This is a genomic window from Paraburkholderia tropica (assembly GCF_014171495.1).
GTDB lineage: Bacteria > Pseudomonadota > Gammaproteobacteria > Burkholderiales > Burkholderiaceae > Paraburkholderia > Paraburkholderia tropica.
Genome location: NZ_CP049135.1, coordinates 512,539 through 737,892, shown reverse-complemented (window position 1 = coordinate 737,892; position 225,354 = coordinate 512,539). Strand labels below are relative to the sequence as shown.

221 protein-coding genes (1 of these 221 only partly in view) are annotated in these 225,354 nt (G+C 64.0%); 147 read left to right on the top strand and 74 right to left on the bottom strand.

The genetic code is table 11. The features are described from left to right. Positions 1-70 precede the first annotated feature (70 nt). Positions 71-460, top strand: a complete 390-nt coding sequence (locus tag G5S35_RS18160; protein ID WP_183039352.1) for a BON domain-containing protein — start codon at positions 71-73, stop codon at positions 458-460. 9 nt (positions 461-469) lie between these two features. Here G5S35_RS18160 and G5S35_RS18155 read toward each other — a convergent pair whose 3' ends face one another. The 3 genes from G5S35_RS18155 to G5S35_RS18145 are packed head-to-tail and all read right to left on the bottom strand — an operon-like array spanning position 470 to position 2,998. Continuing rightward, a complete protein-coding gene (locus tag G5S35_RS18155; RefSeq protein WP_237181441.1) occupies positions 470-1,294 on the bottom strand; it encodes a MipA/OmpV family protein in 825 nt (274 codons plus the stop codon). Beyond that, entirely contained in the window at positions 1,291-2,175 is an 885-nt protein-coding gene (locus G5S35_RS18150; protein WP_065064977.1) for an alpha/beta hydrolase, read from the bottom strand. The genes G5S35_RS18155 and G5S35_RS18150 overlap by 4 nt, the downstream gene beginning before the upstream one ends. 46 nt (positions 2,176-2,221) lie before the next feature. Continuing rightward, positions 2,222-2,998 (bottom strand): DUF4118 domain-containing protein, encoded by a 777-nt coding sequence (locus tag G5S35_RS18145; protein ID WP_124261218.1) that lies wholly within the window; start codon positions 2,996-2,998, stop codon positions 2,222-2,224. A gap of 502 nt (positions 2,999-3,500) precedes the next feature. Between G5S35_RS18145 and G5S35_RS18140 the strand changes: the two genes are divergently transcribed. Beyond that, positions 3,501-3,812, top strand: a complete 312-nt coding sequence (locus G5S35_RS18140; RefSeq protein WP_080180283.1) for a hypothetical protein — start codon at positions 3,501-3,503, stop codon at positions 3,810-3,812. Beyond that, positions 3,806-4,696, top strand: a complete 891-nt coding sequence (locus G5S35_RS18135) for a 4-hydroxy-tetrahydrodipicolinate synthase family protein (RefSeq protein WP_065064935.1) — start codon at positions 3,806-3,808, stop codon at positions 4,694-4,696. The genes G5S35_RS18140 and G5S35_RS18135 overlap by 7 nt, the downstream gene beginning before the upstream one ends. Before the next feature lie 28 nt (positions 4,697-4,724). Here G5S35_RS18135 and G5S35_RS18130 read toward each other — a convergent pair whose 3' ends face one another. The 3 genes from G5S35_RS18130 to G5S35_RS18120 form a co-directional block, all read right to left on the bottom strand. After that, on the bottom strand, positions 4,725-5,354 hold the full coding sequence (locus G5S35_RS18130) for an alanyl-tRNA editing protein (RefSeq protein WP_183039351.1): 630 nt from the start codon (positions 5,352-5,354) through the stop codon (positions 4,725-4,727). Between the two features lie 10 nt (positions 5,355-5,364). After that, positions 5,365-6,444, bottom strand: coding sequence for a threonine aldolase family protein (locus G5S35_RS18125; protein WP_183039350.1), 1,080 nt, complete (start codon positions 6,442-6,444; stop codon positions 5,365-5,367). A gap of 109 nt (positions 6,445-6,553) precedes the next feature. Next, positions 6,554-7,363: an AraC family transcriptional regulator gene (locus G5S35_RS18120; protein ID WP_074985850.1), complete on the bottom strand. Its 810-nt coding sequence runs from the start codon at positions 7,361-7,363 to the stop codon at positions 6,554-6,556. A 160-nt stretch (positions 7,364-7,523) separates the two neighbouring features. On the opposite strand from G5S35_RS18120, the gene G5S35_RS18115 reads away from it, so the two are divergent. Then, positions 7,524-7,955 carry a carboxymuconolactone decarboxylase family protein gene (locus G5S35_RS18115; protein WP_065064978.1) on the top strand — a complete coding sequence of 144 codons (432 nt, stop codon included), beginning with the start codon at positions 7,524-7,526 and terminating at the stop codon, positions 7,953-7,955. A 37-nt stretch (positions 7,956-7,992) separates the two neighbouring features. Here the strand turns inward: G5S35_RS18115 and alr are convergent, their stop codons facing one another. From alr to ampC, 5 genes are all read right to left on the bottom strand, one after another. Continuing rightward, positions 7,993-9,105, bottom strand: a complete 1,113-nt coding sequence (alr, locus tag G5S35_RS18110; RefSeq protein WP_110328569.1) for an alanine racemase — start codon at positions 9,103-9,105, stop codon at positions 7,993-7,995. A 106-nt stretch (positions 9,106-9,211) separates the two neighbouring features. Beyond that, on the bottom strand, positions 9,212-9,748 hold the full coding sequence (locus tag G5S35_RS18105) for a GNAT family N-acetyltransferase (RefSeq protein WP_074986019.1): 537 nt from the start codon (positions 9,746-9,748) through the stop codon (positions 9,212-9,214). A gap of 14 nt (positions 9,749-9,762) precedes the next feature. After that, positions 9,763-10,356, bottom strand: coding sequence for a helix-turn-helix domain-containing protein (locus tag G5S35_RS18100; RefSeq protein WP_065064940.1), 594 nt, complete (start codon positions 10,354-10,356; stop codon positions 9,763-9,765). A 178-nt stretch (positions 10,357-10,534) separates the two neighbouring features. Beyond that, positions 10,535-10,867, bottom strand: a complete 333-nt coding sequence (locus tag G5S35_RS18095) for a DUF2322 family protein (protein ID WP_065064941.1) — start codon at positions 10,865-10,867, stop codon at positions 10,535-10,537. Positions 10,868-11,007: 140 nt separating this feature from the next. After that, positions 11,008-12,141, bottom strand: a complete 1,134-nt coding sequence (ampC, locus tag G5S35_RS18090; RefSeq protein ID WP_183039349.1) for a class C beta-lactamase — start codon at positions 12,139-12,141, stop codon at positions 11,008-11,010. Positions 12,142-12,320: 179 nt separating this feature from the next. Between ampC and G5S35_RS18085 the strand changes: the two genes are divergently transcribed. After that, positions 12,321-13,190 (top strand): LysR family transcriptional regulator, encoded by an 870-nt coding sequence (locus G5S35_RS18085; protein WP_065064943.1) that lies wholly within the window; start codon positions 12,321-12,323, stop codon positions 13,188-13,190. Positions 13,191-13,209: 19 nt separating this feature from the next. On the opposite strand, the gene G5S35_RS18080 is transcribed toward G5S35_RS18085, so the two are convergent. The 3 genes from G5S35_RS18080 to G5S35_RS40015 all read right to left on the bottom strand — a co-directional run bounded on the left by G5S35_RS18080 (position 13,210) and on the right by G5S35_RS40015 (position 15,645). Then, entirely contained in the window at positions 13,210-13,980 is a 771-nt protein-coding gene (locus G5S35_RS18080; protein WP_065064944.1) for an IclR family transcriptional regulator domain-containing protein, read from the bottom strand. Between the two features lie 67 nt (positions 13,981-14,047). Further along, a complete protein-coding gene (gene shiA, locus G5S35_RS18075; RefSeq protein ID WP_183039348.1) occupies positions 14,048-15,367 on the bottom strand; it encodes a shikimate transporter in 1,320 nt (439 codons plus the stop codon). Positions 15,368-15,516: 149 nt separating this feature from the next. After that, entirely contained in the window at positions 15,517-15,645 is a 129-nt protein-coding gene (locus G5S35_RS40015; protein WP_260183678.1) for a hypothetical protein, read from the bottom strand. A 30-nt stretch (positions 15,646-15,675) separates the two neighbouring features. On the opposite strand from G5S35_RS40015, the gene G5S35_RS18070 reads away from it, so the two are divergent. Beyond that, positions 15,676-16,779, top strand: a complete 1,104-nt coding sequence (locus G5S35_RS18070) for a 4-hydroxyphenylpyruvate dioxygenase family protein (RefSeq protein ID WP_065064946.1) — start codon at positions 15,676-15,678, stop codon at positions 16,777-16,779. An 86-nt stretch (positions 16,780-16,865) separates the two neighbouring features. Here the strand turns inward: G5S35_RS18070 and G5S35_RS18065 are convergent, their stop codons facing one another. Then, the gene (locus tag G5S35_RS18065; protein WP_183039347.1) at positions 16,866-17,855 is read right to left on the bottom strand and encodes a zinc-dependent alcohol dehydrogenase family protein; all 990 of its coding nucleotides are present in this window, start codon (positions 17,853-17,855) and stop codon (positions 16,866-16,868) included. Positions 17,856-18,030: 175 nt separating this feature from the next. Beyond that, the gene (locus G5S35_RS18060) at positions 18,031-18,942 is read right to left on the bottom strand and encodes a LysR family transcriptional regulator (RefSeq protein ID WP_065064948.1); all 912 of its coding nucleotides are present in this window, start codon (positions 18,940-18,942) and stop codon (positions 18,031-18,033) included. A gap of 210 nt (positions 18,943-19,152) precedes the next feature. On the opposite strand from G5S35_RS18060, the gene G5S35_RS18055 reads away from it, so the two are divergent. Beyond that, positions 19,153-20,187, top strand: a complete 1,035-nt coding sequence (locus G5S35_RS18055) for a TraB/GumN family protein (protein WP_183039346.1) — start codon at positions 19,153-19,155, stop codon at positions 20,185-20,187. Positions 20,188-20,258: 71 nt separating this feature from the next. Next, positions 20,259-20,477 carry a hypothetical protein gene (locus tag G5S35_RS18050; RefSeq protein ID WP_065064950.1) on the top strand — a complete coding sequence of 73 codons (219 nt, stop codon included), beginning with the start codon at positions 20,259-20,261 and terminating at the stop codon, positions 20,475-20,477. 89 nt (positions 20,478-20,566) lie between these two features. On the opposite strand, the gene G5S35_RS18045 is transcribed toward G5S35_RS18050, so the two are convergent. The 4 genes from G5S35_RS18045 to G5S35_RS18030 form a co-directional block, all read right to left on the bottom strand. Beyond that, positions 20,567-21,760 (bottom strand): porin, encoded by a 1,194-nt coding sequence (locus G5S35_RS18045; RefSeq protein ID WP_183039446.1) that lies wholly within the window; start codon positions 21,758-21,760, stop codon positions 20,567-20,569. Positions 21,761-21,951: 191 nt separating this feature from the next. Then, the gene (locus tag G5S35_RS18040; RefSeq protein WP_183039345.1) at positions 21,952-23,334 is read right to left on the bottom strand and encodes a c-type cytochrome; all 1,383 of its coding nucleotides are present in this window, start codon (positions 23,332-23,334) and stop codon (positions 21,952-21,954) included. Positions 23,335-23,342: 8 nt separating this feature from the next. Further along, on the bottom strand, positions 23,343-25,118 hold the full coding sequence (locus G5S35_RS18035) for a GMC family oxidoreductase (RefSeq protein WP_065064951.1): 1,776 nt from the start codon (positions 25,116-25,118) through the stop codon (positions 23,343-23,345). Continuing rightward, a complete protein-coding gene (locus G5S35_RS18030) occupies positions 25,118-25,858 on the bottom strand; it encodes a gluconate 2-dehydrogenase subunit 3 family protein (RefSeq protein WP_065064952.1) in 741 nt (246 codons plus the stop codon). Before G5S35_RS18030 ends, G5S35_RS18035 begins: the two co-directional genes overlap by 1 nt. Positions 25,859-26,479: 621 nt before the next feature. On the opposite strand from G5S35_RS18030, the gene G5S35_RS18025 reads away from it, so the two are divergent. The 9 genes from G5S35_RS18025 to G5S35_RS17985 all read left to right on the top strand — a co-directional run bounded on the left by G5S35_RS18025 (position 26,480) and on the right by G5S35_RS17985 (position 37,689). Beyond that, complete coding sequence (locus G5S35_RS18025) at positions 26,480-27,427, top strand: dihydrodipicolinate synthase family protein (RefSeq protein WP_183039344.1); 948 nt, start codon at positions 26,480-26,482, stop codon at positions 27,425-27,427. Positions 27,428-27,500: 73 nt separating this feature from the next. Further along, positions 27,501-29,081, top strand: coding sequence for an aldehyde dehydrogenase (NADP(+)) (locus G5S35_RS18020; RefSeq protein ID WP_183039343.1), 1,581 nt, complete (start codon positions 27,501-27,503; stop codon positions 29,079-29,081). 388 nt (positions 29,082-29,469) lie between these two features. Further along, entirely contained in the window at positions 29,470-30,570 is a 1,101-nt protein-coding gene (locus tag G5S35_RS18015) for an extracellular solute-binding protein (RefSeq protein ID WP_234775070.1), read from the top strand. A 67-nt stretch (positions 30,571-30,637) separates the two neighbouring features. Continuing rightward, positions 30,638-31,717 carry an ABC transporter ATP-binding protein gene (locus tag G5S35_RS18010; protein WP_065064956.1) on the top strand — a complete coding sequence of 360 codons (1,080 nt, stop codon included), beginning with the start codon at positions 30,638-30,640 and terminating at the stop codon, positions 31,715-31,717. Then, positions 31,714-32,595 (top strand): ABC transporter permease, encoded by an 882-nt coding sequence (locus G5S35_RS18005; RefSeq protein ID WP_065064957.1) that lies wholly within the window; start codon positions 31,714-31,716, stop codon positions 32,593-32,595. Before G5S35_RS18010 ends, G5S35_RS18005 begins: the two co-directional genes overlap by 4 nt. Continuing rightward, positions 32,595-33,521 (top strand): ABC transporter permease, encoded by a 927-nt coding sequence (locus tag G5S35_RS18000; RefSeq protein WP_110328578.1) that lies wholly within the window; start codon positions 32,595-32,597, stop codon positions 33,519-33,521. The genes G5S35_RS18005 and G5S35_RS18000 overlap by 1 nt, the downstream gene beginning before the upstream one ends. Positions 33,522-33,585: 64 nt before the next feature. After that, positions 33,586-35,346, top strand: a complete 1,761-nt coding sequence (araD, locus tag G5S35_RS17995) for an L-arabinonate dehydratase (protein WP_183039342.1) — start codon at positions 33,586-33,588, stop codon at positions 35,344-35,346. 145 nt (positions 35,347-35,491) lie between these two features. Continuing rightward, positions 35,492-36,691 (top strand): porin, encoded by a 1,200-nt coding sequence (locus tag G5S35_RS17990; protein WP_074985872.1) that lies wholly within the window; start codon positions 35,492-35,494, stop codon positions 36,689-36,691. Between the two features lie 203 nt (positions 36,692-36,894). Further along, a complete protein-coding gene (locus G5S35_RS17985) occupies positions 36,895-37,689 on the top strand; it encodes a sulfite exporter TauE/SafE family protein (protein ID WP_183039341.1) in 795 nt (264 codons plus the stop codon). A gap of 90 nt (positions 37,690-37,779) precedes the next feature. Here G5S35_RS17985 and G5S35_RS17980 read toward each other — a convergent pair whose 3' ends face one another. Continuing rightward, positions 37,780-38,604 (bottom strand): NAD-dependent epimerase/dehydratase family protein, encoded by an 825-nt coding sequence (locus G5S35_RS17980; RefSeq protein ID WP_124261226.1) that lies wholly within the window; start codon positions 38,602-38,604, stop codon positions 37,780-37,782. Between the two features lie 68 nt (positions 38,605-38,672). After that, on the bottom strand, positions 38,673-39,980 hold the full coding sequence (locus tag G5S35_RS17975) for an MFS transporter (protein WP_373681683.1): 1,308 nt from the start codon (positions 39,978-39,980) through the stop codon (positions 38,673-38,675). Between the two features lie 504 nt (positions 39,981-40,484). Between G5S35_RS17975 and G5S35_RS17970 the strand changes: the two genes are divergently transcribed. From G5S35_RS17970 to G5S35_RS17960, 3 genes are all read left to right on the top strand, one after another. After that, the gene (locus G5S35_RS17970; protein ID WP_074985875.1) at positions 40,485-41,231 is read left to right on the top strand and encodes a ribonuclease activity regulator RraA; all 747 of its coding nucleotides are present in this window, start codon (positions 40,485-40,487) and stop codon (positions 41,229-41,231) included. A gap of 80 nt (positions 41,232-41,311) precedes the next feature. Next, entirely contained in the window at positions 41,312-42,241 is a 930-nt protein-coding gene (locus G5S35_RS17965; RefSeq protein WP_183039340.1) for an aldose epimerase family protein, read from the top strand. 120 nt (positions 42,242-42,361) lie between these two features. Beyond that, entirely contained in the window at positions 42,362-43,051 is a 690-nt protein-coding gene (locus G5S35_RS17960) for a FadR/GntR family transcriptional regulator (protein ID WP_065064965.1), read from the top strand. Positions 43,052-43,192: 141 nt separating this feature from the next. On the opposite strand, the gene phaP is transcribed toward G5S35_RS17960, so the two are convergent. After that, on the bottom strand, positions 43,193-43,753 hold the full coding sequence (gene phaP / locus G5S35_RS17955) for a TIGR01841 family phasin (RefSeq protein ID WP_065064966.1): 561 nt from the start codon (positions 43,751-43,753) through the stop codon (positions 43,193-43,195). Positions 43,754-44,262: 509 nt separating this feature from the next. Here phaP and G5S35_RS17950 point away from each other — a divergent pair. The 8 genes from G5S35_RS17950 to G5S35_RS17915 all read left to right on the top strand — a co-directional run bounded on the left by G5S35_RS17950 (position 44,263) and on the right by G5S35_RS17915 (position 54,846). After that, entirely contained in the window at positions 44,263-45,747 is a 1,485-nt protein-coding gene (locus G5S35_RS17950) for a catalase (RefSeq protein WP_065064967.1), read from the top strand. Between the two features lie 328 nt (positions 45,748-46,075). After that, positions 46,076-46,690: a cytochrome b gene (locus tag G5S35_RS17945; protein WP_065064968.1), complete on the top strand. Its 615-nt coding sequence runs from the start codon at positions 46,076-46,078 to the stop codon at positions 46,688-46,690. A 67-nt stretch (positions 46,691-46,757) separates the two neighbouring features. After that, positions 46,758-48,233, top strand: a complete 1,476-nt coding sequence (locus G5S35_RS17940; protein ID WP_183039339.1) for a glycosyltransferase family 2 protein — start codon at positions 46,758-46,760, stop codon at positions 48,231-48,233. Between the two features lie 354 nt (positions 48,234-48,587). Beyond that, entirely contained in the window at positions 48,588-49,994 is a 1,407-nt protein-coding gene (locus G5S35_RS17935; RefSeq protein WP_065064984.1) for a circularly permuted type 2 ATP-grasp protein, read from the top strand. Between the two features lie 91 nt (positions 49,995-50,085). Continuing rightward, the gene (locus G5S35_RS17930) at positions 50,086-51,039 is read left to right on the top strand and encodes an alpha-E domain-containing protein (protein ID WP_065064970.1); all 954 of its coding nucleotides are present in this window, start codon (positions 50,086-50,088) and stop codon (positions 51,037-51,039) included. Between the two features lie 74 nt (positions 51,040-51,113). Next, positions 51,114-51,923 (top strand): transglutaminase family protein, encoded by an 810-nt coding sequence (locus G5S35_RS17925; RefSeq protein ID WP_065064971.1) that lies wholly within the window; start codon positions 51,114-51,116, stop codon positions 51,921-51,923. 92 nt (positions 51,924-52,015) lie between these two features. Beyond that, positions 52,016-52,882: a proteasome-type protease gene (locus G5S35_RS17920; protein ID WP_065064972.1), complete on the top strand. Its 867-nt coding sequence runs from the start codon at positions 52,016-52,018 to the stop codon at positions 52,880-52,882. Positions 52,883-53,076: 194 nt separating this feature from the next. Beyond that, a complete protein-coding gene (locus G5S35_RS17915) occupies positions 53,077-54,846 on the top strand; it encodes an acid phosphatase (RefSeq protein WP_183039338.1) in 1,770 nt (589 codons plus the stop codon). A 516-nt stretch (positions 54,847-55,362) separates the two neighbouring features. On the opposite strand, the gene G5S35_RS17910 is transcribed toward G5S35_RS17915, so the two are convergent. Beyond that, complete coding sequence (locus tag G5S35_RS17910) at positions 55,363-55,653, bottom strand: hypothetical protein (RefSeq protein WP_074985883.1); 291 nt, start codon at positions 55,651-55,653, stop codon at positions 55,363-55,365. A 623-nt stretch (positions 55,654-56,276) separates the two neighbouring features. On the opposite strand from G5S35_RS17910, the gene tssF reads away from it, so the two are divergent. The 6 genes from tssF (at position 56,277) to G5S35_RS17880 (ending at position 66,007) form a co-directional block, all read left to right on the top strand. After that, positions 56,277-58,208 (top strand): type VI secretion system baseplate subunit TssF, encoded by a 1,932-nt coding sequence (gene tssF, locus G5S35_RS17905; RefSeq protein ID WP_124261227.1) that lies wholly within the window; start codon positions 56,277-56,279, stop codon positions 58,206-58,208. A gap of 13 nt (positions 58,209-58,221) precedes the next feature. Continuing rightward, the gene (locus G5S35_RS17900) at positions 58,222-61,878 is read left to right on the top strand and encodes a type VI secretion system Vgr family protein (RefSeq protein ID WP_124261228.1); all 3,657 of its coding nucleotides are present in this window, start codon (positions 58,222-58,224) and stop codon (positions 61,876-61,878) included. Then, positions 61,826-62,749 (top strand): hypothetical protein, encoded by a 924-nt coding sequence (locus G5S35_RS17895; RefSeq protein WP_183039480.1) that lies wholly within the window; start codon positions 61,826-61,828, stop codon positions 62,747-62,749. The genes G5S35_RS17900 and G5S35_RS17895 overlap by 53 nt, the downstream gene beginning before the upstream one ends. 10 nt (positions 62,750-62,759) lie before the next feature. Beyond that, positions 62,760-63,008: a PAAR domain-containing protein gene (locus G5S35_RS17890; RefSeq protein WP_124261230.1), complete on the top strand. Its 249-nt coding sequence runs from the start codon at positions 62,760-62,762 to the stop codon at positions 63,006-63,008. Positions 63,009-63,075: 67 nt separating this feature from the next. Further along, positions 63,076-64,155: a type VI secretion system baseplate subunit TssG gene (tssG, locus tag G5S35_RS17885; RefSeq protein WP_237181439.1), complete on the top strand. Its 1,080-nt coding sequence runs from the start codon at positions 63,076-63,078 to the stop codon at positions 64,153-64,155. A gap of 484 nt (positions 64,156-64,639) precedes the next feature. Further along, entirely contained in the window at positions 64,640-66,007 is a 1,368-nt protein-coding gene (locus G5S35_RS17880) for a sugar efflux transporter (RefSeq protein ID WP_074985889.1), read from the top strand. Between the two features lie 106 nt (positions 66,008-66,113). On the opposite strand, the gene G5S35_RS17875 is transcribed toward G5S35_RS17880, so the two are convergent. Together G5S35_RS17875 and G5S35_RS17870 are read right to left on the bottom strand one after the other, a co-directional pair. Next, a complete protein-coding gene (locus G5S35_RS17875; RefSeq protein WP_124261231.1) occupies positions 66,114-67,640 on the bottom strand; it encodes an MFS transporter in 1,527 nt (508 codons plus the stop codon). Between the two features lie 198 nt (positions 67,641-67,838). Beyond that, the gene (locus tag G5S35_RS17870) at positions 67,839-68,318 is read right to left on the bottom strand and encodes a hypothetical protein (RefSeq protein ID WP_065065961.1); all 480 of its coding nucleotides are present in this window, start codon (positions 68,316-68,318) and stop codon (positions 67,839-67,841) included. Positions 68,319-69,125: 807 nt separating this feature from the next. On the opposite strand from G5S35_RS17870, the gene G5S35_RS17865 reads away from it, so the two are divergent. The 5 genes from G5S35_RS17865 (at position 69,126) to cyoD (ending at position 74,923) form a co-directional block, all read left to right on the top strand. Continuing rightward, positions 69,126-70,697: an NADH-quinone oxidoreductase subunit M gene (locus G5S35_RS17865; protein WP_074985893.1), complete on the top strand. Its 1,572-nt coding sequence runs from the start codon at positions 69,126-69,128 to the stop codon at positions 70,695-70,697. Between the two features lie 356 nt (positions 70,698-71,053). After that, positions 71,054-71,941: a ubiquinol oxidase subunit II gene (gene cyoA, locus G5S35_RS17860; protein ID WP_065065976.1), complete on the top strand. Its 888-nt coding sequence runs from the start codon at positions 71,054-71,056 to the stop codon at positions 71,939-71,941. A 7-nt stretch (positions 71,942-71,948) separates the two neighbouring features. Continuing rightward, positions 71,949-73,982: a cytochrome o ubiquinol oxidase subunit I gene (cyoB, locus tag G5S35_RS17855; protein ID WP_065065959.1), complete on the top strand. Its 2,034-nt coding sequence runs from the start codon at positions 71,949-71,951 to the stop codon at positions 73,980-73,982. Continuing rightward, entirely contained in the window at positions 73,982-74,593 is a 612-nt protein-coding gene (gene cyoC, locus G5S35_RS17850) for a cytochrome o ubiquinol oxidase subunit III (protein ID WP_074985895.1), read from the top strand. Before cyoB ends, cyoC begins: the two co-directional genes overlap by 1 nt. Next, positions 74,594-74,923, top strand: coding sequence for a cytochrome o ubiquinol oxidase subunit IV (gene cyoD / locus G5S35_RS17845; RefSeq protein ID WP_065065957.1), 330 nt, complete (start codon positions 74,594-74,596; stop codon positions 74,921-74,923). A gap of 130 nt (positions 74,924-75,053) precedes the next feature. Here cyoD and G5S35_RS17840 read toward each other — a convergent pair whose 3' ends face one another. Then, positions 75,054-75,704 (bottom strand): SGNH/GDSL hydrolase family protein, encoded by a 651-nt coding sequence (locus tag G5S35_RS17840; RefSeq protein ID WP_074985896.1) that lies wholly within the window; start codon positions 75,702-75,704, stop codon positions 75,054-75,056. Positions 75,705-75,888: 184 nt separating this feature from the next. Here G5S35_RS17840 and G5S35_RS17835 point away from each other — a divergent pair, with 184 nt between their 5' ends. From G5S35_RS17835 to G5S35_RS17820, 4 genes are all read left to right on the top strand, one after another. Continuing rightward, complete coding sequence (locus tag G5S35_RS17835; protein WP_065065955.1) at positions 75,889-76,491, top strand: TetR/AcrR family transcriptional regulator; 603 nt, start codon at positions 75,889-75,891, stop codon at positions 76,489-76,491. Between the two features lie 240 nt (positions 76,492-76,731). After that, on the top strand, positions 76,732-77,415 hold the full coding sequence (locus G5S35_RS17830; RefSeq protein WP_074985898.1) for a type 1 glutamine amidotransferase domain-containing protein: 684 nt from the start codon (positions 76,732-76,734) through the stop codon (positions 77,413-77,415). A 280-nt stretch (positions 77,416-77,695) separates the two neighbouring features. After that, on the top strand, positions 77,696-78,790 hold the full coding sequence (locus G5S35_RS17825) for an NADH:flavin oxidoreductase/NADH oxidase (RefSeq protein WP_065065953.1): 1,095 nt from the start codon (positions 77,696-77,698) through the stop codon (positions 78,788-78,790). 62 nt (positions 78,791-78,852) lie between these two features. Beyond that, on the top strand, positions 78,853-79,152 hold the full coding sequence (locus tag G5S35_RS17820) for a putative quinol monooxygenase (protein WP_065065952.1): 300 nt from the start codon (positions 78,853-78,855) through the stop codon (positions 79,150-79,152). A gap of 124 nt (positions 79,153-79,276) precedes the next feature. On the opposite strand, the gene adhP is transcribed toward G5S35_RS17820, so the two are convergent. Next, on the bottom strand, positions 79,277-80,305 hold the full coding sequence (adhP, locus tag G5S35_RS17815; protein ID WP_074985900.1) for an alcohol dehydrogenase AdhP: 1,029 nt from the start codon (positions 80,303-80,305) through the stop codon (positions 79,277-79,279). A gap of 339 nt (positions 80,306-80,644) precedes the next feature. Between adhP and G5S35_RS17810 the strand changes: the two genes are divergently transcribed. Further along, positions 80,645-83,020, top strand: a complete 2,376-nt coding sequence (locus G5S35_RS17810) for a tetratricopeptide repeat protein (RefSeq protein ID WP_183039337.1) — start codon at positions 80,645-80,647, stop codon at positions 83,018-83,020. 356 nt (positions 83,021-83,376) lie between these two features. Here G5S35_RS17810 and G5S35_RS17805 read toward each other — a convergent pair whose 3' ends face one another. The 15 genes from G5S35_RS17805 to G5S35_RS17740 form a co-directional block, all read right to left on the bottom strand. Then, positions 83,377-84,501, bottom strand: coding sequence for a tyrosine-type recombinase/integrase (locus G5S35_RS17805; RefSeq protein WP_183039336.1), 1,125 nt, complete (start codon positions 84,499-84,501; stop codon positions 83,377-83,379). Next, positions 84,488-84,700 (bottom strand): excisionase, encoded by a 213-nt coding sequence (locus tag G5S35_RS17800; protein WP_183039335.1) that lies wholly within the window; start codon positions 84,698-84,700, stop codon positions 84,488-84,490. Before G5S35_RS17800 ends, G5S35_RS17805 begins: the two co-directional genes overlap by 14 nt. Then, the gene (locus G5S35_RS17795; protein WP_183039334.1) at positions 84,697-85,086 is read right to left on the bottom strand and encodes a DUF4031 domain-containing protein; all 390 of its coding nucleotides are present in this window, start codon (positions 85,084-85,086) and stop codon (positions 84,697-84,699) included. The genes G5S35_RS17800 and G5S35_RS17795 overlap by 4 nt, the downstream gene beginning before the upstream one ends. Next, positions 85,083-85,658, bottom strand: a complete 576-nt coding sequence (locus G5S35_RS17790) for a hypothetical protein (protein WP_183039333.1) — start codon at positions 85,656-85,658, stop codon at positions 85,083-85,085. Before G5S35_RS17790 ends, G5S35_RS17795 begins: the two co-directional genes overlap by 4 nt. Continuing rightward, positions 85,648-86,907, bottom strand: coding sequence for a Lar family restriction alleviation protein (locus G5S35_RS17785; protein WP_183039332.1), 1,260 nt, complete (start codon positions 86,905-86,907; stop codon positions 85,648-85,650). Before G5S35_RS17785 ends, G5S35_RS17790 begins: the two co-directional genes overlap by 11 nt. A gap of 20 nt (positions 86,908-86,927) precedes the next feature. Continuing rightward, a complete protein-coding gene (locus tag G5S35_RS17780) occupies positions 86,928-88,352 on the bottom strand; it encodes a DNA cytosine methyltransferase (protein ID WP_183039331.1) in 1,425 nt (474 codons plus the stop codon). 27 nt (positions 88,353-88,379) lie between these two features. Continuing rightward, positions 88,380-88,979: a hypothetical protein gene (locus tag G5S35_RS17775; RefSeq protein ID WP_183039330.1), complete on the bottom strand. Its 600-nt coding sequence runs from the start codon at positions 88,977-88,979 to the stop codon at positions 88,380-88,382. A 26-nt stretch (positions 88,980-89,005) separates the two neighbouring features. Further along, positions 89,006-89,533 carry a hypothetical protein gene (locus G5S35_RS17770; RefSeq protein ID WP_202035010.1) on the bottom strand — a complete coding sequence of 176 codons (528 nt, stop codon included), beginning with the start codon at positions 89,531-89,533 and terminating at the stop codon, positions 89,006-89,008. Continuing rightward, entirely contained in the window at positions 89,517-90,461 is a 945-nt protein-coding gene (locus G5S35_RS17765) for a hypothetical protein (protein WP_237181438.1), read from the bottom strand. The genes G5S35_RS17770 and G5S35_RS17765 overlap by 17 nt, the downstream gene beginning before the upstream one ends. A 76-nt stretch (positions 90,462-90,537) precedes the next feature. Further along, the gene (locus G5S35_RS17760; RefSeq protein WP_183039328.1) at positions 90,538-90,870 is read right to left on the bottom strand and encodes a hypothetical protein; all 333 of its coding nucleotides are present in this window, start codon (positions 90,868-90,870) and stop codon (positions 90,538-90,540) included. A gap of 10 nt (positions 90,871-90,880) precedes the next feature. Next, entirely contained in the window at positions 90,881-91,819 is a 939-nt protein-coding gene (locus tag G5S35_RS17755; protein ID WP_183039327.1) for a beta clamp domain-containing protein, read from the bottom strand. Beyond that, positions 91,800-93,332, bottom strand: a complete 1,533-nt coding sequence (locus tag G5S35_RS39485) for a DUF7666 domain-containing protein (RefSeq protein WP_237181437.1) — start codon at positions 93,330-93,332, stop codon at positions 91,800-91,802. Before G5S35_RS39485 ends, G5S35_RS17755 begins: the two co-directional genes overlap by 20 nt. An 84-nt stretch (positions 93,333-93,416) precedes the next feature. Further along, positions 93,417-93,578 carry a hypothetical protein gene (locus G5S35_RS17745; protein WP_183039326.1) on the bottom strand — a complete coding sequence of 54 codons (162 nt, stop codon included), beginning with the start codon at positions 93,576-93,578 and terminating at the stop codon, positions 93,417-93,419. Positions 93,579-93,599: 21 nt separating this feature from the next. Next, the gene (locus G5S35_RS40010) at positions 93,600-93,734 is read right to left on the bottom strand and encodes a hypothetical protein (protein WP_272904510.1); all 135 of its coding nucleotides are present in this window, start codon (positions 93,732-93,734) and stop codon (positions 93,600-93,602) included. 567 nt (positions 93,735-94,301) lie between these two features. Beyond that, positions 94,302-95,330, bottom strand: coding sequence for a S24 family peptidase (locus tag G5S35_RS17740; RefSeq protein WP_183039325.1), 1,029 nt, complete (start codon positions 95,328-95,330; stop codon positions 94,302-94,304). A gap of 47 nt (positions 95,331-95,377) precedes the next feature. Here G5S35_RS17740 and G5S35_RS17735 point away from each other — a divergent pair, with 47 nt between their 5' ends. The 43 genes from G5S35_RS17735 (at position 95,378) to G5S35_RS17525 (ending at position 126,259) form a co-directional block, all read left to right on the top strand. Beyond that, on the top strand, positions 95,378-95,740 hold the full coding sequence (locus G5S35_RS17735; RefSeq protein WP_183039324.1) for a transcriptional regulator: 363 nt from the start codon (positions 95,378-95,380) through the stop codon (positions 95,738-95,740). A gap of 123 nt (positions 95,741-95,863) precedes the next feature. Continuing rightward, the gene (locus tag G5S35_RS17730; RefSeq protein ID WP_237181436.1) at positions 95,864-96,247 is read left to right on the top strand and encodes an XRE family transcriptional regulator; all 384 of its coding nucleotides are present in this window, start codon (positions 95,864-95,866) and stop codon (positions 96,245-96,247) included. Between the two features lies 1 nt (position 96,248). Further along, the gene (locus G5S35_RS17725; RefSeq protein ID WP_183039323.1) at positions 96,249-96,437 is read left to right on the top strand and encodes a hypothetical protein; all 189 of its coding nucleotides are present in this window, start codon (positions 96,249-96,251) and stop codon (positions 96,435-96,437) included. Between the two features lie 117 nt (positions 96,438-96,554). Further along, positions 96,555-96,827, top strand: a complete 273-nt coding sequence (locus G5S35_RS17720) for a MarR family transcriptional regulator (RefSeq protein ID WP_183039322.1) — start codon at positions 96,555-96,557, stop codon at positions 96,825-96,827. A gap of 202 nt (positions 96,828-97,029) precedes the next feature. After that, the gene (locus G5S35_RS17715; protein ID WP_183039321.1) at positions 97,030-97,428 is read left to right on the top strand and encodes a replication protein; all 399 of its coding nucleotides are present in this window, start codon (positions 97,030-97,032) and stop codon (positions 97,426-97,428) included. Between the two features lie 43 nt (positions 97,429-97,471). Continuing rightward, on the top strand, positions 97,472-98,212 hold the full coding sequence (locus G5S35_RS17710) for a hypothetical protein (RefSeq protein WP_183039320.1): 741 nt from the start codon (positions 97,472-97,474) through the stop codon (positions 98,210-98,212). Then, positions 98,209-98,388, top strand: a complete 180-nt coding sequence (locus tag G5S35_RS17705; protein ID WP_183039319.1) for a hypothetical protein — start codon at positions 98,209-98,211, stop codon at positions 98,386-98,388. The genes G5S35_RS17710 and G5S35_RS17705 overlap by 4 nt, the downstream gene beginning before the upstream one ends. A gap of 5 nt (positions 98,389-98,393) precedes the next feature. Further along, on the top strand, positions 98,394-98,843 hold the full coding sequence (locus tag G5S35_RS17700; protein ID WP_183039318.1) for a DUF1064 domain-containing protein: 450 nt from the start codon (positions 98,394-98,396) through the stop codon (positions 98,841-98,843). A gap of 2 nt (positions 98,844-98,845) precedes the next feature. Beyond that, complete coding sequence (locus G5S35_RS17695) at positions 98,846-99,529, top strand: hypothetical protein (protein WP_183039317.1); 684 nt, start codon at positions 98,846-98,848, stop codon at positions 99,527-99,529. Further along, complete coding sequence (locus G5S35_RS17690) at positions 99,526-99,894, top strand: DUF4406 domain-containing protein (RefSeq protein WP_183039316.1); 369 nt, start codon at positions 99,526-99,528, stop codon at positions 99,892-99,894. Before G5S35_RS17695 ends, G5S35_RS17690 begins: the two co-directional genes overlap by 4 nt. Continuing rightward, positions 99,891-100,319: a hypothetical protein gene (locus tag G5S35_RS17685; RefSeq protein WP_183039315.1), complete on the top strand. Its 429-nt coding sequence runs from the start codon at positions 99,891-99,893 to the stop codon at positions 100,317-100,319. The genes G5S35_RS17690 and G5S35_RS17685 overlap by 4 nt, the downstream gene beginning before the upstream one ends. Beyond that, complete coding sequence (locus G5S35_RS17680; protein ID WP_202035009.1) at positions 100,316-101,053, top strand: metallophosphoesterase; 738 nt, start codon at positions 100,316-100,318, stop codon at positions 101,051-101,053. Before G5S35_RS17685 ends, G5S35_RS17680 begins: the two co-directional genes overlap by 4 nt. Positions 101,054-101,068: 15 nt before the next feature. Further along, positions 101,069-101,395, top strand: a complete 327-nt coding sequence (locus G5S35_RS17675) for a hypothetical protein (RefSeq protein ID WP_183039314.1) — start codon at positions 101,069-101,071, stop codon at positions 101,393-101,395. Beyond that, positions 101,392-101,640: a hypothetical protein gene (locus tag G5S35_RS17670; RefSeq protein WP_183039313.1), complete on the top strand. Its 249-nt coding sequence runs from the start codon at positions 101,392-101,394 to the stop codon at positions 101,638-101,640. Before G5S35_RS17675 ends, G5S35_RS17670 begins: the two co-directional genes overlap by 4 nt. Before the next feature lie 24 nt (positions 101,641-101,664). Next, positions 101,665-101,916 (top strand): phage portal protein, encoded by a 252-nt coding sequence (locus tag G5S35_RS17665; protein ID WP_183039312.1) that lies wholly within the window; start codon positions 101,665-101,667, stop codon positions 101,914-101,916. After that, positions 101,916-102,170 (top strand): hypothetical protein, encoded by a 255-nt coding sequence (locus G5S35_RS17660; RefSeq protein WP_183039311.1) that lies wholly within the window; start codon positions 101,916-101,918, stop codon positions 102,168-102,170. The genes G5S35_RS17665 and G5S35_RS17660 overlap by 1 nt, the downstream gene beginning before the upstream one ends. Then, positions 102,167-102,877, top strand: a complete 711-nt coding sequence (locus G5S35_RS17655; protein ID WP_183039310.1) for a hypothetical protein — start codon at positions 102,167-102,169, stop codon at positions 102,875-102,877. Before G5S35_RS17660 ends, G5S35_RS17655 begins: the two co-directional genes overlap by 4 nt. Next, positions 102,877-103,950, top strand: a complete 1,074-nt coding sequence (locus G5S35_RS17650; RefSeq protein WP_183039309.1) for a tyrosine-type recombinase/integrase — start codon at positions 102,877-102,879, stop codon at positions 103,948-103,950. Before G5S35_RS17655 ends, G5S35_RS17650 begins: the two co-directional genes overlap by 1 nt. Before the next feature lie 533 nt (positions 103,951-104,483). Continuing rightward, positions 104,484-105,173 (top strand): hypothetical protein, encoded by a 690-nt coding sequence (locus G5S35_RS17645; RefSeq protein WP_183039308.1) that lies wholly within the window; start codon positions 104,484-104,486, stop codon positions 105,171-105,173. A 154-nt stretch (positions 105,174-105,327) separates the two neighbouring features. Then, entirely contained in the window at positions 105,328-105,906 is a 579-nt protein-coding gene (locus G5S35_RS17640; RefSeq protein ID WP_183039307.1) for a hypothetical protein, read from the top strand. After that, complete coding sequence (locus G5S35_RS17635; protein WP_237181435.1) at positions 105,884-107,908, top strand: phage terminase large subunit family protein; 2,025 nt, start codon at positions 105,884-105,886, stop codon at positions 107,906-107,908. Before G5S35_RS17640 ends, G5S35_RS17635 begins: the two co-directional genes overlap by 23 nt. Before the next feature lie 55 nt (positions 107,909-107,963). Continuing rightward, positions 107,964-108,200: a gpW family head-tail joining protein gene (gene gpW / locus G5S35_RS17630; RefSeq protein WP_183039306.1), complete on the top strand. Its 237-nt coding sequence runs from the start codon at positions 107,964-107,966 to the stop codon at positions 108,198-108,200. Beyond that, complete coding sequence (locus G5S35_RS17625; RefSeq protein WP_183039305.1) at positions 108,197-109,864, top strand: phage portal protein; 1,668 nt, start codon at positions 108,197-108,199, stop codon at positions 109,862-109,864. Before gpW ends, G5S35_RS17625 begins: the two co-directional genes overlap by 4 nt. Positions 109,865-109,909: 45 nt before the next feature. Beyond that, positions 109,910-110,773 (top strand): S49 family peptidase, encoded by an 864-nt coding sequence (locus tag G5S35_RS17620; protein ID WP_237181434.1) that lies wholly within the window; start codon positions 109,910-109,912, stop codon positions 110,771-110,773. Between the two features lie 20 nt (positions 110,774-110,793). Then, on the top strand, positions 110,794-111,384 hold the full coding sequence (locus G5S35_RS17615) for a hypothetical protein (protein WP_183039303.1): 591 nt from the start codon (positions 110,794-110,796) through the stop codon (positions 111,382-111,384). Between the two features lie 27 nt (positions 111,385-111,411). Next, positions 111,412-111,825 carry a head decoration protein gene (locus G5S35_RS17610; RefSeq protein WP_183039302.1) on the top strand — a complete coding sequence of 138 codons (414 nt, stop codon included), beginning with the start codon at positions 111,412-111,414 and terminating at the stop codon, positions 111,823-111,825. A gap of 75 nt (positions 111,826-111,900) precedes the next feature. Beyond that, positions 111,901-112,947: a major capsid protein gene (locus G5S35_RS17605; protein WP_183039301.1), complete on the top strand. Its 1,047-nt coding sequence runs from the start codon at positions 111,901-111,903 to the stop codon at positions 112,945-112,947. A gap of 8 nt (positions 112,948-112,955) precedes the next feature. Next, positions 112,956-113,195, top strand: coding sequence for a hypothetical protein (locus tag G5S35_RS17600; protein WP_183039300.1), 240 nt, complete (start codon positions 112,956-112,958; stop codon positions 113,193-113,195). A 3-nt stretch (positions 113,196-113,198) separates the two neighbouring features. After that, entirely contained in the window at positions 113,199-113,543 is a 345-nt protein-coding gene (locus tag G5S35_RS17595) for a head-tail joining protein (RefSeq protein WP_183039299.1), read from the top strand. Beyond that, entirely contained in the window at positions 113,536-114,138 is a 603-nt protein-coding gene (locus G5S35_RS17590) for a hypothetical protein (protein ID WP_183039298.1), read from the top strand. Before G5S35_RS17595 ends, G5S35_RS17590 begins: the two co-directional genes overlap by 8 nt. Before the next feature lie 10 nt (positions 114,139-114,148). Continuing rightward, the gene (locus G5S35_RS17585; protein WP_183039297.1) at positions 114,149-114,334 is read left to right on the top strand and encodes a DUF2635 domain-containing protein; all 186 of its coding nucleotides are present in this window, start codon (positions 114,149-114,151) and stop codon (positions 114,332-114,334) included. Continuing rightward, positions 114,331-115,821, top strand: coding sequence for a phage tail sheath subtilisin-like domain-containing protein (locus G5S35_RS17580; RefSeq protein ID WP_183039296.1), 1,491 nt, complete (start codon positions 114,331-114,333; stop codon positions 115,819-115,821). Before G5S35_RS17585 ends, G5S35_RS17580 begins: the two co-directional genes overlap by 4 nt. Positions 115,822-115,886: 65 nt before the next feature. Next, positions 115,887-116,261, top strand: a complete 375-nt coding sequence (locus G5S35_RS17575) for a phage tail tube protein (RefSeq protein ID WP_183039295.1) — start codon at positions 115,887-115,889, stop codon at positions 116,259-116,261. A 3-nt stretch (positions 116,262-116,264) separates the two neighbouring features. Beyond that, complete coding sequence (locus G5S35_RS17570) at positions 116,265-116,825, top strand: phage tail assembly protein (RefSeq protein ID WP_183039294.1); 561 nt, start codon at positions 116,265-116,267, stop codon at positions 116,823-116,825. A 163-nt stretch (positions 116,826-116,988) separates the two neighbouring features. Beyond that, positions 116,989-118,413 (top strand): DNA circularization protein, encoded by a 1,425-nt coding sequence (locus G5S35_RS17565; RefSeq protein ID WP_183039293.1) that lies wholly within the window; start codon positions 116,989-116,991, stop codon positions 118,411-118,413. Between the two features lie 16 nt (positions 118,414-118,429). Further along, entirely contained in the window at positions 118,430-120,013 is a 1,584-nt protein-coding gene (locus G5S35_RS17560) for a phage tail tip lysozyme (RefSeq protein ID WP_183039292.1), read from the top strand. Then, complete coding sequence (locus tag G5S35_RS17555) at positions 120,013-121,164, top strand: phage baseplate assembly protein (protein WP_183039291.1); 1,152 nt, start codon at positions 120,013-120,015, stop codon at positions 121,162-121,164. Before G5S35_RS17560 ends, G5S35_RS17555 begins: the two co-directional genes overlap by 1 nt. Before the next feature lie 32 nt (positions 121,165-121,196). Further along, positions 121,197-121,724, top strand: a complete 528-nt coding sequence (locus G5S35_RS17550; protein ID WP_237181433.1) for a phage baseplate assembly protein domain-containing protein — start codon at positions 121,197-121,199, stop codon at positions 121,722-121,724. 3 nt (positions 121,725-121,727) lie between these two features. After that, positions 121,728-122,174 carry a phage GP46 family protein gene (locus G5S35_RS17545; protein WP_183039289.1) on the top strand — a complete coding sequence of 149 codons (447 nt, stop codon included), beginning with the start codon at positions 121,728-121,730 and terminating at the stop codon, positions 122,172-122,174. 1 nt (position 122,175) lies between these two features. After that, positions 122,176-123,339, top strand: coding sequence for a baseplate J/gp47 family protein (locus G5S35_RS17540; protein WP_183039288.1), 1,164 nt, complete (start codon positions 122,176-122,178; stop codon positions 123,337-123,339). Between the two features lie 6 nt (positions 123,340-123,345). Then, positions 123,346-123,942 (top strand): YmfQ family protein, encoded by a 597-nt coding sequence (locus G5S35_RS17535; protein ID WP_183039287.1) that lies wholly within the window; start codon positions 123,346-123,348, stop codon positions 123,940-123,942. A gap of 9 nt (positions 123,943-123,951) precedes the next feature. After that, positions 123,952-125,097, top strand: coding sequence for a pilus assembly protein (locus tag G5S35_RS17530; protein WP_183039286.1), 1,146 nt, complete (start codon positions 123,952-123,954; stop codon positions 125,095-125,097). A 133-nt stretch (positions 125,098-125,230) separates the two neighbouring features. Next, complete coding sequence (locus tag G5S35_RS17525) at positions 125,231-126,259, top strand: class I SAM-dependent methyltransferase (protein WP_237181432.1); 1,029 nt, start codon at positions 125,231-125,233, stop codon at positions 126,257-126,259. Here G5S35_RS17525 and G5S35_RS17520 read toward each other — a convergent pair. The 3 genes from G5S35_RS17520 to G5S35_RS40005 form a co-directional block, all read right to left on the bottom strand. Next, a complete protein-coding gene (locus tag G5S35_RS17520; protein ID WP_183039285.1) occupies positions 126,256-126,912 on the bottom strand; it encodes a hypothetical protein in 657 nt (218 codons plus the stop codon). The genes G5S35_RS17525 and G5S35_RS17520 overlap by 4 nt on opposite strands. 2 nt (positions 126,913-126,914) lie before the next feature. Then, positions 126,915-127,208 (bottom strand): XRE family transcriptional regulator, encoded by a 294-nt coding sequence (locus G5S35_RS17515; RefSeq protein ID WP_183039284.1) that lies wholly within the window; start codon positions 127,206-127,208, stop codon positions 126,915-126,917. Positions 127,209-127,347: 139 nt separating this feature from the next. Beyond that, positions 127,348-127,611: an Arc family DNA-binding protein gene (locus tag G5S35_RS40005; RefSeq protein WP_183039283.1), complete on the bottom strand. Its 264-nt coding sequence runs from the start codon at positions 127,609-127,611 to the stop codon at positions 127,348-127,350. A 119-nt stretch (positions 127,612-127,730) separates the two neighbouring features. On the opposite strand from G5S35_RS40005, the gene G5S35_RS17505 reads away from it, so the two are divergent. From G5S35_RS17505 to G5S35_RS17450, 12 genes are all read left to right on the top strand, one after another. Beyond that, entirely contained in the window at positions 127,731-127,919 is a 189-nt protein-coding gene (locus G5S35_RS17505) for an Arc family DNA-binding protein (protein ID WP_202035008.1), read from the top strand. Between the two features lie 27 nt (positions 127,920-127,946). Continuing rightward, positions 127,947-128,831, top strand: coding sequence for a phage antirepressor N-terminal domain-containing protein (locus tag G5S35_RS17500; RefSeq protein WP_183039282.1), 885 nt, complete (start codon positions 127,947-127,949; stop codon positions 128,829-128,831). 154 nt (positions 128,832-128,985) lie between these two features. Next, the gene (locus G5S35_RS17495; protein WP_183039281.1) at positions 128,986-129,234 is read left to right on the top strand and encodes a hypothetical protein; all 249 of its coding nucleotides are present in this window, start codon (positions 128,986-128,988) and stop codon (positions 129,232-129,234) included. Next, positions 129,195-129,692: a glycoside hydrolase family protein gene (locus G5S35_RS17490; RefSeq protein WP_237181431.1), complete on the top strand. Its 498-nt coding sequence runs from the start codon at positions 129,195-129,197 to the stop codon at positions 129,690-129,692. Before G5S35_RS17495 ends, G5S35_RS17490 begins: the two co-directional genes overlap by 40 nt. A 78-nt stretch (positions 129,693-129,770) precedes the next feature. Further along, positions 129,771-130,253 carry a hypothetical protein gene (locus G5S35_RS17485; RefSeq protein WP_183039280.1) on the top strand — a complete coding sequence of 161 codons (483 nt, stop codon included), beginning with the start codon at positions 129,771-129,773 and terminating at the stop codon, positions 130,251-130,253. An 8-nt stretch (positions 130,254-130,261) separates the two neighbouring features. After that, positions 130,262-130,471, top strand: coding sequence for a hypothetical protein (locus tag G5S35_RS17480; RefSeq protein ID WP_183039279.1), 210 nt, complete (start codon positions 130,262-130,264; stop codon positions 130,469-130,471). Continuing rightward, positions 130,468-130,677: a hypothetical protein gene (locus G5S35_RS17475; protein ID WP_183039278.1), complete on the top strand. Its 210-nt coding sequence runs from the start codon at positions 130,468-130,470 to the stop codon at positions 130,675-130,677. Before G5S35_RS17480 ends, G5S35_RS17475 begins: the two co-directional genes overlap by 4 nt. A gap of 46 nt (positions 130,678-130,723) precedes the next feature. Beyond that, on the top strand, positions 130,724-131,242 hold the full coding sequence (locus G5S35_RS17470; protein ID WP_183039277.1) for a hypothetical protein: 519 nt from the start codon (positions 130,724-130,726) through the stop codon (positions 131,240-131,242). Next, the gene (locus G5S35_RS17465; protein WP_183039276.1) at positions 131,239-131,955 is read left to right on the top strand and encodes an alpha/beta hydrolase family protein; all 717 of its coding nucleotides are present in this window, start codon (positions 131,239-131,241) and stop codon (positions 131,953-131,955) included. Before G5S35_RS17470 ends, G5S35_RS17465 begins: the two co-directional genes overlap by 4 nt. Positions 131,956-132,575: 620 nt before the next feature. Further along, entirely contained in the window at positions 132,576-138,563 is a 5,988-nt protein-coding gene (gene uvrA, locus G5S35_RS17460) for an excinuclease ABC subunit UvrA (RefSeq protein WP_183039275.1), read from the top strand. 300 nt (positions 138,564-138,863) lie between these two features. Further along, a complete protein-coding gene (locus tag G5S35_RS17455) occupies positions 138,864-139,094 on the top strand; it encodes an H-NS histone family protein (RefSeq protein ID WP_065065950.1) in 231 nt (76 codons plus the stop codon). A gap of 336 nt (positions 139,095-139,430) precedes the next feature. Further along, positions 139,431-140,009: an NnrU family protein gene (locus G5S35_RS17450; RefSeq protein WP_183039274.1), complete on the top strand. Its 579-nt coding sequence runs from the start codon at positions 139,431-139,433 to the stop codon at positions 140,007-140,009. A gap of 209 nt (positions 140,010-140,218) precedes the next feature. On the opposite strand, the gene pcaG is transcribed toward G5S35_RS17450, so the two are convergent. Continuing rightward, positions 140,219-140,809 carry a protocatechuate 3,4-dioxygenase subunit alpha gene (gene pcaG, locus G5S35_RS17445; protein ID WP_110328628.1) on the bottom strand — a complete coding sequence of 197 codons (591 nt, stop codon included), beginning with the start codon at positions 140,807-140,809 and terminating at the stop codon, positions 140,219-140,221. Beyond that, complete coding sequence (gene pcaH, locus G5S35_RS17440; RefSeq protein WP_065065947.1) at positions 140,809-141,513, bottom strand: protocatechuate 3,4-dioxygenase subunit beta; 705 nt, start codon at positions 141,511-141,513, stop codon at positions 140,809-140,811. Before pcaH ends, pcaG begins: the two co-directional genes overlap by 1 nt. A 141-nt stretch (positions 141,514-141,654) precedes the next feature. Here pcaH and pcaQ point away from each other — a divergent pair, with 141 nt between their 5' ends. Beyond that, positions 141,655-142,743, top strand: a complete 1,089-nt coding sequence (gene pcaQ / locus G5S35_RS17435) for a pca operon transcription factor PcaQ (protein ID WP_074985905.1) — start codon at positions 141,655-141,657, stop codon at positions 142,741-142,743. 16 nt (positions 142,744-142,759) lie between these two features. Here the strand turns inward: pcaQ and G5S35_RS17430 are convergent, their stop codons facing one another. After that, the gene (locus G5S35_RS17430) at positions 142,760-143,434 is read right to left on the bottom strand and encodes a helix-turn-helix domain-containing protein (RefSeq protein ID WP_065065946.1); all 675 of its coding nucleotides are present in this window, start codon (positions 143,432-143,434) and stop codon (positions 142,760-142,762) included. Positions 143,435-143,762: 328 nt separating this feature from the next. Here G5S35_RS17430 and G5S35_RS17425 point away from each other — a divergent pair, with 328 nt between their 5' ends. The 4 genes from G5S35_RS17425 to amaB all read left to right on the top strand — a co-directional run bounded on the left by G5S35_RS17425 (position 143,763) and on the right by amaB (position 146,727). Continuing rightward, on the top strand, positions 143,763-143,966 hold the full coding sequence (locus G5S35_RS17425) for a DUF6900 domain-containing protein (protein WP_065065945.1): 204 nt from the start codon (positions 143,763-143,765) through the stop codon (positions 143,964-143,966). 238 nt (positions 143,967-144,204) lie between these two features. Further along, the gene (locus G5S35_RS40000) at positions 144,205-144,336 is read left to right on the top strand and encodes a hypothetical protein (RefSeq protein WP_258365530.1); all 132 of its coding nucleotides are present in this window, start codon (positions 144,205-144,207) and stop codon (positions 144,334-144,336) included. 88 nt (positions 144,337-144,424) lie between these two features. Continuing rightward, on the top strand, positions 144,425-144,937 hold the full coding sequence (locus G5S35_RS40280) for a hypothetical protein (RefSeq protein ID WP_146230051.1): 513 nt from the start codon (positions 144,425-144,427) through the stop codon (positions 144,935-144,937). A gap of 290 nt (positions 144,938-145,227) precedes the next feature. Continuing rightward, positions 145,228-146,727, top strand: a complete 1,500-nt coding sequence (gene amaB / locus G5S35_RS17415; RefSeq protein ID WP_110328596.1) for an L-piperidine-6-carboxylate dehydrogenase — start codon at positions 145,228-145,230, stop codon at positions 146,725-146,727. A gap of 90 nt (positions 146,728-146,817) precedes the next feature. On the opposite strand, the gene G5S35_RS17410 is transcribed toward amaB, so the two are convergent. The 3 genes from G5S35_RS17410 to G5S35_RS17400 form a co-directional block, all read right to left on the bottom strand. Next, complete coding sequence (locus G5S35_RS17410; RefSeq protein WP_183039273.1) at positions 146,818-147,324, bottom strand: metal-dependent hydrolase; 507 nt, start codon at positions 147,322-147,324, stop codon at positions 146,818-146,820. Between the two features lie 112 nt (positions 147,325-147,436). Then, the gene (locus tag G5S35_RS17405) at positions 147,437-147,790 is read right to left on the bottom strand and encodes a sugar ABC transporter ATPase (protein WP_065065941.1); all 354 of its coding nucleotides are present in this window, start codon (positions 147,788-147,790) and stop codon (positions 147,437-147,439) included. A gap of 225 nt (positions 147,791-148,015) precedes the next feature. Further along, positions 148,016-149,182 carry a porin gene (locus G5S35_RS17400; protein ID WP_074985915.1) on the bottom strand — a complete coding sequence of 389 codons (1,167 nt, stop codon included), beginning with the start codon at positions 149,180-149,182 and terminating at the stop codon, positions 148,016-148,018. A gap of 716 nt (positions 149,183-149,898) precedes the next feature. Between G5S35_RS17400 and G5S35_RS17395 the strand changes: the two genes are divergently transcribed. Further along, positions 149,899-150,420, top strand: coding sequence for a hypothetical protein (locus tag G5S35_RS17395; protein ID WP_183039272.1), 522 nt, complete (start codon positions 149,899-149,901; stop codon positions 150,418-150,420). A 112-nt stretch (positions 150,421-150,532) separates the two neighbouring features. Here G5S35_RS17395 and G5S35_RS17390 read toward each other — a convergent pair whose 3' ends face one another. Further along, positions 150,533-150,913, bottom strand: a complete 381-nt coding sequence (locus G5S35_RS17390) for a hypothetical protein (RefSeq protein ID WP_231957818.1) — start codon at positions 150,911-150,913, stop codon at positions 150,533-150,535. A gap of 316 nt (positions 150,914-151,229) precedes the next feature. Between G5S35_RS17390 and G5S35_RS17385 the strand changes: the two genes are divergently transcribed. The 7 genes from G5S35_RS17385 to G5S35_RS17355 all read left to right on the top strand — a co-directional run bounded on the left by G5S35_RS17385 (position 151,230) and on the right by G5S35_RS17355 (position 159,026). Next, positions 151,230-151,928 carry a CDP-alcohol phosphatidyltransferase family protein gene (locus G5S35_RS17385; RefSeq protein ID WP_074985918.1) on the top strand — a complete coding sequence of 233 codons (699 nt, stop codon included), beginning with the start codon at positions 151,230-151,232 and terminating at the stop codon, positions 151,926-151,928. After that, the gene (locus G5S35_RS17380) at positions 151,925-152,767 is read left to right on the top strand and encodes a 2OG-Fe(II) oxygenase (RefSeq protein ID WP_065065974.1); all 843 of its coding nucleotides are present in this window, start codon (positions 151,925-151,927) and stop codon (positions 152,765-152,767) included. Before G5S35_RS17385 ends, G5S35_RS17380 begins: the two co-directional genes overlap by 4 nt. Then, positions 152,764-153,774 carry a flippase-like domain-containing protein gene (locus G5S35_RS17375; protein WP_065065937.1) on the top strand — a complete coding sequence of 337 codons (1,011 nt, stop codon included), beginning with the start codon at positions 152,764-152,766 and terminating at the stop codon, positions 153,772-153,774. The genes G5S35_RS17380 and G5S35_RS17375 overlap by 4 nt, the downstream gene beginning before the upstream one ends. A 21-nt stretch (positions 153,775-153,795) precedes the next feature. After that, the gene (locus tag G5S35_RS17370) at positions 153,796-154,575 is read left to right on the top strand and encodes a phosphocholine cytidylyltransferase family protein (protein WP_065065936.1); all 780 of its coding nucleotides are present in this window, start codon (positions 153,796-153,798) and stop codon (positions 154,573-154,575) included. A 207-nt stretch (positions 154,576-154,782) separates the two neighbouring features. Beyond that, entirely contained in the window at positions 154,783-156,186 is a 1,404-nt protein-coding gene (locus tag G5S35_RS17365) for an MFS transporter (RefSeq protein WP_065065935.1), read from the top strand. A 154-nt stretch (positions 156,187-156,340) separates the two neighbouring features. Continuing rightward, positions 156,341-158,071 (top strand): gamma-glutamyltransferase, encoded by a 1,731-nt coding sequence (ggt, locus tag G5S35_RS17360; RefSeq protein WP_183039271.1) that lies wholly within the window; start codon positions 156,341-156,343, stop codon positions 158,069-158,071. A 421-nt stretch (positions 158,072-158,492) separates the two neighbouring features. Further along, complete coding sequence (locus tag G5S35_RS17355) at positions 158,493-159,026, top strand: helix-turn-helix transcriptional regulator (RefSeq protein WP_074985925.1); 534 nt, start codon at positions 158,493-158,495, stop codon at positions 159,024-159,026. Positions 159,027-159,091: 65 nt separating this feature from the next. Here G5S35_RS17355 and G5S35_RS17350 read toward each other — a convergent pair whose 3' ends face one another. The 3 genes from G5S35_RS17350 to G5S35_RS17340 all read right to left on the bottom strand — a co-directional run bounded on the left by G5S35_RS17350 (position 159,092) and on the right by G5S35_RS17340 (position 162,124). Continuing rightward, on the bottom strand, positions 159,092-159,319 hold the full coding sequence (locus G5S35_RS17350; RefSeq protein ID WP_408583137.1) for a hypothetical protein: 228 nt from the start codon (positions 159,317-159,319) through the stop codon (positions 159,092-159,094). Positions 159,320-159,339: 20 nt separating this feature from the next. Further along, the gene (locus G5S35_RS17345) at positions 159,340-161,073 is read right to left on the bottom strand and encodes an FAD-dependent oxidoreductase (protein ID WP_183039270.1); all 1,734 of its coding nucleotides are present in this window, start codon (positions 161,071-161,073) and stop codon (positions 159,340-159,342) included. Between the two features lie 232 nt (positions 161,074-161,305). Continuing rightward, positions 161,306-162,124 (bottom strand): helix-turn-helix transcriptional regulator, encoded by an 819-nt coding sequence (locus tag G5S35_RS17340; protein ID WP_074985927.1) that lies wholly within the window; start codon positions 162,122-162,124, stop codon positions 161,306-161,308. A 332-nt stretch (positions 162,125-162,456) separates the two neighbouring features. Here G5S35_RS17340 and G5S35_RS17335 point away from each other — a divergent pair, with 332 nt between their 5' ends. Beyond that, the gene (locus G5S35_RS17335; protein ID WP_065065930.1) at positions 162,457-163,479 is read left to right on the top strand and encodes a VTT domain-containing protein; all 1,023 of its coding nucleotides are present in this window, start codon (positions 162,457-162,459) and stop codon (positions 163,477-163,479) included. An 88-nt stretch (positions 163,480-163,567) separates the two neighbouring features. On the opposite strand, the gene G5S35_RS17330 is transcribed toward G5S35_RS17335, so the two are convergent. Further along, a complete protein-coding gene (locus G5S35_RS17330; RefSeq protein ID WP_074985929.1) occupies positions 163,568-165,007 on the bottom strand; it encodes a DHA2 family efflux MFS transporter permease subunit in 1,440 nt (479 codons plus the stop codon). Between the two features lie 232 nt (positions 165,008-165,239). On the opposite strand from G5S35_RS17330, the gene G5S35_RS17325 reads away from it, so the two are divergent. Continuing rightward, entirely contained in the window at positions 165,240-166,271 is a 1,032-nt protein-coding gene (locus G5S35_RS17325; protein WP_183039269.1) for an aldo/keto reductase, read from the top strand. A gap of 70 nt (positions 166,272-166,341) precedes the next feature. Here the strand turns inward: G5S35_RS17325 and G5S35_RS17320 are convergent, their stop codons facing one another. The 3 genes from G5S35_RS17320 to G5S35_RS17310 all read right to left on the bottom strand — a co-directional run bounded on the left by G5S35_RS17320 (position 166,342) and on the right by G5S35_RS17310 (position 169,722). Continuing rightward, on the bottom strand, positions 166,342-166,518 hold the full coding sequence (locus G5S35_RS17320; protein ID WP_156773948.1) for a hypothetical protein: 177 nt from the start codon (positions 166,516-166,518) through the stop codon (positions 166,342-166,344). A gap of 616 nt (positions 166,519-167,134) precedes the next feature. Beyond that, positions 167,135-167,836: a carbonic anhydrase gene (locus G5S35_RS17315; RefSeq protein WP_065065926.1), complete on the bottom strand. Its 702-nt coding sequence runs from the start codon at positions 167,834-167,836 to the stop codon at positions 167,135-167,137. A 641-nt stretch (positions 167,837-168,477) separates the two neighbouring features. Continuing rightward, the gene (locus G5S35_RS17310; protein ID WP_183039268.1) at positions 168,478-169,722 is read right to left on the bottom strand and encodes an MFS transporter; all 1,245 of its coding nucleotides are present in this window, start codon (positions 169,720-169,722) and stop codon (positions 168,478-168,480) included. 124 nt (positions 169,723-169,846) lie between these two features. On the opposite strand from G5S35_RS17310, the gene G5S35_RS17305 reads away from it, so the two are divergent. After that, positions 169,847-170,728, top strand: coding sequence for a LysR substrate-binding domain-containing protein (locus G5S35_RS17305; RefSeq protein WP_065065924.1), 882 nt, complete (start codon positions 169,847-169,849; stop codon positions 170,726-170,728). 651 nt (positions 170,729-171,379) lie between these two features. Continuing rightward, the gene (locus G5S35_RS17300) at positions 171,380-171,763 is read left to right on the top strand and encodes a BON domain-containing protein (protein ID WP_065065923.1); all 384 of its coding nucleotides are present in this window, start codon (positions 171,380-171,382) and stop codon (positions 171,761-171,763) included. A gap of 133 nt (positions 171,764-171,896) precedes the next feature. Here the strand turns inward: G5S35_RS17300 and G5S35_RS17295 are convergent, their stop codons facing one another. After that, complete coding sequence (locus G5S35_RS17295; protein WP_065065922.1) at positions 171,897-172,850, bottom strand: LysR family transcriptional regulator; 954 nt, start codon at positions 172,848-172,850, stop codon at positions 171,897-171,899. Positions 172,851-172,955: 105 nt separating this feature from the next. On the opposite strand from G5S35_RS17295, the gene G5S35_RS17290 reads away from it, so the two are divergent. The 3 genes from G5S35_RS17290 (at position 172,956) to mmsB (ending at position 176,813) form a co-directional block, all read left to right on the top strand. Continuing rightward, complete coding sequence (locus tag G5S35_RS17290; RefSeq protein ID WP_176081187.1) at positions 172,956-174,278, top strand: MFS transporter; 1,323 nt, start codon at positions 172,956-172,958, stop codon at positions 174,276-174,278. An 81-nt stretch (positions 174,279-174,359) separates the two neighbouring features. Then, entirely contained in the window at positions 174,360-175,886 is a 1,527-nt protein-coding gene (locus tag G5S35_RS17285) for a CoA-acylating methylmalonate-semialdehyde dehydrogenase (RefSeq protein ID WP_183039267.1), read from the top strand. 27 nt (positions 175,887-175,913) lie between these two features. Then, on the top strand, positions 175,914-176,813 hold the full coding sequence (gene mmsB, locus G5S35_RS17280) for a 3-hydroxyisobutyrate dehydrogenase (protein ID WP_183039266.1): 900 nt from the start codon (positions 175,914-175,916) through the stop codon (positions 176,811-176,813). Positions 176,814-176,882: 69 nt separating this feature from the next. Here mmsB and G5S35_RS17275 read toward each other — a convergent pair whose 3' ends face one another. Next, a complete protein-coding gene (locus tag G5S35_RS17275) occupies positions 176,883-177,968 on the bottom strand; it encodes a phytoene/squalene synthase family protein (RefSeq protein WP_124261241.1) in 1,086 nt (361 codons plus the stop codon). Positions 177,969-178,513: 545 nt separating this feature from the next. Between G5S35_RS17275 and G5S35_RS17270 the strand changes: the two genes are divergently transcribed. Both G5S35_RS17270 and bamA read left to right on the top strand, forming a co-directional pair. Further along, positions 178,514-178,912 (top strand): hypothetical protein, encoded by a 399-nt coding sequence (locus G5S35_RS17270; protein WP_065065970.1) that lies wholly within the window; start codon positions 178,514-178,516, stop codon positions 178,910-178,912. Between the two features lie 179 nt (positions 178,913-179,091). After that, complete coding sequence (gene bamA, locus G5S35_RS17265) at positions 179,092-181,338, top strand: outer membrane protein assembly factor BamA (RefSeq protein ID WP_231957823.1); 2,247 nt, start codon at positions 179,092-179,094, stop codon at positions 181,336-181,338. A gap of 7 nt (positions 181,339-181,345) precedes the next feature. On the opposite strand, the gene G5S35_RS17260 is transcribed toward bamA, so the two are convergent. Next, entirely contained in the window at positions 181,346-182,296 is a 951-nt protein-coding gene (locus tag G5S35_RS17260; RefSeq protein WP_183039265.1) for a LysR substrate-binding domain-containing protein, read from the bottom strand. Positions 182,297-182,431: 135 nt separating this feature from the next. On the opposite strand from G5S35_RS17260, the gene G5S35_RS17255 reads away from it, so the two are divergent. The 6 genes from G5S35_RS17255 (at position 182,432) to G5S35_RS17230 (ending at position 192,013) form a co-directional block, all read left to right on the top strand. Continuing rightward, the gene (locus tag G5S35_RS17255) at positions 182,432-183,607 is read left to right on the top strand and encodes a M20 aminoacylase family protein (protein ID WP_065065918.1); all 1,176 of its coding nucleotides are present in this window, start codon (positions 182,432-182,434) and stop codon (positions 183,605-183,607) included. Positions 183,608-183,689: 82 nt separating this feature from the next. Further along, positions 183,690-185,015: an MFS transporter gene (locus G5S35_RS17250; RefSeq protein ID WP_183039264.1), complete on the top strand. Its 1,326-nt coding sequence runs from the start codon at positions 183,690-183,692 to the stop codon at positions 185,013-185,015. A gap of 143 nt (positions 185,016-185,158) precedes the next feature. Then, positions 185,159-185,500, top strand: a complete 342-nt coding sequence (locus G5S35_RS17245; RefSeq protein WP_183039263.1) for a hypothetical protein — start codon at positions 185,159-185,161, stop codon at positions 185,498-185,500. Between the two features lie 272 nt (positions 185,501-185,772). After that, positions 185,773-187,383 carry an efflux RND transporter periplasmic adaptor subunit gene (locus tag G5S35_RS17240; RefSeq protein ID WP_074985940.1) on the top strand — a complete coding sequence of 537 codons (1,611 nt, stop codon included), beginning with the start codon at positions 185,773-185,775 and terminating at the stop codon, positions 187,381-187,383. Positions 187,384-187,386: 3 nt separating this feature from the next. Continuing rightward, on the top strand, positions 187,387-190,548 hold the full coding sequence (locus tag G5S35_RS17235) for an efflux RND transporter permease subunit (RefSeq protein ID WP_065065914.1): 3,162 nt from the start codon (positions 187,387-187,389) through the stop codon (positions 190,546-190,548). Between the two features lie 4 nt (positions 190,549-190,552). Next, positions 190,553-192,013, top strand: a complete 1,461-nt coding sequence (locus G5S35_RS17230; RefSeq protein WP_237181430.1) for an efflux transporter outer membrane subunit — start codon at positions 190,553-190,555, stop codon at positions 192,011-192,013. A 46-nt stretch (positions 192,014-192,059) separates the two neighbouring features. Here the strand turns inward: G5S35_RS17230 and G5S35_RS17225 are convergent, their stop codons facing one another. The 5 genes from G5S35_RS17225 to G5S35_RS17205 form a co-directional block, all read right to left on the bottom strand. Next, positions 192,060-192,290 (bottom strand): hypothetical protein, encoded by a 231-nt coding sequence (locus G5S35_RS17225; protein ID WP_183039262.1) that lies wholly within the window; start codon positions 192,288-192,290, stop codon positions 192,060-192,062. Between the two features lie 140 nt (positions 192,291-192,430). Then, positions 192,431-192,796, bottom strand: coding sequence for a hypothetical protein (locus G5S35_RS17220; protein ID WP_065065911.1), 366 nt, complete (start codon positions 192,794-192,796; stop codon positions 192,431-192,433). Between the two features lie 344 nt (positions 192,797-193,140). Then, on the bottom strand, positions 193,141-193,671 hold the full coding sequence (locus G5S35_RS17215; RefSeq protein WP_065065910.1) for an ankyrin repeat domain-containing protein: 531 nt from the start codon (positions 193,669-193,671) through the stop codon (positions 193,141-193,143). A gap of 257 nt (positions 193,672-193,928) precedes the next feature. Further along, positions 193,929-195,320, bottom strand: coding sequence for a TIGR00366 family protein (locus G5S35_RS17210; protein WP_183039261.1), 1,392 nt, complete (start codon positions 195,318-195,320; stop codon positions 193,929-193,931). A 383-nt stretch (positions 195,321-195,703) separates the two neighbouring features. Continuing rightward, positions 195,704-196,315 (bottom strand): alpha/beta fold hydrolase, encoded by a 612-nt coding sequence (locus G5S35_RS17205; protein ID WP_065065908.1) that lies wholly within the window; start codon positions 196,313-196,315, stop codon positions 195,704-195,706. Positions 196,316-196,574: 259 nt separating this feature from the next. On the opposite strand from G5S35_RS17205, the gene hutC reads away from it, so the two are divergent. The 6 genes from hutC to hutG all read left to right on the top strand — a co-directional run bounded on the left by hutC (position 196,575) and on the right by hutG (position 203,450). Continuing rightward, positions 196,575-197,288, top strand: a complete 714-nt coding sequence (gene hutC / locus G5S35_RS17200; protein WP_237181429.1) for a histidine utilization repressor — start codon at positions 196,575-196,577, stop codon at positions 197,286-197,288. Positions 197,289-197,624: 336 nt separating this feature from the next. Continuing rightward, the gene (gene hutU / locus G5S35_RS17195; RefSeq protein ID WP_124261247.1) at positions 197,625-199,313 is read left to right on the top strand and encodes a urocanate hydratase; all 1,689 of its coding nucleotides are present in this window, start codon (positions 197,625-197,627) and stop codon (positions 199,311-199,313) included. After that, entirely contained in the window at positions 199,310-199,978 is a 669-nt protein-coding gene (locus tag G5S35_RS17190) for a HutD/Ves family protein (protein ID WP_124261248.1), read from the top strand. Before hutU ends, G5S35_RS17190 begins: the two co-directional genes overlap by 4 nt. Further along, positions 199,975-201,198, top strand: a complete 1,224-nt coding sequence (hutI, locus tag G5S35_RS17185; RefSeq protein ID WP_183039260.1) for an imidazolonepropionase — start codon at positions 199,975-199,977, stop codon at positions 201,196-201,198. Before G5S35_RS17190 ends, hutI begins: the two co-directional genes overlap by 4 nt. Then, positions 201,195-202,610, top strand: a complete 1,416-nt coding sequence (locus G5S35_RS17180) for a formimidoylglutamate deiminase (protein WP_183039259.1) — start codon at positions 201,195-201,197, stop codon at positions 202,608-202,610. The genes hutI and G5S35_RS17180 overlap by 4 nt, the downstream gene beginning before the upstream one ends. A 27-nt stretch (positions 202,611-202,637) precedes the next feature. Next, positions 202,638-203,450 carry an N-formylglutamate deformylase gene (gene hutG / locus G5S35_RS17175; protein ID WP_183039258.1) on the top strand — a complete coding sequence of 271 codons (813 nt, stop codon included), beginning with the start codon at positions 202,638-202,640 and terminating at the stop codon, positions 203,448-203,450. Between the two features lie 11 nt (positions 203,451-203,461). Here hutG and G5S35_RS17170 read toward each other — a convergent pair whose 3' ends face one another. From G5S35_RS17170 to G5S35_RS17160, 3 genes are all read right to left on the bottom strand, one after another. Further along, a complete protein-coding gene (locus G5S35_RS17170) occupies positions 203,462-205,075 on the bottom strand; it encodes a phospholipase D family protein (protein WP_183039257.1) in 1,614 nt (537 codons plus the stop codon). A 179-nt stretch (positions 205,076-205,254) separates the two neighbouring features. After that, positions 205,255-205,599, bottom strand: coding sequence for a hypothetical protein (locus G5S35_RS17165; protein WP_176081198.1), 345 nt, complete (start codon positions 205,597-205,599; stop codon positions 205,255-205,257). Between the two features lie 257 nt (positions 205,600-205,856). Further along, a complete protein-coding gene (locus G5S35_RS17160; RefSeq protein ID WP_110328610.1) occupies positions 205,857-206,717 on the bottom strand; it encodes a LysR substrate-binding domain-containing protein in 861 nt (286 codons plus the stop codon). A 142-nt stretch (positions 206,718-206,859) separates the two neighbouring features. Between G5S35_RS17160 and G5S35_RS17155 the strand changes: the two genes are divergently transcribed. The 3 genes from G5S35_RS17155 (at position 206,860) to G5S35_RS17145 (ending at position 210,374) form a co-directional block, all read left to right on the top strand. Next, positions 206,860-208,497: a gamma-glutamyltransferase family protein gene (locus tag G5S35_RS17155; protein WP_110328611.1), complete on the top strand. Its 1,638-nt coding sequence runs from the start codon at positions 206,860-206,862 to the stop codon at positions 208,495-208,497. Positions 208,498-208,682: 185 nt separating this feature from the next. Beyond that, a complete protein-coding gene (locus G5S35_RS17150) occupies positions 208,683-209,993 on the top strand; it encodes an MFS transporter (RefSeq protein ID WP_390971408.1) in 1,311 nt (436 codons plus the stop codon). Between the two features lie 135 nt (positions 209,994-210,128). Continuing rightward, a complete protein-coding gene (locus G5S35_RS17145; protein ID WP_074985964.1) occupies positions 210,129-210,374 on the top strand; it encodes a hypothetical protein in 246 nt (81 codons plus the stop codon). A 74-nt stretch (positions 210,375-210,448) separates the two neighbouring features. Here the strand turns inward: G5S35_RS17145 and G5S35_RS17140 are convergent, their stop codons facing one another. Further along, complete coding sequence (locus G5S35_RS17140) at positions 210,449-211,432, bottom strand: D-2-hydroxyacid dehydrogenase (RefSeq protein ID WP_065064995.1); 984 nt, start codon at positions 211,430-211,432, stop codon at positions 210,449-210,451. A gap of 303 nt (positions 211,433-211,735) precedes the next feature. Here G5S35_RS17140 and G5S35_RS17135 point away from each other — a divergent pair, with 303 nt between their 5' ends. The 4 genes from G5S35_RS17135 to G5S35_RS17120 all read left to right on the top strand — a co-directional run bounded on the left by G5S35_RS17135 (position 211,736) and on the right by G5S35_RS17120 (position 215,499). Further along, positions 211,736-212,926 carry a CaiB/BaiF CoA transferase family protein gene (locus G5S35_RS17135; protein ID WP_074985967.1) on the top strand — a complete coding sequence of 397 codons (1,191 nt, stop codon included), beginning with the start codon at positions 211,736-211,738 and terminating at the stop codon, positions 212,924-212,926. Positions 212,927-212,941: 15 nt separating this feature from the next. After that, the gene (locus G5S35_RS17130) at positions 212,942-213,871 is read left to right on the top strand and encodes a hydroxymethylglutaryl-CoA lyase (RefSeq protein ID WP_065064997.1); all 930 of its coding nucleotides are present in this window, start codon (positions 212,942-212,944) and stop codon (positions 213,869-213,871) included. 31 nt (positions 213,872-213,902) lie between these two features. Then, entirely contained in the window at positions 213,903-214,286 is a 384-nt protein-coding gene (locus G5S35_RS17125; RefSeq protein WP_074985971.1) for a VOC family protein, read from the top strand. Positions 214,287-214,590: 304 nt separating this feature from the next. After that, positions 214,591-215,499, top strand: a complete 909-nt coding sequence (locus G5S35_RS17120) for a LysR substrate-binding domain-containing protein (RefSeq protein ID WP_065064999.1) — start codon at positions 214,591-214,593, stop codon at positions 215,497-215,499. Between the two features lie 102 nt (positions 215,500-215,601). Here G5S35_RS17120 and G5S35_RS17115 read toward each other — a convergent pair whose 3' ends face one another. Beyond that, a complete protein-coding gene (locus G5S35_RS17115) occupies positions 215,602-217,053 on the bottom strand; it encodes an MFS transporter (protein ID WP_074985973.1) in 1,452 nt (483 codons plus the stop codon). A 399-nt stretch (positions 217,054-217,452) separates the two neighbouring features. On the opposite strand from G5S35_RS17115, the gene G5S35_RS17110 reads away from it, so the two are divergent. Then, on the top strand, positions 217,453-217,971 hold the full coding sequence (locus tag G5S35_RS17110) for a DJ-1/PfpI family protein (protein WP_183039256.1): 519 nt from the start codon (positions 217,453-217,455) through the stop codon (positions 217,969-217,971). Positions 217,972-217,987: 16 nt separating this feature from the next. On the opposite strand, the gene G5S35_RS17105 is transcribed toward G5S35_RS17110, so the two are convergent. Next, on the bottom strand, positions 217,988-220,006 hold the full coding sequence (locus G5S35_RS17105; protein WP_237181428.1) for a trypsin-like peptidase domain-containing protein: 2,019 nt from the start codon (positions 220,004-220,006) through the stop codon (positions 217,988-217,990). Between the two features lie 280 nt (positions 220,007-220,286). On the opposite strand from G5S35_RS17105, the gene G5S35_RS17100 reads away from it, so the two are divergent. The 6 genes from G5S35_RS17100 to G5S35_RS17075 all read left to right on the top strand — a co-directional run. After that, on the top strand, positions 220,287-220,478 hold the full coding sequence (locus G5S35_RS17100; RefSeq protein WP_074985976.1) for a hypothetical protein: 192 nt from the start codon (positions 220,287-220,289) through the stop codon (positions 220,476-220,478). Between the two features lie 397 nt (positions 220,479-220,875). Then, the gene (locus tag G5S35_RS17095) at positions 220,876-221,811 is read left to right on the top strand and encodes an AraC family transcriptional regulator (RefSeq protein WP_231957748.1); all 936 of its coding nucleotides are present in this window, start codon (positions 220,876-220,878) and stop codon (positions 221,809-221,811) included. Between the two features lie 129 nt (positions 221,812-221,940). Further along, complete coding sequence (locus G5S35_RS17090; protein ID WP_065065003.1) at positions 221,941-222,999, top strand: ABC transporter substrate-binding protein; 1,059 nt, start codon at positions 221,941-221,943, stop codon at positions 222,997-222,999. A gap of 91 nt (positions 223,000-223,090) precedes the next feature. Then, positions 223,091-223,912: an ATP-binding cassette domain-containing protein gene (locus tag G5S35_RS17085; RefSeq protein ID WP_065065004.1), complete on the top strand. Its 822-nt coding sequence runs from the start codon at positions 223,091-223,093 to the stop codon at positions 223,910-223,912. Between the two features lie 11 nt (positions 223,913-223,923). Then, positions 223,924-225,180 (top strand): sugar ABC transporter permease, encoded by a 1,257-nt coding sequence (locus G5S35_RS17080; protein ID WP_074986034.1) that lies wholly within the window; start codon positions 223,924-223,926, stop codon positions 225,178-225,180. 20 nt (positions 225,181-225,200) lie between these two features. Beyond that, positions 225,201-225,354 carry the beginning of an SDR family oxidoreductase gene (locus G5S35_RS17075; RefSeq protein ID WP_065065005.1) on the top strand. The gene runs 575 nt beyond the window's last position, so only the first 154 of its 729 coding nucleotides appear in the window; it begins with the start codon at positions 225,201-225,203; the stop codon falls past the right edge of the window.

Here is a 225,354-nt window from a genome sequence, read left to right as displayed (position 1 = left end):
AGTAGGCGTATAACCGTAGCATCCGCGCGCGTTGCGCGGCTTTTTCGGATTCTCACGGACGGAGGTTGTCATGACATTCACTCTGTTGCGAAGCGTGTGCGCCTGCCTGGCGCTGAGCGGCGCCGTCGCCGCGTATGCGCAGACGGATACGCCGGCGGCCGATGGCTCGTCGATGTCGGCACAAGCCGGCGCACAAGCGGGAACACAAGCCTCGCCCACGAACCAGAAGGCAACCAAGGCCGATCGCACCCTGTCGCGTGCGGTGCGCCGCGCGCTGTCGAAAGCGCAGGGCTTCGACGTATCAGGCGTATTCGTGCGCGCGCGCAGCGGCGCCGTCACCTTGAGCGGCACCGTGCGCAATGGCGATCAGATTCGTCAGGCGGAAGAGTTCACGCGCTCCGTGCAGGGCGTGACGTCCGTCACGAACCGGCTCACGCTCTTTCACGGCGGCAACGGCTGAGCCGCGTGATCAGAAGCGGTAGTTCAGTGCGGCGAAAGTGGTGAGTTCGCGGCGGCGCTCGGTGATCGGGCTGCCGGCGGCGTAGCGCTCCAGGCGGCCGAGCGTCGCGTTGACGGAGCCGACCCAGTGCTTCGTGAAGTCGTGCGTCGCGTAGAACGTCATGTGCAGATCGCGCACGCCCGAGCCCGTTGCGTACTGCGGCAAGCCGGACGTCGCGCTCTGCGCGCCGGACACGCCGAACAGCGTGCGCGTGTAGACCGCATTGGCCCACGTGAGACCCGGTCCGACCGAGAACAGCCAGCCCGTGAGCGGCAGCGACGCGTACAGATCGAGCGTCGCCGTCGTGCCCTGACCGTGCCCGCTGATGTCCTGATACACGGCGGCCGCGCCCGTGAAAGCCCAGAGCGTGTAGTCGGCGAACAGGCGCAGCTTGGGGCCGTCGTCGACGTTGCCGAGGCCGCGCAGATGCGGATCGTCGGAGGCCGTGCGCGACTGGAAATCGAAGCTCAGCGACGCGCCCACGTGATAGTTCTCGCTCTGGAACACGTTCACGCCCAGCACGTCGGGGCCTTGCGAGAAAATGCGGTCGCGGTACGAGATATCGAGCGACGGAAACGGATACACCTTCATGTGGCGCGCGCCCGGATACTGCGGCGCGAGATACATGCCAGGCCCGATCGAGATCTTCCACGGCGAATCGGCTGGCGTCGACGATGACGATGGCGTTGAGGTGAGCGTTGTCGCGTCGTCGTCGGCGCGTGCGGGCTGGGCGAAGGCAAGCGCGATCACGCACGCGAGGCCCAACGCGGCGGCAGTCTTGTCGAGCAGCTTCAAGCGTTTTTCCTTCCGACTGCCGCCAGTTGGCGCAGGCGGCGCGCCAGCGCTTTCGACACCACGGGCTGGCTTTGAGCATCGCGTGCGCCGTGCGCAATTTCGCTTTCGCGCAGAAAGAGCGCAGTCTCGCGCGCCACGATCTCGCGTTCGTTATCGGACGTGATCATGTGATACGAATCGTCGAGCCAGACGGTGCGCAGAAAACTCGCGCCGATATGATCGATCACGTAGCGTGGATTGCGCGGGCTCGACGTTTCGTCGTCGATCGAATGAATCACGAGCGTGTCGTTTTCGATCGCGGCGACGTCCTTGCGCGCGCTGCGCGAGAGCCGCAGTGCCTGATGCAGCGCGGGCAGGGCGATGGTCGAGGGGCCCACTTCGCTGAACGCATTGCGCTGCATCGCCCGCGCGATCTTCGCGCGCAGCGCTTCGTTTCGCAATCCAAATGGTTCGGCTTCGCGATACTGATACGTGTGGCGCATGGGCGTGTAGTACGCGCAATCGAGCAGGAAGCGATACCACGGAATCGCCCAGCCATCGTAGGCGAGCGTGAGCGAAAGCAGCACGAGCGACTGCGCGGCGGGCCGCGCGTGAACGAGGCGCAGCGCGAGCGCGCCGCCAATCGAAAGACCGCACACGGAGACGCGCGCGTAGCGCGCGGCCAGCGCGTCGAATTCGCGCACGGCGCCTTCGAGCCAGCGCTCCATCGTCTGCATCGGCGAACCCGCGCTATAGCCCTCGATGACCGGCGCGCACACCGTAAAGCCTTCGTTCTGCAGATAGCGCGCGAGATAGCGCAATTCGAGCGGCGAACTGGAGAGGCCGTGCAGCAGCAGCACGGCGTGCGAATCGCCTTCGTGGAAAAAGCGCGCGGCCTGCATGGCGGGCCTTTGCACGGCTGAGGGTGCCGGTTCGATCGTCGCCATGTCAGCTCTCCGTGCGCAGCACGAGGAAATCGCCCGCGTGCGTGGTGAAGCGCTCGCAGAGGCAATTCGTGAGCCGATGCTCGCGGTCGTGCGGCGCGCGCAACAGACGCACGCGATGATGGCCGGGCCACAGCGCATTGTTCAGGCGCTGCACGTCTTCGGGATGCACGGCGTCGAACAGCGGACCGGGCGCGATTTCGCTGGCTTGCGGCAGCGCGGAGCCCGCGCTCTGGCCCACGCTCGCGCGCTGCGCGGCATTCGTTTCGAGCGCCTTGATGAGAATGAAGCCGTCGTGATGCTGCGCGAGATGGCGCAGCAGGCGATGGGTTTCGTCCACGGCGCGGCGCGCGAGCGCGCGTTCGTTGTCGTGGCGCAGCAGCATTTCGTAGCGCGATTGCGCAACCGATGCGATCAATTGCGCGCGGCATTGCTCGCGTCGCAGACGCTCGATCAAGGTAATCACGATGAGCGTGACGAGCGGATAGGACACGATCAGAATGAGATCGTGGCGATCGAAATACGTAATATTGCCGTAAGGCGGCACGAACAGATAATCGGCGATACCGAGACCGAGCACCATCACGGTCAACGCAGGCGCGAGGCCCAAATAGTATTCGACCAGCGCGGCCGTGATGCAAAACGCGGTTGCGGGCATGATCGGGCCGAGCACCGGATGCAGGGCAATGCGCAGGGCGGCCGCGATGGCGAGCGCGCCGGCTGCGAGGCACCAACGGCGTGGACCTCGGGGTGCCCAAAGACGGGCATTACGGACTTTCATGGCATGCAGTGGCGCCAACCTCGTAGCGTCCCCGCGATCGGACTGCGGCGGGCGCTGGCGCGCTGGTTTTATCGAATAAGGAAGCGGGTTGGCCGCGTATGCGAAGACAGTGCTGGCCAACCGGTACGGAGGATCGTTATATAAGCGATTTTCCTCGTCGGGGGCGTATGTTACCACTGATTACAAACGTTTTTTCCGGGGAATTCTTTCGAATTCCTTTCCTTAATCGGTAGGGATATTGAATTGTAGGGTGAGGTAAAGGCAAGCGAATAAACGAGATGCAAAACCGCAAGGATTCTTCATCAATAAAACGTTAAAAGTGCGCGCGCGGCATGTCGAAAAAAAGCGATTGCGCCCGAAGTTTTAACACCGGTTTTACGCGATCCGCTCTACGCTAGGTTTGTCTTCACCACCGGCGCGTTTTTCGCCCGATCGTATGGCTCTCGCACAATCCCGTCTTGCCCGTCATGCCGTTGTGGATGCTTCCACCACGATTCCCGCTTTGAGTTCCGCTTCCAGTTCCGTCACATCGCGCCCGCGCGCCAAGGTCGTGCCGCTGCGCGCGCCGCGCGCCTGGCTCGATATCGCGCTCGAGGCCCGCACGCACGATGCGGCGCGCGCGCAACTCGCCACGCTCTATCATTCGCCGCTCGGCATTTACGTCGTGCAGTCCGCCGTGAAGCGCGAGACGCTGTGCGTGCGTTTCGACATTGCGCCGGAAGATTTCGATTTCACGTTGCACACGCTCATGCGCATCGTGCCCGAAGCGACGATCGGCTCGCTGCGTCCGCGTCAAGGTGGCCAGGCATGCTGAATCGATTCGAAGGCATCTGGTTGCCGATCGTCACGCCGATGCGTCGAGGCGAAGTGGATATCGACGCCTTGCAGGCGCTCACGGATCATTACGTGAACGCGGGCATCGACGGTCTCGTGGCGTTGAGCACGACCGGCGAGGCCGCCTTGCTCGATGACGTCGAGCGTGCCGCCGTGCTGCAGGCGATCACCGATGTGGCCGCGCAGCGCGTGCCGGTGCTCGCGGGCGTGGGCGGCAGCGACACGCGCGCCTTCGTGCGCGAAATTCATCGCCTCGAACATTGGGACGTGACGGGTTTTCTCGTTTCCGCGCCCGCTTATGTGTGCCCGGACCAGCGCGGCGTGGCCTGGCACTTCGAGCAGATCGCGCGCGCGACGGCGCGGCCCATCGTGCTCTACGACGTGCCGCATCGCACGGGCGTGGCCATCGAAGCGCAGACCGCGAGCGATCTCGCCGACATCGACAATATCGTGGCGATCAAGGCCTGCGTGCGCGAGCGTTTCGACGCGCTCGGCGGCTCGCGTCTTGCGATGCTATGCGGCAGCGACGACGCGTTTCTCGATTGCCTGAACGCGGGCGGCACGGGCGGCATCCTCGCCGGCGCGCACGTTTGTGGCGACCTGCTGCGCGATGTGCTCGCGCTCATGAAGCAGTCGCAACACGAAGCGGCGACAGAGCTGTTCAAGCGCTTCGTGCCCGTGCTGCGGCTGTTGTTTTCCGCGCCCAATCCGAGCGCGATCAAGGCGATGCTCGCGCTCGAAGGACGCCTCTCGCACGAGACGCGCATGCCGATCGCAAGTGCATCGCCGGTCCTGCTTACGCGGCTCGAAATCGCCCGCGCCGCGCTCGACGATCTGCGCGCCGAGCTGGCGCTGAACGCGTGACGCATTCAGCGCGACGGGTGAATCCGGTTCACTCCACCGAGTAATGCACCGAGAGCTGTCCCTTCTTCTCCTTCACCTTCGACACGACGATCCTGCCCACCCGCGCCGACGACACCACATGCGTGCCGCCGCACGGATAAGCCGGTTGCGGGCCATAGCCGATCTTGCGAACCGCGCCTTCGACATGGCTATGACGCGGCAGATCGGCCGCCGCCTGCGCGTTGGCGTGCTGCTCGATGAGATCGGCGTGGAAGGGCGGCGCGTCGCCGCTGCTTTCGAATACGACGCGTGCTTCGCCCGGCCAGTGATGCGCCTTCACGGGCTTCCAGCCAAGCTGTTCGCCGCAATAGCCGAGCATATGGCCCGCAGAATGCAGACGCGCGTGCAGGTCGCGCGCATTCGCATCGACGCGCAAATGCGTGCTGCCGAGCGGCACTTCGGCGTCGCAAACGTGGATCACCTCGTCGCCATCGAGCAGCGCGCGCAGCACGTTCGCCGTGCCGATCGTGCCGATGTCGGACGGCTGGCCGCCGCCTTGCGGATGAAACAGCGTCGCCGAGAGCACGACGTGATAGTGGCCGTCGTCCGTGCGCGTGCAGCGTAGCGCGACGCTGGCCGTTTCCAGTTCGTCGCTCTGCAAATAGAGGCGTTGCGTCATGAGCGGCTCCTCACGCGCGCGGCGAGGCGGCCGCGTCGCGCGCGTGCGCGATCAGGCTGTCGACCGCATCCGGCGCGGTGCAGAACGCGGTCACGAAACGCACCACGTCCGGACCCCAGCGGTCGCGATAGAACTGGAATCCGGCCTGCACCAGCGCGGCGCTGACCGGTTTCGGCAGACGGCAGAAGATGATGTTGGCCTGCGTTTCGCCCATCACCTCGACGCCTGGCACCGTCGCGAGACCTTGCGTGAGACGGCGCGCCATGTCGTTCGCGTGACGCGCGTTGCGCAGCCACAGATCGTCGTTCAGATACGCGTCCATCTGCGCGGAAAGAAAGCGCATCTTCGAGAACAGATGGCCCGCGCGCTTGCGGCGATAGCCCATTTCGGCGGCCAGCGTCGTGTCGAACAATACGATGGCTTCGGCGGCGAGCACGCCGTTTTTCGTCGCGCCGAGCGAGAGCGCGTCGACGCCCGCTTTCCATGTCATCTCGGCGGGCGTGCAGCCGAGCGAGACGAGCGCGTTCGCGAAGCGCGAGCCATCCATGTGCAGCTTGATCGACGCGGCCTTGCAGACTTCGCCGATCGCCGCGATTTCATCGAGCGTGTAGACGCTGCCCACTTCGGTGGCCTGCGTGATGCTCGCGCAGGCGGGCTGCGTCGAGTGCACGTCGCCGACCTTCACGCGTGCGGCCGCGCGCAGTGCGTCGGCATCGAGTTTCGCGGCCGGCCCGTCGAGCGTCACGAGCTTCGCGCCGTGCGTGTAGAACTCGGGCGCGCCGCATTCGTCGTTGTTGATGTGGCTGGCGGGGTGGCAGTAGACGTTGCCCCAGGGCGGCGTCATCGTGCTCAGGCACAGCGCGTTGGCGGCCGTGCCGGTCGGCACGAGAAACACGGCCACGTCGCGCTCGAAGATCGCGGCCAGCCTGCGCTCGACGCGCGCGGTGATCTCGTCCGCGCCGTATGGGCTCGACTGGCCCGTGCTGCTCGCCACGATCGCTTCGACGATTTCCGGCGATGCGCCGGCGATGTTGTCGCTCGTAAATCCCCATGCGGGCGCACGTGCGCCCGGTGCTCGCTCACTGTTCATGCTTGCGTTCCTCGACTGGCGGGCGACGATGGCTCGCCCGGATCGACGCATTCTGGCGCAGGCGGCCCGGCGTCGGCTTGTAAAAAATTGCGCGACGCGGCGGGGGCGCTCAGGCCTGGTAAGTCGATGGCGCGACGCCGAAGGCCTGGCGGAACGCGCGATTGAAGTGGCTCTGGTCGTAGAAGCCGACCGCCTGCGCGACGCTGGCGATGGCTTGCGGACGCCTCGACAGCAGGCTGCACGCATGTTCGAGGCGCAGCCGCACGAGCCAGGCGTGCGGCGTCATGCCGATGGTCTGCTTGAACTGCTTGAGGAACGCGAAGCGCCCGAGGCCGCAGAGGTCGGCCAGCGCATCGAGTGTGATTTTTTCGGCGAGATGCGCGAAGCAGTAGTCGCGCACGCGCTGCCATTGCAGCGGCGAGAGCGCGCCTTGCACCGTTTCGGGCACGATCGCGCGCGATTGCGCGAGCAGCAGATCGGCGAGCGCGAGCCATTCGGATTGCACCGCGAGCACGTCGGCGTTGGCGCTCATGGCGTCGTGCAGTCGCAGCAGCCGATGCGCGAGCGCCGGGTCTTCGAGCAGGGTCGCGGCGAGCGAGGGTTCGCGCGGCGCGCCGCCGATCTCCTGCGCCACGCTCGCGAGCAGGTCGGGCGCGACGCGGAAGGTCTTGAGCGTATAGGCGTCGCCGTCCTCGCCCACGCCGTCGTGAATCTCGCCGGGCGGCATCAGCGCGATGCATCCGGCCCCGACGCGCACGGTCTTGCCGTTGAAGCGCTGCCGCTGCACGCCGTCGGTCACCAGCCCGATATGGAAGTCGAGATGGAAATGGCGCTCGAAACTGAAGTCGACGAAGCGCGCGGCGCCCAGCACGAGGCCGGGAACCTCTGAGACCTGGTGGTAGTGGACGGAGTCGGCCATGGAGCAGGGTGCGGGAGGCGGCGGGTTCGCGTGAGTATACCGCCGGGCGGCGCGCGGCGCCTGGGCGGTTCGGGGCACAATGGCGTGGTTTGGCGTGTATTCACTCAACATCCATGAGAATTCGCTTCAAGATTCATCCACCATCGACGATGAGGTCATCATGAGCAATCCGAATCAATCGACCGAAGCGGCAGCGTCATCCGGACACAGCGAAGCGTATGAAGCCGGCAAGGCGCGGCGCACGCAGGTGATGGGCGAGCCGTTCGTCGAACGCGCGATGAGCGGAACCGATGGCTTTTCGCGTCCGCTGCAGGATTGGCTCAACGAACACGCGTGGGGCAGCACGTGGCTGCGTGACGGCCTCGATCTCAAGACGCGCAGCCTGTGCACCTGCGCGATGCTCGCCGCGCTCGGGCGCAGTACGGAACTGAAGGGGCACGTGCGCGGCGCGCTCAACAACGGCGCGAGCGTCGTCGAGATCCGCGAAGTGCTGCTGCACAGCGCGCTCTATGCGGGCGCGCCCGCGGCGAGCGAAGCGTTTCGCAGCGCGCGGGCGGTGCTGGAGGAAATGGGCGTGCCGATGCCTGAATGACGGGCCTCGCCGGATGGGCGAGACCGATAAAACCCGTTCAGGCCGCGACGCTTTCGCGTTCCTCGCGCGTTTGCGGCGTGAGCGTGTCGATCGTCACCGGCACGCGGCGCGCGACCGCGCAGAGCAGTTCATAGCCGATCGTGCCCGACGGTTCGGCCACCTCGTCGACCTTGATGTGCTCGCCCCACAACTCGACCGTCGAGCCGATATTCGCCGCCGGACACGGCGTGAGATCGACCGTGAGCATGTCCATCGACACGCGGCCGACCACGCGCGTGCGCACGCCGTCGACCATGATGGGCGTGCCGGTGGGCGCGTGACGCGGATAGCCGTCGGCGTAACCGCAGGCCACCACGCCGATGCGCATCGGCTGCTCGACTTCGTAGGTGCGTCCGTAGCCCACGGTTTCCTGCGGCGCGAGCGTCTGCACGCCGATGATCCTGCTCGTGAACGTCATGGCCGCGCGCAGCCCGACGCTTTCGATATGCCGCGCCGCGCCCGTGGGCGACGCGCCGTAGAGGATCGTGCCGGGGCGCACCCAGTCGCGGTGCGCGCGCGGATGCCAGAGCACCGCCGCCGAATTCGAGAGCGAGCGCTCGCCGGGAATGTCCTGCGTGGCGGCGTCGAAGCGATCGAGTTGCCAGTCGATCGCGCCGTCGTCGGCGTTCGCGAAATGGGTCATGAGGCCGATCTCGCCGATCGTCGGCACGGCGCGGGCGCGCTCCCAGGCGGCGCGGTAGGCGTCCGGACGATAGCCGAGGCGGTTCATGCCCGAATTCATCTTCAACTGGATGTCGATCGGGCGCGTGGTGTTGGCCGCCGCGAGCAGCGCCAGTTGATCGTCGCCATGCACGGTCACGGTCAGGCGATGCGCGACGGCCGTCGCCACGTCGGCGGCGTCGAACACGCCTTCGAGCAGCAGGATCGGGCCGGTCCAGCCCAGTTCGCGCACGCGCACGGCTTCGTCCAGATCGAGCAGCGCAATGCCGTCCGCCGCCGCGAGCGCGCAATAGATGCGCTCGATGCCGTGGCCGTACGCGTTAGCCTTGACGACTGCCCAGACGCGCGCGCCTTGCGCGCTTCGCTTCGCGATCTGGAGATTGTGGCGAATGGCATCGGGATGAATGCGGACGGCAATCGGACGCGGCATGGCGAATGGGTTCCTGGTTAGTGGTTTGTGCAATCGTATTGATTTTCGTCCAGTTATTTTTAATGTATTTTTTCGGAAATTTGGACGAAACCACTGGTTTGCGATGTCAGCCGCTGGCGAGGTGTTTGTAGTAGAAGGTGGTGGCGCAGAGTGCGCCGTCCGGCATTAGCGCGTAGTCCGGCACGGTGCCCGCGCGTTGCCAGCCGCTGCGCCGGTAGAGCCGTTCGGCGTCGCCGCCCGTGACGGTGTCGAGCACGAGCACGGTTTTTCCGGCCGCGAGCGCGTGGGTATCGACGGCCTGCATCAGCAACTGGCCGACGCCGCGCCGCCGCGCGCGGCGATGCACGAGCATCTTGGCGACATCGGCGCGATGCGGCTGATTGTCGGGCTGCGACGTGACGATCTGCACGGTCCCGACGATCTCCCCGCGCGCGTCTTCGGCGATCAGCAGAATGCGTTCGCCTGCGGCCACGCCGTCGGCCACGCGTTTCCAGAATGCCCGCGCCGTGTCGCGCGCCAGCGGCGCCATGAAGCTGACCGAGGCGCCGCCCGCCACGCAGTCCATCAGCACGTCGGCGAGCGCGTCGATGCTGGCGGCGGCTTCGTTTGCGCCGAGCGGGCGTACCGCGATGGCGTCGTTCATTGCGTTCACGTCGTTCATGCCGGGCTCCTTGCGCTGCCGTCGGGGACGCGGCTGAGCGCCACGAGATAACGCGCCGGCTTGCGCGTGGGGTTGCGATAGACGATCGGGCAATCGAGGCGCATCGCGAGACAGTCGCCGGTGCGCAGGCGCCAGCGCTCCTCGCCGACGGTCATCTCCATTTCTCCCTCGATGATCCAGACCTGCTGATGGATTTCCGCGTCGCGCAGGCTGGTGTCGTAGGCCACGCGCTTGCCCGCCGGGAATTGCACTTCCACGAGTTGCAGCGGCGACCAGAGCGCGGGCGAGAGATTGCGGCGCACGTAACCCGAAGCGGGATCGGTCCAGACCGGCTGTTCCCCGGCGACGGCGAGCGGCGAGGGCTCGGTGGCCGCCGCGCCGTCGGGTGCTTCGAACAGCGAGGCGAGCGAGACGCCGAGCGCCGTCGCGAGTTTGTCGAGCACGACGGCGGTGGGGCTGCTCTGTCCGCGTTCGATCAGCGAAATATTCGAGCGGCTGACCGTGCTGCGATCGGCGAGCGCATCGAGCGACCAGCCGCGCGCGTCGCGCAATTCGCGCAAACGCTGGGCAAGGGCGGTGTGGATGTCCATGCGGCGTCCAGTTTATTGGAGGTTGATTTCCAGTAAACTAGACGAGCAATATTCGCGTGTCAACCGCTTCGAATCGAACGCGATGACGGCAGGGTGATTCAAATTAATACGGATGCCGAATTAATTGATGCAACAAAAAAGCGTGCAGCCGCGATGGCCGCACGCCCGTCACCGTCGCTTACGCGGCGGCGATCACGTCGATGCGCAGCGCTTCGCCGCCCGCTGCGACTTCGAGCAGACGGTCGACGTTCGGGTGCGCGCCCGGACGGTTGCGTGCGTCGGCGGTGTGCTCGGCGAACACTGCGAGGCCGTGCTCGGCCGCTTTGGCGTCGAGCGTGCCGAAGGCTTGCTGCAGATAGTGATAGACCGCGAGCGAGCCTTGTTTGCCCGGCTTGTTTTCGATCGTCGAGACCACGGCGCCCTGGCCGTTCACGAGATCGATGCGCTCGATGCCGTCGATAGCGGGCAGTTGCGCGAGATTGTCCTTGAAGACGTTGCCGGGTTGAATCATGAGAGCACTCCGTTAAGTCAGATAAAGCGTGGGGATGGCGTAGTGGGCCGCATTTTAGCCGATCCCCCGCGCCCGTTTCAGGCCGGGCCGCAGCCGCGCGCGCCGTCTCGCTGCGGCGCGCGCGAGAAAACCGCCTGATTTCAGGGCTTTTCTTTCCCGAGCGCCGTGAGGATCGCGTAGCCGGCGCGCACGCGCGCGTCGATCGGATAGGCCTTGTTGGCAAGAATCACCACGCCGATTTTCTGCGAGGGCACGAACGCCGTATAAGTCGAGAAGCCGTTGGTCGAACCGGTCTTGTTGATCAGCGCGTCGGTTTGCGGCGGCAACGGCGGCGTGATCGCGGTGGCGGGCATGCCCTTGCGCAGCATGTCGGGGCCGTTGCCGCTTTGCAGCGTGGCGAGCGTGACGGGCCACGGATACTGCTCCCACACGAGATCCTGCGTGATTGCGGCCGCCTTGTAATAGCCCGTGTGCGTGCACGCGAGCGCGCGTTGCCACGGCTCGGGCAGCGCGGTGAGACCCATGTTGGCGTCCAGATAGCGCACGAGATCGGGCGCGGTCGTGCGCATCCCGTAGGCTTCGTCGGCGAGCACGCCGGGATGCAGGCGCAGCGGCGTGTCGTGCGCATCGTAGCCTTGCGCGTAATCGGGCATGCGCGCGGCGGGCACGTCGAGCCACGTGTGCGTCATGCCGAACGCGGGCAGCAGACGCTGCTGGACGGTCTCGCGATACGGCTCGCCCAGACTTTGCGCCGTGGCCATGCCGAGCAGCCCGATGCCGAGATTCGAATACACGCGCTGCGTGCCCGAGGGTTGCGCGGGCTGCCAGCGGCGGTAGTACGCGATCAGTTGCGCATCGTTGGTCACGTCGTCGGGTTCGAACAGCGGCAGGCCGGACGTATGCGTGCCGAGATTGAGCACGCTCACGCGATCGAACACGCTGCCGCGCAGCGCGCCGACGTACCGGCTGGCGGGCGCGGCGAAATCCAGCTTGCCCGCGCCCTGCGCGTAGCACGCGAGCGTGGCCGTGAACGTCTTGGTCAGCGAGCCGATTTCGAACAGCGTGTCGTCGCGCACGGGCGCGCCGCTGGCCCTGGAGGCCACGCCGTAGCGATAGAACGTGTGCTTGCCGTTCACGGTCACGCCGACGATCAGGCCCGGCACGCCGTATTGCGTCCGCACGGGCGCGATGGCGGCATCGACGGCGTCTTTCAGGCGGTCTTGCGCGTGGCCGGTGGTGGCCGTGGCGGCAGCGGCGGCCAGGCTCATCGACATCAGTAAAAGTTTTATCTTGATTTTCACGATCGAGGAGAGAGTTGGTCAGTAGAGCGCCCGACAGACGCCGCCGGGCGGCGGATCACACTCATTGCGCCGACGATTGTGGTGCGTTGCCCGCCGTCCGACAAGCGACGATAATTTGGTTGAGCCACAAGCCAAACTTATAGGTCGACACGATGCGTCCCAATTTACCGCTGCATGCGCTGCGCGCTTTCGAGGCGTCGGCGCGCCACCTGAGCTTCACGCGCGCGGGCCTCGAACTCAAGGTCACGCAGGCCGCGGTGAGCCAGCAGGTGCGCATGCTCGAAGAGTGGCTCGGCGTGCCGCTGTTCCGGCGCCTGCCGCGCGGGCTCGGCATGACCGACGAGGCGCGCGCGCTGCTGCCCGTGCTGAGCGACGCGTTCGGCCGCATCGAAACCGTGCTCAAGCAGTTCGAGGGCGGACGTCTGCACGAAGTGCTCACGGTGGGCGTGGTCGGGACATTTGCGATCGGCTGGTTGATGCCGCGTTTGAAGTCGTTTCGCGAGGCGCATCCGTTCGTCGAATTGCGGCTGCTGACGAACAACAATCTCGTCGATCTGGCGGGCGAGGGGCTGGATTTCGCGATTCGTTTCGGCGACGGCAAGTGGCCCGCGACCGACAACACGCGCCTCTTCGACGCGCCGCACGCGGTGCTGTGCGCGCCGGAGATCGCGCGGCGGCTGACGTCGCCGGCCGATCTGGCGAAGGAGACGCTGTTGCGCTCCTATCGCACCGACGAATGGCTGGAATGGTTTGCGGCCGCGGGCGTCGAGGCGTGGGCCGTGAGCGGGCCGATTTTCGATTCGTCGCGGCTGATGGCGGAGGCGGCGATGCAGGGCGCGGGCGTCGCGCTCGCGCCCGCGTGCATGTTCGCGCGCGAGTTGCAGGCGGGCTTGCTGGTCAGGCCGTTCGAGGTGGAGGTGAGGCTCGGGAGTTACTGGCTCGCGGGGTTGAAGTCGCGCGAGATGACGCCGGCGATGAAGGCGTTTTGGGGGTGGATTGTGGGGGAGGCGCGGGCAGCCTGACGCCGTTCACCTTCCCGCTTCACAACACGTTCAACATCGCCAGCGCCGTCTCCTGCAGATGCGGCAGCACGCGCCGCACGGCTTCTTCCGGGCTTTCATTCCCGATCGACATATTGGTGCTCAACGCCGCCACCACATCGCCGTTGCGATTGCGCAGCGGCACGGCCACGCCGCGCACGCCGACCTGCAACTGCTGCTCGATCAGCGCATAACCGTCCACGCGCGCGCGCACGATCTTTTCGCGCAGACGCGACGCGCTCGTGATCGTGTGCGCCGTGAAGGGCGCGAGCTCCACGCCGTCGAGCCAGTTCGACACCGCCTCCTGATCCTCCTTGTGCGCGAGCAGCACGACGCCCGGCGAGATCAGCGGCGCGGGCACGCGCGCGCCGAGCACGAAGCCCGTCGTCATCACGCGCGAGACGCCGTTGCGCGCGATCACGACGAGATCCCAGTCGTCGAGCACGCTCACATACGCGGATTCGTTGAGCGTCGCGCTCAATTGCTGCAGATACGGCTGCACGGTGCGCGGCAGGCGCGCCGAATCGAAATACGACCAGCCTACGCGCAGCACGCGCGGCGTGAGGCCGAACAGACGTCCGTCGGTGTAGACGTAGCCGAGCGATTCGAGCGTCAGCAGATAGCGCCGCGCGGCGGTGCGCGAGAGGCCGGTGCGTTCGCCGGCCTGGGTCGCGGTCATGCGCGCGTGCTGGTTGTCGAAGGCCTCGAGTATCGCGAGGCCTTTTTCGAGTCCGGCGATCCAGTCGCGCCGGGCGAGGGGGGTGGTTTTCATATCGGATGGCCGGAAGGCAAAAAAGCCGGGCATGCGCCCGGCCTCGTGACTGCCTCTGCGCTTGCGCTCAGTGCGCCTGCGCGGGCTTCATGCGCGCCGCCACGATCAGGGAAATCAGGCAGCCGATGGCGAGATACGCGGCCACCAGATGCCACGAGCCGCCGCCCACGCCCACCAGCGCCACGGCGATGAACGGCGTGAAGCCGCCGCCCACCACGCTCGCGAACTGGTAGCCCACGCCCGCGCCGCTGTAGCGGTATTCGGCGCCGAACAGTTCGGTGAACAGCGGCTGCTGCACGCTCACCACCATGTCGTGCGCGAGGTTCGCGAGCGCCACCGAGCAGATCACGATCCACACGATCGAGCGCGCTTCGAGTGCGAGGAAGAACGGCACCGCGCCGGCGAGGCCGATCGTCGCGCCGATCAGATAGACGCGGCGCAGGCCGACGCGGTCGGCGAGCCACGCGAAGCACGGAATCGTCACGCACGACAGCGCGCCGACGAACAGGCCGATGCCGAGGAACAGATCGCGCGAGAGGCCGAGGTTCGCGGTCGAATAGCTCAGGGCGAACGCGGTCACGATGTACATCGTGAAGAGTTCGGCCAGACGCAGCGCGACGATATAGACGAAGGCCTTCGGATGACGCGTCAGCGCTTCGAGCACCGGCATCTTGAGCTTGCGATCGCCGTGCTCGACCTTTTCGACGAATTCGCGCGACTCGTCCATGCTCGAACGCACCCACAGGCCGACCAGCACGAGCACCACGCTGAAGACGAACGGCAGACGCCAGCCCCAGGCGCGGAACGCCGTCTCGCCGAGCAGATGGCTCAGCAGCGCGACGATGCCGGTCGCGAGCACGAGGCCCACGCCGTAACCGACCTGCACGCCGCTGCTGTAGAACGCTTTCTTGTGCTTGGGCGCGCTTTCCACGGCCATCAGCGCCGCGCCGCCCCATTCGCCGCCCACCGCGAAGCCCTGAATGGCGCGCAGCAGCACGAGCAGTACGGGCGCCCACCAGCCGATCGTCGCGAAGGTGGGCAGCAGGCCGATGGCGACCGTCGAGAGGCCCATCAGCATGACGGTCAGCACGAGCATGCGCTTGCGCCCGAGGCGGTCGCCGTAGTGGCCGAACACCACGCCGCCGAGCGGGCGGAACAGGAAGCCCACGCCGAAGGTCGCGAACGCCGCGAGCGTGCCCATCTTGCCGATGTTGGGGAAAAATGCCGTGTTGAAGACCAGTGCGGCGACAATCCCATAGAGCAGAAAGTCGTACCAGTCGACGACGGCGCCGACGAAGCTGCCGATCGCGGCCTTGCGGGCCTGGCCGCTGGAACGGGCGGCAGGGGCGGGCTCGCTGGCGCCGGTGGTGTCGAGGGTCGGGGTCATGAGTGTCTCCAGAAACTGGCTTTTGATCTATGTCGCCAAACATGGCTGCGGGACTTGCCGCAGCGGTGAAACGGAGCATAGAGCCGCGCAGGCGGCTCGGCAATGTACGGAACGCGCAAAATGCGCGATTATCGCCCAAGCGCGTGCGTTTATCGAACGCTTTGCGGGTTAGCACCGAGAACGGGCAGCCCCGGAACGATGCCCGTCTTTGGCGCGATGAACGATTTGGTTAAAATTGGCGTGCACTGGCGGCGCGGTCTGTCGTCGCTGTCGTTCATGGTTTTTTGCTGGTATCAGGAGCCTTCCGCATGTCGTCCAACCCCATTTCCGGCGCGCCGGAGCAGGCCAATCCGCTCGGCATGGCCGGCATCGAGTTCGTCGAATTCGCGGCGCCCGATCCCGCCGCGCTCGGGCGGCGCTTCGAGCAGCTGGGGTTCAAGGCCATCGCGCGCCACATCAGCAAGGACGTGACGCTCTATCGCCAGGGCCAGATGAATTTCCTGCTGAACGCCGAGCCGGACTCGTTCGCCGCGCGCTACGCCGAGGAATACGGCATGGGCATCTGCGCGATCGGCGTGCGCGTGGACAGCGCGCGGCGCGCCTTCGAGCACGCGCTGCGTCTGGGCGCGTGGGCGTTCGAGGGCGAGCGCGTGGGCACGGGCGAGCTGAAGATCCCGGCCATTCAGGGCATCGGCGACTCGCATATCTATTTCGTCGACCGCTGGCGCGGCCGTGGCGGCCAGCGCGGCGGCGTCGGCGATATTTCGATTTTCGACATCGACTTCCGGCCGATCGACATCGCCACCGCCGAGGCCGATCTGGAGCACGGCGGCACCGGCCTGCAACGCGTCGATCACCTCACGCAGACGGTGGGCGCGGGCCGTATCGGCGAATGGCTCGACTTCTATCGCGAGCTGCTGCACTTCCGCGAGATTCACGAGATCAACGCGAACTGGCACGTCTCGCAGGAGTCGCGCGTGATGGTGTCGCCGGGCGGCGAGATCCGCATTCCCGTCTATGAGGAAGGCACGCGCCGCACGGAGCTGATGCACGACTATCTGCCCGATCATCCGGGCGAGGGCGTGCAACATATCGCGCTCGCCAGCGACGACATCGTGCCTTGCGTCGACGCGCTGATGGCCAATGGCGTCGAATTCGTGGAGCCGCCGCCCGCGTACTACGATTCGGTCGATGCGCGCCTGCCCGGTCACGGCCTCGATATTGCGGCGCTGCGCAAGCGTCATATTCTGATCGACGGCGAAATCGGCGCGGACGGCGTGCCGCGTCTTTTCCTGCAGACCTTCGTGAAGCGTCGTCCCGGCGAGATTTTTTTCGAAGTGGTGCAGCGCCTGGGCCATCATGGTTTCGGCGAGGGCAATCTCGACGTGCTCGCGAAGGCGCGCACGGCTTGATGCCTGACATTGCACGCTGAAAAGGAAAACGCCCCGCTGAAACCGGGGCGTTTTTCATGCTGCGTTGGTCTTCGTGCCGGCGGGCTTTACACCGTCACGACGATCTTGCCGACCTGCGCGCCCGCCTCCATGTAGCGATGCGCTTCGACGATCTCGTCGAGCGTGAACGTGCGGTCGATCGCGGGCTTGAGCGCGCCCGAGGCGAGGCCTTCGGTAATGAAGCGTTTCGCGCGTTCGAGCTTCGCGGTGTCGGTGGTGATTTCGAACAGTTCGTAGCCGCGCACCGAGAGATGGCGCGAGAGCAGGTCCATCACCGGCACGCTCAGATCGCGCGTGTCGAGCGCGCCGTATTGCACGAACATGCCCTGTTTCGCGAGCGCGCGCAGTTGATGCGCCGCTTCCGGGCCGCCAACCGGATCGAAGGCCAACTGCGCGCCCGTGCCGCCCGTGAGCTCGCGCACCTGCTGCGTGAGCGCGTCGCCGCCGCCCGCGATCACGTGCTGTGCACCGGCTTCGAGCAGCGCCGCGCGCTTGCTGTCGCTGCGCGTGAGCGCGATCGGCACCGCGCCGACGCTGTTGGCGATCTGGATCGCCGCCAGTCCCACGCTGCTGGACGCCGCGCCCACCAGCACCGCCTGGCCGCGTGCGAGGCCGCCGATCTCGATCAGCGCGCCCCAGGCCGTGGCGTACTGCATCCACGTGGCGGCCGCTTCCTCGAACGAGAGGCCGGCGGGGTTCTTCACCACGGCGCGCGCGGGTGCGTTCACGAGTTCGCCGTACATGCCGTAGTCGAGAAACGAAAATGCGGGGACGACGCTCACGGCGTCGCCGGGCGCGAAGTCCTGCACGCCGCTGCCCACGGCTTCGACCACGCCCGAGGCTTCGTAGCCGAGCGCGGCCGGAAAGCGCGGCGCGTGCGTGTACTGGCCGCTGCGATACATGACTTCGGCGCGATTCAGGCCAATCGCCTTGACGCGGATCTGCACGTCCCCGGCCTTGGGCGCGGGCACGTCGATATCGTCGATCTGAAGCACCTCGGGGCCGCCGATACGGTGAAAGCGTACGATTCTGGACATTCTGGATTCCTCTTGAATTCGAACGGGGCGCACAGCATCGAGCACAGCCTCGCGGAGCGCGCCGGGTCCGAATACTGTATGCCGCGCGGCGGCGCGAATAAACGCGCGGAGCGATTACTCATTGTTATTGGATGAATAACAATGCGCGACACCGGCGAGGAACGCGCGCAGCACGTCAGCCCGGACACCGCTTGCCGATCAGCTCCGTAAGCCAGTCGACGAACACGCGCACCTTGCCCGGCAGATGCTCGCGATTCGGGTACATGACGGAAATCGGCTTGGGCACCTTCACGACGCCCGGCACCACTTCCACGAGTTGTCCCGCGTCGATATGCGGCTGCAACGCGGGGCGCAGCGCGTGTATCAGCCCGAAGCCCGCGAGACCGCAGGCGAGCAGCGCTTCGGCATTGTCGGTGAGCAGGGCGCTCTCGAGCTTGAGCGCGACGTTCTTGCCGCCGCTGCGATACACCCAGTCCATCACGCGACGATTGCGTCCGGTGAAGAAGTTCACGGCGCGATGCGCGCGCAGATCGTCGAGCGTGCGTGGCAGGCCGTGACGCGTGCAATAGGCGGGCGACGCGCAGGTCGCCATCGACACCGAGCCGATCTTGCGCGCGACCATGCTGGAGTCTTTCAGATCGCCGATACGCACCACGCAATCGATGCCTTCGCCGATCAGATCGACGGGCTGATCGCTCGCGCCCAGCACGATTTCGATCTGCGGATAGCGCTGCTGGAATTCGGGCAGTGCCGGAATGATGACGGCCTTGGCGAGCGCGACGGCCACGTTCAGGCGCAGCCGTCCTTTAGGCTGCGGACGCTGCTGCGAAAACTGCGCGAACGAGGCGAAGGTCTCGTTGACGCCCGCGAGCAACTGCACGCAGCGCTGATAGAACTCGTCGCCCTCGGCGGTCGTGCTCACGCGCCGCGTGCTGCGGTTCAGGAGCCGGATGCCGAGTTCGTCCTCCAGTTGCTGCACGGCTTTCGTGACGGCGGGGCGATGCAGTTGCAGCGCGTCGGCGGCTTGCGTGAAGCTGCCGCGCTCGACGATATTCACGTAGATCTGCATGGTTTGCAGACGATCCATGGGGCTTCCTCGGCGATCGGTTCAAGCGGTTCAAGCGGTTCAAGCGGTTCAACGCGTTGCGGGGCGCACGCGGTTTCGCATGTGCGGCGGCGCACGGACGCGCGGCATCGCGTTCGCCTATGCTGCAACCGGGTCCTCCCACAAGCGGTGACGACAATGATAAACACTGACCGCATCGACGAGAGACGTCCGCGTGCACGGCGTAGGACCGTGCTGCGCGCGAGCGCGTGGCTGGGCTTTTGTCTGAATCTGCTACTGAGTTTGTGCGTGGGCGTGTCTGCGGATGCGCGGGCGCAGGACCGCACGCCGCGCAGCGCGCAAGACGCCGCGCCGGGCTATCGTCCGCCTGTGTGGACCGCGAGCCTGCCCGGTCATCCGACCTTGCTGCTGCTGCCGACGATCCACGGCCTCGCGCACGACGATCCGCGCATCGACGCCGCGCTTGCCGCGCTGGCGGACGGCGTGCAGGCGGTCGTGCTCGAAACGAACGTGAACCCGACGCACGAGAACGTGCAGACGATCCTGCGCTACGGCCTCTATCCGGCCTCCGACAATCTCTCGAATCACATGCAGTCGATGAGCGCCGAAGCGCTCGCGCATTGCGCGCGCGACAGCGGCGCCGACATCAAGCTGTTCTTCCAGCACAAGCCGTGGTTCGCGGGCTTTCTCGTCGATGCGGTGCGGCTGCACGCGGACCGCTTCGAGTGGAAGAACGGCGCGACGCATCCGCATCTCGTGCCGACGGGCGAGTCGCTCGTGTTCGCGGGGATCGATTTGCGGCTCGAAACGATCGCGCAGCGCCGGCGCATTCCGCTGATCTATCTGGAGACGATGGAGCAGGGCATGAGCCTCTTCGACACCATGCCCGCCGCCGATCAGGACGCCTTCCTGCAAGGCGAGTGCGCGGGCCTGCATGGCGCGCGCCAGGGCGCGGCGTCGTATGCGCAATTCCAGCAGGCGTGGGTCGCGGGCGACGCCGCGCAACTGGAGCGGCTGGCGATGGCGCGCTACCCTGGCGAAAGCGACGCGCATTACGACTTCAGCCAGTATCTCTACGTGCGCGGCACCGATATTTTTGCGCAGACGCTCGCGCGCGACGGCTATTTCTACGGCAAGGGCCCGATTCTGGTCGCCGTGGGCGCGGGGCACTTCTTTGGTGCGCAGTCGCTGCTGCAACGGCTGCGCGACGCGGGTTACAACGTGAGCGGGCCGGCGCCCGCGCCCGGCGAAGTCGCGGCTCGCTGACGATTCGTAAACTTACCGATTCTTGCGAGGACTTCCCTAAACTTTCCCGTACATGCGCCGTTAGAGCAGGTATGAAAACGCCATTCTCGAAAACGGAAGCCCAGCTTCTGCTGTCGATCGCCCACGAACGCGCGGAGCACCGCGCGGCGGCGGCGGGCGTCGATCTCGAGTCGCCCGCGGGTTCCGCGATCTACGACACGGTGATCTATTCGACACTCTCCGAATTCGCGCCCGCGCTGACGATCGACGAATTCATCGGCCTGCTCGCCCGTCCCGAGGTCCTGCACTGAGGGCGGTATCGCCAACGGCCGGATGAAAAAACGGCGCGCGGGTGAGAGCCCGCGCGCCGTTTTCTTATCGGCGAAATGATGAGCGACGCCTAGAACTTCTCGCGCAAACCCACGCTCACGATCGCCTGCGATTGCGCGTTCGACGAGTGGCCGTTGCCCTTGTCCGAGACCGAGGCGGTCGCGGCCACCGGACGGCCGAGCGCGTCGAGCGTCGTGCCCGAGGCGTGCTGATAACCGGCCAGCAGATACACCGTCGAGCGCTTCGAGAAGTCGTAGAGCGCGCCGACCGAGACGTTGTGGTACTGCGCGGCGTCGTCGAGATTGTCGACGTCGCTGCCGCGCGTGTAGCTGTAGCTCGCGAACAGATGCGTGTTCGGCTGCACGTTCCACATGCCGAACACGCCCGCGATATTGAACTTCGCCGTGCCCGAATAGAGCGAGTTCGCGCCCGCCTTGTACTGCACGTTGCTGTAGTTCACGCCCACCTGCACCGTGCTGAAATTCCACGTCGCGCCCGCGGCCACCACCTGCTGCGATTGCGCGCTCGCGAAACCTTCGTTGATCGACGAGTTGAAGGTGCCGTCGTAGGTGCCTTGCCACTTGCCGTAAGTGGTGTCGTCGAGGCCGGTCTTGCTGTTGTCCGAGCGCTCGTAGCCCACGCCCACGCGCAGCGGGCCGTTCGCGTAGCCCGCGCCCACGCTCCACGTGTTCTTGCGCTTGAGGCTGCCCGCCTGGCCGCCGAAACCGTATAGCGCGCCGAACGTGAAGCCGTTGTAGTTCGCGCTCGTGTACTTGATCGAGTTGTCGACGCGCGTAGTCTGGTCGAGATCGTCGATATCGCCCGGATGCGCGCCGAAGCCGCCGATCTGGCTCACCGGCGCGACCGGCCCGACGAAGTCGTCGAGCGAGGTGTACTGGCGGCCCATCGTCAGCGAGCCGAAGTGCTGGTCGGCGAGGCCCACGAACGCCTGGCGGCCGAACAGGCGGCCGCTCTGGCCCGAGGTGCCGTTGCTGATGTCGAAGCCGTCTTCGAGCACGAAGATCGCCGAGAGGCCGTTGCCCAGATCCTCGCGGCCCTTGAGGCCCCAGCGGCTGCCGGAGAGGTTGCCGGTCGTCACGCCGACATTCGAATGGCCCTGATAGGCGCCGGTCTTGCCGACGCGCTCGTTGCTGCGGTAGGTGATGCCCGCGTCGGCGATGCCGTAGAGCGTGACGGAGCCCTGCGCGGCCGCGGTGCCCGCGAGCGTGAGCAGAACCGGAGCGCAGAGCAGGTGGTGTTTCATCATGTGTCGTCTCGGTGAAGAGTGGAGCGCCGCATCAAAGCGGTCTCGTTGTTATGCGCGCGCAGCCCGGCCGCCTCGATGACGAGGCAGCCGGCGTGCGGCGCTGGAAAAACGCGGATGGGAACTTCAGGACCTCAGGCGCGTGATATCGCGCGACGCCACGTGATTCGACGCGTGGCGTGTCGCGGATATCAGCGCTTGAGCGAGGCGCCCGGCGGCAGCTCGGGCGGCGTGACGTTCACGGTCTTGCGCAGCTTCGCGACGTCGTCGGCGCTGACCGGCGCGCCGGTATTGCCCCAACTGGTGCGCACGAAGGTGGCGACGTCGGCGACTTCCTGATCGGAGAGGCGCCAGCCGAACGGCGGCATCGTGAAGGTCGAGGGCGCCGTCTGCGTGCCTTCGAGCGCGGCGCCCGCGAGCAGCACGTGGATCAGCGACGTGGCGTCCTTGCCCTGCACGACGGGGTTGCCGCCGAGCGCCGGGAACACGCGCGTGTAGCCGCGTCCGTCGCTGCGGTGGCAGGCCATGCAGTTGTCGCGATAGACCGCCGCGCCGCGCGCGCTCGCATCGCCGCCTTGCAGCTTGCTCGCGGCGGTGGCGTCGTAGGCGTACGGCGTTTCCTTCGCGTCGTTCGAGGGCAACGTCTTGAGATAACGCGCCATCGCGAGCAGATCGGCGTCGGTCATGTACTGCATGCTGTGCTGGACCACGTCGGTCATGCCGCCGAACGCCGCCGTGTGCAGATTGCGGCCGGTTTTCAGGAACTGGACGATGTCGTCCTCGCTCCACGCGCCGATGCCCGTACGCGGATTGCCGCGCAGGCTCGACGGCACCCAGCCGTCGATCGGGCCGCCGCCCGCGAGGAAGTCGTCGCCTTCGAGATCGGTCAGCGCGAGTTCCTGCATCGTGCGCGCGCGCGGCGTGTGGCATGCGCCGCAATGGCCGAGACCCTGCACGAGATACGCGCCGCGCGCGACGATCGCATCGTTGTAATGCGCGGCGTCGAACGGCGCGACCTTCGGCGCGAACATCGTGCGCCAGATGCCGAGCGGCCAGCGCATCGACAGCGGCCACGGAATGTCCACCGCGCGATTGGCGGCGTTCACCGGCGCGACGCCGTGCATGAAGTACGCGTAGAGCGCTTTCATGTCGTCGTCGGAGAGGCGCGCGTACGACGGGTAGGGCATCGCCGGATAGAGCGTGTCGCCGTTCGGGCGCACGCCCTCGCGCACGGCCTTCGCGAAGTCGTCGTAGGTCCACTTGCCGATGCCGCTGTTCGCGTCGGGCGTGATGTTGGTCGAGTAGATCGCGCCGATCGGCGTGTCGAACTTCAGGCCGCCCGCGAAGGGCTTGCCGCCTTGCGACGTGTGGCAGGCGATGCAGTCGCCGGCGCGCGCGAGGTACTCGCCGTGCGCGACGCGCGCGGCGTCGGACGACGCGGCTTGCGTCGACGGCGCCGCCGTGGCGGCGTGCGCGGCCGTGGCCGCGAACGTCATCGAAAACGTCACCGACAGCGCCGCGCATGCGGCCAGCGCGCCACGTGCGACGCCCGTGGGGAAAAGGGTCTTCTTCATGCGGGTCGTCACACGCTCACCAGAGGGCCGGGGTTCTTGAGGTACTGGCTGCGAATGGCCTTCGCGGACCAGTACGCCAGGGCGGCGACCATCCCCGTGGGGTTGTAGCCGATGCCTTGCGGGAACGCGGACGCGCCAATCACGAAAACGTTATGGACGTCCCAGCTCTGCAGATAGCGGTTCAGCGCGCTGGTGTTCGGGTCGGTGCCCATGATCGCGCCGCCCACGAGGTGGGTGGTCTGATAGCGGCGCGAATCGAAATGCGCGCCGAACTCGCGCGTGTAGACGTTGATGGCCTTCGGGCCCATCGCCTCGGCGATCTTCTTCATCTGGCCGGTCACGTACTGCGCCATCTTGACGTCGTTGTCCTTCCAGTCGAAGGTCATGCGCAGCAAGGGCTGGCCGTACGAGTCGCGATAGGTCGGATCGAGGTCGAGGAACACATCGCGATACGACATGTTCGAGCCGTGCGCGTCCATCGAAATGGTGTGCGCGTAGTGATCCTTCACGGCCTTCTTCCACTGCGAGCCCCAGTTCGGCGTGCCCGCGGGCGTGGCGATGCCGCTGATCGGCTTCACGCCCGCCTGGTTCACCCACAGCGGCGAGCCGCCGACGAAACCGAGCGGACCGTGGTCGAAGTTGTCGGCGTTGAAGTCGTCCACGGCCACGCCGTTGCCGCCCGCGCCGATGAACGGATTGGTCCACGTGTCCTTGTCGAAGAACGCCGTGATGGTCGAGAGATTCTGGTAGGCGAAATTGCGGCCCACGACGCCCGTGCCCGACACCGGGTCATACGGCTTGCCGATGCCCGAGAGCAGCATCAGATGGACGTTGTGATACTGGAACGCCGAGACGATCACGAGATCGGCGGGCTGGAACACTTCCTGGCCCGACGGATCGACGTAGGTCACGCCGGTCGCGCGCTTTTTCGTGTCGTCGAGTTCGACGCGCAACACATGGCACTTCGAGCGCAGTTCGAAGTGCTTTTCGAGCTTGAGCGCGGGCAGGATGTTCAGGTTCGGCGACGCCTTCGAGTACATGTAGCACGCGTAGCCGCTGCAGTAGCCGCAGAAGTTGCACGGGCCCATCTGCACGCCGTACGGGTTCGTGTACGGACCCGAGGTGTTGGCCGAGGGCAGCCGGTACGGATGCAGGCCGACCGACTTCGCGGCGTCCGAGAAGCGTTGCGCCGAGTACGTATTCAGTTGCGCGGGCAACGGAAAATTGTCGCTGCGGCGCGCTTCGAACACATTGCCGTCGCCGACCACCTTGTCGCCGACCTTGTAGGCCTGGCCCGAGGTGCCGAACACTTTTTCGGCGAAGTCGAAATGCGGCTCCAGCTCGTCGTAGCTCACGCCGTAATCCTGGATCGTCATGCCTTCCGGGATGAACTTCTTGCCGTAGCGTTCTTCGTAATGGCTCTTCAGGCGCAGCTCTTCCGGCGTGATGCGAAAGTGCACGCCCGACCAGTGCAGGCCCGCGCCGCCCACGCCCTCGCCGGGCAGAAACGCGGCGAGCTGGCGGTAGGGCAGCGCCGTTTCGGCCGCGTTATGGCGGATCGAAACGGTGGTCTTCGAAAGGTCGAGAAAGAGCTTCTTGCGGATGTTGTACGTGAGCTCGTCGATGGTGTTCGGGTACGCGCCATCCGGATAGGTGTCGCGATACTCGCCGCGTTCGAGCGCGACCACGTTCAGGCCCGCTTCCGTGAGCTCTTTCGAGAGGATCGCGCCGGTCCAGCCGAAGCCGACCACGACCGCGTCCACATGAGGTTTCTTGATCGCCATTACGTGCGCTCCCCGTTGATCGATACCGGACCGTACGGGTAAGGCTGACCGTTCTGGTTCACGAAATCCATGAAGTCGGCGCGCGCGCCGGGAAAGCCGATCATCTTCCACGCGGCCATGTCCTTGTTGCCGCCGTGGATCGGATCGCAGAAGTAGCCTTCGCGCGTGTTCTGCAGCAACTGGCCGAAGAACACCTTCGCGGGCACCGAATCGAGTTCGACCTTGCCCGCTTCGAGATTCGCGAGCAGCGCGTCGCGCGTGTTCGCGTCGAGTGCGTCGAAATCCTTGCCGTATGCCTTGTTCGCGTACGCGTTCACCGCCGCGATGCCGAGGCGGTAAATGTCGCGCGGCACCAGCTTCATCTGATAGCCGAGTTCGGGCGCGCCTTGCTGGAACGGCCCCTGCATGTACCAGAGCGCGCCGTGCGCGTAAGGCGTGTCCATCTGACGGTCGATGAATTCGGGCACGCCCGCGTCGAGCGCGCCCGGACCTTCGGCGTCGGCGGGAATCAGGCGGTCGACCGCCGCTTGCACGAAGGCCCATTCACGGGCGTCGAAGTAGCGGGGCTTGTAAGGGGCGGCCTGGGCCTGGGTTTGTCCCGGCTGGCTGCCGCCTGATTGTTGCGCGTTGCCGGCGGACGACTGCGCGCCGCCTTCGCAGCCGGCGAGCGCCCCTGCGGGAACGAGCACTACCGCCGTGCGTAGGAATCCACGGCGAGACGTGAGAGGGGATTCGGACATTGTTCGATTCTGTATGAATTCGGCGCGATCTGATCTGACCGTGAGCATCTGGGGAAGCCGGTTTCTGCCCGGCCACCGCGGTAACCAATGGTAATTGGAACCGGTTCCATGATTGGCGGGGCATTTTACAATAATCCGTTGCGCTGGCTGTATCGGTCGCGGCAGGTCAAGTGGCGGGGTGTCGCAAGGCGGCGCGGCATGGCGTCCCGGATGGTTCGCGAAAGTCGTGCGGATTCAAGGGCTTGAGTTCGCTGCGCCGATTTCGGACGGGCGGCGTCCGCGCGCAATCGGTGACGTTTCAAGACGGGCGCACGGCCGCGAAGGCTGTTGCTTTTTGGGGAATGTGCCGGGCGTTGGGTTGTCACTCGCGGACGGATTCGCTAACGCACGGGATCGCGCGGGATTGTGTACAACATGTAAAGGCGCGTGCCTGATCGTCCGATCAATCCCCGAAACAGCAGTGCGAACAACCGCCGCAAATCCCTGCCCAGCCGCGCCCACGCTGGTGTGGCCGACCGTCTCCGAACAAACCCTAACAAGTCCATCAAGTTGTTTGACAACTAGTCGGGGCGAGTGCTACTGTGCGGATATCGACAACCCACCATTTCTGCACGAGGCCTCATGAACGTGTCCCCGATCGTCGAAAGCGAATTCGCTTCGACCGTGATGGCGGTGCCCCCTCTGGCACGCCGCGCCGATTTTTCCCTCGACGTTGAAGCAAACGGCAAGCTCATCCGCCATATGGAAGCGGGCGGCATCCGCACGCTGCTGTACGGCGGCAATGCCAACCTGTACCACGTCGCCGTGAGCGAATTCCGCGAGTTGCTTGACATGCTCGCCGAACAGACCGCGCCCGAGACGCGCGTGATCCCGGCCATCGGCCCGGACTTCGGCAAGATGCTCGATCAGGCGCGCATCCTCGCGCAGACGCAGTACAAGACCGCCATGGTGCTGCCGCTGTCGGGCTTCACCACGCCGGCCGGCGTCGAAGCGGGCCTCACGCGCGTCGCCGACGCCGCGGGCATTCCGCTGACGCTCTATATCAAGAGCGAGGATTATGTCGATGTGGACACGCTCGTGCGCCTGATCGACCGCGGCACGCTCATCGCCGTGAAGTACGCCATCGTGCGTCAGGATCCGGCCAACGATCCGTATCTGCGCCGCCTGCTGCAAAGCGTGCCGGCTTCGAAGGTCGTCTCGGGCATGGGCGAGCGTCCGGCCCTCGTGCACGTGCGCGATTTCGGCCTTGCCGCCTGGACCACGGGCTCGGGCTGTATCGCCGCGAACGCCGTGATGGCGCTGCTCAAGGCCGCGAAGGAAGGCCGCGCCGACGAAGCGCAACGCCTTTACGACGCGTTCATGCCGCTCGAAACGCTGCGCGACGACATCTCGCTGATCCGCGTGCTGCACGACGCCGTCACACTGTCGGGCATCGCCGACATGGGCCCGATCCTGCCGCTGCTTTCGCAGTCGCCGGCCGAAGCGCTGCCCGCCATCGGCGAAGCGGCGAAGACGCTGCTCGCGTTCGAGCGCACGCTGGCCGGTTCGGCGCAGGCGGCGCACGCCTGAGCGGCGCGTGCAGGCGCTTGCGCGGAGGCTCGTGCAGGCGCCTGTGTCACTGAATGAACTGAACGGAGCGACCATGTCGTCTATCACGGGAGCCATGCTGATCGGCGCGCAGTCGGTGCGCGGTCAGGCCGGCGAAATGCGTGCCTTCGCGCCCGCGCTCGGCCAGGACATCGAGCCGGCCTTCGGTCTCGGCAACAAGGCCGACGTCGCGCGCGCCTGCGAACTCGCGGCGCAGGCGTTCGACGCCTTCCGCGCCGCGCCGCACGAAACGCGCGCCAAACTGCTGGAAGCGATCGCCGAGCGCATTCTCGTCATCGGCGACGAACTGATCGAACGCGCGCATCTGGAATCGGCGCTGCCCAAGGCGCGCCTGGAAGGCGAGCGCGGCCGCACGGTCGGCCAGTTGCGCTTGTTCGCCTCGCTGGTGCGCGACGGCCGCTGGTGCGGCGCGGTGCTCGATTCGGCGCTGCCGGAGCGCAAGCCGCTGCCGCGCTCGGACCTGCGCGCGCAACGCATCGGTCTCGGCCCGGTGGCCGTGTTCGGCGCGAGCAACTTCCCGCTGGCGTTTTCGGTGGCGGGCGGCGACACGGCGTCGGCGCTGGCCGCCGGCTGCCCGGTGGTCGTGAAGGCGCACCTCGCGCATCCGGGCACCTCGGAACTCGTCGGTCGCGCGATCCAGCAGGCGGTCGCCGACGTCGGCCTGCCCGAAGGCGTGTTCTCGCTGATCTTCGGCGGCGGCAACGAAACGGGCGAAGCGCTGGTCGCGCATCCGGCCATCAAGGCGGTGGGCTTCACGGGTTCGCGCCGCGGCGGTCTCGCGCTCGCGCAGATCGCGGCGCAGCGCGCGGAACCGATCCCCGTCTACGCGGAAATGAGCAGCATCAATCCGATGCTCGTGCTGCCGGCCGCGCTGGCGGCACGCGGCGAGGCGCTCGCGCAGGGTTTCGTCGATTCGCTCACGATGGGCGTCGGCCAGTTCTGCACGAATCCGGGCCTCGTGCTCGCGATCGATTCGCCGGAACTCGACCGTTTCGTGACGGCCGCGAGCGCGGCGCTCACGCACAAGCCCGCGCAGACCATGCTGACGGCGGGCATCGCGTCGGCGTATGACGAAGCCGTGGCGCAGCGCAAGACGCAGGGCGTCGAGCAACTCGCCGAAGGCACGGCCAACGATGCGCAGTGCGCCGCGCTGCCGCTGCTGTTCAAGGCGAGCGCCGAGCAGTTCCTCGCGCAGCACGCGTTGTCGGACGAGATTTTCGGGCCGACCTCGATCGTCGTGGCGTGCCGCGACGAAGCGGAACTGCTGCGCGTGACCGAGCATCTCGAAGGCCAGCTCACGGCCACGCTGCAGATCGACCGCGACGACTACGCGATGGCCGCGCGTCTGCTGCCGGTGCTCGAACGCAAGGCGGGCCGCATCTTGGCGAACGGCTTCCCGACGGGCGTCGAGGTGTCGTACGCGATGGTCCACGGCGGCCCGTTCCCGGCCACCTCGGACGCGCGCACGACCTCGGTGGGCGCGATGGCGATCGAACGCTTCCTGCGTCCGGTCTGCTATCAGGATCTGCCGGCGGAACTGCTGCCGGCCGCGCTCCAGGACGAGAATCCGCTGGCGCTGTGGCGTCTGCGCGACGGCGAACTGGTGCGCAAGTAAGTACCGCACGACGTCGGGCGAAGGCGCTTGCCGCGGCTCCCGAGCCTGCTGCAAGCGCCTTCTCACGGGGCGGCCCGACGATCGACTCACAGCATGCTCACAAAAGCCCTGACGTTGCTTGACAACTTGATGTGTGGTTCGGCATCCTTTGACCGCGGCGAAAGTTGGCGCGAAGGTGGCAGCAAGCTGGCAATAAGTTGGCAATAAGTTGGCAATAAGTTGGCAACAGGCTGGCGCCAAACAGGCGTCCAGCCGGAAATACAGGCATCAGAACGACAACAGCCGTGTATTCAAAACCCATAATCAGATGTGAGGAGATGCGATGTTCGATGGACGCTTGAAGGCCAGCGTGCTGGCCGTATGTGTGGCGGCCGCGGCGGCGCTCGGCATGAGCGCGGCGAAGGCGGATCCCGTTTCCCTGAACATAGTCGACGTGGCCGGCAACCTGCAGCTCACGCAGAAAGCCTTCGAGGCGTTCAAGGCGAAGTACCCGAATCTCGTCTCCAACATCACGTACACCAATGCTCCCGCGCCGCAGTTGCCTGGCAAGATCAAGGCGATGCAGGCGGCCGGCCGCGCCGATATCGATCTCGTGCTCACGGGCACGGACGCGCTGGCGGCGGGCATCGAACAGAATCTGTGGATGAAGCTGCTGCCCGATCAGACGGCGGCGCTGCCGGGCGTGCTCGACAAGTACGCGCCGGGTCCGCGCAAGATGCAGGATCTCGCGCAGGGTTACGGCCTCGAAGTGTCGTACATGCCGGCCGGTCCGCTCGTCGAATACAACCCGGCCAAGGTCGCGAAGCCGCCGCACACGCCGGCCGAACTGCTCGCGTACTGCAAGGCCAATCCAGGCAAGCTTATTTACGCGCGTCCGGCCAATTCGGGTCCGGGCCGCACGTTCCTGATGGGGCTGCCGTACCTGCTCGGCGACAAGAATCCGCAAGACCCGATCAACGGCTGGGACAAGACCTGGGCCTTCCTCAAGGAGCTGAATTCGTGCGTGCCGTATTACCCGGGCGGCACCTCGGCGGTGATGAAGGAACTCGGCGAAGGCACGCGCGACATGACCGTGACCGTCACGGGCTGGGATATCAACCCGCGCGCGCTCGGCATCGTGCCCGCTGAATTCAAGGTGCAGGCGTTCGACAACATGACGTGGGTGAACGACGCCCACTACATGGTGGTGCCGAAGGGCGTGTCGAAGGAGAAGCTCGCGGTCCTGCTCAAGCTGATGAACTTCATGCTGGAGCCGCAGCAACAGGCCATGACGTATGACGACGGCTACTTCTATCCGGGCCCGGCGGTGAACGGCGTGACGCTCTCGATGGCGCCGAAACCGAGCCAGGACGTGATCGCGAAATACGGCCGTCCCGAATACGCGAAGTGGCTGACGCAGTATCCGCACGTCCAGCCGCTCTCGGCGCAGGCGATGGTCGCGGCGTTCCAGAAATGGGACCGCGAAGTCGGCTCGCAGAAGTCGCAGTAAAGGGCGCGGCGCCGGGCTGCTCGCAGTCTGGCGCCGGAGAAAGGGATCTCGTGGTCAGGAAGGTGTCATGAAGCATTCTTTCGATCGTCTGCGTCTGGACGCGGTGTGCCGCAGCTTCACGAGCGCGGAGGGCGCGCAACTGGCGGCGCTGCGCGGTCTCGATCTGGAGATTCGCCGCGGCGAATTCATCGCGCTGCTCGGGCCGTCGGGCTGCGGCAAATCGACGGCGCTCAACTGCATTGCGGGCCTGCAGCCGCTCACGAGCGGCAGCATCTGGCTCGACGAACAACGCATCGACGTGCTGCCGCCGGAAAAGCGCGGCTTCGGCATGGTGTTCCAGAATTACGCGCTGTTCCCGCATATGTCGGTGCTCGACAACGTGGGCTTCGGCCTCAAGATGCAGGGCATCGCGCGCGACGAGGTCAAACGACGCGCGCGCGAAGCGCTGCAACTCGTGCAACTGGTCGGGCACGAAAGCAAGCTGCCGGGTCAGCTCTCGGGCGGCCAGCAGCAGCGCGTCGCGATCGCGCGCGCGATCGTGATCGAGCCGCCGCTCGTGCTGATGGACGAGCCGCTGTCGAATCTCGACACGCGTCTGCGTATCGAAATGCGCGCCGAAATCCGCCGCATTCACGGCCAGCTCGAACGCGCGACGATTTACGTCACGCACGATCAGGACGAGGCGCTCTCGATGGCCGACCGCATCGTCGTGATGAAAGAGGGCGTCGTGCAGCAGGTCGCCACGCCGAAGCAGATCTATAGCCGTCCCGCGAATCTGCACGTCGCGCGTTTCATGGGCTATCGCAATGTGCTGCCGTTCGCCGTGAGCGGCGAGCGTGGCGAGCATATCGCGCTGTCGTCGTCGGGCATCACGCTGACGGGCGTGCCGATGGACGAACTGAAGGGCGGCGAGATTTCGGTGGCAATGCGCCCCGAAGATTTCGAGCGCGCCAGCGCGGGCGATGCCAACGCGTTCGATGTCGAAGTCGAAATGGTCGAATACGGCGGCCGCGATTCGCTGCTGCTCGCGAACGCGCCGTTCGGCAAGCTGTGGGCGCGCGTGGAAGGCGAATTCGAAGCGGGCGAGCGCGCCACGCTGCGCGTCGCGCCGTCGCGCGTGCTCGCTTATGCGGAGCGTGCATCATGAGCGCGCTGGCCCCGTCGCTCACCAAAGCGCCGCGCGACGCGCGCGGCTGGCTCGTCGCGCCCGCGCTCGGTTTCATCATCGCGCTGTTTCTCTATCCGTTCGCCTACGGTCTCGTGCTGTCGTTCAAGCCGATGAACGGCGGCGGCGTGTTCGCGAACTATCTGCAGTTCATTCACGATCTGTCGCTGTGGCCGACGGTGTTCGTCACGCTCAAGCTCGCGGTGCCCGCGACTGTCATCAACGTCGGGCTGTCGCTGCCGGTGGCGTTCGCGCTGCGCCGCAAGTCGCCGTATCAGAAGCTCGTGACGACGCTGCTGGTGATTCCCGTCACGCTGGGCACCGTGCTGATCGCCGACGGCATGTTGAGCTACTTCGGGCCGAACGGCTGGTTCCCGCAGGCGCTGCACGCGCTGCATCTGTACACGAACGAAGAGATCCGCCTCACGCACAACTACTGGGGCGTGCTGATCTCGCTGATCGTCTCGGGCTTTCCGTTCGCGTTCCTGCTCACGCTCTCGTACGTCACGGGCATCGACCCGACGCTCGCGCGCGCGGCGGCCACGCTCGGCGCGGGTCCGTGGCAGCAGTTCCGGCAGATCTATCTGCCGCTGCTCGCGCCCGGTCTCACGATGGCCGCGTGCCTGTCGTTCGTGCAGGCGTACTCGGTGTTTCCGTCGGCCGTGCTGCTCGGCGCGCCCGCCGGTCCCACGCGGGTGATTTCCATCGCGGCGTCGGAAGCGGCGTTCGAGAGCTACGATTACTCGCTCGCCTCGACCATCGCCATCGTGATGGGCTTCGTGCAGCTCGTGGTGGTTGCGGCGATGCTCAGCGCGAAACGCTTCTTCTACTCGGGTCCGGTGAGCGGAGGGAAAGGCTGATGAGCGCACATCAACGTAACGCCGCCGGTCTGCCCGCGGGCGCGCCGATGCGCGACGAACGTCCCGCGCCCGCCGCCAACGCGCCGCAGACGAAGCCCGGCGCGAACGTGCCCGAGATCGTCTGGAAAGTGCTCGTGTGGGGCGGCGTGGTGTTCTTCCTGCTCAACGTGCTGCTGCTGATCGCGACGGTGGGCGTGAACTCCATCGCCACGCGCTGGTTCGGCACGCCGCTGCCGCAAGGCTTCACGCTGCACTGGTATGCGCAGGCGTGGCGCGACTTCCAGCTGGGCAGCGTGCTGTGGGTCACGTTCGAAGTGGTGGGCGCGGTGGTCGTGCTGTCGATCGCGCTCGGCGTGCCGGCCGCGTATGCGCTCGCGCGCGCGCAGTTTCCGGGCAAGCGCATCGCCATGCTCGTGTTCCTGCTGCCGCTGATGGTGCCGCCCGTGACCTACGGCATTCCGATGGCCACCGCGATGTATCAATTCGGTCTCGCGGGCACGCTGCCCGGCGTGATCCTCGCGAACCTCGTGCCCGCGCTGCCTTTCGTGATTCTCGTGATGACGCCGTTCATCGAGCAGATCGATCCGAATCTGGAATCGGCGGCGCGCATTTTCGGCGCGAACACGCTGCGTTATTTCCGTTATGTATTGCTGCCGCTCCTCGTGCCGGGGATGCTGGCGGCGGGGCTGCTCGTGCTGGTGCGCACGATCGGCATGTTCGAACTGACTTTTTTTACCGCCGGACCCGACACGCAAACGCTCGTCGTCGCGCTGTATTACGCAGTGTTCTCGACGGGCGTGCGCGCGCCGCAGTCCATCGACGCCATGGCGATGATCTACATGGCCATCACGCTCGCCTGGGTGCTGGTCGCGCTGCAGTTCGTCAGCCCGACACAACTCGTGTCGCGCGTGAAGGAATCGCGTTAGCGCGATGTCGGCCCGCGCCGGCGGCTTTATTGACACATCCGCGGAAACACTGGAGCAAGGCAAGATGAGCAACAAGCGAAAGACCCCCGAAGAACTGCGCAGCCACCGCTGGTATGGCGTGAACGACCTGCGGTCGTTCGGCCATCGTTCGCGCTCGGCGCAGATGGGCTACAGCCGCGAGGAGTATGCGGGCAAACCGGTGATCGCCATCCTCAATACGTGGAGCGAAATCAACCCTTGCCATACGCACTTCAAGCAGCGCGTGGAAGAGGTCAAGCGCGGCATCTGGCAGGCCGGCGGTTTCCCGATCGAGCTGCCGGTGCAGACGCTCTCCGAGCCGTTCCAGAAGCCCACCACGATGCTCTATCGCAACTTCCTCGCGATGGAAACCGAGGAAACCCTGCGCTCGTATCCCGCCGACGGCGTGGTGCTGATGGGCGGCTGCGACAAGACCACGCCCGCGCTCCTGCTCGGCGCGATCTCGATGGATCTGCCGACGATCTTCCTGCCCGCGGGCCCGATGCTCAACGGCAACTGGAACGGCGTGACGCTCGGTTCGGGTTCGGACACCTGGAAGTACTGGGCCGACCTGCGCGCGGGCAAGATCACCGAAGCGGACTGGCAGGGCGTGGAGGGCGGCATCGCGCGCTCGCCGGGCCACTGCATGACGATGGGCACCGCCTCGACGATGACGAGCGCGGCGGAAGCGCTCGGCTTCACGCTGCCGGGCTTCGCCTCGATTCCGGCGCCGGATTCGCGTCACGCGCAGATGTCGGCGAAGACGGGCATGCGTATCGTCGAGATGGTGTGGGAAGACCTGAAGCCGTCGGACATCATCACGCGCAAGTCGGTCGACAACGCGGTGACCACGTGTCTCGCGCTGTCGGGTTCGACCAATGCGATCGTGCACATGATCGCCGTCGCGCGCCGCGCGGGCGTCGACCTGACGCTCGGCCACTACGACGACATCGCGCGCCGCACGCCGGTGCTCGCGAACGTGCGCCCGACCGGCAAGTACCTGATGGAAGACTTCTATTACGCGGGCGGTCTGCGCGCGATGCTCAAGGAGCTCGGCGATCTGATCGACGGCACGCAGATGACCGTGAACGGCAAGACGCTCGGCGAGAACATCGCCGACGCCGAGATCTATAGCGACGAAGTGATCTATCGCCGCGCGAAGCCGCTGATGCCGGACACGGGCCTCGCCGTGCTGCGCGGCAATCTCGCGCCGGACGGCGCGGTGATCAAGCCGGGCGCGGCTGAAAAGCGTCTGCACGTGCATACGGGCAAGGCCGTCGTGTTCAAGGACTACAACGACATGGCCGCGCGCATCGACAGCGAAGACCTCGACTGCGACGAGAACAGCGTGATCGTGCTGCAGCACGCCGGTCCGGTGGGCGCGCCGGGCATGCCGGAGTGGGGCCAGTTGCCGATTCCGCAAAAGATTCTGCAGAAGGGCGTGCGCGACATGCTGCGCATCTCCGACGCGCGCATGAGCGGCACGAGCTATGGCGCGTGCGTGCTGCACGTCGCGCCGGAGTCGTTCATCGGCGGTCCGCTCGCGCTGGTCAAGGACGGCGACCTGATCGAAATGAACGTGCCGGAACGCCGCCTGAACGTGCTGATTTCCGACGAGGAAATGGCGCGCCGCAAGGCCGAGTGGGTCGCGCCGGAACCGCGCTTCACGCGCGGCTATGGTGCGATGTATCAGATGCACGTCATGCAGGCCAACAACGGCTGCGAATTCGACTTCATGCAGCGTGACGGCGCCGGCGGTTCGTGCGGCGGCGGCGTCAAGAACCGCGGCGAACCCGAGATTCACTAAGCGGCACGGATTCGGCGCGGTTTATCGCGGCGCGCGCGGCGGGGCTTGGCCGCCTCGCGCGCCGCGATGCTGAAGGAGCACAGGCAAGACGATTCACACGTAGTTAAAAAAGCAATACATCACAACGATTAGATCAGGAGTACAGATGAAGAAGACCATTCTCGCTTCCACGCTTGGACTCGCCGCACTGGGCGCGCACGCCCAGAGCAGCGTCACGCTCTACGGTATCGTCGATACCGGCATCGGTTATCAAAGCAGCGCCACGTCGCTCGGCAAGACTTCGGGCGGCCATTCGCTCGTCAAGATGGCGCAAGGCATCTGGGCGGGTTCGCGTTTCGGCTTCAAGGGCAGCGAAGATCTGGGCGGCGGCACGCGCGCGATCTTCCAGCTCGAAGAAGGCTACAACTCGGCCACCGGCGCTGAATCGACCTCGGGCCTGATGTTCAGCCGCGCGGCCTTCGTCGGTCTCGCGAACCAGCAATACGGTACGCTGACCGCAGGTCGCCAGTACGCGCCGTACTACACGCTGCTCTCGGCCTACAGCCCGACCAACTGGCTCACGGGCGCGTACGGCGCACACCCGGGCGACCTCGACTCGATGGATACGATCTACCGCATCAACAATGCGCTGGTCTACACGTCGCCGAACTTCTCGGGCTTCACGTTCAGCGGCATGTACGCCTTCGGCGGCGTGGCGGGCAGCACGAACGCCGGCTCGTCGTGGAGCGTCGCGGCGAACTATATTCACGGTCCGGTCGGCATTGCCGTGGGCTTCGAGCGTCTGAACAATGCGACGAGCGGCGGCGGCACGTGGAGCTCCAGCTCGACTGCGTACAGCGGCGGCGAGCCGGGCGTCTCGGGCATCACCAACGGCTTCCAGACCGCGCAGGCGCAGCAGCGTCTCGCCGTGACGGGCGGCTATGCCTTCAATTCGCAATGGGATATTTCGGCATCCTATTCGAATGTGCAGTACATCGCGGGCGCGGGTTCGAAGTTCTTCGACACGCAGATCTGGAACACGGGCGGCGTGGTGCTGCACTACAAGCCGTTCACGGTGCTCGATCTGGCGGCGGGCTACAGCTACACGCGCGCGACCAAGGCGAACGGCATCACCAGCGCGGCGTCGTACCAGCAGTTCAACCTCTCGCAGTACTACAGCCTGTCGAAGCGCACGGGCCTGTACTTCGTCGAGGCGTATCAGCGCGCGGGCGGCCAGACGCTCGGCACGAACGGCGCGGGCGACATCATCAACGCGACGGCCGATATCGGCGACGGTCAGAACAGCGCGCCGGCTTCGTCGCGCAGCCAGTTCGCGGGCGCGATCGGCATCATCCATCGTTTCTGATTTCACGCTCCGAGGGAGTCTCTTGCGGCGGTGCCTGGCGGCACCGCCGTTTTTTTTCGCGTGTGCAGTTGAGTGTGACGCCGAGCGTGAATACGCGGGAAGCGGGGCAGCGCCTGTGACGTTCGAGCGCCTGCGCTATCATGCAGCCCCCGGCATCGCGAAAGCACCCGCGCCGCCGCTCATTCACGCACCCAACGTCGACGATGCTCGAATCCTTTCTTTCCGGAGGCGTCCTGCTGCCTCACATGCAGGCGCTCGATACGTGGCAACTCGCCGGACTCGCCGTCGCGCTGGTGCTCGGCGGCATGGTGAAGGGCGTGAGCGGCATCGGCGTGCCGCTTGTCGCCATGCCGATCCTCACGCAATTTCTGCCCGTCAAACAGGCCGTGCTGCTGCTGTCGATGCCGATCATTCTCGGCAATATTCCGCAGGCGCTCGAAGGCGGCGAGCTGTGGAAGACGATCAAGCACATCGCCGCGCCGCTGATCGGCACGGTGATCGGCAACGTGGTGGGCGTCTCGGTGCTGATCCGGCTCGACCCGCATCACGCGCAGGCGGCGTCGGGCGTCGCGCTGGCGCTGGCGGCCGGTTTGCTGCTCGCGTCGCCCAAACTCACGCTCTCGCCCGGGCTCGTGCGGCCCGTGGGCTTCGCGCTCGGCTTTGGCGCGGCGCTGATGGAAAGCATCGCCTCGGTGCCCGGGCCGCTGCTCGCGATGTACCTGATCGCCACGGGCGCGACGGGCCGCGCGTTCACCAAGCAGATCGCGATCATCCTCGTGGTTTCGGTGCTCACGCTCATCACGACGTTCAGCGGCGGCGCGCACGCCAACAGTGCGGATCTCGCGATCTCGACGCTGGCGAGCCTGCCCGCGATCGTCGGCATGCTGCTGATCCGGCCGCTGCGCGACAAGCTGCATCCGCTCGCGTTTCGCGTCGTGGTGCTGGTGTGCGTGGTGGCGGCGGCGGTGCAGATGATCGTGAAATCGGGCGTGCTGTGAGTGCGTGACGCGCGCGATGCGCGTGCCTCGCCATGAAAAAAAGCGCCTGTGCAGGCGCTTTTTTGTTTTCCGGCGAACGGCTTGTGGGGATCAGCCGCGCTTGCCGCGCTGTTCGATCGGCGTGAAATCGAAGCTCGCGAAACTGCCGCCCTGATAACGCTGCGCGGTCGCGTCGAGCGGATTCTGCTGCGCGAGAATTTCCGCGGCGTAGTCTTCCGAATTCTGCGTCGGCGTGTAACCGAGGCGCTTCGCGTCGTCGTGTTCGCCTTCCTGCACCCAGTAGCTGCGCGTGTTGTTCGACACGCCCCACACCACGGCGAAGCCGATCGATTCCACGTTGATCACGCGATCGACGAGATGGAACAGATCTTCGTGGCCGAACCACGTGCTCAGATGGCGGAACTCGGTCGGCTTCGGCAGGCAACTGCCGATGCGCACGTTCACGGTCTCGATGCCGTGCTTGTCCCAGTAGAGACGCGCGAGCGATTCGCCCCACGCCTTCGAGAGACCGTAGAAACCGTCCGGACGAAACGCGCAATCGAGGTCGAGTTTGTCGTCGACGGAATACATGCCGATCGCGTGATTCGAGCTCGCGAACAGAATGCGTTTGACGCCGTGGCGGCGCGCGCCTTCGTAGACTTCCACGAGCCCGCGCAGATTGTTCTCGATGATCTCGTGCAGCGGACGCTCGACGCTCGTGCCGGCCATGTGGATCAGCACGTCGACGCCGTCGAGCAGGCGGTCGACCACTGCGGGATCGCGCAGGTCGCCGTGCATGACGTCTTCGCCCGCGACGAGCGGTTCGAGCGGCTTCGTGCCGGCGGCGGATCGCAGGTTCACGCCGCGCTCGAGCAGGCCCTTGCGCAATACGGTGCCGAGCTGGCCGGCGGCGCCGGACAATGCAACTTTCTTCACAGTGGATTACCTCACATAAAAACGCCAAAAGCCGGCGCCCTCGCGGACGCCGGCCGATGATGAGCCGATCAGGCCTTCACGTTGTGCGCGGGCTGGAGCGCGGCGCTGACCGCGTCGTCGCGCTGCTGGTTCGAGATCAGACGCCAGGCCACGCAGGCGCCGATCAGGTCGAACAACATCAGGCAGACGAACAAGGGGTTATAGCCGATCGTGCTGGCCAGTGCGCCGACGATGAGCGAGAACACCGTCGCGCCGAGATAGCCGAACATGCCCGAGAGACCCGTCGCCGTGGCCACTTCATGCTGGCCGAAGACGTCCGAGGCGAGCGTGAACAGGGCGCCCGAAATCGTCTGGTGCGCGAAGGTGCCGACGCAGAAGAGGGCGATCGCGGCATACGGGCTCGCGACGAGACCCACGCAGGCCGGTCCGATCATCAGCACCGCGCCGGTCGTGATGACGAGCTTGCGCGAGGTGATCAGCGAGCAGCCGAACCAGCGGATGAACAGCGGCGCGAGGTAGCCGCCGATCAGGCAGCCGAGGTCGGCGGCGAGGAACGGCATCCACGCGAACAGCGCGATTTCCTTCAGGTTCATGTGGCGCACGGTGACCATGTACAGCGGAATCCACGCGCCGAAGGTCTGCCATGCCGGCTCGGCGAGCATGCGCGGAATGCCGATGCCCCAGAAGCGGCGCGTCTTGAGCACTTCCTTGAACGAGGCGCGTTGCTTGCCCGATGCCTTCTGCGCGGGCGTTTGACCGGCGCGGATGTAGTCGGCTTCTTCCTGCGAGAGCTTCGGGTGCTCGGCGGGTGTCTTGAAGAACACGAGCCACAGGCCGACCCAGATCAGCGCCACGCCGCCGGTCAGGACGAACGCGAATTGCCAGTTGTACTTGAGAATGCACCAGACCACGAGCGGCGGAGCGATCATCGCGCCGATCGACGTGCCGGTGTTGAGCCAGCCGGTGGCGACCGAACGCTCTTTCGCCGGGAACCACTGGCTGATCGCCTTCATGCCCGCCGGGAAGATCGCGGCTTCGCTCATGCCGAGCAGGCCGCGGAAGAACGCGAGCGAGGGCCAGCTGGTGGCGAGGCCGTGCAGCATGTTGGAGATGGCCCAGCCGAACGCGAAGATGGCGAAGCCGATCTTGACGCCGACCGAGTCGAGCACGAAGCCGGCGATCGGCTGCGCGAGTGCATAGCAGGCCTGGAACGCCGTGACCACGTACGAATACTGCTGCGTGGTCATGTGCATCGTCTGCGTGAGCGTGGGCGCCGCCACGGAAAGCGAACTGCGCGCGAGATAGTTGAAGATCGTGCCGATCATGATGAGGCCGATGATCCACCACCGAAGCCCCTTGATAGTCTTGCGTTGCACTGCTCGTCTCCTGCTGTTGTCGGGAGCGGGCGCGGGGGAGGCCGCGCCGGACGATGCGCCCGGATGGAAGTTGTATGCGTGTGCCAGGTGTGTCTTGCGGCTGGCCAGTGTGCCTGGACGCCGCGTTTTTTCAGCCGTGTTGTTCGAATCGCTGTTGGGCCGTGACGCGGTGCCGATCGGTTCGATCTGCCCGGTCATGTAAGACATCATTCTATTTGCGGCAAAGTTGTAAAGCAAATCCTCAGTGAATGGGGATTTCCCTAATGCCGGGGCGACTCGCGGCGGGGCCGGAACGCAATGTCACTCGATCGACGATCGCGCATGCACGCCGGATATTTCGCGCAAATCGGCGTGGGACGGATTCGGCGGGTTGTCGGATGACTGCGGGGAAAGCACGCCGCGACGGGCTGGTTGACAATTTTCGTGTTGTATTACAACAATGCGGACATTGCGCCGGATCTGCGGTCCTCGCGCATCACACATCACAAAATCGGACGAGACACGATGAATTCACCCGCCATCCCCGTCAGCGAACGCGCGCTCGAACAACTGCGCCACGTCTCCAACGCGACGCTCACCACCCAGCTTTTCAAGCGCGGCCTGCGCAACGTGTTCCTGCAAGGCGTGCATCCGCTTGCCGCGCCGGCGGCGGGCGCGCCGAATCTCGTCGGTCCGGCCTTCACGATGCGCAACATCCCGGCGCGCGAGGATCTCGATCAGTTGAGCGCGTTCCAGAATCCCGAGCATCCGCAGCGCAAGGGCGTGGAAACCGTGCCCGCGGGCGCCGTGCTCGTGCAGGATTGCCGCGGCGTGACCGACGCGGCGTCGATGGGCTCGATCCTCGCCACGCGCATGAAGGTGCGCGGCGTGGCGGGGATGGTCTCGGATGGTCCGGTGCGCGACAGCGCGACCATCGCGGCGCTCGGCATTCCGGTGTTCTGCGCGGGCGCGTCGGCGCCGCTGAATCTGTGCAAGCACCACACGGTCGATCTGAACGTGCCGATCGGCTGCGGCGGCGTGGCCGTCTATCCGGGCGACATCATCGTCGGCGACGCCGACGGCGTGGTCGTGATTCCGCGCCATCTTGCCGAGGAAGTCGCGCAGGCGGCCTTCGAGCAGGAAGAACTCGAATGCTTCATCACCGAGCGCATCGAGGCGGGCGCGGCGCTGCCCGGCACCTATCCGCCGAACGAGGCGACACTGGCCGCCTTCGCGCAATGGAAGCAGGCGCGCGCCGAAGCGGCGTCGTAACGCGCCGGAAGTTTTCTCGTTTTCCGATACGAAACCCCGCCCGCACAAGCGCACAAGCGCGACTATCAGCGAAACACGCCATGCCGAAGTTTCAGGATCAGGACGTCATTGAAATCGGGCGCGGCGGTTCGCTGCTGCGCGTCGCGCCGCAAGCGGGCGGACGGCTGTTGTCGTGGCATCGACATGGCGAGTCGATCATCCATTGGCCCGATAGCGCCGACTGGAGCCAGCCCGCGCTGGTGCGCGGCGGCAATCCGCTGCTGTTTCCGTTCATCGCGCGGCATCGCGTGGATGGCGTGATCGGGCGCTGGCGCGACGCGCAGGGCGTGGTGCGCGAGGTGCCTTTGCACGGCTTCGCGCGCGATCTGCCGTTCGAGGCGCAAGTCGATGCCGCCGGCGACGCCGTGCGCATGACGCTTACCGACAGCGACGCGACGCGCGCGGGCTATCCGTTCAGCTTTCGCTTCGAGGCCGCGTACCGGCTGATCGACGAAAACACGCTCGAAGTCGAGCTGACGACCACGAATACGGCGCGTAAAGGCGCTGTGCCGTTGCCTTCGCCGTTGCCCTATTACGCGGGCCATCATTTCTACTTCGCGCTGCCGCACGCGCAGCGCGGCGCGGCCAGTTTGACGCTGCCGCGCAACGTCTACCGCCATCAGCTCGCCGATGGCACGACGACCGCGCCCACGCCTGGCGCGACGCGCTATCGCTTCGACGATCCGCAAATCGTCGACCGCTTTCATTGCCTCGACGGTGAGCCCGGGCGCACGGTGCGCATCGAGATGCCGACATTGAAGCGCGCGATCGACATCGACCTGCGCCGTCCGGGCTCGACGCCGTGGTACGCCGTGACTTCATGGACGCTGGCGGCCGATTCGGATTTCTACTGCATCGAGCCCTGGCTCGGCTTGCCCGACGCGATCCACAGCGGCCTCGGGCTGCGCTGGCTCGCACCGGGACAGCGCGAAACCGCGACCTTGCGGATAGTTGTCAGCGATTTGGCGTGAGCGCGAGAAATCGCCGCAGCGCGCGCCATACGGGGCGTAGAAAGCCGAAGATTCGCCGAAGCGCCGCGTCAATGACTTACAATCCACGACATACCTGACAACCTACGCGTAGCACTGACCATGGCTGAGCAGAAAGCGCCGAATATGCCGGCGCGGATTTACAGCGACATCCTGAACCGGATCATCGAAGGCGAATACAAGGAAGGGGAGCGGCTGCCGACCGAGCACATGCTCGCGGAACGCTTCGCGACCTCGCGTCCGACCGTGCGCGAAGCGCTCGCGCAGCTGCGCGCGGACGGCATCATCGCCACGCGTCACGGTTCGGGCACCACGGTCATGCGCCGTCCCGATCCGGACGTGCGCCGCTTCGCGCCGCTCGAAACGTTGTCGGACATCCGTCGCTGCTACGAATATCGCGTGGTGGTGGAGTCGGGTGCGGCCTCGCTCGCCGCGCAGAAGGCCGACGACGCCGACATCGCCGCGATCCGCCACGAGTGGGACAACCTGCAAACGATCATCGAGACCTCGGGCATCGGCGCGAAGGACGACTTCGCCTTCCACATGGCCGTGGCCCGCGCGTCGAAGAACCAGTTTTTCATCACCGCGCTCTCGGGCATCCAGGAGCAGATGGTGTTCAGCATGAACCTGTCGCGCAATCTGTCGCTCGTGAAGTCGATTGAGCGTCAGCGCATCGTGCAGCAGGAGCACCTCGAAGTGCTCGAAGCCATTCAGGCGCGCAACGCCGAGCGCGCCGCGCAGGCCATGCGCGATCACCTCGAACAGGCCGTCAGCCGGATGTTCGGCTCCTGAGCCCGCGCCCCGCGCGCGAATCTATCTCGCGCGGCAAAGAAAAAGCGGGTTTCGTTTGCACGAAACCCGCTTTTTTTACCCCTGTCGCCCTCGCCGATATCCGGCCTGACGGCCGGCGAGGGCGCCTGAATCGCCAGACGCTTACGCTGCCTGCTTGGCGGCGCGCGTGGCCTGAGCGGCGGCCTTCGAGGCGGCCTTGGTCACGGCGTCGAAATTCGTTTCCGCCATTTCAGCGGCTTGCTTCGCGGCCTTGTTCACCGAGTCGTAAGCGCCTTGCGCAGCCGTGATGGCCGACTTGAAGGCGGCGACGGCGGTTTCCGAACCGGCCGGGGCATTCTTCGCAGCGTTGTCGACGAAGGTCTGCACGGCGTGTTGCTGCTGCTCGATCTGGCTTTGCGCGGCCTGGGTGAATTCCGACTGCGCGGCCGAGACGATGGCGTACACGTTGCGGCCATAAGCCAGCGCCTTTTCGGCGGCCGGCTGGGCGAAGCCTGCCTGCAGCGCGAAGAAGCCTTGCGGGTCCTTCGACGACAGCGAGCGCTGCGCGTGTTCCTGGCCTTCGGCGATTGCCGCGCGGGCCGTTTCGATGTTCAGTTCAGCGAGCTTGACCGCGCCTTCGAACGCCTTGGTCGTGAGACCGAAAAGCGCTTCGAGACCCGCTTTCTGGGTGGCGGCGAATTGTTCGGGAGTGGGCAGAGACATGTCGTCGTTCCTGATGGTGGGGACCGCTACGCGTCGGTTCCGTTTGCGAATAAAAGAGGTCTTTCAATCGAATCGATCACCGGTTCGCGCATTGATGCGATGCAGCAATCGAGGTTCATAATATCTCAAAAGAAGCCTGTGTCAAGCACTTTATTGTGCGTCGCAACATTTCAGTAAACGCTTGATTCGCTTTGGGAATTTTTGACAGGGTGCAAGCGTGGTGGAAGGCGAAAATTGCCGATGCGCAGCGCATGATTCCGATACGAAAACCGCGTCGTCGGCACGATATTCCGATCGGAAACACGTGGCCGCCGCAGCAATGGCGAACCGGCGTCAAGGTGCGGCACGCGTTAAGCGCAGCGCTTTGCGCATGCGTGCACAATGTTCCCTCTCTCGCGCGGCAGCCCGCGCGCAGACCCGTCCCCCAATCCAGCCGCGACGCTCCCATCGACGAGGAGCGCGGATGCGATCCGCGCAGCGCGGCCTGGCGATTTCACAGGAGATGTGACATGGCTGAATCGAGCGGCAAGCCTCTTGGCAAATCCACGACGAGCGCGGGCGCACCGGCCGTCAGCGACCGTAACTCGCTGACGGTGGGACCGGACGGTCCGATCCTGCTGCACGACGTGCATTTCCTCGAGCAGATGGCGCACTTCAATCGCGAGAAGGTGCCCGAGCGTCAACCGCATGCGAAGGGCTCCGGTGCGTTCGGCGAGTTCAAGACCACCGAGGACGTCTCGCAATATACGAAGGCGGCGCTGTTCCAGAAGGGCGCGGCCACCGAAATGCTGGCGCGCTTCTCGACCGTCGCGGGCGAAATGGGCAGCCCGGACACCTGGCGCGACGTGCGCGGTTTCTCGCTGAAGTTCTACACGACCGAAGGCAATTACGATCTGGTCGGCAACAACACGCCGGTGTTTTTCGTGCGCGATCCGATGAAGTTCCCGCACTTCATCCGCAGCCAGAAGCGTCTGCCCGATTCGGGTCTGCGCGACAGCGAAATGCAGTGGGACTTCTGGACCAACAATCCGGAATCGGCGCATCAGGTCACGTATCTGATGGGCGAGCGCGGCTTGCCCAAGACGTGGCGCAACATGAATGGCTACGGTTCGCACACGTATATGTGGGTGAACGCGAAGGGCGAGAAGTTCTGGGTCAAGTATCACTTCCACACCCAGCAAGGCATGGCCAATTTCACGAATGCCGAAGCCGAGGCGACGGCGGGCCGCGACGCCGACTTCCATCGCCGCGATCTGTTCGAGGCCATCAAGCGCGGTGAATTCCCGTCGTGGACGCTGTTCGTGCAGGTCATGCCGTACGCGGAGGCGAAGCACTATCGCTTCAATCCGTTCGATCTGACCAAGACCTGGTCGCACAAGGACTATCCGCTGATCAAGGTCGGCACGATGACGCTGAACCGCAATCCGGAAAACTTCTTCGCGCAGATCGAGCAGGCCGCGTTCTCGCCGGGCAACACCGTGCCGGGCATCGGCCTGTCGCCGGACAAGATGCTGCTGGGCCGCGCGTTCGCCTATAACGATGCGCATCGCGCGCGCATCGGCACGAACTTCAACCAGTTGCCGGTGAACCGTCCGAAGGTGCCGGTGCAGACCTATCAGTTCGACGGTCACATGGCTTACGAGCACACCGGCAACGCGCCGGTCTACGTGCCGAACAGCTTCGGCCGTCCGTGGGCGGACGAAACCGGTCCCGCCGAAGACGGCTGGGAAACCGACGGCGACATGGTGCGCAGCGCCTACACGCTGCACGCGGAAGACGACGACTTCGGCCAGCCCGGCGATCTCGTGCGCAAGGTGTTCAACGACAAGCAGCGCGAACTGCTGGTCGAGCAGGTGGTGGCGAGCCTGAACGGCGTGGGCAGCCCGGTGCGCGAGAACGTCTTCACGTACTGGAAGAATATCGACGCCGACGTGGGCCGTCGCATCGAGGAAAAGGCCGGCGCCGCGCAGAAGGTGGCCGAGCCCGCGAAGTAAGCCCGCGCGTCTTCGAACACGCTTCATCTGCTTTATCCCGAACCGGATCGGTCCCTGCGGGCCGCTCCGGTTTTTTCATTTTCATTACCGTTGCATGACGGCTGCCGGACGCCAAACTGACACGCGCGCCATCGGGCGGCTTCTGCAGTGTCAGGGACGACGGGCCATAATGGGCGCATTGCCGGGCGGCGGCATCGCGCGCAATCGTATGAGTGCTCGCTATGAACGCTCGTTTGAACGCCTGAGAACCCGGCCGCCTGCCGCGCGTGGCGGGAATAATTTCGACGCGCGGCGCGTTAACCCAACTGACCCGTTACGGCACGTTCACGTGAAAACTTCTCTCTCCGCCGATTCCCGTCTCGACAGTGCAGGCGCTTCGTCCAAATACACGCGCGTCGCGGTGCTGCTGCACTGGTCGATCGCGTTGCTGATCCTCGGCAACGTCGCGCTCGGCCTGAGCGCCGCGCTGCTGCCCGACGGCACGCTCTCCGACAACGCGATCCGCTTCGTGATCGACACGCACAAGTCCATCGGCATCACGGTGCTCGGTCTCGCGATCCTGCGCGTGCTGTGGCGCCTCACGCATCGTCCGCCGCCGCTGCCCGCCGAATTTCCCACCTGGGAAAAAGTCGCGGCCCATGCCGCGCACATCGCGCTGTACGTGCTGATCTTCGCGATGCCGCTCTCGGGCTGGCTGCACGATTCCGCGTGGGTGGCCGCCGCCTCGCATCCCATGTATCTGTTCGGCCTGTTCGAGTGGCCGCGCATCGGCTTCATCATGAATCTCGATCCGGCGACCAAGAACCAGTTGCACGAGCAGTTCGGCGCCTTGCATACGGCGTGCAGCTATGCGCTTTACGGCGTGCTCGCGCTGCATATCGCGGGCGCGCTCAAGCATCAATGGATCGATCGTCATTCGGTGCTGCGCCGGATGATGCCGTGAAGGCCGCCACGCAACGACGGATCGCGCTGACGACATGCCTCGACGCAACGAACACAAAAGGAATGCCTTGAACGACTCGCTCGACCAGGCGCTTGCGCGCACTTCCCCGCGCCTGACGCCGCCGCCCACACCGCTGATCAGCGTCGTGATTCACTTGAGCGTCATGGTGCTCTGGTGCGTGCTGTTCGCGCGCGCGTTCTTCCTGCAGGGCGTGGTGGCGTGGTCGACCGGCATCGCCTATGTGATTTACGACACCGTGCTGCTGCTGTTCGTGGCGTGGCAGGCGCGCGTGCTGTTGCGTCCCGCGCCGGCCAGCGACGAATCGGCGGCGCCGCCGCACGCGCTGCCCACGCTCGGCGTGATTGTCGCCGCGCACAACGAGGCCGCCGTGTTGCCGATCACGCTCGACGCGCTGTTCGCGCAGACGCGCGCGCCGCAGCAGATCGTGATCGCCGACGACGGTTCGAGCGACGGCACGGCCGCGCTGCTCGCGCAACGCTACGGGCTCGCCGATCCGGGCGAAGGGCGCCTGAGCGCGCCGTCCGCGCGCTATCCGACGCTGCGCTGGCTGAAGCTCGCGCACGGCGGCAAAGCGCGCGCGCTCAACGCGGCGCTCAGCGCGATGGACACCGAGACCGTGATGACCGTCGACGCCGATACGCTGCTCGAACCCGACGCCTGTGCCTCCATGGCCACGGCATTCGGCCGCGAGCCGCAACTGGTCGCGGCGGCGGGGCTGCTCACGCCGGTCTGCGGCAACTCGGCGAGCGGGCGCTTCTTCCAGTGGTTCCAGACCTACGAGTACATCCGCAATTTCATTTCGCGCTTTGCGTGGATGCGCGCCGACAGCCTGCTGCTCGTTTCGGGCGCTTTCGCGGCGTTCCGGCGCGAGGCGGTGATGACGGTGGGCGGCTTCGATCCGCATTGTCTCGTCGAGGACTACGAACTGATCCATCGCCTGCGCCGCCATTCGGCGCGCGAAGGTCTGGGCTGGGACGTGCGCGTGATCGGCACGGCGCGCGCCACCACCGACGCGCCCGGTACGCTCGCGAGCTTCCTGCGCCAGCGTCGCCGCTGGTTCGCGGGCTTTCTGCAAACGCAGTACTGGTATCGCGACATGACCGGCAATCGCCGTTACGGCAAGCTCGGTCTCATGATGCTGCCGGTCAAGGCGTTCGATACGGTGCAGCCCATCTACGGGCTCACGGCGTTCGCGTTGCTGCTCGGTTTTCTTTTCGACGGGCGCTTCACGATCGTGCTGCCCGTGCTCGCGGTGATCGTCGGCAAGATTGCGATCGATCTCGCGTTCCATCTGTTCTCGGTGCACCTGTACCGGCGCTGGAGCGGCGACCGCACGCATTCCAGCTTCGGCATGGCGTTGCTGGCGGCGATTTTCGAGCCGTTCTCGTTTCAGCTCATGCGTCACACGGGTGCCACACTCGGCTGGTTCCATTTCCTGCTTGGGCGGCGTAAATGGGGCGTGCAGCAGCGCACCGGGCTCAGCGCCCACGGGCAGCGCGAAAGCGCGGCCTCTTCTCGCTGAGCGCTGAGTACTGAGCAGGTTTCCGGCCTCGATCTTCCGATGGCCGGCTCCGGCGTCATCAAGACGTTTTTCGTCTTGATGACGCTGCGCTTTCCTCTGATCTAACGTCGCCTGCCCGGTCCGCACCGCCTCTGCACCACGATGAGGCGCGCGGACGGTTGGCGTTGCCAGCCGCTCGCGCATTGCGCGGCGGCTTTCGTTTACGCGCGCCGATTTGCACCATGAAGGCGCGCGAAACGGGGCGCGCGGATGGCATGTCCCTTGCTTTTCCAGAGTACGCAGCGCGCCACGCATGACGCCACGACGATCATGCGTGCGAGACGCGCCGCTGCATCCACGCGCGAGAACGAGCCGATGCAAGTCCATGACGAAATGCGCGATGAGGGCGCCGTGCGCCCGCACTACGAGCGGTTCCAGCACTGGCTGGAGCGGCAGACTGGCGAAACGATGGCGCGCAAGCGCGCCGAGGCGGACCTGCTGTTCAGGCGTGTGGGGATCACGTTCGCGGTCAACGGCGACCTGTCCGGAACCGAACGTCTGATTCCGTTCGACCTGATTCCCCGCATCATTCCCGCCGACGAATGGGCGCTGCTCGAACGCGGTTTGCGTCAGCGCGTGCAGGCGCTCAATCTGTTTCTGCACGACGTCTATCACGATCGCGACATCGTGCGCGCCGGGCGCATTCCGGCCGAGCAGGTCTATACCAACGCGCAGTATCGGCCCGAAATGCAGGGCATCGATCTGCCGCTCGGCGTCTACGCGCATATCGCGGGTATCGACATCGTGCGCGACGGCCGCGACGGCGCGTTCTACGTGCTCGAAGACAATCTGCGCGTGCCGTCCGGCGTCTCGTACATGCTCGAAAACCGCAAGATGATGATGCGGCTTTTCCCCGAACTCTTCGTGCAGCACAAGGTGGCGCCGGTCGCGCATTATCCCGATCTGCTGCTCGAAACGCTGCGCGCCTGCGCGCCCGCGGGCGTGGACGATCCCACCGTCGTGCTGCTCACGCCGGGCATGTACAACTCGGCGTATTTCGAGCACACGTTTCTTGCGCAGCAGATGGGCGTCGAACTGGTCGAAGGCAGCGATCTGTTCGTCGAAGACAACTACGTGTTCATGCGCACGACGCAAGGCCCGCGCCGCGTCGACGTGATCTATCGCCGCGTGGACGACGACTTTCTCGATCCGCTCGCATTTCGCGCCGATTCGGCGCTCGGCGTGGCGGGGCTGCTCACGGCATATCGCGCGGGCCGCGTGGTGCTCGCGAACGCGATGGGCACCGGCGTGGCCGACGACAAGTCGATCTATCCGTATGTGCCGGACATGATCGAGTTCTATCTCGGCGAAAAACCGATTCTCAACAATGTGCCGACGTGGCAATGCCGCCGCCCCGAAGATCTCGCCTACACGCTCGACCGGCTGCCCGAACTGGTGGTGAAGGAAGTGCACGGCGCGGGCGGTTACGGCATGCTCGTCGGCCCCGCTTCGACGCGCGCGGAAATCGAGGCGTTTCGCGCGCGGCTGATCGCGCGGCCCGGCAATTACATCGCGCAGCCCACGCTGTCGCTGTCGGCGTGCCCGACTTTCGTGGAAGCGGGCATCGCGCCGCGCCACATCGACCTGCGTCCGTTCGTGCTGTCCGGCAAGACCGTGCAGATGGCGGCGGGCGGCCTCACGCGCGTGGCGCTCAAGGAAGGCTCGCTGGTCGTGAATTCGTCGCAAGGCGGCGGCACGAAGGATACGTGGGTGCTGGAATAAATCCGCGAATGAACCGCGAATAACCCGCGAATAAAGCTCGAATCAACCCGCTCGACAGAATCGCTGCAACTGGAACCGAAGAGGAACGACCATGCTGAGCCGTACCGCCGATCATCTGTTCTGGATGGCCCGTTATATGGAGCGGGCCGAGAACACCGCGCGCATGCTGGACATCAATCTCAAGGCGCTGCTGCTGCCGGGCAATGCCGACGACGAGGCGCGCACGCATCGCGCGATGCTGCGCATCTCCGAGCTCGACGCGGCCTTCGACGCGCGTCACGAGAAGGTCACGCGCGCGAACGTGCTCGAATTTCTGGTCGCGGACCCGACCAACCCGTCGAGTATCTATTCGTGTCTGCAGGCCGCGCGTGAAAACGCGCGCGCCGTGCGCGGCACGCTCACGACGGAGTGGTGGGAAACAGTCAACGACACCTGGCTGCAGTTTCACGAGCTGCTGCGAACCGACGAATTGAGCACGCATCCGGAAACGCTGTTCGAATGGGTGAAATTCCGCTCGCATTTGTCGCGCGGCGTGCGTGTGGGGACAGCGTTGCAGGACGACGCGCTGTTCTTCACGCAGCTCGGCACCTTTCTCGAACGCGCCGACAACACCGCGCGCATTCTCGACGTGCGTTTCGTGGAAGTCGATAACGCCGATTCGCGTTCCGCCGCGCGTCAGCTCGAAGACTTCTATTACTGGACGTCGATTCTGAGTTCGGTGTCGGCGCTCGAAATCTATCGCAAGGTCTATCGCGACGTGGTCACGCCGGCGCGCGTGGTCGAACTGTTGATCCTCAATCAGCAGATGCCGCGTTCGCTGCTCGCGTCGATGGACGGCGTGTGCGCGAATCTCGCGATGCTGCGCACGGACACGTCGAAAGAGGTCGAGCGCACGGCGGGCAAGCTGCGCGCCGAACTGCTCTATGCGGATCTGCGGCAGATTTTTTCGGTGGGCGTGCATACGTTTCTCACGCAGTTCCTCGCGCGCGTCTACGAACTCGGCAACCAGGTGGCGCGTACCTATCTGATGCTGCCGGTGGGTTAGACGGGCGCGCGTGGATCGATATCTTTTTCGTCTTGATGTGGTTCTTGTTGCCGTTTTGTTGAAGGACTTTCGCCATGCAACTCGCGATTCGCCACGACACCGTTTATCGCTACGATGCGCCCGTGCATTATTCGATCCAGCAGTTGCGCCTCGCGCCGCTCACCACGTCGAGCCAGATCGTCACGCAATGGCATGTCGATGCTCCGGGCAAGCTCGACGCGAGCCGTGACGCCTACGGCAACACGCTGATGACGCTGGTGCTCTCGAAGCCGCACAACGAGATCCGGCTACGCGTGCGCGGCGAAGTGGAGACGGTGCCGCTCGCCGACGGTCGGTTGCCCGAAGGCGAGGGCCCGATTCCCGCCGAGCATTTCACGTCGCCCACGCGCCTGACCGAAGCCGACGACGCGCTCGCCGCGTTCGCGCACAGTCTCGCGCCGCTCGATAGCGCGGCCGCGCTGCTCGAGGCGGCGGCGCGCGTGACCGAGCGCGTGCGCTACGAAGCGGGCGTGACAGACGTCACGCACACGGCCGCGGATGCGCTCGCGATCGGGCGCGGCGTGTGTCAGGACCACGCGCACGTGATGTTGGCGCTGTGCCGCGCGCGCGGCGTGCCGGCGCGCTACGTGAGCGGCTATGTCGATCCCGGCGACGTGCCGGAGATGGCGAGCCACGCGTGGGTCGATGTCTGGCTCGACGGCGGCTGGGTCACGGTGGACGTCACGCATGCGTGTTTCGCGAGCGAGAAGTACTGCCGCATTGCCGTGGGCCGCGACTACGAAGCGGCGGCGCCGGTGCGCGGACGCCGCATCGGCGGACTGAACGAGACGATGGACGTGAACGTGCGCGTCAGCGCGCAGAGTGCACTGAGTGCGCAGCAATAGTTTTCTCGATATCGGAAAGGAAACTCAAGGAGACGACGCGTGTTTCGCATCGGCAACATCCGGTGCGTGGAGCGACGCGTCGAGGGAACAGCATGACCTACTGTGTAGCCATGGCCGTCGACGACGGCCTCGTTTTTCTCGCGGATACGCGTACCAACGCGGGCGTCGATCACATCAGCACGTCGCGCAAGATGGCCGTGTTCGAGGAGCCGGGCGAACGCGTGCTGGTGCTGCTCGTGGCCGGCAATCTGGCGATCACGCAGGCGACGCTACAGGTGCTCACCGAGCATCAGGACCCGGCGCGGCCCACGCTCTGGAACGTGCCGGGCATGGTCGAGGCGGCGCGGCTTGTCGGCGAGGCGGTGCGCGAGGTGCATCGGCGCGACGCCGAGGCGCTCAAGGCCTTCAACGTCGATTTCAATTGCAGCTTCATCCTCGGCGGGCAGTTGCGCGGTCAGCCGATGCGGCTGTTCCAGATCTACGCGGCGGGCAATTTCATCGAGACGTCGAGCGTCAATCCGTATTTCCAGATCGGCGAATCGAAGTACGGCAAGCCGATCATCGATCGCGTGCTGACGCCGCGCACGCCGCTCGACGAGGCTGCGAAATGCGCGCTCATTTCGATGGATTCCACCTTGCGCTCGAATCTCTCGGTGGGTTTGCCGCTCGATTTGCTCGTCTACGAGCGCGATGCGTTGCGCGTGACTCGCTATGCATCGCTCGATGAATCGAACGCCTATTTCGACATGCTGCATTCGACGTGGGGCGAGCGGCTGCGTCAGGTGTTCAGCGAGATTCCCGATCCGCTCTGGACCGATGGCGGCAGCGCGCCGCGTCACGAGCGCGTCGATCTGCCGATCGTCGCGCGGCCCGCGCACGACGGCGGCGGCACCGAGCCGCGTCTTGCGCAGACGCTCGCGCAAGGGCCGCAGCCCGGGCTGCCGCCGCGTAACACCTGACGCCTGATCCTTCGGCAGCTTCGGGCACGTCAGGCGCATCGGGGCACGTCGGGGCATGTCGGGGCATGTAAGGCCGCCGAACCGTCATGCGTGCGTCGCTTGCGCCGACGCACGCGGTATCCTCCCGTGAGACGTGTAGCCCGCGCGCGGCGCGCAGCCCGTGCGACTTTCGACCGGACACAGGAGACAGGTTCATGAAGCACGACGACCCGAAGCCCGAGGACCCGCACGAAGCAGGCGGCCCGCCGAGCGATCAGGGCAACGCACACGGCCCGAGCGGCCCCGACGATCCCACGCGTCGCCGCGTGCTGGGCGGCCTCGCGGCGGTGGGCGTGGGCCTCGCGATCGGCGGCTGCGAGACGACCGGGCCGGGCGCGACCGGCACGATGGGCTCGACGGGCGCGACGGGCGCGACGGGCGGACCCGGTGCGCCGCGCAGCGCGGCCGACGCGCGCGTGGATGCGGCGTTGCGCGACCAGGTGCGCCACATCGTCGTGATCTACGCCGAGAACCGTAGCTTCGTGAACCTGTACGGCGATTTTCCGGGCGTGCAGACGCCGCTTGCCGGTGTCGGCGCAGCGCGCTATACGCAGCTCGACCGCGACGGCAAAACCGCGCTCGCGCAGTTGCCGAAGATCTGGGGCGGGCTCGTTCCGCAGGCGCAGGAAGTCGGCGGCCGGCGCTACATGGTCGACGAGCAGGCCATCACGGGGCTGTCGAACGGGCCGTTCCGCATCGCCGACGCGCAGGGCCGGCCGCTGCCGAACGGCGTCATCACGCGCGACCTCGTGCATCGCTTCTATCAGAACCAGATGCAGATCAACGGCGGCCGCAACGACCAGTTCGCCGCGTGGGGCGACTCGGGCGGGCTCGTGATGGGCTATTACGAGAATTCGGCGGACTCGCTGAGGCTGTGGAAACTCGCCCAGCAATACACGCTTTGCGACAACTTCTTCATGGCCGCGTTCGGCGGTTCGTGGCTCAACCACATCTTCCTGATCTCTGCGCAGGCGCCGTTCTATCCCAACATCCAGGCGAGCCCGGCGAAGCATCTGGTTTCCGTGCTCGATGGCGACGATCCGCTCGGCACGCGTCTGAAAACGGCGGCGGCGAGTCCGGCGTCGGCGCTCGGCGGCCCGCCGAAGTTCGTGAACGACGGCCTGTTCACGCCCGACGGCTACGCGGTCAATACGATGGCGCCGCCGTATCAGCCGAGTAGTGTGCGTCCGGCCGAGGACGGCAATGCGGCGTGGGCCGATGCCGCCGATCCGCGCGTGTTGCCGCCGCAAACCTACGCGACGATCGGCGACCGGCTGTCGGCGAAGGGTGTCGACTGGGCGTGGTACAGCGGCGCCTGGCAGTACGCGCTCGACCATCGCGATACCGGCGCGGTGCCGGATTTTCAGTATCACCATCAGCCCTTCAACTACTTCGCGAGCTTTGCGCCGGGGACGGCGGAGCGCGCGCGGCACCTGCGCGACGCGGGCGTGGGCGACGATCCGGCCACCAACCGCCTGCTCGCCGACATCGACGCGGGCCGTCTGCCGACGGTGACCTTCTACAAGCCGCAGGGCAATCTGAACATGCACGCGGGCTATGCGGATGTGGAGTCGGGCGACCGGCACGTGGCCGCCGTCATCGAGCATCTGCAGCGCAGCCCGCAATGGGCCAACACGGTGATCGTCATGACGCACGACGAGAACGGCGGCTGGTGGGATCCGGTCGCGCCGCCCACGGGCGACCGCTGGGGACCGGGCTCGCGCATTCCGGCGCTCGTGATCGCGCCGTTCGCGAAGCAGGGTTACGTCGATCACACGTTCTACGACACGGCGTCGATCCTGCGCTTCATCAGCCGCGTGCACGGCCTCGCGCCGCTCGACGGCGTGGCGTCGCGCGACCGGGCGTTTGCCGAGCGCGGACAGACGCCGCCTGGCGATCTGACGGCGGCGCTCGATCTGGCCTGAGGTGAGCGAAGAGAGGTAATCGAACGCGAAGCGGGGAGGCGAGCGCCTCGCCCGCGCGAGCGGTGCTCATCGCAGACGCAGTTGCCGCTTTCGTGACTGGAGCGACTAACTGTCCGTCCGATCAATGGGTTGGCGTAATCTCCAGGAGGTTATCCCCAAAGTTTTCAACAAAAACTGTGGACAACTTTTTTGCGCAAAAAACGTGCATTTCTGCTGCTCCCGGCGCGCTTCTCTTTTTCTGTCAATGACTTAGGTGAAATGTCCCAAGGTTGCCCACAAGGCTGTGAACAAAATCTGTGGACAAGCCGCGCGGGGACGTGGCGCCTGGCGCCCGATCTGCTCTGATTGGAAACGTCGTGAACAAAACGATATGCATCAGGCACTTGGCGCACTCGTCCCAGGGTTACGCACAGGGCTGCCAACAAAATCTGTGGAGAACTTTGTCGCGTGATGCGTGAGCGTGCGAAGGCGGGCTTCGCGTGAGGGGCGAGGGAAGCGGCGACGGGATTGGCGCGATCAGGCGTCAGCGGCCTGCCAGACCAGCGCGACTGTCTGGAGGACGATGAGCGCGCGGGAAGTGGGCGTCCAGAGCGATGTTTTCACGTTGGGCGCGCAACGCCAGGCGCAGACCATCCACAGAAACAGTCCGGCCGCATAAAGCATGACGACGACCAGCAACGCGAGCGTCGATGCCTCGGCTTGCACGCACGCGCGCAGGATGAAGCCGGCAACGAGGCCGTAGGGGAGACCGAGCAGCCACCAAACCTTCCAGCACCGTTCCTGACCGCGCCATGCGTTGATAAACATCTTTGCCTCCTGTGCGAGTGGTCTTTGATCGTAAACCGATCTCAAAACTATGGATTACCTGGTAGTGCGTAGTGTGTCGCTCGTGAATGTGTGGCGACGCTGCACCAGTCGATCGCGGTTCCGGTTGGGAAAAGGCGGAGACACGACGAACTCAGAGTGCCATGAGCTATGAGACGCACCGGTTAGTCAAGCTGGTCGGTTTCCGGAACGGCAGAGGGAACGGCATGAAGTTACCGTGAAATCCGTCAATATGAGAGAAATGGTGGGGCGATGAGGTGATCAGATTGGAGCGCTGATTGTTAGGAAAATTCCGAGGTTGGGTACCACCTCGCGTCCTGTCTGCCTGCACTTGACGGCCGTCAAGCTGTGTTGCGGCCCTAAAGTGCAATATAAGATTCTCTGCTGGCCCGAAGGGCAGGGGCTCTCAGCCTAAGGGCGGTGCCACGCCCGCTGGTTCCTTACAGCGCCAGTCTCTAAACCGCGGCCGAGTTCCGATGTCTCTCGGCCGCGGGTATAGGGCTTTACTTAATTTCACGTTGCAACTTTTTTCTGGCCTTCGCGTCTGCCGCCTTTGTCGTGTGGTTTGATAGATAAGGAATGCAGATCAATCTGACGGGACGGCAATGGCCCCGGAACTTCTTGATTATTACCTGCGGCAGTTGACGTACGTCACGGGGCTGTTTAGTGAATTCGCACAGAAGCACCCAAAGATCGCCGCGAGGCTCGGCGCGCACGGGAACGAAGTACGCGACCCCTACATCGATCGACTGCTTCAGGCGTATGCATTGAGTGCGGCGCATTCGGAAATGCGCATTGACCGCTGGCCGCTTGAAATTCCACAGCGTCTGCTCGATTGCATTGATGTCAACTTTAATGCGCCTCTGCCGTCGCTGGGCGTGACGCGGTTCCAGCCCGACGCGAAGGGTGTGCATACGCCCGAGGGGGCGTTGTTGCCCCGCGATACGCGCCTGAGCATGGGTACGTCCGGGCCAGAATATTCCGATGGGCAAACCGAATGCGTGTTTCTGACGACGCAGGCCGTCACGATCTGGCCGCTGCGTATCAGCCGGGTCAGGCTTACCGGCATCCCTGCTGACATCCCCGCGATGTACCGCTACCTGCGCGACGGCGGGGATGTTTCGCGTGTGCGCGGTGCGATACGTCTGCGTCTGTCGTCGCTGAAAGAGACGCGCATTGCAAAGCTCGCAGGTCTGGACAGGCTGCCCGTGTATCTCTGCGGAGAACCGGCGCTCGCCTCGCAACTTTTCGAGCTGATTCATACGAGCGTGATCGGCATGGTAATGGGTGCGCCTGACGCGTTCGAGGGCGGTGAGCTGTATGGCATCGATCGCTCCGGGCGGCCCGCCATGCGCGTGGAGTACGAGGGGCTGGAGCCGGAGGGAAGTTTGCTGCGCCCGGTGCTGCCGAAGTGGCACGGGCAGAGGCTCGTGCATGACTTCTTCGCCATGCCGGAGCGTTTCTGGTTCTTCGCACTCTCGGGCCTCGCGGCGGGTCTCAAGGATATTCCCGGCGCTGAAGTAGAAATTGTGCTGCTGCTTTCGCGCGATGTTACGACGCTCGAACAGCAGGTCGATACGGATGATTTCGCACTGTACTGCACGCCCGTCGTGAACCTCACGCAGCAGCGAACAACGCGCATGGTGCTCGATCCGACGCAGGCGGAACACAGGCTTGTGTCTGCAGTTGGCAAGGCGACGGACTATCAGGTGCATTCGGTCGTGAAAGCGTATGCGCAGGTCGATGAGAATTCGCCCGTGCTGGGCTATGAACCACTCGACGTGGCGCTACCCGACGACACGCAGCGCACGCCGAGATACTTCCGGCTGTGTCGCACGCAGGAACTCATTCCAGACAACATGCGGCGCTACGAAACGCGCAAGGAAGCCGTGCAGACGCGCACGGCGATCCGGTTCTACGACGCACGGCACGAGCCTGACGACACGGATGTGACGCTGCTGGAGATCGACGCCTGGCTGACGAACGGCGATCTGCCTTGTGTGATGCCGCGCCGCGCGACCGGCGATCTGGATGTGAAGAACGCCAAAGCCGTCAACCGCGTGGATTTTGTGCGCGGCCCGACACCGCCTCGTCCGCCGTTGACGCTGGGTGCACGTGGCGATGCTGCGTGGCACCTGGTGTATCAGCTTCAACTCCCGCTTGCCGTGTTCGATGACGAGTCTGGCGATCCCGATCCGGGGGCGGGTCTCCGTCTGTGGCTCACGCATTACCTGTCTGCGGGCGACACGACGATGGCGCGCTTCCTCGCGAGCCTGTGCGGGGCATCGGTTGCGCCGGTGCTGGCCATGCACTGCATCGACGGCGACATGGCACCTATGCGTGGCCTCGCCGTGACGCTCACTTTCGATGAATCGAAACTTGAGGGCTGGTCTCCGTTCACATTTGCGCTTGCACTTGAGCGCTATGTCGCCCGTCACGTTTCCGGACTTTCCTTTACCCGCACCACGTTGCGCACGCTCCAGCGTGGCGAGGTCTTTACCTGGCCCACGCGTAGCGGTACGCGGGGCGTTCTCTGACGGAGAGTGATTCATGGCATGGAACACGCAGTCGCGCACGCTGGAAATAGTCAGCAACGCGATTCCCGAGTATTTCGGCAAGCCGGTCTTTGAAGTGGTGCGATGCCGGGGTGTGGAAAAGCTCGGCACGCTTTCCGATTACTGGATTGACGTGCAGACCATCGAGGCCAGCGGGCTTGAGCCTTCCACCATGGCGGATGTGGTTGATATCAGCAAGATACTCGGCCAGAACCTGACGCTCAAGATCGCCATCGACGGCAGCGGTACGCTCGGTGAAGGTGAAGTCAATGTGGGTGCGGGGGTGCGGGAGATCACGGGCGTGATAGGCGAAATGCTGTGCCTGGGTTCTGACGACCGGCGCATGTACTACCGGCTGCGGCTGCGCTGTTTTCTCTGGCTCGCTTCGCTGAACCGCGAGAATCGGCACTTCAGGGATATGGACGTGCTGCAGATCTCACACAAAATCCTGAGCCAGTACAAATTCAATGTTGACTGGGACAAGGTAATCGGCGCATTCAATGGCCGTCGCCCGTATCCGAAGCGCGACTACCAGCGGCAATTCTGGATGAGTGACTGGGATTACCTCAACCTGCTGTGGCAGGAATGGGGTCTGTGCTTCTACTGGGAAGGAAGCACGCTGGTGATGATTGATAACCACGGTTATCCGGGCCAGGACGAACCGTACAGGACGGTCCGGTATATCGAGCGCGGCGGCCAGCGTGTTGATGAGGAGCATATCCACAAGCTGAAGTATGGCCGAGGTTTGACCACGGGACAGGTGGTCTTGATGGACTACGACTATACGATGGCGGACGTGAATGGTTACGCGCGCAAAATGGGGCAGCGCAGCGACACCATGAACGATAACGCCGAGGAATATAACTGGGGCGACTACGCGCAGCCGATGCAGGGCGGCATGGGCCTGAACTCGGAACGCAATGACGAGGAGTTTGAGGGCGACCATCTGGCGCTGGTGCGCAGCGACGCGCATCGTAACAAGTCACTTGTTATCAAGGGTAGTGGGAACCTGCGCGGGTTGAAGGTTGGCCGCCAGTTCACGATCACCGGCTATCCGCTCAGACCGGTGAACCGCAAATACATCGTGACCGGGACCAAGTTCGAAATCGTGAACAACGATTCGGTCACGCAAAGCGGCGACAACGGGCGTGAATACTCCTGCCGCATGAAATTCACGGGTGTGCCGTCAGGCCACTATTACCGCATACCGCTGAAAGCGAAGAAGCCGCGCGCGTTCGCGGAAAAAGCCATCGTGACCGGGTGCGACAAGACCCCCGGCGTGTTCACCGATGCAATGGGACGTGTGCGCGCGAAATTCATCTGGGACCGGGAGAACCAGCTTGACGATGAGGCGTCGTGCTGGATACCGCCGATGCAGATCTGGCAGGGCAAACAGTATGGCGGGATATGGACGCCGCGCGTGGGTGATCACGTCTACATCGGGTTCGTGAACATGGACCCGGACCGGCCTTTCATCCTGGGCAGTCACGCAACGGACTACAACGCCGTGCCGTGGGAGCTGTACCACAATCACGCGCTTTCGGGATGGCGCAGCCTGAGTCTCGAAGGCTACGACAAAGGTTCCAACACGGTGGTGACGGACGATACACCAGGGGAACTACAGGTACAGGTCACGAGCGATCACGCACACTCGCGCTTTATCGCCGGCAACATCAGAAACATCGACGGTGACAAGGGCCGCACAAACGCGCGTGGCGAAGGTGTCGAAGTGGCCACCGAAGCGCATGCAGTCGTGCGGGCCAACAAGGGGGTGCTGCTGACGTCTGAATCGCGGGACGGTGCGACGGCTCCCGTTAAGGATATGGGCGAAACGGTGGCGCGTCTCACGCAAGCTCGCCAGCACCACGAGGAGCTGTCGCAACTGGCGCAGAAGCACAATGCGCAGGCGCCTGCGTCGAGCCAGGCTGACGTGACAGCGGCGATCAAGACGCAGAACGATGCAATCAAGGGCGGTCAGAAAACCGCTAACGACCCGTCGCCGGAAATGACGCGGCCAGATATTGTCGTTGCGAGCGCTGCGGGCATTGCCACAACGGCTACGGACAGCACCCATATGGCGAGTCGGCACGATCACGCGATCACAGTGGGGCGCGACTACAGCCTGTCGGCAGGGCGCTCAATGTATGCGTCCGTGGCTGGTTCGATATCGCTTTTCGCCTACCGGGACGGCATGAAATTCTTCTCGGCGAAAGGGCCGGTGCAGATAGAGGCACAGGGTGGCCCGATGTCGATCAAGGCGCTTGGCAATATCGAAGTGACCAGCTCGGAAGGAAAGATCACCATCAGCGCGGAGCAAGAACTCGTGCTAGCGGCAGGTGGCTCATTCATCCAGATCAATGCCAATGGAATTGTCAATGGCTCACCAGGGCCGATCCTGGAGAAAGGGGCAACGTGGAAGAAGGCTGACGCGGCGACCATGTATCCCCGGCTGACGACTTTTGTACCTCATCCGTTCGAATATTCCTGCGGGGAAGCGATTGGTTTAACAACTGCTAGTGAGCCAGCTCCTTCCCTTTCTGCGGTTTCGGAGCCACCCGCACCACACGCAAGAAAGGAAGATCGAACGAGCAAAGCCGCAAGCGGTTCTGCGAAAGCCACGAATACTACGAGTGCCGATACTTCTGCGAGTACGCGCTCGACCAGCGGTACTGCTTCGACAGCCTCTACAACCCCAATTGACCGCGCAGATTCGGGGGCCGTGGGCGCTAACTGTAGTTGGGCCGGTGTTGATTACAAAACTGACCCCAAGGATGAGGACGTCGAGAGTGGCGAGTATTACTACGTGGACTACCTTGGAAATCAAGTGATAGACGCAGCCACAAATACACCCAAATCAGTTAACTATACTGGTTATCAAGGTAAGTATCAGATTTCCTACGATAAAACAACAAAAATTATCACATTGACTGCACGTATCTTGCTTGAGCCGATGGAGATCGTCCAGACAGTGGATGGAGTGGCGAAGGTAGTCCCACATAACCATGATGTCGATTGGAATTCGAGTGACCCGACCCGCGTCAAACGACCGCGTGAAGTTAGCTCCATAGCGTCATTCATTGCAGCAGCAAAAGCTAAAATTGAACGAACGTTTAATCGCAATAATTATTATTTGGTGGATATTAGCTGTCCGCGTGGAAACGTATGTGGCGCGAAAGTTCCAGTTAGATTTGTGATCGAATTTTTGACGAGCGACCCAGATGGGAAAGCCCATAAGAAGATATCTCTGTACGAAAAATCACTCAGAGCGGATGCCGCAAATTGGGGCGAAAAAAGTTACAACAAAACTGTTAATAATGTCGATATTTATTATAGCTACGACAAGGAACAGGTCCACACGCATGAGGTTGGGCACATTTTTGGTTTTCCTGATGAGTATTATTGGGGGATGGGGGCGATTCACAAGACGTATATAAAATCAGATAAGTCTTTGAATTATCCGTTGGCAAAAAATAATCCCAATAAAGAGATTTGGCAAGGTGAAACCAGGAATACTTTGATGGGGGGCGGATGCCTAAGGCCTGAGGCGGAGACGCCGCCATACTACCTTGCGCATGTACTTAAATGGTTTCACGAGCAGAATGGCTCTACTTGGGCAGTGCGCGGCAACGTCCCCACACCAAATTCAAACTGACGAACAAAATTTTAATATGAATATGCGACGAGTAATTTTGTGTTTAGTTTTTTTAATGACTCATTTTACCTATAGTTTTGGTCGCGAGGGAGCAATGGAATTTGTTGTGCGTGAGTACAATGTTTATGATGCACCGACCTCTGTGTTGTTTGAGGGGGATTCTTATCAAATGATTTTGCGCGGAGATACGCGTGACGACGAAATGAAGGGTGTTGGTATATTTACTGGGCATATATCAACGGACGTGCTCTCTGAATTGCGGGGCAAGCTCAAGCAAGCTCCGCAGGACGAGGGGAGGTTCGTTTCAAAATCGCTGGTTGATAAGTACGTCAAGCGTTTCTTTAGAGAAGGGCAACGACTGTGCAAACTTGATGCCAAGATTGATGTAATCCCGAGTCGAAATGGGGGTTTGCTTGTCACGATTAAATTTATAAATTCTGGAAATGAGAGAATTGTTTTCGAAAATCCAGCGACTTGGGAGGGGGAGTCTAATCGAATTCTGGGGAGTTCAAACATTGCGGTACTTGGAAAACCAGCATCAAGTAATCAATCCGAAGATGTATATTTTTTGATTGATGACGTAGGAGGGGCGCAACTAGCTAATCCTGGAGCAAGTGATGCGGGGTCATTTTTAATAAATCCAGGTCAAGTTCGCAGTATTGAATTCGTAGCTTTTCCCGATAAGCCCATCAAGAGGGGTGAATATATAATCGCGGCGAATATCAGTATAAAACGGATCATGGAACCGGCGTTACTAAGCGGTGTAGTTGAGTTTGCATCGTTGAGTAGTCACGTTAATTTTTCCCGCGATTATCCCTCGACTCCTGAGGAAATCAAGGCGTTCAACGCCTATCTCAAAGCACATCCGTAGGAGTAACCGCATGGACTTCATCCGACTTGGCGATACAACCGATCACGGTGGCGCGGTCGTCACTGGTTCAGAGACGATGGAATACGAAGGCAGGTCTGTGGCCCGCAAGGGAGATTTCGTGGAATGTCCGCTACATCCCGAAATTAATCCGAACGTGATTGTGGAAGGTGATGACGACATCACCGATCACGGCATCCCGGTTGCCCGCAAGGGCCACCATGCCACATGCGGGTGCAGCCTGATTTCAAGTACCGAGTGATCTACCCGTGCCGCGTGGGTTCACGCGGCCCCTTCCAGCAAGGTAAATGATGGAGCGGACACAACTCGTGGCTGCCTTGCCGCCCGAATTGATCGAGCGCGTGCAGGACACGCCCTGGAAATACAGCTTCTTCGCGCTCATGCGCCGGGTCAGCGCGAACCCCGACATCGATCCGGTCGGCACGGCGCTTCTGTCAAAACGTGAACCGTTTCAGCTGGGCCAGAAGCCGAGCCTGATTTTCGCGCCCAGCGAGATCGCGGACGCGCGGGTGGTCAACGGCAAGTTGCGCATCCGCCTTTACAGCCTGGGCATGCTCGGGCCGAACGGCCCGTTGCCACTGCATGTCACGGAAATCGCCCGCGAGCGCGAAGAACATCGGCGCGATCCGACGTTGAGCAATTTCCTCGACATCTTTCATCATGGCGCGCTCGCGTTGCTTTACCGCGCATGGGCGTCGGCGCAATCGGTCGTAAGCCTCGACCGGCCCGAGCGGGACAGGTTTTCGTTCTACGTCGGCAGTCTGTCGGGCTGCATGTTCCGGTACACACGAACTGTATCGTTGCCTACGCACGCAAGGCTTGCCGCTTCGCCTCATCTGATACGCGAAGCGCGCAGTCCCGATGCGCTGGCCGCATCAACAGCCTGGCACTTTGGCGTGCCGGTGCGCATTGAGGAACTTTCGGATGACTGGATCGCGCTGCCCTCTGAGCTGCAATGCCGCATGGGGCAAGAGGTGGGAGCCGCCACGCTGGGGTGCGGAGCCATGCTGGGTGGTCACGTGTTCTCCCGGTCTCACCGTTTCTGCATGGTGATAGGGCCGGTCGATCTGGAAACGTATCAGCGCTTCACGCCGCAGGGAAAGGACTTGCTGCGGCTGATTGCCTGGGTGCGGGCGTACATCGGACGGGAGTATGAATGGCTGCTGGAATTACAGATTCGGCCGGATTGCATGCCGGAGGCAATGTTAGGGGATCAGCACAAATTGGGCTGGTCAAGCTGGATGGGGCGGCAGGCAGGTCGGCAGCCGGTGGTCGGTATGCGCATCGAACCTGAACAATATCTGAGGCAACTCGCAGTGGATGGTCGGAACGATGGACGAATGAGTCCGATGCTCCCTGTGGGCGGCGTGCACGATGTATCTTGTTGAACCGGCGCCGGCCTTTGCGGACAGAATATGGCTGTGATCGCGATCGTGACGCTGATGAATCCACAACTCGCAAGCCACCGATGCGAGCAGACGGCTGGCGGGCGGTGTGATCGGACGTATAAGCGTGGGGTTTGCAGGTCTGGTCGTGCTGTGTAATGCGGCGGTGAGTGTTCCGGAACTTACCGGGTCGCGCGCGTTCAGTCCGGGGTGATAGCGGGCGGAATCCGCGACTGTTCCAAATTTTGTGTGCAGCGCACCATATACAACCAAGCCAGTAAATATGAAAAATAGACGAAGGTGGCCGGATAGCGTCAGCTTTGCTAGCGGTGCCGCAGGCGAGAATTTCAGCCAGTGCCACCCAGATGCTGATATCGGTAACACGAAAGTTGCACGCTTCCACCGTTCCACCCGATAATCGCAGTCGATACGCCTGACGACGCACCCCAAGCGTCGCGGCCTTCCCCTCGCCACTACCCGTCGCGCCGTGCTCAAAAACTCGCGCTTTGTCGGTCTTCTGCATATCCCCGGTTTCCTGCCGCTTGCCGGCGCCACCCTGATGCTCGGCGTGGCGATGTCGTTCACCGCGCCCTATCTCTCGCTATTCGGCGTCGAGCGCGCGGGTATGACGCCGCTGCGGCTCGGCCTGTTCATGACGACGATCGCCATGAGCGGCGTGATCGCCAGCACGGCGGCGGGCCGCTGGAGCGACGCCACCGGCAAGCATCGGCCGCTGTTGCTCGCCTCGCTATGCGCGGCCACGCTCGGCTATATCTCCCTGTGCATCGTGCGCGACTACCGGCTGCTGCTCGTGGTCGGCATCGCGTTCATCGGCGCGGGCGGCTGCGCGCTGTCGCTGGTGTTCTCGTTCAGCCGCGCGGCGCTGCCCTGCGCGGACGATGCCGAACGCACTTTCGCCAGCGCGACGCTGCGCACGATTCTCTCGGCGGCGTGGGTGTTCGGCCCGGCGGTCGGCGCGCTGGTGCTGGCGGCCACGAGCTTCTACGGCCTCTTTCTGTTCGCGGCGGCGAGCTTCGCGGCGTGCGGCTTCATCGTCTGGCGCATGCGCGAGCCGCGCGCCGACGAGCACGCCACCCAACATCTGATGACGCGTCCCAGGGCGCAGGAAGTCGCCCAGGAAATCGCCGAGGAGGCGATCGCGCCGTACGAAGGGCAGCCGCTCACGCAGGCGGAAGTGCAGCCCGCCGTGAAGCAGCGCGTGCGCGCAGACGCGCCCGAAGCCACGCAAAAAGACATCATGCGCGCCGTCGTGGCGCTCACGCTCATCGGCCTCGCGGCCAACGCGACGATGATCGTGCTGCCGCTCTACATCGTCCATGGGCTGGACGGCACGCGCATCGACGTTTCGATCATGCTCGGTCTCGGCGCGTTCATGGAAATCCCGATGATGCTCGCGCTCGGCGCGAAGGCCTCGAAGCTCAACAAGCCGAACTGGCTCGCGGCGTGTGCGGTCGTGCACGCGGTGTACTTCGCGTCGATGGCGGCGGCGCCCGGTGTGCATTCGCTCATCCCGATGCAGATTCTCAACGCATTCGTGGTGGCCGTGACGTCGTGCCTCGGCATGACCTACGTGCAGGATCTGATGCCCGAGTCGCCGGGGCGCGCGACGGCGCTGTTCTTCAATGCGTCGCGGCTCGGTTCGATTCTTTCCGGCGTGCTGTCGGGCTTGCTCGTGCAGGCCTTCGGTTATCGCGGCACGTTCCTGTTCTGCGGTGTGCTGGCGCTGTGCGCGCTCGTGCTGTTCGCGGTGCCGGGCGAGCAATATCCGAAGATGTCGCGCGCGCTGCGCCGGTTCGTGCGCGAGCGCGTGGCGTCGCGTACGCGTCGCGACTGAGCGGCGTCGCGGTTATCCGGCTGATTGATCAGGCATCCGAATCAATTTTTCACCAAGGCAAAGCGGCGCGATCGACGCGCCGCTGCCTGAATCTTCCCGCGTGGCGTTACTGTGCGGTTTCCGTCAGGCGAATTGCGTTCGTGCTGCCGGTTTCATCGGCGAAATCTTCGGCGTCGACATCGTAGCCCGACGGTTCCCAGCGCACCGCGAGCAGCGCCGCGAGACCGGCGAGCGGCGCGATGGCGATGATCCAGAACACGCGCGTGCTGAGCGCGGCGGCGAGCACGGGGAACAGGAACAGCGACACCGTCGAGCTTGCGCGCATCAGCGTCTGGTTCAGGCCGACGCCCACGCCGCGCAGCGACGTCGGGTAGCCGAGCGAGGCGAACGTCATGCTGTGCGAGCCAGGCCCGATGCCCTGGCCGAACAGGAAGGCGGCGAGCATCGCGACGGCGCTCACGACTTCCGGCGTCGTCGACGGCTTGCCGACGATCGCGAGGCCCACGAGCGCGCAGAACTGGATCGTGTAGCCCCAGACCGTCATCTTCCACGCGCCGAAGCGCGGCACCGTGCGCACGGCGATCAGGCCACCGACGAACGCAAAACCCAGGTTGAGCGCGAGCGAGGCGAGGATGGTGGTGAGCATCGACTGCGCGAGGAAGCTCGAGATGATCACGGGCAGGCCGAACGCGACCGCGTTGTACGCGAACGAGGAGGCCACGCCGATCACGGTCGCGAGCGCCGTGCGTCGCGCGTAGACGCCGCGCATCAGCGCGCCGTAGTTCTTCCACGACGCCACGCGTGCGGGTTTCGCGGCGGCCGCCTGACGTGCTTCCGGCGCGACTTCGGCGTCGATGCCGTAGGAGCGTTTGAGGATGCGCGCGGCATCGGCGAGATCGCCCTGGTTCGCGGCCCACACCGGCGACTCGCTGATATAGCGGCTGCGAATCGCGATGATGACGAGCGCAGGCACCGCGCCGAAACCGAGCGTCAGGCGCCACAGCAGGTGCGAGTGCGAGGCGGGCAGCGTCGAGTACAGCGCGAGCACGAGCAGATACGAGACGCTGATCGCCGCATACCAGACGGGGCACCACATCGCCACACGCGCGGCTTTGTTGCCGCGTCCGGCGAGGCGCGAGAACTCAGCGAGGAAGGCCATCGCCACCGGGAGGTCGATGCCCACGCCGAGGCCCATCACGAAGCGCGCGCCGCCCAGCACCCATGCGTTGGGCGCGAGCGCGCAGGCGATCGCCGCGACCACGAAGAAGAACATGTCGGCCATGAACACGCGGTAGCGGCCGATGCGGTCGGTCAGGAAGCCGCCGAGGAACGCGCCGACGATTGCGCCGAAGGTGATCGCCGAGGCCACGAAGCCGGTGCCGGCGGGCGTCAGTGAGAATTCGCGCGCGACGTCCTTGAGGCCGAAGGCGAGGGCGCCCAGGTCGTAGGCGTCGAGGAACACGCCGCCCAGCGCGATCGCGACGACGATGCGTGCGTTGCTGCCGGGCGCGCCGCCCGCGTTGACGAGCCGCGAGACGTCGGCGGCGCTGCGGATGAGCGGACGGCCGGCGTGGGACGAAGAGGAAGCCGAAGCGGGGGCGGATGCGGGGGCGGAAGCGGACGAGACGGACATGCGAGGCGGGGCGGCAACGAGGAGCAACGAAAACTGCGGGCGGCGCAATGCCGGTCGAAGGCGCAGATGCTACCGGCGACGGCGCGCTCGCCCAAATCGTTTTTGGTTATGAGCTCATGCCTTGCGAGGCCGGTGTCCGGGCCGGACGCGTCGCGGGCATGACGACTGGCGTGGCAGGGAGCCAGTCAGCGCACAGAATCAGTGCATATAGGTCACGCGGCGCGCGCGGTCGCTCAGTTGCACGCCGGCGTCGAGCAGCGCGATGGCGAACCAGCGCGCGGTCTTGAGCATGCCGCTCACGCTCGGCGTCGGCAGCCAGTCGTTGAGCAGCTGCACGGCGGCTTCGCTGCGCGTCGATTGCAGCAGCGCGATCACCTGCAGGAGCGAGCCTTCGTCCTTGGCCAGCTCCGAGGCGCAGCGGCAGCGCGTGTCGAGCGGGCGGCACGACGCGCGGCACAGCGTACCCATCAGCAGATCGAAGTGGCCGATGCCATCGACGGCGATACCGGCGTCGGCCAGCACGCCGCGCCAGTTTTCGTCCTTGGCGTAGGCGTCGCAATGCGGACGCAGCCAGGTGCGCACGGCGCGCAGCACGGTTTGCTCGGCGCTGTCGGGATGATGGACGAAGGTGTCGTCGATCAGGGTGTCGTTTCTCGTAAACGGGGCGGTGTAGTTCATGGAGCCTCCGGCGAACGGTCAAGCGTGGCGCGGACGCTCCGCGCTCACATGATTCGGTGCCGGTCTCGCCGGCATGGGCTCCATGATGCGGCAATTTTTTATCAAATGCAAATGATTCTCATTTGATATTTAATGCGCATGGCGGGAGGAGGATGAACCGGACCGCGGCGTTCGTCGGGGCGTGGCGCCGTTTCGGCTGGGCGGAAAGGACTCTTCCAGGCGGCCCGCTTAATTCGGGGTCCGCAACCCGCTACAGTGCGCCCATGCGTGTTCCAGCGTCGCTGGCGCATCGTGAGAGTTTGGCCCCTGCCCGCATACGGCAGGGGCTTTTTTTTGCGCTGCGCAAACGGTCGCAAGATGGGGCCGGAACGTCTTTTCGACGCTCGCGGTGGACCGCTCTCGCTGTCTAAGTAATTGAAGCGAAAGATACAAGTAATGTATTATTCAGCCCTCGCTGCGCGACAGCATGCCGCGCCAGGTGGGGCTTGCGAGGTCGAAACAGGTGATTTCGGAGTAAAAAGCGGGCTTCAGAGGCCGTTTTGTCGTTTTTCTTCGTAGTATAATTTCGAATAAAAACAATGACTTGCATCAATCTTCGATCCGGCTCGCATTGTTGCGCTGCAAAAGTTCCGTATTCCGATTACCCTCGTTAACCCTTGAACGTGTGTTGCATTTCGCCGCTCAGCTGACAAAGACATTACAGCCAGCCCGGTTCGATTTTCACCCCGCGTCAATCTTTCAAATTGCTTGCGCCCGGGCGGCGCGCTGTCGAAGCTATTTGCTCCGCATTTTTAAGGTCCTGTTGAAATGCAATCCGTTCCATTTCTGAGTCTGGCGATCTGGATTCCCATCCTGTTCGGCGTGGCTGTGCTGCGTCTGGGGTCGGACCGTCATCCGCAGCGCGCGCGCTGGCTTTCGCTGATCGGCTCCATCGTCGGTCTGCTGCTGACGCTGCCGCTCATCAGCGGCTTCGACAACCACGAAGCCGGCATGCAGTTCGTCGAATTCCGCAACTGGCTGCCCGAGTTCGGCGTGGCGTGGCGTCTGGGGATCGATGGCATTTCGATGTGGCTCGTCGTGCTTACCGCGTTCACGACGCTGGTGATCGTGATCGCCTCGTGGGAGTCGATCACCGTGCGCGTCGCCCAGTACTTCGGCGCGTTCCTGATCCTCTCGGGCCTGATGGTCGGTACCTTTGCGGCCACGGACGGCATGCTGTTCTTCGTGTTCTTCGAAGCCACGCTGATCCCGCTGTACCTGCTGATCGGCACGTGGGGCCACGCCCGCCGCACGTACGCCGCGGTCAAGTTCTTCTTCTTCTCGTTCGGCGGCTCGCTGCTGATGCTGCTGTCGATGCTGTATCTCTACAGCCAGTCGCACACCTTCGACATGTCGGCGTGGCATAACCTCACGCTCGGCTTCGTCCCGCAGGTGCTGGTGTTCATCGGCTTCTTCGCGGCCTTCGCGGTCAAGGTGCCGATGTGGCCGTTCCACACCTGGCTGCCCGACGTCCACCTCGAAGCGCCCACCGGCGCGACCGTGCTGATGGCCATGCTCAAGCTCGGCGGCTACGGCTTCCTGCGCTTCACGCTGCCGATCACGCCGGACGCCGCGCACTTCTTCGCGCCCGTGATCATCACGCTGTCGCTGGTGGCGGTGGTGTACTCGAGCCTGCTCGCGCTCGCGCAGACCGACATGACCAAACTGCTCGCGTACTCGACGGTCGCCCACATGGGTCTCGTCACGCTGGGCCTGTTCCTCTTCAACCAGATCGGCACCGAAGGCGCGATCGTTCAGATGATTTCGTACGGCTTCGTCTCGGGCGCGCTGCTGCTGTCGGTTGGCGTGCTGTTCGACCGTACCAAGACGCGCACGATCGCGGCTTACGGCGGCGTGGTCAACGTGATGCCGCGCTACGCGACGTTCATGATGCTGTTCTGCATGGCCAACGTCGGCCTGCCGGGCACCTCGGGCTTCGTGGGCGAGTTCATGGTCATCATGGGCGCGATCCGCGTGAACTTCTGGATCGGTGCGATCGCCACGACCACGGTCGTGCTCAGCGCCGCGTACACGCTGTGGATGTACAAGCGCGTGATCTTCGGCGCGGTGGCGAACAAGAGCGTCGCGAAGCTGGCTGACATTGGCCGCCGCGAAACGCTGATCTTCGCGTCGCTCGCCGCACTGGTGCTGGCGGTGGGCATCTATCCGAAGCCCATGACCGACGCGATCGAGCTCTCGGCCGCGAACCTCGTCGCTCAGGCCGGCCGCACCAAGCAGCCGACCGACGAAGCCGCGAACGCCAACACGGATGCCGTGCGCGCCGGTTCGGCCGGTGCGGACGTGCGTGCGGTTTCGCTGACCGAGCGTTCGCCGACGTAAGCAGCACGTTCACTGTAGTTAAAGAATGACGACGCACGCGCGCGCCGTCCCGCGAGTGTTCGCGGCACGGCGCGCGTGTACGTTCAAGAGTTTCCGAATTGCAAGATTCGGGAAAAAAGCCGCGGCGAGTCTGCGTTGGAATAAGGGCAGGGCATGACGTGCGTGTGTTGATGAGGCGCGACGAACCTCGCGAACACATGTGACAAAGTGTCTCACTTTTGTTTTGACAAAGATCATTTTCAACATTCATTGATTGTTATTGATCAAAGCGGCTGTATGATGCGGTCGCGCTTCCTTTGCGTGATGTCAGGGGTAGTGCCCGGAACTATTCAATGAATGAAATTCAGGCAAACGTGATGAAAAGAACAACCTTTCAAAGGTTATTGCTTCCCGTCAGCGCCGGATTGGCCATGTGTCTTTCCGGCTGCAACATGGAAGTCCTCGACCCCAAAGGGAGCGTGGGCATGGCGGAAAAGTCGCTGATCGCGACCTCCACCTGGGCCATGCTGATCGTGGTGATCCCCGTGATCATCCTGACGCTGTGGTTCGCGTACCGCTACCGCGCTTCCAACCGCAACGCCACCTACGCACCGAAATGGTCGCACTCGACGGCGATTGAAATCGTCGTCTGGACGGTCCCCACACTGATCATCCTGTTTCTCGGCGTGCTCACGTGGAAGACCACCCACGAGCTCGACCCGTACAAGCCGCTCGAATCGAACGTCAAGCCGATCAACGTCGAAGTTGTGGCGCTCGACTGGAAGTGGCTGTTCATCTATCCGGATCTGGGCATCGCGACGGTGAACCAGCTGGCCGTGCCCGTCGGCACGCCGGTGAACTTCAGCATCACGTCGGATTCGGTGATGAACTCGTTCTTCATCCCGCAGCTTGGCACCCAGGTCTACGCGATGGCAGGCATGCAGACCCGTCTGCACCTGATCGCCGATCACGCTGGCGATTACGCCGGTCTGTCGGCGAACTTCAGCGGCAAGGGCTTCTCGGACATGAAGTTCCGCACGCTCGCCACGAGCCAGCAAGACTTCGACGCGTGGGTTCAGAAGGTCAAGGCGTCCTCGACGCAGCTTTCGATGGACCAGTACGCGACGGTCGCGCAGCCGAGCGAAAAGGCGCCTGTTGAGTACTTCTCGACGGTGGATCCGAAGCTCTTCAACAACATCATCGCGAAGTACAACAACGGCCACGTCACGAATTTCAGTGACCCGTCCTGCGTGACCAAGGGGTAATCCAAGCATGTTCGGAAAACTTACACTGGACGCCATTCCGTATCACGAGCCGATTATTCTCGGCACGATGATCGGGATGGCAATCATCGGCGCATTCGTGCTCGGTGGCGTCACTTACCTCGGTAAGTGGAAATATCTGTGGACCGAGTGGCTGACGAGCGTCGACCACAAGCGTCTGGGCGTGATGTACATCGTGCTCGCCCTGATCATGCTGCTGCGCGGCTTCGCCGACGCCATCATGATGCGTACCCAGCTCGCGCTGGCGTACAACGCGCCGGGCTACCTCCCGCCGCACCACTACGACCAGATCTTCACGGCTCACGGCGTGATCATGATCTTCTTCATGGCCATGGCTTTCATGGTTGGCCTGATGAACATCGTGGTGCCGCTGCAGATCGGTGCGCGCGACGTCGCGTTCCCGTTCCTGAACTCGCTGTCGTTCTGGATGACCGCCGTTGGCGCGATCCTGCTGATGATCTCGCTGGTCGTCGGTGAGTTCGCCATGACGGGCTGGCTCGCGTATCCGCCGCTTTCGGAGCTGGCATACAGTCCAGGCGTCGGGGTCGACTACTACCTGTGGGCGCTGCAGATCTCGGGTGTCGGCACGCTGCTGACCGGCGTGAACTTCTTCGTCACCATCATCAAGATGCGTGCCCCCGGCATGACGCTGATGAAGATGCCGGTGTTCACGTGGACGGCGCTGTGCACGAACGTGCTGATCATGGCCGCGTTCCCGATCCTGACCGTCACGCTCGCGCTGCTCGGCCTGGACCGTTACGTCGGCACGCACTTCTTCACGAATGACGGCGGCGGCAACGCCATGCTGTACCTGAACCTGATCTGGGCCTGGGGTCACCCCGAGGTGTACATCCTGATCCTGCCGGCGTTCGGTATTTTCTCGGAAGTCGTTGCGACCTACGCGAAGAAGCCGCTGTTCGGTTACACCACCATGGTCTACGCGACCTGCTCGATCATGGTGCTCTCGTTCCTCGTGTGGCTGCATCACTTCTTCACGATGGGTTCGGGCGCCGACGTCAATGCGTTCTTCGGCATCATGACGATGATCATCGCGATCCCGACGGGCGTGAAGATCTTCAACTGGCTGTTCACGATCTACCGCGGTCGCCTCGAGTTCACCTCGCCGGTGCTGTGGACGCTCGGCTTCATGGTCACCTTCACCATCGGCGGCATGACCGGCGTGATGATGGCGATCCCGGGCGCGGACTTCGTGCTGCACAACTCGCTGTTCCTGATTGCTCACTTCCACAACGTGATCATCGGCGGCGTGCTGTTCGGCTACCTGGCCGGCTTCAACTACTGGTTCCCGAAGGCGTTCGGCTTCAAGCTGAACGAAAAGCTGGGCAAGCGCGCGTTCTGGTTCTGGCTCGTGGGCTTCTACGTTGCATTTACGCCGCTGTACGTGCTGGGCTTCATGGGCGCAACCCGCCGTCTGAACCACTACGACAATCCGGCATGGCATCCGTGGATGGTCATCGCCTGGGTTGGCGCCGTGCTCGTGGCAATCGGTATCGCTCACCAGCTGATGCAGCTGTACGTGTCGATCCGCGACCGCAACCTGCCGGAAAACCGCGACCTGACGGGCGATCCGTGGGGTGGCCGTACGCTGGAGTGGTCGATGTCGTCGCCGCCGCCGGTCTACAACTTCCCGGTTATCCCGAACGTGTCGGAACTCGATGAATTCCATCACCTGAAGGAAATGGGCCGCGAAACGCCGGACGTCGCGAACACGCATTACACCGATATCCACATGCCCTCGAACACGAGCGCAGGTCTGTTCATCGGTTTCTTCAGCCTGGTGCTCGGCTTTGCTGGCATCTGGCACATCTGGTGGCTCATGATCGTCGGCTTCGTCGGTATTCTCGGCACGGCTATCGCTTACAGCTTCCAGAAGAACGAAGGCTATTACATCCCGGCCGCCAAGGTCCGGGCGGACGAAGAAGCGCGTAGTCGCGCACTGGTCAAGGCGTTTGCTGACAAGCAGCGCGGTGGCAAGGTTGAAGAAGCACTGGAGGCCAACTGATGTTGACGAAAACTGGTGCGGCCGCACTTGCGGAGCACGATCACCACGATCACCCGCCGTCACACTCGGTGTTCGGTTTCTGGCTGTACCTGATGACCGACTGTATTCTGTTCGGCTCGCTGTTCGCAGTGTTCGCCGTGATGCAGAACCAGTTCGCAGGCGGCCCGACGGGTAAGGATCTGTTCGACATCCAGGGCGTGGCGATGGAAACGGCAGTGCTGCTGCTGTCGTCCATCACCTACGGTTTCGCCATGATCGGCGCGCACAAGCAGCGCAAGGGTCAAGTGCTGGTCTGGCTGGCGATCACCTTCCTGTTGGGCGCGACGTTCCTGTACTTCGAACTGCATGAGTTCGCGCACATGATCGCCGAGGGCAACGGCCCGCAGCGCAGCGCCTTCCTGTCGTCGTTCTTCACGCTGGTCGCCACCCACGGTATCCACGTGACGATGGGCATGATCTGGATGATCGTCCTCATGGTTCAAGCCGTGAAGGCGCCGGTGCTGGGCGAGCGCGAAATCCGCCGCCTCGCGTGCCTGAGCCTCTTCTGGCACTTCTTGGACATCGTCTGGATTTGCGTGTTCTCCTTTGTTTATCTTGCGAGCGTGATCTAAATGAGTGCTCATTCCATCCATGAAGAAGAAAGCCATGGCAGCGTAGCTAGCTACGTGGCAGGTTTCGTCCTGGCGGTGGTGCTCACGGCCGCTTCGTTCTGGCTCGTGCTGCACGGCGGCTTCCCGCGTGAAACCGCGCTGCTCGGCCTCGCCGTGCTGGCTGTGGTGCAGATCGTGGTCCATCTCGTGTTCTTCCTGCACATGAACACGTCGTCGGGCCAGCGCTGGAACGTGACGGCATTTGGCTTCACGGTGTTGACGGTCCTGATCGTGGTCGTCGGTACGCTGTGGGTCATGCACAACGTCAGCATGAACATGATGTCGCGTTGATTTTTCAATCAGCGATATCGGCTTGATCCGCATCCGGCGTTCGCGCCGGATCGCAAACAAGCAAAACGCCGCCTGGGCTTGCGCCCGGCGGCGTTTTTCTTTTGCGGCATGCCGACGTGCTTTCGCGTGTTCAGGCGCCGAAGCGCTGGCGCACGATCGCGGCGACGGCGCAGCCGAGCTTGTGATGCTGATCGGCCTCGTAGTGGATGCCGTCGGTCGCGCTGACGGTGGCGACTTCGCCGGCGTCGAGAAACGCCGAGCCGTGCTTGACCGCCACGCGCTCGTAGAGCGGCGCGAGCAGCCGCGATTTCGCCGCGCCGCCCGTGAAGATCGCGCCGAGAAAGCCGACCTCGTCGATCGGTACGGGCGCCATCAGCAGGACGTGCGGCGTCGCGCCGCCCGGGCCCGCGCGGCAGGCGGCCAGGGTTTCGAGCAGGACGTCGACGGAATGGGCGATGTCGGCGGGCGTGACCGAAAAGCGCGTCTTGAGGTCGTTGGTGCCGAGCATGAGCACGACTACGTCGACGGGCAACTGGCTTTCGAGGCACGGCCGCAGATACGCGAGGCCGTTCTTGTGGCGGCCCTCGATCGGGTCGTCGTGGACGGTGGTGCGCGCGGGCAGGCCTTCCTCGACGATCTTCCAGCCGCTGCCCAGCGTCTCGGCCAGCACGCCGGGCCAGCGGTCGGCGGGGGCGAATCGTTCGAGCACACCGGGAAGATTGAGCGGCTTGGTGCCGTGCGTGTTGGAATCGCCGTAGCAGAGCAGGGTGCGTGGGGTCATGAGGCTACGCTCCAGAATGAGTGCGGGTGAAAGTTTCCGATACGAAACAGCCGTGCGGCGGGCTGCGTCAGAGTACTGCGTGACAGGACGGCGAGACGTGTGCCGAAAGCTTGCGCTAAAAACCCCATTGACGATCGGGAGAAGCCTAGACGACTGGTCTAATCGGGCTGTAACATGCCCTCCCATGAATGCAGCGCCAGCCGTGGAAGTGCGGCAACACATCCTCGATACCGCCATGCCCATTTTGCTGGGCAAGGGCTTTTCGGCCGTCGGTCTCAATGAGATCCTGGCGGCGGCCGGCGTGCCCAAAGGGTCGTTCTATCATTATTTCGGTTCGAAAGAGGCGTTCGGCGAAGCTTTGCTGACGTTCTATTTCACCGAATATGCGGAACGCCTGGAGGCGCAACTCGTGCGCGCGCCCGGCACGGCGCGCGAGCGTCTGATGCGTTATTTCGAGGAATGGCGCGCGATGCAGTGCGCGGACGGCCCCGACGGCAAGTGCCTCGCCGTGAAGCTGGGCGCCGAAGTCAGCGACCTGTCGGAGCCAATGCGCGTGGTCCTGCGTCGCGGCACCGACGAGATCATCGGGCGCATCGCGGCGTGTATCGAAGAAGGACTCGCGGACGGTTCGCTCGAAGGCGTGCGCAACGCCTCGGGCACGGCGGGCACGCTGTACGAACTCTGGCTGGGCGCGACGCTGATGGAAAAAATCCGCCGCGACCGCAGCCCGCTCGATTCGGCCATGGCGACCACGCGCGCCTTGTTGAACCTGCCGCCCGCAACGTGATCGAACGCGCAGCGGCGTCATCGTAGCGCCCGCGTCGCAATCCCCATCCATAGAGACAGAGACAGCGCCGCTTGCCGGGCGCAGCAAAGAGGGCCGCTTCATGCGGCGAAGGTCTAGACGACCGGTCTAATAACGCGCGCTTGCACACCGCTTGCATACCGATTTCGTACCAACGCGCACACATGGACCGGTTCCGAACGGACGCGCAAGCGCCCGGACATCACCGAACAAGGAACGCCGATGAAGGTACTGATCGTTTTGACTTCGCACGAAGACCTCGGCAACACGGGCAAGAAGACGGGCTTCTGGCTCGAGGAATTCGCCGCGCCGTACTACGCGCTGCGCGATGCCGGCGCGCAGCTCACGCTCGCGTCGCCCAAGGGCGGCCAGCCGCCGCTCGATCCGAAGAGCAGCGATCCGTCCGCGCAGACCGACGCCACGCGCCGCTTCAACGCGGACGCCGCCGCGAAGGCCGAGCTGGCCAATACGCAGCGTCTCGCCGATATCGACGCGAGCGACTTCGACGCGGTGTTCTATCCGGGCGGCCACGGCCCGCTGTGGGATCTCGCCGAAGATCCGGTCTCGATCGCGCTGATCGAAAAGACGCTCGCGGCGGGCAAGCCGGTCGCGGCCGTGTGCCACGCGCCGGGCGTGCTGCGTCACGTGAAAGGCGCCGACGGCAAGCCGCTCGTGGCGGGCAAGTCGGTCGCCGGTTTCTCGAACAGCGAGGAAGCGGCCGTGGGGCTGACCGATGTGGTGCCGTTCCTCGTCGAGGACATGCTCAAGCGCAACGGCGGCCGCTACACCAAGGGCCCCGACTGGGCGCCGCACGTCGTGGTCGACGGGCTGCTCATCACGGGCCAGAACCCGGCTTCGTCGGAGCCGGTCGCCGAAGCCTTGCTCGCCGCGCTCAAGCGCTCATGAGCGGCTGACGCAGGCGGCGCCGGCGTTCTGCGCGCCGCCTGTGTTTTCACACACCTTTTCCTTTCGGCAACGCCTTGTGCCGCGCGCGACGCGGCGGGGCGCGTGCGTGCCACCTGCGTGCCGCCGAAAGCCCCATTTCGCGTTTTCGCGTTTCCGTTTCATCGCGGGTGAGCGCCGCGCCCATCGCATCCGTTGCGATCCGCGTTCGGCTGAACCCATTTTTCATGTGACCGGACCCCGGCGCGTGTGCGCCGCTCCGATCGACACAGGAGAGCTGTTGATGTCTGCATTGTTCGAACCGTTCAAGCTCAAGGACGTATCGCTGCGCAACCGTATCGCCGTGCCGCCGATGTGCCAGTACATGGCCAACGACGGCGTGATCAACGACTGGCACCACGTTCACTACGCGCAGATTGCGCGCGGCGGCGCGGGCGTCGTGATCGTCGAAGCCACGGCGGTGTCGCCGGAAGGCCGCATCACGCCGGGCTGCACGGGTATCTGGAATGACGAGCAGGCCCAGGCGTTCGTGCCGACCGTGAAGGCGATCAAGGCGGCCGGCTCGGTGCCGGGCATCCAGATCGCGCACGCGGGCCGCAAGGCGAGCGCGAACCGTCCGTGGGAAGGCGACGATCATCTGCCCGAAGGCGATCCGCGCGGCTGGCAAACCATCGCGCCGTCGGCGATTCCGTTCGGCGCGAATCTGCCGAAGGTCCCGAAGGCGATGACGCTCGACGATATCGCGCGTGTGCGCGAGGACTTCGTCGCCGCCGCGAAGCGCGCGCTCGACGCGGGCTTCGAATGGCTCGAACTGCATTTCGCGCACGGCTATCTGGGTCAGAGTTTCTTTTCGGAACATTCGAACCAGCGCGACGACGCCTATGGCGGCAGCCTCGAAAACCGCAGCCGTTTCCTGCTGGAAACGCTCGCAGCGGTTCGCAAGGTCTGGCCGGAACATCTGCCGCTGACGGCGCGTTTCGGCGTGATCGAGTACGATGGCCGCGACGAGCAGACGCTCGCCGAGTCGATCGAACTCGCGAAGAACTTCAAGCGCGAAGGCCTCGACATGCTGAGCGTGAGCGTCGGTTTCTCGACGCCGACGGCGCAGATTCCGTGGGCGCCCGCGTTCCTCGCACCGATCGCGCAGAAGGTGCGCCGAGCGACCGGTCTGCCGGTGTCGTCGGCATGGGGCATCGGCACGCCGGAACTGGCCGAGCGTTCGGTCGCCTCGGAGCAGCTCGATCTCGTGATGGTGGGCCGCGCGCATCTCGCGAACCCGCATTGGCCGTACTTCGCCGCGCAGCAGCTCAACGTCGAGCGCGCCGCGTGGACGCTGCCCGCACCGTACGCGCACTGGCTCGAACGCTACAAGGCCTGAGCGCGCCTCGCACCGGTCGGCAGGTTGCCGATCGGAAACTTCGTTGACGACAGGAAACAACGATGAGCATCTACATCTTTGCAAGCATTACGCCGAAGGCCGAACACGTTGCCGACCTCGAAGCGGTACTGCGCAATATGGTGGTCCATTCGCGCCGTGAGCCGGGCAATCTGCGTTACGACCTGCTGCGTCGCGCGGACGGCACGCCGGGCTTTCACGTCTACGAAACCTATGCGGATGAAGCGGCCATTCAGGCACATCGCGACAGCCCGCATTACGTGGCGTTTCGCGCGCAAATCGGCGAGTGGCTGGCCGAGCCCGTGGACGTCAAGGTGCTGACGGGCGTTGATATCGCGGCCTGATTGTGCGCCTGATTTTGCTGCCTGATTGTGCTGCCTGATTTGGCGTCGGCGTAGCATAAAAAAACGCCGGGCTTTCGAGCCCGGCGTTTTTTATTGGCGAACGCTTCGATGAAGCGAGTGCGGATTAGCTCGCGAAGTCGAGCACCACGCGGCCTTCGATGGCGCCGCGTTCCATGCGCGCGAAAATGTCGTTGATGTTTTCGAGCTTGTCGGTGCTTACGGTGGCCTTGACCTTGCCTTCCTGCGCGAACATCAACGACTCCTCGAGGTCGAGGCGCGTACCGACGATCGAGCCGCGCACGGTGACGCCGCTCAGCACCATGTCGAAGATGGGCAGCGGGAAGTCGCCGGGCGGCAGGCCGTTCAGCGACACCGTGCCGCCGCGCCTGACCATGCCGAGTGCCTGTGAGAACGCGATGGGCGACACCGCCGTGACGAGCACGCCGTGCGCGCCGCCGATTTCCTTCTTCAGATACGCCGCCGGGTCGGTGGTTTTCGCGTTGACGGTGACGGTGGCGCCGAGACGCCTGGCGAGTTCGAGCTTTGCGTCGTCGACGTCGACCGCCGCCACGTTGAGCCCCATCGCGCGGGCGTATTGCACCGCCATGTGGCCGAGGCCGCCGATGCCTGAGATGACGACCCAGTTGCCGGGCCGCGTGTCGGTGACCTTGAGGCCCTTGTAGACCGTGACGCCCGCGCAGAGCACCGGCGCGACGTCGATGAAATCGACGCCCTTGGGCAGCAGGCCCACGTAATTGGCGTCGGCTTTCGCGTATTGCGCGAAGCCGCCGTTGACGGAATAGCCGGTGTTTTTCTGCGTTTCGCAGAGCGTTTCCCAGCCGCCGAGGCAATGCTCGCAATGACCGCAGGCCGAGTAGAGCCACGGAATGCCCACGCGGTCGCCTTCCTTCACGTGCTTGACGCCGCTGCCGACGCCCACGACGTAGCCCACGCCTTCGTGCCCCGGAATGAAGGGCGGTTCCGGCTTCACGGGCCAGTCGCCGTGCGCGGCGTGCAGGTCGGTATGGCAGACACCGCAGGCTTCGATCTTCACGAGGAGTTCGCCGGGGCCGGGTTCGGGTATGGCCACTTCTTCGATGACGAGTGGTTTTCCGAACGCGCGAACTACCGCGGCTTGCATTGTCTTGCTCATCGTCGGGCTCCTGTTGCTGGTGAAGATGGGAAATGAAGATGGGGCGTAAAGCGCGAAAGTGGTGCATGCGTGGTGCATGCACCACTTTCAACACGCGTTTCAGTGTGCCGAAAAGCGCGGTGCGATGCGTTGAGCTTGCGCATGCGTTATCGAATAAAAATCATTGAAATGGGCATGCGATGTTTATTAACGAAGGGAATGGACGAGGAAATGAAATGGGAAATTAAATCGGATGACGAATTAAATGGCGGGTTCTGAAAAGGCGAATTCCGGCGTATTCAGGAACCGGTTCGGCGTCCGATTACAATCGGGGGATCGCACCTCGACTGGCTTACCCGGATGCAGACCGAAGAACTTTTTCAGCGCGCGCATGAACAGCATATTGCGGGCCATCTCGCGCAGGCGCGGGACCTCTACCTGCAGATCGTCGCGCTCGATCCGGCGCATGGCGCCGCGCAATTCCGGCTCGCGGTCATCGGCATTCAGGAAAATCGCTTTCAGGACGCTATCGAACGGCTGACGAAAGCGCTCGAAGTCGAGCCGGGCAACCGGCGGTATCGCGAGGCGCTCGGGCAGGCGCTGGCGTTCGCGCAGCGCCATGCCGAGGCTGCATCGGTCTATCGCGGCCTGATCGACGAAGACGCCGCCGATGCCGATCACTGGTTCGGCCTCGCCAGCGCGTTGCAGGCGCAGGGCGCAGTGTCCGACGCGGCGCTCGCCTGGGAAGGCGTCGCGCAGCGCGATCCGCAGCGCGCCGACGCGCTGAATAACCTCGGCAACTGCCGCCGTCTGCTCGGCGAACCCGCGCTCGCGCAGGCCGCATACGCGCGCGCGCTCGCGGCGCAGCCGGGCAATGCCGATGCGCTCACCAATCTCGGCACCTTGCTGCAAGCGCAAGGCCAGCACGCGCAGGCGCTGCCCTTGCTGCGCGAGGCCGTGGCGGTCGCGCCCGATTCGGCGGCCGCGCTTGTCAATCTCGGCGCGCTGCTGATGGACGACGCGCACGCGCAGGAAGCCGCGGACGTGCTCGCCCGCGCGGTGGCGCTCGCGCCGGATTTCGCGCCGGCGGCCTACAACTACGGCAACGCGCTGCACGCGCTGGGGCAGCGGCGCGAGGCGCAGGCGCAGTATCGGCGCGCGTTGGCGATCGATCCCGCGCATGCGGAGGCCGCGAACAATCTCGGCAACGTGTGCCGCGAACTCGGCGAGCACAAGGCCGCGATGGACGCATTCGACACGGCGTTGAAGGCGCGGCCCGATTTCGTCGATGCCTGTAACAACGCGGCCAATCTGCACCGCGCGCTCGGGCACCAGGACGCCGCGCGCGCGCTGTTGAGCCAGGCGCTCGCGCTCGCGCCTCACCATTCGCCGACGCTCAACAATCTCGGCAACGTGTTCAAGGATTGCGGCGAACTCGACGACGGCGTGGCCTGCTTCCGGCAAGCCGTGGCGAGCGATCCGCGCAATCTCACCGCGCACAGCAATCTGCTTTATGCGCTGTCGTTCCAGTCCTTCGATGGCGAGGAGATCGCGGCCGAAGCGCGCCGCCTCGCCGCGCAACACGAAGCGCCGCTGCGTGCCGAACGTATCGCGCACGCGCCGCGCAGCGCGCAGGGGCGGCGTCTGCGCATCGCGTATGTGTCGTCGGATTTTCGTGAGCATTGCCAGGCATTGTTCATGACGCCGCTGCTTTCGCATCACGATCGAAGCCGCTTCGAGATTCACGCGTATTCGAGCGTCGTGCGCGCGGACGCCACCACGGCGCAACTCGCGGCACACGTGGACCACTGGCACGACGTGCGTCTGCTCGACGACGCCGCGCTCGCGGCGCGCATTCAGGCGGACGGCATCGATATTCTCGTCGATCTCGCGATGCACATGGCCGATGGCCGTCCGTTGCTGTTCGCGCGCCAGCCGGCGCCGGTGCAGGTCGCGTGGCTCGCGTATCCCGGCACCACGGGGCTCGATGCGATCGGTTATCGGCTCAGTGACCCGCATCTTGATCCGCAGGCTGAACCTGCGATGCACGACCGCCACTACACCGAACGCACGCTGCGTCTGCCTGACACGTTCTGGTGCTACGACCCGCTTGCGCAAGAACCCGCCGTGAACGCGCTGCCCGCCGCGCAAACGGGGCAGGTCACGCTGGGCAGCCTGAACAATCCGTGCAAGCTCACGGAGGCAACGCTCGCGCTGTGGTCCGGCGTGTTCGCGGCCTTGCCGCAGGCGCGTCTGCTGCTGATGGCCGCGCAGGGCGAGGCGCGCGAACGTCTGCTGACGCGTCTCGCGCGTCACGGCATCGACGCCGCGCGCGTGCGTTTCGTGCCGTTCCAGCCGCGCGACGCCTATTTGCGCACCTGGCACGAGATCGATCTGGCGCTCGATACGCTGCCGTACAACGGCCACACCACGAGCCTCGACGCGATGTGGATGGGCGTGCCGGTGGTCACGCGCGTTGGCACGACCTGCGCCGGACGGGCGGGGCTGTCGCAACTGGCGAATCTGGGTCTCGATGAGCTGGCCGCTTTTTCCGACGAGGCGTTCGTGGAGACCGTGGCCGCGCTCGTCAACGATCTGCCGCGTCTGGCCGCGCTGCGGGCGAGCTTGCGGGCGCGGATGGAGGCGTCGCCGCTGATGGATGGCGCGCGATTTGCGCGCGGCATGGAGTCTGCTTACGAGACGATGTGGCGCGAATGGACGCGAGCGCGCGGCTGAATTGGCTACGGTCCGGCGCGGCGCGCTGAGCCGTCCCGGCCCGCGCCGATGCAAACGGCGTAGGCCATTTGGCCGGCTTGACGAGCCACAAACGAGCCTTGGAGGCGGGCAGGCGCGCCTCCAGCGTGCTGTATAAATATACAGTAGAATCTTAAACACTCAGTCCGCACCGTCGGGCTGCAAGCTGCCGGGCCGCGTCGCCGCCCGGCTCCCGCGAGTGATCCAGCCGGAATGCCAGCGCAAGTGAGCGATAACCGATCCATCCGTATCCGATGGTTCTGTATTTAGTAACGAATTGAAGCAAAAGGGTTTTTTCTGGGTGGTTCAAAACTAATCCAAAATCTATCCAAAAAAAACTACCCGGTTTTGACCTCGCTCCATTCGGTTCCGCGGCTGTCTCGATAGAGCGCCGTCATCTGCGCGTTTTTGTGGCCGAGGAGTGCTTGGGCGAAATCTGCTCCGCGCTCATCGCCATAAAGCCGGGCCGCGAGCGATCGAATCTCATGGAACGATGGCGGCGTTTTCCCCGGCGTCGCTTCGATTTCAGCCAGCTCGCGGAACTTCACAAACGCCGTCGTGAAGCCGCCAAGCTTCGGGCTATCGCCTGGCTTCGCAGTGCCCTTGCTCACGACGTGATGAATGACGTGCTTCGAGAGGATCGAGTCCCGGCACTCGCGGATTACGTCGTCGATCGTTAGGCCGCCCAGCGCGGCTAGGCCGAGCGTCACGGGTATCTTCAGCTTCGTCTGGCCCTTGCTCTTCGATTGCTCGACCCAGAGAAAGCCGTCCTTGACGTCGGCGAACTGCATTTTTTTGATGTCCTCGCGCCGCTGGCCGGTGAGCAGCGCTAGCAGGAACGCGCGCGACGCCCACGACATCGAGACGTTCTCGCGAGCCTTCGCGACAATGCGCTTGAATTCGTCGAGACTCAGGCGCTCGCGCTTCACGACTGACTTGCGCCGGCGAATTGCGATAGCCGGGTTCTTACCGGCTTCGAGCTTCCCCGCTCCGATCGCCTCGTTGAAAATGTCGATCAGGCGCGTTTGGATCTGGCTGCTATGCGATCCGCTCACGCGCTTCTCTTCTGCTGCGATGTAGTCGGCGACCTGCTTTGGCGTGATCTTCGAGATGGCGTCTTTTGCGAAAGGTGCTCTCTTGATCGTGCGCAGATATGTCTGCACGGTCATCACGGATTTACGAGTGTTGCCGCGCTCGGTATAGATGCGTTCGTACTCATCGCAGAACTGCGTCAATGAGTCGTCCGCGCCGTCGATGCGCTGCAGTAGGCCGGTCGCGCCCTTGCGTCGCTCAAGCTCGGCATTCGCCGCGCGCGCCTGCGCAGCGGCGGACTTGTAGTCATAGCCGAGCCCGAACGTCTCGCCGTTCTCGGGGTTTCTGAACCACAGATAGCCCTTCGTGTTGACGTAGAGGTTGTCGGGCCACTGCCGACGGCTTGCAATGCGTCTCCTAGCGGCGGCCATTCACCATCCTCTCGATTTTCTCGGCGACCGGGTCGACGTACTCGGCATCCGGGCGACAGAAGTAGGCGCGGCCGATCTTGCGAGGCAACGGCCGGATGCGCCCGTTCTTGATCCAGTTCAACAGCGTGTTGCGATGCGGCTGGTGGTCGCCGAAGATGGCGAGCGCCCAGTTGCGCACGGGGATGAGTTGCGCGCTCAATTGCTACCTCCATCGGGTTGCAGGTTTGTTTGGTGCACGTCTATGGGTGCGCGGTTACCTTCGGCGCGCGCGGCGAACGCTTCGTCTGGCGCGCCAAGCGATCCGGTTTCGCGCCGGCGCACACACATGGCGCTGCACTGGCGCATGGTGATTGCGACGGCGCCTGCCTTGATCGCCTTGTCGCGATAGCTCTTGCAGATGTCGAAGTGCTCGGTGTGCCTGCCAGACTTCTGCAGGTATTTCTTGGCCACGCCGATCGCCTTCGCCATCGCGAGCAATTCCTCGCGCGTGTCAGCGACCATGTGCGACATCTTCATGACGCGGCCAGAAGGCGTTTTGAACTCGCCGAGCGGATAGAGGTACATGTCGTCGACGTAGACGGTCACGCTTCACCTCCCGCGCTACCGCTGCGCTCGATCTCGGCTTTGCGGGCGGCACGGTCGATGCGCTCGATCTCAGCGATTAGCAGCGCGGTGGCTTTCACGAGGTTTCGCCGCGGCGTGGTGGGCTTCCACCACGTCTGCGACCAGTCTGCGGGCCACACCTCGCGCGGCATACTCTCGGTCCATCCGGAAGCGTGAAGCGCATAGGCGGCTGCCGCGTCGGCCATTTCCCCGCTGTCATGCTCATCGTCATGCTCCGGCGTCCATCCTTCGCCGCTCACCTGCCGCGCACGCTCGGCAAGCACGTCGCGAGCAGCATCGGTGTCGTACGCCACCCAGGCTGGCGGTTTGCCTAGCGGTGGGCGCCATTGTTGGGCGCCGTCAGTGTAGGTGTAGCCTTTCGCTTCGAGCGTGCGGACTGCGGCAGCGCTCGCGCGCGCAGCGGCCGCGCGTGCTTCGCGCTCTGCCACGCAATGCTTGAAGTAATCGCACGGCTCGACTTCGCCGCTATCAATGCGCTGGCGATCATCACCGCAATCATTGAGGCAATCGCATTTCGGTTTGTCAGCTGCCATTTCTGCCTCCGATCTCGGCTTTGCGGGCGGCGTCGATGATTTCCCACTCGTGACCGTTCTCGGTGATGTTGAAAATTCGAACGGTGGCTGCGGGGATTATTTTCCCGAGAGAAAGCTTCAGCTCAAGCGGGCCAGTCGTAGGCCATGCCTGATCAACTTCGTAGTCGACAGCGTCATCGATGGTGTGAAAGAACGTCTCGCCGTCCTCAGCGTGCCAGACCATATCTGCGTCATCGGCCGTCAATTCGCGCGCTGCGTCGCTCGTGCGTGCAGGGGCGACTGCGATAAGCGCGCGTAGAGCGTACGCCATGCGATTTTCTGTGCGCGGGTCCATATCATTTGCGCTGCAGAAATCTGCGCAAAATTCAACGATCTGTTTATCCGTCAGCGCTGCTTGCGGTGCTGCCGCACGGTCCCCCTGCAGATGCTCCCAGCACTTGAGAGCCCAAGCCATCGCGGTGATCGGGTTCGTGATCGGTTTATCTTCGTACGCATTCCACGCCTGTTTGAACCAGGCATGAAACGGCGAAGTAGTAGCTTTGTTGGTGAGCATGCGGTCAAACAAATCATCGCCTCGGCGGCCAACCTGGCTTGGTGCTGCCGCGCGGGCTTGCCATCCCCGCCATGCACGCTGCGTGCAGAACTCGCCGTAGAACTCGCCGTCGCGTTCGAGGTTCGGCGTGAGGTCTAGCTCGCCAGTGAGCATCCACGCTTCGAACGCCGCGCGCTCGTCGGGCTGCGCGGCCGAACTGGTCTCGCGTAGCACCTTCAAATAGCCTTCGCGCGACTCCAGTGCCTTGCGCAGACCCTCGTTGTCGTCCATCTGGCCGAGCGAAAAACCAGCCTGGAGGCCACGCGAATAGTGCGCATCACACAGCGCGTCGGAACGCTCATCGCTCGGCGCTGCCGCATCTGCGGCGACGGTAGGCTTAGGGGCGGCGCGGCCCATCGCATACCGCACGAGTTCGACCGCAACTTTCGGAGATTTGAAATCAATGTCCGTACCGCGCAATTGGAGCCATTCGTTCCAGACCGCCCGCGCGGAATCGAGATCGACGCTCGGCGCTACCGCAGCAGGGGCGACGGGAGCGGCGAGTCGATTCCACGACGCGATTGCTTCGTCGTCGGTTTCCTCGGTCGGTCCAGCGGCTTCGCAGGCGTTGCAGAGCACTTGCCGTTTGCCGAGCGCGGAGTCGGTGTAGGTGTCATCGCTGCCGCAGAACGGGCACGGCTTCAGTTGGTTGTCCATCGTTATCCTCGTGTCTCGTGTTAGGCGGATGCTTCGACCATTTCGATTCGGCGGCCAATCCAGTTCATGACGGGCACAGCCATGCTGTTGCCGAGCGCCTTGTAGCGCGGGCCGTCAACGTCCTTGACGCGCCACTTTCCGGTCTTCGCGGTCTGGCGGATTTCCAGGCCTTCGGCGCGGCAGCTTTCTGGCGTCTCGCTTTCATCCATCGCGCGCCAGCCGTTCCACGGCACCGCCGTGTAGTCATCAGGGAAGCCTTGCAGGCGCTCGCATTCGCGCGGAGTGAGGCGACGCACGGCCATGTCGATGAGCGCATGCGGCTTGTCGCCGCCGCCACCGCTCGCGCGCAGGCACCCAGCCACGTCGCCGCCCAGCTCAGCGGTCGCGCCGCCTTCGCGCCCGCGCAGCGCCACGGATGCGACGATCGGCTGGCCACGGCCCGTGCCGTCTTCGCTCGCGTCGAAGCCTTCGGCCTTGAGCGTGTGCGTGATGTCGCCCGTAATGCACACTGCTTGCGCTTGCGGATGCGATGAGCCGAGCGCGCCGAACACGTGCTCGCTGGATACCGGGTGCTGGCGCGCGTCGAATGCGATCGCGCGTGACTGCGCGACAAGAGTTTCAGTCTCGAAGTCCTGCCGCCCCATTCCGCCGGCGTTCAAGCAGTGAGACACATCTCCGGTGCTGGCGACGGGCTGGACGTATCCGCTGCATGCTTCGTCGGAACCGGGGAAGCCACCGCCGTCAGTGCGCGCTGCAAGGGTTCCGGCAACTTCTTGCCCCGCTTCTCGGCGCGGCGCAGAATCCCGGCGCATGCCGTCGAACTCAAAAAGTACCTTGACGGGATCGAAGTCCTTTCGAGCACTTGCGATAACGAACACACGGCGGCGGCGTTGGGCCACTCCGAAATATTGGGCGTCGAGGACTCGCCACGCGACTGTGCGCGTGGGTCCAACGACAACACCAGCGTTCGGCCATTTCGCCCCTGGTGACTGAAGCTCGCGATCTTCTCCGGCAAGTCCAGCAAGGAAGCAACCGAACGCGTTGTCTTTGGACGAGAGAACGCCGGGGACGTTTTCCCACCAGCAGATGGCGGGTCGCTTTCCGGCGCGTCGCCGAATATAGTCAATTGCATCGAAAATCCTCACGTATGCGAGAGTCAACTGGCCGCGCTCGTCGGCGAGGCCTTCGCGCAAGCCTGCGACGCTGAACGCCTGGCACGGTGTGCCGCCGATAAGCGCGTCAGGCGCTGCGGCTTCACCGGTCAGAATTGCGCGAGCGATCTTGGTCATGTCGCCGAGATTCGGGACGTCGGGGTAATGGTGCGCAAGCAGTGACGCGGGGAATGCGGCGATTTCGGAGAGCCACGCAGCTTTCCAGCCGAGCGGGTGCAGCGCGACGCTTGCCGCTTCGATCCCGCTGCACACTGATCCGAATTCAAGGTTCATATCTAGATGCCGGTTACGGGTGGGGAGTCAGGCGGCGCGCGCCTTTTCGAGGTTGTGCTTTGCGACCATGAATTCCCATTCCTCGCGCGAAATCCGGCGGCATCCATCGAATTCGAGTCGGAAACTCGCCGCAGGCTCAGCGACCTCATAGCCCTTCGCCCTGTCCGATTCCGCCTCAGCTTCTACGTCCGGCACCCAAAGCGCATACGGGCCGTTCTCGCCAAAGTAGAGGAACCCGCATTCGCAAAGCGGGAGGCCGATGCAGCGCCATCCGGTCGCATTACCGGGTTTCCCATATGAGATCGACAGTGGAACGTCGAACGCGTCTGCGATCACGCTGGACTGATTTGCGTAACCTTTCTGGGCTTCGAATCGCTTCGCCCAGTCGGTACCCTTCTTCGGGCGGCTGCCGTTTTTGTCGGCTTTCGTGAATTGAGGGTGAATCGAGCTCTTGAATCGAACTCGCAAAACGGTGCCGTCGTCACGGCTGATCCAAGCATCCTCGACGCCCAGTTCCTTGAGAAGGTCACGGTTTGCGCGCGCGACGCGCTGCTTTTCCGCGATGTGGTGCTTCACGAGATCGAGCGCCTTCCCGCTCTCGATGATGAAAATTACGTTGTCGCTCATGCTCGTCTCACTCAATCGGTTGGGGTTCAAGCTGCTTTGGGCTTGGCGATGTTGCGTTCGACCCACTTGCGCATGCGCTGCCAGCGCTGTGGGCCCAGAATCGATTCGGGAATGTCGACGCGCACAGTGCGCTCATGGCGCTCGTAGTACCGATTCCGGCGCATGGGGCCGCAGATCACGACATCGACCCAGTCGTATGTGCGCAGCCCTTCGTCGTTCTCGTAGACGATCTCGCGAGCCATCGCCGGGGCGATGTTGAAGGCGGCGGCGACGGCTTCCCAGTCATCGGGATCGAGGGGAGCCATATCGATGCCGCGGGCTTTCCCCAGCACGCCGAGCGTGCAGAACTGTCCGTCGGCGGTCACGAGCGATTCAGCGCCGAGCGTCTTGTTAGGCATCGCATCCATCGCGGCGGCGAGTTCCTTAAGCGCCGCCTGACCGCGCTTGCCACGAATGGCCGTCATCACCGCACCGCGCCACAGGCCGCCGGTGTTGTCGTCGTCTTCGTCGGTATATCCAGATCTGCTCATAGTCGTCTCACGTTTGCGGTTCAAGTTGCTTGCGGACTGCCGATGCGATGGACTGCCTGCAGCGGAAGCGCTTCTGAATTTCGGTGACCGTCGGGCGCAGCGCGCCGGCGGCGATTTCGGTCTGGGCGGTCACGACGAAGCGGCGGATCTTCTCTTCGGGTGACTCGTCGGCGGCCTGCTCGACCACCGGGAGTTCGAGCATCGGTGCGACGGCGTTGGGCGATTCCACGCCGGTCATGACCGGCGCGACCGCGTTACCGCTGGTCGTTACCGATGCGACCGTGACCGCGTTACCGCCTTGCTGGGCGGGCGTTACCGGCGATTCAGTCACGCCGCGAGTCACGTCAGCCGGGCGCAGCGCGAGCAGCCAGGCGAAGCACGCGACCGCCTCAAGCACGCCCGCGAAGGCGAGTCCGGTCACGAGTTCCGCGCGCGGCGCCGTCACGCCGAAGGCGGTCAGAGCACCGGTCACGGGATCAGCCAGGGCTGCGGCGCGCTCGGCGGCGGCGCGATCCTGCGCGGCCTCGGCGCGGCGAGCTTCGTCGCGCTCCACGTCGAGCGCATCCAGTCGCGCAGCAGCGGCGGTGCGCTCGGCGCGCAGGCTCATACAGGGTTCGACGCAGCGACGCGCATTGGTGCGGGCCAGTCGCGTTACTGCGTCAGCACGGTCACGTGCGATCTCGGCCATACCGCGTCCCTTTGCCGTGACTGCCGGCACCGCGGCGGCGCGCAGTTCACCCGCATGCTTCTGCGCCATCAGAAAGAAGGCGGCATGGCCGTAGCACGTCGCGGCGATGCAGCCAATCCAGAGCAGGGCGCCGACGGCGCGCACGCGCCAGCCGTGAGCGCGGACCAGCGCGGGCAGCAGATGGGCCGCGACGACGAGCACGACGCCGACGGCGATCCACAGCACGCGCTCGGCGAGGAATCCGCCACGCTGCCAGCCAGCCATGATCGAGAGGCAAGCCGCAGTCACGGTAGCCGCGACTGCGAGGAATGCCGGGTAAGCGCGCATGGGCATGGTCAGGTCAGGCAGGAAGCAGATCGAAGACCCGACCCGGATTCAGGTTCAGGAGCATCGCGCACGCGTCGTCCTCGTACTCGGGCAGCACGTTCGCATCCATGTCCGAATAGACGACATTGCCGCTCGGCAACTGCCATTCGAGAAGCGTCTCGCCGTTCGCGCCTGCGCCGCGGCACAGGCGGCTGCACGAGCCCGGCACGACGTCGTCGGCGCGGCGCGAGAACAGCGGCACATTGCCCTTGATGTAATTGAGTTCAGCGGCGTCCGCTGCACGAACATCGCCACGTTTCGCGGCGCGCGCCGCGCGCTTGCTTGCTGCCTGGAGGTTCAGTTGCATTTCAAGCTCCTTAGACGGTGAGCGGCGAGATAACGCCGCGCCAGTTGCCGTTTTGAACGAGGAACGCGCGCGGGTTGCTGGCATTCCAGAAGAAAGTGACTTTCTCGTCGGGTGCGCGCTGGAGGATCTGCGAGAGCTGCGCGCCGATGAATGCGAAGTTGAAGGTGGACTCTTCGTCGCTGAACTCGACGTCGAGATCGACGGTCGCGTCGTTCTGCGTGTTGACGACTTCGAGCGTGCATTCCTCGCCCTCAGTCGAAAAACGGAGACCGCCGATCTTGTCTCCGTAGTGGCGGTACATCGAGACTGCGTCGCGCAGCGGGGCGCCCTCGAACGTGATCGAGTTCTTCGGGTCGGGAAGCGTCCTGCGCCAGTCCACGGGCTTGAACGACATCGGCTTGATTACGAGATCTGTCGCGCCGTTCGAGGCGGTGAAATGGGCGTCCGTGAGGGTGATGTTTCGGGGATCGAGCGCAACGAGCATTTCCGCCGCATCCGTCGAGATCAGCACGGCGAACGACGCGGCCGCCATCGGCGCCTGTGCCGTCGCGAGCACGTTTCCGTTCGTTGCCGTCGCGCTGATCTGCTCGCCATCGGACTCGATCCATACGCCGCGGCAGAATTCGCGAATGTCGCGCGGGTTCGCCGCAAACAGCACGCCGCTGATCAGGCCAGCAATGCCGCTGACGTCCGTGGATGCCTTGATCTGATCGTCTGCCTTGACCATCGGGAATACCGAGCCCGGAAGCGACGGGATGGCGACGTTGTAGGAGGACGTCGCGAACTTCACACGCTCGTTCTTCTGAATGGTGATCGACACCGAATCGTTTGCAACCGCGAGCAGAGGCGCGAGGCGGTCTGCCTCAACGCATACGTCGAGCGATTCAGAGACAGGGAATTCGAGCGCCGCGCGATGCGTTGCCTGGCCTTCAGTGCCGCCGCCGATCATTTCGAACTGCGTTCCGTCGATGCGCAGTCGGACGCACTGAAACGCCTTGATGACAGAGCGCCGGTCGATGGCGGGTCCGACCTGTTTGAGCGCTTCTTTCAGCGTGGATGATTGGATCTCGATCATGCTTGTCTCGAAAAAGAAGGGCCGGGCCAGCACCCTTAAAGCCGCGGCTCGGGGGAGCCGCCGGAGCGATTAGTCGGCCTCGACAATCGAGCCGCTCGCATCGAGCGAATACCAGGTGTCGGGCTTGATGCCGTCCTTTCCGACGATGGCGGCGCGGGCATGCAGGATCCGGCCGAAATCGTCCCCGTCCGATTTTTCGTCGCGGTAGACGAGGAAGAGGGCGGCGCCGTCGATGCCGCGCGCGCGGCCATCGAATCCGGTTGCGGACGCAGTCGAATGACGTCCGCTCGCCGTGGCTGCGCCGCTGTAGCCGCTCGCCGTGGCTGCGCCGCGGGTGCCGCTCGCCGTGGCTGCGCCGCGGGTGCCGCTCGCCGTGGCTGCGCCGCGGGTGCCGCTCGCCGTGGCTGCGCCGCTGTCGCCGCTCGCCGTGGCTGCGCCGCTGTCGCCGCTCGCCGTGGCTGCGCCGCTGTCGCCGCTCGCCGTGGCTGCGCCGCTGTCGCCGCTCGCCGTGGCTGCGCCGCTGTCGCCGCTCGCCGTGGCTGCGCCGCGGGTGCCGCTCGCCGTGGCTGCGCCGCTGTAGCCGCTCGCCGTGGCTGCGCCGCTGTCGCCGCTCGCCGTGGCTGCGCCGCTGTCGCCGCTCGCCGTGGCTGCGCCGCTGTCGCCGCTCGCCGTGGCTGCGCCGCTGTCGCCGCTCGCCGCTCGCCGTGGCTGCGCCGCGGGTGCCGCTCGCCGTGGCTGCGCCGCTGTAGCCGCTCGCCGTGGCTGCGCCGCGGGTGCCGCTCGCCGTGGCTGCGCCGCTGTAGCCGCTCGCCGTGGCTGCGCCGCTGTCGCCGCTCGCCGTGGCTGCGCCGCTGTAGCCGCTCGCCGTGGCTGCGCCGCTGTCGCCGCTCGCCGTGGCTGCGCCGCTGTCGCCGCTCGCCGTGGCTGCGCCGCGGGTGCCGCTCGCCGTGGCTGCGCCGCGGGTGCCGCTCGCCGTGGCTGCGCCGCGGGTGCCGCTCGCCGTGGCTGCGCCATTGACGTCGACGGAGTAGGCTGGGGAATTCGGATCGACGGGCTTCGCGCGGCTCATCGTGTATTCGACCGCGGCCTTGATCAGCCCCGGCAACCCGATCTCGACGCCGATCTTGATGCGCGAGCTGGCGACCTTCGAATCTTCGCCGTGGCGGCTGATCGTCCCGTTCTGCTCGACCATGAAAAATCGGCTCGTGTTCGGCGCGTAGTAGCGCAGAACGTCAAGCGGGTATTCGCAGGCGTGGAAGCCACCTTCGCAGGCCTTCACGTCACCTTCGTGCACGTATTCCTTGCCGGTTTCATATTGGAAGCCGCGGCATTGAAGGTTTTCGTCAAAGCCCTTGAACGTCTGGATCGGGCCGTTCTCGTTGCTCATGGATGTCTCTCGAAAAAGGACCGGCCCATGAGGGCGCCGGTCAAACACGCCACAGCGCAGGAGCCTCCCCGCGCCGCGGAACCTTTACTCGTACCAGTGCGGATATGCCTCGTCCGCTGATTCCTGCGACTTCTGCCCGACGCGACTGATCGGCTCACCGAAAGACCACTTGAGGAACTTCCCGAGCAGCACGCCGAGAAACACACTCATAAGGATTGCGAAGAAAATCCAACCGATGATGTCCATGATTGGTGAGCCTTTCCGGGATTAGACGCAGCTACGCGTCGAGCAAGAAGTTGTGCTTGCGTTCTGGCGATCGTCGATTTGCGACTGAATCAGCATGATCGCGAGCACAGCGATGATTGCGGCGATGTAACGCAGGCCGAGCTTGATGACGTTCATCAAGCACCTGCGCGGAGGCCGACGAGCACGTACCAGAACACGCCGACACCAGCTCCGAGGAGCGCCACGCCGGCCGCGCGCGTCAAGCGGCCGTAGAACTCGTCGCATGCAGCGAGGAGGGCGTTATCGCAAGGGATTCGATTCATCTCTCGTTCTCCAGGCCTCGCGGGGCGATTAAGCGACCACCCGAGAAGGCGAATTGGATGTGTGCCACAGGGCACCGGGCGAGATCGGAGAGAGTGAGGACTACTACTGAATGACCCACATACGCGACGAACCGGCAATGTCCATCAAGGGACTTCGCAGCGGCACGACGCAGGGCTTTACGTGCATTCATCTCTCACTCCAGCGATCACAGCAGGGTGGTGAGAGGTGGGCTGAGTACAGAGCACTGTCTAGCAACGCGCTGAGATCAGCCCACTTCTGACGCTGGGCGCTCTTGGGGAGCGCTTGAGAATGATAGTAGCAAACGCTACGAAGCATTGCAAGTAGCAAACGCTACTATTCGAGGGCGTGGCTGCTACTGCCCAAAAAAATTTTGGGCAGCATCTTCAGATGCGATGGAATTTAGTCCGGGCGCCAAGCCGACGGTCGGCAGATGGCGCGCACGAAATGCACCTTTTCGATGTCTTCGTCGGGAATCGAGATGGGCTCGTGCTTGTCGTTGACGGAAACGAGGTAGAGACGCCCGGGCGTCTTGTAAAGGTAGCGCTTGACCATGACCCGGCCGTCCGTCGACTTCACGAGAACGTCGTCGCCCGGTTCGTAGGGGTGATCGGGTTCGACGATCACAAATTCGCCCGGCTGAATGCGTGGGCGCATCGAGTCACCTTTGCATTTGAGCGCGTAGGCGCCGGGATCCCTCGAGGGGAAATCGACGTAGCCGTCGCCGTGACCGACGGGGTATTCGAGGTCGACAAATAGACCGTCGTCACCCAATTGCGCATTGCCCACCACCGGTATAGGTCTCCAATTCGTGATCGGAATCGGCTTCCAGTCGTCGTTGTAGCGAATTGCTACGCCTGGATCGCCTTTCCCCTTCGCGAGCCAAACCGTATTGACCCCGTAAGACTCCTGCATCTTCACGAGGTGCACAAGCGTCGGCTCGGCGCCAACCCCGTTGAGCCAATCGGTTGCGGAATCGATGCTGATGCCAATTACCGATGCGAACTCGGCGGGGCCGACTTTGTCCGCGAGAGCCGCTGCGACGCGCTGCGCCACCGTGTACCCCGAAGGATCAAGGTTATCGGTTGCCTGTTTCGGCTCGCGGCCGATCAACGGGGCGTTTTCTTGTGTACTTACTGCATCAGCCTCGGAGCTTTTGTGCTCGGTGTCGGCGACCGGCGCGGCCATTGTGGAATTGAACCAGCCCTTGAGGCCGGGAATGGCCTCGATCTGCCGGATCGTCTTTTCTGTTACGGGGCGCGAGCCATTCAACATCTGGCGCACGAAGGCGCCGTCTTTGTATCCAAGTCTGCGGCCGAACGCGCTGACATTGCCGTCCGTAGCCCGATCAATCGCGGCCTGGAGAAGCTTCGCGCGGAGTTTGTTCAGCTCAAGGTCATTCATACCCGGAAGGTAGCACATGCTACTCATAGCATTTGCTCCTTGTCACTAGAAGCGAATGCTACTAGACTGGCGCTATGGACCTCGACCAATACCTTTCCTCGCCCGGCGCCATGACGATTTCGCAATTGCGGATGCGCATGTGCGAGCTTGGTTTCGAGGTCAAGAGCAACGCCCAGATCCGCCAATGGCGTCACGGCTATAGCGACCGCCGTCCCGACACTGAGTACTGCGTCGGGCTCGAGCTTGCCACGAACGGCCTCGTCACGCGTCAGGAGCTTCGCCCTGACGACTGGTGGCGGAAGTGGCCCGAACTGCCGGGCGCGGCTGAAAGGCTGGCAGCTCATTCGATCGAATCCTCTGACGATGTGCAGCCGCCGGTTGGCGGTGTTAAGCGAGATACGAAGATGGCGCCCGTTCAGATTCGCGGCGCGCTTTAAAAAATCCTGAAGGTTTGTAGTCATGGCGGTGAATGAAGGGGTCTGTGGACCCCTTCATTTGAGTCCCGTCCGAAGTAGTAATCCAAGTCGTAACCCCATGAATTTTATCTACCGAGGTCACTAATGCAGACGCAAACAAGGCCGAATTCGATTGCAGCTCACTTGCTGCAGCCGAACAGGGAAGGGCCGGTGCCGCGTTTTCTGCCCGAAGAACAAATCGCGCAGTGCGCATCTTTCCGTGATGCCGTGTGGCTCGCCTGGGAACACCGGGTGATCCGCAACATGACGAAAAGGACGCTCGCCGAGCTGTGTGGGCTGTATGCCCCGCACGTGACGAACTTCATCAACGATCAAGAGTTCGATTCGAAAGGCAAGAGGCGGGCGAACTTGCCGGCGGACAAGATCCACGAATTTGAGCAGGTGGTGGGCAACCAGGTCGTCAGCCAATGGCTGATCCATCGGGCTGAGTTGACCCTTCTGGAAGTGATGATCGCCAACAAGAGGTGACATGACCGATGAGGAAGCGCTCGCGAAGGCAACACAGGCTTTCAAAGATGCGAGATCCCGGGGCCGCGAAAGCGCGACGGACGACGAGATCCTGAAGGAGGTGAGACGAAGGCGAAGCAAAGATCCGCGGCTGTTCGAAGCGTTAAAGCAGGTGGGTTTGATGATGCAGAAGGCGCAGCAAGGGCATTAACCAGCTGGCCGCTGAGGCGGCCGGCGTAACCGAGATCGATCTGATCGGCAACAAGAGGTGGTTCCACGTCGAGCCTCTTCCTGTTTCAGATTAGGACTCCTTCAGGAGATCGGTCAAATGAAGATCGCACAGCAGGAAACTGCCGTCGCAGCATTTCACGAGCATGTTCCGTCGATCTCGTCGACGCAGTGCGGCGTGATCCTCGACGCAATCCAGCCCGGTCACGACTACTCCATGAGCGAGCTGGTCGAGATGACGGGCCTGCAGAAAAGCTCTATTTCCGCCCGTCTGAACAAGATGCGCGCGGACGGCGTCCTCGAGCACGGCCCGGAGCGCAAGTGCCGCATCAGCGGCCGCACTATCAACCCAGTTCGTCGGAAGACTGCATGACGCGCATTCCTACCCTCTATCCCGGCGAGAAGATTTCCTCGATTGCTGCTTCGGTTGTTGACGAAATGCAGGCGCAGATTTACGCGCAAATCGTGAAAACTCACGCTCTTGGGCCGAATCACCTGGGCGCAAAGACGTGTCTGTCGTGCGGCGCTTCCCAGCGCGCTGACGGCTCGATTCCCTGCGGTCACTGAGACTCTGGATGATGGCCCTCGCGAACGTTCTTCACCTCCCGGAGCATCGCGGTGCTCAGCTCGAAGACGGCTACATGCGCGTCGCGAACGAGTTGCAGCGCGCGATTACCTGGGCGCGCCTTACGCAGAACCAGCGCTGCATTCTGGATGTGGTGATGTGGCAGACGTATGGCTTCAACAAGTCCATCGATGACATCGCTCGTACGCAGTTTGCTGCAGAGACCGGTATCGACCCGTCGGATGTGCGGATTGCGCTGAACCAACTCGTCGAGATGAACATCATCACGCGTGGTGAAGGCCGGTATGCGCGTTCGTACAGCATCAACAAGCGCCACGTTACTTGGAATCTCCCGGAAGCCCGTAAGTTGGTGAACAAACCCGGTTTTAAGGGGGGATTTCCCTCCTGAACGGGGGGGATTCCCCCTTGTTGAGGGGGGAAATTCCCCCGAAGTGGGAGGGGAAATCCCCCCCACAAAAGACAACTCCAAAATACAAGACCAAAAGACAACTTCAAAAGAAAACCTTTCGCGCTCGCTTTGCGATCGCTTTGAGATTTTCTGGAAGGCGTACCCGAAGAAGCGATCGAAGGAAAAGGCCGAGAAGGCTTTTGCCAAACGCAAACCGGACGAGCAGCTCTTCAACGACCTGATGGCAGGTCTGGAGCGGGCCAAGACTTCGGAGCAGTGGCAGAACCCTCAATTCATCCCGCACGCAGCCACATGGCTGAACAACGGCGGATGGATGGACGAGTACCAGACCACCTACACGGATGCAGAGCTTGCCGTGATCCGAGCCTTCAATGGGGCGCTCGGGGAGCGAGTTGGCACCGTGGACGAGTCTGTGTTCGTCGAAGCCCGGGCGGGAGCTATTCGCGCGTTCCTCGGGAAGTTGGCGGCCGATCCTGAAGCGTGGTCCCGGTACTTCCCGGCCGTGCGCGACAAGGTCGACCTGCCGCCGCACGCTGGTTTCGACTACCTGATCAGCCCGAAGGGTTACGGCGACGTCAAGGGGCGCATGACGATCAAGCGCAATCCGGACGGCACTCGCGCCTCAGGCGATTGGGACAAATCCGCGAGCGGGATCCGCGCGAAGGCTCAGGAAATGGGCATCGCATTCTCTGAAGAAGATCCGATGCCTGCCATTGCGGCGCGCATTCGGCAAGCAATTTCACAGCGGGAGCAGCAGCAATGACACTCGGCCTCGGTGGTTTCGTATTCCTGATTTTTCTCTTCCTGAAGCTGGCCGCGATCGGTGCGGTTGCTTCGTGGTCGTGGTGGTGGGTAACGGCGCCCCTGTGGATTGGGTTCGTCGCGTGGGCGGTTCTGATGGTGGTCGGCTTTGCGATCGCTGTGATCGTGATGGTGTGAGATCGATGAAATCGCGCGCCGCGTCGCTTCGCTACCCGGAGGGCACCACGTCCGTCGGAACTGCGCGCGTGCGCGATCCGCGCGCGTCGCGTGTCGCTGCGATGAGGGCGGCGGCCACGCCGCGCACGGCCAAATACGGCAATGTCAAGGTCGAGCACGACGGCATCAAATTCGACAGCAAGCGCGAGGCGAAGCGCTATCGCGAGCTCGTTGCCATGCAGGAGCGCGGCGAGATCGCAGAGCTGGAGCGTCAGGTGGTGTTCGTCCTCGCGGCTGCTGTGGTGATCGGCGGTCGCAAGCGGCCCGCGCTGCGCTACGTGGCCGACTTCGTCTACGAGCGCGCCGGCGAGGAGCGTCAGACGATCGAAGACGTGAAAGGGCGCATCACCGAGGGCTATCGGATCAAGCGCCATCTCATGAAGGCCGTGCATGGCCTCGACATTGTGGAGATCTGAGCATGGAGCAGGTGAAGAAGGTCAGGGCGCCGAAGTGGACGGAAGCCGAGATTGCTGTGCTTCGTGCAGTCAGCGCCAGCGGCAAGCCGCTCGTCGAGCAGATGCATCTGCTTCCCGGTCGCACGTTCTTTGGGGCGAAGACCAAGGCATCGGATCTGAAAATCGCGCTATCCGCTTACTGCGATTGGAGCGAGGAGGAGCGTGAGACGCTTCGCAAGATTTACCGCAGCAAGGAATCGGTGAAGGCCGCTGTCGATCGACTTCTTCCCCACCGCGGCTATATCGCCGCACGCGCAGAGGCCTTTCGCCTTGGGATGACGGGTAAGCGTCAATGCGGAACGAAGGGGCGCACCGGCTATTCCTGGATCTTTCGCGCAATTGGAGTATGCCTCGCGCGTGAGGTGCCGATGTCGGTGCGCCAACTCGCGCATGAGATCGGAGTCGACGTTTCGTCGGTCAGTGACGTGCTTCGCAAATATCACGGCAAGAAATTCCGCATAGGCGCGTGGACCCGAGGGCACAACCGCTGGGTTGCGTGCTGGGACATGGCCAAGCTCCCGGATGCAGAAAAGCCCGCGGCCATGACACGGCCTGAGGCGTCGCGCGGCTGGCGCGCGCGCAGGAAGATCCGCGCGGGAATCGCAATTAACCCCTTCGCGACGCTTATTCAGCAGGTGGCCGCATGAAGCTCTATATCGCAGGCCCGATGACGGGCTACGCCGAACTCAACTTCCCGGCATTCCACGCTGAAGCGGCGCGCCTCCGCGCGCTGGGTTTCGAGATCGTCAATCCGGCGGAGATCAACGCGGACCCGACGGCCGGATGGCTCGAATGCATGCGGGCGGACGTCAAACAGCTCGTCGATTGTGACGGTGTCGCGCTGCTGCCGGGCTGGGAGCAATCGCGTGGGGCGACCATCGAGCGCAACCTCGCGCGCGATCTCGGCCTGCGCGTCATCCGCGCTGTGCACCTCGTTGGGCTCGCGGGAGAGATGCCTGTGATTTCGCAGGCAGCACTCGACGATCTGTTTCCAGAGGCGGTAGAGGCGTGAAGCGTTCGGGCTTCGGGCCGCGCAAGACGCCGATGTCACGCGGCTCTTGGAAGTCCTCACCTTCGGCGGCCACGCTGAAACGGCGCTCAACGATGAAATCGCGCGCGAAGAAGCCGACTATGGCGGAAGGATCGAAGTATCTGGCGGCGTGCCGAGGCGCGCCGTGCTTTTTGAACGTGAAGTGCCCATGGACGGATTGGGCAGACCCCACGGTAGTCGATTGCCACAGCAACCAGTCGATCCACGGCAAGGGTGGTGCGCTCAAGGCAAAGCACTGGTTCACGGTGCCGGGCTGCGCGGCCTGTCATGAGTGGCTGGACAGGTCGGGCGCGCCGTGGGAGCAGAAGTGCGCGGTGTTCGACGATGCACTGGCGCGGTGGGAGCCGGTGAGAGCGAGAAAGATGGGTAACAGGGAGGCAATGTGATTGATTTTGTGAAGCGGTTCCCGATCAACGCGAGCGGTCGTGACTTTGCGGTCGGCGACATCCACGGTCACTTTTCGAGGCTGACTGAAGCACTCATTGCGATCGGGTTCGACAAATCCCGCGACCGCCTTTTCTCGGTCGGTGATCTGGTCGATCGCGGCCCTGAGTCCGCTATGGCACTCGAATGGCTCGACAAGCCTTGGTTCCATGCCGTGCGAGGCAACCACGAAGACATGGCGATCCGTTGGCCAAATGGCCATATGGACGCGGCCAATTATGCGCAGAACGGTGGTGCATGGAATATCGCCAATACGCCTGCAGAGCGCGTGGCCGTCTCGGACGCGTTGGGGCGATTGCCGATAGCTATTGAGGTCGAGACCGTGGCGGGGATTGTCGGCGTCGTGCACGCCGCCTGCCCGTTTCCGTCGTGGTCGGACTTCACGTGGGCGCTTGGCGCAGAGGGAGCTGAATGCATATCCAACAGCACGCGTAAGGAAATCTTTGAGGCGGCAATGTGGTCGCGAGAGCGCATCACTGCCCGAGATCTGACGCTGGTAGACGGCTGTCGCGCGGTTGTTGTAGGGCATACGCCGCTCACAAGCCCGCAGATTCTCGGAAACGTTTTCTACATCGACACGGCGGGTTGGACGCGGTTCGGCACGTTCACGTTTCTGCGGCTCGACACGCTGGAGCCAGCGGTCCCAGCTTCGCCGCGACTGGATTGGGAGGCGTGAGTGCAGCCTGTGAAAGTGGAAATCAACCTTCCGATGCCGGCCGCGATGCAAAAGCGCTGGTCGAACGGCCGATTCATCAGCGAGCGCGTCAAGCAGCAGGTGCTGGTGATGGCGTACGGATTCCGCCGCAATCGGACGCTGGACAGGTCGGGCAAGGAATATCTGGTCGACGTGCTCGCGGAAATCCCGAGCGGCTATCGGTCGTTCGTACGCCGCGACCAGTGGGTGACGGACAAGCTCGCATGGGTCGAAGCGCTGATCGCACTGAGCATCAACGCCGCGGCGTTCGCGCCGTTCTTCGCCAGCGGCGACCGCGAGTGGCGCGCGGAGGTGGCAGCGTGAAGCCGATCCGATTGCAGGTTCTGATGCCGACGATCGGCGTGTACAGCATCAAGGGGCGTTCGGCCATTGGCAACGTCGAGAAACTGACTGAAACGATGGTGATTTCGCTACGTCGCATGGAATTCGAAGGCGTTTCGACCTTACCTGCGCGGCGAGGGGCGGCTGATCGATGGCGAATACGTATGGTGCTGCGCCCACGTGGAAGACAACAAGAAGTCGCTGGCTCCGTTTATGGCCAGCGGTGATCGTGAATGGAAGACGGAGGCAGCATGAGCGCACACGCATACATCCAGTATTCCGACATCCCGGATGCCCTGATCGCATCGAGCCGACAGTGGGTAGAGGGGCCACTTCGCGTAAAGCTGATTTCGCTGACTGGCTGCCCGATCACGGGGCAAATCGATGTGACCAGCGGTGGTCGGGTGCAGGTTGAGTTCGCGTGGCCGCGCTTGAAGGATCTGCGTCACGCGCTGGACGACTGGTTCACGGAACAGGGCATCCACTTCACGGTGGTTATGTGATGCAGGCGCGCGTGAAAGGCGGTGCTCTAGCGAAACTTGCCGGTCAGTGGGCGAACGAACCGGCTTTTCTCGAATGGCTCAGCGCCATCGGTCAGCCAGCGCGCAGCCCCGATGACGCGGCTGCGTTCATGCGCCGCGCCGCCGGCGTCGACAGTCGCGCGCAGCTCGATCACGACGCAGCGGCGCGGGCCCGGTTCAACCGCCGCGTGCGTGCGCCCTATGCGAAGTACCGCGCATCGGCGGGGTGCGTATGAGGCGCGGCGATTTCCGCGATCCGGCGATCGTGCTCGAAGAGAAGCAAAGTCGCACGTGCCTCGGCTGTGAGCAAATCGATAAGCAGACCTGGTGCGGCAGTTCGAAGTTCGTGTGTTTGATCGGCGCCCAGAAATCGTCGCGAGACGTCTACGAAATGCAGCGCTGTAAAAAATTCATCGAAAAAGGGAGTTCTCTCATGGGTGTGAAGGATCAGGTGGTAACGGCGACGCAATCGAGCAACCTGCGCTGGGACGCTGACTTTGTTCGGGCCGTGGATCGCCTGACCGCGCTTGGCATGTCTGACCCGCTTGGGTCCGCACTCTGGCGCGCGAAGTATTGCCGCGATGCATCGGCCGGGCGCCGCGCGGTCCTGCTCCTCGCAAAAAAGGTGGAGGCGCGCATCCGTGTCGAGCGGTCCTATGCAGAAAAGCTCTCTATTGCAGCGTTCAAAGAGTGGATGCTGGACGCGTGTGATAAGTGCGGAGGCGGTGGCACGATCACCGAAGGGGCGCACGTATCTACATGCACGAAGTGCGAGGGCAGCCGCGTGAAGCGATACAGCGATTCTGAACGGGCGCTTGCCGCGGGGTTGCCGGTTGAGGTGTGGCAGAAGCACGTTAAAAATTTCGATCAGGCGCTTGAGTGCATGAACGCAGCGGCTGCTGCAACCGGCGGCCGCGTTCGCGCGTTGTTGCAGGATCACTGATGGCCGCGAGCTACCAGCTCTTCCGCGTGGGCCAAATTTGGCACTACCGGTTCCAGATCGATGGGACGCGCGTGCAGCGCAGCACGCGCGAATCGGTGAAATATCGGGCAGATGAGATTGCCGCTCGTGCTTATGACCACGCCAAGCTGTGGGCGCGCGGTCAAGAGCCCGTCCCGACGCTGCGCGAATTGTTCATTCAGTGGATCGCGGCGCATGAGCCCATTGTGAGTGGTGCTCATATCAAGTCGATCAGCACTGTTGGGCGGCTTCACTTATATGGGCTCGGCGACGTCTCTATCGCGAGCCTTACCACCGGCATGGTCGAATGTGCTCGCCTTGAGCATCTCGAAACGCATTCTCGCGCGAGTGTGAATCACTGGCTTAAGTCGATCCAACTCGTATGCAACTGGGCGGTTCGACGAGGCGTGATCCCGCGCGTTCCGTGGCAGGTTAAGACGCTGAAGGTGCAGAAGCGCCCGCGTGCAATTCTTCCAGTAAGCGCCGCGGCTGCGTGGCTAGGCGCACTGGATGACATAGCCGGACGGCATATCGGCGTTCGAATAGCCGTCCGGCTCATGTTGGGTGCCGGATTGCGAGAGTCGGAGACGAGGACTGCACGGTGGGAGTGGATGGATTGGGAGCGTCGTACGTACACCCCTGGCATCACCAAGGGGCGCGAGGCCGATCCCGTTCCTTTGCCTCCATGGCTGATCGAATATCTCTCTCCTTTGCGTCGCACCGAAGGCCTGATGGTCGTGTCGCCGAGCGGCCGCGCATGCGGTGCTGGATTTACGCGAAACCAGATCCACGCGACAAACGCCCGTTGTGGAACGCCGGGCCTCACGCCCCATCGATTGCGCGGCACGTTCGCCACTCAGCTGAGCGAGCAGGGCGTGCCAATCCAGACCATCAAGCGGGTCATGCGCCACAAGGACGTGCGCACGACGATGTTCTATCTGGAGGCGAATCTCGGCGCAGTCGCAGATGCTCAGGTTCGACTTGGCGAGAAGATGGGGTTAGGCGAAAACGCAACACAAATTGAGCGGCGAAAAAGTGGCGAAGCAAGCCGCTAGACCCGCATAAATACGGGCTTCGCAAAAAATAGTGAGTCATCTGCGACGGGAATATGCGGTCGAACGCAGAAAATTATTTCGATGCATCGCGTTCCAATAGTTGCGCCCGCGCGCGCCCGCGCATACAATCCGCTCTGAGTCGTCGGCAATGCTGAGCATTGCAGATGTGGTGCGTAGACAACGAGCCACATGACGGTAGCGTCCTGGACGACGCCCCACATCTACCTTGATGGATGTGCACGTCCAAAGAAGCCTGCAACGCGAAAGCGAAGCGGGCTTTTTGCATTTCTGAGTCCTGAGCGAAGCGGCAGACTGCCGGTGAGACTGGCTAAGCGCGCCCACGCGGCGAACGAGTTGGCCGTTTCGCTCAGGGTGTTGCCTTTGTTCCTGCGATCTCGGAACTATCGCGCGGTCCATGTAGCGAGCGCAGATTGTTCCGGAAAATCAGGAATAACGCAGTCCTAAACGTGTCTCCTCCTCGCGCCTGAGAGTCGCGAGTTTGGCCGCCCGCGCGGCCTTTTCTTTTTTCGGCGATGGCCAAGCAGACCGCGATCGACGTCTCGATGGATCTGAGGGCGCTCACGAAGTCGCTTAAGCGGCTGGAGCGCGAGCAGCTGCCATTCGCCATTTCGCAGACGCTGACTGCTGTTGCGAAAATCGCGCAGGCCGAAGAGAAGCGTGCGATGCCGGAGGTTTTTGACCGCCCGACGCCGTTCACGGTGAATTCGGTAGCGGTAAAGGGCGCGCGCAAGAGCAATCTTGAGGCGCTCGTCTTCATCAAGGACATTGCGGCTGCATACCTTGAGCCCTACGAGTTCGGCGGCAATCACAAATTGATCGGACGTGGCCGCACATGGCTGAATCCGAAAGATCGTGCGCTGCTCAATCAGTACGGCAACTTCAGCAAGGGCGCGCTTCAGCGCATGGGGTCGCGGCCGGACGTGTTCGTGGGCAGCGTCAAAACGAAGAGCGGGCAGTCGATTGGTGGTATCTGGCAACGGCCAGAGAATACGAAAGTCGTCAAGCGCGCGGGCAAGCGCGGCGTCGCGCTGCGTGGTGTGAATACTTCGTCCCATCTAAAACTGCTCGTTCGTTTCGGCGACGCAATGCCGGTGCGCCGTCATCTTGAGTTTGGTGACAGGGCGCTTGAGGTCGTCGACGAGCACTTCGCCGCCGAGTTCGATAAGGCGATGGCTCGGGCCATCTCTACCGCGAAATTGTGAGGACTCTCGCCGCGCACTCTGTTGGTGCGAAATCCTCACGATTTACCACAATATGGGATGGGTCCCTCCCCGCCCTCTCGACATCGCGGGCACTGCGCGCGCGCGATCTTCGTCTAGGTACAAATTTTTCAAATTCGGGTAACACCAACGGGCAATGAATCAGAGCGAGTTCGCGGCACTTCACAACGTCAGCCGGAAAACGGTCACGAAGTGGAAAGAGCGCGGCTGGCTTGTGTTTGCCGACGACGAACTGGATGTCGACGCGTCGAACGAGCTACTGAAACGATACCGACGTGACGGGACGCCGGCTGTTACCCAGCCTGTTACCCAGGCGTCGACGGGTAACAAGCGGAAGACCGTTACCCAAGCGGCCAGCGAGGTAACGCTCGGCGAGCGCGAGAGTGCCGCTGACGCCGCGGATCGCATCCTGTCTGGCAACGTACAGCTTCTCGATTTCGACGAAGCGCGCTGTTTCAAAGAGAACTACCTCGGGCTGAAGGCTCAGCTCGAATACGACCGCGATTCCGGTCTGGTGATCGACGTCGCCGAAGTGGCGAAAGCCGTCGGCACCGAATACGCCAAAGTCCGAACCCGCCTGCTGTCAATTCCCGCGGAACAGGCGCCGCGTCTCCATCGGTGCAAGACGCCTGCCGAATTGCAGGACATGTTGCAGGAGGTCATCACAGAAGCGCTCGAAGAACTTACTCGCGATGGAGCAGGCAACCCTAAATAGCACCCGGCGGTACGCGCGCGGCTATGCGGCGTTGCGCGCGGGCCTCGTGGCGGCGCTTCGTCAGAACCTGACGCCGCCGCCGAAGCTGACGCTGAGTGAATGGGCGGAGCGCTATGCGGTGCTCTCGCGTGAGACGAGCGCGCAAACTGGACGTTTTCGCGCGTTCGGGTATCAGAAGGGGATGCTCGATGCTGTGACTGACCCTAGCGTCGAGAAGATCAGCGTCATGAAGTCGGCGCGCGTCGGCTATACGAAGCTGATGGATCATGCGGTTGGATTCTTCATCCACCAGGATCCGTCGCCGATTCTCGTCGTGCAGCCGCGCGTCGAGGACGCGGAGAGCTATTCGAAGACGGAAATCGCGCCGATGCTGCGCGACACTCCCGTTCTCGCCGCGATAGCGGGCGATCAGAAGGCGAAAAACAGCGATCAGACGATCCTCGCGAAGACGTTCCGCAATGGTTCGAGTCTGACGCTCGTCGGCGCGAATAGCCCGGCGGGCTTTCGGCGCATTACGTCGCGTGTCGTGATGTTCGACGAGGTCGATGCATATCCGGTCGACGGTGCGGGCAATGAAGGTGACCAGATCGCGCTCGGTACGAAGCGCTCGGAGACCTTCTGGAATCGCAAAATTGTCCTCGGCTCGACGCCGACGGTGAAGGGTTACAGCCGGATCGAGAAGAGTTTCAGCGAGAGCGATCAGCGCTACTTTTTCGTGGCGTGCCCGCATTGCGGTGAGCATCAGGTGCTTGAGTGGGGTGGCCCTGATACACCTCATGGCATGAAGTGGGACAAGGACGAGCACGGTAGCGGCATTCCGGAAAGCGTCTACTATGTCTGCCGGCACAACGGATGCATCATCCATGAGGCCGACAAGGCCGACATGGTGACAAACGGCGAGTGGCGCGCAACGAAGCCATTCAAGGGGCACGCCGGCTTTCATATCTGGGCCGGGTACAGCCTTTTCCCGAATGCGTGCTGGTCGAATCTCGTAGCCGAATGGTTGCGCGTGAAGGACGATCCGCTCGCGCGTCAAACGTTCATCAATCTTGTGCTCGGCGAGCCGTACGAGGATCGTGGCGATCGCGCGCTGAGCGAGGTTCGCCTTGCGGCGCGCACCGAAGTTTGGGCGGCAGATGTCCCCAATGGTGTCGGGGTCGTCACCGTCGGAGGTGACGTCCAGGACGACCGTGTCGAACTGGAAACGATTGGGTGGGGCCGCAACGAGGAAAGCTGGTCGATCGACCATGCAGTGATTGAGGGTGATCCCGAAAGCGTCGAACTGTGGGCGCGCGTCGATGCGTATCTCAAGCGCATCTGGCGCCGCGGCGACGGACGCGGTTTCGAGGTGATGGCGGCGTGCATCGACTCTGGCGGACATCACACGCAGAAAGTGTACGAGTTCGCGAAGGCGCGCCTCGGCCGCCGAATTTGGGCGATCAAGGGTGAGTCGGCGCGTGGCGGCGCTCGTTCGCCGGTTTGGCCTACGAAGCGTCCCTCGTCGCGCACGAAGGCAGCGTTCAGACCGGTGATCATCGGCGTGAACGCCGCCAAAGATGTGATCCGTGATCGCCTTCGGCGCGATCCGATCGAGGTAGATGGCGTCGAGGTCTATCCAGCCGGGTACATGCATTTCCCGAGTGATCGCGACATCAACTACTTCGCGCAGCTGATTGCTGAACGATCCGTCACAAAGATTGCGAACGGCCAGAAGTTCCGGGTGTGGGAGCTTCCGCCGGGCCGCGCCAATGAGGCGCTTGACATTCGTGTCTACGGATACGCGGCGCTTTGCGGCTTGATGCATATGGGCCTGAAGCTGAACAAGCGCGTCGATGCCGTGGAAGCCGATCCGAATCAGCTCATTGAGGCGCCGACGCCGGAGCCGACGGTCAGCGAACTCAACGTCATCGCGGCGCCGTCCCGGCCCGCGCGGCCTGATGGCCCCACCATCAAGCAGGACGCACCCGTCAGGAAAACGCGATTGCGGCGCCTAGCCGGATGACCCATGGAGATTTGAATTGCCGTGCTTCGATCCGAACAGCAGTTTGCTGGCCGGAATGGATCAGACCGCCTTGCGGGCTTCGCTCGCTCAGGCGCAGCAGATCTATATCCAGCTCACGACCGGCGCGCAGGCCGAATCGCTCTCTTACACGCAGGGCGACGGCACGCGCTCCGTGACGTACACGCGCGCGAACCTCGCGCAGCTTGCGGCGGCTATTCAGCTGATGCAGGCGCAACTTGGGATCGTTCGCTCTCCCCGTAAAGCACTCCGACTGACATTCACACGGCGATGACGAATCCGAACGTACAAATCCTTGGCGCTGACGGCAAACCGATGCCCCCGGCGCGCAGGGGGCGTGCGCTCGGTATGAACGGCTCATACAACGGTTACAGCAGCCACTCCGCATATGACGCGGCCGACATGCGCGGCCAGCACATGCGCGACTGGAATCCTGTGCTCTGGTCGCCTGACGGCGAGCTGAATCCGTACCGCGATCGCATCGTGTCGCGTGTGCGCGACCTGGTGCGTAACGACGGCTGGGCGTCGGCTGCGATCACGCGCACGCTCGACAACGTCATCGGCGCGGATTTTCGGCCGGTCTGCAAGCCGGATCATCGTGCGCTCGCGATCCAGACCGGTCTGTCGACATTCGATCATCGGTGGGCGGACGAATTCGGCCGCGCGCTCGAGGCCGCATGGCGCACATGGTCTGAAGACCCTGCGCGCTTTTGCGACGCACAGCGAAAGCTGACGGTCTCGCAGATGTTCCACGTCGCGTTCCGTCACAAGCTGATCGACGGCGACGCGCTTGGCATCCTGCAATGGCTGCCTGAGCGGCTTGCGAAGGGTGCGCGCTATGCGACAGTCCTTCAGTTGATCGACCCTGACCGTCTGTCGAACCCGCAGCAGAATTTTGACCAGCAGACGATGCGCGGCGGTGTCGAGGTTGACGAGTACGGTGCCGCGATCGCCTATCACATTCGAAAGGCGCATCAGGGAGATTGGTTCAGCGGCAACAAGCAGGTTTCGTGGGAGCGCATTGCCGCGGAGACAGAGTGGGGGCGCCCGATAGTCGTGCACGATTACGACTTCGATCGCGCGAGCCAGCACCGCGGGGGCGCCGGCATTCTGACGCCGGTGCTCGAGCGCCTGAAGATGCTGATCAAGTACGACGGCACCGAGCTGGATGCGGCGATCATCAACGCGATCTTCGGCGCGTACGTCACGAGCCCCTTTGACAAGCAGCTTGTCGGCGAGGCGCTCGGCGATGGAGAGGACGAGGCGCACGAAGCCATGAACGGCTATCAAGACGCGCGCGCCGACTTTCACGACAAGAACCAGTTGCGTCTCGGCGGCGCGCGACTTCCGATCCTGTTTCCGGGTGAGGACATCAAAACCGTCGCGGCAGCGCGCCCTGCAGGAAATTTCGCGGAATTCGAAAACGCGATGTTGCGTCACGTTGCTGCCGGGACTGGTATGTCGGCGCAGCAGATTTCGCAGAACTGGGCCGACGTCAACTACAGCTCGTACCGCGCAGCCGCGCTCGAGGCGTGGAAGACGTTTGATCGCCGCCGCAAAAACTTCGGACGTGGCTTCGGCCAGCCGATTTTGTGTGCGCTCGCTGAAGAAGCGATGGAGCTCGGCGAATTGCCACTTCCGGCCGGCGCGCCTGAATTCATGGCGGCGCGCGCGGCATATACGCGCGCGTGGTGGATGGGGCCGGGCCGCGGCTACGTGGATCCGTTGAAAGAGCGGCAGGGCGCCGCTCTCGGTATCGAGTCCGGTTTTTCGACGCTCGAAGAGGAGTCAGCGGAGCTATCGGGTACGGATTGGCGCGACAACGTCGATCAGCGTGCGATCGAGGTCGAGTACTACGCGAATCGCGGCGTGCCGCTTCCGTCGACGCTGAAAGGCGCCGGCGCGGACGTGGCGACTGAAGAGCCGAAGGCGCAATGACATGGAGAGGTTATGCACGGCCGATTCGCTTTTCTGAGTCAGCGGATGTTCAACACGCCGCTGGCGATCAAGCAGGACAAGGCCGAAGTCATCATGGCGTCGCTCGCAGAGCGTCTCGGCATTGCGCAGTTGACGCGACTCGATGGGACGAACATCAAGCCGATGGCATTCGGTGCGTGGGATGAGGAATACGTCGAGGACACGCGCGCGGGCCGCGTCGTTGATCCTGGTTACGACATGATTCCCGACACCGGTATAGCGATGATCAGCGTGCAGGGCACGCTTGTTCAGAAGCTTGGCACGCTGCGGCCGTATTCCGGAATGACGGGCTACGACGGCTTGCGACAGAGCATTCTCACCGCACACGCTGATCCGGCTGTCGAGGCGATCGTGTTCGACATCGATTCGCCGGGCGGTGAGGTCGCAGGGTGCTTTGACCTGGTCGACATGGTCTACGGTCTGCGTGGCGACAAGCCGATGTGGTCGATCCTGACCGAGTCGGCTTACTCCGCCGCGTACGCATTCGCGAGCGCGACGGACCGGATCATCGTGCCGCGTACCGGCGGCGTCGGCTCGATCGGCGTGATCACAATGCATGTCGACTGGTCAAAGGCCATCAGCGCGTCGGGCGTCGCTGTGACGTTCATCACCTACGGTGATCGCAAGGCCGATTTTCACCCCGAGATTCCGCTTTCGCCCGAAGCCTTGGCGTCGGCGCAGGCGGACATCGACACGATGGGCGAACTGTTCGTGAATACGGTCGCCCGCAATCGGAATATCGCGGCGGACGTCGTGCGCGATACGCAGGCCGCCTGTTTCATGGGCGAAAACGGCGTGAGCCTTGGCCTGGCAGACGCAGTAATGTCGCCCGACGCGGCGTTCATGGCCTTGCTGAACGAGCTGGCCTAACCACCTGTGAGAGGAAACTCATGGCATTGAAGAAGACCCTTGCGGGTGTGGCGCCGTTCGCCAGCCTGCTGAGCAAGGCGCGCGGCGCGAAGGCCGAAGAAAACGAGCGCGACCAGCGCGAAGGCGAGTCCGACGACGAATACGCCAAGCGCATGGAAGAACTCGACGAGAAGGAAAAGGCCGAGCAGGAAGAGCGCGACAAGGAAGCGGCACGCGCGCGCGGCGAAGGCAACGACGTCGACGGCGACGATGCAGACGCAGAAGACGACGGCGACGACGAAACGGACGACGCGAAAAAGGCCGCGCGCGCCGCCGAGCGCACCCGCTGCGCGCGCATCATCGCGCATGGCATCGCCCTCGGTCAACCCGAGCAAGCCGCCACGCTCGCATTCGACAGCAAGGTGTCGTCGGCGGTCGCGGCGCAGGTGCTCCAGGCAGGAAAGATGGCGGTCGCTCCGGCCGCTGCGCCGCGCGCGAGTCGCCCGACGCTGGACGAGCGCATGGCGCACGCGCGCCCGATGAACCCCGGCAACGGCGCGCCGGCTGCGGCCGCACCGACGATGGCTGAGCAGATCCTCATGGCTGGCAAGATTCGCCGCGGCGAAGCATAACGGCCCCACACAAACGGAGAACCACAGATGAGCCTGTCTGTTACCCAGGTGGGGCAGAACCCCGCAGTGCCGTCGATCACGGCGCAAACCTTCATCCCCGATCAACTGATCGCCGGCCCGAAGCAGATCGTCACGCGCAACGTGACGATCATTGGCGGCCCGTACGTTCGCGGTACGGTGCTCGGCCAGATCACCGCATCCGGGAAGTTCACGATCGCGCTCTCCGCGTCGACCGACGGCAGCCAGACGCCCACGGCAATCCTCGCGGACAACGCCGACGGCAGCGCGGCAGACGTCATCGCTGGCGCATTTCTGGAAGGCGAGTTCAACATCAACGCGGTCACGGTCGGTACGGGCATCACCACGGCGGCCGCGCAGGCCGCGCTGCGGCCGCTCGGTATCCATCTCAAGTCCTCGGTCATCGCAGCAGACCCGACCTAACGAAAACCGAACCGATGTGAAAAGCCCCGCCTTTGAGCGGGGCTTTTTCATTTGGGCCACAACTCGGAGAGTGCAATGCCCGGTAACCTGATTTACGACACCAACACGCTGATTGGCGTCGTGCAAAACCTGAAGATGGCGCAGAGCTTCCTGCTCGACAAGTTCTTCCGCAACATGGTCACGGCCACGTCGGAATTCGTGTCGATCGACGTCGACGTCGGCAAGCGCCGTATGTCGCCGTTCTGCTCGCCGCTCGTCGAAGGCAAGATGGTGGAAAGCCGTCGCTACCAGACGAACACGTTCAAGCCGCCGTACATCAAGGACAAGCGCGCGCCGGATCTGCGCAAGCCCGTCCGTCGCATGATCGGCGAGCGCATCGGCGGCGACTTCTCGCCCGAACTGCGCGAGCAGATGAACCTCGAATTCGAGCTGAACGACCAGATCGACATGCTCACGCGGCGCCTCGAATGGATGGCGGCGCAGGTGCTGCTGACCGGCACGCTGACCGTGACGGGTGAGGGCTTCCCGACGACCGTCATCGACTTCGGCCGCGACGGCTCTCTCACGATCGCCCTGACCGGCGGCGCGCAATGGACGGCGACGAACATCACGGCCGGCACCGCGTCGCCGACCACGAACATCGAGTCGTGGCAGCAAGCGATCCTGAAGTCCTCGGGTGCGAACGTGACCGACATCGTCTTCACCCCGAAGGCGTGGAACGGCTTCAAGCTCGATCCGGTCCTCAAGGGTGCTCAGTTCTACCCGGCGCTGGCATCGTTCGGCAACGCGATCGATCTGGGCGCGCGCAACGAGCGCGGCGGTGTGCACAAGGGGCGCTGGGGTCAATTCGATCTGTGGCTCTACAACGACTGGTGCGTCGACGACAACAACGTCGAGCAGCCGATGTTGCCGGACGGCTCGCTGATCATGTGCGGCCCGGATCTCGACGGCACGCGCGCGTTCGGCATGATCGAAGACCCCCAGTTCAACTACGCTTCGCTGCCGTTCGCGCCGAAGACGTGGCTGAAAGAAGACCCGGCGCAGCGTTTCCTCATGATGCAGTCGGCCCCCGTCATCATCCCGAGCCGCGTGAATGCAGCGCTGGCCGCAACCGTAGCGTGAGGTGATTGATGGCGACCACCGAAAAACTCGTCGAAGCAATCGTCGCGCGCGGCCGCACCATTCACGACCAGCAGAAGGCCGGTGAGGATCCGATCATCAAGAAGGCCGGCGAGAAGGTCAAGCTGCCCGAATCCGAGGTCGCGCGCCTGCGCGGCCTCGGTTTCCTCGTGCCCGAACAGGTCGAGGAAGTGAGCGCCGAGGGCGTGCAGATCAGCGGCGGCCAGTCGAGCGTTACGCGCGTGGAGTGATTGATGGATTGGGACGACATGGTCGATGCCCGGATCCTGACGCCGCTCCAGAAGACCTTCGGCACGGCGATCACATATATCCCGGCGTCGGGCGCGTCGTTCCCGATCTCGGGCATCTACGACAAGGCGTTCTTCGGCGTTGACCCGACTAACGGCGAAACGGTCGTGACGAATCAGCCTACGGTTGGTGTGCAACTGTCGCAGTTCGACGGTTACGCGGAACCGCTTCAGGGTGACCAGCTCACGATCGTGAAAACCGGCGAAACGTGGGAGGTGCGTGAAGTGCATCCCAACGGGCACGGCGCGGCGCGCCTGATGCTCAACACCCCAGGGCAAACCGATGTCTGATCCGACCGCTCGCGCGAGCTATCGCGCCGCGCTCCTCGCTGTGCTGACCACGGTGCCTGGCGTCAATCTCTATTCGCCGGGTGACTGGAACCTCGCGGCTCCGAAGCTCCCCGCGCTGAAGTTGCGCTACGGACGCGAGGAGAAGGCATCGAAGGGACCAAACGGACAGACGGCGTTCGACACCATCAGCGCATTCGAGATGCGCGTCGAGGTTTCGGCTAAATCTGGTCCGTTGGCTCTCCTCGCGCTCGAGGCGATTCAGGCCGACATCGAAGCGGCGATTTTCAAGAGCGTTGCGCTCCGGAACCTGACTCAGGATTTCGTATTCATGCGCACTGAAACGGACGTCAGCTCTGAAGGCGAAGCGCATGTGGGTGTGATGGCGATCTCGCTGGGCGTGCAGATGTTCGAGACGTTCTATCCAGACGTTACAGCGCAACTGACTGAAATCGACCTGACTGCGGACCTGATCAATGTCTACGACCCGACTGGAACGTACGACAACCCACCTTTCCCGGATGCCGTGACACCTGCACCGCGCACCGAAGGGCCTGACGGGCGCGCCGAAGGGTTCGTCAAGGCGACATTCACCTAAAGGAGTGACGATGATCGTCAAACCTGCACCGGGCCTCAAAGTGCGGCATCCGGTCACGAAGCAATTTCTGCCGCAAGAGGGCATCACGGTGCCGGACGGCGACATTTTCTGGACGCGCGCGGAGAACGTCGGCGACGTCGTTATCGAGCGCGGGACGGCCATCGTCACGCCCACCGAAGGAGGTGATGAGCAATGACGATTCCGTTCAAGAATATCCCGCAGAACATCCGCACGCCGCTGTTCTATGCGGAAATCGACAATTCGCATGCGAACACGGCGACGGCGACCCAGCGCGCGCTGCTCATCGGGCCGATGACGTCGGGTTCGGGCGCGGCAAACGTGCCGCAGATCTCGGCGGGCACCGGTGACGCGCAGACGCAATATGGCGCGAACTCGATTCTGTCGCTGATGACGCAGGCGTATCGCGATAACGATACGTTCGGCGAGGTGTGGTGTCTGCCGCTCGCGGACGCTGCTGGCGCGGTCGCGGCGATTGGTTCCATCGCCTTCACGTCGCCGCCGACCGCAAACGGCACCATCGCGCTCTATATCGCCGACCAGCTCGTCTCGGTGGGCGTCACCGCGGGCATGACAACCGCGCAAGTGGCGGCAGCCGTCCTCGCGGCGATGGCTCTGATTCCCACGCTCCCGGTTACGGGCGCCGTGACCACGAGCACGCTGGCGCTGACCGCGGCGAATAAGGGCCTCGTCGGCAACGACATCGACATCCGCTTCAATAAGCAAGGTTCGGCCGGCGGCGAAGTGACGCCGACAGGCCTCGCCTATACCGTGACTGCGATGTCGGGCGGAACGACGAATCCTGCGCTCACCACGGCGCTGGGCAATCTGCTCGACATGCCGTTCGACTTCATCGCGTGTGCATTCACGGACACTACGTCGCTGGACGCCATCAAGACGTTCCTGAACGACCAGACCGGCCGCTGGAGCTACCTGCAGCAGGTGTTCGGTCACGCGTTCTATGCATATCGTGCGACGTGGGCCGGGCTCACGACGTTCGGTACGGCTCGTAACAATCAGCATGAATCGGTGATGGGGTTCTACGACTCGCCGACGCCCCCGTGGCAATGGGCAGCGGCCGTCGCGGCCGTCACGGCGGTGAGCGTGCGCGCCGACCCCGGCGTTCCGATGCAGACCGTTGCATTGACGAACGTGTCAGCGCCCCCGCTGCAATCGCGATTCAACCTCAGCCAGCGCAACACGCTGCTGTACGACGGCATCTCCACTTTCACCGTGGCGGACGACGGTACGGTCGCGATCGAAAACCTGATCACGACGTACCAGACGAACGCGTCGGGGCAGCCGGATAACAGCTATCTCGAAATCGAGACGATGTTCCTGCTTACGTACGTGCTGCGCCGCCTGCGCACCATGGTCACGACGAAGTACGCGCGCGTGAAGCTCGCCGCCGACGGCACGCGTTTCGCGCCGGGCTCGAACATCGTCACGCCGAAGATCATCAAGGCCGACCAGATCGCCGAGTATCAGGCGATGGAATACGAGGGCTACGTCCAGGGCAGCGACCTGTTCGCGCAGGCCATTGTCGTCGAGCAGAACGCGTCGAATCCGAATCGGGTCGATGTGCTCTGGCCCGGCACGCTGATCAACCAGCTTCGTATCTTCGCTCTGCTCGCGCAGTTCCGTCTGTCGACCACGCAGAGCTGATCGGCTCGTCAACACATAGCGCGCCGCCCTGAACCGGGCGGCGTTGTCATTTCTGGAGAGCCAATATGGCAAACAACACGGGCCTCATTGCAGGTACCGCGTACCTCACGGCAGACGGCGTCAACTACCAGCTGGAGGGCGAGCTGAAGTACGACGTTGGCACCGTGACGCGTGAATCGAAGGCCGGGCAGGACACCGTGCATGGTTTCAGCGAAATGCCCAAGGCGCCGTACATCAGCGCATCCATCCGCGACTCGGGTGGCTTGAGCCTCGCCGCATTCAATGCAATGCGCAGTGTGACGCTCGTACTCGAGCTGGCGAACGGCAAGACGGTGATCGGCCGGAACATGTGGACCGTCGAAGCGCAGGAAGTCGACACCGTCGAAGCGAAATTCACGTGCCGATGGGAAGGACTGCAAGGCGCGGTCACGGAGCAGTAAGCGATGATCGAAACGAAGACGATCGAGCTGCGTAAGCCGCTCACGTACGGCAAGGAAGACGCGCCGACAACGGTTTCCCAGATCACGCTCCGCGAACCGCTCGCGGGCGACTACGAGAAGGCAGAGCAGGCGTCCGGCGTCTACGGGACGTCGATCGCGCTGATCGCGCTGTTGAGCGGTGTCCCGGTCGATGTGATCGACCAGATGTATGGGAGCCAGATCGACGAGGCGGAGGATTTCATCGCCTCGTTTGGCCACGCCGCGGCGCGCAATCCGAGTCCGAGCGCAGACGAAACCGTCATCCAGCTGGCGAAGCCGGTCAAGCTCACGAGCGAGGAGAGCGCGCTGAACATCGCGACGCTGTCGCTGTGCGAGCCGACGAACCAGCAGAAGCGCAAGGCCGCAGCGGCTGGTGGGCCGTTCGCGAGCAGCATCGCCATGATCAGCCTCATCGGCAAGGTCCCGAAAAGCACCGTGCGTGCGCTGTGCGCGCGCGACTTTCTGGAAGCCGTCGCGTACCTCAACGGTTTTCAGGTTCGGCGATCACCGGACTCGGACGACTGATCGCCGCGCAGAACTCGTTTCCAGACTGGTGGGAAGACCGTCTCACCGAGTTGGCGCACGTGATGGGCTGGACGCCTGACGTGGTCGAGAACATGACCGAGACAGAGACGGTGCGAAGGCTTGATGGCGCGCGCCGGCTCGTGAAACTAATTGGAGCAACGAGATGAACATTGGCGGCGGTGCCGGCGCGGTTCTCAGCACGACGTCGGGCATTGCAAATCTCGCGAGCTCGCTGGCGTCTCGTCTCGGTGGTACGGCGCAGTCGTACTTCGATCAACTGCGACCGGCAAGTTTCCGTGGCGTGTCGTTCGTCTCCCTGGGTGGCGAGTCATCGTTCGGTCGGCGCAAGCAGCTTCACGAGTATCCGCAGCGCGATGTGCCGTGGGTCGAAGATCTCGGGCGCGGCACGCGGCGGATTCGCCTGTACGCTTTCGTCATCGGTGATGACGTGATCGCACAGCGCGACACGATGATCGCGGCGTGCGAAACGTCTGGCGGCGGGGACCTCATTCATCCGTCGCTTGGCAAGCGTACCGTCAGTCTGATGGATTTCCGTAGCATCGAGCGATGGGACGCCGGGCGCTACTTCGAGTTTCAGTTCGAGTTCATCGAGGGCGGTCCGCGCACGTACCCCAGCGCGGCGGCCGCGACGGCGCAGGGGGTGACTAACGCGAGCACCGTTCTGAACGTCGCGGCGGCGGCCAGTTTTGCGAAACAGGCGCTCGGTGCGATCGAATACGGCGCGGCAATCGTCGGCATTGTCGTGAGCGCATCGTTGGGCTGGTACACCTACGCGAAGAACATCGTCGGTGACGCACGCAATCTGTTTCAGCTTCTGTTCAATCTGCCAGGCGATTTCGGCAGATTTGGCGGGAGCGCAACGGTTCCGACGTTCAGTCAGTCTCCCAGTTCGTCGGTGAGTTCCAGCGCGACAACGGAATCGTTGATCGAGGCGGCGACTGCCGCGCGTGCAGCAGTCGACACGGCATCCGCTACGTTGGCGGCCGCGGCCGCAAATCTCGGATCCACGACGGTTGACGCCTACACGGCTGCCGTGCAGGGCGTCGTGACCGCAGTTCTGGGCGCGACGAATGATCCTGACGACTCCATTCGTCTTCTGACGACGCTTTCTGGATACGCGCCGTCGACGCAGACGACGTCGTCAACGATCGGCACGGCGATGGGCGATATGCAGGTCGCTTGCGGCGATCTGTTTAGGCGCACGACGATCGCCTCTATCGCATCGGCATCGTCGACGTATCAGCCGACGTCAAGCGACGATGCAACGCGCGTGCGCGATCTTTTGACCGATCTGATTGACGCCGAGATGACCGTCGCCGGCGACGAGGGCGATGACGAGACGTATGAGGCCCTCTCGGCGCTCCGAGAGGCCGTCGTCGCCGATCTGAATCAACGCGGCGCGGGACTGCCCGCGATCAAGACGTTCAGTTTTGCTGCGCCGATGAACGCGCTCGCTCTCGCCACGCGGCTATATCGCGATCCGACGCGCGCGGACGAGTTGATCGCTCAAGCAAATCCTGCACACCCAGCTTTCATGCCGACGTCATTCAAGGCACTGGCTGATTGAATACGGGCGGGACTAAATGGCAAGCAAGATTTCAATCGCGATCACCGCGAAGAATCAGGCATCGGGGCCGATCGGTAAGGTGCAGAACAGCCTGGCCAAGCTTCAGGCGCAGGCAAACCGCGGGAAGCTGACGAATCTGGGCAGTTCCATCAGTGCTGGCCTCTCGACGAACCGCGGCGCGCTGTCGGAGATCGCGAGCTTCGTGGGTAAGGCGGGCGTCATCGGCGGCGTGACGGCGCTGACACTGAAGATCGCCCAGCTCGAGTCGCAATGGTCGTCATCGGTGCGCTCGATGAGCAACCTGTCGATCCGCAGCGGGCTTTCGACGTCGAGCGCCTATGGCGTTCAGTATGCCGGCCGTCTGGCCGGTCTGTCGCCTGAGCAGGCTGATGCGGGTATCGAACAGGTCCGGCAGACGTATAGCGACGCGATCAACAACCGCAATCCTGAAGCGCTCAAGCGGTTTCAGGCTGCCGGGATTTCGACCGACCCTAACCGGTTGGAATCGATCGAGTCGGTGCTCACGAAATTGTCGGCATACGCCGAGCAACTGCGTGGACAAGGGAAATATGGGGGCGCGCAGAATTTTCTGAACGCGTCTGGAGCCGGTTCACTGGTGGACTTCCTGAATCGCGGTCCGGCACAGGTGGCCGCGGATCTGGAAACGGCGAAATCCTACATTCCGACGGAGCAGGACGTGCAGCGCGCGCGGGAATACGCGGATGCATCAGCGAAACTGGACGTCACGTACGACCGCCTCAAAACGACGATCCTGAGCGGCCTTGAGCCGGCCCTGAATTCACTGCTCAGCGGCATCCAGTTCTTCTTCGATGCAGCCGGTGGGACGCGGCCTAAGGCGCAGCCTAACGGCTCGGATAGAACCGAGCAGCGCTTGTGGGACGGCTTCGAGCGTGCTGGCAATTTTCTGCGGGGCAATGGCGGCATGACGAATGCCGAGCTGTACGCCGGCACCGGCGCCGATGGTCAGCCGGCTACGCAGAATTTCTCGACCCCGGGCTCGCTCGAAAAAGCGCGCTCGATGGTCGAGTGGTATGTCAATCACGGCCTGTCGCGCGAACGTGCGATCGGTCTTGTTGCAAATGCGACGCGCGAGAGCGGCCTTGATGACCGCGCGGTCGGAGACGGTGGAAAAGCGGTTGGGCTGTTCCAGTGGCATCCCGATCGACAGGCTCTGTATGAGCGAACGTTCGGCCGTCCATTGGCGCTGGCGTCGCGCGAGGAGCAGATGGGCTTCTCGCTGTGGGAGCTCAAGAACAACGAGGCTGCTGCTGGGAAGGCTCTCCTCGCCTCAAACTCGGCTGATGAATCCGCGGCCCGGATTTCGTCGCTCTATGAGCGGCCTGCGGACCCGCGCGAGGCACAGACGCGCGCAGGTATCGCGCGCGAACTCGACAGCCAGCTCGGTCAGGCGCAAACCGCCGATACAGGCAAAGTGCGCGTCGAAATCGTGCACAAAAATGCGCCGCCGGGGACGAGCACGAATGTGACATCCACGCCGGACGTCGACACGCAGCTCAAAACTGATCGGCAGCAAGCGTCGCTTGGCGACCAGTACGCCTTCAATCCTGGGAATTTCTGATGCCGAATGCAGACCGTCTCGTCGACGACAGTGCTGTTAAGCCTGACGTCGACGAAGTGCGAGTGTTGTTGACGCAGGACGCATTGACGCTGAAGGGCTGGAAGTCGGTTCGAATCACGCGCTCTGTTGAGGTTGGGACGTCAGAGTTTCAGATGACGTGCTCCGCTGATGCGAACACGTTGAAGCTTCTGGGGAAAGAGGGCGCACCCGTCACGGTTTCGATTGGGGACAGTCTCGTTCTGACTGGATTCGTCGAGACGATCGAGACATATCTCACGCCGAAGATGCATGAGATTTCGATCAGCGGGCGCGGCAAGCTCGGCGACCTCGTCGACTGCTCGTGCCGTATCGACCGGGTCAACGCCAATACGAATCTGACGCAGCTTTGTACCGCAATCGCGTCGTCGTACTCGATCTCCGTCGTGGTGCCGGATTCGGCGACGCAAACGGCGCTGGCCGCGCAATTGCCCCTTCCACGTCAGATCGTCAGCATCACCGAGACGGCATGGGAGGTCATTGAGCGATACGCGCGCTATTGCGGCGTGCTCGTCTACGAGAGTGAGAAGGGAGAGCTCGTACTCTCGCAGGCCGGCGAAGAAGCCGGGACATCAGGCGTCGCGCTTGGGCAGAACATCGAGGCGATCGTCTGCACGAAGAGCACGCTCGGAACGTTCAGTACCTACAACGCAGTGCTCAGCGCTTACAGCGCAGGGACGGACGATGAGGACATTCCGAGCATTCCCGTCGTGACCGTCGTCAACACCGGCGTGGCGGCCAACGCTGCACGGATTAGGCCGACGTATTTCGTGTCCGAGCAAAGCGCGACAGACCGCGACTTCATCACCAAGCGCGTGAACTGGATGGCTTCGCGCGCATACGGTCGCGCGCGCCGCGTTCGCGTGCTCGCAGACAACTGGCGAGACGGCAGCGGCGCCGTGTGGCGCGTGAATGTCAGCTATCCGGTATCTGCTGCCGTCGTCGGGGTGCCGGATAACACCATGCTGCTGCTCGCCGAAGTGACGTTCATTCTCAACGAAAACGGCACGCACGCTGAGCTTGTCTTCGGCCCGAGGCAAGGATTTCTGCCGGAACCGATCGCGCTTGACGTTCTGCCTATGGACGAGTCGACGCAGTCCCCTACGGAGCAGTGATGATTGATCAGCTGAACCGGCTCGCGCGGCGCGTGCTGCTTGCGCTCGCGCGCGGCACGATCACGCTGGTCGATGACACGCAATCGGTCCAGAAGCTTCAGGTGCGCGTGAACGCGCTGGAGCTGATTCCAGACGTGCCACGCGTTGCTGAATACGGGCTGACGTCTAATCCGCCGTCCGGGACGCTCGCCGTCATCGGATTCAAGAACGGCGACCGTAACGACGGAATCGTGATTGCCACGTCGAACGCGAAGTATCGGATGACGGGCCTCGCGACAGGCGAGGTCGCAATCCACGACGACAAGGGGCAGTCGGTATACCTCTCGGCGGCCGGGATCGTTGTGAATGGCGGCGGCAACCCGATCACGCTGACGAACACGCCGAAAATTCGCGCGGAGACGCCGCTGCTCGAATGCACTGGCGACATTGTCGACAACTGCGACACGACCGGCCGGAGCATGGTGGCAGATCGGGAGATCTACGACTCGCACACGCACAAGTTCGTTGCGCAGAGCGGATCGAGCAACCTGGTCACAGCAGCACCGACGCAACAGGAGTGACGTATGTCTGACATTTCCGTCATCTGGGACGTCGACAACAGCCGCGGCGACTGGTTGTTCGTAGCGCCGGCGCTCGTCACTGGCGACGACCTGCAGTCTGCAGTGCTGGTGAGCCTCTTCACGGATCGACTTGCGAGCGACGACGATTCGATTCCGGACGGCACGGGCGATCCGCGCGGCTGGTGGGGCGACATTGGGGAGGACGTGCCAATCGGTTCACGGCTATGGCTGCTCGATCGTTCGAAGCAAACGCAGGAAGTGCTGAATCTCGCGCGCGACTACATCATCGAAGCCCTTCAGTGGATGGTCGACGACGGCGTGATCGCCAGTATGGATGTGCAGACCCAATGGGTTCGTGACACGTTTCTCGGCGCGCAGATCATCCTCTATCAACCGACCGGCCCGCAGATTTCCATGACGTACGCATGGGCCTGGCAACAGCTCACCTGACATGCCATTTCAGAGAAAGACGCTCACCACCCTGATCTCAGAGGTGGCCGCTGACATTTCCGCTTCGCTGAGCGGTGCCGACGCGCTACTGCGCTTCGCGGTGCTGAAGGTGATCGGGAAAGTGCAGGCGGGGCTGTGCAATCTTCAGTTTGGCTATCTCGACTGGATTTCGCGCATGGCGGTGCCGTTCACAGCCGAGGACGAGTATCTCGAAGGCTGGGCCGCGCTGAAGAAGGTCTATCGCAAGGTCGCATCGGCCGCACAGCTCTCGGTGCAGTTCACCGGCACCGTTGGCAAGCCGCTTAGCGCTGGGACGAGCGTGGTGCGAAGCGACGGCGCGACGTACACCGTCAACGCGACCGGCACTGTCGGCGCGGACAGTACCGTCACGGTGACTGTTACGGCGGAAACCGCGGGATCGGCCGGTAATTCCGATGTCGGCACAGCGATGTCACTCGGGGAGGCCGTGGACGGTATCCAGACGGCTGGGACCGTCGTCGCAAACGTGGAGTCTGGCGCGGACATCGAGGACGACGATGATCTGCGCAGCCGCATGCTGGAAGCCTATCAGGGCGCGCCGCAGGGCGGCGACGTCAGCGACTACGTCGAATGGGCCGAGGCTGTATCCGGTGTAACACGCGCATGGTGCGCGCCAAATGGATTCGGCGCGGGCACCGTCGTGGTCTACACCATGTGGGACGACGCTGAGTCGGCGCACAACGGCTTCCCGCAGGGAACCGATGGTGTTTCCCAGAACGACGCAGGCCCGGGCGGTACGCCGCGCGGAACCGTCGCTACTGGCGATCAGTTGGTGGTCGCAGACGCGATCGTGAGCGAGCAGCCTGTGACGGCTCTTGTCTATTCGGTATCGCCGATCGCGAACAATCTGACGATCACGCTTGCGGGGCTGACGTCGGCGACAACGACGACGCGCGCCGCGATCTCGTCTGCAATCGCGGATGTGCTTTTTCGGAATGGCGACCCGCGCGCTGGCACCATCAACCGCGACGACATCGCCGCAGCAATCCGCTCTGTCTCTGGCACTGGCGGCTTCCTGATCAACCTCATTCAGGGTGTCGTGGGCACCACCACGACGACCTATACCGGAAACATCACGAGCGGCTTCGGGCAGTTGCCCGTGCTCGCGAACGTGCTCTACGTTTGAGGACTCATGCTGGCACCGAACATTCTCGCGGCGGACTTCCTGAAGGCGCTGCAGGGGCTGATGCCGCGTGGGCGAATCTGGCCGCGCGCGAGCGATGCAGTGCAAACGCAGGTGCTTTCGGGGTTGGCGCCGAGCTATGAGCGCGCCACGTCGCGCGCGAATTATCTGCTCGTCGATGCGTTCCCGTCCACGCCGTATGAGCTCCTGTCCGAGTGGGAATCGACGTTGGGACTTCCTGACCCGTGCGCGGGAGAGGCCCCGACGATCCCGCAGCGGCAAGCGCAGGTGCTCGCGCGCTTCGTGGGCGGTGGTGGCCCTTCGATCGAAAGCATCGTCGAGTTCGCAGCGAACCTTGGCTACACGATCACGATCACCCAGTTCGCAGAAGCGCGCGCTGGTCAGTTGCTGGCCGGTGAACCGTGCTACGGAACTGACTGGAGTTTCGCGTGGCAGGTGAATTCGCCATTGAACACGGTCACGTATGCGCTGGCAGGCGCGATGGCAGCCGGTGATTCTCTCGCATCGTGGGGCAATGCAGTTCTTGAGTGCGAGATCGACGAGATCAAGCAGGCACACACCATTCCAATCTTCGCCTACTCGTAAAGAGGCACTATGTATCGCATTGACGACGCAACCGCATCAACCACGCTGCCGACGCCCGAGACGGCCAGTACCGAAGGATACTTCACCGAAGGCAACCCCGCGACGGGGACGTTAGCCACGAAGGTGCGGGGATCCTGGCTGAACATGATTCAGGAAGAGCTTCGTGCCATTGTTGTCGCGGGCGGCCTGACCCCGAGCAAGACCGTTTACAACCAGGTCTTGACCGCGATTAAGGCGCTCGGCACGGCGGGCCAGCTTGGCGCCCAGCCGCATGGTCAGTGCCGACTGTCTGTCGCCAGCCCGACTTCCTTGCTGCTCTCGCCGTACAACGGCAATCTGCTCACGGTCAATGGTGCGCCGACCCAGATTCCGGCTGCCGGTCTGACGTTGGCGAACACTGGCTTGAGCGGGCCGGTTTCTGTCTCGTCGTACAGCCTCACGTCGAATGTGATGACGTTGACGACGTCGACGGCTCACGGCCTCTCCGTCGGTTCGCGCGTCTACATCGAGAATGAAGCGCTGGGCGCGAACGGATCGTATGTCGTCACGGCAGTCGGAAGCACGACCACCTTCAGCTTCGCATTTACGGCGAGCAATGCCAGCGGCAGCGAGTCTGGCTGCACGGCGCAACCCGTCTACTACGCGTATGTGAACAGCACGCCGGCGCTCGTCGCCAGCCAGGTTGGTTATACGGTCCAGTCGAACGGCATTGCGACGCAGACGGGCAATACCGCGCTCACGCTGGTCGGCATGTTCATGGTGAATGCCTCGGGGTTCATCGACTCGGACGCTTATCGCTGGTGCCTGAACTGGTTTAATCGACGCCCGCGGCGCGCCGCCGTCGCAAGCACCGCTACCGGCACGTATAGCAGCACGACCGCTTACGGCGAAGTGTCTTCGGTGTACCGTACTCGCTTCATGATGTGGGCAGACGATGTCCCGCAGTTGATCTTTACTGGCACAGTCACGGGGCCGTCTACGGCCAGTTCGATTAACTATGTCGCAGCAATCGACTCCCCCGGAAACAGCATGACGCCCGCCACCTTGCAAACTACGGGGTCGTCGTATTCGTCGACAATAGCTGGCGTCGGCATCGTAGATGCTACCGTTTCGGCGCTTCTGACGCCCAACGAGGGGGGCACTGCTCAATGTTGACGGCAAAAATTGGCGCGAACGGCGGCACGTTCACCGTGAACTCGATACAAACGAACGTTTCGTTATTCGGCTAGAAACACGTATACCCTGAGACAGATCGCCGCATGTGTGATAATCGCCCTCCGAGTTTTCGATGCTTGAGAAGAGGGTGACAATGCCGGATGTGGAAATGCTGCATGCATACGTTTCGCCGAAAGATCAGTCGTCGTTGGATCTGCTCCCCGAAGGACTCCAATCCGGGGAGCAGATTTTCAGATTTTTGCCTGGCTCTGATCTGAAAATTCCGGACTTCAGAGACATTTCCACTCTTCGCGCTGACTCGCGCGCGTCCCTCGAAATGTATGACTTCGAGGGCGCGCGAACCATCTACAGAAATTTTCTCTCCTGGATGTTTCGGACCTTCGATGCGGACGAAGGCGAATTCCGAAATGATCTGCTCAATCGTCTTCAATTGCGGCCTAATTCACGAGTCCTCGTGACTGGGTGCGGCATAGGCGATGACGTTTTCGCACTGGCTGACCTGCTAGGTCCAGAAGGGATGATTTTCGCTTCGGACTTGGCTCCCGAAATGATCCTGGCGACTCACGCAGGTCTGGCTGAACGCTCCAGCGAATCCAAGGCGAACGTCAGTCTGAGCGTGTGTGACGCATGCAGCCTTCCTTTCTCAGGCGGATATTTCGATGCGGCATTCCACTTTGGCGGAATCAATCTGTTCGATGACGTTGGGCTTGCAATCAACGAAATGGCGCGTGTCACGCGCGATGGTGGGCGAATTGTATTTGGTGATGAAGGCGTAGCCCCTTGGCTGGCGAATACCGAGTATGGTCGCATGGTGGTCGCAAACAACCATCTGTGGAGCGCAAAAGCTCCGATCGATTTATTGCCGTTTTCCGCCGTCAATCCGAAACTCAGTTGGGTGTTGGGGAATTGCTTCTACGTCATCGAGTTCGAAAAAGACACAAATGGCCCGTCGATCAATCCCGATATTCAGCACGTGGGCCGTCGCGGCGGGTCGATGCGAAGCCGGTATTTCGGGCAGTTGGAAGGCGTGGATCCGGGGCTTAAGGATCAGGTATTGCGTGCGGCCGCCGACAAAAAAATGAGCGTCGCCGATTGGCTTGCTCAAGCCGTCGGCGACGCCTTGAAATCGTCGAAACCCTAAAACCGATAGCGCACCATAACGACGTGCGCGCCTGTCGCCAAGCCGGGATAGGGGTTCCACTTCTGGCTGACCTGGTAGTAGCGGTACGACAGCGAGAGCGGGCCGCGCGCGATCGATGCGCCCGCTACAAACCCGACCTGGGCTACCGTCTTGTGCGAAAGGTCGTCCCATTGGCCGCTCAGGTCGTAGAGTGATTCGTGCCACGTCTGCCAGTAGACCCATGCACCAGCCTCGGCACCGAATCGCCAGCCGCGGTAGGTATAGCCGACATCGAGCGTGGCCGGAATGCCCTGGAGATGGCCGTGGCCGCTGAACGGGCTGTAGCGCTCGCCAGCGTAATCCACGATCTGGTGTGTCTTCGGGTTGTACTGATCGTCGGGAACGCCCATGACGGATGCGCGCTGCTCACCGAGGTAGGTGTAACCGACGTGCCAGCGCACGTCCCATGGGCCGCGCGCCCAGACTGGACCTGTGAATCCGGCGAGGAGCGCGGGGAAGGTCAGCTTCTCGCGGTTGTCGGGTGCGCCGTCCTGAATCCACACGCCGTCGCCCATGTCCTTCGCGACGCCAAATCCAACGCCCGCTTCGAACTTGATGTAATCGCTGACGCTGTCGGCGTGCGCTTGCGACGCCGCGGCGCAGCCGAGCGTCATGGCTACGGCTGCTGCTCTCCATCGGGCACCGGGGAATCGGCGTTCAAATCGATCGTCGCCCCGATGTGGCGCATGCGCTGCAGGACCTTCTCGATGGTCTTCTCGTCGAGCTCCATGCGAGCGGCCGCGAAGAACAGCATGTGCGGATTCATGTCCCGCGGCTTCTCGCCCCCCGTGTAATTGCGCCATTGCCGGCCGCTCGACACCCCGAACAGGGTTGCCATTTTGGAAGCGGAAAGCCCGAGCTCGCTCTTGAGGCGGTCGAGATCCTGCGGGGATGGCGGAGTGTAAAGCATGAGCGGTTCCAACACCCAGGCGGGTGCGAAAGCAGAGTTTCATGGCAGTGTCCTTTCGGATAGACGGGCCGCGCGCGTGCGCTTCCAACAGTTCCGAATGTAGGACGTTTGGGCCTATGTGTCAAGATTCCTTGACGCGTTATTTGCCGGCTTTCTTTTTTGCGTCGATCGAATCGAGGACGTACTCAAGGATTTCTTGCTTGAGCTCGTTGTACTGCTGCATGTTCACGAACTGGTTAGGGTCTGTTTGAGCAAGTGACGCTTCAAGTCGCGCGACGATTTCAGCGTTCATCGAGCGCTTGTTCTTTTCCGCTTCGGCCGCGATTCGATCGCGCATTCCATCAGGGAGGCGCACGACGAACTGCGCCGCCGACCGGCTGGGAGGTTTGGTGTCTTTGCTCATGGCTCGAACGATACTAGCCAATTGCTATCTTTTCCATGATCGCCACTTGCGATGATCGCACTTTGATACTATGCTTTGTAAACACCGTATCTAACGGTGTTTACAAAATGGAGGGAGCAATGAAGGGTGCAAGGCAGATGCCTCAGGTCAACATCCGTATGCCAGAGGATTTGAAGCTTTACCTCGAAGATTCGGCACGCAGCAATTTGCGCAGCTTGAACGCAGAAATTGTGTCTCGCCTCAGGGCCGACGCAGAAATGAAAAACGCCCAACCGGTTGCAGCCGGTCAGGCGTTGGTGACGCAGTGAATCCCCGATCAAAAGGAAACACAGATCATGACCAATAGTAGCACAACGATAGCAGCACGCCAGGTCAAAGTGCCGTTTCATGGCGCTGAATTGCATGTCGTCGAGCACAACGGCCAGCCGTACACGCCCATGAAAGCGATCGTAGACGGTATGGGCCTCGCATGGCAGCCGCAGCATCGCAAGCTCGCTGAAAACGGACAGCGTTGGGGTATCACCGAAATGGTGATGCCCACTCTCGGCGGCCGGCAGTCGATGATCTGCATGCCCCTTCGCAAGCTGCCGGGTTGGCTGATGTCGATCGAGCCCGGAAAAGTTCGCGACCTTTCGGTGCGTGCTCGGGTTATCCAGTTTCAAGACGAATGCGACGACGTCCTCTGGCAATACTGGAACGACGGCATCGCCGTGAATCCGCGCATGGCGTTCTCGGTGAACACGGGCGACGTTCTGACGGGAGATCAGCAGGAAACCTTGCGCTTGATGGTGAAGACGCTCGTCGAGCGCTTGCCGAAGGCAAAGCAGGGCGGCGCGGCGACGCGTATCTGGTCGAAGCTGAAGGCGCATTTCAAAGTGTCGTACCGGCAGATCCCGCAGATCGAATTCACGGAGGCCGTGAGTATCGTGACGCGCACCGCAGCCGAGTGGGAGGTCGTCGAACCGGAGCCTGAGCCTGGGATTCGCTTCGCTGTTCCTGGGCACGGCCGATACCTGGTGGTTGCGAGCCATCTCGGCTCGTACGTCTATAACCTCGGCAGTTTCAGCATCGTTGCTTCGGACGAGGCGAGGCGTCTGCAACTCGAAATGCTCGCGTTGAGCGAAGACCTCGCGCGGACGAAAAATCGCCTGAGTGCAATCCTCGCAGACGGAAACAACACCGTTTTCCGGCCCGTCGCAGACGGACTGAGATTGATGTAGCACGAAGAATTAGAAGCACGAAGCCGCCTCCGGGCGGCTTTTTTCATTTCTGGCCGCCGTCGTAGCGGTCGCTTTCACGGGGATCTCTTTGAACCACGAATCGATCGACAGGCGCGCTGCAGACCATCAGTGGCGTCTCGAAATGGAGTCCCGCATGACGAACTTCGAGCAGTCCATGACGGAGTACAAGGCCGCGCTCGCCGCTAACACAGAAGCGACATTGCGCGTCGAGTCGAACACGATCGAGCTCGTCGAGCTTTTGAAGATGGCGAAGAGCGGTATCAGTTTCTTCACTGGTACCGGCCGCGTGATTCGCAAGGCGGTTATCTGGTTCGGGCCGTTCATCACAATCGCGGCGGCCCTTTGGGCGATGGCGCATGGCAAATGGCCGGGGGAATCGTGATCCTGGCTCTCCTCTACGCCGAATTGCGGCGCGACGAGGGCGTGCGCACGACGCCCTACAAGGACACGCAGGGCAAGCTGACCGTGGGCGTAGGCCACAACCTCACAGCGTTGCCGCTGCCTGCCGGCTGGACGTATCCGCTCACGCAGGCCCAGATCACTCAGCTGCTGATCGCCGACGTCGCCAGCACGCTCGCGCAGCTCGACGCGCGAGCGAAGTGGTGGCGCACGCTCAGCGAAGTGCGGCAGCGCGTCGTGGCCAACATGGCGTTCAACCTCGGCGTCGACAAGTTCCTCGGCTTCGCGCGCGCTATCGCCGCGATGAAGGACGGTGGCTGGGACACGGCGGCCGACGAGATGCAGTCTTCGCTCTGGTTCAAGCAGGTCGGCGCGCGCGCAGTGCGCCTGTGCGATGCGATGCGCGCTGATGTCATGCCTGTCGCCGCCGGCGTCGCTTAGAAATTCCTCACACGCATAAAACACGTTTATGCGTGTCACGCATACGCCGCCTCAGGGCGGCTTTTTTCGTTTACGCCCATGTCCGTCGAACAGATCCATAACGAAAAAGAAACGCTCTCCGTCGAGGTGAACATCCCGGGCCACGAGCCGCGCAAATCGACCGCGCTGTTCGAACGCACGCGCAAGCAACTGCTCGCGCGCGACGGCGCGCGGTGCTTCATCTGCAATACGACGGCAGAAGAGTCGGGGCACCCGCTCGAGGCTCATCACCATCCGATCGAGCGCAGCTTCGCCGAGATGATCGACTGGGATCGCTTCAGGGAAGACGCGCTCGCCGGGTTTTGGGGCGAGTCGATTCGTGCATTCGACTGGGCGTCATTCACGCACTGGGAGCAGTTCGTCGACGACATGACCGTCAACGGGCTGCTGCTCTGCAAGGCGCACCACACCGGGAAAGACGAGGGCATTCACGCACTGCCGTTCCCGATCTACATCGCGCAGAAGTACGGGCGCGAGGGCTACCAGTTCTCGCCCGTCGAAGTCATCCACCACGAAAAGTAGGAGCCACCATGAATCAGACCTCTCCGGCGGCCACCGGCACCGCTGGCGCCGTGATCACCTGCCTCGTCGCGCTCATCTCGGTCGCAAACGCGCGGCTCGGGCTGAACCTCAACGCGCAGGATCAGGTGTCGATCGCAACCGGCCTCGTCGTCGGCGCGCACTGGCTCGTCGAGCAGTACGCCGCACGGCAGGCGGCGAGCCAGACGAAGGCGCCGTGATCCGCGCCGCGCTTGCTGCGCTGGCGCTTAGCGGCTGCACTGTGATCGAGCACGTTCAGGTGCTGCCGACCATCAACCCGGACACATACGACGTCTCATGCTGCGTCGCGTATGCGGAGATTCCGCCGTCGACTCGCCTGAGCGTCACCGTGAAGAAGAGCACCACGAGTTTTTCCATCAAGGCCGGCGCCCGCTGGCAGTTCTGAAGTCCATCCTGCCGCGCTCGCGGCGCTTATCCAGAAGGCATTCACCATGAAGAAGCTTTTTGCCGCACTCGCGGCAGGTATCGTCGCGCTCGCGCTTTCCGCATGCGGTTCGACCGGCACTTCGACAGCGACGTCGACCACCGTGGCGGCCACGGCTGCGACCATCCTCGCGAACCTGCAGACGGTCGTCGTGAACGGCTGCTCGGTCGTGCAGCCGACGCTCGAAAGCCTGAGCTCGATCGACGCGAGCGTCGCCGCGGCGGCGACGGCGAACGGTCTGTTCTGCACGACGGCATCGGCGATCACGGTGACGTCCGCGCAGACGCTGCTCGATACCGGCATTCCGGCAGTGATCAGCGCGGTGAACGCGTCGACGTATATCGCGGCCGCGCAGAAGCCGATCATCGTCGCCGCGCTCAGTTTGTTCGAGCTGACCGTCAAGAACGCGATCACGGCCTACAACAACTCGATCGGCGCTGTGCTGGGCACGGCGGCGGCCACCGGTACCGCGGCGGTATCCGATTCGGCGGCTTCGGCGCCGGTGGCGGCATCGAGCGCATCGTGAACTTCGCCGAGATCCTCGCGGCAGCGCGCCGCGCCGACGCCGCGTACATCATCGACACGGCAAAGGCACGCGCCGCGTTCGAGGCGCTGGGCTACACGTGGATCGGGCAGTTCAAGGACAACGACAGCCAGGCGGTGCTGTCGCGCGACGCGCGCGGCGCGGTCTATCTGTCGATCAGCGGCACGCGCTTCAGCGACGGAAAGCTCGGCGATCTGTTCGACGACATCACCACGTTCCCTGTCAGTCTCGGCGACGGCGTGCAGGTGACGCACGGCGCATACGACGGCTGTGCGGACATCTGGGCATGGGCGAAAGCCCAAGTGCCGCGTGGCACGGTGTTTAACGTCGAAGGGCACTCTCTGGGCGGCTGGCGCGCGACGTACACGCCGCTGTTCCTTCCGGCCGCGCAGATCGGCGCGCTGCACGCGTTCGAGCCGCCGAAGGGCGCGAACCTCGCATACTTCCAGAAGTACAGCGCGGAGCTGGCGCGCCTCGTGGTCGTCGGGAATGGGGCAGACGTGTGGTTCGGCTATCCGCGTCTGGATGGGCGATGGATCCATCGGCCGGGTGAGATGCTTCACCTGCTGCCGACCGGGTATCGGATCATCGACACGTCGGCGTGGCCGGGCGGTCTTGATCTGGGCGATCACGACATCGATCTGGTCGTGAAGCGACTCACAGCGATCGTTGCTGCGCCGGCGGCGACGGTTTAACAGGCCGCAGGCTGTATTTGGGGATTACAACCCAAAGCCTGTAACGGCCGATGTTATAAGAGCGAAAAAAAGCCGCCGCATTGTTCGGTGCGGCGGCTAGTGCGAGTCTCCTGGCGCTATTTGCCAGTGGCTGCGGAGGTGTCGGGACCGCAGCCAGACCACACGCTATCAGGACATAAACCTTTCGCAAAGCTTTCGAAACGTTTGTCTGTCAATTTACCCCGCCTCTCAGCGCGCATTACCGCGCCGCTTCCTGAATCTCGCCACTCTCTCTTCTACTGAATCGTAGGCGCGCTCGAAGTAGGCGCAGCCATGCTGCGGCAAGCCGACGACCATGCGGACGTCACGAAAGCACCAGGTGTGCGGCCCGCGCCACGCGATGCCGCCATAGAACTTGCACTTGATGCACGGCCGATCTTCGCCCATCGCGCTTGCCATTTTCTCGCCCCATATACTGTACGTATATACAGTGTGCTACTATCGCGCCGTATCTGTCCACTACCGGCGCGCTATCCAAAACGGCTCTATAAGTGTTTGATTCCTTTAGTGCTAGGATGTGCATATCGGGGCCGCGCAAGGATTGCGCAAAAGGCTCTAACGCATTGATTTAATTCGTAAAATTGCCTTCAAATAAGCTAATCCGTATCCGCGGTGCCCGCCAGCACAATCTCAAGAACCTCGATCTCGATTTGCACACCGGCGAAATGACGGTGGTCACCGGGCCGTCCGGCTCGGGTAAATCGAGTCTCGTGTTCGACACCCTTTACGCGGAAGGCCAGCGCCGTTACGTCGAAACCTTCAGCGCCTACGCGCGTCAGTTCCTCGACCGCATGGACCGCCCGCAGGTCGATCGTGTGGACGGCGTGCCGCCCGCGATCGCCATCGACCAGACCAATCCGGTGCGCAGTTCGCGCTCGACGGTCGGCACGATGACCGAGCTGAATGACCATCTGAAGCTGCTCTACGCGCGCGCCGCGAATCTGTTCGACCGCGTGACCGCGCAGCCGGTGCGCCACGACACGCCCGAAACGATCTACGCCGAACTGCTCGCGCGCACGGCGGTGGGCGATCCGCGCCTCGTCGTGACGTTTCCCGTCGAACTGCCCGACACCACCAGCGAGGAAGAAGTCGCGCAGTGGCTGTCGGCGAGCGGCTATACGCGCGTGCAGGCGCAGCGCGAAGTGAAAACGGCCGAGGGCACGCGCAAGGTGCTCGACGTGGTCGCCGACCGTTTCCGTTTGCAGAACGCCGAAAAGAGCCGCGTGATCGAGGCCATCGAAGCCTCGCTCAGGCGCGGCGCGGGGCGCGTGAACATTTATGTCGTATCGGAAACGGACGCTCAAGCCGAGGTTTCCGATGCGAAACCCGAACCGGTGATCTGGCGTTTCTCGACCGGCCTGCATTGCCCGGACAGCGATCTGCGCTACGCCGATCCGCAACCGGCGCTGTTCTCGTTCAACTCCGCCTACGGCGCCTGCGATGCGTGCCGTGGATTTGGCCGCGTGATCGGCGTCGACTGGGGGCTCGTGATTCCGGACGCGCGCAAGAGCCTGCGCGGCGGCGCGATCAAACCGCTGCAAACGCCCGCATGGAAGGAGTGCCAGGACGACCTGATGCGCTACGCCGCGAAGGCCGGCATTCCGCGCGACACGGCGTGGTCGGAGCTGACGCAGGCGCAACGCGACTGGGTGATCGACGGCGCGCCGGACTGGAAGGGCAGTTGGCAGACGCAGTGGTACGGCGTCAAACGCTTCTTCCAGTATCTGGAGTCGAAGGCGTACAAAATGCACATCCGCGTGCTGCTGTCGAAATACCGCAGCTATACGCCGTGCGAAACCTGCGGCGGCGCGCGCCTCAAGACCGAAGCGCTGCAATGGCGTCTGGGCAGTCAGGAGAACGCCGACGAGGTGCTCGCGCCCGCCGCGCGTTTCATGCCGCACGGCGTGGACTGGTCGCGCGCGCAACTCGAAGCGCTGCCGGGCCTGACGCTGCACGACGTCATGCTGCTGCCGATCGAGCGCATTCGCCGCTTCTTCGACAATCTGTCGCTGTCCTCCGCATTGCTCGACGATGCGTTGAAGCTCCTGCTCGCCGAAGTGCGCACGCGCCTCAAGTATCTGTGCGACGTGGGCCTCGGTTACCTCACGCTCGATCGCCAGAGCCGCACGCTCTCGGGCGGCGAAGTGCAGCGTATCAACCTGACCACGGCGCTCGGCACCTCGCTCACGAAGACGCTGTTCGTGCTCGACGAACCGAGCATCGGCCTGCATCCGCGCGACCTGAACCGCATCGTCGAAGCGATGCAGCGGCTGCGCGACGCGGGCAACACGCTCGTGGTCGTCGAACACGATCCGTCCGTGATGCTGGCGGCCGACCGTCTGATCGACATGGGGCCGGGCCCGGGCGAGCGCGGCGGCTCGATCGTCTATGACGGCACGCCCGCCGACATCCGTTCGTCCGGCACCTTGACGGGCGAATATCTGGGCGGCCACCGCGCTGTCGCGGACGCGTCGAACTGGGAACGCCGTCCCGTCGATGCCAAAACGCCCACGCTGCTGCTCGAAGGCGCGAGCGAACACAATCTGCGCGATGTGACGGTGGCGTTTCCGCTGCAACGTCTCGTCTGCGTGACGGGCGTGTCGGGTTCGGGCAAATCGACGCTCGTGCAGGACGTGCTGTATCCGGCGCTCGCGCGCCATCTGGGCAAGGCCACCGAATCGCCGGGCGTGTTCCGCAACCTGAGCGGCGCCGAGCAGATCAGCGACGCCGTGTTCGTCGATCAGTCGCCCATCGGCAAGACCGCGCGTTCGAATCCGGCCAGCTATGTGGGCGCGTTCGACGAGATCCGCAAGCTGTTCGCCAAGGCGCCGCTCGCGAAGCAGCGCGGCTATACGGCGGGGATGTTCAGTTTCAACTCGGGCGAAGGCCGTTGCCCGACATGCGGCGGCTCGGGTTTCGAGCACATCGAAATGCAGTTCCTGAGCGACGTCTATCTGCGTTGTCCGGATTGCGACGGCAGCCGTTATCGTCCCGAAGTGCTCGAAGTGAAGATCGAGCGCGGCGGCCGCGCGTTGTCGGTGGCCGACGTGCTCGACCTGACCGTCAGCGAAGCGGCGCAATGTTTCAGTCAGGATGCCGAAGTATTGCGCGTGATCCAGCCGATCGTCGACGTGGGCCTCGAATACGTGAAGCTTGGCCAGCCCGTGCCGACGCTCTCGGGCGGCGAAGCGCAGCGTCTGAAACTCGCGGGCTTTCTCGCGGAAACGGCGCAGTCGCGCGGCAAGGAAAAGACCGCGGGCGGCCGGTTGTTCATGTTCGACGAACCGACCACGGGTCTGCATTTCGACGACATCGCCAAGCTGATGCGCGCGTTCGGCAAGCTGCTCGCGGGCGGTCATTCGCTGCTCGTGATCGAACATAATCTCGACGTGATTCGCGCGGCCGACTGGCTCATCGATCTTGGTCCGGAAGGCGGCGATGCGGGCGGCGAAGTCGTTTGCGTCGGCACGCCCGAAGAGGTGGTCGCGTGCCCGCGCTCGCACACGGGTGCGGCGCTCGAACGCTACGAAGCCGCGCTCGGCGCCGCGAACGGTGTGCTCGTCGCCGAAGAAGAGGGCGTCGCGTTGCAGACGGCCCTGCGTGCCGCGCAGGCGCGCCGCGAGATTCAGGGCGAGGACGTGGTGCGCATCGTGAATGCGCGCGAGCACAATCTCAAGGCGCTCGACGTCGATATTCCGCACGGCCGTTTCAACGTCATTACCGGCGTGTCCGGTTCGGGCAAGTCCACGCTCGCGTTCGACATTCTTTTCCACGAAGGTCAGCGCCGTTACCTCGAGTCGCTGAACGCCTACGCGCGTTCGATCGTGCAGCCCGCGGGCCGTCCCGAAGTGGATGCGGTCTACGGCATTCCGCCGACCGTTGCGATCGAGCAGCGTCTGTCGCGCGGCGGCCGCAAGAGTACGGTCGCGACCACCTCGGAAGTCTGGCACTTCCTGCGTCTGCTCTATGTGAAACTCGGCGTGCAGCATTGCGTGCACGACGGCACGCCGGTCACCTCGCAGAGCGTCGATGCCATCGTCGCGCAACTGCTGCGCGAGCATCGCGGCCAGCATGTCGGTCTGCTCGCGCCGCTCGTCGTGAATCGCAAGGGCGTCTATACGGATCTCGCGAAGTGGGCGAAGGGGCGCGGCAACACGCATCTGCGCGTGGACGGCGAATTCGTGCCGGTCGCGCCGTGGCCGAAGCTCGACCGTTTCCGCGAGCACACGATCGAACTGCCGGTCGGCGATCTCCTGATCGAACCTGAAAACGAGGCGCAATTGCGCACGCTGCTCGACGCGACGCTCGAAGCGGGCAAGGGTGTCGTGCATCTGCTCGCGCCGCTCGACGGTCTCGACGGCGCGCTCGAAAACGGCGGTTCGACGCTCGGCATCGGCGAAGTAAAGGTGCTGTCGACGCGGCGTGCGTGTCCGGTTTGCGGCACCAGTTATCCCGAACTCGATCCGCGCATGTTCTCGTACAACAGCAAGCATGGCTGGTGCACGACCTGCGTGGGCACGGGCCTCGCGCTCACGCGCGAACAGCGCGCTGTCTACGACGACACGGTGATGTCCGCCGACGATCGCGGCCGCGAACAGACCTTGCCGTCGGAAGAGCAGGAGCCGGACGGCATGGTCGACGAACCGTGTCCGGACTGCCACGGCACGCGCCTGAATCCGGTCGCGCGCGCGGTGACGTTCGATGAACAGCCGATCGTCGATATCGCGCAATGGACGGTGGGAGAAACGCGTCGCTGGATCGAATCGCTCGAACTCAACGGCCGCGACGCGCAGATCGCGCGCGACGTGATCAGCGAAATTCGCAGCCGTCTGCAATTCCTCGAAGAAGTCGGGCTCGGTTATTTGAGTCTCGATCGCGCCGCGCCGAGTCTGTCGGGCGGCGAGGCGCAGCGTATCCGTCTCGCGGCGCAGCTCGGCAGCAATCTGCAAGGCGTGTGCTACGTGCTCGACGAACCGACCATCGGCCTGCATCCGCGCGACAACCAGATCCTGCTCGACGCGCTGCGCAGTCTCAACGACAAGGGCAATACGCTCGTGGTCGTGGAGCACGACGAGGACACGATTCGCCGCGCCGATCACATCATCGATATCGGGCCGAGCGCGGGCAAGCGCGGCGGGCGCGTGGTCGCGCAAGGCAAGGTCGCCGATCTCGCCGCGCAGCCGGACTCGCTCACGGGCCGCTATCTCGCGCATCCGATCGTGCATCCGCTGCAACCGCGCCGCGAAGTGAAGGCCGCGCGTGCGGGCCGCGAGGCGGTGCCCGAGCAATGGCTCACGGTGCATGGCGGCAAGCTGCACAATCTGCGCAACGTGACCGCGCATATTCCGCTCGGTCGTCTGGTGGCGATCACGGGCGTCAGCGGCTCGGGCAAGTCGACGCTCGCGCGCGACGTGCTGCTGTCGAATCTGCTCGACGCGGTGGGCCGTTCGGTGCTGTCGTCGCCGGCGGTGCGGCGCGCGCGCAAGGCGGCGAAGGACACCGCGCCGAGCGCGGCGGAGCGCCGTTCGAGCGTGCTCGCGCGCACGAGCGCGAAGCCGAAGCTTGAGGTCGCGCATACGTGGCAAGGCTGCGAATCGATCACCGGATGGGAAAGCATCGACCGCGTGCTCGAAGTCGATCAGACGCCGATCGGCAAGACGCCGCGTTCGTGTCCCGCGACCTATATCGGCGTATGGGACGCGATTCGCCGCCTGTTCGCCGACACGCTCGAAGCGCGCGCACGCGGCTATAGCGCCTCGCGTTTCTCGTTCAATACCGGCGACGGACGTTGCCCGGCCTGCGAAGGTCAGGGCGTGCGCACGATCGGCATGAGCTTCCTGCCGGACGTGAAGGTGCCGTGCGATGTCTGTCACGGACAGCGCTTCAATCCGGAAACGCTCGCGGTGACGTGGCGCGGCCGCAATATCGGCGAAGTGCTGACGATGGAGATCGACGAGGCGGTGGAATTTTTCGCCTCGATCACGAGCATTTCCCATCCGCTGCAACTGATGAAGGACGTCGGGCTCGGCTATCTCACGCTCGGTCAGCCGTCGCCCACATTGTCGGGCGGCGAGGCGCAGCGCATCAAGCTGGTGACGGAGCTGTCCAAGGTGCGCGACGACATCACGCGTCGCGGACAGAAGGCGCCGCACACGCTCTACGTGCTCGACGAACCGACCGTCGGCCTGCATATGGCGGACGTGGCGCGGCTGATTCGCGTGTTGCATCGTCTCGCGGACGGCGGCCATAGCGTCGTGGTGATCGAGCACGATCTCGACGTGATCGCGGAAGCCGACTGGATCATCGACCTCGGGCCGGAAGGCGGCGTGGGCGGCGGCATGATCGTCGGCTCGGCGGACCCGGAAGGGCTCGTCAAGGTGGCCGCGAGCCACACGGGCGCGGCGCTCAAACCGGTGCTCGCACGCGTGGCGAGCGCGGAGCGCGTTGGGGACGAAAGCGCGGTGGCGCCCGTTGCCGAGGCGGCCGCCGATGCCGATGGCGTGAGCGAGTCGGCGGGCGATGCCAGGGCCCGAAAAGGGGCGGGGAAGCGTCGCGCATCGGCGTCGTGATGGACGGCCAGCGCGGCCCCGCAACGGGCCGCGCTGGCCGGAAAGCGCTTGATCAGTGCGGCGCGTGCAAGGTATGATCAGTTCCGCTTGCAGCAAACAGCCGCGCACCCATAGCGGCGGATTCTGGCGAGCGGAGTAGCGGACCGCAATCCCCTCCGAACCGGTCACGGGTTCCACAGCCCAGGCCACCTCATCAGTGCAGCAAGGCTTCGCGGTACGAGCGAAGCCTTTGTCTTTTCAGGGCAGACGATTCGATAGCGATCGGCGCCTTGCCCTTGGCGATGCGAGAGGAATTAACCGATGTTCGACCTCGACGGTGAGGCGCGCGAACGGCTCATCCTGTGGATTCAACACCGCATGGAAGAGTACGGCATTACGCTCGAAGATCTTGAGTCATCAATTGCCGAAAGCGAACGGCAACCGAAGTACCGGGATGCCTTTGGCAATACCTGGAACGGGGAAGGCGAAATGCCGAGCTGGCTTTTGCGTTATAAGCACGCAGGCCAGGATATCGAGCATTTCCGCTGCTGATTGGCCTGTACGGCACGGCGCACGGGCGTTTGCCCGGGGTGGCGTTCGTAATTGCGTTTTGTCGATTTTGCCGGATGGCAATTCGGCTTATTGGCCATTTCCGGTATATTTTTCAGCGATGTTTTAATAATACTATTCGGTTCATTATGGCCGCTTAATGGGCATGGTGGATTCGCCGGTTCGCGTCCCGCTGTATTCCTGTTCGCTGTTCGCGTGATTAACGCGGATGCGCTGCGCCGATCTCTCGCATTGGCGTGGCGTACCGGTTGCGCGACACTGCACGCCGTCTTGTGATAAACAGCAATGCGCGCTTGAACGCGCAGACAGGAGACGGCAATGGCGTTACTGGTGTTGGGTCTTGCGATCTTCATCGGCGTGCACTCGATCCGCGTGCTGGCCGGGCCGTGGCGCGCGGCGCAAATCGAACGCTTCGGCATCCGTGCATGGCGCGGCGTGTTCGCGTTGCTGTCGATACTCGGCGTCGTGCTCACCGTCGCCGGCTACGGGATCGCGCGGCGTTATCCCGTCCCCGTCTGGTTGCCTCCGCCGGGCATGGCGCATCTCGTCGCGCTGCTCACCGCCATCGCCTTCGTGATGATCGTGGCGGCCTACGTGCCCAACAATCACATCAAACGCGTGCTCGGCCAGCCCTTCGTCAGCGGCGTGGCGCTCTGGGCGTTCGCGCATCTGCTCGCCAACGGCACGCTGCATGCCATCGTGCTGTTCGGCGTGTTCCTCATCTGGGCGCTCGTGGAAGTGCGGGCCGGCCGCCGTCGCGATCGCGAGGCCGGCGTGGTCTATCCGCCCGGCAGCGCAAGCGGTGACGCGCTGGCCGTCGTGATCGGTCTCGTCGCGTGGGCCGTGTTCGCGTTCTGGCTGCATGGCGTGCTGATCGGCGTGCGTCCGCTCGGCTGATTCGCAATTCGAGCGTGCGCGTTCACGTCGTCGACAATGCGCGAAAGCAAAAAAGAAGCCTGCTCGTGGCAGGCTTCATCAAGGTACAGCTCGGAGTTCCGCGATCAGATCGCAGTGCGGGCGATCTTAGGGTACGTTCATGAAAGGCGCGTGAAAGTCATGCGTCTTTGATGCCGAGCGGCGCGCTCCGGCTGCGTGGCATGCAGCGATCAGAGATCGAAGAACACGGTTTCGCGTTCGCCCTGCATGACGATGTCGAAGTGATAGACGATCTTGCCCGCCTGTTCGCTGCGTCGCGCGATCAGCGTGTCGCGACGCGCCGCCGGCACCGACGACAGCACCGGATCGGCCGCGTTGGCCGCCGTTTCGTCGTCGAAATACACGCGCGTGAAGGTATGCGTGAGCATGCCGCGCATCATCACGATCACGTTCAGATGCGGCGCCTCGCCGGCGTTCTCGACGCCCGGCTTCACGGTGCGCACGATGAAGCGCTGTTCCGGATCCGTGCCGGTGCCCACGCGCGCGAAGCCGCGGAAACCCGTTTCGGCGATCTGCTCGCGCGAGGCCGGATAACGGCCGCTGGCGTCGACTTGCGAGAACTCCAGCATCGCGTCGAAGACCGGCTTGCCGTCGCCGTCGATCACGCGGCCGATCAGCGAAATGTGCTCGCCGGGCGTCTGCGTGCCGACGATGTCGGCGGTGAACAGGCTCTTGAAATCGAAGTTGTATTGCTGCGGGCAGAGGCCGTAGGCGAAGTACGGGCCAACGGTCTGCGAGGGCGTTTCCTTGAGTGCCATGATCAACGCTCCATCGGGGTTTCGTTGGGGCCGCGCAGCACGATGTCGAATTCGTAGCCGAGTGCGTAGCTGTCTTCGGTGGTGTCGAGCGAGAAGCGCGAAATCATGCGCTCGCGCGCCTGCTCGGGCGTGCCTTGATAGATCGGGTCGAACGCGAGCAGCGGGTCGCCGGGGAAGTACATCTGCGTCACGAGGCGCGAGCCGAAGTAGTCGCCGAACAGCGAGAAGTGAATGTGCTGCGGGCGCCAGGCGTTCGGATGATTGCCCCAGGGATACGCGCCCGGCTTGATCGTCAGGAAGCGATAGCGGCCTTCGTTGTCGGTCACGCAGCGGCCCGCGCCGAGGAAGTTCGGGTCGAGCGGCGCATCGTGCTGATCCTGCTTGTGGACGTAGCGGCCGGCGGCGTTCGCCTGCCAGATTTCGACCAGCGTGTTGCGCACGGGCTTGCCGCCGTCGTCGAGCACGCGGCCCGTGACGATGATGCGTTCGCCGAGCGGTTCGCCATTGCGTGCCGCGTTGCGCGTGAGGTCGCTGTCGAGCGCGCCGAGATCTTCCGCGCCGTAGACGGGTGCGTGCAGATTGCGCAGTTTTTCCTTCAGCGGAATCAGGGGCAGCGTGGGACCGCGTTTCACCGACGAGCGATACGGCGGATAAACGAAAGCCGGGTGCGAGTCGAAGTCGCGCGGCGACAGGATGGACTCGTCCATGGGGTTGTCTCCTGGCAGATTTTGGGGAAGTGGATTTATGCCGCGCGGCGGACGGTCGCGTTGCGCGGATGACATCCACTTTATCCAATGCGAAAAGTTATGCAAAATGATGTTTTATCGCATCTCGTATAACGAATCGTTATGGAAAACCGGCTTGCGGATTCGCGCGTCAAATTCCGGCATTTGCAGTGTTTTCTGGCGGTGGCGCAGTTCGGCAGCGTGCAGCAGGCGGCGGAAAGTCTGTCCGTGACGCAGCCTGCCGTGTCGAAGACCATCGCCGAGCTGGAGTCGGCGCTGGGCGTGAAGCTGTTCGAGCGCGGCCGCCACGGTGCAGTGACCACGCGCGAGGGCCAGCTGTTCATGCCGCATGCGAGCGCGTGCGTGAGCGCGCTGCGCCAGGGCGTGGCCTTGCTCGCGCGCGACGAGGGCGCGGTGGCGGCGACGCTCGACATCGGCGTGTTGCCGACGGTGGCGACGGCCTTGCTGCCTGACGCGATGCGCCGCTTCGCCGGCGAGTGGCCGCGCGTGAGCGTGCGGCTGCTGACGGCGGCCAATACGGAACTGCTCGAACGCCTCAAGGCGGGCGCGATCAGCTTCGCGGTGGGCCGTCTCGCCGATCCCGAGCGCATGGTCGGCCTGAGCTTCGAGCAGCTCTACAACGAGCCGATGACCGTTGTCGTGCGCGCGGGGCATCCGCTGTTGCAGGGCGCGGGCGCGGCGCGGCCGCTCGCGCAGTTCCCCACGCAGTTTCCGCTCGTGCTGCCGCCGTTCGGCACGCTGATCCGCCAGGCCGCGGACAGCCTGCTGGCGGCGTGGGGCGCGCCGCCGCTGACGTCATCGGTCGAATTGCTCTCGGTTTCGGTCGGACGCGCGATGGCGCTGGAAAACGACGCGGTGTGGTTCGTGCCGTCGGGCGCGGTCGAGTACGACTTGCGGCACGGGTCGCTCGTGCGTCTGCCGTTGCCGGTGGCGGGCGGCGAGGAGCCCGTCGGCCTGATCCAGCGTACCGACACGCAGCCCTCGCCGGCTGGGCGCGCGTTGATCGACGCGGTGCGGATCGCGGCGCGCGAACGCGATGCGGTGGCGCACGCCAGCGCGCCGGGACGCCGGTCGCGCAAGCGTCAGCCGGAAGCGTCGGCGGCGGACAAGCAGGCGGTGGAAAGGCCGGCGGCGGATCAGCAGACGGCCAGGTCGACCCGAGCGCGCCGCCCGGGTCGCGCAAACTGCTAAAACGGCGGGCGTTTCCTCAAGCCGACGAAAGTTTCCTTTTGGAACGCGTCGGCTTCGCGGCGGGCGCGGCTTGCGCCTCCGGTTCGGGCGAGCCCGGCACGGCGGCGCCGGTGGACATCCAGATCACCATGGCGTCTTCTTCGCTGGTCGACACCGCGTAATGCCCGGTGCGGCTGTCGAAATAGAGACTGTCGCCGGCCTCGAGTTGCGTGGGCGTGTAGAGCTCGGTGTAGAGGCACACGCTGCCGCTGATCACGTAGATGAATTCCTCGCCCTCGTGGCGGCCCCAGTCGTCGAAGGCCTCGGTCGAATGCGCGGTGATGCGCACGAGAAAGGGCAGCATGGCCTTGTGCGCGAGTTCGGTGGCGAGCAGTTCCATTTCGTAGCCGCGATACGCGTGCGGCTTGCCGGCGCCGCGCCGCGTGAGCGCGCGACGGCCGCCGAAATCGAGCTTCGGTGCCGAGCCGAACAGATCGACGAGGTCGATATTCAAACCCGCGACGATTTTTTGCAGCACGTCGAACGTGGGCGACATCAGACCGTTTTCGATCTTCGAGAGCGTCGAGCGCGACACGCCGCAGACGCGGCTGGCGTAGTCGATCGTCAGATCCTGGGCGAGACGCGCGGCGCGGACGCGGCGTCCGAGGTCGGCGGTCGAGGAACTCGACGGTTGCGCGAGCGAGTTGTCCATAAGCGAAGGCAAAGAGGAATTCTGTTCTGGCACGTTTCCGATAATAACAAAGCGTAGCGCTTAGGAAACTCGGCCAGATGGCCAATGTCGTCGATCGGATGGGCGCGGGGCCGCTGCTGCGATCTGTCGCTTTTGGCGCGTGAAATTGCTTAGGGATTCGAATTGACAATCCTTAAAGATCGCGGCGGATCTTATGCGGTTAGGAGTTGTCTTTCAATACAGTAAGGTTTTGAGTAGAGCCTCGATATGCGGCGCGGCGCCACGTGAAGTGCGCCATGACCGACCTTATATTTAGATCAGGTGAGAAAGATCAAATGGAGTAAAGATAATGCATGACGAACGCCTCGAATTACTGTTAGCCATCTCGCGTAGAACGCTCGGCATCGAGCGCTTCGAGTTGACCGGCAAGCAAACCGCCGACTTTCACCTCGTGAGCGCGGAAGACGTCGGTCGCGCGCTCGAAACCGCCTACGACGCCGGTTTGATCATCGGTCATCGCATGGGGCGCCCGGAATGCACGCAAGAATCGTGAGCACGAAGCGCGGCCGCGCGCCTCGCCGCGTCCGCCTTCCTGCTGACAACCGATAAAGCGCACTTTTTCGTTTCACCTGATCGTTTCCCTCCCGCCGCTTTTTTCCGCGTTTTCCGTTGCTTCGGCGATTGGCGATGCCATGGGCGTTTCGATTGTCAGGCCGCGTTTTGCATTGCTCGCGCCGCGCAAAGCCCGTTGCTACGATTCGAGCCCCGCATTCAACCGATCGGAGCAATCCATGAAGCCAATCCTCCTCGCACTGGCCGCGCTGGGCATTCTCGCCGCTGGCGTTTCGTCGGCGCAGGCCGGCGTGCACCACGAGTGCCACAAGGTCCGCGTGCATAAGCACTGGGAAAAGCACTGCCGCTAAGGTGTCCGTGCGATCCGACGAGCCCCGCGATGTTTGCGGGGCTTTTTGTTGATGGCGAATTTTTCGCATAGCGATTCGAGGAACAGCGATGTTGAAACTGTGGCTGGCGGCAGGAGCCGCTGCGGCGTTGGCGGGCTGTGTGGTCGGTCCCGGTTACGGACCGGGATATGGGACGGCCTACGGTTATGACGATCAGGGCGGCGGTCAGGTTGTTCAGGCGGCGCCCGCATATGGCTATGGTTATGCGCCGGCATATGGCGCGGTGGGGACCGTTGATATCGCGGTCGGCGGTCGTCGCGATGACGGGGATCGCCGGGGCGGCGTTTATCGTCGTGGTCAGATGCCGCCCGACGAGCATCGCGGACGCGGGCCCGGTCAGGCGCAGCCGGGTTACGGTCAGCGCGGTCCGGGTGCGCCCGCCGCTAGTTCCGGCCATGCTGGTCGCGACGGCAGCGGCCATGCACCGTTTGGAAACGGCACTGGACAGGATCGTCAGGGCGGTCAGGGCGGTCAGAGCGGTCAGAGCGGTCAGGGCAGTTCTGCTCGCTGGCGCGGCGCGCAAGACTCGCAGGCCGGTGGCGGCAACGGTTACGCGCGCTGAGGTTGCGCTTCCATTGCTTCGCAGCGTCGGCAGCGCCGACGCGCCGCGCCCGATTTTTCTCGGTTTCCGATAGGAAACTCAGTCGTAGAGGCGAAAAGTTTCTGATCGGAAACTCCTGCTGAGCGTCCGTTTTTTCTGCCGGAACCCCGTGCAAGCTGCCGTTAGCGCTTGTCGCACGGGCATCTGACCGTGTCGCTGCATCCGTTTTTGTCCGTCTTGATGCGCTATCGGGCGCCGTGTATAGTCGGCGCACGAGAGTTTGTTTCTTATCGGAAATATAAGGATCGGTCATGGACGCAGCGCGCATTCTCGCCGACCTCGGCATTTCAGAAGAAGCCAGGTCGGGTGACATCGTAGTGAAATCGCCGATATCCGGCGAAACCATCGGACAGGTGGCGAGCCAGTCGCCCGCCGACGTGGACGCCGCGCTTGCGCGCGCGCAGGCCGCGTTTCTGCACTGGCGCAACGTCCCCGCGCCGCGACGCGGCGAACTGGTGCGCTTGCTGGGCGAGCGCCTGCGCGCCCGCAAGGAGGCGCTCGGCAGTCTCGTTTCGCTGGAGGCCGGCAAGATCCTGCAAGAGGGACTCGGCGAAGTGCAGGAGATGATCGACATCTGCGATTTCGCGGTCGGTCTTTCGCGTCAGCTTTATGGTCTGACCATCGCCTCCGAGCGTCCCGGTCATCGGATGGCGGAAAGCTGGCACCCGATGGGCGTCTGCGCCGTGATTTCCGCGTTCAATTTTCCCGTCGCGGTCTGGTCCTGGAATGCGGCGCTCGCGCTCGTCTGCGGCAATCCCGTGATCTGGAAGCCTTCGGAGAAAACGCCGCTCACCGCGCTCGCCGTGCAGAAGATCATGGACGACACGCTGCACGCGTTCGGCGATGCACCGGAAGGCCTCGTCTCGCTGGTCATCGGCGGACGCGAGGTGGGCGAGAAACTCGTCGCCGATCCGCGCGCGGCCATCGTCAGCGCGACCGGCAGCACGGAAATGGGCCGCGCGGTGGGCGTGGCCGTGGCGCAGCGTTTCGGGCGCTCGATCCTCGAACTGGGCGGCAATAACGCGGGCATCGTCACGCCGAGCGCCGACCGCGAACTCGTGTTGCGCGGCATCCTGTTTTCCGCGGTCGGCACGGCGGGTCAGCGTTGCACGACGCTGCGCCGGCTGTTCGTGCACGAGAGCGTCTACGAGGCCACTGTCGAACGTTTGAAGCAGTTGTATGCGAAGGTGCCGATCGGCAATCCGCTTACGGCGGGCACCTTGATGGGACCGCTGATCGACGCGCGCGCGTTCGAGCAGATGCAGGCGGCGCTGCAGCAAGCGCGTGCGGAAGGCGGCAAGGTGACGGGCGGCGAGCGGGTCGATGTCGAAGGCTTGCCGAACGGTTACTACGTGCGGCCCGCGCTGGTGGAAATGCCGATGCAAAGCGCGATCGTGCTGAAAGAAACCTTCGCGCCGATTCTCTACGTCGTGAAGTATCGCGAGTTCGACGAGGCCGTTGCGGCGAACAATGCGGCGGCGCATGGGTTGTCGTCGTGCGTGTTCACGACCGATCTGCGCGAGGCGGAGCGATTCCTGTCGGCGTCGGGCAGCGATTGCGGCATTGCGAACGTGAACATCGGACCGAGCGGCGCGGAGATTGGCGGCGCATTCGGCGGCGAAAAGGAAACCGGCGGCGGCCGCGAATCGGGCTCGGATGCCTGGAAGGGCTACATGCGGCGCGCGACGAACACAGTGAATTATTCGTCGGCGCTGCCGCTGGCGCAGGGCATCGACTTCAAGCTGGATTGAAGCACGGAGACGGGCGACCACGGTCGCCCGTTTTATGCGCGCATCGCATCACTGATTTATTTCGGAATCCAGATGAATAAAGCGAATTAATCAGACGAGTCGGCGCAGCGGTTCCAGCGACCAGCTGTGCGGCACGCCATGCACGGCGAAGAACCACGCGGCCACCCACGACGCCGCGACCACGATCAGATCGCAATGGCCGCTGCGCCACCAGTTCAGCGAATGCCGGCGCATGATCCAGGGCACGCCGAGCGGATTCGGCCAGTCCGCGAACAGATGGATCAGGCCGCCGCACGCGAAGCCGAAGGCCGGCGCGGCCCACCACTGATGGCCCAGTTCGCGATACGCGCTCACCAGCAGCGCGATCCAGCCGATGCCCCAATGCGTGATCGTGCGATGCGTACACCACAGTCGGCGCTTTTTGCTCCACCACGCGACTTCGAGCCAGTCCGGCGCGGTGCCGCCCGCGACGCCCGCGACGAAGGCGAGCGCGGCGAAGAGATGCCAGGGACCGTCGGCGCCCATGCGCGTGACGAGGGCGGCGGCGATGACGCCGGCTGCCCATCCGGTAGCGTGATGTGCGGTCCCTGATGCCATGAAGCGGTGTCGTGCAAAGTCGAAAGGGCGCACATCATCGCAGATGTGACCGCTTCGTGACAGGGGGTTGGCGCAGTAAATAATTCATGCGCCGACCGTGACGTTCAACGCATCAGGTCGTGCAGCGCGCGACGTCGAAACGCAGCTTTTCTTCAGGCGGATTGTCGGAGGTCGAGGCGCCGTGCGTGACACGAATCACCGAGCCATAGTTGTTCGGCGTAAGCGTGACGAAATACGAAGCGTTCGAACGCGAGCCCACCGCGAGTTCGGTGATGTTGCCCGAGCGCGATTCGTGCACGTCCGAGAGACGGTCTTCGAGACAGTTGGCGATCGATGACGGCGAGCGCGCCGACGAAGCGTAGATCATCGTTTCGCCGTTGGAGGCGGTGCTCGAAGGCGACGAGCCGCAGGCTGCGAGCAGGGCGAAAGGCAGGACGGCGGCGAGGCGTTGCGTGAGCGTATTCATGGCGGCGGTACGGATGCAGAACGGGATACAGATCGAAACGCAGTGCGAAACTGCGGAAGCTGCACATGAGTATACGCACGCCGGATGCGGTGGAGGTCCGCATATCGTAAAAAGATGAAACAGCGTCGCGTCCGCGCGAACGCGTCGCCGAATAAAAAACGCACAAACGGTTGTGCCGTTTGTGCGTTGAGAGCGAGGTTCGCGCAGGCGCGCGAGCCGACGTGCCTAGAAGCGGTGACGCAGGCCGATCGTCGCGGCGATCTGGTTGTTCGTCGACGACGGCGACAGCGTATTGATCGCCGCCACGTTCTGCAGCGCCTGGCCCGAACCGTTCACGCCGAGCGAACCCGAAGCGTGCTGGTACACGCCCGCGAGGTAGACGTCGGTGCGCTTGCTGAGCGAGTAGTCGGTGCCGACCATGACGGTGTGCCACTTCGGACTCTGGTCGCCGCCGCCGGTGCCCGTGACGGTGCCGTCGGTGAACGTGTACGAACCAACGAGCGCGAGCGCCGGCGTGAGGTGATACGCGCCGTTGAGTTCGTAGTTGTCCATGTGCAGGTTCAGGCCGCTCAGGCCGGCGAGCGTCGTGCCGCCGCTGCCGAGGCTTTGCAGACCGTCGATCTGCGAGTGCGACCACACGAAGCCGACTTGCGCCGGACCGTAGGTGTAGTTCGCGCCGACGCCGAAGCTGCGTTGCTGGCGGGCCGAGATGTTCGTGTCGGCCGAGGCGGCGCCGCTCGTGTTGCCGCCCACCGTTCCGGAGTTGTTCAGTTGCAGATAACCGGCCGCGACGTTCAGCGGACCGTTGCTGTACGACGCGCCCGCGCTCCATGCGCGGCTGTTCGCGAAGCCGTCGGCTTCATTCGAGAAGCCGTACATGCCGCCGAACTGGAAGCCCGCGTAGTTCGCGCTCGAGTACTTGACCGCGTTCTTGATCGAGAACGTCTGGGCGAAGTTGTCGTTGTCGAACGGGTGGCCCGCGAGGTTGTTGCCGAAGCCCGCGCCCGCTTCGGAGAGCGGTGCGAGGTACTGGTTCATCGAGTCGTACTGGCGGCCGAGCGTCAGGGCGCCGTACTGGTCGCTCTGCAGACCGACATAGGCCTGACGGTTGAAGATCGTATTCGATTCGCTGAACGAGCCGTTACCGATGTTGAAGCCGCTCTCCAACGTGAAGATGGCCTTCAGACCGCCGCCGAGGTCTTCAGAGCCCTTCAGGCCGAAGTAGTTGTGGGACAGCGCGCCGCTGCCCTGGGCCCACAGGCTGTGGCCGCCGGCGTTGTTCGCGTAGACGATGCCGGCATCGAGAGAACCGTAAAGCGTGACGCTGCTTTGCGCATGCGCGCTCATGGCAAAGGCACCGAGAACGCCAGCGAGGATGAGGGTTTTTTTCATGCTTTTTAACTCCGGACAGTGCTTGGGAATCTCACGAATACCGCGTTGCTGCGCTGGCCTTCGTGGTCTGACGATTCGAGGCCCAGTGTATTCTCGTAAATCAGAACATTCTTATCGTTCGAGGCAATAATACATTCTGAAAATTGTAGAATTCGCACTAATTCACGTAAGTCACTGGGTTATAAGCATTTTTTCAATCCGGAAATAGATGCGACAAAATGTGACGACATTAAAATCTGTTGCATTATGGCGACGGGTCGGCAATGTCCGTCCGGCGGGCGTTACAGAAGATGACGAAATATTTGCTGTCGTATTCTGCCGCTTTGTGGAAGGTATTGTTCCAGATTATGTGATCCACGGAGCCACTGTGCGGCGGTACAATTCATTTGCCCCTTGACCAAGGGTGGTCTTTTTTCATCTGTTTTACGCGGCCCTCGGGCCGCGTTTTTTTTGCCCGCTTTCGGGGCATTTTACTTTCTTCTAAATTCTGGAAGAGTCTGTTGCAGAAATAGAAAACGGGAACTTTCCCGGTTATTAATGATTTGATTTTGTCGCGAGTCATTAATCGAGTCTGTTTCGCGCGTCGATTTTATTGTGTCCCCTTCACGAAATGCGTCGGCTGGATTCGGCGCTTCGCGGCCGCATTGGCACTTGCGGGTAAAATCCTGCCCCCAGCCCGATAAAACGGGCCGCCCGCAGAACCGATGGAACCCGCCATGACCGACGCATCAACCGAACTCCCCGACGACGCCTTTGACGACACGACCGCCGACGCGGTTGACGAGATCAAGGAAGCGCGCCTGTGGCACAAGGACGGCTGGATGGCGCGCGTCATCAAGAACGAGGACGACGACGGCTGGGCCGTCGAGATGATCAAGGACGGCGAGCCGGAGCCCGCGCTGGTCGGCCCGTGGACGATGGGGCGCGACAAGAAGAATCCGAAGCCGCTCGACACCTCGGCATTCAATACGCTCGTAAAGACGGCCTCGGAGGTGCTCCGGCGCCACGAGCAGCAGCTGCGCGCGCAGATGCACAAGCGCATCGGCATACACACCGACGATGGCGATGTCGACGTCACGCTCGACATCGTGCCGGACGAGTACGAGCCCTATGCGACGCTCACGGCCTTCGATGCGTTCGGCGAGCAGATCGCGCAGCTGCGCGTCGCGCCGAACTTCAAGCTCACCAAGGCGCGCGCCGAGTCGTGGGCCGAGGGCGGATTCGGCCGTATCGAGTAAGGCGCGGCGTGTCAGAGGCGGGGGCGGTCATTTGCCGCCGCTTTCCCCTCGTTTGCAACTAACAGCCAAAACCCCGAGCCTGCCGCATTCAAGAGTCGGGAGGTGCGGCCGCTTAATCCTGCTGGCAGAAAATCGCCGTCAGGAGCGGGCCGGCATGATGGACGATCGCGTGATTGCCGGCCGCGTCGAGCGCTGCCTGCACCTTGGCCTGCGTGGCGACCACGACCGCGCCATAGGCCGAACGGCCGATGGGCTTGCCGTCGCCGGTCTTGAACAGCGGGTCGTCCTGCTGGAAGCCCACGATTGCGAACACGCTGAAGCCATAGGCGGTCAGGTGCTGGCCGTGAGCGGGCCAGAACGCGTTGATCGAGTTGCTTTCCACGCGCATCGGCTTTGCATCGATCAGTTTCTGGTCGATCAGGCCCGAGACGAAATCGTGCGCGGATTCCTGGCAGGTGAGCGCGTCGTCGAGGGCCGCGGCGCGGGCCGCCATGGGTGCGAAAGCAAGCGCACTAACGAGAAAGGCGGCAGCGGAGGCCGCAAAAGTCAGACGTTTCATTGGAATTCTGGCAATTAAGCTGCGCCTGCGCGGGCAGGCGCCACCCGATATCCGGTACCGGGCCGGTGCGAGGTCTGAACTCTACGCGGGATCGTTTAATTTTGCTCGCGAGGTCGCCCGGGCTGTGTGCGATGTGCCGCTAAAGGCGCCTCCAGCGGGCGCATTCAGCCAGCTTGCGGGCGCGCTTCCCGCGCCCTTCGACTGTCGGAAAACCTGCAAGTTTTCTGGAAGCCGTATATATTTCCCGGTTATGACTGGAAAAGACCAACCTGCAAAAACGGCACCCCGCGCGGTGCCGTTGCCGCGTACTTGGGACGCGCGCGTCGCGCGCTGGCTCGTCACGCCGCTCGTCCCCACCCGCGTTACCCCGAATCACCTGACCACGCTGCGCCTGCTGATCGGCGTCGCCGGCGCCTTTTATCTGGCGCGCGGTGACTTCCTGCACGTCAATATTGGCGCATTTCTGATCGTTTTGTCGAATTTTGTTGATCACACTGACGGTGAACTCGCGCGCATCAGTGGTAAAACCAGCCGGATCGGCCATTTCTACGATCTCGCTGCCGACGCGCTCACGACCATTCTGCTGTTCTTCGGCATGGGTTACGGCCTCGGCGTGCAGGCGGCAACCGGTGCGAACTGGCATGTGCCGCCGGCCATCCTTGGCGGCGTCGCCGGTATCGCGGTCGCAGTGATCTTTTTCCTGCGCATGCGTATCGAGGAAATGGCCGGCAAGGCCGGCACCCAACAGGCGTTCGTCGGCGGGTTCGAAACGGAAGACGTACTCTATCTGTTGCCGCTCGTCACGCTCACCGGTATCGTGGCGCCGTTCGTCGTGGCCGCGTCCATCGGGGCGCCGTTGTTCGCCATTTACGTGGTGCTCGACTATGTGCGCGTAACGCGTCGCACGCGGCCAGGCAAGGAAACCCGTCAGGTTTGGATCAGCAGATGAGTGTGCAAGCAGAAGAGCAGGTGGTCGCGCCGGGTGTGCGCGACGGTAGCGTGGCGTCGGGCGCGCCGGTGCAGGCAGGCGACGCGGACGCCGCGGTCGGCCGCGCATTGGGCGATCTGAATACGAATCAGTTGCGTAACGAGTACGTCGATCAAGGCTCGTTCCTTTATCTCTCCGACTTCCTGCCCGCGGACGCCACGCAGCGGCTCATCGACGCCGCCAATGCGCTGATGCCCGAGGTCAACCGCAATTTCATCCCCGGCCACAAGGCGGGTGGGAGTGTGAGCCGCCACACCATCGACCGCCTGCAGCCGTGGATCGCCGAGCTGTATCGCTCGCCCAAGCTCATCGCGTGGCTCGAGAAGATCACGGGCGACAAGCTCCAGCTGTCGCCGCAGGACGATCCGCACGCGTACGCGCTGTATTACTACACGCGCGCGGGCGATCACATCGGCTGGCATTACGACACGTCTTATTACGACGGCCGCCGCTATACGGTGCTGCTGGGCGTGATCGACGACTCGTCGTGCATTCTCGACTACGAGCTGCACACGCGCGACGAAAACAAGCCCGACGAGCCCGGCGCGGTGCAGTATCCGCCGGGCGCGCTCATTCTGTTCGACGGCGACAAGCTGCGGCATCGCGTCACGCCCAGCCGCGAAGGCGAGGTGCGTGTTTCGCTCACGCTCGAATACGTGACGAACCCGAACATGCGCCCGTGGCGCCGTTTCATCTCGAACATGAAGGACGCGATCGCGTACTTCGGTTTCCGTCAGGTGTTCCGCAAGGCGCTGCAATCGGCGACCGGCGGCGCGCGCAAGACCGGGGGATCGGTGTGAGCCGGGCTGCCATCCTGCTGCTGTCGATCGGCACGGCGCTCTTTATCGCGCTGCTCGCGTGGCAGGGCCTCGGCTCGGTCACGGGCGCACTCGCGGCCGCTGGCTGGGGCCTCGCCCTCGTCGCAGCGTTTCACGTGGTGCCGCTCGCGCTCGACGCGGGCGCCATCGCCGTGCTGTTCAAGAAGGACGAGCGCGTCGACCAGCGTCACGCGCTGCTCGCACGCTGGAGCGGCGAGGCCGTGAACAGCCTGCTGCCGGCCGGCCAGATCGGCGGTCCGGTTGCGATGACGCGCCAGCTCGCGCAGCGCGGCATGCAGATGCGCGACGCGGCGGCGGCCATCACCGTCAGCACCACGCTGCAAGCGGTCGCGCAGATCGTCTTCGCGGTGTTCGGCATCGTGCTCTTTTCCGCTTACGCCACGAACGGCGCGCCGCGCGATCTCGGGATCGCCGCGCTGATCGCCACCTTCGTGCTCGGCGGTCTCATCGCCCTGTTTTATGTCGCGCAGCGGCGCGGTCTGTTCGGCCGTTTGCTGCGCATCGCCTCGAAGCTGTTTGGCAAGCGCGACTGGTCGTCGCTGGCCACGCGCGCCGACGCGATCGACGCCGCCGTGAAGGCGCTCTACGCCGAACGCGGCCGCGCCGCGGCCAGCTTCGCGCTGAGCCTCGCGGGCTGGCTCGTCGGCACCGCGGAAGTGTGGCTCGCGCTGCATTTCCTCGGCCATCCGGTGAGCTGGGTCGACGCGCTGCTGCTCGAAAGCATCGGCCAGGCCATTCGTGGCGCGGCCTTCGCCATCCCGGGCTCGCTCGGTGTGCAGGAGGGCGGCTATCTGCTGCTCGCGCCGCTCGTCGGCCTGCCGCCGGAAGCGGCTCTCGCGCTCTCGCTCGCCAAGCGCGCGCGCGAAATTCTGCTCGGTCTTCCGGGCCTGCTGTATCTGCATTTCAGCGAACGAAGCTGGCAACGCCGGCGCGCCCTGCGCGTGCCCGCTGTCGAAATCGCCGATTGATTTTTTTCTCCCAAGGAACGCATGCGCGCCATCATTCTTGCGGCAGGCCTCGGCCTGCGCCTTCAGCAACGCGCTGGAGAACAGTTTCCGAAATGTCTGCTGCAGTTCGAGGGCGTGTCGCTGCTCGAACGCCATCTGCAGATGCTCGAAGCGGCGGGTGTCACCGAAGTCGTGCTCGCGCTCGGCTTCCAGCCTGAACTGGTCGAAGCGGAACTCAAGCGCATCAACTGGCCGCACAAGGTCGAAGTGGTGATGAACCCGCGCTTCGATCTGGGCAGCGTGCTCACCGTGCATCGCACGGCCGAAGCCATCACGCGCGGCGGCGACGTGCTGCTCATGGACGCCGACGTGCTCTACGACGAACGCGTGTTCGCGCCGCTCGTCGCGGGCGAGGCGCCCACCAACCGTCTGCTGATCGACCGTGACTTCGAAGCCGGCGACGAGCCTGTGAAGCTGTGCCTGCGCGATGGCGTGCCGGTCGAACTGCGCAAGCAGCTCGCCGTGGGCCTGCAATACGACACGATCGGCGAATCGGTGGGCTTCTTCCGCCTGAACGAGCCGACCGCGCGCCGCTTTGCGCAGATCGTCGAAGGCTACGTCGATACGGGCCGCGCGAACCTGCCGCACGAAGAAGCGCTGCGTGATCTGCTGCTCGAGCGCGGCGCCGAATTCGACACGGCGGACGTGACCGGCGCGCCGTGGATCGAGATCGACTTCCCGAACGACGTGACGCGCGCAGCGGAAGAAGTGCTGCCGCAACTCGCGCCGATCGTGAGCCGCATGAAGCAGACGGCCGAGTGATCGCGCGCGCGGGCCGCATGCATGCGGCTCGCTCCGTCTCGGCGTCTGAATGGCCGTAAAAAGGCCCTCAAAAAGGCCGTGAAGTTCGCTTCACGGCCTTTTGTGTTTTTCGTGCGGCTTCATCTGTTGCCGACCCACCGCGTTTCGCAACACAGTGCCATAATGGTGCCTTTACGCCATCAGCCGCGCTGATCGTCGTTCCTGCCCATGCCCCTTGCCCTCGGCACTTTCATCGTTCCGCTTATCGTCGCGTGCTCGATGTTCATGGAGAACGTGGACGCGACAGTCATCGTCACCTCGCTGCCCGCGCTGGCCCGCGATCTAGGGCAAGATCCCATCACGCTGAAACTGGCCGTCACGAGCTATGTGATCGGCCTCGGCGTATTCATTCCGATTTGCGGATGGGTGGCCGACCGCTTCGGTTCACGCAATGTGTTTCGCACGGCCATCGGCATTTTCATGACCGGTTCGCTGCTGTGCGCGGCGTCGCGCTCGCTCGAAATGTTCGTGGCCGCGCGCTTCGTGCAGGGCATCGGCGGCGCGATGATGGTGCCGGTCGGGCGCATCATCATCTTCCGTTCGCTGCCGAAGTCGGACTTCATTCGCGCGGTCAACTATCTCACCGTGCCCGCGTTGCTCGGGCCGGTCGTCGGGCCGCCGCTCGGCGGGTTCATCACCACCTATCTGCACTGGCGGCTGATTTTCTTCGTCAACATTCCGATTGGCGTGTTCGGCATCTGGCTCGCGAACCGGCATATCGCGAACATGCACGAGGAGCATCCGGGGCCGCTTGACTGGCTCGGTTTTCTGCTTTCGGCGGGCGGCGCGTCGCTGTTCATGCTGGGCCTGTCGCTCGTCGGCGGCGAACTTGTTTCGAATACCAAAGCGGTCACGATGTGCGTGGTCGGCGCAATCCTGCTCGCGCTTTACTGGTTCTATGCGCAACGCGCCGAACGTCCCGTGCTCGATCTGAAGTTCCTGCGCATTCCGAGTTTCAACGCGAGCGTGGCGGGCGGTTCGCTGTTTCGCATCGGTCTCGGCGCCGTGCCGTTCCTGTTGCCGCTCACGCTGCAGGAAGGGCTCGGCATGACCGCGTTCGCGTCGGGGGCGATTACCTGCGCGTCGGCGTTCGGCTCGATCTTCATGAAGTCGATCGTCTCGCGCGTGCTCGGGCGCTTCGGTTTCCGTCGCACGCTGATCGTCAACGCGGCGATCGCGGGCGCGGCCATCGCGGTCTGCGGCCTGTTCTCGCCGACGACGCCCGTGTGGCTCATCTGGCTCGTCGTGCTGGCGGGCGGCCTGTTTCCGTCGCTGCAATTCACCGGCCTCAATTCGCTCGCGTACGCGGACATCGAGACCAAAGACATCGGCCGCGCGACCAGCGTGGCGAGCGTGATCCAGCAGGTGTCGCTGGGTCTTGGCGTGACGATCGCCGGCATCGTGTTGCAGATTTCGCATCGCGTGCAAGGCCATCCGACCATCGTCTGGTCTGATTTCTGGCCGGCGTTTTTCGTGGTCGGCCTGTTCTCGGTGGCTTCGATTCCCGTGACGATGCGCCTGCCCGCCAATGCCGGCGACGAGATCGCGCGCGGCAGTCGCGGCAAGGCCTGACGCGGCGTCTTCCATGAATCGGCGCATCAGGGTTATCGGCGGATCGCCGGATCGCAAACGATTTCTGCGCATGCTATAAGCGCTGTAACCGGGTCAAAAGCCCGGTGAAAGGTGGTTGACGTTACGCGATGAACCGAATCATGGAGGTCACTCAATGAAGCTGGTCGATAGAACGAAAATTTCCGCAGCCGCTCTCGCACTCATTTCGCTTTCCGCTTTATCGGCGGGCTTTCTCGAAGCCACGCCCGCATTTGCGAAAGACACGCAGCAACATCGCGCGGTCCTGAACGCGTCGGCGGTGGCCGTCGCCGACAAATACGCGGCCGACGCCGCCGAGCAGATCTTCAAGGCCGGCGGCAACGCGGTCGATGCCGCGGTCGCAATCGCCTTCACGCTCGCCGTCACGTATCCCGAAGCCGGCAATATCGGCGGCGGCGGGTTCATGACGCTGTACGTGAACGGCAAGCCGTATTTCCTCGATTATCGCGAGCGCGCGCCGCTGGCCGCCACGCGGACGATGTATCAGGACGACAAGGGCAACGTGATTCCGGGCAAGAGCCTCTATGGCTACGACGCCGTGGGCGTGCCGGGCACGGTCGAGGGCATGTGGGAAGCGCAGAAGCGCTTCGGCAAGCTGCCCTGGAAGCAGGTGCTGCAACCGGCGATTCAGTACGCGCGCGATGGTTTCGTCGTCGACGAACTGCTGGCGAAGCGTCGCGAGGAGGCGTCGAAGGAATTCGGCGGCAAGACCAATTTCGATCAGTACTTCGGCGACATGAAGGAGGGCGCGACGTTCAAGCAGCCCGATCTCGCCAACGTGCTCACGCGCATCGCCAATCAAGGCGCGAAGGACTTCTACGACGGCAAGACGGCTGACCTGATCGCCGCCTCGATGAAGGGCCACGGTCTCATCACGAAGCGCGATCTGCAGGACTACAAGGCCGTGTGGCGTCAGCCCGTGGAGGCGAAGTGGAACGGCTATGAAGTGATCACCGCGCCGCCGCCGAGTTCGGGTGGCGTGGGCCTCGTCCAGCTGCTCAAGATGAAGGCGATGCTCGCGCCGCAATTCAAGGACGTGACGCTCAACTCGCCGCAATACATTCATCTGATTGCGGAGATCGAGAAGCGGGTGTTCGCGGATCGCGCGCAATATCTCGGCGACCCCGACTTCTACAAGGTGCCGGTCGCGCAACTGACCGACGACGCCTATCTCGCGAAACGCGTGGCCGAAGTCGATCCCGACAAGCCTTCCGATACGAAGAGCGTGCAGCCGGGGCTCGGCACCTCGATGCCGGAAAAGGCGGAGACGACGCACTTCTCGGTGGTCGACAAGTGGGGCAACGCGGTCTCGAACACCTACACGATCAACGGCTATTTCGGCTCGGGCGTGGTGGTGCCGGGCGCGGGCATCGTGCTCAACGACGAGATGGACGACTTTTCCGCGAAGCCCGGTGTGCCGAACATGTTCGGCGTGGTGGGCAGCGACGCGAACGCGATCGCACCGAAGAAGCGTCCGCTTTCCTCGATGACGCCGACCATCCTCACGAAGGACGGCAAGGTCGCGCTGGTGATCGGCACGCCGGGCGGCTCGCGCATCTTCACGTCGATCTTCCAGGTCATCAACAATCTCTACGACTTCAAGATGCCGTTGAAGGACGCCGTGGGCGCGATGCGTTTCCACCATCAACTGCTGCCGCCGAATACGATTTTCTGGGAGCCGTACCAGCCGATCGACGGCGATCTCGCCAAGCAGGTCGAAGCGAAGGGTTATACGCTGAAGGGCCAGGATTTCAACGGCGATATTCAGGCGATCCGCATCGACGGCGAAACGCCCGAAGCCGCCGCCGATCCGCGCGGCCGTGGCGTGACGCGCGTGATTCCCTGATTTTCCGATTCCTTCATTGTCATCGAATCAATTGGGGATAATTTACCGGATCTATGCGCAGTGAATGGCTGATGAGCAATATTTGCGTGGCATTTTTTCGCATGCAACATCGGCGTCACGGCGCGATTCGGCAAAGCTCGCATGCGATGCACATTTGTCCTCTTTAATGAGGATTCACACCCAATGAGCATCGCGTAGGATGCAATTTCCGGCGGCCTGATGGCTGTCGGCGTGTGTTTTCTTGGGGCGGCTTTGCCGCCCATTTTCTTTTCCGCTCCGGAAGTTTTCTTGAATTCACCGAACACGCTCGATAAGCTGGAGCGCGTACGTGGGCGCCGATCGTTGCGCATGCAACGGCGGCGGCCCGCGGGGCAATCATGAACGTGCACTTTGATCCAACGCTGTCTTCATCCTGTTGCGCATGCATCTGACTCGCCGCGAACTGGTGCTGCTCGCCGACCTCTTCAGGGTGCTGGCGGCGCCTGCGCTCACTGAAGAGGCCCTGCGTGTGGACGTCGCGCCACGCATGCTCGATCTGCTGGATGCGGACGATTTCGCTGAAGCCGCGTGGGAAGGCGAGGCGAGCGACGGCAACATGTGGATCGTGCGTGGCGGAGCGCGCGAGAGCGCGTCCGGGCGCGACCGCGCGATGTTCGATCTGATCCGGCCTGCGTTCGTGGCCGCGCTGGCGCGGGTCGGCAGCGACACGCAAATCGACGCGACGCCTGCCGGCGACGACCCGTTGCAGGCCGACGGCGATCCGATCGCGCGCCTCACGCGCCGCGAACGCGAAGTCGTCGAGCTGGCGGCGGATGGTTTGCTCGACAAGGAAATCGCGCAGCGGCTCGGCATTTCCTATACGACCGTGCGCACGCATCTCGACCGTTCTTTTCACAAACTCGGTATCAGCAACCGCTCGAAGCTCGCGCGGCTGCTGCAAACGTCGCGTCGGTGAGTGGCTTTAAAGCGGGTTTAAAGCGCGATTAATGGCGTAATTCACGGTGCGATTCAAGGCGCGATTCACAGCGCGGCCGACCCGTCGATGTCTTCGCGTGCGGCGTCGATCAGCTTGAGCGCGGCGTTCGCGTCGCCGATGCGCTCGACGGCAAGCAGCGCGAAGCGCGCGAGAAACAGCGGCGTCGCGGCCTCGCCCAACGCTGTCATCGTTTTGCACAGACGCGTATAGACCGCGTCGAGTTCGCTATCCGTCATGGCCGTCATGGCGCGCTCCAGTTGTTGTTCCATCATCGTGTCTCCGGATTTCGGCATCAGCCGTGCAGTGCGCGATCGATTGCCGCGAGCGCATGTTGCGCGAGTTTGGCGGTTTCGTCGCGGCGCTCGTCGCGCACGCCTTGCCAGCGTCCGAGCACATGGCCGTCGGGGCGCACGAGATAGAGCGCGGTTCGCTCGACGCCGTACATCGGAAAGAGCCGTCCCGTGTGATCCCATGCGCCGCGTCGTGCGGAATCGGCGGGCGCCTCGCGCGTGATCGGGATCAGCGTGAAGGGGATGTCGCGTGCGGCGAACCCGGCTTCGAGTGCGGCGATGTCGGCGGGGATCGCGCTTTCGCTTTCGTTGCTGAACCAGAGCGCCGTGAAGCGCGGCCCGACAAGATCGGTGAGATGCGCGGTGAAATGCGCGCCGTCGCGATCGACAATCGTTAGCGGACATTCGGGCAGCACCGCGCCGGGCGCGGGGCCGCACGCGAACGCATCGGACGCGGCATTGAGCGGCGAATCGCTATAGGCGATCGCCGACGTCTGGCGCGGATTGATCAGCGAGCGCACGCCCGGATGCTTGAGCGCGAGACTCAGCACGGCCTTGCGCATCAGTTCGAACGCGAACGAGGGCGGCGCCATGAATTCCGTGCTTTTGGTGCCGTAGCTCAGATTTTCGTGCGCGGCGAACACGCGTTCGTCGGAGTAGCTGTCGAGCAGGCTCGCGTGCGCGCGGCCCTGCGTGACGTAGGCGAGTTTCCACGCGAGATTGTCGGCGTCGTCGATACCCGAATTCGCGCCGCGCACGCCGAAGATCGGCACCAGATGCGCGGCGTCGCCCGCGAACAGCACGCGGCCGTGCCGGTAGCGTTCGAGCGTGAGCGCGTTGGCCTTGTAGATCGTGATCCAGACCGGCGACCACGGCGCGGCTTCGCCCATCATGTCGAGCAGGCTTTGCACGCGCGGCATCACGTTGCCGGGTTTGACGGCTTCGTCGGCGTCCTCGTCGTCGCGCAACTGATAGTCGATGCGCCAGACGTTGTCGGGCTGCTTGTGCACCAGCACTGTCGAGCGCGGATTCGACGCCGGATCGAAGTAGGCGAGCCGCTCGGTCGGGCGCGCGCTGTCGAGCAGAATGTCGACGATCACGTAACGGCCTTCGTAGCTCGTGCCCTGGAGCTTCAGGCCCAGCGCATCGCGCACCGTGCTGCGTCCGCCGTCGGCGGCCACGAGCCAGTCGGTCTGCGCTGCGTAGTCGCCTGCGGGCGTGGAGAGCGCGAGCGTCGCGCCGTGTTCGTCGTGGCGGATCGCCGTGACCCGGGTGCGCCAGCGGATGTCGATCAGGTCGGCGTGCCGCTCGGCCGCGTCGAGCAGAAATTGCTCGATGTGATACTGCGCGAGATTGACCATCGGCGGCAGCTTCTGGTTGTCGTCCTGCGGCATCGTGAAGTGCAGCACTTCGTCGTGGCGATAGAAGCTGCGGCCGCCGGTCCAAGGCAGTCCTTTCGCGAGGAAGCCGTCGAGCGCGCCGAGGCGTTCGATGATTTCGAGGCTGCGGCGCGAAATGCAGATCGCGCGGCTGCCGTAGCAGACTGAGTCGTCGGCTTCGATCAGCACCGAGCGCACGCCGTGTTGCGCGAGGCCCAGCGCGATGGCGAGGCCGACCGGGCCGCCGCCGACGATCGTGACCGCATGGCGTTGCGTTTCGCGGCCGTCGACGCAGTCGGGCAGACGCGCGTCGTAGCGTTTCGCTTCGAACGGATAGGGCTGGAAGGCGGCGTTCATCGCGCGCGCTCCTGCGCGGAAGTGCCGAAAGCGGCGCACGAAAAACAGGCGTGGTGGGGCATGGTGAACTGTCTCCAATCTGGTTTTATTCGCGGATCGCGCCGTTCTGGCAAACGCCGGGGCGAAAGGCCGATCTCGCGTCGATGAAGCCAGTATGGAGCGCGCGCGCCGCGGCGCTGTCCTCATTTTGGGTACAGCACGCAGACATTGCCCGCACGGCGCGAGGCGCGTGTCAGCCGTTGCCGTTGGCGAGACAGAGCGCGAAAAGCTGGCGCTGGCTGGAGATGCCGAGCCGCCGATACGCGCGCTTCTGGTACGTCACGACGCTGCTCGGCTTGACGCCCATGTGGTCGGCGATTTCGGCGGCGCTGTGGCCTTCGAGCACGCCGCGCAGCGCGTCGAGTTCGCGCTTCGAGAGGTCCGGGCAGAGACCGCGCAAGCGCGCGAGCATCAGCGGCGCAATGCCGGGCTGACGCTGGCCGCGCAGTGCGTAGTGATGCTTCGTGGCCTCGCCGATCAGCGGCGCGAGCGACTCCACGAGTTGCACCTCGCCGGGCTGGAAATTGCCGGCGTCGCGCTCGCGATAGAGATTCACGGAGAGCCAGATGTCGGCGGCGGGCTGCAGCAGCAGCGAGAGCCGGTCCGACACGTTGGGCGTGGCGTAGCAGGCCGTGCGATAGCCGTCGTGCTCGATATCGGCGCTGGTCTGCCAGTGCAGCACGAGCGCGTTGCCCGGCGCGCCCGCGTCGTGGTCCGCGACGATGCGCTGGTTGCCGTCGAGCGCGTAGAAGAGGCGCGCGTAGGTGTCGGCGACGTCGCGCAGAAAGCGCCCGCCGCGATGGTCGGCGACCGAGACCGTGCGCGGGCGATTGCCGAATTCGTACGCGAATACCGTGCATTGCGACACCGCAGTGGCCGGTCCGAGCAGATTGAGCACTTCGGCGGCGAGCGCGTTGTCGTCGGCGCCGCCGATCGCGGACACGAGACGGGTGACGCGGGACAGGTCGAACTGACCCGTCTGGCTGGGACGGTCGAGACGCCAGTAGCGCATGTTTCGTAAAGGAAATCGGGAAAAATATCGACGCGGAATCCGGCGGCGCGCGTGTGCCGGGTTTTCGAGCGTAGCACCGAATCGTTCGCCGGCGCATCGGGTGACGCCCTGTACAGGCGAGTCGCCGACTGCTTCCGATCGTCGCCGATCGCCTCAGATCGCTTCGTTGACGCAAAGGGCCGGATCTGCCGTCGCTCAAGCGCCACATTCAGGCATCCTGCGCGCGCCTGACCGCGAGCAAGAAAACGCAAGGATGCGGTAATCTCCCACCTTGTGCTGCAAATGCACATGTTTCCTTTCTTCCCCAACGTTCCCGCGCAGGACACCTCGACATGTGGACCCTCCCCACCGCCATCCCGCCCGATTTCGGCACCGGGGCGGTTTTTCTCAGCGTGCTCGTGACGCAGCTCGGCGTGCCGGTTCCGGCCGCGCCCGTGCTCATTCTCGCGGGCACGATGGCGGCGGGCGGTGAGGCGTCGTATCCGAATCTGCTGGTGGCGGCCGTGTTCGCGACCTTGCTGGCCGACTCGCTGTGGTTCATGGCGGGCCGTCTGCGCGGTCGCAAGCTGCTCAACGCGCTGGTGCGTTTTTCGCTGTCGCTCGACACGACGATCCGCGTCGCGCGCAATGTCTTCGAGCGTCACGGCGCGCCCATTCTCACGGTCGCGAAGTTCGTGCCGGGTCTCGGTCTGATGTCCGCGCCGCTGCTCGGCACCACGTCGATGGAGATGCGCATCTTCCTGCTCTGGGACGCGCTGGGCGCGACCTTGTGGGCGGGCGTCTATCTGCTGGGCGGCGCGGCGCTGCACGCCGAAATCGCGCGCTTCGCGGTGTTCGTGCGCGCGAATGGCGGGACGATTTTCGACGTGCTCGCCGTCGCGGGTCTGCTGTTTCTCGCGTGGCGCTGGGTGCGCCGTCTGCAATTCCGGCGCTGGCTCGCCACGCACCGCATTTCGCCCGATCAGCTCGACGAGATGATGAAGTCCGCCGCGCCGCCGATCGTGTTCGACGCGCGGCCGCACAGCGTGCGCGAGAAGGAAGCGTACCGTATTCCGGGCGCGCGTCCGCTCGACCTGGATTCGCACGACGAGATCGCGCCCGAGCTGGTCGCGCGGCCCATCGTGGTCTATTGCGTGTGCCCGAACGAGGCGACTGCGAAGCGCATCGTCAACCAGTTGCGCAGCAAGCACATTCATCACGCGCATGCGCTCAGGGGCGGACTCGATGCATGGGAGCGCCGCGGTTATCCCGTGGAGCCGCTCTCGGCGGAATTCCACCCCGCGTACATGCGCGACGACGACTTCGAACCGGACGGCGAGCAGGAATTCACGGTGCGCGCGAGTCTGTCGAAGTGATCGGGACGCGACGGCTGTCGTCGCGGCTTGGAATCATCAACGCATCATCAACGCCTCGCCGTTGACGCGCGCCTGAAGCCGCACGACTTCACGCGCGCTGCCGACGCGAGCCGCCGCCCATGTTGCGGCCCGCGTCGCGCGCCATCTGTGCATATCCCCACACCGACATCAGCGTGAGCACGCCCGCGCCCAGAAACGCGAGGCGGAAGTCGTCGAGCGAGAACGCGTGGCCGCTCGCCTCGCCGTGGTAGCTCGCCGCCACGCGCAGCGCGAGCGCGCCGAACGCAATGCCCAGTCCGTTGGTCATCTGCGCCGCCGCGCTCCAGAGCGTGCTGGCGGCGCTCATCTGCGGTTGCGCGACGTCGGCATAGGCGAGGGTGGCGAGCGTCGAGAACTGCATCGAGCGCGTCACGCCGTACACGAACACGACGATCAGCACGATGGCGAGCGGCACGCCGGGCGTGAGCAGCCCGCACGCGATCATCGACAGGCCCGCGATCGTCACGTCGACGATCGACACGAGACGGAAGCCCCAGCGTTCGAGAATGCGCGTTGTGAGCGCCTTCATGCCGAGGTTGCCGAGCGCGCTGGCGAGCAGCAGCAAGCCCGACTTGAACGCCGACAAACCGAAGCCGATCTGGAACAGCAGCGGCATCAGATACGGCGCCGCGCCGATGCCGATGCGCGTGACCGAACCGGTCACGACCGTCACCGAAAAGGTCGGGATTTTCAGCGTCGATACGTCGATCAGTGGATGCGCATGGCGCTTCGCGTGAAAGAACGCAATCGCGCCGATCAGCACGCCGGCCACCACCAGCGCCGCCGCGCGCCACGGATTTTCGCCGGGCTGGCTCGCGAGTTCGGCGCCGTAAAGAATGGCCGTGAGCGACGCGCCGCTCAGCACGAGGCCGACGACGTCGAGCGGTTTGCGCTGCTCGCCGCGCAGGTTCGGCACCATCGCCGTGATCGCGACGAGCACCGCGATGCCGAACGGCACATTGAGCAGAAAGATCCAGCGCCACGAGGCATACGTGGTGATGAAGCCGCCGACCGGCGGTCCGATCACGGGCGCGGCGATCGCGGGCCACGTGATGGTGGAGATCGCCTGCATCAGTCGGCTCTTGTCGGTGCTGCGCACGACGATCATGCGTCCGACCGGCACCATCATCGCGCCGCCGATGCCTTGCAGTACGCGCGCCGCGACGAACTCCGGCAGGTTCTGCGCGATCCCGCACAGCACCGAGGCGATCGTGAACGTGAGCACGGCGCCGAAGAACACCGTGCGCGAGCCGCAGCGGTCCGCCACCCAGCCGCTCGCCGGAATGAAGATGGCGAGCGCCAGCATGTACGCGGTCACGCCGAGACTCAGACTGTTCGGCCCGATGCCGAACGAGCGCGCCATCTGCGGCAGCGCCGTGGCGATCACGGTGGTGTCGAGATACTCCATGAAAAACGTGGCGGCGACGATATAGGGCAGCCAGCCGATGAGCGACGAGCGCGTCCGGGGCGTGGGCGTCGTGTTCGTCATCGGCGGATCCCGGCGGGGAAAGTGTGGAAAGCGCTGCGCATGAACGGAAAGGCGAGAGAGTTGCCGATCGGAAACGCACGTTCTCGCTCGATTCGCGCGCGGTTTCCGAAAGGAAAGAAAGCGCAACTGTACAGCGCCGCGGCCGATTCCGCTGGCGCGGCAAATAAGTGATGACGCGCGTACACTCGTTGACCGGTTGTTTCGTCAGTCACTCACTCGTGGAGGATCGGAAATGGAAACCCGTTTTCTGGGCGCATCAGGATTCAAGGTGCCGGTGCTGAGTTTCGGCACGGGCACGTTCGGCGGCAAAGGCGAATTCTTCGAAGCGTGGGGCGCGACCGACGTGGCCGAAGCGCGCCGCCTCATCGACATCTGTCTCGAAGCGGGCGTGAACATGTTCGACAGCGCCGACATCTACTCGAACGGCGCGTCGGAGTCGGTGCTCGGCGAGGCGCTCAAGGGTCGGCGCGACAAGGTCATCATCTCGACCAAGGCGACCTTCCGTTTCGACGACGGCGCCAATAGCGTCGGCTCCTCGCGCATTCATTTGCGGCGTGCCGTCGACGCCGCGCTCAAGCGTCTGCAAACCGATTACATTGACCTGTTCCAGTTGCACGGCTTCGACGCGAAAACGCCCGCCGAAGAGGTGCTCTCGACGCTCGACGATCTGGTGCGCGCGGGCAAGATTCTCTACACGGGCGTGTCGAACTTCTCGGGCTGGCACCTGATGAAGTCGCTCGCGGTGGCCGACCGCTACGGCTATCCGCGCTATGTCGCCAATCAGACCTATTACTCGCTGATCGGCCGCGACTATGAATGGGAACTGATGCCGCTCGGGCTCGATCAGGGCGTGGGCGCGGTCGTGTGGAGTCCGCTCGGCTGGGGACGTCTGACCGGCAAGATTCGCCGCGGCCAGCCGCTGCCGCAGACGAGCCGTCTGCACAAGACCGCCGATCAGGGGCCGCCGGTGCCCGACGAGACCCTGTTTCGCGTGCTCGACGCCATCGACGAGATCGCCCAGGAAACCGGCAAGACCGTGCCGCAGATCGCGCTGAACTGGCTATTGCAGCGTCCGACCGTGGCGACCGTGCTGATCGGCGCGCGCGACGAGGCGCAGTTGCGTCAGAACCTCGGTGCGGTCGGCTGGAACCTCACGGCCGAACAGGTCGCGAAGCTCGACGCCGCGAGCAAGGTGCGGCCGGTTTATCCCTACTGGCATCAGGAAGGGTTCGCGGAGCGCAACCCGGCGCCGGTCGAGTGGTGAGCCGCTAGCGCCGATGTCGCCGATTTCGCCGATGTCGGGGCGAGCGATGCGCGGCGCTGGCCGCGCAGACTCAGTTCGCGACGGAGGCGCGCAGGATTTCGGCCGCGCCGAGATGGATCGCCAGCGCGAAGAAGTCACGCTCGGCGATGTTCGCCGAGCGGGCGATGGCGAGCGCGCGGTCGTGGTCCTGCGGATGCAGCAGCAGTTTGACTTCGATCTTCGCGGGCGGCTTGAGGCTGGACTCCATGGCATTGCTCCTTCGGTAACCGGGCGCTTCGCCCGTGTGGGTGCTTGAGCCCATTACCGGCCGCCAGTGCGCGAACGCGCGCGGGCCGTCGTCCGGGGCGAAAGCCTCGGCGGTCGAACGGCGCTTGACGTGGAGTGGGCCTGGAACGCCGCGCGCATCGGATGGACGCGGCGGCGCGATGCGCGTGCCGGTGCTAGCGTGGCGCGCCCAGTCGCCGGGGTACGGCGACGAAATCGACAACGGGGGAGACGCTGAAACGGACTGCGGAACGGCTATCGACACTGCCAACGCAGCTGCGGATGGAACCGGTGTCAGACAAAGACGAGTACGGCAAGGAAGCGAACTGCATAGCTGGCAACCTCCGGAATTATTTTTTTCGTGCGACAGGGCGCCGCATCTGGTACGGGGCAGAGTATAGCCATCTCTTTACCTGGGGTAAACCCCTAGGTGTTACACCCTAGTCAAAAAATTGTTTCAGGATTTGAGGTAATCAAACATTGTGGTGTCCAGACGCCAACGCCGGACGGCGCACTGAGGCGCGGTCCGGCGTTGGCGGGAACAGCGGGGAGACGGGCGGCGCCGGCTCCGAGAGCCGGGCCGCGTCAGACAGGCGGATTTAGCCCGTGGTGTCTTTGCGCAGACGCGAACGCGCCTCGCCGAGCGACTCGAAGCGGCCGTGGGTGTCGTCGAACACCGAAATCGTGCCGTGACCGATGTCGTAGACCCAGCCTTGCAGTTCGAGCTGGCCTTGCGCCACGCGGGCCGCGACGGCCGGGTGCGTGCGCAGATGGGTGAGTTGCAGTCGCACGTTTTCCTCGACCAGCGCCTGCACGACCTGGTTTTCGTCGAGACCGCGCGTCTGCACGACGCTGCGCGCCGCTTCGGCGTTGCGCAGCCAGGCCTGGACGGTCGGCATGCCGGCGGTGGCTTCGGCGCCCTGGGCGAGGCCCTTCATCGCGCCGCAGTCGGTATGGCCGCACAGCACGATCTGGCGCACGTTCAGCGCGAGCACGGCGAATTCCACCACGGCGGACACGCCGCCGAGCATTTCGCCGTAGGCCGGAACGATGTTGCCGATGTTGCGGCAGACGAACAGCTCGCCGGGACGCACCTGCGTGATCATTTCCGGCGACACGCGCGAGTCGGCGCAGGTGATGAAGAGCGTGTGCGGCGCCTGGCTGTGCGCGAGGCTGCGGAACAGCTCCTTGTTGCCGGGGAACACGTTATGACTGAACTCGTCCACGCCGTCGAGCAGGTGCAGCAGATCGCAGCCGCACGATTCGGAGTGGTCGTCGTGCGAGTGAGTGTTGTCTGGCATGGGAGTTTCTCTCTTTATCATGAATCGACACAATCGAATGGCAACAGCGGGAGTTTACGCCGAGGCTACGCGTTTCGGATCGGAAACCTGCCGTCCGACCGTGCGTTTTCCCCCGTTTTCTCCATTTCCTGCGTTTCGTTTTCCGTTTCCGATCGGCAACCGGCTGAGCCGGCTATCGCCTGGCGCGGCCTTGTGGGGGCGAACGCGCTTCGGACTGGCGCTGGAGATTCGACGCGCATTTTCTCACGCCCCGCGCGCCTGCGTGGCGCTGCGAGCGATCGGTCTTGCGGGTCGGCCCGGCGGCCCGTGTTGCCACTCGACCGGTCAGCGGGTCGGTGAACGCCGGCGCGGTGGCTGTTCGACTAGCCGTCCGACGCTGGCGGGGCAGCATTGTACGCGACCCGGCTGCTTACGAGGATGTAGGTTTGCGAAAGGAGAGTGAAGGGCGGCGGTGCGAGCGCGAGGTGGCGGGGAACTGGGCGCGCCGCAAGTGCGTATCTCGCTCGGCGTGGCCACGCGGATTTGCCAGCCGTTGAGTCGAGCGGTTCGCGGTGATCGCGTTCGCCCGTTCGCCCGTTCGCTCGCGCAAGCGAAGGCCGGCATCGTCCGCCGATCCGAACGGCGCGAACCTCAACCTCCGCTCAGGATTCCAGCGCGGCGCGCGTGGCGCGGGGGCGGCGGCTCGGCATGAAGTACCAGACGGCAGCCAGAGCCTGAATGGCGATGAGCGCGGTCCAGACGGCCTGATGAGCGGCGACCGGATAGTGGCCGTCCACGGCGGTCCAGTGTCCGAGCGCGGCGCCGATCGCGATCTGCGTCACGAAGATGCCGACGAAAATCACAAGCGTGAACGTGGTGTTGACGCGCCCGATCATCCGCGAAGGGAAGTATTCGGCGAGCACCGCGTAGGTGAGGATGCCGGTGCCGCCGAGCGCGCCGTAGGCCGCCCAGAGCACGGGCGCGGGCAGCGGCACGCGCGCCGCGAGCAGCGCCTGCACGACCACGAAGAGCAGCATCGTCGCGCCGGAAAAGTGCGCGACGCTCACGCCGCGCCGTTCGAAGCTGCGCGCCAGCGCGCCGAAACCGATATTGCCGACGATAAACGCCGCGCCCAGCACGGAGATCAGCGACGCGGCGCGGCTCGCCACGTCGGCGGTCCCGGCCGGCACGACGTCGCGCAGGAAGGCGCCGACCCAGAGCGACTGCATCGCGTAGAACACCGTCTGCGTGAGCGCCGAAAACGACGCTGTCTTCCAGAACGCGTGGCTGCGCAGGATGTGCGCGGTGCCTTTGAACTGTTCGAGCACGCTCGCCTGATGGTGAGTGTCGCGCGTGCGCGGGCCGCCGATCCAGATGATGGCGGCGATGGCGGCCGTGAACACCGCGAGCCCGACGCTCACCGCGCGCCACGGCGCGAACGCGAGCAGCCAGGAGAGCGGCGCGCCCACCGCGACGCCGCCCAGTCCGCCCACCGCCATCACGAGGCCGTTGACGAGCGTCAGTTGCGCCACGGGGAAATGTTGCGCGGTCGCCTTGAACGCGCCGCCGAGGCAGACCGAAACGCCCACGCCCACGAGCAGTCGCCCGAACATCATCGCGCCCATGCTGTGCGAAAGGCCGAAGACGAGCGCGCCCGTCGCCGCGATCAGCATGACGCAAGCGGTCACGCGGCGCGGGCCGAAGTGGTCGAGCAGCACGCCCGCGGGAATCTGCGCGCCCGCGAAGCCGAGAAAGTACAGGCTCGTGAGCGTGCCGAGATCGGTCGCGGTGAAGCCCATTTCGTGCGTCAGGAACGGTGCGAAGCCCAGGTTGACGCCGCGAAACAGATAGGAAACGAAGTAGCCGAGCGCGAAAACGGCGAAAACGCGCAATCTGAGAGCGGTCATGAGACGGACGGGCGCGTAGACGGGGCGAACGCGGATTGAATGGCTGGGTCACGATTATTGGCGAAAAGCCGGGCGCGAGGCCAGCGAGAGATTTCAGACGCGATTGTGAGTAGAATTTGACGTCATGTCCCGATCGCTCCCTCCCTTGCAGGCCCTGCGCGCGCTAGAAGCGGCGGCGCGGCGGCGCAGTTTCAGCCGCGCCGCGGAAGAGTTGCATTTGACGCACAGCGCCGTGAGTCACCATCTGCGCGGGCTCGAAGCCGAACTCGGCGTCGAGCTGTTCCGGCGCGCCGGCGGCCAGATGATCCCGACCGCCGCAGGCGCGCAACTGGCCGACCGCGTGCGCCGCAGTCTCGACGACCTGCGCGACGCGCTCGACGCCACACGTCCCGGCGTGAGCGGCGTCACGCGCCTCGAACTGAGCGTGATGGCCGATTTCGCATCGGTCTGGCTGATTCCGCGTCTGGGCGACTTCTACGATCGCCATCCCGACGTCGATCTGTCGATGCGCATGCACGCCGACGTCACGCCGCCCGATCCCTATCCGTTCGATATCGGCATCTGGCATCGCCGCGTCGACGAGCCGGGTTTCCAGATCCGCAAACTGCTCGACGACCAGGTCGTGGCCGTGTGCAGTCCTTCGCTGCTCGCGCGCTACCCCGATTTCCGCATCGAGGATCTGCCGGGCATGCCGCTGCTGCGCTTCGCGCGCCGGTCGTGGCGCGACTTCTTCGAGGCGGCCGGCGTGACGGGCTCGGAACCCGAGCGCGGCCCCGTCTTCGACGACGCGGGTTTGCTGCTGCAAGCCACGGTGGCGGGGCAGGGCGCGGCCACCGCCCGGTTGCAACTCGCGCGCGATTTCATCGAGCGCGGCGAACTGGTGCAACTCGGGCAGGTGCGCATTCCCGCTTCGCTCGACTATTACTTCACCTGGCGCGAAGGCCACCCACGCGACGCCGCGATCCAGCAGTTCTATCGCTGGATCAAGTCGCAGCTCGCGCGCTGAATACGCGGGTTTTCGTCTGCGAATCAATGCGGGTAAAACCTGTGTCGATCGCGTCAACGCCAGGCGAATCCCATACGTTGTTTGCGATTATGGCCGTCAATAGCGTGGCAATAGCGTGGCAATCGGCTGGCACTCGTGTGGAAATGACGAAGCAATGCACGCACCAAAAGCGCACCATGGCGCGCGCCAATGCAGCATCGAATAGTGAGCAATAGCGGGCAATAAAGGTCGAAAAGAAACATGCGTGTGCACGATTCAATGCGCATGCACATTTCAGGCGCATTGTGCGCAATGCTGGTCATGCATGTTTCGCGGGCCGTATTGCCGCGGCATTGAAAACGCGTGAATACGATTGAATGGCATTCCTTTGAATGCGCATTGTCCTGGCGTTGTCCTGACATTCGGGACCGCCTGCCAGAGCGGATTGCAAGGGCATGTCGATTCGTCTGTGGAAATGAAGTCACAGATTAGCCACAGACGGGCAGCGCGCCGACGGTTTCGCATCAAAGTTGAAATAAATGGAGTATCGTTACTTCCCGATGCGATTGCCGCAGTCACACCTGCCGCAATGACTGCGTCTGATTCGAAGTGAAAGCGTAGTGCACGGCCCTCGCGGGCTATCAAAAAACTGTGACAACAGGAGAAAATTGCATGAAGGCTATTCAGGCGTTCAAACTGGCGGCAGGCACGATGCTCGTCGCCGCTTCGCTCCACGTGTACGCGCAGGACGCCGCCAGCGCGCCCGCCGCTGCACCGACCGACGCAGCCAAGGCTCAGCTGAAGGATTCGAAGGCGCAGTACAAGACGGCCAAGGCCGCGAACCGTGCGCTGTCGCGCAAGGTGCGCTCGGCACTCGCGAAGGCCAAGGACATCAGCGTGGCCAACATCACCGTGCGCGCTCGCGACGGCGCCGTGATCCTGCAAGGCACCGTGCCGGAGCAACCGCAGATCGACCGCGCCACGGAAGTGGCCAAGGGCGTGGCCGGCGTGACGTCGGTGAAGAACGCGCTGACGATCCGTCCGGTCGGGACCTGATCCGCTGCACGTGAACGGAATGCATCGCGCGCGTGGGGCGCGGGATGCAGTCCGCTTCAGCTTCGAAACCGCACATGCTATTCGCGAACCGAATTGCATGTGCGGTTTTTCTATGGGCGCGCGCCTCGTGATTTCAGGCTTCGACGTAATGCATGTCGGGCGATTGCCCCATCAGCAAAGGCTGATTCGCATCGGCGGCGGCGCGCAGATAATCCCAGAGCGACGTGATGCGCCGCAGCTTGCGCAACTCCTCGCGGCTGCATAGCCAGAAACGCCGCGTCACCACGATTTCGTCGGGCAGGATCGAGACCAGACGCGGATCGGGCTCCGCCATGAAGCACGGCAGGATCGCCAGCGCGCTGCCTTGCACGGCGGCGTGATATTGCGCGATCACGCTGGTGCTGCACAGATTCGCCTTGACGTTCGGCGCCGTGCGTTCGAGATAGAGCAACTCGTGGCTGAAGGCGAGATCGGCGACATAGCTGATGAACGCATGATGGCGCAGGTCGGCGGCACTGCGAATCGGTGCATGCCGCGCGAGATAGTCAGGTGTCCCATATAAACGCAGGCAGTAGTCGCTGAGCTTCGTGTACACGTACTGGCCGCGTTCCGGGCGCTCGAGCATGATGGCGAGATCGGCCTCGCGTTTCGACAGACTCACGAAATGTGGCACCGGCAGCAAATCGATCGACATGTCGGGATGCTGACCCGTGAAGCGCGCGAGTTGCGGCGCGAGAAAAAAGCAGCCGAAGCCTTCGGTCGATCCCACCCGAACGTGCCCTGAAAGCGATTGCGCGCCCAGCGCGAATTGCTCGCTCGCCGATTGCACCGTGGTTTCCACCGCGTCCGCGTAGGCGAGCAGGCGCTGGCCCTCGGCGGTCAGCACGAAACCGCCCGCGCGCGACTTGTCGAACAACACCGTGCCGAGCGCGGCTTCCAGCTCGCGCACGCGCCGCGCCACGGTGGTGTGATCGACGCCCAGGCGCTTCGCCGCGCCGCTCGCGCGCTGCGTGCGCGCCACTTCGAGGAAGTAGCGCAAATCGTCCCAGTTCAATGTCTCCATCTGTCCCGTTGTGTTTTTTTGCATATCGGATGGGCTTTTTCATCTCTATGTCGTGGATATTCGAATAACTATACTCGTTTGCAGGTCGCTGAAAAGACGGCCGCACACAATATGGATGGAGACAAAACGATGCACATGCAGTCCACCCCGGATGGGGCGGCAGTGGCCGTTCCCGTTCCAGAACAAAAACGCAGGGCGCGCGATTATCTGATCGCCGGCTGGGCCAGCATGGCCGGCACCACCATCGAGTGGTACGACTTCTTCCTCTACGGCACCGCCGCCGCACTCGTCTTCAATAAGGTTTTCTTTCCCACGCTCGATCCGATCCTCGGCACGCTCGCGGCCTTCGCGACGTATGGCGTGGGCTTCATCGGCCGGCCGATGGGCGGCATCGTGTTCGGCCATTTCGGCGACCGTATCGGCCGCAAGTCGATGCTGCTCGCCACGCTGCTGCTGATGGGCATTCCCAGCATGGCGATCGGCCTGATTCCCTCGTATCAGAGCATCGGTTACTGGGCCGCCGTGCTGCTCGTCGCCATGCGATTCCTCCAGGGTATGGCGGTGGGCGGCGAATGGGGCGGCGCGGTCCTGATGGCCGTCGAACACGCGCCGCCGGGACGCAAGGGCTTCTTCGGTTCGCTGCCGCAAACGGGCGTCGGATTCGGCCTGATTCTTTCGTCGATTGCGATGGCGGCCGTCACCGCGCTGCCCGAAGCCGATCTGCTCTCGTGGGGCTGGCGCATTCCGTTTCTGGCGAGCATTGCGCTGGTGCTGATCGGCTGGGTGATCCGCGTGCGCGTGCCCGAATCGCCCGATTTCGAACGCGTGAAAAAAGAGCGCGCGCCCGTGAATGCGCCTGTGCTCGAAGTGATGCGACGCCAGCCGCGCGAGCTGCTCCTGATCATCGGCGCGCGCACGGCGGAGAACACGTGGTTCTATCTGGTGGTGGCGTTTGCGCTTGCCTATGCCGCGAATCAGCTCAAGATTCCCAAGGCGCAGATCCTGCACGCGATCACGGCGGGTGCCGTGCTCTCGCTGGCGACGATGCCGTTCTGCGGCTGGCTCAGCGATCGCATTGGCCAGAAGCGTCTCTTTCTTGCGGGCCTCGTCGTGATGGCGGCGTTCGCCGCGCCGTTCTTCGCGATGCTCGAAACGCTGCATCCGCTGACCGTGTGGTGGGCGATGGTGCTCGGCGTCGGCGTGGTGTTTCCGATTCTCTATGCGCCCGAATCGCAATTGTTTGCCGCGCAGTTTCCGGCGGAAATCCGCTATAGCGGCATCTCGGTGTCGGTGCAGGTGGCCGGGGTGCTCGGCGGCGGCGTCGCGCCGATGATCGCGACCGCGCTGCTCGCCTGGGGCGGCGGCAATCCGCACTACGTAGTGGCGTATATGGTGGCGCTGGGCGTGATTGCGTTTCTGTGCACGCTGGCCATGCGCTCGCATCACGATTGATCGATATTTCGTATTCCTGTTCATCTGGTTAATCAGGTAGTCACGACCGGATCCGTTTATTCTTTTCGCAGAGAGTGCATCATGAACGCAGTCACCCAGGATTCCAACGCGCAGGTCTCGACCGTCAAGCTGCTGATCGACGGCGAGTTCGTCGAATCGACCAGCCAGGAATGGCGCGACATCGTCAATCCGGCCACGCAGGAGGTGCTGGCGCGCGTGCCGTTCGCGACCGTCGCGGAAGTCGATGCCGCAGTCAGGAGCGCGCAGGCTGCATTCGCCGAATGGAAGAACACGTCGATCGGCGCGCGTCTGCGCATCATGCTCAAATTGCAGGCGCTGATTCGCGAGAACATGTCGCGCATTGCGAAGACACTCACGGCCGAGCAGGGTAAGACGCTGCCCGATGCCGAAGGCGATATCTTCCGCGGCCTCGAAGTGGTCGAGCACGCCTGTTCGATCGGCACGCTGCAGCAAGGCGGTTTTGCCGAGAACGTGGCGGGCGGCGTGGACACCTACACGCTGCAGCAGCCGATTGGCGTGTGCGCGGGCATCACGCCGTTCAATTTCCCCGCCATGATTCCGCTGTGGATGTTCCCGATGGCGATCGTGTGCGGCAACACCTTCGTGCTCAAGCCGTCCGAGCAGGACCCGCTCTCGACCATGCAGCTCGTCGAACTCGCGCTCGAAGCGGGCATTCCGAAGGGCGTGCTCAACGTCGTGCACGGCGGCAAGGAAGTGGTCGACGCGATCTGCTCGCATCCGCTCGTGAAGGCGATTTCGTTCGTCGGCTCCACGGCGGTGGGCACGCATGTATATCGCCTCGGCAGCGAGCACGGCAAGCGCGTGCAATCGATGATGGGCGCGAAGAATCACGCCGTCGTGCTGCCCGATGCGAATCGCGAACAGACGCTCAACGCGCTGGCGGGCGCGGCGTTCGGCGCGGCGGGCCAGCGCTGCATGGCGACGTCCGTCGTGGTGCTGGTGGGCGCGGCGCAGCAGTGGGTGCCCGAGCTCGTCGAGAAGGCCAAAACGCTCAAGGTGAACGCGGGCCACGAGCCGAAGACCGACGTCGGCCCGGTGGTCTCGCGTGCCGCGAAACAGCGCATTCTCGGTCTGATCGAAGCGGGCGTGAAGCAGGGCGCGACGCTCGCGCTCGACGGCCGCGACGTGAAGGTGTCCGGCTACGAAAACGGCAACTTCGTCGGCCCGACGATCTTCACGGACGTAAAGACCGACATGGACATCTACACCCAGGAAATTTTCGGGCCGGTGCTGGTCGTGCTCACGGCGAATACGCTCGACGAGGCGATCGCGCTCGTCAACGCGAATCCGTTCGGCAACGGCGTGGGCCTGTTCACGCAGAGCGGCGCGGCGGCGCGTAAATTCCAGAGCGAAATCGACATCGGCCAGGTCGGCATCAACATTCCGATTCCGGTGCCGGTGCCGTATTTCAGCTTCACGGGTTCGCGCGGTTCGAAGCTCGGCGATCTCGGTCCGTACGGCAAGCAGGTCGTGCAGTTCTACACGCAGACGAAAACCGTCACCGCGCGCTGGTTCGACGACGCGACCGTCAACGACGGCGTGAACACCACGATCAGCCTGCGCTAAACGCGAACGACCAAGGGGGAGATGCTCATGAAAATCGGTTTCATCGGGCTGGGCCATATGGGCGCGCCGATGGCGCTCAATCTGATCAAGGCGGGCCACGCGTTGAGCGTGTTCGACCTCAGCGCCGACGCCATGCGCACGCTCGCCGACGCGGGCGCGACGCTGGCGGGCTCGCCCAAAGCGGCCGCCACGGGCGCGGAGTGGGTCATCACCATGCTGCCGGCCGCCGCGCACGTGCGAGCGGTGCTGAGCGGCGAGGACGGCGTGCTGGCGGGCGTTTCGAAGGGCGTGACGATCATCGATTCGAGCACGATCGATCCGGCCAGCGCGAAGGCCTTCGCGGCGCTCGCGCAATCGAACGGCAACCGCTTCGCCGATGCGCCGGTGTCGGGCGGCACGGGCGGCGCGGTGGCGGGCACACTGACCTTCATGGTGGGCGGCACGGCCGAGCTGTATGAAAGCGTGAAGCCGGTGCTCTCCGGCATGGGCAAGAACATCGTCCATTGCGGCGAGACCGGCACGGGGCAGGTCGCGAAGCTCTGCAACAACCTCGTGCTCGGCGTGACGATGGCGGGCGTGGCGGAAGCGATGGCGCTCGGCGAGGCGCTCGGCATCGACGCGAAAGTGCTGGGCGGCATCATGAACACGTCGACGGGACGCTGCTGGAGTTCCGACACGTACAACCCGTTCCCGGGCGTGATCGAGACCGCGCCCTCGTCACGCGGTTATACGGGCGGCTTCGGCACCGATCTGATGCTCAAGGATCTGGGTCTCGCCACCGATGCCGCGAAGCAGGCGCGTCAGCCCGCGTACATGGGCGCGCTCGCGCAGCAGCTTTATCAGGCGATGAGCAGTCATGGCGACGGCAAGCTCGACTTCTCGGCGATCATCAAGCTGTATCGTCACGAAGGCGGCGAGAAGGGCTGATCGCTTCAGCCCGGACTGAAAACGGCGCGTGCCTCGATGGGCTCGCGCCGTTTTTGCATCGGCAGCGTGTTAATGCGCTTCGATCGCTTTCATGCGCGACTCGATGCGCTTGAGCAGGCGCTTGAACCACGCATCGAGCAGCGCATTCGACGGCGCGGCGAGCGTCGAGCACGCCAGAATGCGATAGACGTCGTTGCGCGTGAGCTTGGACGGACGCGCAGGATCGAGCCAGTCCTCGTTATCGACGAGACGTTCGAGCGTTTCGAGGCCGATCAGGATCGGCCACAGGCACGCGAGGCGCAGACGCAGCGACAGGCGCGGCAGCGCGAACGTGTAGTCGATGGCCGCGCGGAAATGATCGAGCGCGATGCGCACGAGGCCGAACATCAGCGGACGCGCGCGGGCCGAGGTGCCCGGCTGCATCAGGTCGGCGGGCGAGAGCGCCGCTTGCGCGAGCATCGTGGCGGGCAGATAGCAGCGGCCGATACGCAGATCCTTGCCGCAATCGCGCAGCACGTTCACCATCTGCAGCGCCTTGCCGAAGCGCACGCCGCGCCGGTACATGGTGTCGCGCAGTGCCGGATCGAGCGCGCCGGGCAGGTGCATATAGGTCATCTTCGTCCAGAACTCGCCCACGCAGCCCGCCACCAGATACGTATAGCGGTCGAGTTCGTCCCACGTGCCGAGCGCGGCGACCTGGCCCGAGCGCTCGTCGGGGAAGGTGCGCAGATCGAATTCCATGCCTTCCGTGAGCGTCGTGACGATCTCGCGCACGGCCGCGCGGTCCGCCTTGTCGAGCTGGCCGAGCACGTCGAGCGCGCCGTCGAGCGATTCGAGCAGCAGCTTTTCGTCCGATTGCGTCTGCTGACCGGCGACTTCGCCGGCGATGCGCTTGAGCGCGTCGTCGGACTGATCGCCGGCCACGCCGCCGGCGTTGCCGTTGACGCGCTCGCGGAAGGCCAGCAGCAGCGCGAGGCGCTGGGCCGGCGGGATCAGCGAGGTGTCGGCGATGGTGTCGGCGGCGCGCGCGAGCAGGTACGCTTCGCCCACCGGATCGCGCATGCCCACGGGCAACACGCGCAGCGTGAGGTAGAACGAGCGGGAAACGCCTTTGAGCAACGGCCCGAGCAGGTAGGCCCGGTTAGAATTCTGCATGTCGGTTGGGGCTGGTGAGACTGGACGAGGCTGAATAACGGCAGCCGCATTGTAGCGTGGACGGGGACGGACCGACCCGGCGCCGCCCGCCCCCGCAATCCGGCTCGCCGCGACGAGCGCTTGCGCGCGCGCTCGCTCCGGGGTCAATTCATCGCGCGATACGGCCGCATCCGCAAACACGCGGCAGCGGCGCTGCTCGACATCCACCCTTCCCGTTGCGTGTTTTGTATGCGCCGAATCGCGTGCCTCGTTGATCTCCTGTTCAGCTTCTTGTCGGCTTATCGACAGTCGCGGTAATCGTTTTGGTTACGGCGTATTTTCCGCCTCTCTCGCCCCATTTCGCGCGACGTAATTTGAAAGGACTACGTTTTGCGCCGTCAAATACGGGCTCGGCGTGCAATGCGGCCCGCATGGTCGAGACGTAAATCGCCCATCTCTTACGCGGCAATATTGATGAAAGTAATACGCGTAACGCTAAGGGTAATGGCATCGCGGCGCCATCTCTCTACACTCCGCCGATGGTTTTCGTCACGGAGGCGCCGTCTATGTCCACGTCCACGTCACTTGCCATCGACTCGCTGCGCGGTTTCGAACTGACCGCGGATGGCCAGTATCTGATGGTGAACAGTAATCAGCCGGACAGCGTTGCCGTGCACTGTTCGGTCATGCATGAATTGCTGGCCGCGCTTTCCAACGCGATCGGCCGTTCTGAGCGCATTCGCCACAAGAGTGCGAGCGTCAAATTCACCATGCCCTGCGAGGCATGGGAGATCGGCCGCGAGTCGGGCGCCGTGCAGCATCTGGTGGTGAGTTTCCGCCTGCCCGGCGGCGCGGAGCTGTCGTTTCGCCTGCATCCGTCGCAAGCCGCGCACATGACTGAAGTGCTGTCGCTCGCGACCGGTCTCGCCAAGCCGCTGCGGCCCGCTTCGATGCGCGTGCAATAGCGCATGGCGGCCGTGCGCTGGCCGCTTCGTCACGTGGCCGCGGCTCCCGCCGCAGCCGTCCTTCTTGCCGCGCGCGCAACGCGGCGTTCCCGTTGGCCTTACTCTCGACCTCCCGCATGACGGTTTCATCTACCACGCGCTACACCCGCGCGCTGACCTTCGCTGGCCTCGGCCTGAGCATGGCGGCCACCGCACACGCCGCGGATCCTTTCGTGGTCCAGGACATTCGCATCGACGGCCTGCAGCGTATCGAACCGGGCACCGTGTTCGCCTATCTGCCGATCAAGCAGGGCGACACTTTCTCCGACGACAAGGCCTCCGACGCGATCCGCGCACTCTACGCAACGGGCTTCTTCAGCGACGTGCGCATTTCCACCGAAGGGCGCACGGTCGTCGTGCAGGTGCAGGAACGCGCGGCGATCGGCACGATCGACTTCGCGGGCATTCACGAATTCGACAAGGACAATCTGACCAAGGCGCTCAGCGCAGTGGGACTCTCGCCGGGCCGCAGCTACGACAAGGCGCTCGTCGATCGCGCGGAGCAGGAGCTCAAGCGCCAGTACCTCACGCGCGGCTATTACGCCGCCGAGGTGACGACGACCGTGACGCCGATCGACCGCAATCGCGTCGCGCTGCTGTTCTCGGTGATCGAAGGCCCGAGCGCGAAGATCCGCCAGGTGAACTTCATCGGCAACAATGCGTTCAGCGAAAGCACCTTGCGCGACGAGATGCAGTTGTCCACGCCGAACTGGTTTTCCTGGTACACGAAGAACGATCTGTACTCGAAGGACAAGCTCACGGGCGACCTGGAAAACGTGCGCTCGTACTATCTGGACCGCGGCTATCTGGAGTTCAATATCGACTCCACGCAGGTCTCGCTGTCGCCCGACAAGAAGGACATGTATCTGACGATCTCGATACATGAGGGCGAGCCGTACACGATTTCGAGCGTGAAGCTCGCGGGTAATCTGCTCAATCGCGAAGCCGAACTCACCAAGCTCATCGGCGTGAAGAAGGGCCAGCGTTTTTCGGCGCAGAAGCTCAAGGACACGACCAAGGCGCTCGTCGATCATCTCGGCGAATACGGTTACGCGTTCGCGACCGTCAATGCCGAACCGCAGATCGATCAGCAGCATCACACCGTCGCGCTGACGCTGCAGGTCGATCCGAGCCGCCGCGTGTATGTGCGTCACGTGAACATCACGGGCAATACGCGTACGCGCGACGAAGTGATTCGCCGCGAAATGCGCCAGCTCGAAAGCGCGTGGTTCGATTCGAATCGCCTCGCGCTTTCGAAGGACCGCGTGAATCGTCTGGGTTACTTCACCAACGTCGACGTGACGACCGTCCCCGTGGAAGGCACGCAGGATCAGGTCGACGTGGACGTGAACGTGACCGAGAAGCCTACCGGCACGCTTTCGCTGGGCGTGGGTTACGGCTCGGGCGAAGGCCCGATCATTTCGGCGGGCGTTTCGCAGGACAACGTGTTCGGTTCGGGCAATACGCTTTCGCTGAACGTGAATACGGCGAGCACGTACCGCACGCTGTCGGTCACGCAGATCGATCCGTATTTCACGGTCGACGGCATCAAGCGTATTACCGACGTCTATTACCGCACGACCGAACCGCTTTATTATTCGAGCACCAACGACACGAGCTTCCGTATCGTTTCGTATGGCGCGGACATGAAATTCGGCATTCCGTTTTCCGAAACCGACATGGTGTATTTCGGTCTCGGTATCGAACAGGATCGTCTGGATATCGACTCGGAAACGCCGCAGACGTATAAGGATTACGTCGCCGATTTCGGCCGCGTGTCGAACATCATTCCGTTGACGGTGGGCTGGTCGCGCGACAATCGTGACAGCGCGCTGGTGCCGAGCCGCGGCTACTTTGCGCAGGCCAATGCCGAATACGGCACGCCTGCCGGCCTGCAGTACTACAAGGCCGACGCGCAGATGCAGTATTACTACTCGTTCGCACGCGGCTTCGTGCTGGGCCTGAACTTCCAGGGCGGCTACGGCAACGGCATTGGCGGCGCGTACCCGATCTTCAAGAACTACTACGCGGGCGGTATCGGTTCGGTGCGTGGCTACGAGTCGGGCTCGCTCGGCCCGCGCGACTCCAGCACGGGCGATCCGATCGGCGGCTCGAAGATGGTGGTCGGCAATATCGAACTCACGTTCCCGCTGCCGGGCACGGGCTACGACCGCACGCTGCGCGTCTTCACGTTCCTCGACGGCGGTAACGTCTGGGGTTCGGAGGGCAACAGCACCGGCGCGAACGGCCTGCGTTACAGCTACGGTGCGGGTCTGGAATGGATTTCGCCGATCGGGCCGCTCAAGCTCGACATCGGCTTCCCGATCGTCAAGCATGCGGGCGACCAGTATCAGAAGTTCCAGTTCCAGATCGGTACGTCGTTCTAAGCGGCGCTCAGATCAGCAACTCGATCGAGTGATACAGGCGGCGCCGCTCCGGGTCCTGCGAGGCTTCCCCGGAGCGGATCGCCGTCTTGAGGCAATCGAGAAAGCATTCCGCGGCGGCCGAGAGCGGCACGCCGCGACGCGCGACCACGCTCACCACGGTGCGGTCCACTTCTTCCTGTAGCGACAGCGCGCGCAGATTCTCGCGCGCGACGCGCGTCTCCACCAGCGGCCACGGAAAAATGCTGGCCATGTCGGTGTGCATGATCAGCCCCATCGCGACGATGAACGAATGCGCGAGGTGCACCGTGCGCGGCAGCGGCAGACCGTGGCGGCGAAACACGTCGTCGGCGATCATTTCCTTGCTGGCCGGATCCCAGTTGAGCAACCATTCGCAATCCTGAAGATCGCGCAATGAATGCGTTTCTTCCAGCGGATGACCCTTGCGCACGACCACGGCCGATTCGGTGGCGAAGATCGGCGTCTGCGTGAATTCCGTATGCAGCGAAGCCGGCCCGGGCTTGCCGAGCGAGAAGTCGAGTGAGCCGTCGCGCAGACGCGGCATCACGATATTGAGCAGCCCCTCGTAGAACTCCAGGTGCATGTCGGGCATGCGCGCGCGAAACAGCGTGACTGCGTCGGGCAGAAACGAGAGCGCGAGCCACGGCGTCACGCCAATCGCGAGCTTGCCGCCGCCGCGGCCGCGCCGCGCGTCGAGTTCGTCCTGGGCGCGCGACAGCTGGTGCACGATCGCGCGGGCGTGCACGAGCAGCGCCTGGCCCGCCTCGGTGAAGGCGATGCCGCTCGCGTTGCGCGTCACCAGCGCGATCTGCTGCTCGGCTTCGAGTTCGCGCACGGCCTTGGTGGCCGCGGCGGGCGAAATGCCGAGCGCACGCGCGGCCGCGCGGATGCTGCCGGTATCGGCCATGGCGACGAGCGCCCGGAACTGATGGAACTTCATGAGGGAAAACCCGAGTGCATACCTCTGGTTGGCGGGCCAACCATTGTAGGGCTGTCGGCGAAAAAGCGGCGTCATTATCCTGAGTCTCGAACCGTACCGAACCGTACCGAACCGTATCGATGCAGGAGACTCCGGATGAACACGATGGCGATCCCGCCCGAAATTGCCGCGATCGAAGCTGAAATGATCGCGCTGCGCCACGCCATTCACGCGCACCCCGAACTCGGCTACGAGGAGTTCGTGACGGGCGACCTGGTCGCGCAGCGGCTCGCCGAGTGGGGCTATGAGGTCCATCGCGGGCTGGGCGGCACGGGCGTGGTGGGCACGCTCAAGGCGGGCGACGGCACGCGCCGTCTGGGCCTGCGCGCCGACATGGACGCGCTGCCGATACACGAAGCCACGGGGCTCGATTACGCGAGCCGCATTCCGGGCAAGATGCACGCGTGCGGTCACGACGGCCACACCGCGATGCTGCTTGCGGCGGCCAGACATCTCGCGCAGTCGCGCAGTTTCAATGGCACGCTTCATCTGATCTTTCAACCGGCCGAGGAAGGCCTCGGTGGCGCGAAGCGCATGCTCGACGAAGGACTCTTCGAGCGCTTTCCGTGCGACGCCGTGTTCGCGATGCACAACATGCCGGGCTTTCCGACTGGCAAGCTGGGCTTTCGCGCGGGGCCGTTCATGGCGTCTTCGGATACCGTCGTGATCGACATCGACGGGCGCGGCGGCCACGGCGCGGTGCCGCATAAGGCCATCGATCCGGTGGTGGTGTGCGCGAACGTCGTGCTTGCGCTGCAGACCATCGTGTCGCGCAACGTGCCGCCGCTCGAGATGGCGATCGTCACGGTCGGCGCGATACATGCGGGCGACGCGCCCAACGTGATTCCGCAGACCGCGCAGATGAAACTCTCGGTGCGCGCGCTGCGTCCCGACGTGCGCGATCTGCTGGAGGAGCGCATTACCGCGCTCGTGCATGCGCAGGCGAGCGTGTATGGCGCGACGGCGCGCATCGATTATCAGCGTCGCTATCCGGTGCTCGTGAACGAGCCGGCCATGACTGCATTCGCGCAGGACGTGGCGCGCGACTGGCTCGGCGAAGGCGGTCTGATTCACGACATGGACCCGCTCACGGGTAGCGAGGATTTTGCGTTTCTGCTCGAACACTGCGCTGGCAGCTACCTGATCATTGGTAACGGCGACGGGGAGGGCGGCTGCATGGTTCACAACCCCGGCTACGATTTCAACGACGACTGCCTCGCGACGGGTGCGGCGTATTGGGTGAAATTGACCGAACGTTTCTTGCAGCCGTGATTACGAATAATTGATTCGGATAGCGAACGATTCAGCATTCGAGTGTGCCACGCGCTCGGGTCGAGACAGAAGGAGACACACGATGAACGCCACTTCGCTGCACAGCGACTCCGGTGCGCCGCCGCATGCGCATTCTCGCGCCACGCGTGCGAAGGCTATTGCCGCGATCACGCTTGGCAACGGCCTCGAGTTTTTCGACTTCACGGTGTACAGCTTTTTCGCCTCGACCATCGGCGCTCTGTATTTTCCGGTGCACGGCGCGTTGAATCAATTGATGCTGGCCGTCGGCAGTTTCGGCGTGGGTTTCATCGTGCGTCCGCTGGGTGGCGTCTTCATCGGTGCGTTTGCCGATCGCGCGGGCCGTAAAGCAGCGATGACGCTTACGCTCTGGCTGATGGCGCTCGGCTCGGCGCTCATCGCCTCCGCGCCCACGTATGCGCAGATCGGGCTGCTCGCGCCCGCGCTTATCTTGCTCGCGCGTCTGATTCAGGGCTTTGCGGTGGGCGGCGAAGTGGGCGCGTCCACCTCGCTCCTGCTCGAATACGCCGACGACCGCACACGTGGCTTCTACGGCAGCTGGCAGTTCGTGAGTCAGGGGCTCAACGCCGTATGCGGCGCGCTGATCGGCGTCGCGCTTTCGACAGCACTCACGCCTTCGGCACTCGAAAGCTGGGGCTGGCGCGTGCCGTTCGTGCTTGGCATGCTGGTCGCGCCGGTGGGCGTGTATATTCGCCGCCATCTCGACGAAACCCTCGTTCACGCGCAACCCGCAGAAAGCACCGCCGCCGAGGACATCGCGCGTCCGTTGCGCGAGATTTTCACGCGCCATCGCGTGGCGCTCGTCGCGGGCGTGGTCACGACGATAGGCGGTACGGCGGCCAACTACATCGTGTTGTTCTACATGTCGACGTACGCGATCCGGATTCTCGGCCTGCCGGTTTCAGTCGGCATGAGCGCCGCGCTCGTGGCCGCGCTCGTGACGGCGGTCTGCTCGCCGTTCGCGGGCTGGCTCTCCGACCGGGTGGGGCGCAAGTGGGTCTTCGGCGTCTCGCGCGTGCTGCTGATCGCCGCGATCTATCCCGCGTTCATGCTGATCCACGCGATGCCGACCGTCGGCATGGTGCTGGCCGTTGTGGCCGTGCTGGGCGCACTCGTCGCGTTCACGGCTGTGCCGAATATCGTCATGCTGCCCGAGTTGTTTCCGCAATCGATTCGCGTGACGGGCATGTCGATCGTGTACTGCGTGGGTGTGTCGATATTTGGTGGCTTTGCGCAATTCTTCGCAACGTGGCTCATCAAACTGCTCGGCAATCCGCTTGCGCCCGCGTGGTATCTGATTGGCTGCGGGGCGGTTTCGTTGCTGGCATTGCCGTTGATTCGCGAACCGGCGGGCCGTCCGCTCGATTGACATGCGCCCGTATTGCCGTGCGCTATGCGCTTTTGGCGCACGTTGCCCCTTTTTTAACGCGTTTTTTGCGCGCGTCTTTCTAGAATCGAGCCATGTTCAACAGCACGCGCGCCGCGCAATCCGGCGGCGCGCGACCGCACGACATGGCATCGCTCCTTCCGCATTGTCTCGCTTTAACTTCGTCACATAAACCGAAGGCGCGCGGCGCACGCTTTGATGCCTCGTACGCGACGCAGCGCGCCGCGCGCGTGCAGATGATCGTACGCGTCGCACCACCCGATGCGCAACTCGCGCGCCGGCTGCTGCACGGCATGCTCGGCGATGCACTGGGCGTGCATACCATCGACATCGACCGGCGCAGCGAACTCGCCTGTCTGCATGTCGCGCTCGAACGCAGCCGCGTGCCGGATGCCATGGCTCTGCTGATCCGTACGTTGCCAGGCGCGGAATTCGGCGCAATCAGGCAATTGGAGCGCGATCGTTGAAACGCATTGCAACGCATTGAAGCGTTTGCTGAGTCGTTACTTGAATCGCACATGTTTGCAATCCCCCGATTTCATTTCCGTCGATGTAATGCAGTTGGCGATTATTTCGCCATGCGTAGCAAACTCACGAGAATGGCAAACATCAACGTGCCCCTACGGGAAACGCAGTAATATCTGCTCCGAGCTTCAAGGCGGCGCAGCACGTCCGGCAAAACCGGACTCGCCTCGGGTTCGTCGGTCCAGCGTAGATCGTCGACAACGGAGAGAACAGCATGTTATGCGGAATCCGGCTTGCCCGTTTGTGCCTGTCGTTGGGATTGCTGCTTGGAGTTGCTGCGTGCCATGAGAAGACGCCCGTTGCGTCGGCGCCGCCGCCTGCCAATGTCGATGTAATCGACGTCGCGTTGCGCGATGTGCCCGTGGTATTCGATTACGTCGCGCAGACGGAAAGCTCGCAGCAGGTCGAAATTCGCGCGCGCGTGAATGGCTTTCTGGAAAAGCGCGTGTATCAGGAAGGTGCGCTGGTTCATCAGGGCGACGTGATGTTCGTGATGGACCGCAAGCCGTTCGAGGCTGCGCTCGACGCGGCGCGCGCCGAATATGCGCAGCAGAAGGCGCGGCTCGATACGGCGCAGGCCAACCTGAATCGCGTGCGTCCGCTCGTTGCCAAGAACGCCTTGAGCCAGAAAGACCTCGACGACTCAGTCGGTCAGCAGCAAGCCGCGGCCGCTGCGCTCGAACAGGCGCGTGCCAATGTCACGAGCGCGAGCCTCAATCTCGGCTATACGACCATCACCGCGCCGGTGACCGGCTTGTCGAGTTTCGCCAAGAAGCAGGACGGCTCGTATATCGACGCCACCAATAGCCTGCTCACTTATGTCGCCAAACTCGATCCCATGTGGATCAACTTCTCGTTGTCCGAGAACGAGATGCTGGATCTGCGCACGCAGATCAAGAGCGGCGCGCTCAAGTTTCCGCAGCTTGGCAAACTCGAAGCGGTCATCGTGCTTGCGGACGGCAGCGTGTATCCGTATCGCGGCCGCATTGCCTTTACCGATGCGTCGCTGAGCACGGAAACCGGCACGTATCTGATTCGTGCCGAAGTGCCGAATCCGACTGGCGCGTTGCGTCCGGGCCAATTCGTGCGAATCAAGTTGCTCGGCGCGGATCGCGCGAGCGCGGTGGCGGTGCCGCAGGACGCGGTAATGCAGGGGCCGCGCGGCGCCTATGTCTGGACTGTCGACAAGGATGGCAAGGCGCAGCAGCGCTCGGTGGAAACGGGCGAGTGGAATGGCAACGACTGGGTCATTCGTTCCGGGCTGCACGCGGGGGACCGCGTTGTGGTCGACAATACTTTGCGGCTGATGCCGGGCGCTGTCGTAAAAGCAAACGTGGTGGCAACACCGCCGGCCAGCGTGAAAATCCCCGGCGCGGATACCGCCAATGCGCAAGTCGCGAATCCTGACGAATCAGCGAAGCAGGCTGCTCCGCAAAACGGCGCGAGCGCTTCCAGTGCGAAAAGCGCAGCCCCGGCGACGTCGACCGAAGCGAATGCCGCTGCACTGACCCGGCTTTATTTCGAAGTCGGCAGCGCCAGCCTCGACGCTCAATCGGCCAGTGCGCTGGCCGCTGTCGCGCAGCGTCTCGTGAGTGCGCCGGACACGCACGTGGTGATCTCCGGCTACACCGATTCAAGCGGCTCGTATGCCGCGAACGAACGTCTGGCCGCCTCGCGTGCGGCGACGGTGCGGGCGGCGCTGATCGTGGCGGGCGTGCAGAACGCACGCATCGACATGCGTAAACCCGCGCGCATCGTCGCCACCGATCCTCCCGACAAGTCGCGCCGCGTGGATGTCACGCTCTCGCCCACCGCAGGGGGGTGAGCGATGAAGTTATCCCACTTCTTTATCGACCGGCCCATTTTCGCGTCGGTGCTCTCGATTATTCTCGTGGTGGCGGGCCTGGTGTCGATGTTCAATCTGCCGATTGCGCAGTTTCCCGACATCGCGCCGCCCACGATCACCGTGAGCGCCACGTATCCGGGCGCGAGCGCCGACATCGTCGCGCAGAATGTGGCCGCGCCCATCGAGCAGCAGGTGAATGGCGCCGACAACATGATGTATATGAGTTCGTCGAGTTCGTCGACGGGCAATATGACGCTCACGGTGTATTTCAATATCGGCACCGATCCGTCGCTCGCGCAGGTGGACGTGCAGAACCGCGTGAATCTCGCGCTGCCCACGCTGCCCGATGCGGTGACGGCGCAAGGCGTCTCGGTGCAAAAGCGCTCGTCGGCGTTCATGATGGTGATCGCGATCTATTCACCCGACAACGCTTATGACCAGGCGTATGTGGCGAATTACGCGAACGTGTATGTGCTCGACGCGCTCAAGCGTATTCCGGGCGCGAATCAGGCGTCGATTTTCGGTTCCGCCGACTACGCGATGCGCATCTGGCTCAAACCTGATCGCATGGCGAAACTGGGCATCACAGTCGCCGACGTGCAGAACGCCGTCAGCGCGCAGAATCAGCAGTTTTCCGCGGGACGATTAGGCCAGTCGCCCACCGACGCGCCCGTGCAGCAGACGTTTCCGGTGGCGACCAAAGGGCGTCTGACCGAGCCGGTCGATTTCGACAACATCATTTTGCGCGCGGGGTCTGGCGACGCCGCCATCGTGCGCATCAAGGATATCGGTCACGCGGAACTCGGTGCGAAGGATTATTCATTGCGCGGCCGTTATAACGGCAAAACGGCGACGCTGATCGCGGTCTATCAGCAGCCGGGCGCGAACGCGCTGCAAGTGGCCAAGCAGGTGCGTGCGACGCTGGAGCAATTAAAGAAGAATTTCCCGCCCGGCCTGAAATACGAAGTGGCGCTCGACACCACCGAATTCGTGCGCGAGTCGATCGGCGAAGTGGTGCACACCCTGCGCGACGCCGTGATACTCGTGATTCTGGTGGTCTACATCTTCCTGCAGAGTTTTCGCGCGACACTCGTGCCAATTCTCGCGGTGCCGGTGTCGATTATCGGGGCGTTCATCGGCATGGAGGCATTCGGCTTTTCGATCAATATGCTCACCTTGTTCGGCATGGTGCTGGCCATCGGCATTGTGGTGGACGACGCGATCGTCGTGATTGAAAACGTCGAGCGCAATATGAGCGAATTCAAATTGCCGCCGAAAGAAGCGGCCAAACGCGCGATGGACGAAGTGAGCGGGCCGGTGGTGGCCATCGTGCTCGTGCTGCTTGCGGTGTTTATTCCTGTGGCGTTTCTTTCCGGTATCACGGGCCAGCTTTATAAACAGTTCGCGGTGACGATCGCAGTGTCGGTGGTGTTGTCGGGCGTGGTCGCGCTGACGCTGTCGCCCGCACTGGCCGCCATTCTGCTCAAGCCGGGCGAGCAGAAGAAGAACCGCTTTTTCCGCTGGTTCAACGACAGATTCGACCGGCTCACCAACGGCTATGGCAGTTGGGTGCAGACTGCGATTCGCCGCGTGCTGCTGTCGATCGGATTGATCGTCGTGATGCTGATCGCCACGGGTGGTCTCTTCAAAACCATTCCGTCGTCGTTTTTGCCGGTGGAGGACCAAGGCTATCTGCTCGGCGCCGTCGTGTTGCCCGACGCCGCCAGTCTCGACCGCACCGGAGAATTGTCGAAGAAGGCGGAAGACTGGTTCGCAAAGCAACCCGCCGTGAGTTCGGTGGCGGCGCCTATCGGCTATAGCTTGATCGACTCGCAATATAAATCGAATGCGGGCACGCTGTTCATTACGCTCAAGGGCTTCAAGGAGCGCGGCGAAAACGGCACGGCGCAGGATCTGATTCGCGCGGCGACGAAAGTGTTTTCGGGCTTCAAGGACGGTGCGGTGGTGCCGCTCAATCCACCTTCGATTCCGGGCCTCGGCACCACGGGCGGATTCGAATTCTGGCTGCAGAGCACAGGCGACGGCAGTTATCAGCAACTCGAGGAAAAGGTGCGCCAATTCATTGCCAAGGCGCGCCAGAATCCCGCATTACGCAGCGTGAATTCGACCATCAATACCAATTCGCGGCAATTGCTGGTGGAAGTCGACCGCGAGCGCGCGGAAACGCTCGGCGTGCCGATTCAGGATGTCTATTCCGCGTTGCAGACGATGTTCGGCTCGTCGTACGTGAGCCAGTTTCCAAAGGGCAGCCGTCTGTTTCAGGTGATCGTGCAGGCGGAGCCGCAATATCGCACGCGGCCGGAAGATATTCAGCAGCTTTATGTGCGCAATACCAGTGGGCAGATGGTGCCGATCAAGGCGCTGGCCACGGTCCGTTTCGTGCCTGGCGCGGATATCGTGAATCGCTTCAATAATTTTCCGGCGGCCAAGCTGACCGGCGATGCCGCGCCCGGTCACAGTTCCGGCGAAGCGATTGCGGCAATGGAAGAGATCGCGCGCGAAACGCTCGGCGACGGCTACAACTACGAATGGAGCGGCCAGGCCTACGAAGAAAAGCAGGCGGGCTCGACGGCGGCGCTCGTGTTTGCCTTCGCGTTGCTGATGGTGTTCCTGATTCTCGCGGCGCAATACGAAAAATGGTCGCTGCCGATCGGCGTGCTGCTCGCCGTGCCCTTTGCGTTGTTTGGCGCGCTGGTGGGCATTTTCATACGCGGTATGGAAAACGACGTGTATTTCCAGATTGGTTTGACGGTGCTGATTGCGCTGGCCGCGAAGAACGCCATTCTTATTTTCGAATTCGCGGTGGAAATGCGCGAGAAAGAAGGGCTGTCGCCTTACGACGCGGCGTTGCGCGCCGCGAAATTGCGGCTGCGTCCGATCATTATGACGTCGCTCGCGTTCATTCTCGGTTGCGTGCCGCTTGCGATCGCCAGCGGCGCGTCGGCGGCGAGCCGGCGCTCGCTGGGCACCGGCGTGATTTTCGGCATGCTCGGCGCGACGGTGATCGCACTGTTCTTCATCCCGATGTTCTTCTGGGGCCTCGAAACGCTGTCGTCGCGCAAGACGCCGAAGCCCGAGCCGAACCTGCCGCCGCCGTCGGCGCCGCCCGCGCAGGAGGGTTGAAGCCATGACGCCGATACTCCAGCGCGCCATGTTACGCACCGCACCGTTCGCGCTCGCGGCCTGTTTTGCGGCCTGTCTCGCGGCCTGCGCCGTGGGGCCCGACTATCATCGGCCGACGGTGGAATCGCCGTCGTCCTATCGTTTTGCCGCGCCCGGCGCGGAAGTGGTCGATCCGTCGCTCGACTGGTGGACGCAATTCAACGATCCGGTACTCGACGATCTGATTGCGAAAGCGCTCGCGCAAAACAAGGATTTGCGCATCGCCGCCGCGCGTATCGAAGAATATTACGGTCGCTACGTGGTGACGCGCGCGGGCCTGTTTCCGCAAATCGGCGCGAATTTCGGCGCGTCGCGCAGCCGTGGCGTGCCCGCGCCCGGCTATCCACCCGTAGTGGGCAATCAGGTGCAGCTCGAAGGCGTGGCGTCGTGGGAACTCGATCTGTTCGGGCGTCTGCGGCGTTTAACCGAAGCCGCGCGCGCCGATTATCTCGGCACGCAATCGGCGCAACAGGCCACGCGGATTGCGCTGATTGCCAATGTGGCGTCGAGTTATCTGCAATTGCGCGATTACGACAATCAACTGACGATTGCGCAAGAGACGCTCAAGAGCCGCCAGGGCGCGCTCGATCTGTTTAACGAGCGTTTTGCGGGCGGCGTGGTGTCGAAATTGCAATTGAGTCAGGCGCGTTCGGAATATGAATCCGCGCAGGCGTCGGTGTATTCAATCGAGCAGCAGATCGCGCAACAGGAAACGGCAATTTCGCTGTTACTCGGTCAGAATCCGGGGCCGATTCCGCGCGGCAAATCGATTACCGAATTGACCGCGCCGGCCATTCCGGCGGGTCTGCCTTCGTCGTTGATCGAGCGCCGCCCCGATATTCTCCAGGCCGAGCAGGCGCTCGTTTCCGCCAACGCATCGATCGGCGCGGCGCGCGCGCAATATTTTCCGCAGATTTCGCTCACGGGTTTATTCGGTGCGGCCAGCACGGCGCTCTCGGGCTTATGGACGGGACCGGCGCGCATCTGGTCGTTCGCGGGGTCGGTGACGCAGCCGATTTTCGAGGGCGGCGCGATTGCGGGCTCGGTGCATCAGGCAGAAGCGGTGCAACAGGAAGCGTTGCTGAGTTACGAGCAGACGATCCAGCAGGCATTCGCCGACGTGGAGAATGCGCTCGTCGGCGTGGCGCGCACGCGCGATCAGCTCGACGCCACGACGCGTCAGGTGGAAGCGCTCACGCAATATGCGGCGCTGTCGCGCGATCTTTACGAAGGCGGTTATACGAGTTATCTGGAAGTGCTCGATGCGGAACGCAGTTTATTCAGCGCGCAATTACAGCAATCGTCTCTACAGGATCAGCAGCTCGCGCAGATCGTGAGCCTCTATAAAGCGCTTGGTTATGGCTGGACGCCGTCGGCGGGCGAGAACGGGGTGGACGGTACGACGAAAGCCGCTCCGCAGTCGTGAATGGCGGAGCGGTCGCTGAAAAAATGAGTGTGAATGCGCGCTGCATTCAAGGCGATTCCGCTAGCAGATAGCGCAGCGACTGAGGTTCGGCGCGCGTCGCTTTCGCCACGTGCAGCGATTTGCGGTCGGTCTTCGGCGCGATTTTCTGCACCTGTTTGCCGCTATTCATGCCGGTCATTGGCGCGTTGCGCTGCGCAAATGCCGCGGTGCTCGTCGCCGACGCGCACGCGCACAGAACCACGGCCACGACGGTGCCCGCAACTGGAGAAGGGATCATCGGAACGCTCCCGCAGCGGCGCGAGGCCGCGAATGCGCGGACGGGGCCCGCGCTGCGTTCCTGAGTATGGTCGGGCGTCGCGCGCGCCGCCTCCATCGTCTGATGGAGAAAGATGCGGGGCGCGTGATGAAGCGAAGCGGCTAGTCAGCGGCGCGGCGGTCGGAGAGCGCGAGCTCGCAGTCCTTGAGCACCTGCAAAACCAGCTTCGCCTGGTAATTGAGGTCGTCGGTGTCGAGTATTTCCTCGACGGCGTCGCGCGCCCAGGTCGCGTCGACGAACCATGCGTGCTGCTTGGCGATTTCCTGTGCGATGGCGGTGAGCCGCGCGATGGCGAGCCAGTCGGCTTCGCGCGCGTGGCGATCGAGCCACTTGTGGGCCGCCTGCACGTGAAAAGCCGCGTTCGGCCAGGATTCGTTGAGGTAGTAGGCCCCGAGGCTCCCACACGTGAGCCAGCAGAGCAATTCCACGCGGTCGCGCGGGCTTAGATGGTGGCGTACATCACTCATGGCGACGCTCGCGAAGGTGACGAAGTTCGATTGACGGGCACATGCACGTTACGACTCCAGTGCCAAAACAATATCACGTAAACGCGCTGGAGCAACACACGTGCCGCTTTACGCGGGCTACAGGCGTAGCGTCGCCTGGAGGCCCTCGTATGCAAACCAGGAGTGACACCAGGGCTGTGTGCGCCAGCGCGCCAATCGGCATGGGGTGCAGCGGTCCCGAGCATGCGTGGCGCATTCGTGCCGGACGGTCGGATCGCGCCAGGCGTGAGGCGCGTCGAGCGGGTGCGATCGAGCAATGCCGTTGCGATTCGAGCCCTTAAATCGCGGCGTAAAACGGCGGCGGGTTAAACCGTTCTGCCGCTTGCGCGTGCGAGCCAGGCGGCGGCGTCGGATGCGCCCATGCCGTTCGCGACGTCGAATGCGGTATTGCCCGCGCCGTCCTGCGCGGACGGATTGGCGCCGCGCGCGATCAGCATTTCGACGATGTCCACACGGTTGAACATGGCCGCGATCATCAGCGCGGTGCGGCCGTCGGGCGACGCGCCTTCCACGTCGGCGCCATTGTCGAGCAGCGCGGCGATCACTTCGGTGTAGCCCTTGAATGCGGCGCCCGCGAGCGGCGTCTGGCCGTTGTCGTTGCGCAGGTCGGGATCGGCGCCGCGTTGCACCAGCGCGCGCACGGCGTTGGCGTGGCCGTGGTAGCTCGCGAGCATTACGAGGCTGTCGCCTTTATCGTTGCGCAGATTGGGCGGCAGGCCCTGATCGATGAGCGAGGCGAGCGTGGCGGCTTCGCCACGGCGCGCGGTGTCGAAGACTTCACGCGCGAAATCGAGCAGGCGCGGATCGAGATCGTCGGCGGAGGGGTTGGCGGTCACGGCGGGCTCCTTCGGTTCGGTCGGTGGCGAAGCCCGCGCGCTGCCGGGCGAGCCTCATTGTCGCCGATTCGCGCGCGGGGTGCGCGAACTACGAAAGCGCACGATGCCGCACGAAAAAACGGCGCCGCGCCGGGCCGCGCGAGAAACACACGCGGCAGGCGCGGCGCCGTTGCGCCGCCGAAGCGGGGAATGCTGTGTCGCCGGTGAAAGCGCGACGATCGACAATCAGGCGATTACGGCACCCATCAGGGCACCAATCACGGCACCAGCCAGAGCGCGACCGCGTAGATCACGAGCGAGACCGCGAACGTCACGGCGGTGTAGCCCATCACGCGCTGGATGCGGATGCCCGCGATGGCCACGATCGGCACGGCCCAGAATGGTTGGAGCATGTTCGAGACGTTTTCTGCCATCGCCACGCCCATCGCGGTGCGCGGCACCGACGCATGCAGGCTCAGCGCGGCGGGCAGCACGAACGGCCCTTGCACGGCCCAGTGTCCGCCCGCGCTCGGCACCAGCAGCGTGATGATGAGCGAGCTCAGGTAGCTCCAGATCGGCAGCGAAACCGGCGTGGCGATCGTCACGAACGCCTTGGCGATCATCGACGCGAGACCGGTGCCTTTCATGATGCCCATGATGCCGCCGTAGATCGGGTATTGCAGCAGCATCGAGCCGGTCTGGCGCGCGGCGCGGCGGATCGCGTTCGCGTAGGCGATCGGCGTGCGCTGTAGCGCGAGGCCGATCAGCAGGAAGGTCAGGATGGTCGTGTTGATGTCGAGATCGAAGCCTTTTTCGCTCCATTCCATCGCCAGAAAGCCTACGCCCAGCACGAGCAGCAGCAGCGTGCCGAGCATCGACTGTTCGAGGCGCGTGGCGAACGACGGCGTGTCGCTGATGCGCGCGTGCGGGTCGTCGCTCGGGGCGCTGTCTTCGTCCTGCGCGGCCTGATTGAAGGCCACCACGTCTTCCGCTTTCGGGTGCATGCGGATAAAGATCGCGGTCATCACGACGACCACCAGCACGGTCGGCACGAACACGAACGGCGCGAACACGGTCTCGGCGAGCGGCACGACGTGGCCCGTGGCCTTTTCGACCAGATTGAGCGCGTTGCCGTGCGAAGCCTGCGAGAGCGCGATCGAACTCGACAGGCCGCTATTGCAGATCGACCACGCCGAATAGCTGCCGGCCACGAGCCACGCGAAATCGACCTTCACGCGCCGCGCGATTTCGCGCGAGAGCAGCGCGCCGACGATGAGGCCGAGGCCCCAGTTCAGCCACGCGGCGACGGCGACGACCGGAAACACCAGCAGCGCGGCGCGCGCGGGCGTCTGCGCTTTCGCCGCGAGCGCGCGCAGGCCGCGCTGGACGATCGGCGCTTCGGCGATCGCATAGCCGGTCGCGAGAATCAGGATCATCTGCAGCGCGAAGCCGAGGATGCCGAAGGTGCCCGTGTACCAGGCGTCGAGCAGCGTCGGAATATGGCCTTGCGGCGCAATCGCGAGCGCGAGCACGGCGACGAACGCCGTGAGACAGATCGAGAGAACGAAGGGGTCGGGCATGACCCGCTCGAACACATAGACGAGGGCGGCGACGACGCCGCGGCCTTTGGCGGATTGCGGTTGAGCGATGGGAGGGTTGTCTCTTTTCATGCTGTTATGAGTCGCGCAGTGTGTGGCTGCAAGCTGATGTGCGCCACGCGCGGCGTGTCACGAGGTGTCACGGCGACGTGCGGCGGCCTGCTCGTTGTTGTTATCGTGCGTTCGCAATGCGAACTACGTTTCGTTTATCGAACCGGCCAATAGTCGCTTTATGCCCGCTGAATGTCAAGCCGCAATCGCGTCAGTTCGCGGCTTTTTCAAGGCAGATCGCCGTCGATTGAATGGTTAATGAAAGATGTTGAAAGCAAAAAGGAAAGCGCGGGACGTGCGGGCGCGCGGCCGGAACGTCGAGCGTGCGGCAGACGTAAAAGCGTAAAAGCGGGGAGATCGGAAGAGACAGCGCGCGCGGCAGGACGCCGCGCGCGTGAAGGACGTCAGGCTTGCTGCAGGAATTCGTCGACGAGCGGGGCGAGCACACGCGCATGCGCGTTGGCCAGATCGTGGCCGCCGCCGTTCACGAGATCGAGCTCGGAATTCGGCAGCAATTCGAGCAGCTTTTCGCCCACGGAGAGCGGGCTGATGGGATCTTCGTCGCCCCACAGCAGCATGACCGGCTGCTGGATATAAGGCAGTTCGCCCGTGAGATCTTCGCGCAGCGTCAGGAACCAGTCCGGCAGATGCGGGTTTTCCTTGCCGAAGCTCTCGCGCCAGTCGCTCGCGCCCAGCGCCTGCATGTCGAGGCCGCCCGAGGTGACGGCCAGCACCAGATGCGTGACGAGCGCGGGCTTCGCGAGCGCCGCGCGCAAGGCCAGCACGCCGCCCATCGACTGGGCGATCAGCGCGGTCGGACGGTCGATGCGTTGCACGAGGCGGCGCACGAGGTCCTCGAAATTTTCGACGTCCGGATCGGCGGGTTCGGCGCCGAAGCCCGGATAGGCGAGGAACTGATGCTCGGCTTCGTAGGTGAGCGCGTTCGCCATCGGTTGCCAGAACGCGGGGTCGCCCGAGGCGCCCGGCAGGAAAATGAGTTGGGTCGGTGCGTTCAAGGTCGTTTCGCTCGGAGCGCGCGTGAAAGTGGCGTGAAGTGGAGCAGCGTCGCGAACGCGCGCCGCAAGCGGGCCGGACGTGGCCTGGACCGGTCAGGTCCGGGTGCAGTCTGGGTTCAGAAGCCGCCGATCTTAGCACGCAAGCGCGTGGCCCTCGCGCGCGGCGCGAGCGAGCCCGGCCTGGCCGCCGACAACGCCGCGCGCGGCGGCCCCGAGCGCGAACGGTACAATGTGGCCGGTTCATTTTCCGCTCGACACCATGCAAAAAAAGCCGGCTCACGGTGCGCCACTGCCCGCCTACGAACAGATCAAGCGTCACGTCCTCGCGCAGATCGAAAGCGGTGCGCTCAAGCCGGGCGACGTCGTGCCTTCCGAAACCGAAATGGTCAAGGAATTCGGCGTCGCGCGCATGACCGTGTCGCGCGCGCTGCGCGAGCTGATGGCCGACGGCGTGCTCAACCGCGTGCGTGGCTCGGGCACCTACGTCGCGCCGCGTCAATACGAGTCGACGGCGCTGCAGATCCGCAATATCGCCGACGAAATTGCCGCGCGCGGCCATCGCCATAGCGCGAACGTGCTCGCGCTCGAAGCCAGCGACGACGAGAACGCCATCGCCTCGCTCGAACTCGAACGCGGGCCGGTGTTCCATTCGCGCATCGTGCACAGCGAAGAGGGCGAGCCGATCCAGTACGAGGATCGCTATGTGAATCCCGAGGTGTTTCCCGATTATCTCCAGCAGGATTTCACGGTCGAAACGCCCAATCACTATATGGTGCGGCTCGCGCCGATCCAGCGCGCGGAATTTCGCATCTACGCGCAGAAGCCCGATGCGCGCGTGCGCCAGTATCTGGCGATGGAGATCGGCGAGCCTTGTTTGCTGCTGCTGCGCCGCACGTGGGTCGGCCGGCACGTGGCGACGTCGGTGCGGCTCTGGCATCCGGCTTCGCGCTTTCATCTGGCCGGCACGGTCTGACGCTTTCTTCCCGTTCTTCTCGCGTTTCCGCTTTCTCCGCTTTCTCCACTGCGCGCCTTTCCGGGCGCGCACGTCGCAGCATCTTGTCTAGCCAATGAGCGCCGATTCAAGGCGCTCGACTCCCCGCTAACACGCTAAAAATCCCGGAAAATCTCCAGGGTAATTCCCTACGCTCGTTTTATTGAAACGAGTTGTATATACAACTTGACGGGGTTAGACTTGCTCTCACGTTGCCACCACGCCTCACCTTGAATTCCCGGGATTCCCCTGCATCAGGTTGGCCGCGCGGCTTGCGCCAGAACTTTTCTTTCGAGACTTCCGAGACGAACGAACGCCATGAACCACCCGAACTTCACCGATCCCCGCCTCGATCCTTCCCGCACGATCCGCGCGCCGCGCGGCAGCGAGAAAGTCTGCAAGACCTGGCTGGCGGAAGCCGCCTATCGCATGATCCAGAATAATCTGGACCCGGAAGTGGCCGAGCATCCGCATGCGCTGGTCGTGTATGGCGGCATCGGGCGCGCCGCGCGCAACTGGGAATGTTTCGATCAGATTCTCGCGTCGCTGAAGGATCTCGGCGAAGACGAAACGCTGCTGATCCAGTCGGGCAAGCCGGTGGGCGTGTTCCGCACGCATGCCGACGCGCCGCGCGTGCTGCTCGCGAATTCGAATCTCGTGCCGCACTGGGCCACGTGGGAGCATTTCCACGAACTCGACCGCAAGGGCCTCATGATGTACGGCCAGATGACCGCGGGCAGCTGGATCTACATCGGCTCGCAGGGCATCGTGCAAGGCACCTACGAAACGTTCTACTCGGTCGCGAACCAGCATTTCAACGGCAATCCGAAGGGCCGCTGGATTCTCACGGGCGGTCTCGGCGGCATGGGCGGCGCGCAGCCGCTCGCGGCCACGATGGCGGGCTTTTCGATGATCGCGGTGGAATGCGACGAGACGCGCATCGACTTCCGTTTGAAGACGCGCTATGTCGACCGCAAGGCGAAGACGCTCGACGAGGCGCTCGCCATCGTCGAAGAAGCGAAGCAGACGGGCAAGCCGGTCTCGGTGGGCCTGCTCGGCAATGCGGCGGACGTGTTCGCCGAATGCGTGGCGCGCGGCATCACGCCCGACTGCGTGACCGACCAGACCAGCGCGCACGATCCGATCAACGGCTATCTGCCGCAAGGCTGGAGCGTCGAGCAATGGCGCGAGGCGCAGAAGGTCGCGCCGGAGAGCATTATCAAGGTCGCGAAGCAGTCGATGGCGCATCAGGTGCAGGCGATGCTCACGCTGCAGGAACGCGGCGCGGCCACGCTCGATTACGGCAACAACATTCGCCAGATGGCGCTGGAAATGGGCGTCGACAACGCCTTCGATTTTCCGGGCTTCGTGCCCGCGTATATCCGTCCGCTGTTCTGCGAAGGCAAGGGTCCGTTCCGCTGGGTCGCGCTTTCGGGCGATCCCGAGGACATCTACAAGACCGACGCGAAGGTCAAGGAACTGATTCCCGACGATCCGCATCTGCACAACTGGCTCGACATGGCGCGCGAACGCATCGCGTTCCAGGGCCTGCCCGCGCGCATTTGCTGGGTGGGCGTAAAGGATCGTTATCGTCTGGGTCAGGCGTTCAACGAATTGGTCAAGAACGGCGAGCTGAAGGCGCCGATCGTGATCGGCCGCGATCACCTCGACACGGGTTCGGTCGCGAGCCCGAATCGCGAAACCGAATCGATGAAGGACGGTTCGGACGCCGTGAGCGACTGGCCGCTGCTCAACGCGCTGCTGAACACGGCGGGCGGCGCGTCGTGGGTGTCGCTGCATCACGGCGGCGGCGTGGGCATGGGCTTCTCGCAGCACGCAGGCGTGGTGATCGTCGCGGACGGCACGCAGGCGGCGCACGAGCGTCTGGGCCGCGTGCTGCACAACGATCCGGCCACGGGCGTGATGCGCCACGCCGACGCCGGCTACGAACTCGCGCAGCAGACCGCGCGTGAAGCCGGTCTCAAGCTGCCGATGCTGGGCCGATGAGCGAAGCTCGCACGACGCCCGCGCCGCGGCTGACGCTGCTGCGCGGCGCGGATCGGGTGGCGTCGCCGTGGAAGAACGGCGGCGGCGTCACGCGCGAGATCGCGGCGGAATTCGCGCCTGTGTCGGCCGATGAGGTTGCGCACGACGTCGCGTTCGCGTGGCGTGTGAGCGTGGCCGACGTCGCGCAAGCCGGTCCGTTTTCGCGCTTCGCGGGCGTGGATCGCACGCTCGTCTTGCTCGAAGGCGCGGGCATGTTGCTCGACGAGCATGATGCTGGCGGCGCGAATGTCTTGTCGACGCATGCGCTGACGCGCGTGCTCGATATCGCGCGCTTCGACGGCGCTGCGTCGATTGACGCGCGTCTTGTCGATGGCGCCACGCGCGATTTCAACCTGATGGTGCGCCGCGACGTGGCGCACGGCTCGCTCGAGGTCTGGCGCGAGGCGGGTTCGCATCGCATTCCCGCGCAAACGGATACGGTGCTGCTGTATGGCGCGCAAGGCGTCACGCGCGCGCGCGTCGAAGATGGCGAATGGATCGCGCTCGAAACCGGTGACACGCTGCGTATCGACTCCACTCAGGCCGCCGAAATCGAAACGCAAGGCGAGGGCGCGCTGCTCGCCATTACGTTGAACGTGCAACGACATCCGAAGAAAGCGCCATGAATCAAACCGTCTGGCACCACCTCAATCTCTGCGCGCAGGGCGACCCGCGCGACACGCTCGACGACGCGGCCATCGCCGTCGACAACGGCACGATTGCGTGGCTCGGCGCGGCGGCCGATCTGCCCGCGACGTTCGCGCAATGGCCGCGCGAAGACCTCGGCGGCGCGTGGGTGACGCCGGGTCTCGTCGACTGCCATACGCATCTGGTCTACGGCGGCCAGCGCGCCGATGAATTCGCGCAACGTCTCGCGGGCGTGAGCTACGAGGAAATCGCGCGCCAGGGCGGCGGCATCGTCTCGACCGTGCGCGCCACGCGCGCGGCGAGCGAAGCCGAACTCTTCGCGCAATCGGCCGCGCGTCTCGAACCGCTGCTCGCGGAAGGCGTGACGGCCGTCGAAATCAAATCGGGCTACGGCCTCGAACTCGACGCCGAGCGCAAGATGCTGCGCGTCGCGCGGCAACTGGGCGAGCGTTATCCGGTCACGGTGCGCACGACGTTTCTGGGCGCGCATGCCTTGCCGCCCGAGTACGCAGGACGCGCCGACGCCTATATCGACGAAGTGTGCGAGCGCATGCTGCCCGCGCTCGCCAACGAAGGCCTCGTCGATGCCGTCGATGTGTTCTGCGAGCGCATCGGCTTTTCGATCGCACAGAGCGAGCGCGTGTTCGAAGCGGCGGCGCGTCGCAATCTGCCCGTGAAAATGCATGCGGAGCAATTGTCGAATAGCGGCGGCGCGGCGCTGGCAGCGCGTTATGGCGCGTTGTCGTCGGATCATCTGGAGTTTCTCGACGAAGCGGGCGTGGCCGCGATGAAGGAAGCGGGCAGCGTGGCCGTGCTGCTGCCCGGCGCGTATTATTTCATTCGCGAAACGCAGTTGCCGCCGCTCGATCTGCTGCGCCGCTACGAGGTGCCGATTGCCATTTCCACCGACAGCAATCCCGGCACATCGCCCGCGACTTCGCTGTTGCTGATGATGAATATGGCGACCACGCTGTTCCGCATGACCGTGCCCGAAGTGCTGCAAGGCGTGACGCGGCACGCGGCCCAGGCGTTCGGCGACACCGCGCGCCACGGCACGCTCGGTGTGGGACGTCCCGCCGATTTTGCGGTCTGGCAGGTGCAGTCGCTCGCCGAACTCGCCTACTGGATCGGCCGTCCGCTGTGCGCGCGCGTCGTGCGCGGCGGCCAAACCGTTTTCGAACGCGATCAACGCGCATGAATACCTTGAATTCCGATTTCCCTCAGCGCGCGCTGTTCGCCGCGCATGCGTGGCTGCCGGATGGCTGGCGCCGCAACGTGTTACTCGAATGGGACGCGCAGGGCACGTTGCTGCGCGTGCAGCCCGATCTCGTGAGCGCGCCCGCGGGCGTGACCACGTCCGCCGGTCCGGTGATACCTGGGATGCCTAATCTTCATTCTCACGCGTTTCAGCGCGCGATGGCGGGCCTCACCGAGTATCGCGCGAATCCCACCGACAGTTTCTGGAGCTGGCGCGATCTGATGTATCGCTTCGCCGCTCGCATCACGCCCGACGATCTCGGCGCGATCGCGCGCTGGCTCTATGTGGAAATGCTCAAAGCGGGCTATACGTCCGTCTGCGAATTCCATTACGTGCATCATGCGCAGGACGGCCGGCGTTATGCGAGTCCCGCCGAACTCGCGCAGCGCGTGGTGGGCGCGGCGCGCGAGACGGGCATCGGCATGACGATGCTGCCGGTGCTTTACCAGTACAGCGGCTTTGGCGCGCGTGCGCCGCGCGACGATCAGCGGCGCTTCATCAACACGCCCGCGCAATTGCTCGAGATGATCGAAGCGCTGCGCGAAACGTATCCGGAGCAGGGCGCGTTGCGCTATGGGGTCGCGCCGCATTCGTTACGCGCGGTCTCACAGGATTCGTTGCGCGACATGCTCAACGGTCTCGACGCGATGTTGCCCGGCGCGCCCGTGCATATTCACATCGCAGAACAAACCGCCGAGGTCGAGGCGTGCATCGAAACCGAAGGCGCGCGTCCGGTGCAATGGCTGCTCGATCGTTTCGACGTGAATGCGCGCTGGTGCCTCGTGCACGCGACGCACGTCGATGCGCAGGAGACGCTCGCGCTCGCGTGCAGCGGCGCGGTGGCGGGCTTGTGCCTGACCACCGAGGCGAATCTCGGCGACGGCATTTTTCCCGCGAACGATTATCTCGACGCGCAAGGCGCATTTGGCGTGGGCTCGGACAGCCATATCGGCGTGGATTGGCGCGCGGAATTGCGCCTGCTCGAATATGGCCAGCGTCTCGTGCGCCGCGAGCGCAACGTGCTCGCTTCGCCGCAAACGGCGTATGTGGCCGACCGGTTGTATGCCGGTGCGCTGGCGGGCGGTGCGCGGGCGACGGGGCGTCAGGTGGGCGCGCTCGAAGCGGGCGCGCGTGCCGACTGGATCGTGCTCGATCCGCAGCATCCGAATCTGGCCGGGCAGACGCCGCGCACGTGGCTCTCGTCGGTGGTGTTTTGCGAACACGGCGAGACGCCGGTGCTCGATGTCTATACGGGCGGCGAGCAAGTGATCGCGCAGCGCCGCCATCGCGACGAAACGCGTCTTTACGCCGACTATCGCCAGACGCTCGCGCGCCTGCTCGCCGATGCCTAAGCACATAGCCATTCAACGGACCGGATCATGACCGAACTCTTTACGCTCGAACGCGGCACGGCGCCCCTGCTTATTTCGATTCCGCATCTGGGCACCGCGATTCCCGCCGATTTGCGCGAGCGCTACAGCGATATTGCGCTGAGCGTCGCCGATACGGATTGGCATCTCGATCGTCTTTATGCTTTCGCGAAAGAACTCGGCGCGACGATTCTGGGCGCGCGTATTTCGCGTTATGTAATCGACCTGAATCGTCCGCCGAACGACGAAAGCCTGTATCCGGGGCAAACGACCACGTCGCTGTGTCCCACGGAAACGTTTCGCGGCGAGCCGCTTTATGGCGAAGGCCGGGCGCCCGATGCAGCGGAACGTCAGCGCCGCGTGCAGACTTACTGGCAGCCGTATCACGACACGTTGCGCGCGGAGTTGCAACGCTTGCGCGCCGAACATGCGAACGTGCTGCTCTGGGAAGCGCATTCGATTGCGAGCGTGCTGCCGCGACTGTTTGAGAATAAATTGCCGGATTTGAATATCGGCACGCAGGATGGGCGCACGACGCATGCATCGGTGCAGGCGGCCGTCGAGCGCGGCGCGGCCGCGAGCGAGTTTACGTCGATTGCAAATGGTCGTTTCAAGGGCGGCTATATCACGCGCCATTTCGGCGCGCCGCAAGACGGCGTGCATGCCGTGCAGCTCGAAATGTGCCAGTCCACCTATATGAACGAAGACGCGCCGTTCGACTATCGGCCCGATCTCGCGCAAAAAGTGCAGCCGGTCTTGCGCGCCATGGTGGGCGGCGCGCTGGAAGCGGTGCAGGCGCTGAATCGCCGAATTGTTGATTGACGCGGCTGCCGTTACAGCAGCCACTCGATCGGCAGAATCGAAAAGAACCACACGGCGAGGCGCGTGCTCCAGCGCGAATTCGGCTCGACGTCATAGCGAATCGTGCTGTCGCCATCGCGGCGTATCCAGTAGATCGAGCCGTCCGGCGCGAGTCGCGTTTCGTAGGCAAGCTGCGGAATCTGCGCGACGAACGCGTGCTCGATCTGGCTGGCCAGTTTCGGGCTTTCGATCACGAGGCCAAGTTCGGTATTGAGATTCGCCGAACGCGGGTCGAAGTTCAGCGAACCGACGAACACGCGCTTCGCATCCACGGCGAAGGTCTTCGCATGCAGGCTCGACCCGGAACTGCCGAACATGCCGGGCGCCTGCTCCTTCGCGCCGCTCGTGCCTGCCGCGCGGCGCAATTCCCACAGTTCGACACCGCTTTCGAGCAGCGCCTTGCGCCGTCGCGCATAGCCGCCGTGCACCGGCATGACGTCGGTGGCTTCGAGCGAGTTCGTGAGCACGCGCACGGTCACGCCACGTCGCGCAAGCTCGGTGAAATAGCGCGTGCCGGCTTCGGCGGGGACGAAATACGGCGAGACGAGATCGAGTTCGCGTTGCGGCTCGCCGAGAATATCTTTGAGCTGACTGAGAATGAGCGAGTCTTGCGGCGCTTTGCCAAGCGCTTTCGCGGGATCGTCGCTGACGAGCCGCGCCGGCGCCCATTCAAATTCGAGCGTGCTGTCGAGCAAATGGCGCACGTCGGTTTTCGCTTCGAGCGACGCGATAAACGCGCTGGCCGCGGGGTTGGTCTGCACTGCAAGCGCGGCGCGGTCGAGCACCGCGAGCTGGTCCGCGGACACGGCGGGCAGGATTTCCTGCACAGGCCACGCCGAAGCACTCGACCAGTATCGGTCGAAATCGTGCGCGACGTCCGTTGCGGCGGGACCGATTGCGAGCACGTCGAGATCGGCGAATACCACGCCGTCCGTTGCGCCAAAATATTCATCGCCGATATTGCGCCCGCCGAGTATTGTCGCCACGCCATCGGCCGTTAGCGACTTATTGTGCATGCGCCGGTTCAGGCGCGAAAAGTCGGTGATAAAGCCGATGAATTTGGGCTTGCGAATCACGAAGGGATTAAACAGGCGCACTTCGATATTCGGATGCGCGTCGAGCGCGGCGAGCGTGCTGTCGAGCGAAGAGGGGATGCCGTTGTCATCGAGCAGCAGGCGCACGCGCACGCCACGGTCGGCGGCTTTGCGCAACTCTTCGAGCAGCAGCGTGCCGGTGAGATCGTCGCGCCAGATGTAGTACTGCACGTCGATCGTGCGTTGCGCCGTGCGGACAAGATCGACGCGCGAGGCGAAGGCTTGCAGCGGCGCGGTGAGCGGATCGATGCCGGTCAAACCGGGGTGATCGCCTCGCTCCTTGTCGATCGCCTGGCCGAGCTGTGTGCTGCTCGCCTCCTCAGCGGTGAGCGCCACCGATTGCGTGCGCGGGCCGGGTGCGGGTAATTGCTGGCATGCCGTGAGTGTCGTTGCGCCGAGCGCGGCGCACAGGCAGGCCGCGAGCCAGACCGCGGCCGAGCCGATACGTCTGCGAATAGCGATCACCACCGTGGAAGAGGGCAAGCTGGGCATGGACGATCCGCGCGTGAATTGACGCTAGCTTACGCGAATGCCCGGTCACGCTCCACGCGAGCGTCCGGGGGTCGGTCGTCTATCAGCCGTGAACGCACCAAAGCGCACCAAAGCGCACGAAGGCCGCGCCCGCGCGATGGCGGTAGCGGCTTTCGGTGGTAGTGCTTTCGACGGGGGCGTTACTGGGTGTTCGGTGCGATGTTGGGCGCGCCGCTATTCGGAGCATTGAGCGCATTTTGCGCGCGTGCGCGGGATTCCTGAGCGGATTGATTGCGTTCGCTGCGAGCCTGCTTGGCTTCGTTCCTGTACACCTTCTTCGCTTCGGATTTTTTCGCGCGCTGTTCGCGATTCGCTTCACGAATTTCCATGCGCTTCTGGACGATCGGGTCGTTGTGCGTGGCGGCGGCCGGCGGTGCGGGTTGTGCCGGATTGGCAGGTGCGGGCTGCTGCGCGAGCACCGAGCCGGCGATCATGGCGCCGACCACGGCCAGCACGACGGCTGTCGTTGCGATTCTGGATTTCATTCTTGACTCTCCGATGGATGATACGGATGGCTAACTATCGGCAATGGACCGGTAAATCCAGCCGAATTAATAACGGCGAAACGAATCGGTAAATACGTTCGCGTGTTTTGCTGCGTCGGTTTTCATTTTACTTACAGCGCGACGCAGGTCAAGCCGATTGACGCGATATTGCCAGGCGTCTGCTTCTATTTATCGAAGCGAAAACGCCTTAAAACAGGGCGACATAGACATAATGTCGCGATTCGATTCACGATGAATTAACGCAGCATCGTCGCGAGTGTTTTGAACAGCAGCGTGCGCTTATTCGATTTCCGGTGAATCATGCCGACGGTGCGCATAAACGGCGGATTGCAGAGCGGAATCAGCCGCAGATTCGGGTCGTCGTGCCAGTTGCCGTTGTGAAGCACGGGCAGCACGCTCACGCCCACATCGTTACGCACAAGCGAAACAATCGTTTCGATGGAATTGAGTTCGAGATATTCGAGCGGCTTGATGCCGAGCGTGCGCAACGCGTCGTCGATGACCGCGCCCGTCGGCACGCGTCGGTCGAAACGCAGAAAGCCGCGTTCGCGCAAAATACGCCGGGCGTCGGTGCCCTTCGTCGTGCGGCTCGTGACGAGCATAAGCGGCTCGTCGTAGAGCGGCGTCCAGGCGAGCGATTCGTGCAGCGTGCCGTCGATATTGCCGACCACGACGGCCAGATCGACTTCGCCAGCTTCCACCATATCCGCGAGTTCGGTGGAGCGCGCGGAGGTCAGGCGCACTTCGAGTTCGGGATGCTCGGTCTTCAGATGCGCGACGGCCAGCGAGAGCGCGCCGATCACCGAGACCACCGCGCCCACGATCACCGAGCCGCGTATGGCGTCGTCGGCGCTGGCCGGCAGTTCGTCGATCAGTTCGAGAATGCGCTCGACCTTCGCGCAGATCTCGCGGCCTTCGCGTGTGAGCGCGACCTGGCGCGCGCGGCGGTCGAAGATCTGGCGGCCGAGCGCTTCCTCGAGTCCGCGCATCTGCAGGCTGACGGCGGCCTGGGTGAGCGCGGTCTTTTCGGCGGCGGTGGCAAACGAGCCGCTACGCGCGACGGCCTGCAAGGTGCGCAACATCCGGAGCGTGAGCATGTAAGAAAAATTTAAGTGTCGACAACAAAATATTAATATTTTTTTGGTCAAGCCTTCAAGATAATCGAAGGATCGGTCTGTGCCGGACTGTCCGGCACGGTCGCGCTTCCATTCATCCGCATTCACCCGAATCGATACCCTCATGACGCGCTTCAACTGGCACAACCCGTATCCGACACCGCGCCTGCCGGTGTTCGCCCGCAATATCGTCTCAACCTCGCACCCGTTGGCCGCGCAGGCGGGGCTGCGCATGCTCTGGAAAGGCGGCAACGCCGTGGATGCCGCGATCGCCGCGGCGGCGGCCATCACGGTAGTCGAGCCGGTGTCGTGCGGCCTGGGCGGCGACGCGTTCGCGCTCGTCTGGGACGGCTCGCAACTGCACGGCCTGAATGCGTCGGGCACGGCGCCGGCCGGTTGGAGCGTGGACTATTTCCGCCGCAAGCACGGCGAGGAGCAGGGGCTCGCGAAGCAGCCCAAGCGCGGCTGGGACACCGTGACGGTGCCGGGCGTGATCGCGGGCTGGGAGGCGCTGCATGCGAAGTTCGGCTCGCTGCCGTTCGCCGATCTGATGGCGCCCGCCATCGAGATCGCCGAACGCGGCTATGCCGTGGCGTCGATCGTCGCGCGCAAGTGGCAGGCGGCGATTCCCGAATTGCGCGATCAGCCCGGTTTTGCCGAGACGTTCATGCCGCGCGGGCGCGCGCCCGAAGTGGGCGAACACGTGCGCCTGCCGGGTCACGCTTCCACGTTGCGACGCCTCGCGGAGCAGGGGCCGCGCGCGTACTACGAAGGCGAACTCGCCGAGCGCATCGCGGCGTTCGCCCGTGAAGGCGGCGCGGCGCTCACGCTCGATGATCTTCGCAACTATCGCGCGCAATGGGTCGAGCCGATTTCGAAAACCTATCGCGGCTACAAGGTGCACGAGATTCCGCCGAACGGGCAGGGGATCGCCGCGCTCATCGCGCTGGGCATTCTGGAGCAGTTCGACGTGGCGTCGCTGCCGCGCGACGGCATCGAGTCACAACATCTGCAGATCGAAGCGATGAAGCTCGCGTTCGCGGACGTGTACCGCTATGTGTCCGATCCGCGTTCGATGGACGTCACGCCCGAGCAGATGCTCGACGACGCCTATCTAAAATCGCGCGCAAAGCTGATCGATCCCGCACGCGCCACGCACTTCGACTTCGGCATGCCGCGTTCCGGCGGCACGATCTATCTGTCCGCCGCGGACGAGCGCGGCATGATGGTGAGCTTCATTCAATCGAATTACATGGGCTTTGGCTCCGGCGTGGTGGTGCCCGGCACCGGCATCGCCATGCAGAATCGCGGCTGCGGTTTCTCGATGGATCCGGTCTCGCCGAATGTGGTCGAAGGCGGCAAGCGGCCGTTCCACACCATCATTCCCGCGTTCCTCACGCAGGAGGTGGCGGGCCGCGACGAGGCGGTCATGAGCTTCGGCGTGATGGGCGGCGACATGCAGCCGCAAGGGCATCTGCAGACGGTCGTGCGGATGCTCGATTACGGCCAGCAGCCGCAGGCCGCATGCGATGCGCCGCGCTGGAAGGTCAATCGCGACTTCACGCTCGACATCGAATCGACCTTCGATCCGCATACGGCGCAGGCACTGGAGGCACGCGGTCACCGCATTCAGGGTATCGACGATCCGTATATGGATTTCGGTTCGGGCCAGTTCATCTGGAAGCTCGACCGCGAGAATCCGGATCACGGTTACGTCGCGGCCAGCGATACGCGTCGCGACGGTCTGGCAGCGGGATTCTGAGCGGAGCAAGGCCGCGTCGCGTGCGCGGCCTTGCTTGGCCATACGCAGATCGATTTATGCACAATTAAATTAGCATCGCGAATTAAATAGAAAGAGGAGGCACGATGGAAACCGGATCGCCGGCAGCGTCGAACCTGGGCGAAGCGCAGCGCTACCACGCGGACCCTGCGCCGCTCACGCGCGGCATGGTGCGACGCATCGTCTTCTCGTCGTCAATCGGCAATGCGCTCGAATGGTTCGATTTTCTCGTCTACGGTTATTTCGCGCCGATCATCGCCAAACAGTTCTTTCCCGTGCACGACGAATGGCTTTCCACGTTGCTTGCCGTGGGGACGTTCGGCATTTCATTTCTCATGCGTCCACTCGGCGCGATCGTGCTCGGCATCTATGGCGATCGAAAAGGGCGTAAGGCGGCGCTCACGCTCTCGATCGCGCTGATGATGGCGGGCACCCTCGCGATGGCGGTCATGCCGCCGTACGCGTCGATTGGACTGGCCGCGCCGTTGCTGATTCTGCTTGCGCGTCTCGTGCAGGGTTTTGCGGTGGGCGGCGAGTTCGGCAGCGCCACGGCTTTCATGGTCGAGCACAGTCCCGCCCGACGCGGCTATTACGCGAGCTGGCAATTCGCGAGTCAAGGCGCGGCGGCGATTCTCGCGGCGGCTTTCGGTGGGCTGCTCGCATTGTGGCTGCCGCCTGACCAGCTTGCCGCGTGGGGCTGGCGCATTCCGTTTTTCTTCGGGCTCGTGTTGGGGCCGGTGGGCTATTACATTCGCTCGCATCTGGACGAAACGCCGGAGTTCATTGCGAATCGAGAATCGAAGCGCACGCATGAAACGGTGCAGGCGAATCAGGCCGAAAATACCGAAGCCGGGGCGCAATGGCTTAATTTGCTGCTGGCGGTGGGCATCGTCGCGCAATCGACGGTGGGCGTGTATATCTTGCAGCTTTATATGCCGATGTACGCCGTCAAGCAATTGCATATGGCAGCAGCCACGTCGTTCGGCGTCGTGGTGCTGAATGGCGGATTGCAATTCGCACTTTCGCCTGTCATGGGCGCATTATCCGATCGCATCGGACGCGTGCGCATCATGCTGACTACGTCGATTCTGCTCGCCGCGTTCACCTATCCGATGTTCGCGCTGTTGCAGCGTCATCCGACGCTCGGCTGGCTGCTGGTATTGCAAGGCGCGGCAGGTATTTTCAAGGCGGCGTATTCCGGACCGATGCCTGCGCTCATGTCCGAGATTTTTCCGGTGCGCGTGCGTTCTGCCGGATTGTCGATTGCCTATAGTCTGGGCGTGACCTTGTTCGGCGGTTTTGCGCCGACGATTGCCGAGTTGCTGATCCATTGGACGGGCGACACACTCGCGCCCGCTTATTACGTCTCGCTGGCGGCCGTGATTTCGGGCGTATCGCTGGCTGTCGTGGGCTGGCGTATGCGAACTATGAAGCGGCGTGCATCAGCGTTTCAATCTCAAGTGTGCAGTGAACTTTAAATCGCCGTATTTTTTCGCTCCAGATCGTGATTCGATCGGTGTTTGCACTGAAGAGCCTACGCAGCAATGCTATATTCGGGCAACCGCTGCGGGGCAGCGATTCATGCTTACGTTTTGTCAGGTGCCGGAGAGAAAATGTCGATCGAATACCGTGGCTTTCAAATCGTTGTCGATACGAAAGCAGACGCGACGGACACGCAATGGCTGTGTCGCGCGGAAATAACTGGCGTTGAAGGTCAGGCACGCGACGTCGTGCTGCCTCCCGTCGAACTGGCGCTGCCCAAGCTGAAGATCGACGTGCTGATGGGTGTGAGCATGGTCGAGCACAAGGCGCGTCAAACTGTGGACGAATGGCACATCGCGCATCCCGCTCCGGTTTAAGTACGAATGCAAACGTCCAGGGTCATTGACCAGACGGATGAAACGAAAAGGCCCGCGAGGGCCTTTTCGTTCTTTCATGGCACGGCGGTGACGATATTGCGCGGCGCTCCCCCATGAAACGCGGCGATATTCTCGATCAACTGGTCGGCGAGCGATTGCATGGCTTCGTCGCTTGCCCACGCCACGTGCGGCGTGAGGATGAAGTGCGGATGCCCGAGTAGGGCCTGGAACGGATGCGCGGCGGGCAGCGGCTCGGTCGAGACGACGTCGAATCCCGCGCCCGAAATCGCTCCGCTTTGCAGCGCCTCCACGAGCGCGGCTTCATCGACAAGTCCGCCACGCGCCGTGTTGATCAGCAGCGGACGCCGAGCCATGCGCGCGAACGCGCTCGCATCGATCAGATGATGCGTGGCGGGCGTGAGCGGGCAGTGCAGCGAAACGATGTCGCTGTGCGCGAGCAGGTCGTCGAAGGGCACATGATCGTTCGACGCCGACGCTCGCTCGCCGTGCGCGGCGAATAGCACGCGCAATCCGAGCGCCCGTCCCATGGCCGCCACCGCCCGGCCAAGCGCGCCCGCGCCGACGATGCCAAGCGTCGAACCCGCGAGGTTTCGGATCGGAAAGTCGAAGAAGCAGAACTGTCCCGAGTCGAGCCAGCGCCCGGCGCGCACGGCGTCGCGATACGCGACGAGACTGCGCCGCAGCGCGAAGATCAGTGCGAACGTATGTTCCGGCACCGTGTGAACCGCGTAGTCGCGGATATTGCTGACCACGATGCCGCGTGCCGCGCATGCGCGTAGATCGACGTTGTCGGTGCCCGTGGCGGCGACGGCGATCATGCGTAGCGAGGGCGCGTCGGCGAGCGCGGCAGCGCTGATCGGCGTCTTGTTGGCGATTACGATGTCGGCGTCGCGCAGGCGCGTGGCCACGTCCGCGGCTGCGGTGTGATCGAAGCACTGCAAGGTATGAGCGAACGGCAAGCTGCGCAGGACGGTCTGCGGCGACAGCGTCGCGCGGTCGAGAAAGACGATGCGGGTGGGCGGAGTCGGGCTGGACATGAGCGGTTGCGAAATTTTCTTTCGGATCGGAAACACGCGGATACCACGCGGCGTGCATGTATTTCATAAAGGAAACGCACCGCATTGTCAGTCCGCGCCGCCCGCCGCGGTTTGCCGTTTGCGCCGCCTTCCTTTCCCGTATGGAAAACGGCTTGCCGATCCGCACACGCACCATGACGTGCAACCGACCTCGCGCCGTCGCAGACTTTCCATTTCGTCAAGTGGCGTTGAGCAACCGTCGATTATCAAAATCGCCCGGTGCGCTCATCATGACGTCCAGAAACGACACCCTCTGGAGACGTCATGTCACGACCCCTCACCGGTATTCGCGTGCTCGAACTCGGGCAACTGATCGCGGGTCCGTTCGCCGGCAAGATGCTCGCCGAATTCGGCGCGAGCGTGATCAAGGTGGAGCCGCCCGGCACCGGCGATCCGCTGCGCAAATGGCGTCTGCTGCACGAGGGCACGTCGGTCTGGTGGGCGGCGCAGTCGCGCAACAAGCAGTCGCTCACGCTCGATCTGCGCGCGCCCGAAGGTCAGGACGTGATCCGGCGTCTCGTCGCGCAGACGGATGTGCTGATCGAGAATTTCCGTCCCGGCACGCTCGAAGGCTGGGGGCTCGGCTGGGAGGCGCTCAGCGCGATCAATCCGGGCCTGATCATGCTGCGCGTGTCGGGCTACGGTCAGACCGGGCCGTATCGCGACCGGCCGGGTTTCGGCGTGGTGGCGGAAGCGATGGGCGGTCTGCGCCATCTGAGCGGCGAGCCGGGGCGCACGCCCGTGCGCGTCGGCATTTCGATCGGCGATTCGCTGTCCGCGCTGCATGGCGTGATCGGCGTGCTGATGGCGCTGCGTCATCGCGAGCAGCAGGGCGGCAAGGGCCAGGTCGTGGACGTCGCGCTCTACGAGTCGGTGTTCAACATGATGGAGAGTCTGCTGCCCGAGTATTCGGTGTTCGGCGCGGTGCGCCAGCCGGCCGGCAGCAGTCTGCCGGGCATCGCGCCAAGCAATGCTTACCGTTGCAGCGACGGCAAGTACGCGCTGATCGCGGGCAACGGCGACAGCATTTTCCGCCGCCTGATGGAGCTGATCGATCGCGCCGATCTGGGCAACGATCCCACGCTCGCGCAGAACGACGGACGGGTCGCGCAGGTCGAGCGCATCGACGCCGCGATCGCGGCCTGGTGCGAGCGCCGTCCGCTCGACGACGTGCTCGCGGCGCTCAACGCGGCGCGCATTCCGGCGGGGCGCATTTACGACGTGGCCGATATCGACGCCGATCCGCACTATCGCGCTCGCGAGATGATCGTCGACGATCGTCTGCCCGATGGCACGCCCGTGCGCGTGCCGGGCGTGGTGCCGAAACTGAACGCCACGCCGGGCACGATCGAACACAGCGCGCCGGAACTCGGCGCCCATACCGACGCGGTGCTCGCGTCCATCGGCGTGGACGCGGCGACGCGCGACGCCTGGCGCGCACGCGGCGTGATCTGAACGGAGACGCACACCATGACCCAGCAATCCCGACGCCTCTATCTGAACGAAGTCGCCACGCGCGACGGCTTCCAGAACGAAGCGGTTTTCATCGACACCGACGACAAGATCGCGCTGATCGACCAGTTGAGCGCGTGTGGTTACGCGAAGATCGAAGTGACGTCGTTCACGTCGCCGAAAGCGATTCCCGCGCTGCGCGACGCCGAGGCCGTGATGCACGGCATCGCGCGCGTGCCCGGTGTCGTGTATACCGTGCTCGTGCCCAATGTGCGCGGCGCGGAACGCGCGTTGTCGTGCAAGGTCGACGAGGTGAATCTCGTGATGTCGGTGAGCGAGAGCCATAATCGCGCGAATCTGCGCATGTCGCGCGAAGAATCGTTCGGACAGCTACGCGATGTGATCGGCGCGGTGCGCGGATCGGGCGTGGCGATCAACGTGTCCCTGTCGACGGCGATGGGTTGTCCGATGGAAGGCGACGTGCCGGTGGAAACCGTGCTCGGCTGGATCGACCGTTTTGCCGGTCTGGGCGTGAACGGCGTGACGCTCTGCGATACGACGGGCATGGCACATCCCGCGCAGGTGCACGACCTGTGCGCGCGTGCGAGCGCGGCCTTCGCGCCGCTCGAAATCACGCTGCACTTTCACAATACGCGCGGCATGGCGCTCGCCAATACGCTTGCGGCGCTCGACGCGGGTATCGTGCGTTTCGACGCCTCGCTCGGCGGCCTGGGCGGCTGTCCCTACGCGCCGGGCGCGACCGGCAATGTGTGCACCGAGGAACTCGTACACATGCTCGAACTGGACGGCTACGATACGGGCGTGAATCTCGCGGCGGTGCTCGATGCCGCCGCGCGTCTGCCCGCGCTCATCGGCCATGACGTGCCGAGCCAGATTCTCAAGGCGGGACGTCGGCTGGATCTGCATCCGATGCCCGCCTGCGCATGACGGTTAATCGAACGATTCGAAGGAGTGAACCATGGCTTTGATCGATCACCTCGACCATCTGGTCCTGACCTGCGTGGACCCCGAGGCGACCCGACACTTCTATACCGAAGTGCTGCAGATGCAACTCGAAACCTTCGGCGCGGGGCGTCTGGCGTTTCGCTTCGGCAACCAGAAAATCAATCTGCACGTGCGCGGCGCGGAGTTCGAGCCGAAGGCGCATGTGCCGGTGCCGGGCGCGCTCGATTTGTGTTTCATTGCCGCCGTGCCGCTCGACGAGGTGATCGCGCATCTGCGCAAGGTCGAATGGCCGATCGTGGAAGGGCCGGTCGAACGCACGGGCGCGACGCAGAAAATCCGCTCGGTGTACGTGCGTGACCCCGATCTGAACCTGATCGAGATCTCCGAACTGATCTAAGCCGGGCGTTTCCGATCGGAAAATCGCCTGGTTTCCGATCGGAGAAAAAGTTTTCTCGATTTTCATGATTTTTCGTTTTCGCTGCGGCGTCGGGGGGCGCCGACGTCGCGGCGATTGCGCGGGCCTCCGGCTCGCGAGCGGGCGCGCCCGAACGGCGCGTCCGCGCCTTCCTGCTTGCCTGTCCGGGGTGCTTGCCCGCGTTGGCGGGCCACGTCCGCGTCGCGTCCCCGCCGCCTGCCACTTTCCCCGCCGCCGCCAATGCAGCACAATCGCTTCTGCATCGGCATTCTTTCAGCCTTTCCCTATGGTCAATCCGCTTCATTTCGATCTGCAGTCGCTGCGGGTCTTTCTGCTCGTGGCCGAGCACGGCAGTCTCACCAAGGCCGCGGAAAACGGGCAGCTCACGCTCTCCGCGGTGAGCAAGCGCATCGCGGAACTCGAAAGCGTCACCGATTGCGCGCTGTTCATCCGGCGCGCGCGCGGCGTCGAACTCACGCCGGCTGGCGTCGCCTTGCTCGATCATGCGAACCGCGTCGTCGATCAGGTCAACCGCATGGCGAGCGAGATGGGCGACTACGCGGCGGGCGTGCGCGGCCACGTGCGGATGTGGGCCAACACGTCGGCGATCGTGCAATTCCTGCCGGTCGATCTCGCGGGTTTCCTGAACGCGCATCCGCGTATCAAAGTGTCGCTCGAGGAGCGTCTGAGTCACGAGATCGTCGCCGCGCTGGGCGCGGGCAAGGCCGATCTGGGCGTGTTCGCGGACAACGTGCCTGCGCCCGGTATCGAGCGACGTCTGTATCGCCGCGACGAACTCGTACTGCTGGTGCCGCAAGGACATCCGTTCGCGCAGCGCGACGTCATCCGCTTCGCGGAAACGCTCGACGAGGATTACGTGGGACTCAGCGACGGCAGTTCGCTGCTGGCGCGCATGACCGACGCCGCGTTCGCCGCCGAGCGCACGCTCAAGCTGCGGATTCAGGCGTCGAATTTCGACGGCGTATGTCGGATGATCGAGGCCGGGCTCGGCATCGGCATTCTGCCGCGCGATTCGGTGAGCGACGCGCGCGGCAAGATCGGCGTGTCGAAGGTGAAACTCGCGGATGCCTGGGCCACGCGCACGTTGTGGGTTGGCGTGAAGGCGGGCGAGGCGCCGAGTTCCGATATCGCGAGCCTGTTCGATTACATGTCGGCGCGCAACGGCGAAGGTTGAACGCGTCCGCCAAAATGAAGCGGCCACGTGCCCGCAAAGCGCGGCACGCGGCCCGATGAGCATCGCAAGCGCGATTCAATCCGCGCCTTCAATCTCAGGCGTTCAAACAGGATTGATCTCGTCCTGGCTGCGTCGCGTGGTGAGCGGACCGAGCGTGCGCAGCGTAATCGCGACAATCGCGAGCGCCAGCGAAATCACGCCGAACATCGCCAGCGGACCATGCTGGTTAAGCACGGGCAGCAGGATGAACGGCAGCGCGCTGCTGACGATACGCGACAGCGAATAGGTGCTGCCGATCGCGGTCGAGCGCACGCTGGCCGGAAAGATTTCCGCCTGATAGACGTGATACGCGTTGCTGAATACATTGGACGCGCAAGTCGTCAGGAATCCAAAGCAGACGATCAGCGCGATGCTGTTGGAGTAGGCGAAGCCGAGGCCGAACAGCGCAACCGAAATGAGCGAGGCGATTACCAGCGTGCGCCGCTCGATCCAGTTCAGCAGTGGCACGGAAAGCAGCGAGCCAATCGGATAACCGAGAAACGAGAGCGCGACGAACAAGGTGCTGCCGGTGACGTCGAAACCGCGGCTTTTCACCACCACGCCCGCCAGCGTGCCGAAGCCGTAATAGCCGAACGCCTGGAACAGATGAAACACGGTCAGCATGAAATAGCGCTTGCCATACGGTGCGCGGCGCAGCAAGCCAATGCGTTCGCCGAGCGTGAGCGCATGCTTGCGTTCGCCGGTTTGCTCGAAGGCGGCGGGCAGCGCGACGCCCGCGCTATCGGCGAAACGGCCCAGCGTGGCGCGCGCTTCGTCGGCGCGGCCTTGCGCGAGCAGCCAGCGCGGGCTTTCGGGCAGGCGATGCTTGATGGCCAGCACGAACACCGCGCCGAGGCTGCCGATCGCCAGAATCACGCGCCAGCCCGCCACGCCGCCGAGATGCAGCGGATTGAGCCACACGGCGAGAAAACCCACCAGCGGCACGGCGATATACGAGGTGGTGTACGCCCAGGCGGCGAGGCGTCCGCGCCGGTCTTTCGGCAGGATCTCCGAGAGATAGCTGTCCGCCACCGGATAGATCGCGCCGACGCCCACGCCCGTGAGAAAGCGGCAGACCACGAGCATGCCCGCGTTGACCGAGAACGCGGCGAGCAGCGAAAACGCGCTGTACCAGACCAGCGTGAGCAGAAAGGCGCGGCGTCGGCCGATGCGGTCCGCGAGACTGCCCAGACACAGCGAGCCGAAGAACATGCCGATGAACGCCGAGGCCAGCAGCAATTTGAAGCCCGTGCTGTGCCCGTCGAGCCCGTACTCGTTTTGCAGCGCCGAGCCGATCGAGCTGACGAGAAAAATCTCGTACATGTCGAAAAACAGGCCGATGCCGACGACCCACACCACGAAGCGATGCAGCGCGCCCACAGGCATCTCGTCCATGAAGCCGCCGAGCGTGACGCCCTGCGCGGCGCGTGCGGACCCGTCTCGCGCGGCGGCGGGCAGGCCGGGGTCGGCTTCGCGCGCCGCGCGGCCGCCCAGTTCCATCGGTTGGCTGTTCATCGTGTCTCCTGATATAGGTATGCCGCGCGGTCCGCGCGTTGATGCCTAGTTTCGGAGAATTCGGCCAGCGCGAAAATTGCGCATGCCTCAAGCAGGCTTTCCCGCCGAGAAAGGCTGGCGCCGAGAGCGGGCGTTTCTGATCGGAAACCTTTGACGCCGGGTGACGCCAACAGGAAACCGCCAGGCGCCCCCAGGGTTGTCGTCACGTCCACGATGGTCCGCGCCGTTACGTAACGCGCGATGCGTCGTGCATATCTCCACGCGAAAATCCCTGAATCGATCCGCTGCAAGGCCATTTCCACGCGAATCCGGGCGTTTGCCCACGCTTTGGCATTGATGTTGCGAAGACACACGCATCATCAACGGCGGACTCGATTGGGGAGAGCAATCGTGCAAGGCATGTCACAGCAAGCGGTTCGAACGGACTTCGTGGCCGATCCGTGCGTCGGCACGCAAGCGGCGAAGGCGAAGCGCATCGGTTTCGTGCTGTTCAAGGGCTTTGCGCTGCCGGATGTGGCGGCCATCATCGAGATCTACGATGCAGCCAACGCCCTCGCGCAGCTTCAGTCCGACGACGACGCGGCGGCCTTCGAAATGGTGTCGCTCTCGGCGGCGGGCGGGCCGGTGGAGAGCGCGTCGTCGGTGGTGATCCTGACCGAGTGCGTCGAGCAGGCGCGCGACGCGGGCGCGTTTCACACGCTGTTCGTCGCGGGCGGCGCGGGCACGCCCGACGCCGTGCGTGACGCGCGCCTCGTCCAGTGGCTCGCGCGCGAGGGGCGGCGCAGCGAGGCGGTAGTGGCGCTGGCGGAAGGGCGGTTGCTGCTCGCGGCTGCTGGCCTGCCGCTGCTCGACGTGCGTGGCGGCATGGGTGGCGGGCTCAGCGGCCTTAATGCGATCGGCGGCGCGCTCGCGTCCTGAGCGCGCGTGCCGGACATCAGCGCAGCTTCACCGAGACGAAGCTCCGCGCGTTGTCGCGCTGAATCAGCACGGCGACGCTCTTGCTCGCCACCGCTTCGAGCGTGGCGGCCTGCTGCTGGGTCTCGACGAGCGTGTCGTCGAGCGAGAGTACGACGTCGCCCGCCTGGATGCCCGCGTGCGCGGCGGGGCCGCTCGCGGCGTCGACCATCAGACCGAGCGGCAGTCCGGTGGAGCGCCGTTCGGCCTCGCTTAGCGCGTGCGTGGTCAGGCCGAGGCGGTCGGCGACGGCGCGTCCGCTGCCGCCTGCATTCGCGCTTGCGCGCGCGCCATTGCCGCCCGCGCTGCGCGCCGCGACGGCCGTGTCGGCGATCGGGGCGGCGCGCGCGACCGGCATCGCGACGGGCACGATGTTGGCGCCCGGTCCCGCGCCCGCGCCGCTGTCTGCGCCGGGTCGCGTGACCGGATTCGCGGCCACGCTGTCGGTGAGCGTCGCGCCGCCCGCGAGCTTCGCGCCGGTGCCGGACGCGCCATTGCCGCCGCTGTTAGTGCTCGCGTTGCTGTTCAGGTCCGCGGCGGCATCGGTGTCCGTGTCGGCCGTGTCGCTGTTGGCGTCGGCGGCCGCATTCGCGAAGCTCGCCGTCATCACGCGGCGGCCGCGGATCAAGCGCAGCGACGTCGGCGTGGCGGGCGGCAGTGCGGCCAGTTGCGCGGCCAGCGCTCCTGATTCCACGACCGCCGTGTTGCCGACCTTCACAATCACATCGCCTGCCCTGAGTCCCGATGATGCCGCCGCCGAGCCTGGCGTGACGCTGTCAACGAGCGCGCCGCTCGCGTGCGTCAGACCGAGCGCCGCCGCGATGCCAGGACTCACGTCCTCGACATGCATGCCGAACGTCGACGTCGTGCGCGCCTTCGCGGGCGCCGCGCCGTCCGCGCCGTCGCCGTCGCTGGCCTCGGCGTTTGCACTGGCGTTCGGGTTCGCTTTCGCCGTGGTCCCGCGCCCGGCCTGCGCCAGTTGCGCGCGGAACGCGCTGGCCGCGTCGATCGGAATCGCGAACGTCAGGCTCGCGTAGCGCTCGCCGTCGGCATACACCTGCACGGCGATGCCGATCACCTCGCCCGCGCGATTGAACAGCGGGCCGCCCGAGTTGTCGGGATTCACGGCCACGTCGGTCTGGAAGAACGGGAACGCGCGGCCATCCGCGAGCGTGCGCGAGGTCGCGCTGACGATGCCCGCCGTCACCGTGTTCTGGAAGCTGTCGGGCGAGCCGATCGTCAGCACGGGTTCGCCGACGCGCACTTTCGACGAATCGCCGAGCTTCACGAACGGCAGGTCGTGCGCGTCGATCTGCAGCACGGCGACATCGCTCTGCGTATCGACGGCCACGACTTCGGCCTTGAATTCGCGGCGGTCGGTGAGCCGCACGGTCACGTCCCCGGCGTTGTCGACGACGTGCGCGGTCGTGAGGACGAGTCCGTCCGGGCTCACGATGAAGCCGGAGCCCGCGCCCGTCATCACGCGCGGCGCGCCGGCCTGGATGGGTGCGCCTGTCTGGGCGTTCGGCAGTCCGTTCGGGAACGTGTTCGGCCGCGCGTTCGGTGACACATGCTGCGCGCGGCGGAAGAACGCGGAGAACGGGTCGTCGGCGTCGATGGCTTCCTGCTCGGGCGGCGCGGTCTGATCGTCGGCGGCGCGCGCACTCACGTGCACGACGGCCGGACCGTAACGATCGACGAAGGTGGAGAAGTCGGACGCCGTGTCGGCAGCGGGCGTTGGTGCGGGGGCGGACGCCGTTGCAGGCACCGTCGTAGGCGCGAGCGCCTGGCGTTGCGCGGCGTTGGCCTTCGCGACGGCCTTGGCGGATTTTTTCGATGCGGCGGAGGCCGAAGTGGCCGATGCCGGTTGCATCGTCGCGGTCGATGCCGACGACGTCGCCGCCTGAGCGGCGACACCCGCGACGCTGCAGAGGCCGGCGCACGCCAGCGCGGCCGCGGCGGCAGGGCGCGCGGCGTTCAGAGGAAAGAGACGTAGCACAAGACACCTCCCCGATGGTCATCATGCTGACGAGTGGACGGCGCGGTATCGGCGGGCGACGTCCGAGCGGGTCCACGAAAACAGTGTAGACGCGCCGCGCGCTCAGTGGGGACGCATTTGTTTTCCAGCGCACGCACGATGCCGTCGATGCGACCCGCGCCATCGACGCCATCGTTGTGATCGATACGATCGACGCCCGCATCCTGTGGCCGCGACTGCGCGCTCGCGCGCTTTGTGGCACCATCCGGGCCCCATCCACAAACCGGAGATCGAAGTCCCCATGCTCAAGCGTGTCATGCTCGCCGCCGCCCTGGTCGCCACGTCGGCGATCGCCATTCCTCAAGCTGCCAGCGCACATCCGCGCATGGAATGCCACCGCGTGTGGATTCATGGCCACCCTGAGCGCCGTTGCCATCCGGTGCGCTGGCATCATCAACGTCCGCGTCATCATCAACCGCGTTACGGCTATTGATCGTCGCGCGATAGCGGCGCGTGCTTCGCGCGCCGCATGCCGGACCGGCGCTTGCTCGCATCTGCGGGCAGGCGCTTTTTTTCGTCCCGCGTTTCCTTTCTCGATGACGGCGCGGCTTCTGTGACCCCGTTTTCCGCCGCCGATGCGCAAGGCATCGGCAACGCTGTTGCCCTGCACAAAAGTTGACTTTTCCGACGATACGGACTTACCCGAATGCAAAAAAGTATCAGTTGGCGGTCTTATTTTCAGTGGTGAAGCGCCGCTGATGCGGTTACTTTTTCAACCATGGCGGCCGCCCTCGCGCGGGCCGCGAGCCGCAAAGAAAAAACCAGCAAAAGGCGCAGGAGGAGCGATGCAAGCGGAGAGGCCAGCAAGTCACCCGGGTACGGCGCAAGCCATGGCGCACAAGGACGGCCGTCCCGCGCGCATGGACCAGCCGGACCTCGAACTGGTGGCCGTGCCGCGCGACGAGTCGTTCAAGGTCTGGTCGCACGGCTATCCGTACCGGACGGTGCGCTGGCATTTTCATCCCGAGTATGAAATTCACCTGATCACCTCGACGACGGGCAAGTACTTCGTTGGCGATTACATCGGCAATTTCGAGCCCGGCAATCTCGTGATGATGGGGGCGAACCTGCCGCATAACTGGGTGAGCAGCGTGGCGGGCGGCGAGCGCGTCGACGAACGTTGCCTCGTCCTGCAATTCGACGCGGACTTCATCGCGCGCACGATCGACGCCTTTCCCGAGTTCCGGCGCGTCGCGCCGCTGCTCGACGCGTCGCGCTGGGGTTTGCTGTTCACGCCCGAAACGGGCGCGGCCGCCGAGCCGATCATGCGCGAGATGCTCGGTGCGCAAGGGCTGCGGCGCATCGTGCTGTTCATCGAACTGTTCGAATTGCTCGCGCAAGGCGCGGAACCCGCGAAGCTCGCGAGCGCCGCCTATCGCGCGGATCCGACGCGCTATGCGGGCACGCGCATCAATCACGTGCTGGCGTTCATCGGCAAGAACCTGTCGCAGGAATTGCGCGAGACGGAGCTGGCGGAACTGTCGGGGCAGAGCGTGAGTGCGTTCTCGCGTTACTTCCGGCGGCACACGGGCTTGCCGTTCGTGCAGTACGTGAACCGCTTGCGCATCGATCTCGCTTGCCAGTTGCTGCTGTCGGGGCAGCTCACGATTACGGATATCTGTTATCGCGTCGGTTTCAATAATCTCTCGAACTTCAATCGCCAGTTTCTGTTGCTCAAGGATATGCCGCCGTCGCGCTGGCGCGCGTGGCATCGCGTGAATGCGGCGAGCGCGAGTGAATCGGCGCAGGGCGCGGCGATCGTCTAGCGCGTCGAGCGCTCGACGGCACGCATCCTTTCACGTCTGTTTGCAGGTGTTTTAGCGGCGGATTCGTTTCCGTCACCCGGTCGCACCTAAAAATCATCCAACAATTTTTCAAAACAACGGAGACACCCGATGAACACGCTTTCGAACTTCGCGATCGGCGCAGCCCTGCTGGGCGCCGCGCTCACGGTCGGTCAGGCGGCGCACGCCGCGCCCGGCGGTACGGTCGCGTTCCTGATGCCCGACCATGCGTCCACGCGCTACGAGCAGCACGACTTTCCGGGCTTCAAGGCCGAGATGGCCAAGCTTTGTCCGGACTGCAAGGTGCTCTACCAGAACGCCAACGCCGACGCTTCGCAACAGCAGCAACAGTTCAATTCGGTGATCTCGCAGGGGGCGAAAGTGATCGTGCTCGATCCGGTCGATTCGACGGCGGCCGCCTCGCTCGTGCACATGGCGCAGAGCCAGGGCATCAAGGTCATCGCTTACGACCGTCCGGTGCCGTCGACGCCCGCCGACTACTACGTGTCGTTCGATAACGAGGAGATCGGCAAGTCGATCGCGCAGTCGCTCGTGCAGCATCTCAAGGAAAGCGGCGTGGCGGCCGCGAAGGGCGGCGTGCTCGAAGTCAACGGTTCGCCGACCGATGCCGCGGCAGGGCTCATCAAGAAGGGCATTCACGAAGGGCTCGAAGGCAGCGGCTTCAAGACGCTCGCCGAATACGACACGCCTGAGTGGGCGCCGCCCAAGGCGCAGCAGTGGGTGAGCGGCCAGATCACGCGCTTCAGCACGCAGATCGTGGGCGTGGTGGCGGCCAACGACGGCACGGCGGGCGGCACCATCGCCGCGTTCAAGGCCGCCGGCGTGAATCCCGTGCCGCCCGTGACCGGCAACGACGCGACGCTCGCGGGCCTGCAACTGATCATCGCGGGCGACCAGTACAACACGATTCTCAAGCCCAGCGAGATCGTGGCGGGCGCGGCGGCGAAGGTGGCCGTGAGCTTCCTCTCGGGCCAGACGCCGAAGGGCGAAACGACGCTCTACAAGACGCCCACGCAACTCTTCAAGCCGGCGGTCATCACGGCGAAGAACCTCAAGGCGGAAGTCGTCGACAAGGGTTTCGCGAGCGGCAAGGATCTGTGCACGGGCCGCTATGCGGATGGTTGCAAGAAGCTCGGCATTGCTAACTAATTGACTTGATAAGCAGGTCGTAGAGCCATCGTATCGACGGCGGGGCGCGGCACGCGCCGGTCCCGCCGGCAGCACTCAGGAGTCTCCTTTCATGACTGAACCCTCCACGCCCCACGCGCCGCCGGGCGAAATCGTGTTGAGCCTGCGCGGCGTCTCGAAGCACTTCGGGGCGGTGTCCGCGCTGACCGATATCGAGCTCGACGTGCGCGCGGGCGAAGTGGTCGCCCTCGTCGGCGACAACGGCGCGGGCAAATCCACGCTGGTGAAAATTCTCGCGGGCGTGCATCAGCCGAGCGCCGGCACCATCACGTTTCGCGGCCAGGATGTCGTGCTCTCCGATCCGGCGACGGCGCTCGACCTCGGCATCGCCACCGTGTTTCAGGACCTCGCGCTGTGCGAGAACCTCGACGTGGTCGCCAACATCTTTCTCGGCCGCGAGCTGAGCCCGCTGCGTCTCGACGAAGTGCAGATGGAAGTGCGCGCGTGGACGTTGCTCAACGAGTTGTCGGCGCGCATTCCGAGCGTGCGCGACGTGGTGGCGTCGCTCTCGGGCGGCCAGCGCCAGACAGTGGCGATCGCGCGTTCGCTGCTGCTCGATCCCAAACTCATCATGCTCGACGAACCCACGGCCGCGCTCGGCGTCGCGCAGACCGCCGAAGTGCTGAACCTGATCGAGCGCGTGCGCGACCGGGGTCACGCGGTCATCATGATCAGTCACAACATGGAAGACGTGCGCGCCGTCGCGGACCGCATCGTGGTGCTGCGCCTCGGCCGCAACAACGGCGTGTTCTATCCCGATTCCTCCAACGCGGAACTGGTGGCCGCCATCACGGGCGCGACTGAAAACGCCGTCTCGCGCCGCGCGGGACGCCGCCAGGCGGCCACGCCGCAATCGCAACAGGACGTACAGTGAAAGGCACCATCATGAGCAAGGACACCCATAGCGCGCCGCCTTCGCCGCTGCTCGACCGCAGCGACGTGCGCGTGAAGCACGCAGCCGGTCTCGGCGACACCGTTTCCGCTTTCGTCGACCGGATCCGCTCGGGCGATCTCGGCTCGCTGCCCGTGATCGTGGGCCTCGTCATCATCTGGACCGTGTTCACGAGCCTGAATCCGGTCTTTCTCTCCGCCGACAATCTCGTCAATCTGCTGTTCGACTGCTCGACGGTCGGCGTGATTTCGCTCGGCATCGTCTGCGTGCTGCTGGTGGGCGAGATCGATCTCTCGGTCGGCTCGATGAGCGGCTTCGCCTCGGCGCTCGTGGGCACGCTCTGGGTCAATCAGGGCTGGCCCGTGCTGCTCGCCATCGCGGCCGCCGTGGTGGTGGGCGGCATCGTCGGCGCGCTCTACGCGCTGCTGCTGAACCGGCTCGGCATGCCGAGTTTCGTCTCGACGCTCGCGGGCCTGCTGGCGATTCTCGGCCTGCAACTCTACGTGCTGGGCACCGACGGCTCGATCAATCTGCCGTACGGTTCGACGATGGTGAACTTCGGCCAGCTGATGATCATTCCGGCGATGGTCTCGCATGTGATCGCCTTGCTGCCGGGCGTGGCCATCGTGCTGACCGGACTGCGCACGCGCGAGCGTCGGCGCGCGGCGCGGCTCTCGGCGCCGTCGATCGGCAGCCTCGTGGCGCGCGGCGCGATTCTCACCGTGTTCCTCGAAGTCGTTGTCAGCTATCTCGATCGCGGACGTGGCGTGCCGTTGATGTTCGCCGTCTTTCTCGGCCTCGCCGTCGCCATGGATTACGCGCTCAAGCGCACGCGCTGGGGCCGTTCGATGAACGCCGTCGGCGGCAACCGCGAAGCGGCGCGCCGCGCGGGCATCAAGGTGAGCGCCATCTATACGAGCGCGTTCGTGCTGTGCGCGAGCTTCGCCGCGCTCGGCGGCGTGCTCACGGCGGCGCGGCTCGCTTCGGCGAGTCAGCAGGCCGGCACCGGCGACGTCAACCTCAATGCCATCGCGGCGGCGGTCATCGGCGGCACGAGCCTGTTCGGCGGACGCGGCACCGCGTGGTCGGCGGTGCTCGGCATCATCGTGATCCAGTCGATCGCAAGCGGCCTCACGCTGCTCAATCTCTCGTCGTCGCTGCGCTTCATGATTACCGGCGCGGTGCTGGCGATCGCGGTGATCGTCGACTCGCTCGCGCGCCGCTCGCGTGTCTCGCACGGCCGCGCGTAAAACCATAATCCGGAGACTCCATGTCTGAATCGATCAAAGGGAAGGTGGCCGCCATCACGGGCGCGGCGTCGGGTATCGGCTTCGAATGCGCGCGCGCGCTGATCGCGCAGGGCGCGAAAGTCGTGCTGATCGACCGCGCGCAGGATCGGCTCGCGTCGTGCTGTGCCGAACTCG

What these genes read in the sequence shown, in the direction of transcription:
- G5S35_RS18160 (WP_183039352.1), top strand. Translation starts at nt 71, where the DNA reads ATGACATTCACTCTGTTGCGAAGCGTGTGCGCCTGCCTGGCGCTGAGC.
- G5S35_RS18150 (WP_065064977.1), bottom strand. Translation starts at nt 2,175, where the DNA reads ATGCAGGCCGCGCGCTTTTTCCACGAAGGCGATTCGCACGCCGTGCTG.
- G5S35_RS18145 (WP_124261218.1), bottom strand. Translation starts at nt 2,998, where the DNA reads ATGAAAGTCCGTAATGCCCGTCTTTGGGCACCCCGAGGTCCACGCCGT.
- G5S35_RS18135 (WP_065064935.1), top strand. Translation starts at nt 3,806, where the DNA reads ATGCTGAATCGATTCGAAGGCATCTGGTTGCCGATCGTCACGCCGATG.
- G5S35_RS18130 (WP_183039351.1), bottom strand. Translation starts at nt 5,354, where the DNA reads ATGACGCAACGCCTCTATTTGCAGAGCGACGAACTGGAAACGGCCAGC.
- G5S35_RS18125 (WP_183039350.1), bottom strand. Translation starts at nt 6,444, where the DNA reads ATGAACAGTGAGCGAGCACCGGGCGCACGTGCGCCCGCATGGGGATTT.
- G5S35_RS18120 (WP_074985850.1), bottom strand. Translation starts at nt 7,363, where the DNA reads ATGGCCGACTCCGTCCACTACCACCAGGTCTCAGAGGTTCCCGGCCTC.
- G5S35_RS18115 (WP_065064978.1), top strand. Translation starts at nt 7,524, where the DNA reads ATGAGCAATCCGAATCAATCGACCGAAGCGGCAGCGTCATCCGGACAC.
- alr (WP_110328569.1), bottom strand. Translation starts at nt 9,105, where the DNA reads ATGCCGCGTCCGATTGCCGTCCGCATTCATCCCGATGCCATTCGCCAC.
- G5S35_RS18105 (WP_074986019.1), bottom strand. Translation starts at nt 9,748, where the DNA reads ATGAACGACGCCATCGCGGTACGCCCGCTCGGCGCAAACGAAGCCGCC.
- G5S35_RS18100 (WP_065064940.1), bottom strand. Translation starts at nt 10,356, where the DNA reads ATGGACATCCACACCGCCCTTGCCCAGCGTTTGCGCGAATTGCGCGAC.
- G5S35_RS18095 (WP_065064941.1), bottom strand. Translation starts at nt 10,867, where the DNA reads ATGATTCAACCCGGCAACGTCTTCAAGGACAATCTCGCGCAACTGCCC.
- ampC (WP_183039349.1), bottom strand. Translation starts at nt 12,141, where the DNA reads ATGTCGATGAGCCTGGCCGCCGCTGCCGCCACGGCCACCACCGGCCAC.
- G5S35_RS18085 (WP_065064943.1), top strand. Translation starts at nt 12,321, where the DNA reads ATGCGTCCCAATTTACCGCTGCATGCGCTGCGCGCTTTCGAGGCGTCG.
- G5S35_RS18080 (WP_065064944.1), bottom strand. Translation starts at nt 13,980, where the DNA reads ATGAAAACCACCCCCCTCGCCCGGCGCGACTGGATCGCCGGACTCGAA.
- shiA (WP_183039348.1), bottom strand. Translation starts at nt 15,367, where the DNA reads ATGACCCCGACCCTCGACACCACCGGCGCCAGCGAGCCCGCCCCTGCC.
- G5S35_RS40015 (WP_260183678.1), bottom strand. Translation starts at nt 15,645, where the DNA reads ATGAACGACAGCGACGACAGACCGCGCCGCCAGTGCACGCCAATTTTA.
- G5S35_RS18070 (WP_065064946.1), top strand. Translation starts at nt 15,676, where the DNA reads ATGTCGTCCAACCCCATTTCCGGCGCGCCGGAGCAGGCCAATCCGCTC.
- G5S35_RS18065 (WP_183039347.1), bottom strand. Translation starts at nt 17,855, where the DNA reads ATGTCCAGAATCGTACGCTTTCACCGTATCGGCGGCCCCGAGGTGCTT.
- G5S35_RS18060 (WP_065064948.1), bottom strand. Translation starts at nt 18,942, where the DNA reads ATGGATCGTCTGCAAACCATGCAGATCTACGTGAATATCGTCGAGCGC.
- G5S35_RS18050 (WP_065064950.1), top strand. Translation starts at nt 20,259, where the DNA reads ATGAAAACGCCATTCTCGAAAACGGAAGCCCAGCTTCTGCTGTCGATC.
- G5S35_RS18045 (WP_183039446.1), bottom strand. Translation starts at nt 21,760, where the DNA reads ATGAAACACCACCTGCTCTGCGCTCCGGTTCTGCTCACGCTCGCGGGC.
- G5S35_RS18040 (WP_183039345.1), bottom strand. Translation starts at nt 23,334, where the DNA reads ATGAAGAAGACCCTTTTCCCCACGGGCGTCGCACGTGGCGCGCTGGCC.
- G5S35_RS18035 (WP_065064951.1), bottom strand. Translation starts at nt 25,118, where the DNA reads ATGGCGATCAAGAAACCTCATGTGGACGCGGTCGTGGTCGGCTTCGGC.
- G5S35_RS18030 (WP_065064952.1), bottom strand. Translation starts at nt 25,858, where the DNA reads ATGTCCGAATCCCCTCTCACGTCTCGCCGTGGATTCCTACGCACGGCG.
- G5S35_RS18025 (WP_183039344.1), top strand. Translation starts at nt 26,480, where the DNA reads ATGAACGTGTCCCCGATCGTCGAAAGCGAATTCGCTTCGACCGTGATG.
- G5S35_RS18020 (WP_183039343.1), top strand. Translation starts at nt 27,501, where the DNA reads ATGTCGTCTATCACGGGAGCCATGCTGATCGGCGCGCAGTCGGTGCGC.
- G5S35_RS18015 (WP_234775070.1), top strand. Translation starts at nt 29,470, where the DNA reads ATGAGCGCGGCGAAGGCGGATCCCGTTTCCCTGAACATAGTCGACGTG.
- G5S35_RS18010 (WP_065064956.1), top strand. Translation starts at nt 30,638, where the DNA reads ATGAAGCATTCTTTCGATCGTCTGCGTCTGGACGCGGTGTGCCGCAGC.
- G5S35_RS18005 (WP_065064957.1), top strand. Translation starts at nt 31,714, where the DNA reads ATGAGCGCGCTGGCCCCGTCGCTCACCAAAGCGCCGCGCGACGCGCGC.
- G5S35_RS18000 (WP_110328578.1), top strand. Translation starts at nt 32,595, where the DNA reads ATGAGCGCACATCAACGTAACGCCGCCGGTCTGCCCGCGGGCGCGCCG.
- araD (WP_183039342.1), top strand. Translation starts at nt 33,586, where the DNA reads ATGAGCAACAAGCGAAAGACCCCCGAAGAACTGCGCAGCCACCGCTGG.
- G5S35_RS17990 (WP_074985872.1), top strand. Translation starts at nt 35,492, where the DNA reads ATGAAGAAGACCATTCTCGCTTCCACGCTTGGACTCGCCGCACTGGGC.
- G5S35_RS17985 (WP_183039341.1), top strand. Translation starts at nt 36,895, where the DNA reads ATGCTCGAATCCTTTCTTTCCGGAGGCGTCCTGCTGCCTCACATGCAG.
- G5S35_RS17970 (WP_074985875.1), top strand. Translation starts at nt 40,485, where the DNA reads ATGAATTCACCCGCCATCCCCGTCAGCGAACGCGCGCTCGAACAACTG.
- G5S35_RS17965 (WP_183039340.1), top strand. Translation starts at nt 41,312, where the DNA reads ATGCCGAAGTTTCAGGATCAGGACGTCATTGAAATCGGGCGCGGCGGT.
- G5S35_RS17960 (WP_065064965.1), top strand. Translation starts at nt 42,362, where the DNA reads ATGGCTGAGCAGAAAGCGCCGAATATGCCGGCGCGGATTTACAGCGAC.
- phaP (WP_065064966.1), bottom strand. Translation starts at nt 43,753, where the DNA reads ATGTCTCTGCCCACTCCCGAACAATTCGCCGCCACCCAGAAAGCGGGT.
- G5S35_RS17950 (WP_065064967.1), top strand. Translation starts at nt 44,263, where the DNA reads ATGGCTGAATCGAGCGGCAAGCCTCTTGGCAAATCCACGACGAGCGCG.
- G5S35_RS17935 (WP_065064984.1), top strand. Translation starts at nt 48,588, where the DNA reads ATGCAAGTCCATGACGAAATGCGCGATGAGGGCGCCGTGCGCCCGCAC.
- G5S35_RS17930 (WP_065064970.1), top strand. Translation starts at nt 50,086, where the DNA reads ATGCTGAGCCGTACCGCCGATCATCTGTTCTGGATGGCCCGTTATATG.
- G5S35_RS17925 (WP_065064971.1), top strand. Translation starts at nt 51,114, where the DNA reads ATGCAACTCGCGATTCGCCACGACACCGTTTATCGCTACGATGCGCCC.
- G5S35_RS17920 (WP_065064972.1), top strand. Translation starts at nt 52,016, where the DNA reads ATGACCTACTGTGTAGCCATGGCCGTCGACGACGGCCTCGTTTTTCTC.
- G5S35_RS17915 (WP_183039338.1), top strand. Translation starts at nt 53,077, where the DNA reads ATGAAGCACGACGACCCGAAGCCCGAGGACCCGCACGAAGCAGGCGGC.
- G5S35_RS17910 (WP_074985883.1), bottom strand. Translation starts at nt 55,653, where the DNA reads ATGTTTATCAACGCATGGCGCGGTCAGGAACGGTGCTGGAAGGTTTGG.
- tssF (WP_124261227.1), top strand. Translation starts at nt 56,277, where the DNA reads ATGGCCCCGGAACTTCTTGATTATTACCTGCGGCAGTTGACGTACGTC.
- G5S35_RS17900 (WP_124261228.1), top strand. Translation starts at nt 58,222, where the DNA reads ATGGCATGGAACACGCAGTCGCGCACGCTGGAAATAGTCAGCAACGCG.
- G5S35_RS17895 (WP_183039480.1), top strand. Translation starts at nt 61,826, where the DNA reads ATGGCTCTACTTGGGCAGTGCGCGGCAACGTCCCCACACCAAATTCAA.
- G5S35_RS17890 (WP_124261230.1), top strand. Translation starts at nt 62,760, where the DNA reads ATGGACTTCATCCGACTTGGCGATACAACCGATCACGGTGGCGCGGTC.
- G5S35_RS17875 (WP_124261231.1), bottom strand. Translation starts at nt 67,640, where the DNA reads ATGTCCGTCTCGTCCGCTTCCGCCCCCGCATCCGCCCCCGCTTCGGCT.
- G5S35_RS17870 (WP_065065961.1), bottom strand. Translation starts at nt 68,318, where the DNA reads ATGAACTACACCGCCCCGTTTACGAGAAACGACACCCTGATCGACGAC.
- G5S35_RS17865 (WP_074985893.1), top strand. Translation starts at nt 69,126, where the DNA reads ATGCAATCCGTTCCATTTCTGAGTCTGGCGATCTGGATTCCCATCCTG.
- cyoA (WP_065065976.1), top strand. Translation starts at nt 71,054, where the DNA reads ATGAAAAGAACAACCTTTCAAAGGTTATTGCTTCCCGTCAGCGCCGGA.
- cyoB (WP_065065959.1), top strand. Translation starts at nt 71,949, where the DNA reads ATGTTCGGAAAACTTACACTGGACGCCATTCCGTATCACGAGCCGATT.
- cyoC (WP_074985895.1), top strand. Translation starts at nt 73,982, where the DNA reads ATGTTGACGAAAACTGGTGCGGCCGCACTTGCGGAGCACGATCACCAC.
- cyoD (WP_065065957.1), top strand. Translation starts at nt 74,594, where the DNA reads ATGAGTGCTCATTCCATCCATGAAGAAGAAAGCCATGGCAGCGTAGCT.
- G5S35_RS17840 (WP_074985896.1), bottom strand. Translation starts at nt 75,704, where the DNA reads ATGACCCCACGCACCCTGCTCTGCTACGGCGATTCCAACACGCACGGC.
- G5S35_RS17835 (WP_065065955.1), top strand. Translation starts at nt 75,889, where the DNA reads ATGAATGCAGCGCCAGCCGTGGAAGTGCGGCAACACATCCTCGATACC.
- G5S35_RS17830 (WP_074985898.1), top strand. Translation starts at nt 76,732, where the DNA reads ATGAAGGTACTGATCGTTTTGACTTCGCACGAAGACCTCGGCAACACG.
- G5S35_RS17825 (WP_065065953.1), top strand. Translation starts at nt 77,696, where the DNA reads ATGTCTGCATTGTTCGAACCGTTCAAGCTCAAGGACGTATCGCTGCGC.
- G5S35_RS17820 (WP_065065952.1), top strand. Translation starts at nt 78,853, where the DNA reads ATGAGCATCTACATCTTTGCAAGCATTACGCCGAAGGCCGAACACGTT.
- adhP (WP_074985900.1), bottom strand. Translation starts at nt 80,305, where the DNA reads ATGAGCAAGACAATGCAAGCCGCGGTAGTTCGCGCGTTCGGAAAACCA.
- G5S35_RS17810 (WP_183039337.1), top strand. Translation starts at nt 80,645, where the DNA reads ATGCAGACCGAAGAACTTTTTCAGCGCGCGCATGAACAGCATATTGCG.
- G5S35_RS17805 (WP_183039336.1), bottom strand. Translation starts at nt 84,501, where the DNA reads ATGGCCGCCGCTAGGAGACGCATTGCAAGCCGTCGGCAGTGGCCCGAC.
- G5S35_RS17790 (WP_183039333.1), bottom strand. Translation starts at nt 85,658, where the DNA reads ATGGCAGCTGACAAACCGAAATGCGATTGCCTCAATGATTGCGGTGAT.
- G5S35_RS17785 (WP_183039332.1), bottom strand. Translation starts at nt 86,907, where the DNA reads ATGGACAACCAACTGAAGCCGTGCCCGTTCTGCGGCAGCGATGACACC.
- G5S35_RS17780 (WP_183039331.1), bottom strand. Translation starts at nt 88,352, where the DNA reads ATGAACCTTGAATTCGGATCAGTGTGCAGCGGGATCGAAGCGGCAAGC.
- G5S35_RS17775 (WP_183039330.1), bottom strand. Translation starts at nt 88,979, where the DNA reads ATGAGCGACAACGTAATTTTCATCATCGAGAGCGGGAAGGCGCTCGAT.
- G5S35_RS17765 (WP_237181438.1), bottom strand. Translation starts at nt 90,461, where the DNA reads ATGGCTGGCTGGCAGCGTGGCGGATTCCTCGCCGAGCGCGTGCTGTGG.
- G5S35_RS17760 (WP_183039328.1), bottom strand. Translation starts at nt 90,870, where the DNA reads ATGCAACTGAACCTCCAGGCAGCAAGCAAGCGCGCGGCGCGCGCCGCG.
- G5S35_RS17755 (WP_183039327.1), bottom strand. Translation starts at nt 91,819, where the DNA reads ATGATCGGCGGCGGCACTGAAGGCCAGGCAACGCATCGCGCGGCGCTC.
- G5S35_RS39485 (WP_237181437.1), bottom strand. Translation starts at nt 93,332, where the DNA reads ATGAGCAACGAGAACGGCCCGATCCAGACGTTCAAGGGCTTTGACGAA.
- G5S35_RS17745 (WP_183039326.1), bottom strand. Translation starts at nt 93,578, where the DNA reads ATGGACATCATCGGTTGGATTTTCTTCGCAATCCTTATGAGTGTGTTT.
- G5S35_RS40010 (WP_272904510.1), bottom strand. Translation starts at nt 93,734, where the DNA reads ATGAACGTCATCAAGCTCGGCCTGCGTTACATCGCCGCAATCATCGCT.
- G5S35_RS17740 (WP_183039325.1), bottom strand. Translation starts at nt 95,330, where the DNA reads ATGAGTAGCATGTGCTACCTTCCGGGTATGAATGACCTTGAGCTGAAC.
- G5S35_RS17735 (WP_183039324.1), top strand. Translation starts at nt 95,378, where the DNA reads ATGGACCTCGACCAATACCTTTCCTCGCCCGGCGCCATGACGATTTCG.
- G5S35_RS17730 (WP_237181436.1), top strand. Translation starts at nt 95,864, where the DNA reads ATGCAGACGCAAACAAGGCCGAATTCGATTGCAGCTCACTTGCTGCAG.
- G5S35_RS17725 (WP_183039323.1), top strand. Translation starts at nt 96,249, where the DNA reads ATGACCGATGAGGAAGCGCTCGCGAAGGCAACACAGGCTTTCAAAGAT.
- G5S35_RS17720 (WP_183039322.1), top strand. Translation starts at nt 96,555, where the DNA reads ATGAAGATCGCACAGCAGGAAACTGCCGTCGCAGCATTTCACGAGCAT.
- G5S35_RS17715 (WP_183039321.1), top strand. Translation starts at nt 97,030, where the DNA reads ATGATGGCCCTCGCGAACGTTCTTCACCTCCCGGAGCATCGCGGTGCT.
- G5S35_RS17705 (WP_183039319.1), top strand. Translation starts at nt 98,209, where the DNA reads ATGACACTCGGCCTCGGTGGTTTCGTATTCCTGATTTTTCTCTTCCTG.
- G5S35_RS17700 (WP_183039318.1), top strand. Translation starts at nt 98,394, where the DNA reads ATGAAATCGCGCGCCGCGTCGCTTCGCTACCCGGAGGGCACCACGTCC.
- G5S35_RS17695 (WP_183039317.1), top strand. Translation starts at nt 98,846, where the DNA reads ATGGAGCAGGTGAAGAAGGTCAGGGCGCCGAAGTGGACGGAAGCCGAG.
- G5S35_RS17690 (WP_183039316.1), top strand. Translation starts at nt 99,526, where the DNA reads ATGAAGCTCTATATCGCAGGCCCGATGACGGGCTACGCCGAACTCAAC.
- G5S35_RS17665 (WP_183039312.1), top strand. Translation starts at nt 101,665, where the DNA reads ATGAGCGCACACGCATACATCCAGTATTCCGACATCCCGGATGCCCTG.
- G5S35_RS17660 (WP_183039311.1), top strand. Translation starts at nt 101,916, where the DNA reads ATGCAGGCGCGCGTGAAAGGCGGTGCTCTAGCGAAACTTGCCGGTCAG.
- G5S35_RS17655 (WP_183039310.1), top strand. Translation starts at nt 102,167, where the DNA reads ATGAGGCGCGGCGATTTCCGCGATCCGGCGATCGTGCTCGAAGAGAAG.
- G5S35_RS17650 (WP_183039309.1), top strand. Translation starts at nt 102,877, where the DNA reads ATGGCCGCGAGCTACCAGCTCTTCCGCGTGGGCCAAATTTGGCACTAC.
- G5S35_RS17645 (WP_183039308.1), top strand. Translation starts at nt 104,484, where the DNA reads ATGGCCAAGCAGACCGCGATCGACGTCTCGATGGATCTGAGGGCGCTC.
- G5S35_RS17640 (WP_183039307.1), top strand. Translation starts at nt 105,328, where the DNA reads ATGAATCAGAGCGAGTTCGCGGCACTTCACAACGTCAGCCGGAAAACG.
- G5S35_RS17635 (WP_237181435.1), top strand. Translation starts at nt 105,884, where the DNA reads ATGGAGCAGGCAACCCTAAATAGCACCCGGCGGTACGCGCGCGGCTAT.
- gpW (WP_183039306.1), top strand. Translation starts at nt 107,964, where the DNA reads ATGGATCAGACCGCCTTGCGGGCTTCGCTCGCTCAGGCGCAGCAGATC.
- G5S35_RS17625 (WP_183039305.1), top strand. Translation starts at nt 108,197, where the DNA reads ATGACGAATCCGAACGTACAAATCCTTGGCGCTGACGGCAAACCGATG.
- G5S35_RS17620 (WP_237181434.1), top strand. Translation starts at nt 109,910, where the DNA reads ATGTTCAACACGCCGCTGGCGATCAAGCAGGACAAGGCCGAAGTCATC.
- G5S35_RS17615 (WP_183039303.1), top strand. Translation starts at nt 110,794, where the DNA reads ATGGCATTGAAGAAGACCCTTGCGGGTGTGGCGCCGTTCGCCAGCCTG.
- G5S35_RS17610 (WP_183039302.1), top strand. Translation starts at nt 111,412, where the DNA reads ATGAGCCTGTCTGTTACCCAGGTGGGGCAGAACCCCGCAGTGCCGTCG.
- G5S35_RS17605 (WP_183039301.1), top strand. Translation starts at nt 111,901, where the DNA reads ATGCCCGGTAACCTGATTTACGACACCAACACGCTGATTGGCGTCGTG.
- G5S35_RS17600 (WP_183039300.1), top strand. Translation starts at nt 112,956, where the DNA reads ATGGCGACCACCGAAAAACTCGTCGAAGCAATCGTCGCGCGCGGCCGC.
- G5S35_RS17595 (WP_183039299.1), top strand. Translation starts at nt 113,199, where the DNA reads ATGGATTGGGACGACATGGTCGATGCCCGGATCCTGACGCCGCTCCAG.
- G5S35_RS17590 (WP_183039298.1), top strand. Translation starts at nt 113,536, where the DNA reads ATGTCTGATCCGACCGCTCGCGCGAGCTATCGCGCCGCGCTCCTCGCT.
- G5S35_RS17585 (WP_183039297.1), top strand. Translation starts at nt 114,149, where the DNA reads ATGATCGTCAAACCTGCACCGGGCCTCAAAGTGCGGCATCCGGTCACG.
- G5S35_RS17580 (WP_183039296.1), top strand. Translation starts at nt 114,331, where the DNA reads ATGACGATTCCGTTCAAGAATATCCCGCAGAACATCCGCACGCCGCTG.
- G5S35_RS17575 (WP_183039295.1), top strand. Translation starts at nt 115,887, where the DNA reads ATGGCAAACAACACGGGCCTCATTGCAGGTACCGCGTACCTCACGGCA.
- G5S35_RS17570 (WP_183039294.1), top strand. Translation starts at nt 116,265, where the DNA reads ATGATCGAAACGAAGACGATCGAGCTGCGTAAGCCGCTCACGTACGGC.
- G5S35_RS17565 (WP_183039293.1), top strand. Translation starts at nt 116,989, where the DNA reads ATGAACATTGGCGGCGGTGCCGGCGCGGTTCTCAGCACGACGTCGGGC.
- G5S35_RS17560 (WP_183039292.1), top strand. Translation starts at nt 118,430, where the DNA reads ATGGCAAGCAAGATTTCAATCGCGATCACCGCGAAGAATCAGGCATCG.
- G5S35_RS17555 (WP_183039291.1), top strand. Translation starts at nt 120,013, where the DNA reads ATGCCGAATGCAGACCGTCTCGTCGACGACAGTGCTGTTAAGCCTGAC.
- G5S35_RS17545 (WP_183039289.1), top strand. Translation starts at nt 121,728, where the DNA reads ATGTCTGACATTTCCGTCATCTGGGACGTCGACAACAGCCGCGGCGAC.
- G5S35_RS17540 (WP_183039288.1), top strand. Translation starts at nt 122,176, where the DNA reads ATGCCATTTCAGAGAAAGACGCTCACCACCCTGATCTCAGAGGTGGCC.
- G5S35_RS17535 (WP_183039287.1), top strand. Translation starts at nt 123,346, where the DNA reads ATGCTGGCACCGAACATTCTCGCGGCGGACTTCCTGAAGGCGCTGCAG.
- G5S35_RS17530 (WP_183039286.1), top strand. Translation starts at nt 123,952, where the DNA reads ATGTATCGCATTGACGACGCAACCGCATCAACCACGCTGCCGACGCCC.
- G5S35_RS17525 (WP_237181432.1), top strand. Translation starts at nt 125,231, where the DNA reads ATGCTTGAGAAGAGGGTGACAATGCCGGATGTGGAAATGCTGCATGCA.
- G5S35_RS17520 (WP_183039285.1), bottom strand. Translation starts at nt 126,912, where the DNA reads ATGACGCTCGGCTGCGCCGCGGCGTCGCAAGCGCACGCCGACAGCGTC.
- G5S35_RS17515 (WP_183039284.1), bottom strand. Translation starts at nt 127,208, where the DNA reads ATGCTTTACACTCCGCCATCCCCGCAGGATCTCGACCGCCTCAAGAGC.
- G5S35_RS40005 (WP_183039283.1), bottom strand. Translation starts at nt 127,611, where the DNA reads ATGAGCAAAGACACCAAACCTCCCAGCCGGTCGGCGGCGCAGTTCGTC.
- G5S35_RS17505 (WP_202035008.1), top strand. Translation starts at nt 127,731, where the DNA reads ATGAAGGGTGCAAGGCAGATGCCTCAGGTCAACATCCGTATGCCAGAG.
- G5S35_RS17500 (WP_183039282.1), top strand. Translation starts at nt 127,947, where the DNA reads ATGACCAATAGTAGCACAACGATAGCAGCACGCCAGGTCAAAGTGCCG.
- G5S35_RS17495 (WP_183039281.1), top strand. Translation starts at nt 128,986, where the DNA reads ATGACGAACTTCGAGCAGTCCATGACGGAGTACAAGGCCGCGCTCGCC.
- G5S35_RS17485 (WP_183039280.1), top strand. Translation starts at nt 129,771, where the DNA reads ATGTCCGTCGAACAGATCCATAACGAAAAAGAAACGCTCTCCGTCGAG.
- G5S35_RS17480 (WP_183039279.1), top strand. Translation starts at nt 130,262, where the DNA reads ATGAATCAGACCTCTCCGGCGGCCACCGGCACCGCTGGCGCCGTGATC.
- G5S35_RS17470 (WP_183039277.1), top strand. Translation starts at nt 130,724, where the DNA reads ATGAAGAAGCTTTTTGCCGCACTCGCGGCAGGTATCGTCGCGCTCGCG.
- G5S35_RS17455 (WP_065065950.1), top strand. Translation starts at nt 138,864, where the DNA reads ATGTTCGACCTCGACGGTGAGGCGCGCGAACGGCTCATCCTGTGGATT.
- G5S35_RS17450 (WP_183039274.1), top strand. Translation starts at nt 139,431, where the DNA reads ATGGCGTTACTGGTGTTGGGTCTTGCGATCTTCATCGGCGTGCACTCG.
- pcaH (WP_065065947.1), bottom strand. Translation starts at nt 141,513, where the DNA reads ATGGACGAGTCCATCCTGTCGCCGCGCGACTTCGACTCGCACCCGGCT.
- pcaQ (WP_074985905.1), top strand. Translation starts at nt 141,655, where the DNA reads ATGGAAAACCGGCTTGCGGATTCGCGCGTCAAATTCCGGCATTTGCAG.
- G5S35_RS17430 (WP_065065946.1), bottom strand. Translation starts at nt 143,434, where the DNA reads ATGGACAACTCGCTCGCGCAACCGTCGAGTTCCTCGACCGCCGACCTC.
- G5S35_RS17425 (WP_065065945.1), top strand. Translation starts at nt 143,763, where the DNA reads ATGCATGACGAACGCCTCGAATTACTGTTAGCCATCTCGCGTAGAACG.
- G5S35_RS40000 (WP_258365530.1), top strand. Translation starts at nt 144,205, where the DNA reads ATGAAGCCAATCCTCCTCGCACTGGCCGCGCTGGGCATTCTCGCCGCT.
- G5S35_RS40280 (WP_146230051.1), top strand. Translation starts at nt 144,425, where the DNA reads ATGTTGAAACTGTGGCTGGCGGCAGGAGCCGCTGCGGCGTTGGCGGGC.
- amaB (WP_110328596.1), top strand. Translation starts at nt 145,228, where the DNA reads ATGGACGCAGCGCGCATTCTCGCCGACCTCGGCATTTCAGAAGAAGCC.
- G5S35_RS17410 (WP_183039273.1), bottom strand. Translation starts at nt 147,324, where the DNA reads ATGGCATCAGGGACCGCACATCACGCTACCGGATGGGCAGCCGGCGTC.
- G5S35_RS17405 (WP_065065941.1), bottom strand. Translation starts at nt 147,790, where the DNA reads ATGAATACGCTCACGCAACGCCTCGCCGCCGTCCTGCCTTTCGCCCTG.
- G5S35_RS17400 (WP_074985915.1), bottom strand. Translation starts at nt 149,182, where the DNA reads ATGAAAAAAACCCTCATCCTCGCTGGCGTTCTCGGTGCCTTTGCCATG.
- G5S35_RS17395 (WP_183039272.1), top strand. Translation starts at nt 149,899, where the DNA reads ATGACCGACGCATCAACCGAACTCCCCGACGACGCCTTTGACGACACG.
- G5S35_RS17390 (WP_231957818.1), bottom strand. Translation starts at nt 150,913, where the DNA reads ATGGCGGCCCGCGCCGCGGCCCTCGACGACGCGCTCACCTGCCAGGAA.
- G5S35_RS17385 (WP_074985918.1), top strand. Translation starts at nt 151,230, where the DNA reads ATGACTGGAAAAGACCAACCTGCAAAAACGGCACCCCGCGCGGTGCCG.
- G5S35_RS17380 (WP_065065974.1), top strand. Translation starts at nt 151,925, where the DNA reads ATGAGTGTGCAAGCAGAAGAGCAGGTGGTCGCGCCGGGTGTGCGCGAC.
- G5S35_RS17370 (WP_065065936.1), top strand. Translation starts at nt 153,796, where the DNA reads ATGCGCGCCATCATTCTTGCGGCAGGCCTCGGCCTGCGCCTTCAGCAA.
- G5S35_RS17365 (WP_065065935.1), top strand. Translation starts at nt 154,783, where the DNA reads ATGCCCCTTGCCCTCGGCACTTTCATCGTTCCGCTTATCGTCGCGTGC.
- ggt (WP_183039271.1), top strand. Translation starts at nt 156,341, where the DNA reads ATGAAGCTGGTCGATAGAACGAAAATTTCCGCAGCCGCTCTCGCACTC.
- G5S35_RS17355 (WP_074985925.1), top strand. Translation starts at nt 158,493, where the DNA reads ATGCATCTGACTCGCCGCGAACTGGTGCTGCTCGCCGACCTCTTCAGG.
- G5S35_RS17350 (WP_408583137.1), bottom strand. Translation starts at nt 159,319, where the DNA reads ATGATGGAACAACAACTGGAGCGCGCCATGACGGCCATGACGGATAGC.
- G5S35_RS17345 (WP_183039270.1), bottom strand. Translation starts at nt 161,073, where the DNA reads ATGAACGCCGCCTTCCAGCCCTATCCGTTCGAAGCGAAACGCTACGAC.
- G5S35_RS17340 (WP_074985927.1), bottom strand. Translation starts at nt 162,124, where the DNA reads ATGCGCTACTGGCGTCTCGACCGTCCCAGCCAGACGGGTCAGTTCGAC.
- G5S35_RS17335 (WP_065065930.1), top strand. Translation starts at nt 162,457, where the DNA reads ATGTGGACCCTCCCCACCGCCATCCCGCCCGATTTCGGCACCGGGGCG.
- G5S35_RS17330 (WP_074985929.1), bottom strand. Translation starts at nt 165,007, where the DNA reads ATGACGAACACGACGCCCACGCCCCGGACGCGCTCGTCGCTCATCGGC.
- G5S35_RS17325 (WP_183039269.1), top strand. Translation starts at nt 165,240, where the DNA reads ATGGAAACCCGTTTTCTGGGCGCATCAGGATTCAAGGTGCCGGTGCTG.
- G5S35_RS17320 (WP_156773948.1), bottom strand. Translation starts at nt 166,518, where the DNA reads ATGGAGTCCAGCCTCAAGCCGCCCGCGAAGATCGAAGTCAAACTGCTG.
- G5S35_RS17315 (WP_065065926.1), bottom strand. Translation starts at nt 167,836, where the DNA reads ATGCCAGACAACACTCACTCGCACGACGACCACTCCGAATCGTGCGGC.
- G5S35_RS17310 (WP_183039268.1), bottom strand. Translation starts at nt 169,722, where the DNA reads ATGACCGCTCTCAGATTGCGCGTTTTCGCCGTTTTCGCGCTCGGCTAC.
- G5S35_RS17305 (WP_065065924.1), top strand. Translation starts at nt 169,847, where the DNA reads ATGTCCCGATCGCTCCCTCCCTTGCAGGCCCTGCGCGCGCTAGAAGCG.
- G5S35_RS17300 (WP_065065923.1), top strand. Translation starts at nt 171,380, where the DNA reads ATGAAGGCTATTCAGGCGTTCAAACTGGCGGCAGGCACGATGCTCGTC.
- G5S35_RS17295 (WP_065065922.1), bottom strand. Translation starts at nt 172,850, where the DNA reads ATGCAAAAAAACACAACGGGACAGATGGAGACATTGAACTGGGACGAT.
- G5S35_RS17290 (WP_176081187.1), top strand. Translation starts at nt 172,956, where the DNA reads ATGCACATGCAGTCCACCCCGGATGGGGCGGCAGTGGCCGTTCCCGTT.
- G5S35_RS17285 (WP_183039267.1), top strand. Translation starts at nt 174,360, where the DNA reads ATGAACGCAGTCACCCAGGATTCCAACGCGCAGGTCTCGACCGTCAAG.
- mmsB (WP_183039266.1), top strand. Translation starts at nt 175,914, where the DNA reads ATGAAAATCGGTTTCATCGGGCTGGGCCATATGGGCGCGCCGATGGCG.
- G5S35_RS17275 (WP_124261241.1), bottom strand. Translation starts at nt 177,968, where the DNA reads ATGCAGAATTCTAACCGGGCCTACCTGCTCGGGCCGTTGCTCAAAGGC.
- G5S35_RS17270 (WP_065065970.1), top strand. Translation starts at nt 178,514, where the DNA reads ATGTCCACGTCCACGTCACTTGCCATCGACTCGCTGCGCGGTTTCGAA.
- bamA (WP_231957823.1), top strand. Translation starts at nt 179,092, where the DNA reads ATGGCGGCCACCGCACACGCCGCGGATCCTTTCGTGGTCCAGGACATT.
- G5S35_RS17260 (WP_183039265.1), bottom strand. Translation starts at nt 182,296, where the DNA reads ATGAAGTTCCATCAGTTCCGGGCGCTCGTCGCCATGGCCGATACCGGC.
- G5S35_RS17255 (WP_065065918.1), top strand. Translation starts at nt 182,432, where the DNA reads ATGAACACGATGGCGATCCCGCCCGAAATTGCCGCGATCGAAGCTGAA.
- G5S35_RS17250 (WP_183039264.1), top strand. Translation starts at nt 183,690, where the DNA reads ATGAACGCCACTTCGCTGCACAGCGACTCCGGTGCGCCGCCGCATGCG.
- G5S35_RS17245 (WP_183039263.1), top strand. Translation starts at nt 185,159, where the DNA reads ATGGCATCGCTCCTTCCGCATTGTCTCGCTTTAACTTCGTCACATAAA.
- G5S35_RS17240 (WP_074985940.1), top strand. Translation starts at nt 185,773, where the DNA reads ATGTTATGCGGAATCCGGCTTGCCCGTTTGTGCCTGTCGTTGGGATTG.
- G5S35_RS17235 (WP_065065914.1), top strand. Translation starts at nt 187,387, where the DNA reads ATGAAGTTATCCCACTTCTTTATCGACCGGCCCATTTTCGCGTCGGTG.
- G5S35_RS17230 (WP_237181430.1), top strand. Translation starts at nt 190,553, where the DNA reads ATGACGCCGATACTCCAGCGCGCCATGTTACGCACCGCACCGTTCGCG.
- G5S35_RS17225 (WP_183039262.1), bottom strand. Translation starts at nt 192,290, where the DNA reads ATGATCCCTTCTCCAGTTGCGGGCACCGTCGTGGCCGTGGTTCTGTGC.
- G5S35_RS17220 (WP_065065911.1), bottom strand. Translation starts at nt 192,796, where the DNA reads ATGAGTGATGTACGCCACCATCTAAGCCCGCGCGACCGCGTGGAATTG.
- G5S35_RS17210 (WP_183039261.1), bottom strand. Translation starts at nt 195,320, where the DNA reads ATGAAAAGAGACAACCCTCCCATCGCTCAACCGCAATCCGCCAAAGGC.
- hutC (WP_237181429.1), top strand. Translation starts at nt 196,575, where the DNA reads ATGCAAAAAAAGCCGGCTCACGGTGCGCCACTGCCCGCCTACGAACAG.
- hutU (WP_124261247.1), top strand. Translation starts at nt 197,625, where the DNA reads ATGAACCACCCGAACTTCACCGATCCCCGCCTCGATCCTTCCCGCACG.
- G5S35_RS17190 (WP_124261248.1), top strand. Translation starts at nt 199,310, where the DNA reads ATGAGCGAAGCTCGCACGACGCCCGCGCCGCGGCTGACGCTGCTGCGC.
- hutI (WP_183039260.1), top strand. Translation starts at nt 199,975, where the DNA reads ATGAATCAAACCGTCTGGCACCACCTCAATCTCTGCGCGCAGGGCGAC.
- G5S35_RS17180 (WP_183039259.1), top strand. Translation starts at nt 201,195, where the DNA reads ATGAATACCTTGAATTCCGATTTCCCTCAGCGCGCGCTGTTCGCCGCG.
- hutG (WP_183039258.1), top strand. Translation starts at nt 202,638, where the DNA reads ATGACCGAACTCTTTACGCTCGAACGCGGCACGGCGCCCCTGCTTATT.
- G5S35_RS17170 (WP_183039257.1), bottom strand. Translation starts at nt 205,075, where the DNA reads ATGCCCAGCTTGCCCTCTTCCACGGTGGTGATCGCTATTCGCAGACGT.
- G5S35_RS17165 (WP_176081198.1), bottom strand. Translation starts at nt 205,599, where the DNA reads ATGAAATCCAGAATCGCAACGACAGCCGTCGTGCTGGCCGTGGTCGGC.
- G5S35_RS17160 (WP_110328610.1), bottom strand. Translation starts at nt 206,717, where the DNA reads ATGCTCACGCTCCGGATGTTGCGCACCTTGCAGGCCGTCGCGCGTAGC.
- G5S35_RS17155 (WP_110328611.1), top strand. Translation starts at nt 206,860, where the DNA reads ATGACGCGCTTCAACTGGCACAACCCGTATCCGACACCGCGCCTGCCG.
- G5S35_RS17150 (WP_390971408.1), top strand. Translation starts at nt 208,683, where the DNA reads ATGGTGCGACGCATCGTCTTCTCGTCGTCAATCGGCAATGCGCTCGAA.
- G5S35_RS17145 (WP_074985964.1), top strand. Translation starts at nt 210,129, where the DNA reads ATGTCGATCGAATACCGTGGCTTTCAAATCGTTGTCGATACGAAAGCA.
- G5S35_RS17140 (WP_065064995.1), bottom strand. Translation starts at nt 211,432, where the DNA reads ATGTCCAGCCCGACTCCGCCCACCCGCATCGTCTTTCTCGACCGCGCG.
- G5S35_RS17135 (WP_074985967.1), top strand. Translation starts at nt 211,736, where the DNA reads ATGTCACGACCCCTCACCGGTATTCGCGTGCTCGAACTCGGGCAACTG.
- G5S35_RS17130 (WP_065064997.1), top strand. Translation starts at nt 212,942, where the DNA reads ATGACCCAGCAATCCCGACGCCTCTATCTGAACGAAGTCGCCACGCGC.
- G5S35_RS17125 (WP_074985971.1), top strand. Translation starts at nt 213,903, where the DNA reads ATGGCTTTGATCGATCACCTCGACCATCTGGTCCTGACCTGCGTGGAC.
- G5S35_RS17120 (WP_065064999.1), top strand. Translation starts at nt 214,591, where the DNA reads ATGGTCAATCCGCTTCATTTCGATCTGCAGTCGCTGCGGGTCTTTCTG.
- G5S35_RS17115 (WP_074985973.1), bottom strand. Translation starts at nt 217,053, where the DNA reads ATGAACAGCCAACCGATGGAACTGGGCGGCCGCGCGGCGCGCGAAGCC.
- G5S35_RS17110 (WP_183039256.1), top strand. Translation starts at nt 217,453, where the DNA reads ATGTCACAGCAAGCGGTTCGAACGGACTTCGTGGCCGATCCGTGCGTC.
- G5S35_RS17100 (WP_074985976.1), top strand. Translation starts at nt 220,287, where the DNA reads ATGCTCAAGCGTGTCATGCTCGCCGCCGCCCTGGTCGCCACGTCGGCG.
- G5S35_RS17095 (WP_231957748.1), top strand. Translation starts at nt 220,876, where the DNA reads ATGGCGCACAAGGACGGCCGTCCCGCGCGCATGGACCAGCCGGACCTC.
- G5S35_RS17090 (WP_065065003.1), top strand. Translation starts at nt 221,941, where the DNA reads ATGAACACGCTTTCGAACTTCGCGATCGGCGCAGCCCTGCTGGGCGCC.
- G5S35_RS17085 (WP_065065004.1), top strand. Translation starts at nt 223,091, where the DNA reads ATGACTGAACCCTCCACGCCCCACGCGCCGCCGGGCGAAATCGTGTTG.
- G5S35_RS17080 (WP_074986034.1), top strand. Translation starts at nt 223,924, where the DNA reads ATGAGCAAGGACACCCATAGCGCGCCGCCTTCGCCGCTGCTCGACCGC.